Annotated in this window: 205 protein-coding genes, 1 tRNA gene, 7 pseudogenes and 2 riboswitches (2 of these 215 only partly in view); of the genes and pseudogenes, 86 read left to right on the forward strand and 127 right to left on the reverse strand. The window is 59.4% G+C overall.

Annotation, left to right across the window (positions count from 1 at the left end):
- Positions 1-5,512: the 3' portion of an apolipoprotein A-IV repeat region-like domain-containing protein gene (locus tag CCGE525_RS11415; RefSeq protein WP_120704344.1), read on the forward strand. The gene continues 1,718 nt to the left of window position 1, outside the view; only the last 5,512 of its 7,230 coding nucleotides appear in the window; its start codon lies off the left edge, out of view; the stop codon is at positions 5,510-5,512.
- Between the two features lie 138 nt (positions 5,513-5,650).
- On the opposite strand, the gene CCGE525_RS11420 is transcribed toward CCGE525_RS11415, so the two are convergent.
- The 10 genes from CCGE525_RS11420 to CCGE525_RS11465 all read right to left on the reverse strand — a co-directional run bounded on the left by CCGE525_RS11420 (position 5,651) and on the right by CCGE525_RS11465 (position 17,919).
- The gene (locus CCGE525_RS11420; protein ID WP_120704345.1) at positions 5,651-5,968 is read right to left on the reverse strand and encodes an RcnB family protein; all 318 of its coding nucleotides are present in this window, start codon (positions 5,966-5,968) and stop codon (positions 5,651-5,653) included.
- Between the two features lie 219 nt (positions 5,969-6,187).
- A complete protein-coding gene (locus tag CCGE525_RS11425; protein WP_120704346.1) occupies positions 6,188-7,798 on the reverse strand; it encodes a glycoside hydrolase family 43 protein in 1,611 nt (536 codons plus the stop codon).
- A gap of 133 nt (positions 7,799-7,931) precedes the next feature.
- A complete protein-coding gene (gene mgrA, locus CCGE525_RS11430) occupies positions 7,932-8,963 on the reverse strand; it encodes an L-glyceraldehyde 3-phosphate reductase (RefSeq protein WP_120704347.1) in 1,032 nt (343 codons plus the stop codon).
- A 69-nt stretch (positions 8,964-9,032) separates the two neighbouring features.
- A complete protein-coding gene (locus CCGE525_RS11435) occupies positions 9,033-10,166 on the reverse strand; it encodes a Gfo/Idh/MocA family protein (RefSeq protein ID WP_120704348.1) in 1,134 nt (377 codons plus the stop codon).
- Between the two features lie 10 nt (positions 10,167-10,176).
- Positions 10,177-10,938: a sugar phosphate isomerase/epimerase family protein gene (locus CCGE525_RS11440; protein WP_120704349.1), complete on the reverse strand. Its 762-nt coding sequence runs from the start codon at positions 10,936-10,938 to the stop codon at positions 10,177-10,179.
- 82 nt (positions 10,939-11,020) lie between these two features.
- Positions 11,021-13,483 (reverse strand): beta-mannosidase, encoded by a 2,463-nt coding sequence (locus tag CCGE525_RS11445; RefSeq protein WP_120704350.1) that lies wholly within the window; start codon positions 13,481-13,483, stop codon positions 11,021-11,023.
- A 56-nt stretch (positions 13,484-13,539) separates the two neighbouring features.
- Positions 13,540-14,631, reverse strand: coding sequence for an ABC transporter ATP-binding protein (locus CCGE525_RS11450; protein WP_120704351.1), 1,092 nt, complete (start codon positions 14,629-14,631; stop codon positions 13,540-13,542).
- Between the two features lie 3 nt (positions 14,632-14,634).
- Complete coding sequence (locus CCGE525_RS11455; RefSeq protein WP_120704352.1) at positions 14,635-15,579, reverse strand: carbohydrate ABC transporter permease; 945 nt, start codon at positions 15,577-15,579, stop codon at positions 14,635-14,637.
- The gene (locus CCGE525_RS11460; protein ID WP_120704353.1) at positions 15,572-16,477 is read right to left on the reverse strand and encodes a carbohydrate ABC transporter permease; all 906 of its coding nucleotides are present in this window, start codon (positions 16,475-16,477) and stop codon (positions 15,572-15,574) included. The genes CCGE525_RS11455 and CCGE525_RS11460 overlap by 8 nt, the downstream gene beginning before the upstream one ends.
- Positions 16,478-16,683: 206 nt before the next feature.
- Complete coding sequence (locus CCGE525_RS11465; protein WP_120704354.1) at positions 16,684-17,919, reverse strand: ABC transporter substrate-binding protein; 1,236 nt, start codon at positions 17,917-17,919, stop codon at positions 16,684-16,686.
- Positions 17,920-18,379: 460 nt separating this feature from the next.
- Between CCGE525_RS11465 and CCGE525_RS11470 the strand changes: the two genes are divergently transcribed.
- Positions 18,380-19,414 (forward strand): LacI family transcriptional regulator, encoded by a 1,035-nt coding sequence (locus CCGE525_RS11470; protein ID WP_120704355.1) that lies wholly within the window; start codon positions 18,380-18,382, stop codon positions 19,412-19,414.
- Positions 19,415-19,483: 69 nt separating this feature from the next.
- On the opposite strand, the gene gndA is transcribed toward CCGE525_RS11470, so the two are convergent.
- Positions 19,484-20,911, reverse strand: coding sequence for an NADP-dependent phosphogluconate dehydrogenase (gndA, locus tag CCGE525_RS11475; protein WP_120704356.1), 1,428 nt, complete (start codon positions 20,909-20,911; stop codon positions 19,484-19,486).
- 299 nt (positions 20,912-21,210) lie between these two features.
- Here gndA and CCGE525_RS11480 point away from each other — a divergent pair, with 299 nt between their 5' ends.
- Complete coding sequence (locus tag CCGE525_RS11480; RefSeq protein WP_120704357.1) at positions 21,211-21,609, forward strand: SRPBCC family protein; 399 nt, start codon at positions 21,211-21,213, stop codon at positions 21,607-21,609.
- A gap of 6 nt (positions 21,610-21,615) precedes the next feature.
- Here CCGE525_RS11480 and CCGE525_RS11485 read toward each other — a convergent pair whose 3' ends face one another.
- The 7 genes from CCGE525_RS11485 to CCGE525_RS11515 all read right to left on the reverse strand — a co-directional run bounded on the left by CCGE525_RS11485 (position 21,616) and on the right by CCGE525_RS11515 (position 28,904).
- On the reverse strand, positions 21,616-22,233 hold the full coding sequence (locus CCGE525_RS11485; RefSeq protein WP_120704358.1) for an ABC-type transport auxiliary lipoprotein family protein: 618 nt from the start codon (positions 22,231-22,233) through the stop codon (positions 21,616-21,618).
- A gap of 38 nt (positions 22,234-22,271) precedes the next feature.
- Positions 22,272-23,642, reverse strand: coding sequence for an MlaD family protein (locus tag CCGE525_RS11490; RefSeq protein WP_120704359.1), 1,371 nt, complete (start codon positions 23,640-23,642; stop codon positions 22,272-22,274).
- 8 nt (positions 23,643-23,650) lie between these two features.
- Positions 23,651-24,514, reverse strand: coding sequence for an ABC transporter ATP-binding protein (locus CCGE525_RS11495; protein WP_120704360.1), 864 nt, complete (start codon positions 24,512-24,514; stop codon positions 23,651-23,653).
- A 12-nt stretch (positions 24,515-24,526) separates the two neighbouring features.
- Positions 24,527-25,687, reverse strand: coding sequence for an ABC transporter permease (locus tag CCGE525_RS11500; protein WP_120704361.1), 1,161 nt, complete (start codon positions 25,685-25,687; stop codon positions 24,527-24,529).
- 153 nt (positions 25,688-25,840) lie between these two features.
- Complete coding sequence (locus CCGE525_RS11505) at positions 25,841-27,061, reverse strand: MFS transporter (protein WP_120704362.1); 1,221 nt, start codon at positions 27,059-27,061, stop codon at positions 25,841-25,843.
- Between the two features lie 168 nt (positions 27,062-27,229).
- On the reverse strand, positions 27,230-28,036 hold the full coding sequence (locus tag CCGE525_RS11510; RefSeq protein ID WP_120704363.1) for a UDP-2,3-diacylglucosamine diphosphatase: 807 nt from the start codon (positions 28,034-28,036) through the stop codon (positions 27,230-27,232).
- A gap of 112 nt (positions 28,037-28,148) precedes the next feature.
- The gene (locus CCGE525_RS11515) at positions 28,149-28,904 is read right to left on the reverse strand and encodes a glycerophosphodiester phosphodiesterase (protein ID WP_162950155.1); all 756 of its coding nucleotides are present in this window, start codon (positions 28,902-28,904) and stop codon (positions 28,149-28,151) included.
- 232 nt (positions 28,905-29,136) lie between these two features.
- On the opposite strand from CCGE525_RS11515, the gene CCGE525_RS11520 reads away from it, so the two are divergent.
- Together CCGE525_RS11520 and CCGE525_RS11525 are read left to right on the forward strand one after the other, a co-directional pair.
- Positions 29,137-31,449 carry an NADP-dependent malic enzyme gene (locus CCGE525_RS11520; protein ID WP_120704365.1) on the forward strand — a complete coding sequence of 771 codons (2,313 nt, stop codon included), beginning with the start codon at positions 29,137-29,139 and terminating at the stop codon, positions 31,447-31,449.
- A gap of 243 nt (positions 31,450-31,692) precedes the next feature.
- Entirely contained in the window at positions 31,693-32,460 is a 768-nt protein-coding gene (locus CCGE525_RS11525; protein ID WP_120704366.1) for a hypothetical protein, read from the forward strand.
- On the opposite strand, the gene CCGE525_RS11530 is transcribed toward CCGE525_RS11525, so the two are convergent.
- From CCGE525_RS11530 to CCGE525_RS11540, 3 genes are all read right to left on the reverse strand, one after another.
- Complete coding sequence (locus CCGE525_RS11530) at positions 32,408-34,186, reverse strand: ankyrin repeat domain-containing protein (protein ID WP_120704367.1); 1,779 nt, start codon at positions 34,184-34,186, stop codon at positions 32,408-32,410. The genes CCGE525_RS11525 and CCGE525_RS11530 overlap by 53 nt on opposite strands.
- A gap of 166 nt (positions 34,187-34,352) precedes the next feature.
- Positions 34,353-35,180, reverse strand: coding sequence for a TolB family protein (locus CCGE525_RS11535; protein ID WP_120704368.1), 828 nt, complete (start codon positions 35,178-35,180; stop codon positions 34,353-34,355).
- A 30-nt stretch (positions 35,181-35,210) separates the two neighbouring features.
- Positions 35,211-36,890, reverse strand: coding sequence for an NAD+ synthase (locus tag CCGE525_RS11540; protein ID WP_120704369.1), 1,680 nt, complete (start codon positions 36,888-36,890; stop codon positions 35,211-35,213).
- A gap of 162 nt (positions 36,891-37,052) precedes the next feature.
- Here CCGE525_RS11540 and CCGE525_RS11545 point away from each other — a divergent pair, with 162 nt between their 5' ends.
- Both CCGE525_RS11545 and CCGE525_RS11550 read left to right on the forward strand, forming a co-directional pair.
- Entirely contained in the window at positions 37,053-38,990 is a 1,938-nt protein-coding gene (locus CCGE525_RS11545) for an LTA synthase family protein (RefSeq protein ID WP_425375871.1), read from the forward strand.
- Positions 38,991-39,071: 81 nt separating this feature from the next.
- Positions 39,072-39,620 carry a DUF1003 domain-containing protein gene (locus CCGE525_RS11550; protein WP_120704371.1) on the forward strand — a complete coding sequence of 183 codons (549 nt, stop codon included), beginning with the start codon at positions 39,072-39,074 and terminating at the stop codon, positions 39,618-39,620.
- Positions 39,621-39,640: 20 nt separating this feature from the next.
- On the opposite strand, the gene CCGE525_RS11555 is transcribed toward CCGE525_RS11550, so the two are convergent.
- The 5 genes from CCGE525_RS11555 to rpiA form a co-directional block, all read right to left on the reverse strand.
- Entirely contained in the window at positions 39,641-40,066 is a 426-nt protein-coding gene (locus CCGE525_RS11555; RefSeq protein WP_120704372.1) for a GFA family protein, read from the reverse strand.
- Positions 40,067-40,228: 162 nt separating this feature from the next.
- On the reverse strand, positions 40,229-41,602 hold the full coding sequence (locus tag CCGE525_RS11560) for a class II 3-deoxy-7-phosphoheptulonate synthase (RefSeq protein WP_120704373.1): 1,374 nt from the start codon (positions 41,600-41,602) through the stop codon (positions 40,229-40,231).
- 147 nt (positions 41,603-41,749) lie between these two features.
- Positions 41,750-43,135, reverse strand: coding sequence for a glutathione-disulfide reductase (gene gor / locus CCGE525_RS11565; RefSeq protein ID WP_120704374.1), 1,386 nt, complete (start codon positions 43,133-43,135; stop codon positions 41,750-41,752).
- Between the two features lie 182 nt (positions 43,136-43,317).
- Positions 43,318-43,908 (reverse strand): DUF2059 domain-containing protein, encoded by a 591-nt coding sequence (locus tag CCGE525_RS11570; protein WP_120704375.1) that lies wholly within the window; start codon positions 43,906-43,908, stop codon positions 43,318-43,320.
- A gap of 13 nt (positions 43,909-43,921) precedes the next feature.
- Positions 43,922-44,623, reverse strand: a complete 702-nt coding sequence (rpiA, locus tag CCGE525_RS11575) for a ribose-5-phosphate isomerase RpiA (protein ID WP_120704376.1) — start codon at positions 44,621-44,623, stop codon at positions 43,922-43,924.
- 197 nt (positions 44,624-44,820) lie between these two features.
- Here rpiA and CCGE525_RS11580 point away from each other — a divergent pair, with 197 nt between their 5' ends.
- On the forward strand, positions 44,821-45,495 hold the full coding sequence (locus CCGE525_RS11580) for an HAD family hydrolase (RefSeq protein ID WP_120706378.1): 675 nt from the start codon (positions 44,821-44,823) through the stop codon (positions 45,493-45,495).
- 264 nt (positions 45,496-45,759) lie between these two features.
- Here the strand turns inward: CCGE525_RS11580 and CCGE525_RS11585 are convergent, their stop codons facing one another.
- Positions 45,760-47,658 (reverse strand): L,D-transpeptidase family protein, encoded by a 1,899-nt coding sequence (locus tag CCGE525_RS11585; protein WP_120704377.1) that lies wholly within the window; start codon positions 47,656-47,658, stop codon positions 45,760-45,762.
- A 418-nt stretch (positions 47,659-48,076) separates the two neighbouring features.
- Here CCGE525_RS11585 and fumC point away from each other — a divergent pair, with 418 nt between their 5' ends.
- Positions 48,077-49,468, forward strand: a complete 1,392-nt coding sequence (gene fumC / locus CCGE525_RS11590; RefSeq protein WP_120704378.1) for a class II fumarate hydratase — start codon at positions 48,077-48,079, stop codon at positions 49,466-49,468.
- A gap of 60 nt (positions 49,469-49,528) precedes the next feature.
- On the opposite strand, the gene CCGE525_RS11595 is transcribed toward fumC, so the two are convergent.
- A complete protein-coding gene (locus tag CCGE525_RS11595) occupies positions 49,529-49,765 on the reverse strand; it encodes a hypothetical protein (RefSeq protein WP_120704379.1) in 237 nt (78 codons plus the stop codon).
- A gap of 241 nt (positions 49,766-50,006) precedes the next feature.
- On the opposite strand from CCGE525_RS11595, the gene CCGE525_RS11600 reads away from it, so the two are divergent.
- Complete coding sequence (locus CCGE525_RS11600; protein WP_120704380.1) at positions 50,007-51,614, forward strand: fumarate hydratase; 1,608 nt, start codon at positions 50,007-50,009, stop codon at positions 51,612-51,614.
- 194 nt (positions 51,615-51,808) lie between these two features.
- On the forward strand, positions 51,809-52,876 hold the full coding sequence (locus tag CCGE525_RS11605) for a GGDEF domain-containing protein (protein WP_120704381.1): 1,068 nt from the start codon (positions 51,809-51,811) through the stop codon (positions 52,874-52,876).
- A 60-nt stretch (positions 52,877-52,936) separates the two neighbouring features.
- Here the strand turns inward: CCGE525_RS11605 and CCGE525_RS11610 are convergent, their stop codons facing one another.
- Positions 52,937-53,545 (reverse strand): pyridoxamine 5'-phosphate oxidase family protein, encoded by a 609-nt coding sequence (locus tag CCGE525_RS11610; protein WP_120704382.1) that lies wholly within the window; start codon positions 53,543-53,545, stop codon positions 52,937-52,939.
- A 58-nt stretch (positions 53,546-53,603) separates the two neighbouring features.
- Complete coding sequence (locus tag CCGE525_RS11615; protein WP_120704383.1) at positions 53,604-54,578, reverse strand: alpha/beta hydrolase; 975 nt, start codon at positions 54,576-54,578, stop codon at positions 53,604-53,606.
- Between the two features lie 45 nt (positions 54,579-54,623).
- On the opposite strand from CCGE525_RS11615, the gene CCGE525_RS11620 reads away from it, so the two are divergent.
- Positions 54,624-55,109: a MarR family winged helix-turn-helix transcriptional regulator gene (locus CCGE525_RS11620; protein ID WP_120704384.1), complete on the forward strand. Its 486-nt coding sequence runs from the start codon at positions 54,624-54,626 to the stop codon at positions 55,107-55,109.
- On the opposite strand, the gene CCGE525_RS11625 is transcribed toward CCGE525_RS11620, so the two are convergent.
- Both CCGE525_RS11625 and CCGE525_RS11630 read right to left on the reverse strand, forming a co-directional pair.
- On the reverse strand, positions 55,103-56,302 hold the full coding sequence (locus tag CCGE525_RS11625; RefSeq protein ID WP_120704385.1) for a low temperature requirement protein A: 1,200 nt from the start codon (positions 56,300-56,302) through the stop codon (positions 55,103-55,105). The two genes, CCGE525_RS11620 and CCGE525_RS11625, sit on opposite strands and share 7 nt — an antisense overlap.
- 21 nt (positions 56,303-56,323) lie before the next feature.
- Positions 56,324-56,698, reverse strand: coding sequence for a gamma-butyrobetaine hydroxylase family protein (locus tag CCGE525_RS11630; RefSeq protein ID WP_120704386.1), 375 nt, complete (start codon positions 56,696-56,698; stop codon positions 56,324-56,326).
- Between the two features lie 117 nt (positions 56,699-56,815).
- On the opposite strand from CCGE525_RS11630, the gene moaA reads away from it, so the two are divergent.
- Positions 56,816-57,883: a GTP 3',8-cyclase MoaA gene (gene moaA, locus CCGE525_RS11635; RefSeq protein WP_414129249.1), complete on the forward strand. Its 1,068-nt coding sequence runs from the start codon at positions 56,816-56,818 to the stop codon at positions 57,881-57,883.
- An 81-nt stretch (positions 57,884-57,964) separates the two neighbouring features.
- Here moaA and CCGE525_RS11640 read toward each other — a convergent pair whose 3' ends face one another.
- Positions 57,965-60,514, reverse strand: coding sequence for a methyl-accepting chemotaxis protein (locus CCGE525_RS11640; protein ID WP_120704387.1), 2,550 nt, complete (start codon positions 60,512-60,514; stop codon positions 57,965-57,967).
- A gap of 327 nt (positions 60,515-60,841) precedes the next feature.
- Here CCGE525_RS11640 and CCGE525_RS11645 point away from each other — a divergent pair, with 327 nt between their 5' ends.
- The 3 genes from CCGE525_RS11645 to mobB are packed head-to-tail and all read left to right on the forward strand — an operon-like array spanning position 60,842 to position 62,941.
- Positions 60,842-61,753 carry a DMT family transporter gene (locus CCGE525_RS11645; RefSeq protein WP_120704388.1) on the forward strand — a complete coding sequence of 304 codons (912 nt, stop codon included), beginning with the start codon at positions 60,842-60,844 and terminating at the stop codon, positions 61,751-61,753.
- A 10-nt stretch (positions 61,754-61,763) separates the two neighbouring features.
- Complete coding sequence (gene mobA / locus CCGE525_RS11650; protein WP_120704389.1) at positions 61,764-62,414, forward strand: molybdenum cofactor guanylyltransferase MobA; 651 nt, start codon at positions 61,764-61,766, stop codon at positions 62,412-62,414.
- The gene (gene mobB / locus CCGE525_RS11655; protein ID WP_120704390.1) at positions 62,411-62,941 is read left to right on the forward strand and encodes a molybdopterin-guanine dinucleotide biosynthesis protein B; all 531 of its coding nucleotides are present in this window, start codon (positions 62,411-62,413) and stop codon (positions 62,939-62,941) included. Before mobA ends, mobB begins: the two co-directional genes overlap by 4 nt.
- A gap of 50 nt (positions 62,942-62,991) precedes the next feature.
- On the opposite strand, the gene CCGE525_RS11660 is transcribed toward mobB, so the two are convergent.
- Both CCGE525_RS11660 and CCGE525_RS38270 read right to left on the reverse strand, forming a co-directional pair.
- Positions 62,992-65,436, reverse strand: a complete 2,445-nt coding sequence (locus CCGE525_RS11660; RefSeq protein ID WP_120704391.1) for an OmpA family protein — start codon at positions 65,434-65,436, stop codon at positions 62,992-62,994.
- A gap of 184 nt (positions 65,437-65,620) precedes the next feature.
- The gene (locus CCGE525_RS38270) at positions 65,621-65,815 is read right to left on the reverse strand and encodes a hypothetical protein (protein WP_162950156.1); all 195 of its coding nucleotides are present in this window, start codon (positions 65,813-65,815) and stop codon (positions 65,621-65,623) included.
- Here CCGE525_RS38270 and CCGE525_RS11665 point away from each other — a divergent pair.
- The 4 genes from CCGE525_RS11665 (at position 65,808) to CCGE525_RS11680 (ending at position 68,805) form a co-directional block, all read left to right on the forward strand.
- Complete coding sequence (locus CCGE525_RS11665; RefSeq protein WP_120704392.1) at positions 65,808-66,590, forward strand: ABC transporter substrate-binding protein; 783 nt, start codon at positions 65,808-65,810, stop codon at positions 66,588-66,590. The genes CCGE525_RS38270 and CCGE525_RS11665 overlap by 8 nt on opposite strands.
- Before the next feature lie 117 nt (positions 66,591-66,707).
- A complete protein-coding gene (locus CCGE525_RS11670; protein WP_120704393.1) occupies positions 66,708-67,511 on the forward strand; it encodes an ABC transporter permease in 804 nt (267 codons plus the stop codon).
- A complete protein-coding gene (locus CCGE525_RS11675; protein WP_120704394.1) occupies positions 67,508-68,338 on the forward strand; it encodes an ABC transporter permease in 831 nt (276 codons plus the stop codon). The genes CCGE525_RS11670 and CCGE525_RS11675 overlap by 4 nt, the downstream gene beginning before the upstream one ends.
- 200 nt (positions 68,339-68,538) lie before the next feature.
- Positions 68,539-68,805 carry an usg protein gene (locus CCGE525_RS11680; RefSeq protein WP_120704395.1) on the forward strand — a complete coding sequence of 89 codons (267 nt, stop codon included), beginning with the start codon at positions 68,539-68,541 and terminating at the stop codon, positions 68,803-68,805.
- Between the two features lie 18 nt (positions 68,806-68,823).
- On the opposite strand, the gene CCGE525_RS11685 is transcribed toward CCGE525_RS11680, so the two are convergent.
- Entirely contained in the window at positions 68,824-69,519 is a 696-nt protein-coding gene (locus tag CCGE525_RS11685; protein ID WP_245472144.1) for a DUF2270 domain-containing protein, read from the reverse strand.
- A gap of 176 nt (positions 69,520-69,695) precedes the next feature.
- On the opposite strand from CCGE525_RS11685, the gene CCGE525_RS11690 reads away from it, so the two are divergent.
- The 4 genes from CCGE525_RS11690 (at position 69,696) to CCGE525_RS11705 (ending at position 72,154) form a co-directional block, all read left to right on the forward strand.
- Positions 69,696-70,520, forward strand: a complete 825-nt coding sequence (locus tag CCGE525_RS11690; RefSeq protein WP_120704397.1) for a class I SAM-dependent methyltransferase — start codon at positions 69,696-69,698, stop codon at positions 70,518-70,520.
- Between the two features lie 131 nt (positions 70,521-70,651).
- On the forward strand, positions 70,652-71,344 hold the full coding sequence (locus tag CCGE525_RS11695) for a glutathione S-transferase family protein (protein WP_120704398.1): 693 nt from the start codon (positions 70,652-70,654) through the stop codon (positions 71,342-71,344).
- Entirely contained in the window at positions 71,337-71,681 is a 345-nt protein-coding gene (locus tag CCGE525_RS11700) for an ArsR/SmtB family transcription factor (RefSeq protein ID WP_120704399.1), read from the forward strand. Before CCGE525_RS11695 ends, CCGE525_RS11700 begins: the two co-directional genes overlap by 8 nt.
- Entirely contained in the window at positions 71,678-72,154 is a 477-nt protein-coding gene (locus CCGE525_RS11705) for an SRPBCC family protein (RefSeq protein ID WP_120704400.1), read from the forward strand. The genes CCGE525_RS11700 and CCGE525_RS11705 overlap by 4 nt, the downstream gene beginning before the upstream one ends.
- Here the strand turns inward: CCGE525_RS11705 and CCGE525_RS11710 are convergent.
- From CCGE525_RS11710 to CCGE525_RS11725, 4 genes are all read right to left on the reverse strand, one after another.
- Positions 72,151-72,954: an ABC transporter ATP-binding protein gene (locus tag CCGE525_RS11710; RefSeq protein WP_120704401.1), complete on the reverse strand. Its 804-nt coding sequence runs from the start codon at positions 72,952-72,954 to the stop codon at positions 72,151-72,153. The genes CCGE525_RS11705 and CCGE525_RS11710 overlap by 4 nt on opposite strands.
- A 10-nt stretch (positions 72,955-72,964) precedes the next feature.
- Positions 72,965-73,801, reverse strand: a complete 837-nt coding sequence (gene ssuC, locus CCGE525_RS11715) for an aliphatic sulfonate ABC transporter permease SsuC (RefSeq protein WP_120704402.1) — start codon at positions 73,799-73,801, stop codon at positions 72,965-72,967.
- Between the two features lie 24 nt (positions 73,802-73,825).
- A complete protein-coding gene (gene ssuD, locus CCGE525_RS11720; RefSeq protein ID WP_120704403.1) occupies positions 73,826-75,001 on the reverse strand; it encodes an FMNH2-dependent alkanesulfonate monooxygenase in 1,176 nt (391 codons plus the stop codon).
- Positions 75,002-75,206: 205 nt separating this feature from the next.
- Positions 75,207-76,175, reverse strand: a complete 969-nt coding sequence (locus tag CCGE525_RS11725) for an aliphatic sulfonate ABC transporter substrate-binding protein (RefSeq protein ID WP_120704404.1) — start codon at positions 76,173-76,175, stop codon at positions 75,207-75,209.
- Between the two features lie 273 nt (positions 76,176-76,448).
- Between CCGE525_RS11725 and CCGE525_RS11730 the strand changes: the two genes are divergently transcribed.
- Positions 76,449-77,321 (forward strand): NAD(P)-dependent oxidoreductase, encoded by an 873-nt coding sequence (locus CCGE525_RS11730; RefSeq protein WP_120704405.1) that lies wholly within the window; start codon positions 76,449-76,451, stop codon positions 77,319-77,321.
- Positions 77,322-77,379: 58 nt separating this feature from the next.
- On the opposite strand, the gene CCGE525_RS11735 is transcribed toward CCGE525_RS11730, so the two are convergent.
- From CCGE525_RS11735 to CCGE525_RS11745, 3 genes are all read right to left on the reverse strand, one after another.
- Entirely contained in the window at positions 77,380-77,868 is a 489-nt protein-coding gene (locus CCGE525_RS11735) for an Lrp/AsnC family transcriptional regulator (protein WP_120704406.1), read from the reverse strand.
- A gap of 66 nt (positions 77,869-77,934) precedes the next feature.
- Positions 77,935-78,567, reverse strand: coding sequence for a uracil-DNA glycosylase family protein (locus CCGE525_RS11740; RefSeq protein ID WP_120704407.1), 633 nt, complete (start codon positions 78,565-78,567; stop codon positions 77,935-77,937).
- Positions 78,567-79,139 carry a thermonuclease family protein gene (locus tag CCGE525_RS11745; protein WP_120704408.1) on the reverse strand — a complete coding sequence of 191 codons (573 nt, stop codon included), beginning with the start codon at positions 79,137-79,139 and terminating at the stop codon, positions 78,567-78,569. The genes CCGE525_RS11740 and CCGE525_RS11745 overlap by 1 nt, the downstream gene beginning before the upstream one ends.
- Positions 79,140-79,262: 123 nt before the next feature.
- Here CCGE525_RS11745 and CCGE525_RS11750 point away from each other — a divergent pair, with 123 nt between their 5' ends.
- On the forward strand, positions 79,263-80,792 hold the full coding sequence (locus CCGE525_RS11750) for a sensor histidine kinase (protein WP_120704409.1): 1,530 nt from the start codon (positions 79,263-79,265) through the stop codon (positions 80,790-80,792).
- Positions 80,793-80,910: 118 nt separating this feature from the next.
- Here CCGE525_RS11750 and CCGE525_RS11755 read toward each other — a convergent pair whose 3' ends face one another.
- Both CCGE525_RS11755 and cobT read right to left on the reverse strand, forming a co-directional pair.
- Positions 80,911-81,303, reverse strand: a complete 393-nt coding sequence (locus CCGE525_RS11755) for a diacylglycerol kinase (protein ID WP_120704410.1) — start codon at positions 81,301-81,303, stop codon at positions 80,911-80,913.
- A 186-nt stretch (positions 81,304-81,489) separates the two neighbouring features.
- Positions 81,490-82,506 (reverse strand): nicotinate-nucleotide--dimethylbenzimidazole phosphoribosyltransferase, encoded by a 1,017-nt coding sequence (cobT, locus tag CCGE525_RS11760; protein WP_120704411.1) that lies wholly within the window; start codon positions 82,504-82,506, stop codon positions 81,490-81,492.
- A 123-nt stretch (positions 82,507-82,629) separates the two neighbouring features.
- Between cobT and CCGE525_RS11765 the strand changes: the two genes are divergently transcribed.
- From CCGE525_RS11765 to CCGE525_RS11780, 4 genes are all read left to right on the forward strand, one after another.
- Positions 82,630-83,412, forward strand: a complete 783-nt coding sequence (locus CCGE525_RS11765; RefSeq protein WP_120704412.1) for an adenosylcobinamide-GDP ribazoletransferase — start codon at positions 82,630-82,632, stop codon at positions 83,410-83,412.
- Positions 83,413-83,433: 21 nt separating this feature from the next.
- Positions 83,434-83,655, forward strand: coding sequence for a DUF1289 domain-containing protein (locus tag CCGE525_RS11770; protein ID WP_120704413.1), 222 nt, complete (start codon positions 83,434-83,436; stop codon positions 83,653-83,655).
- Positions 83,652-84,353 carry a TIGR02281 family clan AA aspartic protease gene (locus tag CCGE525_RS11775; RefSeq protein ID WP_120704414.1) on the forward strand — a complete coding sequence of 234 codons (702 nt, stop codon included), beginning with the start codon at positions 83,652-83,654 and terminating at the stop codon, positions 84,351-84,353. Before CCGE525_RS11770 ends, CCGE525_RS11775 begins: the two co-directional genes overlap by 4 nt.
- Before the next feature lie 116 nt (positions 84,354-84,469).
- Entirely contained in the window at positions 84,470-85,375 is a 906-nt protein-coding gene (locus tag CCGE525_RS11780; RefSeq protein ID WP_120704415.1) for a DMT family transporter, read from the forward strand.
- Positions 85,376-85,387: 12 nt separating this feature from the next.
- On the opposite strand, the gene CCGE525_RS11785 is transcribed toward CCGE525_RS11780, so the two are convergent.
- The 5 genes from CCGE525_RS11785 to CCGE525_RS11805 all read right to left on the reverse strand — a co-directional run bounded on the left by CCGE525_RS11785 (position 85,388) and on the right by CCGE525_RS11805 (position 89,623).
- Positions 85,388-85,924, reverse strand: a complete 537-nt coding sequence (locus tag CCGE525_RS11785) for a GNAT family N-acetyltransferase (RefSeq protein WP_120704416.1) — start codon at positions 85,922-85,924, stop codon at positions 85,388-85,390.
- Entirely contained in the window at positions 85,924-86,685 is a 762-nt protein-coding gene (locus CCGE525_RS11790; RefSeq protein ID WP_120704417.1) for an ABC transporter permease, read from the reverse strand. Before CCGE525_RS11790 ends, CCGE525_RS11785 begins: the two co-directional genes overlap by 1 nt.
- Positions 86,682-87,608 carry an ABC transporter ATP-binding protein gene (locus CCGE525_RS11795; RefSeq protein ID WP_120704418.1) on the reverse strand — a complete coding sequence of 309 codons (927 nt, stop codon included), beginning with the start codon at positions 87,606-87,608 and terminating at the stop codon, positions 86,682-86,684. The genes CCGE525_RS11790 and CCGE525_RS11795 overlap by 4 nt, the downstream gene beginning before the upstream one ends.
- 406 nt (positions 87,609-88,014) lie before the next feature.
- Complete coding sequence (locus CCGE525_RS11800; RefSeq protein ID WP_120704419.1) at positions 88,015-88,269, reverse strand: hypothetical protein; 255 nt, start codon at positions 88,267-88,269, stop codon at positions 88,015-88,017.
- A gap of 97 nt (positions 88,270-88,366) precedes the next feature.
- The gene (locus tag CCGE525_RS11805) at positions 88,367-89,623 is read right to left on the reverse strand and encodes an extensin-like domain-containing protein (RefSeq protein WP_120704420.1); all 1,257 of its coding nucleotides are present in this window, start codon (positions 89,621-89,623) and stop codon (positions 88,367-88,369) included.
- Between the two features lie 254 nt (positions 89,624-89,877).
- On the opposite strand from CCGE525_RS11805, the gene CCGE525_RS11810 reads away from it, so the two are divergent.
- The 5 genes from CCGE525_RS11810 to CCGE525_RS11830 all read left to right on the forward strand — a co-directional run bounded on the left by CCGE525_RS11810 (position 89,878) and on the right by CCGE525_RS11830 (position 94,340).
- Positions 89,878-90,267: an acyl-CoA thioesterase gene (locus CCGE525_RS11810; RefSeq protein WP_120704421.1), complete on the forward strand. Its 390-nt coding sequence runs from the start codon at positions 89,878-89,880 to the stop codon at positions 90,265-90,267.
- A 4-nt stretch (positions 90,268-90,271) separates the two neighbouring features.
- Positions 90,272-90,862 (forward strand): hypothetical protein, encoded by a 591-nt coding sequence (locus CCGE525_RS11815; protein ID WP_120704422.1) that lies wholly within the window; start codon positions 90,272-90,274, stop codon positions 90,860-90,862.
- Between the two features lie 108 nt (positions 90,863-90,970).
- Complete coding sequence (locus CCGE525_RS11820) at positions 90,971-92,569, forward strand: SEL1-like repeat protein (RefSeq protein WP_245472008.1); 1,599 nt, start codon at positions 90,971-90,973, stop codon at positions 92,567-92,569.
- 95 nt (positions 92,570-92,664) lie between these two features.
- Positions 92,665-93,846, forward strand: coding sequence for a tetratricopeptide repeat protein (locus CCGE525_RS11825; protein WP_120704424.1), 1,182 nt, complete (start codon positions 92,665-92,667; stop codon positions 93,844-93,846).
- Positions 93,847-93,941: 95 nt separating this feature from the next.
- Positions 93,942-94,340, forward strand: a complete 399-nt coding sequence (locus tag CCGE525_RS11830) for a tetratricopeptide repeat protein (protein WP_120704425.1) — start codon at positions 93,942-93,944, stop codon at positions 94,338-94,340.
- A 16-nt stretch (positions 94,341-94,356) separates the two neighbouring features.
- Here the strand turns inward: CCGE525_RS11830 and CCGE525_RS11835 are convergent.
- Positions 94,357-95,210: pseudogene (locus CCGE525_RS11835) on the reverse strand (phytanoyl-CoA dioxygenase family protein).
- Between the two features lie 384 nt (positions 95,211-95,594).
- Here CCGE525_RS11835 and CCGE525_RS11840 point away from each other — a divergent pair.
- Positions 95,595-96,107 (forward strand): hypothetical protein, encoded by a 513-nt coding sequence (locus tag CCGE525_RS11840; RefSeq protein WP_120704426.1) that lies wholly within the window; start codon positions 95,595-95,597, stop codon positions 96,105-96,107.
- A gap of 53 nt (positions 96,108-96,160) precedes the next feature.
- Here the strand turns inward: CCGE525_RS11840 and CCGE525_RS11845 are convergent, their stop codons facing one another.
- Complete coding sequence (locus tag CCGE525_RS11845) at positions 96,161-97,411, reverse strand: MFS transporter (RefSeq protein ID WP_120704427.1); 1,251 nt, start codon at positions 97,409-97,411, stop codon at positions 96,161-96,163.
- A gap of 302 nt (positions 97,412-97,713) precedes the next feature.
- Here CCGE525_RS11845 and uvrB point away from each other — a divergent pair, with 302 nt between their 5' ends.
- Positions 97,714-100,578 carry an excinuclease ABC subunit UvrB gene (gene uvrB, locus CCGE525_RS11850; RefSeq protein ID WP_120704428.1) on the forward strand — a complete coding sequence of 955 codons (2,865 nt, stop codon included), beginning with the start codon at positions 97,714-97,716 and terminating at the stop codon, positions 100,576-100,578.
- Between the two features lie 54 nt (positions 100,579-100,632).
- Here the strand turns inward: uvrB and CCGE525_RS11855 are convergent, their stop codons facing one another.
- Positions 100,633-101,145, reverse strand: a complete 513-nt coding sequence (locus CCGE525_RS11855; protein ID WP_120704429.1) for a DUF6428 family protein — start codon at positions 101,143-101,145, stop codon at positions 100,633-100,635.
- 42 nt (positions 101,146-101,187) lie between these two features.
- Between CCGE525_RS11855 and CCGE525_RS11860 the strand changes: the two genes are divergently transcribed.
- The 6 genes from CCGE525_RS11860 (at position 101,188) to CCGE525_RS11885 (ending at position 107,308) form a co-directional block, all read left to right on the forward strand.
- Positions 101,188-101,541, forward strand: coding sequence for an ArsR/SmtB family transcription factor (locus CCGE525_RS11860; protein WP_120704430.1), 354 nt, complete (start codon positions 101,188-101,190; stop codon positions 101,539-101,541).
- Between the two features lie 30 nt (positions 101,542-101,571).
- Complete coding sequence (locus CCGE525_RS11865; RefSeq protein WP_120704431.1) at positions 101,572-102,273, forward strand: aquaporin; 702 nt, start codon at positions 101,572-101,574, stop codon at positions 102,271-102,273.
- A complete protein-coding gene (gene arsC / locus CCGE525_RS11870) occupies positions 102,270-102,698 on the forward strand; it encodes an arsenate reductase (glutaredoxin) (RefSeq protein WP_120704432.1) in 429 nt (142 codons plus the stop codon). Before CCGE525_RS11865 ends, arsC begins: the two co-directional genes overlap by 4 nt.
- A 186-nt stretch (positions 102,699-102,884) precedes the next feature.
- Positions 102,885-104,330, forward strand: a complete 1,446-nt coding sequence (locus tag CCGE525_RS11875) for an adenylate/guanylate cyclase domain-containing protein (RefSeq protein WP_120704433.1) — start codon at positions 102,885-102,887, stop codon at positions 104,328-104,330.
- A gap of 139 nt (positions 104,331-104,469) precedes the next feature.
- Complete coding sequence (locus tag CCGE525_RS11880; protein WP_120704434.1) at positions 104,470-106,476, forward strand: ABC transporter ATP-binding protein/permease; 2,007 nt, start codon at positions 104,470-104,472, stop codon at positions 106,474-106,476.
- 619 nt (positions 106,477-107,095) lie between these two features.
- Positions 107,096-107,308 carry a cold-shock protein gene (locus tag CCGE525_RS11885; protein WP_028752932.1) on the forward strand — a complete coding sequence of 71 codons (213 nt, stop codon included), beginning with the start codon at positions 107,096-107,098 and terminating at the stop codon, positions 107,306-107,308.
- Between the two features lie 324 nt (positions 107,309-107,632).
- Here the strand turns inward: CCGE525_RS11885 and dusA are convergent, their stop codons facing one another.
- Both dusA and CCGE525_RS11895 read right to left on the reverse strand, forming a co-directional pair.
- The gene (gene dusA / locus CCGE525_RS11890; protein ID WP_120704435.1) at positions 107,633-108,673 is read right to left on the reverse strand and encodes a tRNA dihydrouridine(20/20a) synthase DusA; all 1,041 of its coding nucleotides are present in this window, start codon (positions 108,671-108,673) and stop codon (positions 107,633-107,635) included.
- Positions 108,674-108,896: 223 nt separating this feature from the next.
- Positions 108,897-109,868 (reverse strand): DMT family transporter, encoded by a 972-nt coding sequence (locus CCGE525_RS11895; protein WP_120704436.1) that lies wholly within the window; start codon positions 109,866-109,868, stop codon positions 108,897-108,899.
- Positions 109,869-110,112: 244 nt separating this feature from the next.
- Between CCGE525_RS11895 and CCGE525_RS11900 the strand changes: the two genes are divergently transcribed.
- Both CCGE525_RS11900 and CCGE525_RS11905 read left to right on the forward strand, forming a co-directional pair.
- Positions 110,113-110,808, forward strand: a complete 696-nt coding sequence (locus CCGE525_RS11900) for a fumarylacetoacetate hydrolase family protein (RefSeq protein ID WP_120706380.1) — start codon at positions 110,113-110,115, stop codon at positions 110,806-110,808.
- A 15-nt stretch (positions 110,809-110,823) separates the two neighbouring features.
- Positions 110,824-111,354 (forward strand): gamma carbonic anhydrase family protein, encoded by a 531-nt coding sequence (locus CCGE525_RS11905; protein WP_120704437.1) that lies wholly within the window; start codon positions 110,824-110,826, stop codon positions 111,352-111,354.
- Between the two features lie 49 nt (positions 111,355-111,403).
- On the opposite strand, the gene CCGE525_RS11910 is transcribed toward CCGE525_RS11905, so the two are convergent.
- The 3 genes from CCGE525_RS11910 to CCGE525_RS11920 are packed head-to-tail and all read right to left on the reverse strand — an operon-like array spanning position 111,404 to position 113,500.
- On the reverse strand, positions 111,404-111,802 hold the full coding sequence (locus CCGE525_RS11910) for a Fur family transcriptional regulator (RefSeq protein ID WP_120704438.1): 399 nt from the start codon (positions 111,800-111,802) through the stop codon (positions 111,404-111,406).
- On the reverse strand, positions 111,799-112,626 hold the full coding sequence (gene znuB, locus CCGE525_RS11915; RefSeq protein WP_120704439.1) for a zinc ABC transporter permease subunit ZnuB: 828 nt from the start codon (positions 112,624-112,626) through the stop codon (positions 111,799-111,801). Before znuB ends, CCGE525_RS11910 begins: the two co-directional genes overlap by 4 nt.
- Positions 112,619-113,500, reverse strand: a complete 882-nt coding sequence (locus tag CCGE525_RS11920) for an ATP-binding cassette domain-containing protein (RefSeq protein WP_120704440.1) — start codon at positions 113,498-113,500, stop codon at positions 112,619-112,621. The genes znuB and CCGE525_RS11920 overlap by 8 nt, the downstream gene beginning before the upstream one ends.
- Positions 113,501-113,600: 100 nt before the next feature.
- On the opposite strand from CCGE525_RS11920, the gene CCGE525_RS11925 reads away from it, so the two are divergent.
- A complete protein-coding gene (locus tag CCGE525_RS11925) occupies positions 113,601-114,548 on the forward strand; it encodes a zinc ABC transporter substrate-binding protein (protein ID WP_120704441.1) in 948 nt (315 codons plus the stop codon).
- A 141-nt stretch (positions 114,549-114,689) separates the two neighbouring features.
- On the opposite strand, the gene CCGE525_RS11930 is transcribed toward CCGE525_RS11925, so the two are convergent.
- The 14 genes from CCGE525_RS11930 to CCGE525_RS11995 all read right to left on the reverse strand — a co-directional run bounded on the left by CCGE525_RS11930 (position 114,690) and on the right by CCGE525_RS11995 (position 127,945).
- The gene (locus tag CCGE525_RS11930) at positions 114,690-115,424 is read right to left on the reverse strand and encodes a PAS domain-containing protein (protein ID WP_120704442.1); all 735 of its coding nucleotides are present in this window, start codon (positions 115,422-115,424) and stop codon (positions 114,690-114,692) included.
- A 271-nt stretch (positions 115,425-115,695) separates the two neighbouring features.
- Entirely contained in the window at positions 115,696-116,628 is a 933-nt protein-coding gene (locus tag CCGE525_RS11935) for a lipid A biosynthesis lauroyl acyltransferase (protein ID WP_120704443.1), read from the reverse strand.
- Between the two features lie 5 nt (positions 116,629-116,633).
- Positions 116,634-117,662 carry a zinc-binding dehydrogenase gene (locus tag CCGE525_RS11940; RefSeq protein WP_120704444.1) on the reverse strand — a complete coding sequence of 343 codons (1,029 nt, stop codon included), beginning with the start codon at positions 117,660-117,662 and terminating at the stop codon, positions 116,634-116,636.
- 54 nt (positions 117,663-117,716) lie between these two features.
- Positions 117,717-119,003 carry a beta-ketoacyl-ACP synthase gene (locus tag CCGE525_RS11945; RefSeq protein WP_120704445.1) on the reverse strand — a complete coding sequence of 429 codons (1,287 nt, stop codon included), beginning with the start codon at positions 119,001-119,003 and terminating at the stop codon, positions 117,717-117,719.
- A gap of 12 nt (positions 119,004-119,015) precedes the next feature.
- Complete coding sequence (locus tag CCGE525_RS11950) at positions 119,016-120,221, reverse strand: beta-ketoacyl-ACP synthase (protein WP_120704446.1); 1,206 nt, start codon at positions 120,219-120,221, stop codon at positions 119,016-119,018.
- 43 nt (positions 120,222-120,264) lie between these two features.
- Complete coding sequence (locus CCGE525_RS11955) at positions 120,265-120,738, reverse strand: 3-hydroxyacyl-ACP dehydratase FabZ family protein (protein ID WP_120704447.1); 474 nt, start codon at positions 120,736-120,738, stop codon at positions 120,265-120,267.
- A gap of 122 nt (positions 120,739-120,860) precedes the next feature.
- Positions 120,861-121,145, reverse strand: coding sequence for an acyl carrier protein (locus CCGE525_RS11960; RefSeq protein WP_003495848.1), 285 nt, complete (start codon positions 121,143-121,145; stop codon positions 120,861-120,863).
- A gap of 236 nt (positions 121,146-121,381) precedes the next feature.
- Positions 121,382-121,810: a L,D-transpeptidase gene (locus CCGE525_RS11965; RefSeq protein WP_120706381.1), complete on the reverse strand. Its 429-nt coding sequence runs from the start codon at positions 121,808-121,810 to the stop codon at positions 121,382-121,384.
- A gap of 122 nt (positions 121,811-121,932) precedes the next feature.
- Positions 121,933-122,913, reverse strand: a complete 981-nt coding sequence (gene cbiB, locus CCGE525_RS11970; RefSeq protein WP_120704448.1) for an adenosylcobinamide-phosphate synthase CbiB — start codon at positions 122,911-122,913, stop codon at positions 121,933-121,935.
- Positions 122,910-123,908, reverse strand: a complete 999-nt coding sequence (gene cobD, locus CCGE525_RS11975) for a threonine-phosphate decarboxylase CobD (RefSeq protein ID WP_120704449.1) — start codon at positions 123,906-123,908, stop codon at positions 122,910-122,912. Before cobD ends, cbiB begins: the two co-directional genes overlap by 4 nt.
- Positions 123,905-125,212, reverse strand: a complete 1,308-nt coding sequence (locus tag CCGE525_RS11980; protein ID WP_120704450.1) for a cobyrinic acid a,c-diamide synthase CobB — start codon at positions 125,210-125,212, stop codon at positions 123,905-123,907. The genes cobD and CCGE525_RS11980 overlap by 4 nt, the downstream gene beginning before the upstream one ends.
- Entirely contained in the window at positions 125,209-126,057 is an 849-nt protein-coding gene (gene cobA, locus CCGE525_RS11985) for a uroporphyrinogen-III C-methyltransferase (protein ID WP_120704451.1), read from the reverse strand. Before cobA ends, CCGE525_RS11980 begins: the two co-directional genes overlap by 4 nt.
- 306 nt (positions 126,058-126,363) lie before the next feature.
- Positions 126,364-127,323 carry a nucleoside hydrolase gene (locus CCGE525_RS11990; RefSeq protein WP_120704452.1) on the reverse strand — a complete coding sequence of 320 codons (960 nt, stop codon included), beginning with the start codon at positions 127,321-127,323 and terminating at the stop codon, positions 126,364-126,366.
- A gap of 214 nt (positions 127,324-127,537) precedes the next feature.
- On the reverse strand, positions 127,538-127,945 hold the full coding sequence (locus CCGE525_RS11995; protein ID WP_120704453.1) for a cobalamin biosynthesis protein: 408 nt from the start codon (positions 127,943-127,945) through the stop codon (positions 127,538-127,540).
- 191 nt (positions 127,946-128,136) lie between these two features.
- On the opposite strand from CCGE525_RS11995, the gene CCGE525_RS12000 reads away from it, so the two are divergent.
- The 3 genes from CCGE525_RS12000 to CCGE525_RS12010 all read left to right on the forward strand — a co-directional run bounded on the left by CCGE525_RS12000 (position 128,137) and on the right by CCGE525_RS12010 (position 130,198).
- Entirely contained in the window at positions 128,137-128,922 is a 786-nt protein-coding gene (locus CCGE525_RS12000) for a TSUP family transporter (RefSeq protein ID WP_120704454.1), read from the forward strand.
- 101 nt (positions 128,923-129,023) lie between these two features.
- The gene (locus CCGE525_RS12005) at positions 129,024-129,389 is read left to right on the forward strand and encodes a nuclear transport factor 2 family protein (RefSeq protein WP_120704455.1); all 366 of its coding nucleotides are present in this window, start codon (positions 129,024-129,026) and stop codon (positions 129,387-129,389) included.
- Positions 129,386-130,198 (forward strand): helix-turn-helix domain-containing protein, encoded by an 813-nt coding sequence (locus CCGE525_RS12010; RefSeq protein ID WP_120704456.1) that lies wholly within the window; start codon positions 129,386-129,388, stop codon positions 130,196-130,198. Before CCGE525_RS12005 ends, CCGE525_RS12010 begins: the two co-directional genes overlap by 4 nt.
- A 23-nt stretch (positions 130,199-130,221) precedes the next feature.
- Here the strand turns inward: CCGE525_RS12010 and CCGE525_RS12015 are convergent, their stop codons facing one another.
- Entirely contained in the window at positions 130,222-131,331 is a 1,110-nt protein-coding gene (locus tag CCGE525_RS12015) for a DNA alkylation repair protein (protein WP_120704457.1), read from the reverse strand.
- Between the two features lie 8 nt (positions 131,332-131,339).
- Positions 131,340-131,660, reverse strand: coding sequence for an antibiotic biosynthesis monooxygenase family protein (locus tag CCGE525_RS12020; protein ID WP_162950157.1), 321 nt, complete (start codon positions 131,658-131,660; stop codon positions 131,340-131,342).
- 70 nt (positions 131,661-131,730) lie between these two features.
- Between CCGE525_RS12020 and CCGE525_RS12025 the strand changes: the two genes are divergently transcribed.
- Positions 131,731-132,465 carry a helix-turn-helix transcriptional regulator gene (locus CCGE525_RS12025; RefSeq protein WP_120704459.1) on the forward strand — a complete coding sequence of 245 codons (735 nt, stop codon included), beginning with the start codon at positions 131,731-131,733 and terminating at the stop codon, positions 132,463-132,465.
- Here CCGE525_RS12025 and cobO read toward each other — a convergent pair whose 3' ends face one another.
- From cobO to cobU, 5 genes are read right to left on the reverse strand one after another with little or no spacing between them, the layout of a single operon-like run.
- On the reverse strand, positions 132,466-133,110 hold the full coding sequence (gene cobO, locus CCGE525_RS12030) for a cob(I)yrinic acid a,c-diamide adenosyltransferase (protein WP_120704460.1): 645 nt from the start codon (positions 133,108-133,110) through the stop codon (positions 132,466-132,468).
- Positions 133,107-133,706 (reverse strand): dimethylsulfonioproprionate lyase family protein, encoded by a 600-nt coding sequence (locus tag CCGE525_RS12035; protein WP_120704461.1) that lies wholly within the window; start codon positions 133,704-133,706, stop codon positions 133,107-133,109. The genes cobO and CCGE525_RS12035 overlap by 4 nt, the downstream gene beginning before the upstream one ends.
- Positions 133,703-137,638: a cobaltochelatase subunit CobN gene (cobN, locus tag CCGE525_RS12040; RefSeq protein WP_120704462.1), complete on the reverse strand. Its 3,936-nt coding sequence runs from the start codon at positions 137,636-137,638 to the stop codon at positions 133,703-133,705. The genes CCGE525_RS12035 and cobN overlap by 4 nt, the downstream gene beginning before the upstream one ends.
- A 9-nt stretch (positions 137,639-137,647) precedes the next feature.
- The gene (cobW, locus tag CCGE525_RS12045) at positions 137,648-138,697 is read right to left on the reverse strand and encodes a cobalamin biosynthesis protein CobW (RefSeq protein ID WP_120706382.1); all 1,050 of its coding nucleotides are present in this window, start codon (positions 138,695-138,697) and stop codon (positions 137,648-137,650) included.
- 5 nt (positions 138,698-138,702) lie between these two features.
- Entirely contained in the window at positions 138,703-139,230 is a 528-nt protein-coding gene (gene cobU, locus CCGE525_RS12050) for a bifunctional adenosylcobinamide kinase/adenosylcobinamide-phosphate guanylyltransferase (RefSeq protein ID WP_120704463.1), read from the reverse strand.
- Positions 139,231-139,372: 142 nt separating this feature from the next.
- A riboswitch (cobalamin riboswitch) is annotated at positions 139,373-139,772 on the reverse strand.
- Positions 139,773-139,952: 180 nt separating this feature from the next.
- Here cobU and CCGE525_RS12055 point away from each other — a divergent pair.
- The 3 genes and pseudogenes from CCGE525_RS12055 to CCGE525_RS39570 all read left to right on the forward strand — a co-directional run.
- Complete coding sequence (locus CCGE525_RS12055; protein ID WP_120704464.1) at positions 139,953-141,749, forward strand: chloride channel protein; 1,797 nt, start codon at positions 139,953-139,955, stop codon at positions 141,747-141,749.
- A gap of 141 nt (positions 141,750-141,890) precedes the next feature.
- Positions 141,891-142,208, forward strand: a complete 318-nt coding sequence (locus CCGE525_RS12060; RefSeq protein ID WP_120704465.1) for a hypothetical protein — start codon at positions 141,891-141,893, stop codon at positions 142,206-142,208.
- A 120-nt stretch (positions 142,209-142,328) separates the two neighbouring features.
- Positions 142,329-142,439, forward strand: a pseudogene (locus CCGE525_RS39570) (prolipoprotein diacylglyceryl transferase); the annotation flags it as partial.
- Positions 142,440-143,381: 942 nt separating this feature from the next.
- Here CCGE525_RS39570 and CCGE525_RS12075 read toward each other — a convergent pair.
- Both CCGE525_RS12075 and CCGE525_RS12080 read right to left on the reverse strand, forming a co-directional pair.
- Positions 143,382-144,735, reverse strand: a pseudogene (locus CCGE525_RS12075) (IS701 family transposase).
- Positions 144,736-144,796: 61 nt separating this feature from the next.
- Entirely contained in the window at positions 144,797-146,251 is a 1,455-nt protein-coding gene (locus tag CCGE525_RS12080; RefSeq protein ID WP_120704469.1) for a cobyric acid synthase, read from the reverse strand.
- A 235-nt stretch (positions 146,252-146,486) separates the two neighbouring features.
- Here CCGE525_RS12080 and CCGE525_RS38275 point away from each other — a divergent pair, with 235 nt between their 5' ends.
- The 5 genes from CCGE525_RS38275 (at position 146,487) to bmt (ending at position 151,942) form a co-directional block, all read left to right on the forward strand.
- Positions 146,487-146,630 carry a hypothetical protein gene (locus tag CCGE525_RS38275; protein WP_162950158.1) on the forward strand — a complete coding sequence of 48 codons (144 nt, stop codon included), beginning with the start codon at positions 146,487-146,489 and terminating at the stop codon, positions 146,628-146,630.
- An 834-nt stretch (positions 146,631-147,464) separates the two neighbouring features.
- Positions 147,465-148,463: an ABC transporter substrate-binding protein gene (locus CCGE525_RS12085; protein WP_120704470.1), complete on the forward strand. Its 999-nt coding sequence runs from the start codon at positions 147,465-147,467 to the stop codon at positions 148,461-148,463.
- A gap of 243 nt (positions 148,464-148,706) precedes the next feature.
- Entirely contained in the window at positions 148,707-149,618 is a 912-nt protein-coding gene (locus tag CCGE525_RS12090) for an ABC transporter permease (protein ID WP_120704471.1), read from the forward strand.
- A complete protein-coding gene (locus CCGE525_RS12095) occupies positions 149,611-150,663 on the forward strand; it encodes a quaternary amine ABC transporter ATP-binding protein (protein ID WP_120704472.1) in 1,053 nt (350 codons plus the stop codon). The genes CCGE525_RS12090 and CCGE525_RS12095 overlap by 8 nt, the downstream gene beginning before the upstream one ends.
- 265 nt (positions 150,664-150,928) lie before the next feature.
- The gene (gene bmt, locus CCGE525_RS12100) at positions 150,929-151,942 is read left to right on the forward strand and encodes a betaine--homocysteine S-methyltransferase (protein WP_120704473.1); all 1,014 of its coding nucleotides are present in this window, start codon (positions 150,929-150,931) and stop codon (positions 151,940-151,942) included.
- Between the two features lie 86 nt (positions 151,943-152,028).
- On the opposite strand, the gene glf is transcribed toward bmt, so the two are convergent.
- From glf to CCGE525_RS12125, 5 genes are all read right to left on the reverse strand, one after another.
- Complete coding sequence (gene glf / locus CCGE525_RS12105; protein WP_120704474.1) at positions 152,029-153,204, reverse strand: UDP-galactopyranose mutase; 1,176 nt, start codon at positions 153,202-153,204, stop codon at positions 152,029-152,031.
- 72 nt (positions 153,205-153,276) lie between these two features.
- Positions 153,277-154,476 (reverse strand): acyltransferase, encoded by a 1,200-nt coding sequence (locus CCGE525_RS39575; protein ID WP_120704475.1) that lies wholly within the window; start codon positions 154,474-154,476, stop codon positions 153,277-153,279.
- A 2-nt stretch (positions 154,477-154,478) separates the two neighbouring features.
- Positions 154,479-155,618, reverse strand: a complete 1,140-nt coding sequence (locus CCGE525_RS12115; protein WP_120704476.1) for a DUF707 domain-containing protein — start codon at positions 155,616-155,618, stop codon at positions 154,479-154,481.
- Positions 155,619-155,790: 172 nt separating this feature from the next.
- Entirely contained in the window at positions 155,791-156,060 is a 270-nt protein-coding gene (locus tag CCGE525_RS12120) for a hypothetical protein (RefSeq protein WP_120704477.1), read from the reverse strand.
- Between the two features lie 58 nt (positions 156,061-156,118).
- On the reverse strand, positions 156,119-157,588 hold the full coding sequence (locus CCGE525_RS12125) for a polysialyltransferase family glycosyltransferase (protein ID WP_162950159.1): 1,470 nt from the start codon (positions 157,586-157,588) through the stop codon (positions 156,119-156,121).
- Between CCGE525_RS12125 and CCGE525_RS38280 the strand changes: the two genes are divergently transcribed.
- Both CCGE525_RS38280 and CCGE525_RS12130 read left to right on the forward strand, forming a co-directional pair.
- The gene (locus CCGE525_RS38280; protein WP_162950160.1) at positions 157,565-158,137 is read left to right on the forward strand and encodes a hypothetical protein; all 573 of its coding nucleotides are present in this window, start codon (positions 157,565-157,567) and stop codon (positions 158,135-158,137) included. The genes CCGE525_RS12125 and CCGE525_RS38280 overlap by 24 nt on opposite strands.
- Positions 158,138-158,457: 320 nt before the next feature.
- Complete coding sequence (locus CCGE525_RS12130; RefSeq protein ID WP_120704479.1) at positions 158,458-159,609, forward strand: glycosyltransferase family 2 protein; 1,152 nt, start codon at positions 158,458-158,460, stop codon at positions 159,607-159,609.
- 5 nt (positions 159,610-159,614) lie between these two features.
- Here the strand turns inward: CCGE525_RS12130 and CCGE525_RS12135 are convergent, their stop codons facing one another.
- From CCGE525_RS12135 to CCGE525_RS12145, 3 genes are all read right to left on the reverse strand, one after another.
- Positions 159,615-160,337: a phosphodiester glycosidase family protein gene (locus CCGE525_RS12135; protein WP_205587465.1), complete on the reverse strand. Its 723-nt coding sequence runs from the start codon at positions 160,335-160,337 to the stop codon at positions 159,615-159,617.
- A gap of 96 nt (positions 160,338-160,433) precedes the next feature.
- A complete protein-coding gene (locus CCGE525_RS12140) occupies positions 160,434-161,126 on the reverse strand; it encodes a 4Fe-4S dicluster domain-containing protein (protein WP_120704481.1) in 693 nt (230 codons plus the stop codon).
- A 101-nt stretch (positions 161,127-161,227) separates the two neighbouring features.
- Complete coding sequence (locus CCGE525_RS12145) at positions 161,228-162,808, reverse strand: trimethylamine methyltransferase family protein (RefSeq protein ID WP_120704482.1); 1,581 nt, start codon at positions 162,806-162,808, stop codon at positions 161,228-161,230.
- 261 nt (positions 162,809-163,069) lie between these two features.
- On the opposite strand from CCGE525_RS12145, the gene CCGE525_RS12150 reads away from it, so the two are divergent.
- Positions 163,070-163,771, forward strand: coding sequence for a corrinoid protein (locus tag CCGE525_RS12150; protein WP_104825124.1), 702 nt, complete (start codon positions 163,070-163,072; stop codon positions 163,769-163,771).
- A gap of 63 nt (positions 163,772-163,834) precedes the next feature.
- On the opposite strand, the gene CCGE525_RS12155 is transcribed toward CCGE525_RS12150, so the two are convergent.
- A complete protein-coding gene (locus tag CCGE525_RS12155) occupies positions 163,835-163,996 on the reverse strand; it encodes an entericidin domain-containing protein (protein WP_120704483.1) in 162 nt (53 codons plus the stop codon).
- An 18-nt stretch (positions 163,997-164,014) separates the two neighbouring features.
- Here CCGE525_RS12155 and CCGE525_RS12160 point away from each other — a divergent pair, with 18 nt between their 5' ends.
- From CCGE525_RS12160 to CCGE525_RS12190, 7 genes and pseudogenes are all read left to right on the forward strand, one after another.
- Entirely contained in the window at positions 164,015-164,653 is a 639-nt protein-coding gene (locus tag CCGE525_RS12160; RefSeq protein WP_120704484.1) for a DUF1638 domain-containing protein, read from the forward strand.
- Between the two features lie 236 nt (positions 164,654-164,889).
- Complete coding sequence (locus tag CCGE525_RS12165; protein WP_120704485.1) at positions 164,890-165,192, forward strand: virulence factor; 303 nt, start codon at positions 164,890-164,892, stop codon at positions 165,190-165,192.
- Positions 165,185-165,763 carry a methylenetetrahydrofolate reductase C-terminal domain-containing protein gene (locus CCGE525_RS12170; RefSeq protein ID WP_120704486.1) on the forward strand — a complete coding sequence of 193 codons (579 nt, stop codon included), beginning with the start codon at positions 165,185-165,187 and terminating at the stop codon, positions 165,761-165,763. Before CCGE525_RS12165 ends, CCGE525_RS12170 begins: the two co-directional genes overlap by 8 nt.
- A 3-nt stretch (positions 165,764-165,766) precedes the next feature.
- On the forward strand, positions 165,767-166,873 hold the full coding sequence (locus tag CCGE525_RS12175; protein WP_120704487.1) for a methylenetetrahydrofolate reductase: 1,107 nt from the start codon (positions 165,767-165,769) through the stop codon (positions 166,871-166,873).
- A gap of 104 nt (positions 166,874-166,977) precedes the next feature.
- A complete protein-coding gene (locus CCGE525_RS12180; RefSeq protein WP_120704488.1) occupies positions 166,978-167,943 on the forward strand; it encodes a methyltetrahydrofolate cobalamin methyltransferase in 966 nt (321 codons plus the stop codon).
- A gap of 2 nt (positions 167,944-167,945) precedes the next feature.
- Positions 167,946-168,296 (forward strand): hypothetical protein, encoded by a 351-nt coding sequence (locus CCGE525_RS12185; RefSeq protein ID WP_120704489.1) that lies wholly within the window; start codon positions 167,946-167,948, stop codon positions 168,294-168,296.
- 45 nt (positions 168,297-168,341) lie between these two features.
- Positions 168,342-170,344, forward strand: a pseudogene (locus tag CCGE525_RS12190) (ASKHA domain-containing protein).
- An 89-nt stretch (positions 170,345-170,433) separates the two neighbouring features.
- On the opposite strand, the gene CCGE525_RS12195 reads toward CCGE525_RS12190, so the two are convergent.
- The 3 genes and pseudogenes from CCGE525_RS12195 to CCGE525_RS12205 form a co-directional block, all read right to left on the reverse strand.
- Positions 170,434-171,525, reverse strand: coding sequence for an IS630 family transposase (locus CCGE525_RS12195; protein WP_120704145.1), 1,092 nt, complete (start codon positions 171,523-171,525; stop codon positions 170,434-170,436).
- 59 nt (positions 171,526-171,584) lie between these two features.
- Positions 171,585-171,791: pseudogene (locus CCGE525_RS12200) on the reverse strand (IS5/IS1182 family transposase); the annotation flags it as partial.
- Positions 171,792-171,886: 95 nt separating this feature from the next.
- Positions 171,887-172,471 carry a TetR/AcrR family transcriptional regulator gene (locus CCGE525_RS12205; protein WP_120704490.1) on the reverse strand — a complete coding sequence of 195 codons (585 nt, stop codon included), beginning with the start codon at positions 172,469-172,471 and terminating at the stop codon, positions 171,887-171,889.
- Positions 172,472-172,669: 198 nt separating this feature from the next.
- On the opposite strand from CCGE525_RS12205, the gene CCGE525_RS12210 reads away from it, so the two are divergent.
- A complete protein-coding gene (locus CCGE525_RS12210; RefSeq protein WP_120704491.1) occupies positions 172,670-173,068 on the forward strand; it encodes a RidA family protein in 399 nt (132 codons plus the stop codon).
- Positions 173,069-173,231: 163 nt separating this feature from the next.
- Here the strand turns inward: CCGE525_RS12210 and CCGE525_RS12215 are convergent, their stop codons facing one another.
- On the reverse strand, positions 173,232-174,170 hold the full coding sequence (locus CCGE525_RS12215) for a LysR family transcriptional regulator (RefSeq protein ID WP_205587389.1): 939 nt from the start codon (positions 174,168-174,170) through the stop codon (positions 173,232-173,234).
- A 78-nt stretch (positions 174,171-174,248) separates the two neighbouring features.
- On the opposite strand from CCGE525_RS12215, the gene CCGE525_RS12220 reads away from it, so the two are divergent.
- From CCGE525_RS12220 to CCGE525_RS12230, 3 genes are all read left to right on the forward strand, one after another.
- Positions 174,249-174,494, forward strand: a complete 246-nt coding sequence (locus CCGE525_RS12220; protein ID WP_120706383.1) for a hypothetical protein — start codon at positions 174,249-174,251, stop codon at positions 174,492-174,494.
- 75 nt (positions 174,495-174,569) lie between these two features.
- Positions 174,570-174,776, forward strand: a complete 207-nt coding sequence (locus tag CCGE525_RS12225; RefSeq protein ID WP_120704493.1) for a DUF1127 domain-containing protein — start codon at positions 174,570-174,572, stop codon at positions 174,774-174,776.
- A 300-nt stretch (positions 174,777-175,076) separates the two neighbouring features.
- A complete protein-coding gene (locus CCGE525_RS12230) occupies positions 175,077-176,096 on the forward strand; it encodes a GlxA family transcriptional regulator (protein ID WP_349644401.1) in 1,020 nt (339 codons plus the stop codon).
- A gap of 19 nt (positions 176,097-176,115) precedes the next feature.
- On the opposite strand, the gene CCGE525_RS12235 is transcribed toward CCGE525_RS12230, so the two are convergent.
- The 11 genes and pseudogenes from CCGE525_RS12235 to CCGE525_RS12285 form a co-directional block, all read right to left on the reverse strand.
- Positions 176,116-177,447, reverse strand: a complete 1,332-nt coding sequence (locus CCGE525_RS12235; RefSeq protein WP_120704495.1) for a diguanylate cyclase — start codon at positions 177,445-177,447, stop codon at positions 176,116-176,118.
- A 201-nt stretch (positions 177,448-177,648) separates the two neighbouring features.
- Complete coding sequence (locus CCGE525_RS12240) at positions 177,649-178,479, reverse strand: response regulator (RefSeq protein ID WP_120704496.1); 831 nt, start codon at positions 178,477-178,479, stop codon at positions 177,649-177,651.
- A 146-nt stretch (positions 178,480-178,625) separates the two neighbouring features.
- Positions 178,626-181,139 carry a GcvT family protein gene (locus tag CCGE525_RS12245; RefSeq protein WP_120704497.1) on the reverse strand — a complete coding sequence of 838 codons (2,514 nt, stop codon included), beginning with the start codon at positions 181,137-181,139 and terminating at the stop codon, positions 178,626-178,628.
- Positions 181,140-181,381: 242 nt separating this feature from the next.
- A pseudogene (locus CCGE525_RS12250) lies at positions 181,382-184,011 on the reverse strand (mechanosensitive ion channel family protein).
- A gap of 174 nt (positions 184,012-184,185) precedes the next feature.
- Positions 184,186-184,746, reverse strand: a complete 561-nt coding sequence (locus CCGE525_RS12255; protein WP_120704498.1) for a DUF924 family protein — start codon at positions 184,744-184,746, stop codon at positions 184,186-184,188.
- Positions 184,747-184,820: 74 nt separating this feature from the next.
- Positions 184,821-185,831: a FecCD family ABC transporter permease gene (locus tag CCGE525_RS12260; protein ID WP_120706384.1), complete on the reverse strand. Its 1,011-nt coding sequence runs from the start codon at positions 185,829-185,831 to the stop codon at positions 184,821-184,823.
- Between the two features lie 60 nt (positions 185,832-185,891).
- A complete protein-coding gene (locus CCGE525_RS12265) occupies positions 185,892-186,851 on the reverse strand; it encodes an ABC transporter substrate-binding protein (protein ID WP_120704499.1) in 960 nt (319 codons plus the stop codon).
- Between the two features lie 12 nt (positions 186,852-186,863).
- On the reverse strand, positions 186,864-187,643 hold the full coding sequence (locus CCGE525_RS12270) for an ABC transporter ATP-binding protein (protein WP_120704500.1): 780 nt from the start codon (positions 187,641-187,643) through the stop codon (positions 186,864-186,866).
- A gap of 9 nt (positions 187,644-187,652) precedes the next feature.
- Positions 187,653-188,066, reverse strand: coding sequence for a DUF1636 family protein (locus CCGE525_RS12275; protein WP_120704501.1), 414 nt, complete (start codon positions 188,064-188,066; stop codon positions 187,653-187,655).
- 108 nt (positions 188,067-188,174) lie between these two features.
- Positions 188,175-188,391: riboswitch (cobalamin riboswitch) on the reverse strand.
- 212 nt (positions 188,392-188,603) lie between these two features.
- Positions 188,604-190,019 (reverse strand): FAD/NAD(P)-binding protein, encoded by a 1,416-nt coding sequence (locus CCGE525_RS12280; protein ID WP_120704502.1) that lies wholly within the window; start codon positions 190,017-190,019, stop codon positions 188,604-188,606.
- Between the two features lie 379 nt (positions 190,020-190,398).
- The gene (locus tag CCGE525_RS12285) at positions 190,399-190,671 is read right to left on the reverse strand and encodes an RBBP9/YdeN family alpha/beta hydrolase (RefSeq protein WP_120704503.1); all 273 of its coding nucleotides are present in this window, start codon (positions 190,669-190,671) and stop codon (positions 190,399-190,401) included.
- Between the two features lie 142 nt (positions 190,672-190,813).
- Between CCGE525_RS12285 and CCGE525_RS12290 the strand changes: the two genes are divergently transcribed.
- Positions 190,814-192,031, forward strand: coding sequence for an SfnB family sulfur acquisition oxidoreductase (locus tag CCGE525_RS12290; RefSeq protein WP_120704504.1), 1,218 nt, complete (start codon positions 190,814-190,816; stop codon positions 192,029-192,031).
- Between the two features lie 32 nt (positions 192,032-192,063).
- Positions 192,064-192,912, forward strand: coding sequence for a protein-L-isoaspartate O-methyltransferase family protein (locus tag CCGE525_RS12295; protein WP_245472009.1), 849 nt, complete (start codon positions 192,064-192,066; stop codon positions 192,910-192,912).
- Positions 192,913-192,934: 22 nt separating this feature from the next.
- On the opposite strand, the gene CCGE525_RS12300 is transcribed toward CCGE525_RS12295, so the two are convergent.
- From CCGE525_RS12300 to CCGE525_RS12345, 10 genes are all read right to left on the reverse strand, one after another.
- Entirely contained in the window at positions 192,935-193,405 is a 471-nt protein-coding gene (locus CCGE525_RS12300; RefSeq protein ID WP_120704505.1) for an RrF2 family transcriptional regulator, read from the reverse strand.
- 206 nt (positions 193,406-193,611) lie between these two features.
- Positions 193,612-195,075: an FAD/NAD(P)-binding protein gene (locus CCGE525_RS12305; protein WP_120704506.1), complete on the reverse strand. Its 1,464-nt coding sequence runs from the start codon at positions 195,073-195,075 to the stop codon at positions 193,612-193,614.
- 725 nt (positions 195,076-195,800) lie between these two features.
- Positions 195,801-195,876, reverse strand: a tRNA-Lys gene (locus tag CCGE525_RS12310).
- A gap of 124 nt (positions 195,877-196,000) precedes the next feature.
- A complete protein-coding gene (locus tag CCGE525_RS12315; protein WP_120704507.1) occupies positions 196,001-196,918 on the reverse strand; it encodes a PhzF family phenazine biosynthesis protein in 918 nt (305 codons plus the stop codon).
- An 82-nt stretch (positions 196,919-197,000) separates the two neighbouring features.
- Positions 197,001-197,747 carry an amidohydrolase family protein gene (locus CCGE525_RS12320; RefSeq protein WP_120704508.1) on the reverse strand — a complete coding sequence of 249 codons (747 nt, stop codon included), beginning with the start codon at positions 197,745-197,747 and terminating at the stop codon, positions 197,001-197,003.
- Positions 197,744-198,856 carry an endonuclease/exonuclease/phosphatase family protein gene (locus tag CCGE525_RS12325; protein WP_120704509.1) on the reverse strand — a complete coding sequence of 371 codons (1,113 nt, stop codon included), beginning with the start codon at positions 198,854-198,856 and terminating at the stop codon, positions 197,744-197,746. The genes CCGE525_RS12320 and CCGE525_RS12325 overlap by 4 nt, the downstream gene beginning before the upstream one ends.
- A 42-nt stretch (positions 198,857-198,898) precedes the next feature.
- Positions 198,899-199,894, reverse strand: coding sequence for an isopenicillin N synthase family dioxygenase (locus CCGE525_RS12330; protein ID WP_120704510.1), 996 nt, complete (start codon positions 199,892-199,894; stop codon positions 198,899-198,901).
- An 87-nt stretch (positions 199,895-199,981) separates the two neighbouring features.
- Entirely contained in the window at positions 199,982-201,013 is a 1,032-nt protein-coding gene (locus tag CCGE525_RS12335; protein ID WP_120704511.1) for an ABC transporter ATP-binding protein, read from the reverse strand.
- Positions 201,001-202,695: an ABC transporter permease gene (locus CCGE525_RS12340; protein WP_120704512.1), complete on the reverse strand. Its 1,695-nt coding sequence runs from the start codon at positions 202,693-202,695 to the stop codon at positions 201,001-201,003. Before CCGE525_RS12340 ends, CCGE525_RS12335 begins: the two co-directional genes overlap by 13 nt.
- A gap of 17 nt (positions 202,696-202,712) precedes the next feature.
- Positions 202,713-203,693: an ABC transporter substrate-binding protein gene (locus tag CCGE525_RS12345; protein ID WP_120704513.1), complete on the reverse strand. Its 981-nt coding sequence runs from the start codon at positions 203,691-203,693 to the stop codon at positions 202,713-202,715.
- Positions 203,694-203,866: 173 nt separating this feature from the next.
- Here CCGE525_RS12345 and CCGE525_RS12350 point away from each other — a divergent pair, with 173 nt between their 5' ends.
- The gene (locus CCGE525_RS12350) at positions 203,867-204,925 is read left to right on the forward strand and encodes an aldo/keto reductase (RefSeq protein WP_120704514.1); all 1,059 of its coding nucleotides are present in this window, start codon (positions 203,867-203,869) and stop codon (positions 204,923-204,925) included.
- 162 nt (positions 204,926-205,087) lie between these two features.
- On the opposite strand, the gene CCGE525_RS12355 is transcribed toward CCGE525_RS12350, so the two are convergent.
- From CCGE525_RS12355 to CCGE525_RS12365, 3 genes are all read right to left on the reverse strand, one after another.
- A complete protein-coding gene (locus CCGE525_RS12355) occupies positions 205,088-206,317 on the reverse strand; it encodes an aminotransferase-like domain-containing protein (protein WP_120704515.1) in 1,230 nt (409 codons plus the stop codon).
- An 86-nt stretch (positions 206,318-206,403) separates the two neighbouring features.
- The gene (locus tag CCGE525_RS12360; RefSeq protein WP_205587390.1) at positions 206,404-206,811 is read right to left on the reverse strand and encodes a type II toxin-antitoxin system VapC family toxin; all 408 of its coding nucleotides are present in this window, start codon (positions 206,809-206,811) and stop codon (positions 206,404-206,406) included.
- A 9-nt stretch (positions 206,812-206,820) separates the two neighbouring features.
- The gene (locus CCGE525_RS12365) at positions 206,821-207,081 is read right to left on the reverse strand and encodes a type II toxin-antitoxin system Phd/YefM family antitoxin (protein WP_120704517.1); all 261 of its coding nucleotides are present in this window, start codon (positions 207,079-207,081) and stop codon (positions 206,821-206,823) included.
- Positions 207,082-207,253: 172 nt separating this feature from the next.
- On the opposite strand from CCGE525_RS12365, the gene CCGE525_RS12370 reads away from it, so the two are divergent.
- Complete coding sequence (locus CCGE525_RS12370) at positions 207,254-207,841, forward strand: class I SAM-dependent DNA methyltransferase (RefSeq protein WP_120704518.1); 588 nt, start codon at positions 207,254-207,256, stop codon at positions 207,839-207,841.
- 81 nt (positions 207,842-207,922) lie between these two features.
- On the opposite strand, the gene ilvC is transcribed toward CCGE525_RS12370, so the two are convergent.
- The 3 genes from ilvC to CCGE525_RS12385 form a co-directional block, all read right to left on the reverse strand.
- On the reverse strand, positions 207,923-208,942 hold the full coding sequence (gene ilvC / locus CCGE525_RS12375) for a ketol-acid reductoisomerase (protein WP_120704519.1): 1,020 nt from the start codon (positions 208,940-208,942) through the stop codon (positions 207,923-207,925).
- 44 nt (positions 208,943-208,986) lie between these two features.
- Positions 208,987-209,637: a TetR/AcrR family transcriptional regulator gene (locus CCGE525_RS12380; protein ID WP_120706386.1), complete on the reverse strand. Its 651-nt coding sequence runs from the start codon at positions 209,635-209,637 to the stop codon at positions 208,987-208,989.
- A 114-nt stretch (positions 209,638-209,751) separates the two neighbouring features.
- The gene (locus CCGE525_RS12385; RefSeq protein ID WP_120704520.1) at positions 209,752-210,660 is read right to left on the reverse strand and encodes an AraC family transcriptional regulator; all 909 of its coding nucleotides are present in this window, start codon (positions 210,658-210,660) and stop codon (positions 209,752-209,754) included.
- A 198-nt stretch (positions 210,661-210,858) separates the two neighbouring features.
- Here CCGE525_RS12385 and CCGE525_RS12390 point away from each other — a divergent pair, with 198 nt between their 5' ends.
- Positions 210,859-211,902: an NAD(P)-dependent alcohol dehydrogenase gene (locus CCGE525_RS12390; RefSeq protein WP_120704521.1), complete on the forward strand. Its 1,044-nt coding sequence runs from the start codon at positions 210,859-210,861 to the stop codon at positions 211,900-211,902.
- A gap of 52 nt (positions 211,903-211,954) precedes the next feature.
- On the opposite strand, the gene CCGE525_RS12395 is transcribed toward CCGE525_RS12390, so the two are convergent.
- The 3 genes from CCGE525_RS12395 to CCGE525_RS12405 all read right to left on the reverse strand — a co-directional run bounded on the left by CCGE525_RS12395 (position 211,955) and on the right by CCGE525_RS12405 (position 215,164).
- A complete protein-coding gene (locus tag CCGE525_RS12395) occupies positions 211,955-213,217 on the reverse strand; it encodes an NAD(P)/FAD-dependent oxidoreductase (RefSeq protein WP_120706387.1) in 1,263 nt (420 codons plus the stop codon).
- Positions 213,218-213,354: 137 nt separating this feature from the next.
- Complete coding sequence (locus CCGE525_RS12400) at positions 213,355-214,383, reverse strand: Lnb N-terminal periplasmic domain-containing protein (RefSeq protein WP_120704522.1); 1,029 nt, start codon at positions 214,381-214,383, stop codon at positions 213,355-213,357.
- A 316-nt stretch (positions 214,384-214,699) separates the two neighbouring features.
- Positions 214,700-215,164 carry an Lrp/AsnC family transcriptional regulator gene (locus CCGE525_RS12405; RefSeq protein WP_120704523.1) on the reverse strand — a complete coding sequence of 155 codons (465 nt, stop codon included), beginning with the start codon at positions 215,162-215,164 and terminating at the stop codon, positions 214,700-214,702.
- A gap of 160 nt (positions 215,165-215,324) precedes the next feature.
- On the opposite strand from CCGE525_RS12405, the gene CCGE525_RS12410 reads away from it, so the two are divergent.
- From CCGE525_RS12410 to CCGE525_RS12425, 4 genes are all read left to right on the forward strand, one after another.
- Positions 215,325-216,044, forward strand: a complete 720-nt coding sequence (locus CCGE525_RS12410) for an aspartate/glutamate racemase family protein (protein ID WP_120704524.1) — start codon at positions 215,325-215,327, stop codon at positions 216,042-216,044.
- A gap of 74 nt (positions 216,045-216,118) precedes the next feature.
- Positions 216,119-217,048 carry a bifunctional helix-turn-helix transcriptional regulator/GNAT family N-acetyltransferase gene (locus CCGE525_RS12415; RefSeq protein WP_120704525.1) on the forward strand — a complete coding sequence of 310 codons (930 nt, stop codon included), beginning with the start codon at positions 216,119-216,121 and terminating at the stop codon, positions 217,046-217,048.
- Positions 217,049-217,212: 164 nt separating this feature from the next.
- Positions 217,213-217,830 (forward strand): TetR/AcrR family transcriptional regulator, encoded by a 618-nt coding sequence (locus CCGE525_RS12420; RefSeq protein ID WP_120704526.1) that lies wholly within the window; start codon positions 217,213-217,215, stop codon positions 217,828-217,830.
- A 55-nt stretch (positions 217,831-217,885) separates the two neighbouring features.
- Entirely contained in the window at positions 217,886-219,100 is a 1,215-nt protein-coding gene (locus CCGE525_RS12425; protein ID WP_120704527.1) for an MFS transporter, read from the forward strand.
- 64 nt (positions 219,101-219,164) lie between these two features.
- On the opposite strand, the gene CCGE525_RS12430 is transcribed toward CCGE525_RS12425, so the two are convergent.
- Positions 219,165-219,581 carry a winged helix-turn-helix transcriptional regulator gene (locus tag CCGE525_RS12430; RefSeq protein WP_120704528.1) on the reverse strand — a complete coding sequence of 139 codons (417 nt, stop codon included), beginning with the start codon at positions 219,579-219,581 and terminating at the stop codon, positions 219,165-219,167.
- Between the two features lie 142 nt (positions 219,582-219,723).
- Between CCGE525_RS12430 and CCGE525_RS12435 the strand changes: the two genes are divergently transcribed.
- Entirely contained in the window at positions 219,724-220,611 is an 888-nt protein-coding gene (locus tag CCGE525_RS12435) for an SDR family oxidoreductase (RefSeq protein ID WP_120704529.1), read from the forward strand.
- 244 nt (positions 220,612-220,855) lie between these two features.
- Here the strand turns inward: CCGE525_RS12435 and CCGE525_RS12440 are convergent, their stop codons facing one another.
- Positions 220,856-221,608 (reverse strand): pyridoxine 5'-phosphate synthase, encoded by a 753-nt coding sequence (locus tag CCGE525_RS12440; protein ID WP_120704530.1) that lies wholly within the window; start codon positions 221,606-221,608, stop codon positions 220,856-220,858.
- Positions 221,609-222,044: 436 nt separating this feature from the next.
- Between CCGE525_RS12440 and CCGE525_RS12445 the strand changes: the two are divergent.
- Positions 222,045-222,530 (forward strand): annotated as a pseudogene (locus tag CCGE525_RS12445) (MerR family transcriptional regulator); the annotation flags it as partial.
- 84 nt (positions 222,531-222,614) lie between these two features.
- Here CCGE525_RS12445 and CCGE525_RS12450 read toward each other — a convergent pair.
- Positions 222,615-223,742, reverse strand: coding sequence for an ATP-dependent DNA helicase (locus CCGE525_RS12450; protein ID WP_120706388.1), 1,128 nt, complete (start codon positions 223,740-223,742; stop codon positions 222,615-222,617).
- Positions 223,743-223,895: 153 nt separating this feature from the next.
- On the opposite strand from CCGE525_RS12450, the gene CCGE525_RS12455 reads away from it, so the two are divergent.
- The 3 genes in view from CCGE525_RS12455 to CCGE525_RS12465 are tightly spaced (each overlapping or abutting the next) and all read left to right on the forward strand, a layout consistent with a single transcriptional unit that may run on beyond the window.
- Positions 223,896-224,276 (forward strand): COG4315 family predicted lipoprotein, encoded by a 381-nt coding sequence (locus CCGE525_RS12455; RefSeq protein WP_120704532.1) that lies wholly within the window; start codon positions 223,896-223,898, stop codon positions 224,274-224,276.
- Positions 224,260-224,814 carry an RNA polymerase sigma factor gene (locus tag CCGE525_RS12460; protein ID WP_120704533.1) on the forward strand — a complete coding sequence of 185 codons (555 nt, stop codon included), beginning with the start codon at positions 224,260-224,262 and terminating at the stop codon, positions 224,812-224,814. Before CCGE525_RS12455 ends, CCGE525_RS12460 begins: the two co-directional genes overlap by 17 nt.
- A protein-coding gene (locus tag CCGE525_RS12465; protein ID WP_120704534.1) for an anti-sigma factor family protein crosses the window boundary here: on the forward strand, positions 224,811-225,566 show its 5' portion. 42 nt of this gene lie beyond the right edge of the window; 756 of the gene's 798 nt are visible here — the first part of the coding sequence; it begins with the start codon at positions 224,811-224,813; the stop codon falls past the right edge of the window. The genes CCGE525_RS12460 and CCGE525_RS12465 overlap by 4 nt, the downstream gene beginning before the upstream one ends.

Here is a 225,566-nt window from a genome sequence, read left to right on the forward strand (position 1 = left end):
CGCTCTCGAGGGGGCAACGAGCGGGATTACCGCGGCCCTGACCTCCGGTACCAGCGAACTGCACTCCACCCTCGCCTCGCATGCTGGCAGCTTCACGTCCGCCGTCCAAGGTGTAGCGCGCGACGTCTCCACCGCCCTGCAGAGCGGCACCGAGGAACTCACCTCCGCCTTTGCCGGCCGCTCTAGCGAACTCTCCGATTCGCTTGCCGCGCATTCCGGCGAATTCAGCAAGGCTCTGCAGACGGCAACGTCGGATATCTCCTCTGCGCTGAACAAGGGCACGAGTGAGCTGACCAACACTTTCCTCGGCCGCGCCAACGAGATCAACAATACGCTTTCCGCCCGCACTGGCGAGATCACCCAGGCGCTGGGTTCGGCACATGAGCGCATCGACGCGGTGATGGCCGAGCGCAGCAGCGCGCTGTTCGGCGCGCTTTCCGACAACCAGTCGCGCTTCGAGCAGACGTTGGCCGAGCGCTCCGAAGGTATCATCAATGCGGTCAGCGGCAGCCATGAGCATCTGACCGCTGCCCTTGACGAGCGCACCTCGATGCTGGCGATCTCGCTTGCCGAAAACCAGCTTCGTCTTGAGAACACACTGGCAAGCCGCGCCGATGCGATCGCCAGCAACGTTGCCGAAACGCACAGCAAGCTGGCCGACACCTTGGACGACAAGGTCATGGCGCTCGCCATCGCGCTATCAGACGGCCAGGCGCGCATCGAAGATACTTTGACCGGCCGCGCTGAGAGCCTGACCAGCGCGCTCGCCGATACGCACAACAAGCTCGCCGACACGCTTGACGACAAGACGATGGCCCTCGCCATCGCTCTCTCCGATAGCCAGGCGCGCCTGGAAGACACTTTGTCCGGCCGCGTCGAGGGCTTCGCCGGCGCCATTGCCGATACGCACAACGCACTGGCGAGCACCTTGGACGACAAGACCAAGGCGTTGGCAGTAGCACTCGCCAGCAGCCAGTCCCGCCTGGAAGAGACGTTGTCCGGCCGTGTCGAAGGTCTGACCAACGCGATTGCCGACACGCATACCAAATTGGCCGACACGCTCGACGACAAGACGATGGCGCTCGCCGTCGCGCTCTCTGCGAGCCAGGAACGCCTGGAGGATACCCTCTCCGGTCGCGTCGAAGGCCTGACCAACGCGATTGCCGATACACATACCAAATTGGCCGATACGCTCGACGACAAGACGATGGCGCTCGCCGTTGCTCTCTCGGCGAGCCAGGAACGCCTGGAAGACACCCTCTCCGGTCGCGTCGAAGGCCTGACCAATGCGATTGCCGATACGCACAGCAAGTTGGCTGAGACGCTCGATGATAAGACGATGGCGCTGGCCGTTGCTCTCTCGGCGGGTCAGGCGCATCTGGAGGATACACTCTCCGGCCATGCGGATCGCGTTGCGGATACGTTAGACGGCAAGACCAAGGCCCTCGCCGCAGCCTTTAGCAACGGCCAGTCGCGCCTCGAGGAAACGCTTTCCAATCGCGCTGAAGCGATCACCAACGCTTTCACGGGCAGCCACAATGCCCTTGCCGACGCGCTGGACGAAAAGGCGATGGCTCTGGCTATCTCGCTCTCCGACACGCAATCGCGGCTCGAGGATGCTCTGTCCAGCCGTTTGGACGCACTCTCCGATACGGTCGCCGGCACACACGACAAGATCGTCAACAGCCTCGACGACAAGACGCTGGCGCTGGCCATCGCGCTGTCGGACAACCAGGCCCGGATCGAGGAAACCTTGGCAAACAGCGCCGAGGCGATCGCCCATGCCGTCAATAGCGGCCACGCAGCACTGACCGACACGCTCGACGACAAGAGCATGTCATTCGCTATCACACTTGCCGAAAATCAGAACCGCTTCGAAAGTGCCTTGGAATCCCGTGCCAACGCCCTGCTCGACAGCGTAGCCGGTGCGGAGTCCCGCGTCGCCGGCGCTTTTGGCGACAAGGCCGATGCCATTCGCGCCGCCTATACCGAAAACCAGGATCGTCTTGACCGCTCGCTCAGCGCCCATACCGAAGCACTCTCCGGCCTGCTCGGTAGCAGCAGCGACCGCCTCGAAACCGTCGTTGGCGGCTCGGCCGAGCGTATCGAAAACGCGCTCAACACCACCACGCGCCAGCTCGAAAATACACTGGGTGTCGGCCTGTCGCAGATGGACGAAAACCTTGCCTCTGCCTATGAGCGCATGCGCACCACTTTGGAGGATCGCAGTAACGCTATCAGCCTGACGCTCCGCGACGCCCATGCACAGATCGACAATACGTTGGCCGAACAGGCGACCGCTATCGGCACGTCGATCGCCACCAGCGCCAGCATGCTGGAAATGTCGCTCGAAGATCGCGAAGCTTCGCTGCGCCAGACCATCGATGCCAGCGCAAGATCTCTCGAAGAACGCCTGCACGGCGGCGCCGGCGATATTGCCGGCCGCATTCAGCAGGCAGCCGGCGACATCACGCGCTCGGCCGAGACATTCTCGACCAACCTCAACCAGTCGATCGAAGGCATGACCAGCCGCTTTGCCGAGACCGGCTCGCGCGTCGAGGCCAGCCTGTCCGCCCTCGAAAACCGCATCCATGATGGTGTCGGCGGCGTTGCCGCGCAGGTTGATGCCGCTGGCAACCGACTGTCCGATACGCTTTCGAGCGGCATCACCCAAATCGACCGCAGCGGCGACGACGCTGCGGCCCGCATCGCCGCTGCGCTCGACAATCGTCTGGCAACCATGGCGGATGCGATCGACAGCCGCACGGCCAACCTGAGCCAGGCGCTCGAAAGCGGCAGCGCCCACATTGAGGAGCGCCTGTCGACCATGGACCGCGCCCTCAATGTCGGCCTCGAAGCCGTCAACCGCACCATCGAAGGCAAGGCCACTAATCTCGCCACGACGCTGCGTACCGCCGTCGCCGATGCCGCTCAGGGCATGGACAGCGAGGCAACGCGCACGGCCGATCTGCTTGCCCGCACCGGCCAGCAATTCGCTGACGACCTCGGTAACCGCAGCGACGCCTTCACCCGCGCCATGAACGAGCGTTCCGAAGAGATCGTCACGCGCGTCTCGGAAACGCATAACCGCCTGGCGAGCCAGGCTGCCGCCGTCGCCCAAACTTTCTCGGAAGCCGGCAACGCGATCGTCAACAAGGTCGCCGAGGCCGAGGGCCTTGTGGGCAATCAGGTCAACGCCATCTCCCAGGCGCTGTCCTCCGCCGAGCAATCTCTTGAGGCCCGTGGCGCCGCTATCCGAAATACGCTTGCCGGCGGCAGCGAACAGATCACCTCGACGATGGCACAGGTCGAGCGCGCGCTGGACGAACGCGGTAATGCGATCCGCACCAGCCTGGAAGATCGGGCTCGCGAGATCAACGCGACGCTTGCTGATGTCGACAAGGCTCTGGAAGCCCGTGGCTCGTCAATCCGCTCTTCGCTCGACGAGCGTACGCGCGAACTCAATTCCATGCTCGCCGGCCGCTCCAGCGAGCTGTCGCGCCTGATCGACGAAAAGGCCCGCCCGATCGTCGACCGTTACGCGGCAACCGGCCAGGAAGCGGCGGCACTGATCTCGGCCGTGGCTCAGGAAAGCACTGATCGCCTGCGCGCTGAAAATGCCGCACTGATCAACGCCATCGCATCGCGCACCAACGACACGCTGGCAGCGATCTCGGCTCGCACTGAACATGCCGCCAACGCAGTGAGCGCGCTAGAGAACAATCTGCTTGCCAGCGTCAACGGCATTATCGAGCGGCTGGCAGAGAACAACTCGGCGATCGCCGGCATGCTGAACAGTGCTGCCGAGGAGTTCGCCACCATCGACGGCCGCCTCAACGCGACATCAGCCCGGTTTGCCGACTCTGCATCGAAGGCGGGAGAAATGGTTTCCGCCTCGACGCGGCTTCTCGAGGGCAAGGTCGACAAGCTCTCGGATATTTCCGGCAAGACGCTGTCGCAGGTCGGCGGCATCATCGGCCGCTTCGACGAGCATTCCAAGGTTCTGTCGCAGGCCTCGCAGCTTCTGGGCGCCGCGCAATCGAACCTCGTCTCGACGCTGGAAGAGCGCGAAACGGCGCTACAGAACCTGTCCATTGGCCTGGTCCAGCGTTCGGAAGAGATCGAAAATACCATGCGGGCCCTCGGCAGCATGGTGGAAAGCGCCTTCGACCGCGCCGAACAGCGTTCCAACCAGGTCACCGGCAATCTGCGTCAGGGCGTGCAGTCCTCCTTTGCCGATATCGGCCGTGTGCTTTCCGATGCGGAAGCCCGCGCCGAACAGGCAGCGGAAACCATGCGTGGTACGCTTCAGAAGGCGGGCGAGGAAGCCAACCAGACCATCGACAGCACTTTCGCCAACGCGGAACGTCGCTCGGGCGAACTGACGAACCGCCTCCGCGGCGGCCTCTCCGCTTCGATCTCCGACATCGAGCAGATGCTGACGGAAGCCAGCAAGACCTCGGACGGTGCAGCCCAGCAGTTGCGCGAGACATTGCGTGTCGCTGTTGACGATGCTGTTGGCCGCTTCTCGGGTGCGACCGATGAGATCCGCCGCTCGGCAGGCGACATCCGTAGGGAACTCGACCTGACCCGCAGCGAGCTGAAGCGCGGCGCCTTCGACCTGCCGGAAGAGGCCAAGGAGAGTGCTGCCGCCATGCGTCGTGCCGTCGCTGAGCAGATCAAGGCGCTGCAGGATATTTCGCAGATCGTCGGCCGCTCGACGCAGCAGTTGGAAATCTCCGAACCGTCAGCCCGTGCGTTGGCCGATGCGCAGCCGGCTCAGCGGCTCCGTCCGGCAGCGCCTGCCCCCTCTGCGCCGGCGCCTACTGCAGGTGCTCCACGGCCTCAGCAAGCCGCGCCGCAACCGCCCGTTCAGCAGGCAGTACAGCAACCCGCGCCGCAACCGCCGGCTCCGCAGCCGCAGCAACAGCCGCCGATCGAGGCTTTGGGCTTGCGTGGCACCCTCGCCGATCGTCCGGTTGCACCGCAGCCGCGTCCGGCCGAGACGCCAGCTCCCGCCCGCCAGGAGCCGGCTGCAGGCGGCGGCTGGATCAGCGATCTTCTGCGCGGCGCATCGCGCGACGAACATGCCGACCTGCAGCAGCCAGCTCGTCAGACTGCGCCTCGCGCACAAACGGAAGCAGCGCCGGCAGCGCGTAATCCGCGGCACGTGGTTGAATCACTGAACTCGCTTTCGGTCGATATCGCCCGCGCCATCGACCACGATGCTTCGGTCGATCTGTGGCGCCGCTATCAGCGCGGCGAACGGGATGTCTTCACCCGCCGCCTCTACACGCTGAAGGGCCAGCAGACCTTCGACGATATCAAGCGCAAATACGACCGCGAGCCGGAATTCCGCACCGCAGTCGACCGCTATATCGCCGATTTCGAAAAGCTGCTTTCGGACGTCGCCCGCACCGACCGCGACCGTAGCGTCACGCAATCCTACCTCACCTCCGACACCGGCAAGGTCTACACCATGCTGGCCCATGCCGCAGGCCGTTTGAGCTGATTACGCAGGATAGTGCGCAAACGAAAATCCCCGGCCGTCGCGCCGGGGATTTTTGATTCAAGCCGCAGTAGTGGAAATTTCCCACATAAAAAGCGGCCCATCGGACCGCTCATTCTCATTTCGAAAATCAGATCAAACTCAGTGAGCGATCTCAACTTTGGAGATCAGGCCGCTCGTGATGCCGACGAGCAGGAAATTGTTGTCGATCCGAACCCAGTGATAGCCGCGCGGCGGAGCCTTCAGGCGATAACGGCGATAGTCGATGCTCTTGGCGCGATGGCGATCAGCAGTCGACAAACGACGGCCCTTGACCCAGTGCCCCTTGTGAACGACGACCTTCTTCTTCTCAACGACGACCTCTTTGTTGTGGACCGGCGCTGCATTGGCTTCGACGGCCATCGCCAACGGCGCTGCCAGTACGGAAGCGGCAAGAAGGATGGAAAAGAGCTTCTTCATTGGAATGTTTCCTCAATTCGTTGTTTGTGCCTGCGAATTTATCGCGCAAAGGATAAACCGAATCTGAAAATCATATTAAGGTTTTGTAATAGAAATTACATGGTTGCAGGGATTTTCTAATGGAATGAGTATACGATGTTGCCAGCAACCAACGGCCTGTAAAAGTCCCGCCCGTCTTTCAACCAAAGACGGGCGGACGACCGATAGTAGTCGGGCAAATCAAAGCTGGTCGTAATTGAACCAGTCGAAATCTGCCGTCTTTGCCCGACCCGACGTATCGAAGGCGAACATCCCGGCGAAGGCGCCGGTAAAGGAGCCGTGTTCGCCACGACCGCCTTCGTCGGAGATGACACCGGCGTCCAGGACCGGACCGATAGCCTGCCACGCCCCCATACCCTCGGCCTGCCAGAAGAACTGCAGGTCATTGTCACGGACCTCCATCGCCAGCTGAATGCGACCATCTGGAACGGAGACGCCGCCTTCGATCGGGAAACTCAGCCGGCCGTTCGGATAATCGCCGGCGCAGGTCATGATGGTCACGCAGCGCCCGAGCTTCTCATGCAGGGTGACCGCTATCGCATGCAGTTTGAAGCGATTGTAATAATGGGTCAAACCGGCAACCTGCTGATAGGTATCGGGTTGAAATTCGACGACCGTCTCGGCCCGGAAGCTATGATGCTGCTGCCGACGGGCGACGAGTGCTTGCTCGAACCAGGAGCCGATGCTTTCCCGCGCGAACAGACGCAGATGGCCGGGCCGTTCCGTCAGGCTGAAAATGCGTTCCGGCTGCGACGTGCGCAGCCACTGAAAGTCCATCGGCAGCTTGCCGCCGTCGAAATTGTAGCCACTGCGACGCGGCTTTTCGATCGGCAGAGCTTGGCGCGGGCCCTGCACTTCGACATCGGGAACCACCGTGCCGTTTTCGAGATAGAGCCAGCCGTCTTCCTTCCAGACGCATTTCTGCAGGCTGGTCTCGCGGCCGAGCGTACAGCGGCGATGCGGGGGCAACGGCCGGCCGGAGAGATGCGTGTGGTAAAACTGCCCATCGGCCGTTTCGACGTATTGACCATGCCCTGCCCGCTGCAGCACCGCTTCCGGATGGTCCTTCGAGGTGATGAGATGCTTGTTCGGATGCAGCTCGTAAGGTCCGTCGATATTGCGCGAGCGCGCCATGGTGACGGCGTGGTCGTAACCGGTGCCGCCCTCGGCAGTCGTCAGATAATAGTAGCCGTTGCGCTTGAAGAGATGCGGTCCTTCGACCAAACCAAGCTCGGTGCCGCCAAAGATATTCTTGATCGGCCCCTTCAGCGATCTCGTCACCGGATCCCATTCCTGCAGCAAAATGCCGTCGAAGGCCGGCGTCTTCGGCGAGCCCCCATAGCTTTCGGTGCGATGGTTCCATTGCATGTTGACGAACCATTTGCGGCCGTCGTCATCATGGAAGAGCGAGGGATCGAAGCCTGAGGAGTTGACATAGGAAGGATCGGACCACTCGCCTTCGATCGTCGGCGACGTCACGATGTAGTTATGCGCATCCTTGAAATTGCCGTCGTAACGCTTGACGTCGGTGTAGACCAGCCAGAAGAGGCCATCGGCATAGGAGAGGCATGGCGCCCAGATACCGCAGCTATCCGGCTCGCCGCGCATGTCGAGCTGGGAGGCCCGCTCCAGTGGGCGGCGAACCAGGGTCCAGTTCACCAGGTCGCGCGAATGATGAATCTGCACGCCCGGATACCATTCGAAGGTCGAGGTGGCGATGTAATAGTCCTCGCTGACGCGGCAGATAGAAGGATCGGGGTTGAAGCCCGGCAAAATCGGGTTGCGGATCATGGGACCATCTCCTCCAGAGAACACATCAATATGCGCCGTTCGCGCAGCAATGGATACCGTGCCGACAATGCCTGCCGGTCAGACGGGGACAAAGCAAAACGCCCGGAACCAGGCTCCGGGCGTCTTTGAATGACTATTCAAGCTCGGCCGACTTGGCCCAGAGATTGATATCGGCCTCACGGGCGTAGATATCGATTTCCTTGAGCTCGTCCGCGGTGAATTCGAGATTGTCGAGCGCCTTGACGCAGTCGACGATCTGCGACGAACGGCTAGCCCCAATCAGCGCCGAGGTAATGCGGCCGCCGCGAAGCACCCACGCAATCGCCATCTGCGCCAGGGTCTGACCACGCTTTTCAGCAATCTCGTTGAGCTTGCGGATATTGTCGATGATCGACGGGCGAATGAAGTCCCGCTTCAGGAAGTGGTTTTGTGCGGCGCGGCTGTCCTCGGGAATGCCGCCTAGATATTTTGTCGTCAGCATGCCCTGGGCGAGTGGCGAGAAGACGATCGAGCCGATGTCAAGGTCTTCCAGCGTATCGACCAGGCCGTCATCCTCGACCCAACGATTGAGCATGGAATAGCTGGGCTGATGGATAAGGCACGGCGTGCCGAGGTCCTTCAGAATGGCTGCCGCTTCGCGCGTGCGTTGTGAGTTGTAGGAGGAGATGCCGACATAAAGCGCCCTGCCCGAACGAACGATATGGTCGAGCGCACCGCAGGTCTCTTCCAGTGGCGTGTCCGGATCGAAGCGGTGCGAATAGAAGATGTCGACATAATCGAGACCCATGCGTTTCAGGCTCTGATCACAGGACGCAATCAAATATTTGCGGCTGCCCCATTCGCCATAGGGACCCGGCCACATGTCATAGCCGGCCTTGGAGGAGATGATCAGCTCATCGCGCAGGCCGGCGAAATCGGTCCGCAGAATCTCTCCGAAAGCGGTCTCTGCGCTGCCGGGAGGCGGGCCGTAATTGTTGGCGAGATCGAAGTGCGTGATGCCGAGATCGAAAGCGGTGCGGCACATATCGACCTTGCGATCATGCGGCGTGTCACCACCGAAATTATGCCAGAGCCCCAGCGAAACCGCCGGCAGCTTCAGACCGGAGCGCCCGGTCCTGTTGTACTTCATGTTCGCATAGCGATCGGATGCCGGTTGCCAAGCCATAGTTCCAGTTCCTCTGATATGAAAAGCGCGCGGGCTATCCGCCCGCGCGCAAACTAGCTTTTTGTACGCTTACTTCAAGAGCGCTTGGGCCTCTTCGATGCCGAGCGCGGCCGGCTGCGTGCAAGTCGTGGTCAGATCGACGAAGCGCTTCTCAGCACCCGATTTCAGGATCGAGGTCATGACGTCGACGCCATGCAGCGTGCGGTCGAGCGAGCAGCGGGCATCCCGGCCATCGATCAGCGATGCCGCCATGTCGGCAAGACCGGCCGTGCGATAATTGGCGCGCGGGCCGTTCGGGCTTTCCTGATTGGAAATGCCGAAGGGATGCGCCCATTCGCCGAGCGGCTTGATGTCTTTGTCACGGCCGCTTGCCTCGACCGTGCCGCCGAAGAAGTTCGGATCAGGCACATAGAGCGAGCCTTCGGTGCCGTATAGCTCCATATTGGCGTGGCGGTGCGACCAGACATCCCAGCTCGCGGTCAACGTCACGGTCGCGCCGCTGACGAATTCCAGGAGCGCCTGGATCGTCGTCGGTGTCTTCACCGGGATGACCTCGCCGCTGCGCGGCTGGCTGGTGATGGTGCGGGTTTCCGACGCCATCGAGGTCATGGCGCCGACGCGCCTGACCGGACCGATGAGGTTGATGAGATTGGCGATGTAGTAAGGGCCGAGATCGAGGACCGGTCCGCCACCCGGCAGGAAGAAAAAATCCGGATTCGGATGCCACATTTCCATGCCTGGGCTCATGACGTAGCAAGCGCCCGAAGTGACACGGCCGATGCCGCCCTCGTCGACGAACTTACGGGCAAGCTGGTGGGCGCCGCCGAGGAAGGTGTCGGGAGCGCAGCCGACGGCAAGCCCCTTCTCCTTGGCGATGCGACGCAGCTCTTCGCCCTGCTCCAGCGACAGCACGAGAGGCTTTTCGGAATAGACATGCTTTCCGGCCTCCAGGATGCGCTTGGAGACCGGAAAATGCGCGTCCGGGATCGTCAGGTTGACGATGACATCGAGCTCGTCATTGGCGAGCAGTTCGTCGATCGTCTGAGCCTTGACCTGATACTCCTCGGCGCGCAAGCGCGCCGCGTCCATATTGATATCAGCGCAAGCGAGCACCTTCAGGCCCTTGAAGAGCGGAGAAAGCTTGAAATAGGTGGTTGAGATGTTGCCGCATCCGATGATGCCGACGCCAAGTTCCTTAGCCATGTGGAATGCCTCAGTAGGTCTTGAAGGATGCGATGGAACGGGTGATCAAGCGATCGACGTCGCTCGGATTGTCATGTTCGACGACGAAGTGCTTGACCTTGGTGCCGGCCAGCGCCTTGATCAGCTTCGGCCACGGAACCGTGCCATGACCGACATCGGCCCAGCCGTCTTCATTCTTGTTCTCGCCAGCTGGCGCAATGTCCTTGACGTGAACGGCCGTGATGCGCGGGCCGAGCTTCTCGATCCAGGCGAAGGGATCGGCGCCGCCGCGGATGACCCAGGCGATATCAGCTTCCCAGGAAATATCCGGAGCGCCCTCGAAGATCTGCTCGATCGGCAGCGAGCCATCGGCCTGCTTGACGAATTCGAAGTCGTGGTTATGCCAGCCGAACTCGAAGCCGGCGTCCTTGTACGGCTTTGCCATCTCATGCAGGCGCTTACCGAAAGCGAGCCAGCCGGCGGCATCGGTCGGACGCTGATCGGCGGCAAGATGCGGCGCATAGATCGAATCCATGCCGAGGATTTTTCCGATCGTCAGCGACTTCTCGACCTGACCGTCGAGGAAATCAGGGCTGAAATGGCCGCTCGCCATCGTCAGGCCGTTCTTGTCCAGCTCAGCGCGCAGGTTCTTCAGGCCAGCCTCGTCCAGATCGGCATAAATACCGCCAAAACCTTCGACTTCCGCATAGCCGGCCTTGCCGAGTTTCACGAAAATATCCGAATAAGGCTGAAAATTGCGGGCGCTATAAAGCTGGAATCCAAGTTTCGTCATCGATATTTCCTCCAATGGCCTTGCGGCCTCCTGTCATGGGCCTGCGGCCCGTAAATCGCCACCGAAAGGCGGCCGGATACCCTCAGTCCACCGATTGGCTGGACTGCAAGTCGTAGAAACGGAAGTCCGGGATGCTCCCGGCAAACGGCTTGGCCGGTGTGAAGACGATACGGCGGCTTTCGCCGGCGGCGAGGTCGAAGGCGTTGTCGGAATAACGCCCTTCCGTCTCGCTCTCGATCATCACAAACAGCGCCAATCCCTTTGCGGTCACGGTGAGTGCCACCGTACCGTCCTCCTCGATCTTCTCCCTCTGCACCGTAAGGCCTGCGGGCTGAAGCTCCAAGGCCTTATAGGTGCCGTGGACATAGTGCCCTTCGCCGCCCATTCCGTTTGATGCGGTGAAATGCCACGCCAGCAGACAATCGGCCGGCACCTGAGACGCGTCGATCGACGGCGCCGTACAGGCCGCATCCGGAGTGCAGACGGCATGAGCAGTCGTCAGCGGCACGCGCTCGCCATCGAGCTTCAGCAGCGAAACGGCGACGTCGACGGTGACGTCCTCGTTGGTGTCGTTGACGAGCGAGAATCGGATGGTTTTGTTGTCCTCGGACGGAATGGCTGCCACCGAAACCGGCTGGAAAAAGCGGCGCACGAGATAGTGCATCGCCTTCCAGCGTCCGCCGTAATCGAGGCTCGACCAGGAGGCCACCGGCCAGGTGTCGTTGAGCTGCCAATAGATTGTGCCCATGCAATGCGGCTTGAGCGACCGCCAATATTCGACCGCCGTCTTGATGGCGAGCCCCTGCTGCACCTGGCTCAGATAGACGAAGTTCGGGAAATCCTTCGGGAAGCGGAAATAGCGGAACATCGTGCCGGCAATGCGCTCGTTGCCGCCAGCGTTCTTCTGATGCAGTTCCATCACCGGCGACGCAATATTCATGTCCTTGGCATCGGCATAGGTCTTGATGACGGGAAGCGACGTATAGGACTGGAAGCCGAACTCCGAGCAGAAGCGCGGGCGCACCGAACGATAATTGTCGAAGGACTTGTTCTCGTGCCAAACCGACCAATAGTGCATATCACCTGAGCCATCAGCATGCCAAGCGTCGCCGAAGTTGAGATAGCCGGATGCCGGGCTCGACGGCCACCAAATTGCATCCGGTGCAGCCTTCTTCATCGCCTGTTCGATCGTCCGGTTGAGGCGATCGTAGGAAACGAGATAGCGATCGCGGTCTTTGCGGGATTCTTCGAACCAGGTGAGCGCCCCCACCAGCTCGTTGTCGCCGCACCAGAGCACGATCGAAGGATGTGTTGCCAGCCGCCGAACCTGATAGTCGGCTTCGGCCTCGACATTCTCGAGAAAATCGCCGGTCGAGGGATAGAGGTTGCAGGCGAACATGAAGTCCTGCCAGATCATCAGGCCCAAGCGGTCACAGATGTCATAGAACCAATCATGCTCGTAAAAGCCGCCGCCCCAGATACGGATGATGTTCATGTTCGCCGCTGCGGCCGACTGCAGCAGGTCCTCGGTCAAGGCGGGGCTTGAACGTGAAAACAGCGCATCCGCCGGGATCCAATTGGCGCCGCGGGCGAATATCTCGCGTCCGTTGACCTTGAGTGCGAAACGGCTGCCCGCTTCATCCTCATCAGTGGTCAGCTCGACGGTGCGCAGACCGATCTGCCGCGTCACCGTCTCGGAATTGGTTTCGACGGAGAGCGCATAGAGCGCCTGCTCGCCACTGCCGGCCGGCCACCAGAGCTTCGGTTTGTCGACATGAAAGACATGCGTCACCAAGGTCTCGCCGGCGTTGACGCCGACATCCAGCCGCAGGCGCTCGTCGTCGAGCTGGAAATAAACTTGAGCAACGCCGACGCCCCTCGCATACAGCGCAACAGTCACCTGGAGGTCGACCGAGCCGTCGGCATTGTGAACCTGCCGCGTGACCACATTCTCGATGCGGGCGGTTTCGAGCTTTTTCAGTGCAATCGTGCCGTAGAGACCGAGTGGTGCCACGGCGATGTTCCAGTCCCAGCCGAAATGGCACTGCGGCTTGCGCAGCATGTTGCCGTTCGGGATCGGCGAATTGGCGGTGCTGTAGGGAATATAGAATGGCTGCTTTGCCTGCAGTTCAGCGCCAGCCTTGACGCTGGAATGCAGCACGATGCGGATGGTATTCTCACCTGCCTTCAACGTCTTGGAGACATCCGGCCGATAACGTTGAAAGCAGTTGTTGCCTTCGAGCACGAGCGTGTCGTTGACATAGACACTCGCCACCGTGTCCAGATATTCGATGTCGAGATACCAGTCGCCTCCTGCGTCATCGAGATTGAAGCTGCGCTCAACTTGCCAATCCTGCTTCGCAACCCATTGCACGACCTCTTCGTTTCGGCCGAAATAAGGGTCCGGAATGACCTCTGCAGCATGAAGTGCGGTGTGGACATCGCCCGGCACGGGCATGGAAAGAGAATGATCACTGTCTGGCGAAGTAAGCCGCCACTGACCAGCCAGATCGACTGTAAAATTGCCATTGAATGAAGACGACATCGGACCTCCCGAACCGCTGCAAAATGGAGGCGACAGAGTCACCTCCATTCATATGATCATATTCTGAGTTCTGTCTGTGCGTCAAAGAGCGAAGCGAGCGTCATATCGAAACCGAGCTTCACGGGCGTGCCCGCGCTGAAACGCCGCGCCCCGTTGATGCGCACCGACATGGTGTGACCGGCGTGCTTGAGCCATAACAGGTTGTCGGCACCCATCGGCTCTTCGATATCGACCGTCGCATTGTGCACTTCGGCACCGGGAGCGAGATCCTCGTTCACCTTGATGTGCTCGGGCCGGACTCCGAGGATGACCTTGCGGCCGGCTGCCGGCGTCTCCCCGGTATTATAGCCGTCGAGCGAGAAAATCACATCGTTGGCAGCAAACGCGATCTTGCCTTCGCGGTTCACGAGTTCTCCATGAAGGAAATTCATCGACGGCGAGCCGATGAAGCCGGCAACGAAGAGATTGCGCGGCGCATTGTAGATCGTCGTCGGATCATCGAGCTGCTGGATGATGCCGTTCTTCATGATAGCGATGCGGTCGGCGAGCGTCAGCGCTTCGATCTGATCGTGGGTGACGTAGATCATCGTGTTCTTCAGCGACTGGTGCAGCCGCTTGATTTCGACGCGCAGCTCCGACCGCAGCTTGGCGTCGAGATTCGACAGCGGCTCGTCGAACAGGAACACGTCGACATCGCGCACCAGGGCACGGCCGATCGCCACGCGCTGGCGCTGGCCGCCGGAAAGCTCGGCGGGCTTGCGCTTGAGCAATGGCTGGATCTGCAGGATTTCGGCGGCGCGGGCAATGCGCTTGTCGATCTCCGCCTGCGGCACCTTGGCGACGCGCAGCCCGAAGGACAGGTTCTTTTCGACCGTCATCTGCGGATAGAGCGCATAGGACTGAAACACCATGCCGATGCCGCGGTCCTTCGGCTCTTCCCAGGTGACGTTCTTGCCCTTGATGAAGATCTTCCCCTCAGTGATGTCGAGCAGGCCGGCGATGCAATTGAGCAATGTCGACTTGCCGCAGCCGGACGAGCCGAGCAGCACGAGGAATTCGCCGTCGTTGATTTCGAGGTTGAGGTTCTTCAGAACGGTGACCGCGCCGAAATCGAGCGACAGGTCTTTGATGGAAACGCTGCTGGTCATGGATCACCCCTTCACTGCGCCGGCGGCGATGCCCCGAACGAAAAGCCGTCCGGAGACGAAATAGACGACCAACGGAACAAGACCCGTGAGGATCGTTGCAGCCATGTTGACGTTGTATTCCTTCACGCCCTGGACGGAATTGACGATATTGTTGAGCTGCACAGTCATCGGGTAATATTCCGGTCTGGTGAACACGACACCGAACAGGAAGTCGTTCCAGATACCCGTAATCTGCAGGATCATGGCAACGACGAAGATCGGCAGCGACATGGGCAGCATGATGCGCAGGAAAATCTGCCAGAAACCCGCACCGTCGATGCGTGCAGCCTTGAAAAGCTCCACCGGCAACGATGCAAAATAATTGCGGAACAGCAAGGTCAGGATCGGCATGCCGAAAATGCAGTGCACCAGGATCAGTCCGGTGAGCGTGCCGTAGATCCCGATATCGCGCAGGACGATGACGATGGGATAGATCATCACCTGATAGGGGATGAACGCGCCGATGATAAGGATCGCGAAGAAGAAATCAGCACCCTTGAACCGCCAGTTGGCGAGCGCATAGCCATTGACTGAAGCGACTGCGATCGAGAAGATCGTGGACGGAACGGTAATGCGCACGGAATTCCAGAACCCGCGGGAAAGACCGTCGCAATTGAGGCCGGTGCAAGCCGTTGCCCAGGCTTTCACCCATGGTTCGAATGTGATCTCCAGTGGCGGCGCGAAGATGTTCCCAAGCCGGATTTCCGGCATCCCCTTCAGTGAGGTCACAACCATCACATATAGCGGCAAAAGATAGTAAGTGGCGGCAACGAAGAGCGTGCCGTAGAGCATGATGTTACGGCCGGAAATCACGCGACGCGGCTTTGCACCGTGCGGTTCCGAGAGCGTCTTGTCGATCACGGCGGCACCGCTGCCGTTGGCATTTTTGAGAGTGATGGTATCAGACACGGTTGCGGCCTCCGCCAAATTCCAGATAGGCCCAAGGGATGACGACGATAGCAACGGTGACCAGCATCATGGTCGATGCTGCAAATCCCTGACCGAGGTTCTGCGCCTGGAACATGTAGTCGTAGACGTATTTCGCCGGGACTTCCGAAGCGATGCCAGGTCCACCGCTCGTTTGCGCGACGACGAGGTCATAGACCTTGACGATACCGCTGGCGATGATGACTAGCGTGGTGATGAAGACCGGGCGCATCATCGGAATGACAACGAACAGATAGGTCTTCCACATGGGGATCCCATCCACGCGCGCCGCTTTCCAGATGTCTTCATCGATGCCTCGCAAGCCGGCGAGCATCAAGCACATCACAAGGCCTGTTCCCTGCCAGAGTGCGGCGATCAGCACACCGTAAATCACGATGCTTGGCGTATAGAGCGGATCGAAGTTAAAGGTCGTCCAACCCAGCGAACGCACCACCGATTGGATGCCGAATTCGGGGTTGAGCAGCCACTGCCATACGAGGCCGGTGACGATGAAAGAGAGTGCGAAAGGATAAAGGAAAATCGTGCGGAAGGTATTTTCGAACCGGATCTTCTGGTCCATCAGCGCAGCCAGCACAAAGCCGATTACGAGGCTGAAGATCATCGAAAAGATGCCGTAAATGGCGAGATTTTCAATGGATACGATCCACCGAGGCGCCGCCCACAAGCGGTAGTATTGATCCAGTCCAACAAAGCTGAGACGTGGCAGCAGCTTCGAATTGGTGAAGGAATAAACTACTGTCCAGATCGTGCCGCCCAAGAAGATGACGACAGCCGTAAGGATCATCGGAATGGATGCAATCTTCGAATTCAGATTGCGCAGGAATTGATTTGGCCGGCCGGCTTTCGCGTGACCCGTCATTGTACCTCCTTCTGAAGCGCGACTGCTTCGGTGATCAGGAACAGGGTCAATGACCGCAGCTCCTGCCGCTCCCTCTTCATCCGCAGCCAACCGTCACGGGTCGGCCGCTAATAAGGGGCGCTGTAATTAGCCGGACAATAAGATGTGTCTGGCCGTGATACCGACCCGTAACGGGGGCCGGTATCACTACAGCGAGAGGATTGAGATCAATCAGCCGCAGAGATGATCTCGACGAAGCGCTTCTGCGCCGCTTCCGGCGTCATGGAAGGATTGGCGAAGAACTCGGAAAACAAGTCTTCTTTCTGCTTCTGCGTGTCGGCAGAGAGAAGCTGGTCCGTACCCTGGATCACGTTACCCTTCTTCAGGATCTCCAGGCCCTTCTTCATGCAGTCGTTAGCCGTTGCGAGATCGACGTCGCCACGCACGGGCAGCGAGCCCTTCTTGAGATTGAAGGCAACCTGGGTCTTCGGATCGAGCAGCGTCTTGGCGAGAGCTTCCTGGGCCTTCGACTTTGCTTCATCCTTCAGCAGCGGGAAGTAGAATGCGTCGCCGCCCGTCGAGATGACTTCGTTAACGCCAAGACCCGGAAGGCAGGTATAGTCCGTACCGGCTTTTTGACCTGCGAGGGCAAATTCGCCCTGCGCCCAATCGCCCATGATCTGGCCACCGGCCTTGCCGGTAATGACCATGTTCGTGGCCTGGTTCCAATCCTGAACGTTAGAGCCCTTGGACATCTTGCGAGCGTCGTCGGCGGCCTTGAAGACCTTCGCGATTTCCGGGCCGGCCGCGACCTTGGCATCCCTGTCGCCGAATACTTTCTGGTAGTTGTCTTTGCCGGCGATGGCGACCATCAGCACGTCGAAGGCACCGGTAGCCTGCCAGGGCTGACCACCCACGGCGAGCGGAACGATGCCCGCCTTCTCCAGCGCGGGAGCCGCGGCGACAAATTCATCCCAATTCTTCGGAACCGGAACGCCGGCCTTCTTGAAGGCGGCATTCGAAAGCCAAAGCCACTGCCAGGAGTGAATATTGACCGGTGCGCAGTAGATCTTGCCGTCGATCGTGCATGAATCGAGCAGGCTCGACGGACGGATGATGTCCTTCCAATGCTCCTGCGTCGCGACATCGGTCAGATCGCGCATGAGGCCGGCCTGCACAAGCTCTTCGGCCTGACGTCCATGGTTGAACTGTGTGGCACCCATCGGATCACCGCCGGTGATGCGGCTGATCATGATAGGACGCGCAGTACCGCCCGAACCGGCAATCGCACCATCGACCCAGTGATTGCCGGTCGCGTCGAACGCCTTTGCCAATTCGGCAACGGCGGCAGCTTCGCCACCGGACGTCCACCAATGGGTTACCTCAAGGTCAGTCGCCTTGGCCACACCAAGCGGCAGCACGACGGAAGCAGCCAGCGCAGCAGCCACCAAACGAATATTCATGAGCTTTCCTCCCTCACTGAAACGTTGCCGGAAAAACCTAGTCTAATCATTTTCGACGCGCAACCGCCTGCTCGTAAAATTTTTCTAAAAGTTCAAATATGTGACTCCTGATTACATTTCTCGTTTCCAATATGTCAATTTGCCCGGCGATTCCTCATATCGCCTCGCAGTCGCTACAATTATTAATATGCTGATAAATAAATGTTATTTGTGTAAACTGCCAGCGAATGCCTTAATCTCATTTCGCATCTGCAAAAGATTTTTCTGAACCCTGTGGATTCAACCGCTGGATATGCAGACCTCCCTGACATCAGAAAAAACGCTCGACTTTTTTACTGTATCGTTACAGATTTTCGAGACGAGGGAGGAATGATCAGATTGCGCATATGCTTGCGGCACCGCTGCAGGCAATATAAGCGGAGTGATCGCGGGAGGCGGCCGGGAGGCAGCATTGTACGACATGGACAGCAAGAAGATTTCCGGCGGCGGCACTACGCAATCCGCACACGAGCGACCGACGCTCAAGACGATTGCCTTCATGACGGGGCTCGGAATAACCACCGTCTCACGAGCCTTGAAAGACGCCCCGGATATCGGTGCCGAGACCAAGGAGCGGGTGCGCATGGTCGCCCGTCAATTGGGTTATCAGCCCAATCGGGCCGGCGTGCGTTTGAGAACCGGAAAGACCAACGTTATCGCCCTGGTGCTCAGCATTGACGAAGAAATCATGGGCTTCACCAGCCAGATGGTCTTCGGCATTTCCGAGGTACTGGCCGGTACGCAATATCATCTCGTCATTACGCCGCACTCGCACAGCAAGGATCCGCTGGTCCCCGTGCGCTATATTCTAGACACCGGCTCGGCCGATGGCGTCATCATATCGCGCACGGAACCGGACGATCCGCGCGTGGAGCTCATGCATGAGCGTGGGATGCCTTTCGCCACGCATGGGCGCACGAATATGGGAATCTCCCATCCTTTTCACGACTTCGACAACGAAGCTTTCGCACGCGAAGCGGTGCGCGCCCTGGTCGCCAAAGGACGGCGGCGGATCGCGCTTTTGCAGCCGCCAGGCAAACTCACCTATTACCTCCACACCCAGCTCGGCTTTCAAACGGGACTGCGCGAATGCCATGCCCAGGAGGTTCCATTGAGGGCCAGCACCGACACGACGCTTGCCGAAATCAAGGATACTGTCGAAGAATTGATGCGTTCCTCACATGCGCCCGACGGCTTCGTCTGCTCTAGCAGCGCCGGCGCCATCGCCGTGAATGCCGGCCTCGAAGCCGCGGGTTTCCGTCTCGGCCACGATATCGATATGGTCGCTAAGCAATCGACGGATGTGCTGAGCTGGATACGCCCGGAAATCATCACGATCTTCGAGGACTTTCGCCATGCCGGTCGGGAACTGGGCAAGGCGGTCATCGCGCGCATCGACGGCGTGGAACCTGAATTGCTTCAAAGTATCAGCCCCCCCGTCTGGCCAAAGAGCTGACCTCCAAGAAAAAAGCCCGCCGGACATCCCGGCGGGCCTTCAGCCTAGTCATTCCAAATAGTGCTACAATCAGCCATTCGCGCTGCTACCCCAGGGGCCGTGGTGGATATCTTTGCCATCGACGCGATCGAAGCCGTGAGCACCAAAGAAATCGCGCTGGGCCTGAATCAGGTTCGCAGTGCCGCGAGCCTGACGGTAGGCGTCGAAATAGGTCAGCGCCGAAGCTAGAGCTGGAACCGGCAGGCCAGAAGCCGTGGCGGCCGAAACGATGCGCCGCAATGACGGGATCGATTCCTTGACCATATCGGCGAATGCCGGCGTCACAATCAGGTTGGCGGCATCCGGAGTCTTGGTGAAGGCGCTGGTGATCTCATCGAGAAACTGCGAGCGGATGATGCAGCCTGCGCGCCAGATCTTGGCGATGACCGGCATCGGCAGCGACCAGTTGAACTCCTTCGAAGCTTCGGCCATGACAGCAAAGCCCTGTGCATAGGCACCGATCTTGGCGGCGAACAGCGCCAGCTCCAGATCCTTCAAGAGCTCGGGACCGAAGCCGATCGGGAATTTGTAATCCGGTGTGCCAAAAATCTTTTCGGCGGCTTCGCGCTGGCCCTTGATGGCCGACAGGCTGCGGGCAGCGACGGCCGCTTCGATCGCGGTTGCCGGAATGCCCATGTTCTGCGCTTCGATCGCCGACCACTTGCCGGTGCCCTTCTGGCCGGCCTTGTCGAGGATGACGTCAGGCATGGCGCTGCCCGTTGCCGGGTCCTTGGCAGCCAGAACCTTCTCGGTGATCTCGATCAGGTAGGAGTTCAGCCGGCCCTTGTTCCATTCACCGAAAATGCCGCTGATTTCGGCCGCGTTCTTGCCGAGGCCGTCGCGCAGGATGCCGTAGATCTCGGCGATCATCTGCATGTCGGCATATTCGATGCCGTTATGGATGGTCTTGACGAAATGACCGGCTCCGTCGTTGCCAAGCCAGGCGACGCACGGATCGTCCTTGTATTTGGCAGCAATCGACGTCAGCACTTTCTCGACGCGCTTGTAGGACTCTTCGGTGCCGCCGACCATGATCGACGGGCCGTGGCGCGCACCTTCCTCGCCGCCGGAGACGCCCATGCCGATGAAGGTCAGGCCAGTATCCTTGAGGCGATCGAAGCGCGAGATCGTATCGCGGAAATTGGCATTGCCGGCGTCGATCATGATGTCGCCCTTGTCGAGATGCGGCTGCAACGCCGCCATCTGCTGATCGACCGGATCGCCGGCCTTGATCATGATGATGATCGGCCGCGGCGGACGGATGGCTTCGACGAACTCCTCGATCGTCTTGCAGGGTATGATCTTGTCTTTCAGCGCACCTGCGTTCGCGTAAAATTCATCCGTCACCTGCGGCGTACGGTTGAACACCGCGATTTTGTTGCCCTTTTCGGCAATGTTGAGCGCCAGATTCGATCCCATGACAGCGAGACCGATCAGTCCGATTTCTGCCTTTTCCACGACAATCCTCCAATGAACCGCTTACTGCGCCGCGCGTCCCCCGGGACGGACCAAGAACGCAGTAACACTTTGAAATGACACATAACCCGAAAATCGACTCCGATTTTCGGGTTATGTGTTAGACCGATGTTGTTGCACTCCGGGCGTGAAACGGCAAGCCTTTGACAGCCTCGAATCGTCTCCATTGCAGGACCGTGCAAGAATACCGCAGCATCTTTCAAGAACTCAGCTTTTCGGTTCGGTCCAGCGATGACCCACCCGGCGTTTCATCAAACACGAATATACAGGAGGAGGAATCCATGTCGACCATGACCGCAAAGATCGTTCATATCTCCATCGATCGCCATTGGAAGGAAGTCTACGGCTTTGCCGGCCGTCCGGAAAACATGCCGCTCTGGGCCTCCGGTCTCGCGTCCGGATTGGAGCAGGATGGCGAGGATTGGGTTGCCAAAGGCATTCTCGGTACCGTCCGCGTCAGCTTTTCGCCTCGCAACGAATTCGGCGTCATCGACCATACGGTAACAATCGAATCCGGCTTCAAGGCCCATAACGCGCTGCGGGTCGTACCGAATGGTGATGGCTGCGAGGTCATGTTCACACTGCTGAAGCTGCCTGACATGACCGACACGCAATTTGCCGCAGATGCGGCGCATGTGCTGAAGGATCTCAGCACATTGAAATCCCTGATGGAGCGATAGGGATCGTTAAAGCGAGCGCAGCGTCCAATCGACGATTTCTGCCGTCACGCCGGCAAAGGCCGTATCGAGCCCCTTGACGAAATCGACGTTAGTGCCGCCGCTGACCGGCGCAACCTTGCGAAAGACGCTCTGCGCCTTGATCGTGCCCGCGCGGTCATTAAGGATTTTCACCGCAATTTCAACGGTGGCGGACCTCTGCCCTGCCACCGCATTGATCTCAAAGGCTCGGATTTCGGTGACGATCTGATAGTCGATCGCAAGCCCCTGCCCCGGTACGCCGACACCGCCAAGCTTGCCGGTATTTTCAAACGCCTCGACCAGCTTCGATTGCACTATCCGGCTCAGCTTGTCGCTCCACTGCGACTTGCTGAGATATTGAATCTCCCGGGGCGAAACGCGGATGACGATCTGGTTGCCGTCGAGCGGCTGCAGCGCAGTCGGCTGCGGGATGAGGATTTGCCGGCGCTTCACCGACGGACCGCTCGCCTTGACCGAGGCGGAGAGATCATATGTGTCGTTGACGGCGGCTGAACCGCAGCCGCTAAGCAAGGCTGCAAACAGTGGCAGAACGATCGCTGCCTTTCGATACGCCTGATAACGCCCACCCGAAACGCAGCCAACCATAGTCCGCCTATCCCTTGCAGCCCAAAAATTATTTTTCATCAATGCCTCGCCCGACCGTCATATTGCTTGACGGTATCGCCGCCGAAAATCAGGCGCTGCGGATTGCGGTCGAAGTTAGTGATAGTGTTGTTGAGATTATTAACTGTGCCTCTCATGTCATTAACGAGAGTCTGTACGTCGCGCAGACCGCCACTCGAAAATCTCTGCAGATTGTCGGCGATCGGCCCGATCCGGGCATTGAGATTGTCCGCCATCGTCTTGAAGGATTGGAGCGTGTCCCTGGCTTCCGCAAACAGCGACTGCGTGTCACCAGAGCCGAGTAATTGGTCTACCTTGGTAAGAACGCTGTCGACCTTGCTGGAAGCGGAGTTCAGCTTGTTGGAAATATCCCTGGCATTGGCGATCGTCTGATCGATATCCTGTTTGCGGGCAGCAACCGTACTGGCAACATCGCGGATCGACATGACGGCCGTCCTGGCATCCTTGGTCACCTCGGCGATATCATCCATCGAACCCTTCACCTTGTTGGGATCGATCTGCGCAACGATCGCGTCGACACGGTCCAGGGTCTTCTGCGCCTTCTGGCCGAAGGCGGTGTAGGTATCGGCGGTCTGCTTGAAGCTTGCAATGGTCGCCTTCAGATCGGTCGTCGCATCAGCGACGTTCGCCGTGATCTTGTCGGCATTGTTGACGACATCGTTGATCTTGTTGGCATCGACGGCCCGCACGAGCTTTTCGATTGCATCCAGGGTCGATTCGACGCGAGGCGACACGCTCTTGATGGTATCGGAGAGCTGTCCGACGCTGGCGAGGAACTTGTCGATATTGTCGGAATTATCAGCCAGCGCCTTGGAGAACTTCTGGGCGTTGCGCACGGTATCGGTCAGCGGACCGCGGGAATCGGAGATGAAGCCCTGTATATCGCCGATCGTGTCGTTGGCACGGTTCAGGATCTTGTCGGCGGTGTTGAGCAGATTTGTCACACTCGACTGGTCGGCGAGAAGCACCGCTCGCTTACCGGTTTCGATCGACCGCTTGAGAATGTTCTCATCACCGTTACGGCCGCCGGAAAGCTCGATATAGGCCGCACCGGTCAAGCCCTGGATTTCCAGAGCCGCCCTGGTGGACGTATAGACCGGCGCATCGGCGCGAACCTCGGTGAAGGCCAGCGAATAGTTCGGATCATCGGCATCGATCGAAAGCCCCTGCACCGAGCCGACCTGAATACCATTGAACCGAACGGGCGAACCGACGCTCAGGCCGTTTGCCGAGCCTGGAATGCGAACAACCAGCTCGGCCATCGGACCGCCGCGGCCATATTCCGCCATCCAGTAGACGAAGCCGAAGGCGGCCGCGATGACCAGCAGTGTAAAGAACCCGACGATCGTGTAGTTGGCTTTGGTTTCCATTGTTCCAGTTACTTCTTGCGGCTGTTGGCGCCAGCGCCATTGTCGTCGTTGCGATTCCCGATGCCCTCCCGCGGCACGATTGATCGCGCACGTTTGCCCCGGAAATAGGACTGCACCCAAGGGTCGTCGCAGGCCAGCATGTCTTCAACCGTTCCCTCCACCAATACCCGCTTCTGTCCGAGAACGGCAATACGGTCGCAGACGGAAAACAGGCTGTCGAGGTCGTGAGTCACCATATAGACGGTCAGGCCGAGCGTGTCGCGCAGCTTGGCAATCAGCTCGTCGAATTCCGCTGCACCGATCGGATCAAGGCCGGATGTCGGCTCGTCCAGGAAAACGAGATCGGGGTCGAGGGCCAGGGCCCTGGCAAGGGCGGCGCGTTTGATCATGCCGCCGGAGAGCTCGGACGGATATTTGTCGGCAGCATCGGCGGCTAGGCCAACCATCCGGATCTTCAGATGTGCCAACTCGTCCATCAGGGCCTGCGGCAGATCGAGATATTCCCGCATCGGTACCTGGATGTTCTCCTTCACCGTCAGCGAGGAAAATAGCGCGCCCTGCTGGAACAGCACGCCCAGGCGCATATCGAGCCTGTTGCGCTCCGGCTCGGAGAGCTTGTCATAGTCTTCGCCGAGGATCTCGATCTTGCCGGAACGGCGCGGCAGCAGCCGCAGCACCGTGCGCAACAGCACCGACTTGCCTGCGCCGGAAGCGCCGACGAAACCCAGGATTTCGCCGCGATAGATATTGAGGTTCAATTTGTCGAGCACCACCTTCGATCCGAAAGCGACGGTGACGTCCTGCGCGGAGAGTACGATATCTCTGCCCTGCTCATCCTTATCCAATGGGATTTCCGAGTGAAGCGCGCTCATTCTTGCCAGCCCTCAGAAATCGATCGCTGCGTAGAACACGGCAAACAGCCCGTCCATCAGGATCACGACGAAAATCGATTTCACAACGGACTGCGTCACATGCTGGCCGAGCGATTCGGCGCTGCCACCAACTTTCAGCCCTTCGACCGCAGCAACAATGCCGATAACCAGCGCCATGAATGGCGCCTTGATCATGCCCGCGATAACGGTGGAGAGACTGACCGCTTCGTGCAGGCGCGAAATGAAGGTGGCGAAGGTGATGCCGGAATAGGCCCAGGCGACCACAGCCGCGCCGCCAAGCGAAGCGAAATTCGCAAGGATGGTCAACAGTGGCAACGCGACGGTCAATGCCACCAGCCTGGGGAAGATCAGAACGCCGACCGGGTTCAGACCCATGACCTTCAGAGCGTCGACCTCTTCGCGCATCTTCATCGAGCCGATTTCGGCGGTAATGGCACTGCCCGAACGGCCGGCAATCATGATGGCGGTCAACAGCACACCGATTTCACGCAATTGCAGAATACCGACGAGGTCGACGACGAAGATTTCGGCACCGAAATAGCGAAGCTGGAATGCGCCCTGCTGCGCGATGATCGCGCCGATCAGAAAGGACATCAGCAAGATGATCGGCACGGCGCGCACGGCCATATGGTCGATCTGATTGACGATTGAAGCCGGCGAAACACCGCTGCCGCGCCCGAACTTCAGCTGCGCGCCCCGCACCGCCGAACCGAGAATATACATGGCCGCGATGAGGTTACCCCAGATGTCGTAAACGCTTTCGCCGATCGGCGCGAAAATCCGTTCCGCCAGCGATTTCTTTGGCCTGGGCTCCGCTGCCTCTTGGTTCGGGTCCTGGGTAAACGCGGTAAGCAGCTCGTCGATATGGGGATTGGAACCTTCGATCCTGACGCTGGCGCCGTGCCCTTCCCGGCTCTCCTTCAGGCGACGGATCAGCAGCGCGCCGGCAGTATCGATGTCAGAGAGATCGGAAAGATCGATCACCACCTGACCGTCGCTGCGTTGTTTCATCAACTGGTCGACCTGCCGCAGCACGCCATGCACATTCGCGCTGCGCCAATTGCCTTCCAGCCGATAGCGACGCCCGCTGCCATCGGGCTCGTCATCGATCCTCGGTGCATCGGTTGTCTGTTCAGCTGCTTTCAAACTCATGCGTCTTTCAGGTCTTGCGGCACAATCGCCGACTCGGGAAATCCCAGCTCAACGCTAATGGTTAATACACCGCGTGCATAGGCGATTTCTATGCCGCACCGATGTCAAAATATGCTATAGAATCTTGATATCCAAATGAATTCGTTTCACGCCTCAGGATGCCTCGCTGGCTCTTCCGCCAAATGCGGAACCGCTGGGCTGAAGATTGCGGGCGAAGATCACCATCGCGAGGCCGAAAGCGGCGACACCCGCCATTATATAGTAGCTGGAAAGGCCGAGCCACGCATAGAGATAGCCTGACGCCAGGGTCATAAGCCCGAGAAACATGCCGTTATAAAAGAAATAGGCACCCTGAGCCGACGCCTCCTGGGTTTCCTGTACCGAAGCTACAATGCGGCGCTGAATGCCGGTATGGACGCAGGCATAAGTGCAGGAATGGAAACATTGCAGCACGAAATAGCCGAAGAAACCGAGATTGATCGGAAACAGGATCCAGCGCAGGACGCACATGCTCGAGCCGAAAAAGATCAGCATCCAGGCACTGAAACGGCGGTTCAGCATTCTCGACATGAAGAAAACCATGACCTCCGCCGTTACTCCTATGCTCCAGAGGACGGCGATCTGCGTGCCGGAAAAACCGAGATCCCGCCAATAGATCGATGCGAATGTATACATCATGGCATGGCTCGACTGCTGCACCGATACACCGATCATGCTGATCAACAGTTGCGGTGAGCGCAGCCCGCTGCCGGTCGGCGCCTGCAGGTTGATAGGCTGGTTGCGCCGGCGTGTCGGCCCGATGCGCGGACAGAAGAAGGCCATCATCGTTGTCAGGACGAAGCCCCCGATCATGGTGGGCAAAACCATGGCGCCGCCCCACTTGCCGATCATCTGACCGCCGATCAGAGTCGAGAAGATGAAAGCGATCGATCCCCAGACACGCATCGAGCCGTAATCGAAACCCCAACGCCGCACACCGGAAACGGCGATCGATTCCACGATAGGTACGTAGGGTGCATATGTCGCCCCCTGAATGCTGTAGACCAACAACACCGGCCAGAAATCGCTCGTCCAGTAAAGAGCGATCGCTGTCAGCAGCGACAGCGCGCCAGACCAGAACAGCACATTCGCACGTTCGTCCACGCGATCGGCAAGTATGCCGACAATGGGTACGACGAGAACGCGCACCACCATCGGGATGGCGAGAACAAGACCGATCTCGCGATCGCCGAAATTCAATCCAGCCAGCCAGACGGGGAAAAACGGCAGAGCAATCCCGTTGACGAGCAACGGAGCACAATAGGACAAGGCGCTGCGCGAGCGAAAATATGGAGGCGCACCCTCGCCCTGCAAAGATTTTGTCGCGGGAATCATGACAGACCTGAAGGGAAACTGATTTTTCCCTATCACCCTATCGTGATTACGACTATGGCGAGAAATAGCCCTACTGAAACGTTGCGGAGAAAATATTAGACTGTAGTCAGGTTGCAACGATCAAGAATTGTGACGAACCGTTATTGGATCTGTGAAGCGGCGCAATAATTACGCCGCCTGCGCCCCAAGCGCCTTCGGCAGATCCTCGACGGTTACGCCAGCGGGCTGAGCTTCTACCATCGACTGCCAGGTGATCAGCTCGAAAGTACCATCCTCGTGTTCGGCGATCGCTGTGCAGCTTTCGACCCAATCACCGGTATTGATATAGCGGATACCGTCGAGATCCTCGATGACCGCATGATGGATGTGGCCGCAGATGACGCCGTCGGCATCGTTGCGCCTGGCCTCTTCAGCCACGACGCGCTGGAACTCGCCGATGAAGTTGACAGCATGCTTGACCTGAAGCTTCGCCCAGGCCGAGAACGACCAATAAGGCATGTTCAGGCGGCGGCGAACCGCGGCAAGACCGATATTGATGAGGATCGCCATATCGTAAGCCCAATCGCCGAGATAGGCGAGCAGGCGCGCGTTGCGGACGACGACGTCGAATTCATCACCATGCAGGACGAGATATTTCTTCCCGTCAGCGGTCTCATGGATCGCCCGCTCGGCGACCTCGATACCGCCGAAGTGCATGCCGGGAAAATCGCGCAGGAATTCGTCGTGATTGCCGGGGATATAGACGATACGCGTTCCCTTGCGCGCCTTGCGCAGCAGTTTCTGCACGACGTCGTTGCAATCCTGTGGCCAGTACCAATTGCGCTTCAGCCGCCAGCCGTCGACAATATCGCCGACAAGGAACATGGTGTCGGCTTCATGATAGCGCAGAAAATCGAGGAGATAGTCCGCCTTGGCCGCTTTCGAGCCGAGGTGCACGTCAGAAATGAACAGCGTTCGAAATCGCCTGACATCCATGTTTTCATTCACGAACTTTATGTCCGTGCCCTACCTACGTTGGCTATTCCAAAATCAGACTCGTGTTTCAGGATGATGACAAATTCTGTGTGGAGGAGCTTACCGTGGAAGATCAGCTGCGCTTTGCAGCTATAGCGAGATCGGGCCGATCGGTTGTAAAACTTGCGACGTCCAAGCGGAACATCGCCTTCGCCGCTTCGCTCGTATGAGCCGCCCAGCCATGCACCGTCACACCCTCTTTCCGGAACAGCTCCATCACATCGGCATTGATGGAGTCGGCACGCAAGGCAATCTCGCGAATGCCAGACTGGCCGAGCGCGGCAATAATCCCTCTCCAGCCGATTTGCGCGACCGTCAGCGGCGAACAGAGAAAAATGAAACCGAGAAGTTCGCCGACATTCAGGCCGCGCTCATCCAGTGCGACGCCGAAAGCTTCCAGGCGCGAGAGCGCAAAACTTGTCACCATCGTCCGCTTCAGCATGTCGGTTGCCAGCAATTCGTCCGCTATACGGCTTTCCAAGCCCTCGTAGGGCTCGCCGTCCACCCTCGTCTTGATCTCCAGCCGGAGGTCGACCGCAGACGGTCCGAAGATCTCGATGGTTTCGGCAAGCGTCGGGATTGTCTCCCCGCCACTGCCGATGACGACGTACCGCATCAGTTCGTCGTAGCTGAAATCGGCGATCGCTCCCTTGCCGTCCGTCATGCGGTCGATCAGCGCATCGTGATGGACGACGAGCTTGTTGTCCCGCGTCTGGTGCACGTCGAATTCGACCAGATCGACATCAAGCTTGGCGGTTTCGGAAAAGGCAAGCCGGGTGTTTTCGGGCCAGAGATGCGTGCCGCCGCGATGGGAAGCGATGAGGGTCATGGGGATTCCTTTGTTTGCCGCTCTCATAGGCTCGCGCCGTGAACCCCGTGTGACGCACTCGGCCTTCGCTTACCATCGGGTCGAAAAGTCACAGTTTCCGGACAGGAAAAACAATTGTGAAAAAGCCGCCGCAAAAAACCTTTCCTCGGCGCCAATTGCATACTGTGCACCCTGAGGGATTGATGTATGCAGGGGACTCGAATGTGAGTGTAAGCAGGAACGGAGGAGCGTAATGGATACGCAGGATACATCGAAGACAGCCAAGAACATGGCGAGCGGCAATCTCGACGAACAGGCTCTCTTCTTTCATCGTTATCCCCGTCCGGGCAAACTTGAAATTCAGGCGACGAAGCCGCTCGGCAACCAGCGTGACTTGGCGCTTGCCTATTCTCCCGGCGTTGCAGCACCTTGCCTAGCCATTCGCGACAATCCGGAAACGGCCTTCGACTACACGTCTCGCGGCAATCTTGTTGCGGTCATCTCCAACGGTTCGGCCGTGCTCGGTCTTGGCAATATCGGCCCGCTTGCCTCCAAGCCGGTCATGGAAGGCAAGGCCGTCCTGTTCAAGAAGTTCGCCGGCATCGATGTCTTCGATATCGAAGTCGCCGCACCCACCGTCGATGAGATGGTCAGCTCGATTTCTGCGCTGGAACCGACGTTCGGCGGTATCAATCTGGAAGACATCAAGGCGCCGGAATGCTTCGACGTCGAGCGCCGTCTGCGCGAAAAAATGGAGATCCCGGTCTTCCATGACGACCAGCATGGCACCGCCATCATCGTTGCCGCCGCCATCCTGAACGGGCTGGAATTGGCCGGAAAGAAGATCGAGGACGTCAAGATCGTCGCTTCGGGCGCCGGTGCTGCGGCACTCGCCTGTCTCAACCTGCTGGTCACGCTCGGGGCCCGGCGCGAGAATATCTGGGTCCACGATATCGAGGGCCTGGTCTACAAGGACCGCAACGTCCTGATGGACGAATGGAAGTCGGTCTATGCCCAGGACAGCGACAAGCGCGTGCTTGCCGAATCCATTCCGGGCGCCGATGTCTTCCTCGGCCTGTCCGCCGCCGGCGTGCTGAAGCCCGAACTCTTGGAGCAGATGGCGGAAAAGCCGCTGATCATGGCACTCGCCAACCCGACGCCGGAAATCATGCCGGATCTCGCTCGCGCTGCCCGTCCGGACGCCATGATATGTACCGGCCGTTCGGATTTCCCGAACCAGGTCAACAACGTCCTCTGCTTCCCCTACATTTTCCGCGGTGCGCTCGATTGCGGCGCCAAGACGATTAACGAGGAGATGAAGATGGCCGCCGTGCGGGCCATCGCCGCCCTCGCCCGCGAAGAACCTTCCGATGTCGCCGCCCGCGCCTATACCGGTGAAACGCCGGTCTTCGGGCCTAACTACCTGATCCCTTCGCCCTTCGATCCGCGTCTCATCCTGCGCATCGCGCCGGCCGTGGCAAAGGCTGCTGCCGATAGCGGCGTGGCACTCCGCCCGATCCCCGATTTCGACGCCTACATGGACGAGCTCAACCGCTTCGTCTTCCGCTCCGGCTTCATCATGAAGCCGATCTTCGCGGCGGCGAAGATTGCGGAACGCAAGCGCGTCGTCTTCTCCGAAGGCGAAGATGAGCGCGTGCTGCGCGCCGCCCAGGTTCTTCTTGAGGAAGGCACCGCTGTTCCGATCCTGATCGGCCGCCCCTCCGTCATCGAGACGCGTCTCAAGCGTTATGGCCTGAAGATTCGGCCAAATACGGATTTTGCCGTCATCAATCCGGAAGACGATCCGCGTTTCCGCGAATATGTCGATCTCTATTTCTCGATGGTCGGCCGCAGCGGCGTCATCCCGGAAGCGGCGCGAACGATCGTGCGCACCAATGCCACCGTCATCGGCGCCCTGGCGCTGAAGCGCGGCGAGGCCGACGCGCTGATCTGCGGTCTCGAAGGCCGTTATGAGCGCCATTTGCGCGTCGTCCGCCAGATCATCGGCAAGCGCCCCGATGTCCGCGACTTCTCGGCGCTCAGCCTCCTGATCTCGCAGCGTGGCGCGACCTTCTACACCGACACCTATGTCACCTTTAATCCGAATGCCGAGGAGATCGCCGAGTCGGCGGTTTTGGCAGCGGAAGAGATCAAACGCTTCGGCATCTCGCCACGGGTCGCCCTCGTCTCGCATTCAAACTTCGGCTCACGGGAATCTGAAAGCGCAACCAAGATGCGCAATGCCCTAGCGCTTGTCCGCGAGATGGCACCGGAGCTGGAAGTCGACGGCGAAATGCACGGCGACAGCGCCATCTCCGAGAACCTGCGCCGTCACGTCATGCCGGACAGCACGCTTTCGGGCGAAGCCAACCTGCTCGTCTTCCCGAATCTCGATGCTGCCAACATCACCCTCGGCGTAGTCAAGACCATGACCGACGGCCTGCATGTCGGTCCAATCCTGCTCGGCACGGCGCTTCCTGCCCACATCCTGTCGCCCTCCGTCACGTCGCGCGGCGTCGTCAACATGGCTGCCCTTGCGGTGGTCGAGGCCTCTCAGCCGAATTGAGTAAACACCCGCTTCGGACGGCCGCCCTCAGGGGCGGTCGTGAAGCCGTGGCGACCAGTCGGTTGGCGAAATTTCTGTTGAGTCGGCGAAGCCCAACCGGGAGATGGCGCAGAGCGACTCTGGATCACGCTCCATCTTCGGTCAGTTTGCAGAAATTGCACCTAAGCACATTTCTGATAGGGACGTTGTTAAGCTCCACGCTGTATTGTTTCCTAGGTCGAACCGCTTTCGAAGAGCAAAATTGTGAACCGCGGCAGAAATTTTTCCTCCTGTTTTTTGCTGTCCCTGCTGGTGACGGCACCGGCCTTTGCGCAGACGAATACCATTTGCGACGAATTGCGCGGCCGATTTGCCAATGTCACCGAAGTCATCGGTGCCAGCGCTGAGACTCGTCAGCTTTCGCGTGTCATCGTCCAACAAAATGTCATGATCCGGCAACTGAAGAGCGATATGCGCTATCAGGGCTGCGCTTCCGACGGCAGCGTGGTGGTCTTCGGCTCTGGCGATAGCGGCGCCTGCGATCAGATGCAGACGTCGCTCGACCGGATGCAGCAGGATCTTGGTTCATTGATGGATGAGCGTGAGCTGAGTTTGACCCGCGTCGACGCCGAAGGCGCGCAGCGCCGGCAATTGCTGGCTGCCATGCAACGGAATGGCTGCTCCATTCCGGCTTCCGCTGAGCCCGACACCGTCATCAATACCAGATTGAAGCCCGAGGCTTATGCGCCTGAACAGCAGTCGCTGACGCAGCCGGAAAGCTCGATAACGACAATCGAAACGGCGCGGCCCCAAACTGACGCGACGTTACCGCCACAGCAGACACCAGTGACCTCGGCGCCGTCGATTACTCAGGTTCAGCCAAAACAGGTCCCGCCGGATCGGCCCTATGATCCCACGGCGAACAAGGTGCGCCAGGTCGGACCGCAATTCCTCGCGACCGACCAGGGCAAAATCGATCTCAAACATCCGAAGGCAGGCGGGCCGCAGCCGGAACAACAGGCGCCGCGCTGAGCAACGAGACGATTGCCTCATCGCCGGTCTCCTGCGCTAGATCGCTATATGAGCGGCCGGATGCATCTCTCACCGAGCGGTCGGCGCCGAGCTCCAGCAGAAGGCGCACCGCATCAATACGACCATTGAGGATCGCAAAGCCGAGTGGCGTCAACCAGTCGCGTTCCGGGTTCGCCTGCCCGCGCGGGCGGAAATCGCCGAACCGGATATTCATCTGATCAGGATGCGAATCCAGATGCGCGGCCAACTGCTCAACCTGGCCATAAGCAGCAGCGGCAAAGATATCGAGCGGCTGCGTTTTCAGAAATTCGACCATCTCCTGTTTGCCATTATACTCCGCCCAACCGATCGGCGTTGAATAGTGGCAGGGATCGCGGATAGTGGCGTCCGCGCCATGCTCGATCAGCAGCTTCGCCATATCGACATGGCCATGCAGAGCAGCCTCATGCAACGGCGTGCGGCTGGTCATCGCGTTGACGTCGAGACCCAGGGCCAGCATACGGCGGGCAGGCTCGAAAGCATCCTCACCCGCAGCTTCGTGCAGCATCACAGGGTGGGCTCGCCGCATCGCCTCGGGAATGTCGAACTCAGGCGTCGTCGCGTTTACTTGCGCGATGGCTTTTATTTGATCAACTGGCATATCGTCGGTCATGATTTGTATGTAGATCCAATCCTCCGGCTTGAGCCGGACGGCAGCCGCACCTTTTCTTACGAGATACATCGCCAATTCCTTGTCGCCGCCTATCCGCGCCCATTCGAATGGCGTTCTACCATTGACCGACTTCAACACATCGGCTCCATGCTCGACCAGCAGCCTGACCCGCTCTCCCATTCGCTTCTCGCAGGCCCAAGCCAGCTGATAATCAAACACAGTCTGCGAATTCGCCACTAGCCGGCCGTCTTCGCGCACCAGCCAATTGTTCTTATCGGCGGCAGAGAGACCGTATTCCAACAGCAATTCCAGGCAGGAATTATCAGGTTCGAACATCCTGTTATAAAGAGCCTGGCTGTCGTTGACCTCGGCGCCGACGCCGAGCAACAGACGCGCAAAAGCCTCGCAGTCGGGATGCGGCGGCTGCCGGACCTTGCCCGCTTCGCCCTCTCCGAAAACGCCGGTCAACGCGGTAAACCGATACTGACCGCCGTCGAGGAAGAAGGCATTCGGATCGGCCCCGCGCTCGATCAAAACTCTTGCCGCGGGCAAACTGGAACGGCTAGGCAGGCGGGCATAAGCAGCGTAAAGCAAGGGAGACCAATCGTAAGGTCCGCCTTTCCGATCAAGGAGCTTTGGTTGGCGATCGAGCCAGCGCGTCACTCCGGCAGCATCGCCAAGCGCCGCGGCAATGTGGATACTATCCCCGACGATTTCAGGATTGGCCTCCAGCAACTGTAACGCCTCGTCGAAGCGTGTCGGATCGGCCGGAGTATGGGAGAAATAGGAAACCGTCACCAACGACAGAAATTGGTTGGTAAGCTGATCTAACGGAGTTTGCCTGTGGTTGGCGCTTTCCAGATGCGACTTGAGTTTCGTCCAGCTTGAGAAGCCGTATTCGCGGGCAAGGACAAGCTGCACGCCCTGAAGCCCGACATCGGTGACATCGGCAAAATACGGTGCGACGCGGCTGCATGCCGACGCATCGCCCGATCTGACGGCCTTTAGAAAGGCCTTGGCCTGCTTTTTGAGGGAATCGACGGTGGCATTGCCCGCCAGAGAGCGCGTGGTCACGAAAGACCTCCTTTCATTCACGTCCGGTATCCGCGCCCACAGACTGAAAAGAGGTGTGGCAGTCTTACGTTCTATGCATCAGGTGGGCTTTGCCCTTCCCGCGGATCGGATGCGCCCTGCGAACGATGCGGAATTTATAGCGAGCTGTCTGGACTGTCCAGAGAGATCAGGCCGGCTCGTAGCGGACATAGGCGAATTCGTCGCCATTGGGCGCCCAGTTCGGCACATTGATCGTGCCCTGCCCGCCGAAAAGCTCGAACAGCGTGGTCAGATTGCCGCCATCCATATCCATCAGCCGCATCCGCACATTCAGATCGCGCGGATGGTCGAAAACATCCGGGTCGTAGGAGATCAGCACGACCTTGTCGTTCTTCGGGGAGGGATGGGCGAACCAATTGCCGCAATTGTCATGCGTCACCTGCTGCAACCCGGTGCCATCGGGATGGATGCGCCAGATCTGCATCAGGCCAGTGCGGCTGGAGTTGAAATAGATCCATTGCCCATCTGCGGAATAGTCAGGCCCGTCATTGCGGCCCTCGCCATGCGTCAACCGTGTCTCTTCGCCGCCATCGATCGAAATCGTGTAGATATCGAAGACATCATCGCGGATACCGCAATAGGAGAAACGCCGGCCATCCGGCGACCATCCATGCCAATAGGACGGCAGATTGCGTGTCACTTGCCTTGGCGTCCCGCCCTCGGCGGGTAGAACATAAATGCAGGACTTGCCATGTTCGGTCTTGTCCGAAATGGCGATCAGCGTACCGTCGGGCGATATGCCATGGTCGTTGTTGCATCGCGCCGCAAAGCCGGTATCGACCTGAGCGGCCTCGGCCTTGCCGTCGAGCTGAAGCCGATAAAGCAGGCCGTCGTCGTTCAACAGCAGATAACGCCCATTCGGCGAAAAATTCGGCGCCTCGACCAGCCGCTCGGTCTGCCAGACGACGCGGTTCTCACCGGTGCGGATATTGTAGATCTCGACCGAACTGCGCATTGCTTCTCCACTCGCCATACGGCGCCACGATCAACGATCGCGGAACCGGTTGGTGATCGGATAGCGCCGATCACGACCGAAATTCTTCTTGGTGATCTTTACGCCCGGCGCCGACTGGCGGCGCTTGTATTCGGCCAGATAAAGCAGATGTTCGACGCGATGGACGGTCGCGACATCGTGGCCACGCGCAACGATCTCCTCGACGGCCATTTCCTTTTCCACCAGGCACTCAAGGATATCGTCGAGCACCGGATAGGGCGGCAGCGAATCCTGGTCCGTCTGGTTCGGCCGCAGCTCGGCCGACGGCGCCTTGTCGATGATGTTGGCGGGGATCACTTCGCCCGATGGGCCAAGCGCACCCGGCGGCACATGCAGATTACGCCAGCGCGACAGCGCATAGACCTGCATCTTGTAGAGGTCCTTGATCGGATTGAAGCCGCCATTCATGTCGCCATAGAGCGTCGCATAGCCGACCGACATTTCCGACTTGTTGCCGGTCGTCACCACCATCGAGCCGAACTTGTTGGAGATCGCCATCAGGATGGTGCCGCGCGCACGGCTCTGCAAGTTTTCCTCGGTGATACCGCTGTCGGTGCCTTCGAACAGGTCCGAAAGCGCCGAGGAGAAACCGGTCACCGGCTCCTCGATCGGCACGATGTCGTAGCGGCAGCCGAGCGCCTTGGCGCAATCGGCTGCATCCTTCAGCGAATCCTCGGAGGTATAACGGTAGGGCAGCATGACAGTGCGCACCCGCTCTTCGCCGAGCGCATCGACCGCAATCGCCGCGCAAATTGCCGAGTCGATGCCGCCGGAAAGTCCGAGCACGACCGATTTGAAGCCGTTCTTATTCACATAGTCGCGGAATCCCAGCAGGCAGGCACGGTAATCAGCCTCCTCGCCTTCCGGGATATGCGCCATCGGCCCTTCGGTGCAGTGCCAGCCACTGCTGTTCTTCTTCCAGGTCGTCACCGCCAATGCGGTCTCGAACTGGCTCATCTGAAACGCCAGCGTCTTGTCGGCGTTGAAGCCGAAGCTTGCGCCATCAAAAACCAGCTCATCCTGCCCACCAACCTGGGCCGCAAAGATGAGCGGCAGGCCCGACTCGATCACTTGGCGGAGCGCAACCTGATGGCGGACGTCGACCTTGCCGCGATAATAAGGCGAGCCGTTCGGAACCAGAAGAATTTCCGCCCCGGCTTCAGCGAGCGTTTCGCAGATGCCGAGATCGTTCCAGATCTCCTCGCAAATAGGGATACCGATCCGAACACCCCGAAAGTTTACCGGCCCCGCGATAGTACCCTCGTCGAAGACCCGCTTCTCGTCGAACTCGCCATAGTTTGGCAGATCGACCTTGTCCCTGATGAAGAGGACCTTGCCGCCGTCGAGCACCGCTACCGAGTTATAGCGGCCTGTCTCATCCTGGCGCGGAAAGCCGACGACCACGCCCGGTCCACCATCGGCAGTATCCGCCGCCAACTTTTCCACAGCCTTCCAGCAGGCGCGGATAAAGGCCGGTTTCAGCACCAGATCCTCCGGAGGGTAACCGGAGATGAACAGCTCCGTCAACAACAGGAGCTGCGCGCCTTCGCGCGCCGCCTCAGCCCGCGCTTCCCGCGCCTTGGCAAGGTTGCCGGCGACATCGCCGACCGTCGGATTGAGCTGAGCGACGGCGATGTGGATGGTCTGGGTGATGGGGCTTTGTTCTGTCATGCCATATATTTAGCGAGCGCAACCCCGTTCCGCAACAGCCTTCGGCTGTCTTCGCGTTCCAAAGATCGCCGTACCCGCATAGGCGGTATTTTCCTGTCAAAAATACTAAGCCATCCTTGCAATTCATCCGGCATTCATGACAAAGGTGTGACAGTTATGTGAATGAGGCCGTTGGTTGCCCTAGTACCAAGTTCTGCGTCGGCAGGCAGGCTCGCCATTCTGCAAAAGCTTGCCACAGCGAGACAACAATCGACGGCTTTACGTCAGTCTCTCAGCCTTATCCTGACTTTCCTGTTTGCGCTCCTGACCGTAATCGCCATCGAGTGGGTTGCTCGCGGCGAACTGACGGATATCGCACGCTATTTCATTTCACCCATCCATCCCGGCTTCACCACGGTCGGTATCGTCATGCTATTGATGCTGGTGCTCGACGCCATCTTCGGCCGCGCGCATCAATCGGTATTAGTGGTTGTGCCCCTGCTCCTGATTCCGGCCTTCATTTCCAATCAGAAACAGCATTATCTTTCCGATCCGCTTTATCCTTCGGATTTCCTTTTTGCCCACCAGATCATGGAGCTGATGCCGGTGATCGTCCGCGAGCGGCCATGGACCGCGGTTGCGGTCGCTATCAGCATGGTTGCCTCGATCGCCGCCCTCACCTTTCTCTGGCGTTATGCTTGGCAACATGCCGCAACGCTTTCGCGCAACGCAAGGATCGCACGACTGTCCATCTGCCTGCCGCTCATGGCCGCCTTTGCCTCGCAGATGGATCCAACGCAAAATTCGTTCATCCGGGAAAAGCTGCGCATCATCCCCATCGTCTGGGATCAGAAGGAAAATTACGGCTACAACGGCTTCATCATCGCCTTCCTGCTGAACGTGCCGATGGCGGATGTCAAAGCGCCGGTGGGTTATGGCCAAAATGCGATCGATGCCATACCCGCCCGCAACTACGGCTATCTTTCCAGCCCACGCGAAAAGCCCGACGTCATCATGCTGATGAGCGAGTCGTTCTGGGACCCAACCAGACTTTCCACGCTCACCTTCACCCCCGATCCCATGCCGAATATCCGAGCGGCGCAATCGGGCCATGTATTCTCCCCCGAATTCGGCGGCATGACCGCCAATGTCGAGTTCGAGGCGCTGACCGGCTTCTCCAACGCCTTCCTGCCCTACGGCAGTATTCCCTACCAGCAATATGTCCGCCGGCCGATGCCGTCGCTTGCCACCTTCTTCCGCGGCGAAGGCTATGCGGCGCGTTCCATCCACCCATTCAGCGGCTGGTTCTGGAATCGCAACGAAGTCTATAAAGCCTTCGGCTTCGAGGAATTCCACACCGAAGAGACCATGCCGCCAATGGAGAAGCGTGGTCTTTTTGCCGCCGACGACTCGCTGATGAAGGAGATCATGCGCGAGGGCGACGCCATGGACCGGCCGTTTTTCTTCTTCGCCGTTACATTGCAGGGCCACGGTCCCTATGAACCGCATCGCTACGCTGAGAATACCGTCGACATCGAGGGCGATCTGAGCGACGCCGATCGCGACACGCTGGCGACTTATACTCAGGGCGTTCGGGAAGCCGACCAGAGCTTGAAAATGCTGATGGCTTGGGCTTCAAAGCGCGAGCGCGAAACGATCATCGTCCTCTGGGGCGATCATCTGCCGCCGCTTGGCACGGTCTACCCTGATATGGGCTATATGCCCGAACAAGTGGCGACTCGAAAAGCGCCGCTTGACGTCATGAAACAGGAGCATGAAACGCCGCTGGTCATCTGGTCGAGCAAGAGCGGCGTGCGCAGGGATGTCGGCACGATCAGCCCGTCACAACTGCCCTATCACATCCTCAAGACCGCCGGCTACGAGCACCCTTTCTACACCGGCTTTCTCGGCCGGGTGCAGAAGAAATACACCATCGTCGATCGTTACCAGTTGGTAGCGCGCGACGGTCAGGCCTTTCCGGATTGGTCTCGCAAGGAGCAAAATCTCGATCCGCTGGTGCGCGACTATCGCTATCTGCAGCATGACGCGATGTTCGGACGGGAATATGGTCTCGATCGCTTCTTCCCGTCACATGCCTGGCTCGTCGGCGAGAACAGTTAGGCAGCGGCCCTTTTCGCATTGCATTTCCACCGGGCAATCGAATACTTGCGCCGAAAGCGATCAAGTCTTCGGAGTATTCCCATGTATAATTTGCCCAATTTCGTTCATCAGCATTTCGACAAGACGGCCGACGAGCTCGGCGATATCGAAAAGCGCGTGCTGAGAAAGGCGCATGAGCGGAAAATCGTTTCCACTGACATCAACGCCGCCTTCTCGGCCGAGGCATCCACCGGCGAGCGCCTCGCCGACAACATTGCCCGCATCGGCGGCTCCTGGTCTTTCATACTTGCGTTCCTTGCTTTTCTCGTCGTCTGGTGCGTCGTCAACACCATCGTCCTCGTCACGCGCGCCTTCGACCCCTATCCCTTCATCTTCCTCAATCTCGTCCTCTCCATGCTCGCCGCGATCCAGGCCCCGATCATCATGATGTCGCAGAATCGCCAGGCCGAACGCGACCGCTTCGAGGCCGCAAAGGACTACGAAGTCAATCTCAAGGCTGAATTGGAAGTGCTCTCACTGCACCAGAAGATCGACCTACGCGTGCTGACGGAGCTTTCGGCCCTGCGCGAGGAAATCGCACGGCTGAGCGGGAGGATCGAAGACAGGAGCGGCGAGAGCCCGATTATCTAGATGCACTTATCGGCAGGAATCTAATCCGAAGGCCCGGCTGTCAGCAGTCCCGGACGACCCTGTTGGTACTGCGGCAGCTCATCTGTGATTTCGTAGAAATCGCCCTTGTCGGCACAATAGATATGGTAGGCAAGCTTCAGGTCGCTCGGCCCGTCGAAGAGACCTGCCATGATCGAGATTTCCTCCGCGCTATCAGCCACCCAGAAAAGCGCGGAACCACAAATTCGGCAGAAGCCGCGACGGGCAAAGGAGCTGGCACGATACCATGTGATCGCCTCCTCGCCTTCGATCGTGATATTGCTGCGTGGAACGTTGGTCGCGGCGTAGTAAAGCCCGGTCTGCTTGCGGCACTGCGAGCAATGACAAGCGACAACCTCCCGCAAAGCGCCACGTGTCTTGAAACGCACGCTGCCGCAAAGGCAAGCGCCGGTGTGTTCGCCATTCATATGCTGACCCCTTTCTTTTTATGACAAGAGAGACGACGAAACCGCCTGCGTCAAATGCAAAGAAATGAAGCAGGCTTCAGCGAGATTGATTGCGAAAGCACAAACAAAACGGGCCGGTATGAGCCGGCCCGTTCGCAAATGATGTTTTACCGTGGTCCGCTATCAGCCGAGTGCGCGCAAGCGCTTCTCGTCCCGACCGCCCTTCATGCGTTCGGCGAGCAGGAAGGCAAGTTCCAAGGCCTGATCGGCATTGAGGCGCGGGTCACAATGCGTATGGTAGCGATCCTGCAGGTCGTCGGCCGTGACGGCACGGGCGCCGCCCGTGCATTCCGTCACGTCCTTGCCGGTCATCTCGATATGGATGCCGCCTGGATGCGTGCCCTCGGCGCGGTGAATCTGGAAGAAGCTTTCTACTTCCGACAGGACGCGCTCGAACGGCCGGGTCTTGTAGTTGTTGAGCGTGATCGTGTTGCCATGCATCGGATCGCAGGACCAGACGACTTTGCGGCCTTCGCGCTCGACCGCACGAATGAGGCGCGGCAGATTGTCGGCGACCTTGTCGTGGCCGAAACGGCAGATCAGCGTCAGGCGGCCGGCTTCGTTGGTCGGGTTCAGGATGTCGATGAGGTTCAGCAAATCGTCAGCCTGCAGTGAAGGACCACACTTCAGACCGAGCGGATTTTTGATGCCGCGGAAATACTCCACATGCGCATGGTCGGCCTGGCGCGTGCGGTCGCCGATCCAGATCATGTGACCGGAGGTGGCGTACCAGTCGCCCGAAGTGGAGTCGACGCGCGTGAACGCTTCCTCATAGCCGAGCAGCAGCGCTTCATGGCTGGTGAAGAAATCGGTCTCGCGCAGGCTCGGATTGTTTTCGGCGGTGATGCCGATCGCCTTCATGAAATCCATGGTCTCGCTGATGCGGTCCGCGAGCTTGCGGTAGCGCTCGCCCTGCGGGCTATCCTTAACGAAACCGAGCATCCACTTGTGCACGTTCTCGAGGTTGGCATAGCCGCCCATGGCGAACGCGCGCAGCAGGTTGAGCGTCGCGGCCGACTGGCGATAAGCCATCAGCTGGCGCTCCGGATTGGGGATACGCGCTTCCTGAGTGAACTCGATGCCGTTGATGATGTCGCCGCGGTAGCTCGGCAACGTCACGCCGTTTTGGGTTTCGATGGCCGAAGAGCGCGGCTTGGCGAACTGACCGGCAATGCGGCCGACCTTTACGACAGGCAGTTGAGCACCGAACGTCAGGACGACGGCCATCTGCAGGAACGCGCGGAAGAAATCGCGTATCGTGTCGGCGCCATGCTCGGCAAAGCTTTCGGCGCAGTCGCCGCCCTGCAACAGGAAACCATTGCCTTCGGCAACATTGGCAAGATGCGCTTTCAGGCGACGAGCTTCACCGGCAAAAACGAGCGGCGGATAGCTTGCGAGCTGCGCTTCCGTGGCCGCCAGCGCTGCCTGATCCGGATATTCCGGCACCTGCTGGATCGGTTTTTGCCGCCAACTGCTCGGTGTCCAATTTTCTGCCATCTTACTCACCTGTTTCCGCACCCGGTCTTCGCCAAGTGCCCCGCCATCACAAATAACGCGCGCTTATAAACCTTTGCCCGCCGCTTGCAAAGGCGGACCATCTGTTCGGAAGGTCTTTTATACGCGGTGGAATTACTAGCCTATTCCTTATACCCGCTCGCCGTTGCGGATGCGATAGCTTGGCGTATACATCGTCACCAGCTCCTCGGAGGCCGTGGGGTGAACCGCCATGGTGCGGTCGAAATCTTCCTTGGTGCAGCCGGCCTTCACAGGAATGCCAAGCAATTGCGCCATCTCGCCGGCATCATGGCCGAGAATATGCGCGCCGATCACCTTGCGATCAGCGGCATTGACGATCAGCTTCATGATCATCTTCTCGTTACGGCCGGATAGCGTCGCCTTCATCGGTCGGAACTGGGCGCGATAGACTTCGAGTTCCGGATAACGCTTGGCGGCGTCCTCTTCCGTCAAGCCTACCGTGCCGATCTCCGGCTGCGAGAAGACGGCGGTCGGGATCAGTTCGTGATCCGGACGGGTCGGATTGTTCTTGTAGACGGTTTCGATGAAGCACATGGCCTCGTGGATCGCCACCGGCGTCAACTGTACCCGGTCCGTGACATCGCCGAGCGCATAGATGTTCGGCACCGAGGTCCGCGAATATTCGTCGACGACGATGGCACCAAGTTCGTTGACCGCTACGCCGGCAGCCTCGAGCCCGATGTTCTTGGTGTTCGGCGTGCGGCCGAGCGCCAGCATCACCGTGTCCACCACCAGCCGCTTGTCGTTCTTCGTCAGAACGCTCAGGCCATTTTCCGTCTTTGTCACGCTCTCGATGATGTCATGGCAGAGGATGCGGATGCCTTTGGCCTCCATTGCCTCATGCAGGCCCTTGCGCAAGTCCTGGTCGAAGCGCGACAGGATCTCGGCACCACGATAGATCAACGTCGTCTCGACACCGAGGCCGTGGAAGATGTTGGCGAATTCCACGGCAATATAGCCGCCGCCCGCAATCAGGATCGATCTTGGCAGTTCTTCCAGATGGAACGCTTCGTTGGAAGAAATGCAAAGCTCGTGGCCAGGCAGCGCCGGATGCAGGTTCGGCGTACCGCCGGTGGCCACGACGATCGTTTCGGCGGTCACTGTTCTGCCGGTCTTCAACAGGCGGATCGTATGAGCATCGAGCAGCTCGGCGCGTGTGTCGAAGATTTCGGCCTTGGCGTTGTCGAGCCCCTTGCGATAGAGCCCTTCCAGGCGTGCGATTTCTTTGTCCTTCGCCTCGATCAGCTTCTTCCAGTCGAATGTGCTTTCGCCGACCGTCCAGCCGAAGCCGGCTGCATCCTCAAAATGCTCGCTGTATTGCGAGGCATAGACGAAGAGCTTCTTCGGAACACAGCCGCGGATGACGCAGGTGCCGCCATAACGATACTCCTCGGCGATGCCGACCTTCTTGCCGAGCGATGCAGCGACGCGCGCGCTGCGCACGCCCCCCGAACCGCCGCCAATGACGAAAAGATCGAAATCAAAGGAAGGCATCGGATACTCCTACGGAAATGAAGCTGCGCAGACGCGCCGAAAAAGGGTCGGCACTGATATAGGATTTCGAAGCGTAAAAAGAAAAGCCCGGAACGATATCCGGGCTTTGGAATTCGAAGGCCTAATCCATGGTCCGAAAAATATGAACCGATTTTCGGGTCAAATCATGGACAGGATCAAGCTTACTTCTTTGCCGGTTTCTGTGCCGGCGCGGCCGGTGCCGGTGCCGGCTGAGCGTTGTTGGTGGCGTCCGTCGGCGGGGGAGCGATCGGGGCCTTCACCACCTTCTGCAGCGCGTCGCTGCTTTGGTTGGCAAGATCGCGCGAGATGCCCTGGCCCCAGATGTCGGCCGCTTTGTAAAGCTCGCGCAAAGCAACAGGATTATCCTGCAAGAATTTCTTGCCGGTTGGCGAGGTAAAGAATGCGGTAATGGCGTTGAGCTCGTCAGTCGTAAACGCCTTTGAATATGTTACTGCAGCTTCACGCTCCAGGTCGGCCCGGCGCGGCGCTAGAGCAAGTGCGGTTGCGTCGACGGACGAATTGATAGCGTCACCGAAGTTCGGATTGGCCTGGATCATCGTGCTCTTCAACTGTTCGGAGAGATTCGGCAGGATGTTATCGAACTGGTTCGTGACGCCAAGCGCGTTGATCGCCGCCCGCGCGGCCTTGATCTGCTCTTCCGAGACTTCTTGAGCGCTGGCGGAACCGAGCGCGATGCCTGAAAGAACGATGGTCGCAGCGGCAAAACGGCCAAGACCCGCTATTTTGATCATGAGTTCAGTGCTCCTATGTATTGTTCGCCTGCAACGTGCGCGCGCCGGCTGGACCGGCTATAACCGCAAGTGTCGCCATGTTGATGAAGAGCCCGTGTTCGACAACACCGGGAATCGAATTCAGCTCAATCGACAGCGCCTCTGCATCAGGAATGCGGCCAAAAGATGCGTCAATTATGAAATGCCCACCGTCGGTCATGAAGTTGCCATCACCCGACTGGCGCAGGTTGAGTGCGCCGGAAAGACCAAGACCCGATGCCGCCTTCTCGATCAGGATGCGTGTGGAAACGAGGCCAAACGGATTGACCTCGATCGGCAGCGGAAACGCGCCAAGCGTCTCGACAATCTTGCTCTCATCGGCAATGACGATCATCCGCGCCGACGAAGCTGCGACGATTTTTTCGCGCAGCAACGCGCCACCACCGCCTTTGATCAGCCGCAGGGCACCGTCCACCTCGTCGGCACCGTCGATGGTGAGATCAAGCTCGGGAAGTTCATCGAGCGATTTCAATGGCACGCCGAGTTCGACACAGAGCCTAGCCGTACGCTCGGAGGTCGGAACGCCCTCGATCGTAAGGCCTGCCGCAACTCTCTCGGCGAGCAACCGAACGAACTCTTCCGCCGTGCTGCCCGTGCCGATCCCGAGCCGCATGCCGCTCTCGACATAGGTCAGAGCCGCCCTTGCAGCCTCGATCTTCATTTGGCGGGCGTCCATGCGCCACCTGCTCCCGATTGTTACGTTGGTGTGCTGTTTACACGGCTCTCCTGGCAAACGAAAGCCAAAATAACGGCTCCGCATAGAAATCAGCGGCCATATTCGGACAAGCTTGCGGAGCCTTCGGTTGCAATTGCCTGCCTGATCTTCTAACTCGGAAGACCTGCTTGTTCTTCTTACCCAAAGGTCGATTCCTCGTGAAATCTCCCCTTGTCGTATTCGATCTCGACGGCACGCTGCTCGATACCCATGCGGATCTCGTCGAAAGCCTAAACCATACGATTGCCGCATTGGAACTGGCGCCCGTCAGCTACAGCGACCTGACTTACCTCGTCGGCAACGGCGCCCAGGTCATGATCGAACGCGCCTGCAAGCTGCAAGGCTATATCCTGAAGTCAGAAGAACTGCCGACACTGTTGCAGCGATTCATCGCGCACTATACCGAGACGATGCCTGGCCTGACGCAACCCTACCCGGGTCTGCTTGCGGCATTGGATGCTTTGAAGGCGCAAGGCTGCAAGTTCGCCATCTGCACGAACAAGATGGAGTCACTCGCACGCACCCTTCTGGAGCGGCTCGGGCTCACCCATTACTTCGAGGCTATCACCGGCGGCGATACCTTCACCGTTCGCAAACCGAATGCAGAGCACCTGATCGGCACGGTGGAACGCGCTGGCGGTGACCTTCGCCGCACCGTGATGATCGGCGACAGCATCAACGACATTCTGGTTGCCCGTAATGCCGGCGTCCCTTCCATTGCTGTCCCCTTCGGCTATTCGGACGTCAGCGTCGATACCCTCGGTCCGAACCGGGTCATCGCCCATTATGACGAGCTTACGCCCGCGCTCGTCCGCGGCTTGCTGGCTGCATAGAACCGGACTCTAGCGGCGGCAATGGCACTTGTCGGTGCTATCGACGGATTGCTTGGCAGCTCATTGCTATCCCGCTTTGACGTCCCTTGTGGCGCTTAAGAATGGCGGATCGAGACGAAGGAATAGCGCCGGCTAACGGTAGGCCAGCCATTTATTTGTCGACGCCAATCGCGACGCTCAACCTCCATCGCGCTTGGGCTGTGCTTAAATGACAAAAAGGCGGCCCAATGGACCGCCTCTCGCCATTCTTGGTCTCACCCTAAATCAAATCTGTGCGGCGCGCGCCTTGGTCGTCGCGTCGAGCGCCTTCTGCGTCGCAGCATCGCGATCGTAGACGTCGTTGAAATACTGCACGACGCCGTCCTTGTTCGGCCAGGCAGTGAAGTACGCGATGTAGATCGGGAACTTCTGCGGCACCGGCACGGCATGGTTCTGGCCGGTGGCGATCTGCTTTGCGATTTCGTCTTCCGTCGTGTTCAGCACGGCAGCGGCCATGGCGCGGGGTTCGGCAAGGCGTACGCAACCGTGGCTGAGCGCACGCATATCCTTCTTGAAGAAGCTCTTTTCCGGCGTGTCATGCATGTAGATCGCATGCGAATTCGGGAAGAGAATCTTCAGTTCACCCAGCGCATTGTCGCTGCTTGGAGGCTGGCGAACGGAGACATTCTTGGTCGAGCCATACCAGTCGACGCTGGACGACGCGACGGCACGGCCGCCGACTTCGACCTGATAGCCCATGCGGTCGAGATAGTTCGGATCGGCACGCAGCTTCGGCAGCATTTCGTTGATGATAATCGACTGCGGAACACCCCAGAACGGGTTGAACTCAACGGTCTGGATCTGGTTCTCAAAGAAGAACGTCTGATGCTGCTTGCCGCCCACGACAACACGCATCGACAGTTGTTCCTGATTATTGTTGTGATAGTAGACCATGAAGGCCGGCTGGTTGATGAAGACGTAGCGCGGGCCGAGCTCGTCCGGCAGCCAGCGCAACTGCTCCATCGCGATGACCAGCTTCTGGATCTTCGCGTCGTTATTTTCGCCGACCATGGCGCGCACCGAAGACTGGCCGATGACGCCGTTGGACGTCAGGCCTTTTTCCTTCTGAAAGTCTTCGACCAGCGAGACGAGGTCCGGCGTATAGTCCGGCGTGCCGCTGTAGGCAGCAAGCGTGACGGCGTTCTTGACCTTCAGCGCATCCGAACCGCGTTGCTGGATGGCTTTGACGATGTTGGCCATCTCCGGCGAGCTGCCGCCGGGCTTCAGGATGCCGTTCAATGAGATGGAGATATGGGCATCGTTGCCGCTTTCGCCGCGAAGCTTGGCAAGCTCTGCCTTCAGCTCCATGAACTCCTGGTTCGAAGGGCTGCGGCTATTGAGATAGGCAGCAGCGTCCGAGCTTGCTTGCAGCAGGCCCAGAACCGGCGTCAGATCGACGTCCTTGCGTTTGAAATCGTGATAGCCGGAGATCTTGTTCGGGTCGAGACGGCCGCGGACCGTATCCTGAACGAACATCAATACCTTGCCGGAAAGTGCAAGCTCGAATTGCATCAAGGCGCGGTCGCGCATCGTCGGATCGACGCTTGCCGGATCGAAGCTGGGCGCCTGGACGGCATAGTCGGCCGGGTCGAGGCCAACCGAGCCGGCATCTGCCAGAACAGCCATGGCGGCCTTCGCCTTGTCATTGATGACATTGTCGGCCACCCAGACGAGCGGCTTACTCTGGTCGGCGTAATAGGCCTCGAGCGCCTTGGCGATGTCATTGGTCGCCATCACACGAGCGTCGGTCAAGAAACGACGCTGCGAAGCGCTGGTATCGACGGCAACCGGCGTCGTCGACGCATCCGCGACAGCCCCGGTCACCACCGGATCGGTGAAACGATTGGATGCCACGAGACGCATGGGCTCAGGCTTGTAGGTATAATATTTGGGCGCGCTGACCGTGGGGAGCGGCTCTTTCGTCTGCGCCGGCGCGTCGGCGCCAAGGCCCGGCTGACCGCGACTGGTGGTGAGCGGTGCGGAGACTCGCGTGCTCTCCTGGCGCGCCTGGCCGCCGCGAATAAAGTCCATGAGGGTCATGGCGTTCGCGGATGTCGCGCCCACGGCGGAGATGCAGCAGGAAAGCGCCAGAACGGATGCTGCGGCTTTAGTGACAAGTTTCATTCTCTAATCAGTCCCCGTATCATGCGGTAGCCTCGAGACAGACGGCGCTGTTTTCAGTTCAACTCGGCCACGATGTTCGAAACATCGTTTAACCATTAGAATTAAAACGGCCAGACCCCGCCTTTCGTTCAATGCCTCAACTTTGTGTGACAAAGCCGAAGCATCATTTGAGGTTTAGTCGACACAAAATTATGAAATTATTAGTTAATTTTTTATTGAATTTTCGCGCGGTTTTTGAGTGGCAATAAAGACGCTCTGAAGAATATCTATCGAGCGTGTTAAAAAGAACACGGCCTTCCTTACCGTCCGGAAAACATGACATCGATGCTCATGAAATCCCTCGTTCGCTGTTTTCTTGAGCATCGTTCGGACCTATATGACAACCATCCATTTCAACGGAAAAGCAGGATCAGACATAATGACCGCCACCCGCACTGAAACCGACACTTTTGGCCCGATCGAAGTGGCAAGCGACCGCTATTGGGGTGCACAGGCCCAGCGCTCGCTCGGCAACTTCAAGATCGGATGGGAGAAACAGCCGCTGTCGATCGTACGCGCCCTCGGCATCGTCAAGCAGGCCGCCGCACGTGCGAACATGGAGCTTGGCCAGTTGGACCCCGCTCTCGGAAAAGTGATCGTCGAAGCGGCTCAGGAAGTCATCGACGGCAAGCTCAATGAGCATTTTCCGCTGGTCGTCTGGCAGACGGGCTCCGGCACGCAGTCGAATATGAATGCCAATGAGGTGATCTCCAACCGCGCGATCGAAATGCTGGGCGGCGTCATGGGCTCCAAGAAGCCGGTGCATCCGAACGACCACGTCAATATGAGCCAGTCGTCGAACGACACTTATCCGACGGCGATGCACATCGCCTGCGCCGAGCAGATTGTTCATCACTTGCTGCCAGGCCTTAAACATCTGCATGCGGCGCTGGAAAAGAAGGTCGCCGACTTCGCTAATATCATCAAAATCGGCCGCACCCATACGCAGGACGCCACGCCGTTGACCCTCGGCCAGGAGTTTTCCGGCTACGCCGCGCAGGTCGCCTCGGCTATCAAGCGCATCGAACTGACGCTGCCGGGCCTTTGCGAACTCGCCCAGGGCGGCACGGCCGTCGGAACCGGCCTCAACGCGCCGATCGGTTTTGCGGAAAAGGTGGCGGACGAGATCGCAGAGATCACCGGCCTGCCCTTCGTCACCGCGCCGAACAAGTTCGAGGCGCTGGCCGCTCATGACTCCATGGTCTTCAGCCACGGTGCCATCAATGCCGCAGCCGCAGCTCTCTTCAAGATTGCCAATGATATCCGCTTGCTCGGCTCCGGTCCTCGCTCCGGCCTCGGTGAGCTGGCTTTGCCGGAAAACGAACCGGGTTCGTCGATCATGCCGGGGAAGGTCAATCCGACACAATGCGAAGCTATAACGCAGGTTTGCGCCCACATCTTCGGCAACAATGCCGCGCTGACATTCGCCGACAGCCAGGGTCATTTCGAACTGAACGTCTACAATCCGATGATGGCTTATAACTTCCTGCAGTCGGTCCAATTGCTGGGCGACGCCGCCGTCTCCTTCACCGACAATTGTGTCGTCGGCATCGAAGCGCGCGAGGACAATATCAAGGCTGGCCTGGAGCGTTCACTGATGCTGGTGACGGCGCTGGCGCCGAAGATAGGCTACGACAACGCCGCCAAAATCGCCAAGACGGCGCATAAGAACGGTACGACGTTGAAGGAAGAGGCTTTGGCGAGTGGGCTGGTTTCGGCGGAAGATTATGACGCGATCGTCCGGCCGGAGACGATGATCGGGCCAAAGTGAATTCTGCGAAGTTTGAAGACGCTTCCGGTGTTTTTGCCGGAAGCGCGCCCTCTGCGATGATTAATGCACCGACGCGGTGATCGGCCTGTAGTGGACAGGTGTGCCGTCGCCCGGCTGTTCCGGGATCATGTCAGCGGGGGTCAGGACATCGGCCGGGTTGATCGACGCCATGATTTCCTTGTGAAAGGCATGCTGCAAATAGCCGTTGTGAGTGAGCGCCAGCATGCTTACCCCGACAACCGCGGCGGCAACCGCCAGCGGTGAAATGTGGTGGTGATGATTGTGGGAGATATCCATGATCTCGACCCTTATTTCAGGCCTGTTCAGGCACTTCGCCCGGCCCTTTCACACAAAATGTGCTCCTTGCTGACCGTTCTCTCAAGAGCGCGATTTGAGCACCAATTGTCTACGGGACATTGACAATCACATCTTCCGAAATTCAGTTGCGGCATCCAGCCAATTGCATTTGGACCTTGCCGGATTTAGACCGTTCGCAAACGTCTCTTCCGCCACATCACGGCATTGAAAGGTCCCCCGCATGGCTGATGATCTCTTTCCCCTCGGCGACGACGCCACCCCCTACCGCAAAATTTCCGGCGACTATGTCTCCGTCGATACGTTCAAGGGTCAGGACATCCTGACAGTCGATCCCGAGGGTATCCGACTGCTTGCCGAAACGGCCTTCGCCGATATCAACCACCTGCTTCGCCCTGGTCACCTGCAGCAGCTTGCTTCCATCCTCGAAGACCCCGAAGCGACCGATAACGACCGCTTCGTCGCCTACGACCTGCTGAAGAACGCCAATATCGCCGCAGGCGGTGTGCTACCCATGTGCCAGGACACCGGCACCGCGATCATCATGGGGAAAAAAGGCCGTCGCGTCTGGACCGAAGGCGGCGATAGCGCTGCTCTGGCGAAGGGCGTTCTCGACGCCTACGAGAAGAAGAACCTGCGCTATTCGCAGCTCGCGCCCATCAAGATGTTCGAGGAAAAGAATACCAAGAACAACCTTCCCGCCCAGATCGATATCTATGAGGAAGGTACCGATGCCTACGAATTCCTCTTCGTCGCCAAGGGCGGCGGTTCGGCCAACAAGACGTTCCTCTATCAGGGCACGCCGTCGCTGCTCACCCACGACCGCATGTTGGATTTCCTCAAGGAGAAGATCCTGACGCTCGGCACGGCAGCCTGTCCTCCCTACCACCTGGCAATCGTCATCGGCGGCACTTCGGCCGAGATGAACCTCAAGACGGTCAAGCTCGCCTCGACAAAGTATCTGGACTGTCTTCCGACGGAGGGCTCCGAAAGCGGGCATGCCTTCCGGGATATCGAAATGGAAAAGGAAATCCATAAACTGACCCAGAGCCTCGGCGTCGGTGCGCAGTTCGGCGGTAAATATTTCTGCCATGATGTCCGCGTCATCCGCCTGCCCCGCCATGGCGCTTCACTGCCGATCGGCCTCGGCGTCTCCTGTTCCGCCGATCGTCAGGCCAAAGGCAAGATCACTCGCGACGGTATCTTCATCGAGCAGCTTGAAACCAATCCGTCGAAATATATGCCCGAAATCGACGAGGCCAAGCTTTCCGCATCGGTGGTCCGCGTCGACCTCAACCGGCCGATGGCCGACATCCTGGCGGAGCTGTCCCGGCATCCGGTCAAGACCCGGCTGTCGCTGACCGGCACCATCATCGTCGCCCGCGACCTGGCGCACGCGAAAATCCGCGAGCGCCTGGAAAAAGGTCAGGACATGCCGGACTACCTGAAAAACCACCCCGTCTACTATGCCGGCCCAGCCAAAACGCCGGCGGGCTACGCCTCCGGTTCATTCGGCCCGACGACGGCCGGACGCATGGACAGCTATGTCGACCAGTTCCAGTCCTTCGGCGGCTCGATGGTGATGCTCGCCAAGGGCAACCGCTCGCGCGCCGTGCGCGAAGCCTGCAAGGCACATGGCGGCTTCTATCTAGGCTCGATCGGCGGCCCGGCCGCGCGCCTCGCTCAGGACTGCATCAAAAAGGTTGAGGTGCTGGAATATCCGGAACTCGGCATGGAAGCGGTCTGGAAAATCGAGGTCGAAGACTTCCCCGCCTTCATCGTCATTGACAATAAGGGCAACGACTTCTTCCAGGAGCTCAATCTCGGCTGAACTTCGTCACCGGAACAGACAAAAGGAAGGCGCCGTCCCGGCGCCTTTTCTGTAAGTGTCTCTATATTATAATGAAATTAATTCTCAGACCAACTTACATATAAGATTTTAGGTTCATTGCCTTAATCTTTTTCAAAGGATCTTAGGCTAACTACAAATAGTGCTTTTACTAAATCATTTTATGGAGTTCGCCGATGAGTACGGTAGTTGCGCCCAAGGCGCAAGTTCCCGACGTGGCAGGACAGATTACCTATGCCATGCGATCCATGGGGGTCGCCCCGATTCCGCGCAATTATGAACTTTTCTACGAAGCCTATATTGGTTCTAACCCCGCCCTGACGCGCGAACTTGCCGCACTCGGCAGCAATGCTACGCAAGAGGAACTGGACGCACTCGGTGCTCAGCATTTCGCCCACCATGCAGGCCGCGTTTTCGATGACGCCCACGCCCGCCTGATCACTGAACTCGACGGCGTGCTGCGCACGCTGCGGCAGGAACAAACCTCGCTGGAAAGCTACAACCGGCTGCTCGGCGAAACCTGTGAACGCATCACGTCCAAGAACAACAACAGCGCCGATCTGCTGCGCAGCGCCATCGACTTCCTGGCGGAAGCAACCGGCGACACCATGGCGCACGGTGAAAAAACCGTGGAGAACGTCACCCAGCGCAGCCAGGAAATGGACCAGGTGCGCAAGGAACTGGACGAATACAAGCGCATCGCCAATACCGACTCTCTGACGCGGCTCTCCAATCGCCGCGCCTTCGATGATCGCCTGGCCGCTATCTTCGACAATCAGATGGCCCGCCCAGTGACGGCGCTGGTGCTAGCCGATATCGACCATTTCAAGAAGATCAACGACACATACGGCCATCCGGTCGGCGACAAGATCCTCGCCACCGTCGCCTCCCTCATCCGCGCCAATGTCCGCCGCGAGGCCTTCGTCGCTCGCACCGGCGGCGAGGAATTCGCGCTGATCCTAGAAGGCAATACGCAGGAGGAGGTCATGGCGATCTGCGAGCGCATCCGCCGTGCGCTGGAAGCAACACCGTTCAAGAACTCCCGCACCAAGGTCAATTACGGGCCGATCACTATCTCTCTCGGCATCTGCATGGCCTCGGAAGCTGCAGATCCCGGTGAACTCTACAGCAAGACCGACATCGCGCTCTATTGTGCCAAGAATGCCGGCCGCAACTGCAGCTATGCCTACCAGGACGGCATGCAAAAAGATTTCACCAAGAGCTGGCTGATCTACAAAAGCTAAAACCAGAGCGAATGCCAATCCGCCGGCGCGGCCTTCCTTAGGCGCGCCGGCGGATTTTTGTCACCACATGGTCTTGGCCGCTCGCGCCGGCCATTCGCGGTCATAGGTCTCCTGATCGAAATCGCCCTTCGCCGCCTTCAGCAGCATGCCGGGCGTCGGCAGGCTTGCCGGATCGACCAATGTCTCCGCCTTCCAGAGTTCGGCACGCATCACCGCCCGCGCGCATTGAAAATAGACCTCGTCGATGGTGATCACCACGACACTGCGCGGATGCTTGCCCTCCATCTCGAAACTCGCCAGCAGGCTTTCCTCGATGGAGACGACCGCACGGCCATTGAGGCGCATGGTGGTGTTCGAGCCCGGGATCAGGAACATCAGCGCAATGCGGGGATCCCTGACGATATTGGCCAGCGAATCGACGCGATTGTTGCCGCGCCAATCGGGAAGCAGCAGCGTCTTGTCGTCTTGTACGCGCACCACGCCGCCGATATCGCCGCGCGGTGAGCAATCCAGGCCTTCCGGGCCGACCGTCGCTAGCGCCATGAAGGGCGATGCCTCGATCATCTGGCGATAGAGCGGGGTCAGCATATTTGTCACCTTGGCAATCGATGCCTCGCCGGCGCCCCCGTAAAGTTCATTCAATTCTTCAACAGAAGTGATGATCCGCATGCTGCCTCACGTCTTTTTGATCCAGATACTGCCGGGTTAGACGCAAGGCGTGACGTTGCTATGACACGCGCCGCGCCGGCGTCCGAAGAAACGATATCACCGTTTCACCGTCAGTTTCGAGCGCATTTTCTCGCCCCGCGGACGCCGGTGTTTCCGCCAGGAATTCGCCGATCGCCTCCAGCACGGGGGCGGCGCTGACGATGCGGCGATGGCCGAAGCCGTTCGCCCAGAGGAGGCGAACATGGTCGCCGGCGGCAGCATAGGTGCGGGCATGATCGGCGCTGACTTCCTTGTCGTCCTCGGCGTGAATGACAAGCACTGGCTTGGCGAGGTCGCGAACGCCACGCCCGGCATTGTAGTCCTCGAGTCTTCTACCGGTGACATGACCAACCTCCGCCTCAAGTACTGCCTGTGTCGCGGGATCAAGCTCCATCAGCCTGCCGAAATCGGCAAACAACCAAGCCATCGCACTCGGCGCACCGATCAACACCAGGCGGCCGGGCAGGACCGGCTCGATACCGGGCAGAAAACCAGCCGCGGCAATTGCGATGGAAGCGCCGCCGAACGAATGGCCGACGGTGGCATCGAATGCGCCGAATCGCTCCGCCGCGGCAGCTATCGCCGAAACGGCGAGGCGCACATTGAGAAAGCGCCCCAGCGAGCGGCCATGGCCCGGCAGATCGAGCGAGATTACCTCGGCACCGGCACTAGCGAGAAAGGCGGTGAGCTCGGACACATATTCACTGCTGGAGCCCCAGCCATGCACGACAAGAAAGCGCTTGCGCCGGCCCTTGGCGCCGCCGTTGAAGCGATATGCCATCGCCCGTCCGCCCTGAAAGGGCAGCATGACCTCCTCGGCGGAACTCAGACGCGCCCTGCCCTCCGCATACGCGGCCTCCGCCTTGGCGCCCCGAGGCCGCCGCGACGGTGTCAGACAGAAAAGTTTGAAGGCAGCCTTGCCGGCAAGTCGCGGCGAAATCCGGCTGAGACTGGACAAGCCCAGCCGGGTGACCTTAAGCGCAAAGGATGGCATAGTGGGAATCCAATAATGTTCAATCATGAACAATAAAGTACAACGATGAACAAAAATCAATCCCTGCCCTGGGACCATCCGCGTTTTCGCAGCTGGATCGCCGTTGCCCGCGCCTGCCAACTCATGCAACAGTCGCTCGGCCGGGCGCTCGTCCATCTCGACATCAAGCCGCCGCATCTCGACATTCTCGTCAATCTCTTCCGTTTCGAGGGCATTTCGCAGCAGGAGTTGGCCCGCAAGCTGCTGGTCGGTCGCTCCAACATGAGCATGCTGTTGCCGCAAATGGAAAAACGCGGTCTGATCGAACGCCGGGGGGACAAGCACGACAAGCGTGTATTGCGGCTCTATTTGACCTTGGAAGGCCGGCGCGTGACGGAAGAGGCCATGGCCATTCAGACCGATCTCATCGACCGTATGCTCTCTGACGCACCACTCGATGAATGTGACATCATGACGGCGCATATGGAACGCATCGTCAGCCTGTTGCTGCGGGAAGAGCGTGAGCCTGCGGAAGCAGTCGGCGATCAGTGATTGCTCGGCGGCCGGGCCAACGGCACCGCACGGGTCAGCGAGGCGAACTCCCATATCGCCACGACGATAAGTACGGCCGTGGCAAGGATACCGAGCTGGTAGACATCGACCTGAGAGACCGCGAGAACCAGTAGTGCCAGCCCCGCAAGGCCCACAAAATGCGACAGCGGCGGCCGTCCTGTTGTCGCCCCTTTGAACCAGAGATTGCCAATGAGGAACACCGCCGGCCCGCCAAGGATCGCCGCGCCCGCACGCATGTCGGCTTGGTCATGCGGATGGGAGAATAGGAACTCATTGCCGACGACGCTCAGGATGATGCCGGCAAGAATCGGGATATGTGCATACGTGAAAGCCTGCCGCGCCAAACTGCCGGGTGTTTCGTCCTGTTCGATGCGATGGGCCGCACGTTCATGGCCGAACTGGAAATAGATCCACCACATGGCGACCGTACCAACGAAGACCGTAATGAATACCGTGACGATCAGCGGTGAAAGCGGCAGTTCGGCAAATATCTTGCCGGCCTGCAGGATCGACTCGCCAAGGCAGATGATGATGAAGAGCGCGCAGCGCTCGGCAAGATGCGCGCCGGAAACATCCCAATCCGACGTGCGCGACTTGCCAAGCCCGGGAACCGCGAAGCCGAAGGCAGGCGCGGCATATTCGATCGCCAGCGCGGCCAGCCATAGCGCCACGCGTGTCTCGCCTTCCATCAAGACGCCGGCGACCCAGAAGACGCCGGACAATATCAGCCAGCAAGTGATGCGAATGAAATTGCGATGATTGGCAGGGCTAACATCCTTGAGAGCATAGACTGTGAACAGCGAACGCCCAACCTGCATGAACACATAGGCGCCGGCAAAGAAAATGGCTTTCTCAGCAAACGCATCCGGAATCGATGCCGAGAGAACGAGTCCGGCAAACATCAGGACGAAGAGCATGATGCGCACCGGCATGCGGTCGGGATCGAGCCAGTTCGTTACCCAGGCAGTGAAAATCCAGACCCACCAGACGGCGAAAATCAGCATGCCGGCTTCGAGCGCGCCGAGAGGCGTGAAATGATCGCCGAGCGCATGCGAAAGCTGCGAGATCGAGAAGACGAAAACGAGGTCGAAAAACAATTCGACGAAAGACACCCTGCTTTCGCTTTTGCTGCCTTTGGCGCGCAGCCAGCTTCCCGGATCGCCACCTGCCATGCCTACCCCCTTACGCTAACGCTAATGCGGTTTGCCGGCCACGTCGCGGCTCAAGCCTTTTTCTTTCAGTTCAGCCTCATAGGCCGCGAAAAGCTCCGGGCCCTTTTCGCCGAGTTCACGTAGATAGGCCCAGGTGAAAATGCCGGTATCGTGCATGTCGTCAAAGCCGATGCGCACCGCGTAGTTGCCGGTCGGCGTCATCGACATGATCCCGACATTTCGTTTGCCCGGCACGGTGATCTTCTGCCCCGGTCCATGGCCCTGCACCTCGGCTGATGGCGAAAGGACGCGCAACATTTCCGCAGACAGGTCGAAGCTCGTGCCGTCGTTAAAGCTCACCACCAGACGATGGCGGTCCTTCGATACTCTCAATTCCGTGGGCCAGACGTCGCTCATCGATTTCCCTATGCGTTTCAATGCGTATCCGGAGAAGTAGGCCGCGACCCTTTCACGCGCAAGAGCATTCGAAAATGCATTTCCCTTGACGCAACAATCGCCTATGCACACATTAACATGACAACGGAGGTTTTCGTGAACAGCATTGTTGGCACGATAGACAACGGATCGCCGCTGGTGGCGGATGCATCACCGATGATCGACCCTTTCGGGCGGGCGGTCACCTATTTGCGCGTCTCCGTGACCGATCGCTGCGATTTCCGCTGCACCTATTGCATGGCGGAACATATGACGTTCCTGCCGAAGAAGGATCTGCTGACGCTGGAAGAGCTGAACCGGATCTGTTCCGCCTTCATTGCCAAAGGCGTCCGTAAGATTCGGCTGACCGGCGGCGAGCCGCTGGTGCGAAAGAACATCATGTTTCTGGTACGGGAACTCGGCAAGCGGGTTCAAAACGGCGACCTTGACGAGCTCACGCTGACCACCAATGGCTCGCAGCTCTCCCGTTATGCCGAAGAACTCTATGATTGCGGCGTGCGCCGCATCAACGTTTCGCTCGACACGCTCGATCCCGCTAAATTCCAGGCCATCACCCGCTGGGGCGATTTTTCCAAGGTGATGGAGGGTATCGACGCTGCGCAGAAGGCCGGTCTGAAGATCAAGCTCAATGCCGTCGCGCTCAAGGATTTCAACGAGGCGGAAATTCCCGAACTGCTGCGCTTCGCCCATGGCCGCGGCATGGATTTGACCGTCATCGAGACGATGCCGATGGGCGAGGTCGAGGAAGATCGCACCGATCGGTACCTGCCGCTCTCCAAGTTGCGCGCAGATCTCGAGCGGCAATTCACGCTCACCGACATCCCCTACAAGACCGGCGGCCCGGCCCGTTATGTCGAAGTCGCCGAAACCGGCGGCCGCCTCGGCTTCATCACGCCGCTCACCCATAATTTCTGCGAGAGCTGCAATCGTGTCCGTCTGACCTGTACAGGCACGCTTTATATGTGTCTCGGGCAGAACGACGCCGCCGACCTACGCACGGCGCTCCGGGCCAGCGAAGATGATACGCTTGTCTACGCCGCCATCGACGAGGCCATTACCCGCAAGCCGAAGGGTCATGATTTCATCATCGACCGCACCCATAACAGACCAGCTGTTGCTCGACATATGAGCGTCACGGGCGGCTGATTTCGGCCGATATCAAGACAAAAACGCCAGGCAACAAGCCCGGCGTTTCAATATTTTATCGTTATTGCCTAAAGTAACGCCTCAGGCGGCGCGATACCGGTCCACGCCATTGTCGTAGCCTTGGTATGTCTCGTCGCCATCGCCCGTGCGGAAACGGTCGATCTTATCGGAGAGCATGTCGACGCGTTGGCGCAGACCATGGATTTCGGCGTTGTTTTCTTCGACCATCGCCGCATTCCTTTGCGTAATCAGCTCGACTTCACCGACGGCCCGCGTCACCTCTTCGATACCAGTCGACTGCTCGGCGGTTGCGGCGGAAATATCGGCAACGAGCTTGTGGACACCGGTCACGTGCCCGATAATCTCGGTCAGCGCCGCTCCGGTCTGCTCGACCAGATAGACACCGTTCTGCACCTGCGCTGAGCTTGCTGAAATCAGGCCCTTGATCTCCTTTGCCGCATTGGCGCAGCGCTGCGCCAGTTCGCGTACCTCCTGCGCAACGACGGCAAAGCCACGACCGGCCTCCCCGGCTCGGGCCGCTTCGACGCCGGCATTCAGCGCCAGCAAGTTGGTCTGGAAGGCGATCTCGTCGATAACGCCGATGATGGTGGCGATCTTTTCCGACGAGCGGTTGATTTCACTCATGGCGCCGACAGCCTTGGCCACGACTTCGCCGGATTGGGTCGCATAGGCCTGGGTCTCGTTGACCGAGACAGCCGTCTGCTTGGCACGATCGGCGGTCGAACGCACAACATCGCTCAAGCGATGCAGCGCCCGTGAACTTTCCTCGAGGGCCGCCGCCTGCTGCTCCGTGCGGCGCGCCAGATCGTCGGCGGATGTGGCGAGATTGCCGGTACCGCCCTTGATCTCCTCGGCCGTGTGGCGGACATCCGTCAGGGTCTCGCGCAGGGCTTCGACAGCGTGATTGTAGGTGAATGCCATCTCGACGAAATCGGCGGAGAGGTCTTCGCGCATGCCCTCTTCCAGATTTCCGTCCGCAAGCTTGGAGAGAACATCTGCCAGCGCATTCAGTGCCTGCTTCTGCTCGGCTTCGATACGGGCGCGGTCAGCGGCACGCCGTGCAGCCTCCTCGGCCGACAAAGCGCGGGCACTCTCGGCCTCACGCTCCAGCCGGACGTTCTCCAAGGCAGCATCACGGAAGACGGTGACTGAGCGCACCATGTCGCCGATCTCGTCGCCGCGATTGCGGCCATCGATCGCCACTTCCAGATCGCCGCTTGCGAGCCGCGTCATGATCTCGGTAACCCGCTTCAGCGGACCGCGCAGCGTTTCCACCAGCATCAGGCCGCCGACAATGGCAAGCAACGTGCCGAGGATCATGGCAATGACAGAGACATTGGCGGAGCGCTCACTGTCTTCCTTGCCGATCTCCTGCGCCTGCGCAACGAAGCTGCGCAGCGATGTCATCGCATCCGCAAGCAGGCTATTGGAATCGACACGCGTTTTTTTCCAGTCGGCCGCAGTCTGCAGCAGATCCGCCGAGCCCTTGGTCAGGGTGTCGATCAAAGGCTGAGTATGGGCGGCAAAGTCACGCATGGTGGCATTGGTCTGACCGAGCGCCGAAATCTTAGCACCGACGCCCTGCAGGTCCTTCAAATCCACGATCACCGCATCGCGCGAGGCAGCGTCACGAACATTCTCCATACGTGCCGCGTGCAGCGTCAGGCGATCGGTGATGCCGAGCGCTTCGTCGACGTGATCCAATAGCTCTTTCTGGCCGTCGATGATCTTGTCGAGGCTGACAAAGCGATCGGCGGCAGTGTCGCTATTCTTGGCCGATTGCAGGGTCATATCCCCTTCGATCTTCACGAAGCTCTGCAGGATCGGCCCCATGGCCTCGACCTTCTGGTCGGACGTGCCGCTGCCCTTCAGGACCGCATCAAGCTTATTGGCCGCATCGGCCGCGCTGTTGACCAGCCCGGCGCCACGCTTGGAGACCAGGGCTTTCGACGTGGCGACCTGTTTCAGAATGGCATCGGTGTAGGTCCGTGCATCGGAGATCTCCTCATCGGAATCGGCAGCCATCTGCACCTGGATGCGCAGGTTGCTCATCTTCTCCGACAGGCCCTTATAGGCCGCAGCATCATAAAGTAGTTCCTTGGCGAAGGTCTCCTTGTCGCTGAAGTCCTTGCGAATGATGTCGATCTGCTTGCCGGCCGCCTTGCTGCCGGCTTCAATGGCCAGCACCGCCTTCTGGATCGCATCGACATCGCTGTCCTGCTTCTGCTTTATATTCCAGAGGGTGGTGGTCTGAGCGTGCATCTTGCCGGCCAGATCGCTGACGGCAGCGATTTTGGCGCGCTGATCGTTGCTGAGCAGGCCGCTCAAACGCTGGACGCCGGCGGCCTGTGCATCAATCTTGCGGGCCAGCGCGTCGCGCGTCTCTTCGGATGGCGACGTGGTGAACTCCTGCAGAGCAGCCTGCAAATTCTCGAAATCGCTGATGTTTTCGATCGTCGCCCGCGTGACGGTCATATGGCCGTTGAGGATATTGGCCGTGTGATAGCCTACCAGGCCGACACCAGCGATCAGCACCACCAGCGGCACGACGAAGATGAGAACCTTGGTCACTATCCGGCGACTTTGCAGAAGACGATCAATGAAGAACATGCCACGCCCCAATCAAATTGGTATCCGGCGAAGGCGGGACAGTCATTCCTGCTGCGCTGCGGTATATGCTTCTGCCTCATGCAAAACTGCAGGCGAGCGTCGGGAAATAAGATTGAATAAGGATTAATCGCAGACACAAAAGGTTGTACCACCTTCGAAAAATCAGCAATCCGCTCGCGATTTTGCGATTTCAGCGCGAGTATTCCCGCAGTCAGCTCACAAATTCGTTGCAAGGCACAATCGAATTTGACCGCCGTTGCACCGCCAATGATTCCAATTTGCGGAAAAGCGCAGTAAGTCGAGCTGATATTTCTAAGGAATCGCTTTATGCCGCGGACGAAGAATACGCAAGGCGCACTCTACATGGCCGCAGCAATGGCCGGTTTTTCCTGCAGCGATGCACTGTCCAAGTCGGTCATCGCCGTGATGAATGCCGGCGAGATCATATTTCTCCGCGGACTCCTTACCAGCATCTTCGTCTATCTGCTTGCCCGAAATATGGACGCCCTGCGCTCCTGGAAAGTCATCCTGCAGCCGATGATCGCGCTGCGCGTCGTCTGCGAGGCGATCGCGGCGGCAACCTACATCACCGCGCTCGGCATGATGCCGATCGCCAACGCCTCCGCCATCCTGCAGGCATTACCGCTCGCCGTCACTCTCGGCGCGGCCTTGTTCCTGAAAGAGCCGGTCGGCTGGCGACGCTGGACGGCGATCGTCGTCGGTTTTGTCGGGGTGCTCATCATCATCCGCCCCGGCCCCGATGGCTTCACGACGGCTGCCCTACTCGTGGTCGCCAGCATGTTCGCCACCGCCGCCCGGGATCTGGCGACGCGCTGCGTCAGCAAGGATGTGCCGTCGCTTATGGTGACGGTATGCACCGCGATCTCCATCTCCATTTTCGGCGCCCTGTCGATCGTTCCGCTCGGCGGCTGGTCGCCGGTCAGCCTTGCCTCTTTCTCGCACATCCTGCTCGCATCGATCCTGGTGCTGGTCGGCTATCAATCGGTGATCCAGGCGATGCGTACGGGCGAGATCTCCTTCGTCGCACCGTTTCGCTATCTAAGCCTCATCTGGTCAGCATTGCTCGGCCTGCTATTCTTCGGCGAGATGCCGGATGCCTGGACCATGATCGGCTCCGCCATTGTCATCGCCTCCGGTCTCTATACATTCTACCGCGAGAGCAAACGGCAAGCGGCCGAGCGCGTCGCCCAGGAATCAGAGCCGCGTGTGCCCGCCTAAGGTCGCCAGCATGCCCGGCTTCATCATCGATCCCGCCGACATCCCGCCCTATCTGCTCGCCGGGGGCCGTTCCAGCCGCATGGGCGCGAACAAAGCGTTTGCGCTGCTCGGCGGAGAAAGGCTCCTGACGCGCATTGCAGCTCGCATCGGACAACAGCAGAAAATACCGGTCGCGCTGAATGCGGATAGCGACTGGCCGGATACGGTAGGGCTGCGGCTAGTTCCCGACATCATCCCCGGCAAGCTCGGTCCGCTTGCAGGCGTGCTCACCGCCATACGCGATGCGACGGTGAAGCACCCGCATGCATCCCATATCGTCACCGTGCCGATCGACAGTCCGTTTTTTCCTTCCGATCTGGTCGGCCGACTGGCTCAAGCGATCGTAAGCCGAGACGAAATCGCCATTGCCGCATCGCTCAGCCGCGATCATCCGGTGTTCGGCCTCTGGCCTGTCTCCATCGCCGACGATCTCGAAATCTGGCTTCTCAAGGATGACAAGCGACGCGTCAGGGATTTTCTCGCACGCCATACTGTCCGTACGGTCGATTTTGCCACGATCCAAACGCTGATCGGCCCCCTTGATCCCTTCTTCAACATCAACACGCCAGACGACCTGATTGCCGCAGAGAGATGGCTCGCGGCGTTGGAGCAGACACCATGACGACGAAACGACCCAAAATCTTCGGCATCGCCGGCTGGAAGAATTCCGGCAAGACCGGGCTTACGGTGCGGCTCGTTACCGAATTCACCCGGCGCGGCTACAGGATTTCGACCATCAAGCATGCACATCATGACTTCGACATCGACAAGGTCGGCGCCGACAGTTTTCGCCACCGCGAAGCCGGAGCGCATGAAGTCACCATTGTCTCCAGCACGCGCTACGCCATCATGCACGAGCTGCGCGACGAGCCGGAACCGAGCTTCGAGGAAATCCTGGCACGGCTCACGCCTTGCGACCTCATCCTGATCGAAGGCTATAAGCGCGAACAGATCCCGAAGATCGAAGCCCGCCGCTTGGAGGCTGCCAACCGCGAGCCTTTGGCGCCGCAAGACCCGCACATCGTCGCCATCGCCGCCGACCATCCGGTAGAAGATGCCGGCGCGCTGCCCGTCTTCGATCTCGACGACACCCTCGCGATCGCCGATTTCATCGCTGCGACGGTTGGACTTGGCGTAGCGGCAAAATGACAAAGGCCGCCGGTTTCCCGACGGCCTTTCGTATTTACGACAAGCAGAGCTTACTGGGTCGAAGCGACCGGACGCACCAATGCCGTGACGCGGCGGATGGTAACGCGACGGTTCTCCTGCTCAGGCCCCTGCGTATTCACCTTGAGATACTGCTCGCCGTACCCCTGTGTCGCCAGGTTTTCCGGTGGAATGCCGTAAACATCGGTGAGCACGTTCGCGACGGATTCGGCACGCTGATCGGATAGAACCAGATTGCTTTGCGGAGTGCCGACGGCATCCGTATGGCCTTCGATCAGGAAGGTCTCAGTCGGGTCTTTCTTGATGATCTTATTCATGGCGTCGGCAACGCCGCGCAGCGTACTCGCCTGCGACATCGGGATTTCCGCACTGCCCGTCGCAAAAGTGATCGTATCGAGATCGATACGGCGCACTTTGTCGCGGATGCGGGCGGAGTAACGCACTTCGTTCAGTGAATAGACCCGCTCCACAGGTTCGACCGGCGGTTCACGCAGGAAGTCGTAGTAATTCGCCTCACGATCCGTGCCGGTGTCGATGATGTACTGGTTCACCGGAATGCGCAGGCGCATCGGCGGCAAGTCGTCGCCGGGATCGCGGAAATAGTCGTCACGGTCCGGCTGATCCTCCAATTCCGGCGAATAGAACAGCACATATTCGCGGCCGCGCGCATCGATGCGCGAGCGCTGAATAACGTCGCCATAACGGTTACGCACGGTGACGATGCGATCGCCATCCGGACGATCGATGGTTTCGCGGTAGCGGTCGCGCGGAAGCTGCTCGTAGATCGGACGTTCGCCGTCGCGAACGAAGCGTTCGCTGTCGTCATGACGGACAACGTAGGTGTTGTCGATATTCAGGATGACACGGCCGCCTTGATTGCTGTTCGGCTGGACCGCAACGCCTTCCGGCGGCGCGAAATCCGGTCGGCGGTCGAGCCGACGGCCCTGCTCGCTGGTTATGGCTTCCATCCTCACGGGCTGTTGCTGCTGGCCGCTGACCGCGCGTTGCGCTTCGGCATCGGACGTCGGCGGCTTTGTATAAGCCGGCTGCTGTTGTACCTGAACGTTCTGTCCTTGCGCGGTCGGAGCTTGGCCAGTCTGGGCCTGGCCCCCTTGGCCGCCGGCAGCCTGCCCGCCCTGACGAAAGCCGCGCCGCGCTGCGTCCTTGTCGCTATCCAGCACGGCAGCGCCGTTCTGCACCGGCAGAATAACGGTCTCGTTGCTGGCAGCGGGATTTTCGGCGACTTTCTTTCGGCGCTCCAATTCCTGCGGCGAAACCTGCCCGCCGGCGGGAGCGGCTGTTTGGGCACCCTGCTGCACAGCCCCATTGGCGGGCGCCTGTGTCGCATTGCCCTGGGCAGGAGCGGCGGTTCCTACATTCGGCTGCTGTTGTTTGCCGATCTGCGGAGCCGCCTGGTTCTGCGGCTGAGCCTGAGGCTCGCTTTTCTGGACCGGCTGCTGCGCGGTATTGGCCGCGGGCTGCTGCCCGCCCTGCTGTTCATTCGGCAACAGCTTGGGTTTCTGCTGCTTGCCAGGCTCGGCCTGCTGGGTCGAAGGTTGTTGTTGAGCAGGCGCTGCCTGCTGCTCTGCGGGTTGCTGTGCCGGTGCTGCCGGTTGGCCCTGTGGCTGCTGGTGTTTCTTCAGCTCGGGCTGGGCTGGAGTCCCCGGCTGCGCCTGCTGGCTCTGAGACTGCTGTGCGGCCGGCGCTTGTTTCTGGGCGGGTACAGGCTGCTGTTCAGCCGGTTGCTGCGCCGGTACTGCTGGTTCGCTCTGCTGCTTCTGGTGTTTCTTCAGCTCGGGCTGGGCTGGAGCCTCCGGCTGAGCCTGTTGGGTCTGAGACTGTTGCACGGCTGGCGCCTGTTTCTGAGCAGGTGCAGTCTGCTGTTCCGCCGGTTGCTGCGCCGGTGCTGCCGGTTGGCTCTGCTGCTTCTGGTGTTTCTTCAGCTCGGGTTGGGCTGGGGCCTCCGGCTGAGCCTGCTGGCTCTGAGACTGTTGCGCGGCCGGCGCCTGTTTCTGGGCAGGTGCAGGCTGCTGTTCAGCCGGCTGCTGCGCCGGTGCCGCCGATTCGCTCGGCTGCCTCTGGTGTTTCTTTAGTTCGGGTTGACCCTGCGGCTGGGTTTCAGGCGCCACCTGCGGCTCGACGGCCTGCTGGGCCTCCTTCATCTTGCGCTGCGGCTCGCCTCCGCCCTGCTGCGCTGGTGCGGCCTCATGCTTCTGGCCCTGCGGCTCACCCTGTTCTGCACCACCTGGCTTCTTGCGCTTTTTCAGTTCCTCTTCGGACTGCCCATCCGGAGCCGCCTGCTCCTGCGCAACTTCGAAACTTGCATTGCCGTTGACGGCGACTGATTTGGCGGCATCACTGCTCAATGGTGCGACGGCCTGCTCGCGCAGCGCTGTGGCAGCGGCCGGCTCGAATGCCAGCGATAAGGACAGCAGTGGAAATGCTGCGCTGGCAAATAGTCTGGATCGCTTTCCCATAAATAGGGTCTCCTTTTCTTATCCTTATCCGCCAAATCACGGATATCAGCCCTCGGAGCTGATGCCGCATGATCCCGGCCGATTTTCGTTGCCCTTAGGGCTGAATCGCGGCAAGCAGTGATATGTTCCGAAAGGATTAAACAGGCTGAATTAACCCTGCCTGAACGCGTCGGACGGTTGCCATTCAGGTTTGAGAATAATGCAAGCGCTTTGGCAAACCGCGTGCGGTGCAAAAACGTCTTTGCAATTCCAGTTGCAATTTACGGAAAAAAAGTACGATTATCGCAAGCAGGCGGGCTACTCGCCCGCTCCATTCTGGCCGACCGCCAATAAAGAAAAACAGCTGCCGGCCGCCAACAGAGAGGATCAAAATGCGCATCTCCACTCGCCTTTTCGCTGCTGCGTCGCTTGCAGCGATGTCGCTTTTCGCCGGCGCCGCGCTCGCTGACGGCGATACGATCGTCATCGGCACCGACGCCACCTATCCGCCGTTCGAATCGCTCGACGCCGCCGGCAAGTTCATTGGCTTCGACATCGATATAGCCAATGCGCTTTGCGATCAGATGAAGGTCAAATGCACCTTCGTGAACCAGGATTTCGATGGCATCATTCCGGCCCTGCAAGCCAAGAAGTTCGACGCCATCGTCTCGTCCATGTCGATCACGCCGGAGCGTGAAAAGACCATCGACTTCACCAACAAATACTACAACACCCCGCCGGCCATCGCCGTGCCGAAGGATTCGACCGTGACCGAAGCAACCGATGCTGGCCTTAAGGGCAAGACCATCGGCGCTCAGTCCTCGACCACGCACGCCAACTATGCCAGCGCTCATCTGAAAGACGCTGAGCTGAAGCTCTATCCGTCGCCGGACGAATATAAGCTCGACCTCGCCAACGGCCGTATCGACGCTGTTATCGACGACGTTGTGGTTCTCTCCGAATGGGTCAAGTCCGATGCCGGCAATTGCTGCAAGATGCTCGGCACGCTGAAGATCGATCCGGAAATCAACGGCGTCGGCGCCGGCATTGGCCTTCGCAAGGGTGACACCGCGCTCAAGGACAAGTTCAACGCTGCAATCGCTGCGATCCGTGCGGACGGCACCTATAAGAAGATCCAGGACAAGTATTTCGACTTCGACGTCTATGGCGAGTGATCGCTTGTCGATTCTTTAGAAAATACGACGGCGGAAGCTTGCTCTTCCGCCGTTTTTGTTTGACAAACAATGTAAGAATAAGAGAAGCGCGGCAAAAGTCGCGAGGGGAAATATGGTATGGGCGGATTGTTTTCCGCGATTGGTTCCTTTTGGGTCTGGCTCGAGACTGTCTTCGATCCATTGTGCGGCCCGGTCGGGCTCTTCACGCTGTTTGCGCAAAACACCGTTATGGCCTGCGGCGATACCGGCTGGGGCGACGAGATTGCCGGCGGGCTGAAAATCACGATCACAATAGCCGTCCTGACCTTGCCGGTCGGGTTGGTCATCGGTTTTCTGGTGGCGCTGGCGCAGCAATCGGAAGAGAACTCCCTACGGCTTGCGGCCGGCGTGTTCACCACCATCTTTCGCGGCCTACCGGAGCTCCTGACCCTATTCATCATCTATTACGGCATACAGATCCTGCTGCAGACAGCCCTTGCCTATGTGGGCTATACCGGACAGGTCGAGATCAATGCCTTTGTCGCCGGCATGGTCGCCCTCTCGATCGTATTTTCCGCCTATTGTTCGGAAGTTTTGCTGTCAGCCTTCAGGGCGATCCCGAAGGGGCAATATGAAGCGGGCGATGCTCTTGGTTTTCACCGCGCCCGCACCATGCGCCTGATTATCCTGCCCCAGTTAATCCGCATTTCGCTCCCCAATCTCGGGAATCTCTGGATGAACCTGTTAAAGGACACGTCCTACGTTTCCGTCATCGGGCTTGCCGATATCATCCGCCAGACGGGTCTAGCCGTGCGAGCGACCAAGGACCCGTTCCGCTTCTATCTGGTTGCCTGCGCTCTCTATCTGGTGCTCGCCATCATTTCCTCGGCTGGTTTGTCTTACCTTGATCGCTGGGCCAAACGTGCGGAGTTTCGCCGATGAGCTATGCTGAAGCTTTGATCCCAGCGCAACCGGCACCGCCAGAGGCGATGAAAGGTGTCTCCAAAGCGCGCATTGCCGGTTATTTCTTCCTGGCACTCTGGGCGCTGCTCGGCATCGCGCTAATCGCGATGATGATCACCAATTGGGATAACGAAAAATTCTTCCGGTTCGGCCCCCGCCTTTTGCATGGTCTCTGGATCACGGTGAAGCTGGTCGGACTTTCCTTCATTCTCGGGGCAATACTCTCGATTCCGCTCGCTTTCGCCAGGATGTCGAAGAACAGGATCCTGAAGACCCTGACCTATTGCTATGTCTATCTCTTCCGCGGCACGCCTCTGCTGGCGCAGATATTCATGGTCTATTACGGCTTTCCACAGGCGCGCGGCTTCTTTGAGACCATCGGTCTCTGGTGGTTTTTTCGCGATCCTTTCTACTGCGGTCTGTTTGCCATTACGTTGAACACGGCCGCCTATCAGACCGAGATTGTGCGTGGCGCCATCCAGAGCGTTCCTCATGGCCAAAGCGAGGCTGCGGCGTCGCTCGGCCTTCACAAGCTCGTCACCTTCTACAAGGTCATCCTGCCGCAGGCGTTGATCGTGGCTTTGCGCCCCTACGGCAACGAGATCATCCTCTTGATCAAGAGCTCGGCGACCGTTTCGATCATCACCGTCTATGATCTGATGGGCGAGACACGCTATGCCTTCTCGCAGACCTACGATTACCAAACCTATCTCTGGGCGGCGATTTTCTACCTTTCCATCGTCGAACTGATGCGCAATCGCTGGGCTTGGATCGAGGCACATCTTACACGCCACTTGAAGCGTTGACCTTGGTAGCGGGCGGCATGTTTTGGCGCCGTCCACGCCGCTAGCAGCACTCGCGTTACAACGCTGCTATCATATTGATTTTTTAGAAAAAAATCTTTTTGTGCAACACTTTTATGAAGCTTGGGTTTACCATGAGGTGTTTCCATTTTTCCGCGACTTCAGAGCCGCGAAGAACAAATGGGAGCAGAAAGAGAGACCTCATGCACAATGACATGCAAAAGCAGTTGCAAGGCTATGGGCTCACGACGGCGCAGATCCTCTATCGCCTGCCCGATCATCCGCAATTTCTGCAGACCTATATCTGGCAGGACTACGATCTCGCCCCGAATTTCCCGGAGATGCGCAGCTTCCTGAAATTCTGGCAGGAGAAGCTCGACGGGCCTCTGCATTCGGTGCGTTATGTACACCGCCGGCTGATCTCGGCTACCGAATGGCAGGCGGTGAAGGGAGAGTTCATTCTGCACTAGCCTGGCTTTGCCAAGCGATCAGACATGTGCTTCGCCATGGGCGAAATCGCCGTCGTCCGGCCCACGGTGTAATGTGCCATAGAGGATGGAGGCGTAGAACAAAACCACCATAGCGATCACCAGCCAGCCGGGCACCGGTCCGAGGGCTGCGTTATCGACGATATAGCTCCACGAATGCGCCAGCTCTTGCGGCGCGCCTTCCGTTTGCAGCTTCGGCGTCGAGATTTTCAAGATCCACGCCAGCAGCAGGATCACATACATCCAGCAGTAGTTCCGCCGCAGCCGCCGCTGTATTGCCTCAAAATAGCCGAGCAGAACCCGCGGTGCACGCAGGCTCTTGGCAATCGATAGCGCCCAATCGGGATTGAGCTCGGCTTCGGGCGCCAGGATCTGCGCAAAATAGCTGCGCTCCAGTTGCCGCACGCGCGCTCGGTAGACATCAAAGAAGCGATAGCGTCGCGCCTCAATCATCAGCAGCAATGTGATCAGCATCATGCCGAACAGCAACACGCCATGATGCGACGACGGCGTCGACAGCGATACCGAAAGCAGCGCCGCCACTACGGTGATTGCCCAGTTCGACGTCCGATCGATGCGGTCGCGCCAACTGGTCATCCGCGCGAGCTCGCCGCGGTAATAATGGTTCAGCGTGTTGGTGATTTCCCCCGTGGTCTGGGGTAGCGGCGGCCGTTTGATGTCCGCAGTGCTATCCATGAGATGGGATGTGGTGAGCTCGGTGGCCATTGTTCTTTCCTCCCATTTCTTCTTTCGCGCAACGGCTTTATGGCCCGCCGCTGCTGCGGACGAATATTTTGCTCCTTCAACGCAACCATTGCAAAAGCCATTCAAGCGTCTTAAGGCCTCGTTGACGAATGGAAGGGCTGATACTCATGGCGAAGAAAAAGATCGACGAAGACGCGCTGGCAGAAGCCTATAACCGCGCCCTTGCGCTGGAAAAAGCCGGCGATATCGACGCTGCGGTCAAAGCCTATCAGGACGTGCTGGCGATCGATCCCGAGGACCATGGCGGCGCAGCCGTACGCATCGCCTCGATGGGTCGCGGCGAAACGCCGGTTAAGGCACCGGACGCCTATGTCGAGACCTTGTTCGACCAGCATGCCGAAGTCTTCGAGGACGTGCTTGTCGAGCAACTCGGCTATCACGTTCCGGTTCTCGTGCGTCAGCGGCTGCAAGCGCTCGGCCTCGGTCCCTTCAAGCGCATGCTCGATCTCGGCTGCGGCACGGGCCTGACCGGCGGCACGCTGCGCGATATCGTCGAGGACATCACTGGCATCGACATTTCCGAAAACATGGTCGAAGTCGCCCATGAGAAGGATCTCTATGAGACGCTGTTCGTCGCCGAGGTCGAGGACTTTCTCGACGACAATGATGAAGAGCCATTCGACCTGATCACCGCCACCGATGTGCTGCCCTATCTCGGAGCACTGGAGCCGCTGTTCTTTGGCGCCGCCGATAACATGACGCCGGGCGGTCTCTTCATCTTTTCCTCTGAAACCCTGCCCGAAAACGCGCTTGCCGGCCGCCCTTACATGGTCGGTCCGCACCAGCGCTTCGCTCATGCGGAAAGCTACGTGCGCGAACGTCTGATCGCGACTGGCTTCGAGCTGATCGAAATTACCGACATCAATGTCCGTATGGAAGACGGCCAGCCGACGCCCGGCCATCTGGTCATCGCGCGTCTCGCCGCGGAATAAAACGTCCTATGCAGGATGCCTGAGATAGTTATCCAATTGGATAACTATTCCTTGCTTGATGGCCTTCGATCTGTTACTTAGCCATTCAGATAAGTTTCAGCACGAAGCCTCGATATGGGAAAGGTCTTTGCATGTCCCTTATTCTCTACCAGCACCCCCTTGCCTCCTTCTGTCACAAGGTCCTGATGGCGCTTTATGAGAATGGCACGCCGTTCGAAAGTCGCGTCATCGATCTCGGCAACGAAGGGTCGCGCGCCTCCCTGCTACGGCTTTGGCCGATCGGGAAATTCCCTGTCCTGCGCGATGAGGCGCTCGACAGCACAGTTCCCGAGAGCAGCATCATCATCGAATATCTCGACCGGCATTATTCTGGCTCGACGCCGTTGCTGCCGCTCGATCCGACGGATGCGCTCTGCGTCCGCCTCTGGGATCGCTTCTTCGATCTATACGTCCAGGAACCGATGCAGGCGATCGTTGCCGACAAGCGCCGCCCCGAAGGTACCCATGATCCTCAAAGCGTCGCTCAAGCGCAGACACTATTGCGCACCGCCTACGGCATGATCGAAAAACAACTGGGCGAAAAACTCTGGATTGCCGGCGACGCTCTGACCATGGCGGATTGCGCCGCAGCGCCGGCATTGTTCTACGCCGAAACGCTTGTACCGTTCGACGAACAGCACGTCCGGCTGAAGCAATATTATCAGCGCCTGCTCGATCGTCCGTCCTTCGCGCGGGTTCTCAGGGAGGCCATGCCTTACTTCCACTTCTATCCCTATCATGAAAAACTGCCCGCTCAGTTCCGGCCGGAACGCTCGCATGCTTGAGGAACCCCTGGCACTCGACCGGATGTTCCAGGCGTTGTCGGATCAAAGTCGACGCGGCATGATCGATCGCCTTGGCCGCGGTCCCGCCTCGGTGACAGAATTGGCGCAGCCGCTCGCTATGGCGCTGCCGACCGTGATGAAACATCTGCACGTGTTGGAGACCAGCGGTCTGGTGCTTTCGGAAAAGACCGGCCGGGTGCGAACCTATCACCTGCGAAAGGAAGCGCTGGCATCGGTCGAGCGCTGGATCGCCGAGCGCAAGGCGGGCTGGAACAGCACCTTCGACCGGCTGGACCAGTTTCTGGCCGAGAATTCCGAGGAGACAGTTGTAAAATGATTGAGAAATCGACGGAACATACAACACTCACCATCGAGCGCCATTTCAAGGCGCCCTTGCCGCGCGTCTTCGGCGCCTGGGCTGTGGCCGAGAACAAGCGCCAATGGTTCGCCTGCCACGGGGATTGGACGCCGCTGGACTTCCAGCTCGACTTTCGTCCCGGCGGCAGCGAGAGCAACCGGGTCGCCTCGACGGACGGCGTGGTGCACGCCTATCAGGCCCGCTATATCGACATCGTGCCGAACGAGCGCATCATCTATGCTTTTGACATGATGCTCGACGATAAGCGCATCTCGGTGTCATTGGCCACCGTCACCTTCGCGCCGGAACCGGCCGGCACGGCGATGATCTTTACCGAGCAGGTGGTTTTCCTGGACGGTTACGGTGACAATGGCTCGAGGCTGATGGGCACGGAAATAGGCTTCGACAATCTGCGGCTCTATGTCGACGGCAACGAAACCAGGCCAAATTAGGCTGCTCGCACATCACCAAGGATAGCGGCCAGCAACTGACCTTCGAGTTCGGCCAGCGCCGGATTGCCGTGGCGGCGGGGATGCGGATCGGGAACGGCGAGATCGAGTACGATCCGCCCCTCGTCCAGCACGACGACCCGATCCGCCAGATGCACAGCCTCGCTGACATCATGCGTGACAAGCACCGCGGTAAAACCGAGTTCGCGCCAGACGCGGTTCAACAGCTCCTGCATGCTGATACGGGTCAGCGCATCCAATGCGCCAAGCGGTTCATCCAGCGCCAGGATGCCCGGTTTGCTGACCAATGCGCGGGCAAGTGCCACGCGCTGCCGCTGGCCACCGGAGAGCCGCGACGGCCATTCTCCGGACTTTTCCGCAAGCTGCACTTCCGAAAGCACCGCCGCAGTTTCGGACTGCGCCACCTGCCACGGGACACCCTCCCCGAGACCGACGGCGACATTGTCGGCAACCGAGAGCCAAGGCAGCAACCGCGGCTCCTGAAAAACGATGCGGGCATTCGGCGCCGCGTCACTTCCATCGGCAGTCTCAAATCGCAGGTGGCCTGCGGTCGGCTCATCGAGCCCCATCAGGATGCGCAATAAGGTGCTCTTGCCGCAACCGCTTTTGCCAATGACGGCGACGAATTGGCCGGCGGGAATGTCGAGATCGATGCCACGCAGCACACGATTATTTCCAAAACTCTTTTCCAGGCCCTTGATGCAGATGGCGGCAGCGCCTGTCTTGGGCTGAGTGTCCTCGGAGGGGTCCGATTGAACGCGTTCCAATGCGATAGCGGTCATGGGATGCTCCTCAATTCTGATAGGCCGGATTCCAGCGCAGCGCCCTGCGTTCCAGCGCACGGGCAACGACATCGGCGAGCTTTCCGAGCACGGCATAGATGACCAACGTCAGCACTACGACATCGGTCATGCCGAACTCGCGGGCATTGTTGGCCATGTAGCCGATGCCCGATGACGCGGCGATCGATTCCGCCACGATCAGCGTCAACCACATGATGCCGAGCGCGAAGCGCAGCCCGACAAGGATCGACGGCAAGGCACCGGGGAAGATCACTTTCTTGAACAGGGTCCAGCCGCTCATACCATAGACCTGCCCCATCTCGATCAATCCACGGTCGACATTGCGAACGCCGTGATAAGTGTTGAGATAAATCGGGAAGAGCACGCCGAGCGCCGTCAGAAACAGCTTCGATTCTTCCCCGATCCCGAACCAGAGGATGACCAGCGGCACCATCGCCAGATGCGGGATGGTGCGCAGCATCTGCAGCGTCGTATCGGTCAGCTGTTCCGAAAGCCTCGATATACCGTTGGCAATGCCGAGCAGGAAGCCGATCGAGCCGCCAACGAGCAGGCCTGCAAAGGCCCGGCCGGCGCTGACCAGAATATTATGCGGCAACTGCCCGGAGATCGTCGTTTGCCAGAATGCCACGACGACAGCGGCCGGCGACGGCATGATGCGCGTGGATATCCACCCGACCGATGAGCCGAGCTGCCAGATCGCCACGACGGCAATAGGTAGCAGAAAAGGCAAGAACCGCTCCAGGGAGACAGCCGGCCGCGCCGGCTTGACCGGGTGAACCCGGCTCTCGGCGGCGGCGCGTACGAAGGGTGTATCGAATGCCGACATTGGGATCTCCCTGGAACGATCTCGTTAAGAGCCGGAAACGACTTTCAGATTGCCGCCATGGCTGCCGCCGGCAAAAATCTGTTTTGCGCCGAATTCGTTGCGGAAGCCAGCTCGCTGCTGCTCTCGGTTCAGCCCAAGTTCGGGGAACAGCAGTTCCGCGACGCGATAGGCCTCTTCCAGATGCGGATAGCCGGAGCCGATCACCGTTTCGATGCCGATGTCCTGATATTCACGCAGCCTTGCCGCCACCGTCTTCGACGACCCGACCAGCGCCGTACCGGCACCAGCACGCACGAGGCCAACGCCTGCCCAGAGGTTCGGCGAAACTTCCAGCCTGTCGCGGCGGCCGCCATGAAGGGCCGCCATGCGCTTCTGACCGACAGAGTCGGATTGATTGACGAACTGCTCCTGCGCTTCGCGGATCGTCTCGTCGTCAAGCTTGGAGATCAGCCGGTCGGCGGCGGCCCATGCTTCCTCATCCGTCTCGCGGACGATGAAATGCAGGCGGATGCCGAAGCTGATTTTGCGGCCCTTGCGAGCAGCGGCCGCTCGCACCTTCTCGATCTTCTCGGCCACCTGCGCCGGCGGCTCGCCCCATGTCAGATATTTGTCGACACGGCCGACCGAAAATTCGATGCCGGCATCCGACGATCCGCCAAAATATAGCGGCGGGCGCGGCGCCTGCACCGGCGGCAACCCGAGCTTGGCACCCGTCGCCTTGATGTATTTGCCGTCGAACGTCGAGGTGCCCTTCTCCAGCAGCTCTTCCCAGACGGTAAAAAACTCGTCGGCATGGGCATAGCGTTCGTCATGAGCGAGATGAATGCCGTCGCCCGCCAGTTCGGCAGGGCTGCCGCCAACCACGATGTTCAGCAACACACGACCATTCGAGACACGATCGAGTGTCGAGGCGAGACGAGCATAATAGGCCGGCGATGCCGTACCGGGACGGATCGCGACCAGGAATTTCAGCTTCTGCGTCTGCGCTGAGAGCGCCGCGGCGGTGACAAACGACTCCTCGCAGGAGACGCCTGTCGGCAGCAGCACGCCGGAATAGCCAAGCCGATCGACGGCCTGCGCGATCTGCGTGAGATAACCTATTTCCGGCCCGCGATTGAGATCGGTCGAGCCAAGATAGGTGCCGTCGCCGGAGGTCGGAATAAACCACAGGAAGTCGATGGGTTTGGCAGTCTCGGTCATGATGTTTCCTGTCTCCTGGACACGCTTGATCGGGAGCCCGCTTCTCAGGGCCTCTATCGCGATAGTGACATAGACTACTTATTATATCGACAATACAGATTTTCTATTGTTGCCGGTGTAGCGGAATATTTTTCCCCGCTGTGCCCCGTGCCCACTGTGTTTCAAGCGCAGTGGACATCGGCTGTGTCGGATAAGTCCCAGCTGTTCAACTCGCCTTCGGCCTCCACACGATATCGGCGACAGCAAGCTTTTTCGGCACGATGCCCGACCCATAAAACTCGTCCGCTAACCCCTGCTGATAGGCGATTGCGTCGTCACTGATGGTCGAAACACCGCCAAGATTGAAATCGGGGCGCGTCAAGGTCACCCGGGTCACGTCGGCAGGTACACCGGTGATCGCGGCGAGCGCTGCGACGGTATCATCGAGATGAGCCTGTGCATCAGCACCGACCTTGGCGAGTTCATCGATCACATCCACAATGACCTGCGGATTGTCCTTGGTGAAATCTCCGTTTGCCAAGAAATAGCTGAAGGAATCGACGATGCCCCGCGCCGTCGCCAGGATGCGAGTATCGGGATCAGCCTCGGCGATGGCGAGATAGGGATCCCAGATCGACCAGGCGTCGATCGCACCGGTCTTGAAAGCAGCGGAAGCATCCGGTGGCGCGAGATCAAGCGCCTGGATGTCATCCACCGTCAGACCGCCCTTGCGCAGTGCTTTCACCGTGACATTATGAGCGCTCGACCCGCGCTTGAACGCAACTTTCTTGCCCTTGAGGTCGGAAAGCGTCTCTATCGGCGAATCCTTGCGCACCAGGATGGCCGAGCCCTCCGGGCTTCCCTTGTATTGCCCGACATAGAGCAGATTGCCATTGGCGGCCTGTGCGAAAAGCGGCGGTACATCGCCCGTGGCACCGAAATCGAGCGCACCGGCGCCGAGCGCTTCCAGAAGCGGCGGGCCAGAGGTGAACTCGGACCACTCGACGGAGATACCGCGATCGGAAAGCCGCTTTTCCAGCGAGCCCTTGCGATTGGCGAGCGCCAGCACGCCATTTTTTTGCCAGCCTATGCGGAAGGTCGTTGCCGTCGCGGCGCGTGCCGGCCGGAAGGACGGCAGCACTAAGGCCGCTGCCGTGGCGCCGAGAAGGCTAAGTGTCTGTCTGCGCGAGATCATCGAAAGTCCCTTTCCCCAACCGGGCCGGGATGTTTCCTGCGATCGCCGGCTCTATTGTCAATGTCTAAGAATTGCAAATCCATAGATTATATCGACAATTGATATTGTGAATTTCTGCAATTAAGGCGAAATTCGATTTCGGTGAGAGACGAAAACACGGAATTATCTTCCAAGACTTGTGAGACCGCGACAAGTTTGCCGACAAATCGGTCTTCCGTCCCTCTCGCCTTTCCGCTAAGCCTTCAGGCAAAATTTTTGGAAGGAGTCTCGCGAATGGCAAGGGTCGCATTCATTGGCATGGGCGTCATGGGCTATCCCATGGCAGGGCATCTGAAGGTCAAGGGCGGTCATGACGTCACCGTCTATAACCGCACTGTCGCCAAGGGAGAGGCTTGGGCGAAACAATTTGACGGCAAGTTTGCCCCCACCCCTGCCGCTGCGGCCGAAGGCGCCGATTTCGTCTTCACCTGCGTCGGCAATGACGAAGACCTGCGTTCGGTAACGACTGGCAAGGATGGCGTACTCTCCGGCATGAAGGCGGGCGCAATCCTGATCGACAACACCACAGCAAGCGCCGAGGTCGCTCGCGAGCTCTATGCCGCAGCCAAGGAAAAAGGCGTGGACTTCATCGACGCCCCTGTCTCCGGCGGCCAGGCCGGCGCAGAAAACGGCGTCTTGACCGTCATGTGCGGCGGCGATGAGGCGGTGTTCGAAAAAGCAAAGCCGGTGATCGATGCCTATGCCCGCATGGTCGGCCTGATGGGCGCCGCCGGCGCAGGGCAACTCACCAAGATGATCAACCAAATCTGCATCGCCGGCGTCGTCCAGGGCCTTGCCGAAGGCATCCATTTCGGCAAGCAGGCCGGCCTCGACATCGAAAAGGTAGTGGAAGTCATCTCCAAGGGTGCGGCTGGTTCCTGGCAGATGGAAAACCGCCACAAGACCATGAATGTCGGTAAATACGACTTCGGCTTTGCCGTCGACTGGATGCGCAAGGATCTCGACATCGTCTTGTCCGAAGCCCGCCGCAACGAGGCCAAACTGCCGCTGACCGCCCTCGTCGATCAGTTTTACGGCGACGTGCAGGCCATGGGCGGCAATCGCTGGGACACGTCGTCACTGCTGGCAAGACTGGATAAGAAATAACGCAAAGCAATCCGTCCAAAGACGGTTCTTTACAGAGCGCTATTGTTAAAAATGGCGCTCAATCGTCGCTCGATTTTGCATTCTCCAGCATCATGTAATCCAGCGGCAGCTCCGTCGAATACTTGATCTGCTCCATTGCGAAGGCCGAGGAGACATCGCGGATTTCGATCTTGGCGATCATACGCTTGTAGAAAGCGTCATAGGCCGCAATATCCGGGACGACGACGCGCAGGAGGTAGTCGACGTCGCCGCTCATGCGATAGAATTCCACCACTTCCGGGAAATCGGCGATCACTTCGGAAAAGCGCTTCAGCCATTCGATCGAGTGGCTGTTGGTGCGGATCGAGACGAAAACGGTGACCTTGGTATTGACCTTTTCGGGATCGAGCAGCGCCACGCGACGGCGAATGACGCCATCCTCTTCCATCTTCTGGATACGGCGCCAGCATGGTGTCGTCGACAGCCCGACCTTCTTTGCAAGATCGGCCACGGCCAGAGTGGAATCCTCCTGCAGCAGACGCAGGATTTTGCGGTCAAGACGGTCCATTTCGATTGCCCTTTCGAATTATATTCTCTCTATAGCGCATTTTTACCGGAGGAAAAGAAACTTGTTTCAAGAAACAAGGATTTTCACACGCTCCCGCAATACTGGCAGCAATTCCGTCTCAAACCAGGGATTGCGTTTCAACCAGCCGCTGTTGCGCCAGCTCGGATGCGGTAACGGCAAGACGGCGGGCGATTGGTTGGTAAAGAGGTACCGCCGCCATTCCGAAACGGTTTCTGTCATCGATGCCATTCGTCTCGGGCCGAGATGCCAAGCCTGAGCATATTGACCGATGGTCAGGACGAGTTCGATTTGCGGCATGGCATCCATGGCTCTCTGCCGCCAAAGCGGTGCGCATTCCCTGCGGGGTGGCAAATCACCACCAGCAGCGTCATAGCCAGGGAAGCAGAAACCCATTCCCATGATGGCGAAATGCTCGACGTTGTAAAAGCTGTCGCGCTCGACGCCCAACCATTGCCGCAGCCGGTCGCCGGATGCGTCGTTGAACGGCAGGCCGCTTTCATGTACCCGCAGCCCCGGCGCCTGCCCGGCGATCAGGATGCGCGCCGTCGCCGACAACACGGCGACCGGTCTCGGCTCATGCGGCAGCCGATCCGCCTCCCCGCGTATCGGCGCGTCGCGGCAGACACGGCAAACCGCGATGGCTTTGCGCAGCGCCTGCAATTCTTCTTCCTGCGCCATCACCGATCCCATCCGACAAACCGTCGCAAATAGTCTCCCAACCCGGCTAACGGATCGCCGCTCCGGGCGCGTTCCGCCTGCTCTTCCCGCCGATAGTCGCGCGGCCGCTCGAAATCGCCGGCCCAAAGCCCGGCCCTCGCCTGCCGCGCCGCAGCCTCCTCCGCGGCGTAGCCGCCATAAGACACGGCCATGCCGCTGCGCACCATCGCGCTATTGATGTCGACGTCGCCAGCTTTGCAGGTCACCAACAGCCGGCCGTAGCGGTCATGTTCGCTCCCCCGACATTCCGCCGGAGCCGTCTTCATTAATTTATCAAGTGCTTTGCGCGCCTCTTCGCCGCAGGCCCATCCAACATGATCGCGCTGACATTGCTGCCGATATTCCGGCGCATCGATGCCGAGCAGCCGCAGACGGTCACCGTCCTGGGCGAGCGTATCGCCGTCAACGACATAAAAACTGCCAGTTTGAATGAGTTCTGGGCGATTGTTCATCTTCAACGCCAGCAAGGCGATCAGCCCCAGCAGCGCGAATGTGGTTACGCCGTCACGAAACAGGCGGCCGAACCGCGTCACGCTTTTGCCTCCTTAAAGAACAAACCCTTGGCAAAGATGGCAAACAAATCATTTCTGAGCAGCATCTTCTTAAGGTTTGGCCGGTAGTCTGTAGCCCTAGGCAGGCCAAGTTTCAACGTATCCATGAGCACCGGCGTCAGCACATCGACAGATAAGATCATCGTCGACCGATCGCGCAGTCACCGTAACCGGGCTGTGTCGAAAGCGGTGCGGCAGACGCGTGAGCGCCTGCAATCCGGCCACAGCCGGAGCTTCGATCCCGAAATCATGATGATGCATGTCGACACCCTCCTACAGGGTGCCTCGGTTATGCCGATCTTCGTCATCATCGTCGCAGCGCTCGGCGCCTATCTAACACGCGACGCGCAGATTTTCATTTGGGCCATCCCGACGCTCTCGGCACACGCCATCAACATGCTGCTCGGACGCCGCGCGAAGAAGCGCGAGATGACGGCCGAGCGCACCCGGAAATGGCGCCAGATCTTGTTGCTTGGCCAGCTGCTCATCGGCTTTTGCTGGGCGTTCTTCGCCATGCAGAACTGTTCGACCTGCGGCGGCGACAGCTTCGTGCTCTATAAGAGCGCAACGCTGCTGGTGGCGATTTGCGTCACTGCCATGGCAAATTTCATGCTTCCGCGTGCCGTGCCGTTCTCGTTTGCGCCAGCAACCGTCGCGCTCGCCGTCAAAGCGGCGCTGACGCGCAATCCGCTCGACATCGCCCTGACCGCCGCCGTCGCCGTTGCCGTCATCTTCTTCACCTTCATTACCAACAGGATGTTTCAATCGAACCTGAAGATCCTCTCGTTCCAGTCGGAAAAGGACGATCTGATCGCCGAGCTGGAAGTCGCGAAATCCATGTCGGATGAAGCACGCCGCCGAGCCGAAGAGGCGAACCTCGCCAAGTCACGCTTCCTGGCCTCGATGTCGCACGAGCTCAGAACGCCGCTCAACGCCATCCTCGGCTTTTCCGAGGTCATGTCGGCGGAGGTGATGGGACCGCTGAACAACGCCACCTACCGCGAATACACCACCGACATCCATCGTTCGGGGCAGCATCTGCTCAACCTGATCAACGAGATTCTAGACCTATCGCGCATCGAGGCCGGTAAATATGAGCTGAACGAGGAGGCAATCTCGCTACTTGATATAGCGGAGGATTGCATCGGCATGGTGCAATTGCGCGCGCGTGGCAAGAACATCTCCATCTCGCCGCAGTTCGAGCCTGAGCTCCCTTCGGTCTGGGCTGATGAGAAGTCCATGCGCCAGGTGATCCTGAATCTTCTCTCGAATGCGGTGAAATTCACGCCGCAAGGCGGAGAGATCACCGTCAAGGTCGGCTGGACCGCCGGCGGCGGGCAATATGTCGCCATCAAGGACAATGGTCCCGGCATTCCCGAGGAGGAAATACCGGTAGTCCTGTCCGCCTTCGGCCAGGGTTCGATCGCCATCAAGAGCGCCGAACAGGGTACCGGCCTCGGCCTGCCGATCGTTCAGGCGATTCTTGCCAAACATGACGGCCAGTTCATGCTGAAATCCAAGCTACGAGAGGGCACGGAAGTCATCGCCATCCTGCCAGCCAAGCGCGTACTGCAAAGCCTGCCCGCCATCGAGGACGCGCCTTTGGTCGAGCGCCGCAAAAAGAGCTTTGCCTGACGTTCAGGCTACAAAGCGCAATGCATGTCGCGCAAAAGTGTGCGGCGGTTTTGCGAAAACGACATGCAAAAACAAGAAGCTAAAGCGTGGGAGCGAATCTGAAAGATCGCGACGAGCTTTAGCGGAAAAACAGGTGGCTGGTGATGGTGTAAAGCAGATAGAGGCCGGCGGCGACCAGCATGCAGAGAACTGCGAAAGAGCCGAGATCCTTGGCATGCTTGCCGACGTTCGATATCTCGGGCGAAATCCGATCGATGACTTCCTCGACCGCGGTATTCATCGCCTCGACAGCAAAAACGCCGAGAAACAGCACGACGGCAATCATGATTTCCGCAAGCGTTGCCCCGACGACGACGAGCAGGATCAATCCAGCGGCTGCGAACAAAAGCTCCTGCCGGAAAGCCGATTCCTGCAGCAGGCGCTGAAAGCCGCCCCAGGAATAACCGGCGGCCGCGAGGAAATGCCGGATTCCGGTTTCCTTGTTTACTGCTGATTTTGAAAACTCGGCCATTCCCGCCCCGCTTGCAACGTTCTAACCCGCAATCTAGCAGCCTTGCGAATACCGTCTTGTCATTTTCCAAGCAAGCCGATGACTGAGTCGACCAAAGAAATCATTACAGATTTATGACATAAATCAAAAGTCGGTCGGAATTTGGGAGGCGGGGCGCTGAATGGCAGCACCCCGCCGTTTCGTCCATTAATGTTTGTTCGCTACCCCGGCACTCTCAAACGTCGCCATGCCGGAATGGCAGGCGGCGGCGGCCTTGACGATACCGGCGGCGAGCGCCGCACCCGTGCCTTCTCCAAGCCGCATGCCGAGCGCCAGCAACGGCGTCTTGCCGAGCTTGTCGATGGCTTTGAGATGCCCCGGCTCAGCCGAAACGTGACCGATGAGGCAATGGTCGAGCGCAGACGGATTGGCGGCTTTCAGGATCGAGGCAGCGGCGGTCGCGACGTAACCGTCGATAATAACAGGGATACGCTCCATGCGGGCGGCGAGGATGGCGCCGGCCATGGCCGCGATCTCACGGCCGCCGAGGCGGCGCAGCACTTCCAGCGGATCGGAAAGATGGTCGCGATGCAGCGCCACGGCCTTTTCCACGGCGGCGATCTTGCGCTTCAGCATCTCGCCTTCTGAACCGGTTCCGGGACCAACCCACTCCGCCGCCGTGCCGCCATAGAGCGCATAGTGGATGGCGGCGGCGATCGTGGTGTTGCCGATCCCCATTTCGCCGACGCAGAGCAGATCCGTACCGCCTGCAATGGCCTCCATGCCGAAGGCCATGGTTGCGGCGCAATCACGTTCGCTGAGTGCCGGCTCTTCGGTAATGTCGGCGGTCGGGAAATCCAGCGCCAGGTCGAACACCTTCAGGCCGAGATCATAGGCGACGCAGATCTGGTTGATCGCAGCGCCGCCGGCCGCGAAATTCTCCACCATCTGCTGCGTTACCGCGGGCGGAAACGGCGTGATGCCCTGCTTGGTAACGCCGTGATTGCCGGCAAAGATCGCCACCAGCGGGCGGTTGACCGCGGGCGGCCGGCCGGTCCAGGCGGCGAGCCAGAAGGCAATCTCTTCCAGGCGACCGAGAGCGCCCGGTGGTTTGGTGAGCTGCGCGTCACGCTCGCGCGCCGCCACCAGCGCTCGGGAGTCCGGGCCAGGAAGGTCGCGCAGCAGCGTGCGGAAATCGTCGAATGGCAGGCCGGTAACGCTCATGAATGCCGTTCCTTGTCTTTTGATCTCAAATCAGGTTCTTTGCGTGCCACTCTATTAGTCGCCAGCACTGATGCGAACAACTCCAAAAACGCCCGATGCTGTCGCAGGAATGACGGGGAGCGGATGAATATTTCGGAATACACAAGCGATATCGCGCGCGCCGTCGCCTTCTTGAGCCGTATTCCAGTGCCGTCTTCTTTCTTCGAAGGCTATGACGGCAGGCTCGCCCGTGTCTCCCGTACCTTCCCCCTCGCCGGCTTGCTGATCGCCTTGCCCGCCGCGATCGTCTTCGCCCTGCTGCTTGCCTTCCAGGCCGACCCGCTGATGGCGTCGCTGCTGGCGCTGGCCGTCCAGACGATGACGACCGGCGCATTACACGAGGACGGTCTCAGCGACACCGCCGACGGCGTTGGCGGTGGCAAGGATCGCGATAGGGCGCTCACGATCATGAAGGATAGCCGCATCGGCACCTACGGCGCGATCGCGTTGATCCTCTCTTTCGGGCTGCGCGCCGCAGCGCTTGCCGCCATCGCCAGCTACCTTGCACCCTTCGCCGCAGCCCTTGCTTTGCTGGCTGCGGCCGTTCTCAGCCGCGGCGCCATGGTCTGGCATTGGTATGTTCTGCCTGCCGCCAAGCCGGACGGAGTTGCCGCCTCGGCCGGCAAGCCGGATTACGGCGCAATGCAAATGGCGCTCATTACCGCGCTGGTGCTTTCAGCTTTTCTGCTCTGGCCGAGCCTCAGGCTTCCTGGCTTTATCCTGTGCCTTTTTGTCACGGCGGCTGCGGCTTTTCTTTTTACCCGGCGAATACGCCAAAGGCTTTCCGGTCACACCGGTGACACCGTCGGTGCAACACAGCAGATTTGCGAGATCGCCGTCCTCTGTACCCTTGCCATGTGCGTTTGAAGCATCGATATATATGCCCTTATGCTAACACCCTGCATCCTCGTTTGCTCCATCGACACCAACACCGGCTATTGCTTCGGCTGTGGGCGCACGCGCGAAGAAATCGGCGCATGGATGACCTACAGCGACGACGAGCGGCGGGAAATCATGGATGTTTTGCCGGAGCGCCTCGCCACCGTCGAACGCAAGCCGCGCCGCGAGACCCGTCGTCAGCGGCTGGCGCGGGAGCGCAGCACCATATGAACCGCCTGAACATCGCGCTTGCTGTCATTGGTATCGGCCTCGCGCTCCTCGTGTTCAACAATAGCAGCGGTACGACCTTGGGCATGGACAATAACGCCTTCGCCGGCGTCGTCTATCTGGTACCGCTTGCCCTGGTCATCGGCGCTGGCGTCTGGGCCAGCCGCCATACGGCTAGCAAGTCCCTGCGCAATCTGCTGATCTGGCTGGTCATCATCATGGCTGTGGCGACGGCTTATATTTACCGTCGCGATGCCCAGCAGGTCGGCGACCGGCTGTTTGCAGGCCTTGTGCCTGGCCACGCCGTCGTCGTCACGACCAGCGAAGGAGGCCAGGAAGTAATCCTGCACAAGTTGATGAACGGCCATTTCGAGGCGCAGGTGATGATCAACGGCCAGCCGATCGACATGCTCGTCGATACTGGCGCCAGCACGGTTGCCTTGTCGCAGAGAGATGCCGCGCGCGTCGGTATCATCCCGGAAAACCTCACTTATTCCATGACGGTCGTCACTGCCAACGGCAGGGCCAGGGCTGCACCCGTTGAACTTGGGTCCGTCGCCATAGGCCCAATTCAGCGCCACGATGTCAAAGCGACCGTCGCAGAAGACGGCAAGCTCGACCAAAGCCTGCTCGGCATGAGCTTCCTCGAAACATTGGGGTCGATGCAGATGCAGACGGATGAGCTGCGGTTGAGGGATTGAAGACGACATTGAAAGTCTGAGCATCATACTTCGATCATACCCGAAGCATCATGTACCAATCAGACGCTAGAGACGGTGATGCATAGTCCATTATCGATCTCGAAAGCTCACCCTTCATGTCACCGACCAAAACCCATACGACGACGGAGCTTATGCTCCTGCTCATGCTCGCGACCTTCTGGGGCGCCTCCTATACTTTCATCAGGATCGGCGTGGCGACCATCCCGCCGATCACCCTGATCACTGCACGCACGCTTATCGCCGGCAGCATATTGTTTGCGGTCGTCCGCTGGCGCGGGCTGGCACTGCCGCGCGACCCGGCAATATGGCGTCGTTTTCTCATTCAGGCCTGCCTCAACAGCGTTATTCCTTTTACTCTCATTGCCTGGGCGGAACGCACCGTGGATGCCGGTCTGGCGACCATTTTGAATTCGACCACGCCGATTTTCACCTTCCTGCTGGCTGCGATCTTGTTTCGCAACGAACTCGTCACTGCACGCAAGCTGTTCGGCATTGCGATGGGACTGACGGGCATCTGCTTCATTATCGGCTTCGACGCCTTGAACGGTTTCGGCCAGCAATTGCCGGCGCAGCTTGCGGTCGTGGCGGCATCGATCTGCTATGCCGGCGCTGCCTTGTTCGGCCGCAATTTCAAACACCTAGATCCGATGATGCCTGCAGTCGGTTCTCTTCTCTGCGGCGCCGTCATGCTCATCCCGGTCAGCCTCCTTGTCGATCGGCCTTGGACACTCACGCCCGCCTTCCCGTCGATCATCGCTCTCCTGGCCCTTGCGGTCCTATCGACCGCACTTGCTTTCTCGATCTATTTCCGGCTGATTCAGACCCTTGGACCGATCGGCACTACCGCGCAGGGCTATCTGCGCGTCCCGATCGGCGTCACCATTGGTGTCGTCTTCCTCGGCGAGCCTGTAACTCCCACAGCCGGCATCGGTCTCGTCTGCGTCATCGTCGGGGTGATGGCCATGACGATGACATCGCGAAAGAAGGCCGTGAGAGGATAGAAAAGGGAGGCGCTACATCAGTAACGACAAATCATCCCACGCGATGATAATGTTGTCCGATCGCCAGATTGGCCCGGGATCGGTATAGCGCCCAATCATCCGTCCGCCCAGCGACTGATAGAATGCGATCGCAGGATCATTGCCGACGACGACGCCCAGCGCGGCGCCGGGATAGTGCAGGCCGGCAAGATGCTCCGCCAGTTTCGCCATCAGACGACGGCCGAGCCCTTGGCGCTTTATGGCAGGATCGACGTAGAGTGACCGGATCTCCCCTCGCCCTTCAAAGGCGGCCTGAGACGGCGCGCCGACCGCGCCAATGCCAACCAACCGATCGCCCTGTTCGGCAACAAGCACCAACTGGTGATGGCCGGGCTCGGCCAATGCGGCTGTCCATCTCGCCTGTCGACGGGCCGCATCGAGAGCGCGAAACGCTTCTATCGGCGCAAGCTCGCGATAAGTGTCACGCCAAACTGCGACATGCAGCTCGGCAATTGCCGTTGCATCAGCGACGGTGGCCGGTCGTGTCCGAATGTCCGCCCGTTCCGCCATTAGCTCCGCAACCGATAGCCCGTCTTGAAAATCCACCCCAAAGTCGCGAGGCAGATGACGAGGAAAAACGTGATCATGCCAAGGCTCAGCACCGGATTGACGTCGGCGATGCCAAAGAAGCTCCAGCGGAAACCACTGACAAGATAGAGGACCGGGTTCAGGTGACTGACAGCCTGCCAGAAGGGCGGCAGCATGTTGATGGAATAGAAGCTGCCGCCGAGGAAGGTGAGCGGCGGCACGACCAGCATGGGAATGAGGTTGAGCTGCTCGAAATTCCCGGCCCAGATGCCGATCATGAAGCCGAACAGGCTGAAGGTCACCGCCGTCAGTACGAAAAACAGTATCATCATGAAGGGATGTTGGATGGTGATATGCACGAAAAAGTTCGCCGTCAGCAGGATGATCAGCCCGATCAGCATGCCTTTGGTCGCCGCGGCGCCGACATAGCCGAGGATGATTTCCACCATGGCGACCGGTGCGGAAAGAACCTCATAGATCGTGCCGGTGAACTTCGGAAAATAGATGCCGAAGGAACCGTTGCTGATGCACTGGCCAAGCAGCGTCAGCATGATCAGGCCCGGCGTGATGAAAGCGCCGTAAGAGACACCTTCCACCAACTGTATTCGCGAGCCGATCGCAGCACCGAAGACGATGAAGTAGAGCGAGGTGGAAATGACCGGCGAGACGACGCTTTGCAGCAGCGTACGGCGCGTGCGCGCCATCTCGAAGGCATAGATGGATTTGATCGCCTCGAAGTTCACTTGTCTTCTCCCACCAGCGATACGAAGATGTCTTCGAGCGAGCTTTGCCTCGTCGACAGGTCCTTGAAATGAATGCCTTCGGCCGCCAGGCGCGACAGCAGCGCCGCAATGCTCGATTGCTCGTGCTCGGCGTCGTAATCGTAAACCAACGTCATGCCATTCGGCCCCAGCGACAAGCCGTTGCCGTCCAGACAATGCGGAACGGCGTCCAGCGGCTCCATCAGGTCGAGGATCAGCTGTTTGCGGCCGAGCTTGGCCATCAGCGTCTTTTTCTCTTCCACGAGCAGCAGCTTGCCGTCATTGATGACGCCGACGCGGTCGGCGATCTCTTCGGCTTCCTCGATGTAATGCGTCGTCAGGATGATGGTAACGCCGGAAGCCCGCAGACGTTCGACCACATGCCACATATCTTTGCGCAGCGTCACGTCGACGCCCGCCGTGGGCTCATCCAGAAAGAGGATTTCCGGCTCGTGCGACAGGGCTTTTGCGATGAGGACGCGCCGTTTCATGCCTCCAGAGAGCTGGCGCAGCATATTGTCTCTCTTGTCCCAGAGCGACAGGTCGCGCAGCACACGCTCGATGTGCGCCGGATTCGGCTTTTTACCATGCAAACCACGTGAAAAACTCACCGTGTTCCACACCGTCTCGAATTGGTCGGTCGTCAGCTCCTGCGGCACCAGGCCGATCATCGTGCGCGTTGCGCGAAACTCCCTGACCACATCATGGCCGCCAACGGTCACTGTGCCGGTACTCGGATTCGTGATCCCGCAAACGATGGAGATCATCGTCGTCTTGCCGGCGCCGTTCGGCCCGAGCAATGCCAGAATCTCGCCCTTCTCGACATCGAGATCAATGCCCTTCAGGGCCTGAAACCCGTTGGAATAGGTTTTGGTGAGGTTACGGATGGAAATGATCGGGGCCATGATGCAGGCGAAGTCCGGCTTTTCTGATTAGTTTTGCGGCGTTTGCCCGCTATATCGCCGCTAGGCGGCTTTTACCACCCCGCCGGAATGGAACAGTGCGTTCGCTTAAGGAAAAGAAACAGCCCGAAACCTGTCATCAAATCGTGACCTTAGTCGGGCATATCTTTCCTTAGGTGAGCAACGACTGCCGCACTCCGCCCAACGCCTCTTGGCGCCAGCGTTGGCACCTCAGATACTTCCATATTGATTGCCTTCGCATCCATATTGCACACGTCATTGCAACATGAAATTCTTTTCCGGAGCCAGCAAAGATCCCCTGTCGTTGCTGTGCGCCACTCCAGCCGGCCTAGCGCCGGCTTTTCTTTTTGCCGGCTACCGATATGAAATTGCCAGTTGCTTCGGCAATTTACCAATTGCCGTTGACGCCACAACCTGCCGGCGGCAGCGTCTTGTTTTCAAAGCGCGCCTTCAGCATCGCGCAGCCTTTGTCGCGGATCTGGCCTGGCATCATCGTGTTGAGACCGATGCCGACTTCATCGAACGGATTGTCTGCATAGGCGACATAGGCATACCAGCGCCCGCCGATCACGAGAACGATCGCCACGAGAGCGGCAATCAGCGCCTTCCCTAGACCTCTCTTCTTTCTCGGTGTCTCTACCATGCAGTAGGCCTCCCGTCTCGGTAGCCACAGTTAACTGCGATTCCGTCCGCAGGTAAACCAGGTTGCGCTCCCAGTAGGTCTGCGACGAAAGACCTGGTTACATGCTGCAGTAGCGCCGCCCGCCTCTGCGATCCCTGAGATCGAAGTGGAAATGGTTCCAGTGCTCTGGATTGCTGCCCGGGCCGAGCACGGTGTCGAAATATTTGCAACTGTCGCTGCGCACCGCCTTCAGCAGCGCACCTTCACGGAAGGAAAACAGTCCCTTCCTGCGGACATCGATCACATGGCCGTTCTTCAGGATAAAGGTGCCGACGTCGATGGCATTGCCATGGGCGTGCTCCGACATCGGATTGTAGCGCTGGTGGCTATTGTTCATCCGACGGCAGGAATAGCCGCCGAGCGGCACGATGGTGCCGATGCCCGTCCAATACCGCGTGCGGGCCGCCGGCGCCAATTCGTTCTTCACCCATTTGGCAAAGGCAAGCGTCACCTGACAGTTCAGCGTCACTGCCGGCTTGACGGCGATATTGCCGGAAAGCCCGCTCAGGGAAACCGGGTAAGGAACCTGGCAGGCCGGGCCATTGGAAATCGGCGGCTTGTCATCATAGACGACACCCATCCGCTGCAATTCCTGTCGGCAGGCGATCTCCGATGCAGGCATTGCGCCGCCGGGCAATGATTGCGGTGCCTCCTCCCGCTGTTCGATCCGCGGCATGGGATTGTCGACGCGTGGCAGCATCGCGACTTGGGTGCCAGGCTGACGCCGAATTGGCGACTGATTGAGTTCGGCCTGCGCGGCCGGGCGTTGGATGACGGAGCGGTTGGCCGGTACCGGCGTGTCGGAGCCGATACCGTCAACGACGGGTTGGTCGGTCTCGCCTTCGGCAATATTCTGCTCTTCCTCCTGCGCCAATCCGACGACCTGCCCGGATTGTGCTTCTTCACTTGGCCCGACGCCGAGTTCGGCGTCCATGTTGACGCCTTGGGAGGGCACGTCCGACTGCTGCGCCAAGCCCTGCTGCACGTCTGTTGTGGTCACGGCCTCATCGCCGCCGCCCATCGGCAAGCGGCCCTGTTTGGCGGCGGCTGAGGTAGGCATCGACGCGGCGCTCTGCCGGTTGCCGGAAAGATTGTAGCTGTTGGCGTAGTTGGCGGAAGCGGAATTAACGGGGGCTTGGTCGCCTTGATAGGTGAACTGGCTCGGCGCCACGCTGCGGTGTGGCTTGATTGAGCCGACACGGGTGCTGCTGTCGATATTCGAAGGCGGTACGAGGCTGTCGGCCGTACATGCGACCAGTGTCGACGACACCAGCAACGGCAATGCAGCCCGCCGCAGAAAGGACAAATACGCCATACTCTTGATCCGCTCCTGCTGCCCCAGCCACGGTCGGCAACGATTACAAATCTTAAATAAAAACGGTGAATGAATACTTACCGCCCAATGGAAGGTGGACGGCGCGGGCAGTCCCGAGGGGCGCGAAGCGTTTCGAAAAAGATCGTCTTCAATCAAGAGAGCTGTTGTCGAACGTGAACGAAGCCTTCCCCACGCCGCCTCGATTGCGTAGGCTGAGCGCTGGAATCAAGGGCTTTGCCGATAGGAGCGAGTGAATGAACGACAGCGTCAAGCCGAAAGGCGAGTTGACTTTGCGCACGCTGGCCATGCCTGCCGACGCCAATCCAGCCGGCGACATCTTCGGCGGTTGGGTCATGGCGCAGATGGACTTGGCAAGCGGCATTCGCGCTGCCGAGCAGGCCCGTGGCCGCGTTGTCACCGCTGCCGTTAAGGAAATGGCTTTCGAGCTGCCGGTGAAGATCGGCGATACGCTGAGTGTTTATACCCATATCGAACGTGTCGGTCGCACCTCGATCACGCTCAACGTCGAAGCTTGGGCGCACCGATCGCGCTACAACAAGTTGGAGAAGGTCACTGCCGGCACCTTCATCATGGTCGCACTCGACGAGAACGGCACGCCAAAGCCTGTTCCCGCTGAAGGCTGACAGGATGGAAGCCGCACGTACGCCCGAGGTCTACGTCTATATCAGAACGGTCATGAGCATGGTCATCGGGCTTTCGCTCGCCCAGCTCCTGATGCGCCTCGCCGGCTTCGTGCAATCGCCCGGCAAGCACCGCGTCTATCTCGTCCATCTCGGCTGGATAGCGTCGATGTTCCTGTTCATCATCCATTTCTGGTGGTGGGAATATCGGCTGCAGTCCGTGGCAGAAATCGGTTTTGGCGTATATCTTTTCCTCATCTGCTTCTGCTGCCTGTTCTATTTCCTCTGCGTGCTGCTGAACCCTCCCTCCATCGAGGATTATGGCGGCTTCGAGGAATATTTCATCTCCCGCCGTCGCTGGTTCTTCGGGCTCCTCGCCGTAACCTACGCCGTCGATCTCATCGATACGCTGCTGAAGGGCGAGACTTATTTCCGGTCGCTCGGCTGGGAATACCCGATCCGCAACGTTGTTTACATCGTCCTCTGCATCGTCGCCGCCATCACCGCCAATCGCCGTTTCCAGGCGGCATTTGTAACGATTGGGCTGATCTACCAGATTACCTGGATCTTCCGCCTCTATGACGTGCTTTCAGGTTGATAGGCAGCCGGTCACGCAAGGAACGGTACCGAGCCCGATGATGTCGGTAAAACTGCTGCCATCTCCATGTTCTACAACCCTCGAATATCAGCTTGCAGGCGGGAGGACGTGTCTTTGAAGTTCAACAGCTTTGCATTTGGATTGGCGCTTACTCTTTCGTTCATTCCGTTTGCTTATGCCGATGACCCCGCGCCGGGTCCGGGTGATACTTCGATCGCCCTGAAATATTGGGTGCAGTTCGCAAAAGAGGGGAATGCGGCCGCCCAATATGGCCTCGGCTATCGCTACGCCAACGGCCAGGGCGTCGAGCATGACGATGCGCAGGCGTTCGAATGGTATCAGAAGGCGGCAGCACAGGGGAACGGCCAGGCCGAATACGCCCTCGCCTATATGTATTCCAACGGTCGCGGTATCGATAAGGACCAGAGAGAAGCCAATGCCTGGTACCGCAAGGCCGCCGAACAAGATAATGCCGATGCGCAATATGCCATCGGCTATTCCTATGCCAATGGCCACGGCATGGATGTCGACAATGAGCAGGCGGTCAGCTGGTATCAGAAATCCGCTGCCCACGGCCAACCGCAGGCGCAGAATGCCCTTGGTTACATGTATTCGCATGGCCTCGGCGTGCGCGAGGACGATACAATCGCGCTCGGCTGGTATCGCAAGTCGGCCGATCAGGGCCGTAGCGACGCGCAATATATGCTCGGCTACATGTATGAAAACGGCCTCGGCACAGCCGCAGACCAAAGCCAGGCCTTAGAATGGTATCAGAAATCGGCCGACCATGGTGACGCTCAGGGCGAATACGCTCTTGGTTATGCCTATGCCAACGGTCGCGGCGTCGATCACGATGATGCTCAGGCCTATTCCTGGTACAAGAAGTCCGCACAACAAGGTCGTGCCGACGCGCAATACGCGCTCGGTAACAGCTTCGCCGGCGGCCTCGGCGTTCCCCGAGACGACAAGCAGGCGTTGCAATGGTATCGCAAAGCGGCTGACCAGGGCCGCGCCGATGCCCAATATGCCGTCGGCTACGTCTATGCCAATGGCCGAGGCGTTCCGGTCAATGATGACGTCGCGGTCGAATGGTATCGTAAGGCTGCCGATCAAGAAGACGCACTAGGCGAATATGCCCTCGCCTTCATGTATGCCGGCGGCCGCGGCCTTCCCAAGGATTTCGGCAAGGCGCTGGAATGGTATCGCAAATCGGCCGATCAGGGCCGCTCGGATGCGCAACATGCGCTTGGCTCCATGTATGAGAAAGGCCAGGGTACGTCGCCGGATAAGGCTGAAGCGGCTGCTTGGTATCGCAAATCCGCCGACCAGGGCAATTCGGAGGGCCAATGTTCCCTCGGCTATCTCTATTACAGCGGCGAGGGCGTTCCCAAGGACTACAGCCAGGCCGCCGACCTTTTTCGCAAAGCCGCCGAACAGGGTGATGCCCGCGGTGAATACGGCCTGGGATACATGTACTACAATGGTTACGGCGTGCCGAAGGATAGGAAGCAAGCTTCCGATTGGTTCCACAGAGCAGCGGACCAGGGATTGTCGGAGGCGCAATATGGCCTGACTTATATGGCGGCCAACGGCGACGGTCCGATCAAGGACATCGGCCCCGAAGATGAAGATCCCATCAAGACGAACGGCCAGGGCGAGGCGCCGGGCTGGGTCATTCTCCAATTGCTGACGACGCTACTGCCATAAGCCGATAACTTATGCATGTAGAGACGTCTTGCGCCCTCGCCCACTGCATTATTTAGTATTCACATATAAAGAGATCACGAGTTGAGGGGTGGATCGTGCGTTTCAAAAGAGTGGCCATCGGATTGATTTTTACTCTGGCATCCATCGGCATTGCACGTGCCGATCTCGGACAGGATGCCTACGACCGGGGCGACTACAAGGCGGCGCTGGATTATTGGCGCCCACTCGCGAACAAGGGGGACGCTGCGGCACAGCTGAAACTCGGCGAAATGTACGAGGAAGGCGACGGCGTCGAGAAGGATCTCACGCAAGCGCTCAACTGGTACCGCAAGGCGGCCGATCAGGGCAATGCCGAGGCGCAATTCAACGTCGGCACCATGTATGACGAAGGTGACGGCGTCGCCACCGACAACGCTGAGGCCGTCATCTGGTACCGCAAGGCCGCTGAACAAGGCTATGGCGACGCGCAATACAACCTCGCTTTGATGTACGACAATGGCGAAGGCGTGCCCCAGGACAAGGCGCAAGCCTTCGGTTGGTACAGCAAGGCAGCCGACCAAGGTGACGCTGATGCGCAGTTCAATGTCGCAGACATGTACGACAACGGCGAAGGCGTGATCCAGGATAAGATCAAGGCCATCGCCTGGTATCGCAAATCCGCCGACCAGGGCAATGCCGATGCGCAATACAATCTCGCCATCATGTACGACGAAGGCGACGGCGTTCCTCGGGACGATGCCCAGGCTATCGCCTGGTACCAGAAGGCCGCCGACCAGGGCAAAATCGAAGCGGAATACAATCTCGCCATCATGTATCGCGACGGCGAAGGCGTGCTCAAGGACGGCAATCAAGCCGCCTCATGGTTCCGCAAGGCAGCCGATCAAGGTGACGCCGATGCGCAATATAATCTCGGCACCATGTATGCCGATGGCGATGGAATTGCCGAAGACGATGCTGAGGCCGTTGTCTGGTTCCATAAGGCCGCGGATCAAAACGATGTCGAAGCGGAATACAATCTCGGCGTCATGTATCGCGACGGCGAAGGCGTTGCCAAGAACGGCCCCGAGGCGGTCGACTGGTTCGAGAAGGCGGCCGCTCAGAACTATGTCGATGCTGCCGTCAACCTCGGCGTCATGTACCGCGATGGCGACGGCGTGCCGGTGGATTGGGCAAAATCCTTCGAATGGTTCCGTAAGGCCAAGGCCATGGGCCGCAACGATAATGAACCCGATGACGATAAGGACGGGCCGCCACAGAGGAAGAGCATTCGGATTTGAGATGACCGGATGACGAAGCTGCTCCCAGCCTTGCGTCGACAGTCTGCTATGCTTAGTTCTTGGCTGAACAGGAATCACGGATGGGAGATCGCCGGATGCGGCTCAGACAGATAGGCCTCGGACTGGCGCTGGCACTCTCGGTCGCCTTCCAGGCACACGCCGATGACGGGCAAACCGCCTATGACAAAGGCGATTATGCCAGCGCGCTCGCCCATTGGCAGCCTTTGGCAGACAAAGGCGACGCGGCGTCGCAGGATGGTCTCGGCAGCCTTTATGCACTCGGAAAAGGCGTCCCGCAGGATTATGCCCAGGCCATCACATGGTTTGCCAAGGCCGCTCACCAAGGTCTGCCCAAGGCGCAATTCCACCTTGGCTACGCCTATCTGCGCGGCGACGGCGTCGCCAGAGACCGCAATGTGGCGATAAGCTGGTTCCGGAAAGCCGCCGACCAAGGCTATCAGCCGGCGCAAACCATTCTCGATCACATGAATTGAGCGGGAACACTACGGCTTAGAGCATATCCCCCAGGCTCCAATGATTGCTCCAGCGGGCGTCGATTTCGTCCTCGACATTCTGGTAGCGGATATCGGTCGAGAGGCGCAGGCGGCCGAGCGAGTCGCGATTGGTCGTGGACGCGTGGATCATGTAGGGACTGTGCAGCATCACATCGCCGGCTTCATAATCGGCAGCGAGCCAGCGCGTATTGAAGCGCTCCGCCATGTCGGGCAGATCCTTGGAAACCCAGCCGCCTTCAGTCATGTTCTTGTTGAAGGCGCTGATGCGCTCCTCCGGCCTGAGCGACGCACCCTTGATCGCGAATTCCTTCTCCATATCGGCCCCGATCCGGTGCGATCCCTCGAGATAGACAAGGCCGCCCATGTCGACCGGGATATCGCCGATCGGGATCCAGGCCGTGACGATGCGGCTCGTGCCGCCGCGCAGATAGACCAGATCATAGTGCGCGGGGGTGACGACGCCGGTATTCGGCCGGGTAAAGCGCATGATCTTGCGCTTGTGCAGATAGGAGATGCCCTGCAGGAATTCGTCCATGAAGGAAGCCAGCCGCGGCTGAGAGCAGAAACCCTCATAGGTCACCGAACGGACCAGCGCCATTAGCCGCCGGTCGGTGAACGCTTTGTCGGCTTCTCCCTTGGCGGCCAGGCCGGTCACAGGGTCGGAGCCAGGTTGAAGAAGCCCGGTGTCCATCAAATGCGCGAACACCCAGGCGCGGAATTCGAGCACATCCTGCCGCTTCAGAAATCCCTTGAGCCAGAGATAGCCATGCTCCTGATATTGCTCGCGAAGCGTCCCCATATCAGTCGCGGCATCGGGGGTTCGAGATAGCCGAAACGGTTTTGCGCCATCGATAGGATCTTGCCGTCAGCCTCAAGCGGCGCCAGCCTGGACGCCGCTTCATCCAGCACAGAACCCAACAAACCCGACATCTCAGCCCTCCCGGAATGTGTCACTCACCAGTGACCTCTCCTCAAAGGCTGGACTGGTGTCATCTGAATCATAAGATGAATGGATATCGCTGCCTAGCGACTTTCTTCGCTTTTGCCGTGTCCCGTAGATATATCCCCGCATCGTCTGGCCCGACCAATTGCAAAGGTACGAGGAGCTAAAGCATCACGCCTCATCTTTGTCGCAGACGCGGGATTGCTACATCAGCCGGAGACATGGAAGAGTACAGCAAATAGCTTCCTAATTTATCCGCCAAGGATTTTAGCCGCCAAGGATAGACAGTCGTGATCAAAACATCCCTCATATTGCCCTCTTCGCTCTTTCCGTCGCTACGCATGGGATTGCTGGCCGTTACCTTCGCCCTGCCGCTTTCGCCCCTGCCTACGGCGTCCGCACAGGCTCAGGCCGCTCCCGGCCCTTGCTGGTCGCTGCTGCAGAGCAAGTTTGGTCCGCAGATCGAGAAATCGGTGAACGAGGCCGACCCCTGCAAGAAGCTGCCGGGACTGGACCACAAGGAGAAATTCGAGGTCAAATCGCTCGATGTCTGCAGCGCCGGCGGTGGTGTGCAGATCAACGCCCGCGCCGATCTCGCCTGCAAATCGCACGGTATTGTCCAGGCGACCGTCAAAGGGCAGCTCGAGGCCTCGGTGACCGTCGATGCCGGCGCTTGCAAGATTACCGATTCCCATGTCGCCGTCAGCGGACCGATCGGCGATCTTATTTCCCAAGTGGGTGGAATACAGGAACTGGCCCGCAGCTTTGCACAGGCGAAGATTTCCGAGATCTGCGGCAAATAAGGCTGGAGGCCGGCGGCTCCTCGCCGCCGGCCATGCTTCGACGAGGGCGACGATCAGATCGGCATCGCGCCTTGGGAGTCTTCCGTCCCCTTCCCGCCGAAACGGATGTCCTTCTTCTCGAAACCGAAACCGGAAAACAGCGCCACGACGACGGCGACGATGACCAGCACGATCAACAGCGCAAAGGCATAGTCGCCGTTCCAATGCGCCGCCAGACCCGCCTGGATCGTAGCATTGCCGGAGGCCAGCAGGTTGCCGAGCTGATAAGCAAAACCGGGGAACGTCCCGCGCACCTCGTCGGGTGACAATTCGTTGAGATGCACCGGCACGATGCCCCAGGCGCCCTGCACGAAGAACTGCATCAGGAAAGCGCCGACAGCGAGCAACACCGGCCCCTGTCCATAGACCCACAGCGGCGCAACCGGGATCGCCAGCACTGAAGCGATGACGATCGCCCGTCGCCGGCCGATACGCTGCGACAAGGCCCCGAAGAACAGGCCGCCGATCATCGCGCCGATATTATAGACGATGGCAATGGCGCCGACGGTGTAGCTGTTGTACTGCCGCTGCACCTGGAGGAAGGTCGGGTAGAGATCCTGCGTGCCGTGACTGAAGAAATTGAATGCGGTCATCAGCACCACCGCCCACAAGAATAGCGGGATGTTCTCGCGCAGCACGGTGAGGAAAGACCTTTGCGGCGTCGCCTGCCGCTGAACAAAGGCCGGCGATTCCTGCACGTTACGGCGGATGTAGAACACCAGCAGCGCCGGCAAGGCACCGACCATGAACATGCCGCGCCAGCCGATGATCGGGAACAGCAGGAAGAACAGGATCGAAGCCAGCAGATAGCCGGAGGGATAGCCCGCCTGCAGAATGCCGGACACGATGCCGCGCGACTCCGCGGACACGGTTTCCATGGTCAGCGACGCACCGACACCCCATTCGCCGCCCATCGCGATACCGAAGAGCGCCCTGAGTACCAGGAACATTGTCAGCCCGGTCGAAAAGCCGGTGAGGAACTCGAACAGCGAATAAAGCAGCACATTCGCCATCAGCGTTACCCGCCGGCCGTAACGATCGGCGGCAAGCCCGAAGATCAGCGCTCCGACCGCCCGCATGGCAAGCGTCAGGAAGATCGCCACCGACACCGCCGGAACGTCGGTGTGAAACTCCTCTGCTATATATTTGAGAACGAAGACCAATATGAAGAAATCGAAAGCATCCAACGTCCAGCCGAGATAGGCGGCGAGGACGGTGTGGCGTTGTTGTGGAGATAAAGAGCGCAAACTATCCAATGCTGACATCATGGTCCTCCGACCGGATGGCGGCGGCGAGGCGGGCAATTCCGGATGCCGTCGAAGCAAGGGGGGAGCCGGCACTAGGACCGGGCTGGTTCGACGCTGCGGCGGGCTTCCGCTCCGATACGCGCAAAAGGAGTGTGGCGGATGTCTCGGGCAGCCTTCCCCAACGCATCTATCTTGTGCCTGTTCCATCACATTTAACGTGATACGTTTCGCGTGATAGGAAGCGGAAAAATCTACCGTCTGTTTCCCTTTTGTACTCTTTCCCCCTTCACATCGGCGCTGACTCCCTCCATATTCCGCCAATGGCAAAATCACCGAAAAAATCCCCCGCCCCGACTGGTTTCGAAGAGGCGCCGCAGGCACCGTTTGAAGGCGCGCCGCTCAGCGGCAGCGTTACCGATTGGGTCAAGCAGCTCGAAGCGGAGGCCGAGGCCACCAGCGTCGAAAGCCAGCGCGAGATCGCCTCCAAGGCGGGCAAGCATCGGAAGAAGGTGGAGATCGCGGCCTCGAAATCGGCGCGCGGCACCTCCATGGGCGGTTCCACCGACCCCAAAACACGAGCCGCCGCCGGGCTCAATCCGGTGGCCGGCATGGATACGACGCTGGAAGACGCCGTCAATGCCGGCACGGCCGTCACCGCCACGGTCGAGGCGCTTTCGGCGCTGATCGAAAGCGGCAATCCGCTGCACAAGAACGGCAAGATCTGGACGCCGCACCGCCCTGCCCGACCGGAGAAATCCGAAGGCGGCATCAGCATCCGCATGGCTTCGGAATACCAGCCCGCCGGTGACCAGCCGACGGCGATCCGCGACCTCGTGGAAGGCCTGGAAAACGGCGACCGCAGCCAGGTACTGCTCGGCGTCACCGGCTCCGGCAAGACCTTCACCATGGCCAAGGTGATCGAAGCGACGCAACGCCCCGCCGTCATCCTGGCGCCGAACAAGACGCTGGCGGCGCAGCTCTATTCCGAGTTCAAGAACTTCTTCCCCGCCAATGCGGTCGAATATTTCGTCTCTTACTACGATTATTACCAGCCGGAAGCCTATGTGCCGCGCTCGGATACCTATATCGAGAAGGAATCTTCCATCAACGAGCAGATCGACCGCATGCGCCACTCGGCGACGCGTTCGCTGCTGGAGCGCGATGACTGTATCATCGTCGCCTCGGTCTCCTGCATCTACGGTATCGGCTCGGTCGAGACCTATACGGCCATGACCTTCCAGATGAATGTCGGCGACCGGCTGGACCAGCGCCAGCTCTTGGCCGACCTCGTGGCGCAGCAATACAAGCGCCGCGACATGGATTTCATCCGCGGCTCCTTCCGCGTCCGCGGCGACACCATCGAAATCTTCCCGGCCCACTTGGAGGATGGCGCCTGGCGCATCTCCATGTTCGGCGATGAGATCGACGCCATCACCGAATTCGATCCGCTGACCGGCCAGAAGACCGGCGACCTGAAATCGGTAAAGATCTACGCCAATTCGCACTATGTCACCCCGCGCCCGACGCTGAACGGCGCCATCAAGTCGATCAAGGAGGAGCTGAAGCTCCGCCTCGCCGAGTTGGAAAAGGCCGGCCGCCTGCTGGAAGCGCAGCGCCTGGAACAGCGCACCCGCTACGACGTCGAAATGCTGGAGGCCACCGGCTCCTGCCAGGGCATCGAGAACTATTCGCGCTATCTCACCGGCCGCAACCCCGGCGAGCCGCCGCCGACGCTGTTCGAATATATCCCCGACAACGCCATCATCTTCATCGATGAAAGCCACGTCACCGTGCCGCAGATCGGCGGCATGTATCGCGGCGACTTCCGGCGCAAGGCGACGCTGGCCGAATACGGCTTCCGCCTGCCCTCCTGCATGGACAACCGCCCGCTGCGCTTCGAAGAATGGGACGCCATGCGCCCGGACACCGTCGCGGTGTCGGCGACGCCCGGCGGCTGGGAGATGGAGCAATCCGGTGGGGTCTTTGCCGAGCAGGTCATCCGCCCGACTGGCCTGATCGACCCGCCGGTCGAAGTCCGCTCCGCCCGCACCCAGGTCGACGATGTGCTCGGCGAAATCCGCGAGACCGCCGCCAAGGGCTACCGCACCCTCTGCACGGTGCTGACCAAGCGCATGGCCGAGGACCTGACCGAATATCTGCATGAACAGGGCGTGCGCGTCCGCTACATGCACTCCGACATCGACACGCTGGAGCGCATCGAGATCATTCGCGATCTTCGCCTGGGTGCTTTCGACGTACTCGTCGGCATCAACCTCTTGCGCGAAGGCCTCGACATTCCCGAATGCGGCTTCGTCGCCATCCTCGATGCCGACAAGGAAGGCTTCCTGCGCTCGGAAACCTCGCTGATCCAGACGATCGGCCGTGCAGCGCGTAACGTCGACGGCAAGGTCATCCTCTATGCCGACAACGTCACCGGCTCGATGCAGCGGGCAATGGAGGAAACCAGCCGCCGCCGCGAAAAGCAGATGGCCTACAACGAAGAAAACGGCATCACGCCGGAATCGGTGAAGGCGAAGATTTCCGACATTCTCGACAGCGTCTACGAGAAGGACCATGTCCGCGCCGACATCGGCGGCGCCTCCGGCAAGGGCTTTGCGGATGGCGGCCATCTCGTCGGCAACAACCTGCAGACCCATCTCAACGCGCTGGAAAAAGCCATGCGCGACGCCGCCGCCGACCTCGACTTCGAAAAAGCCGCGCGACTGCGCGACGAAATCAAACGCCTCAAGGCCGCCGAACTCGCCGTCATGGATGACCCGATGGCCCGCGAAGAGGCACGGAGCATCGAAAGCGGCAAAAGTGGCCGCCCAAATTCTTCGAGGCTTCGCCCTTCGGGCTCGGCACCTCAGGATGAGGACGGAGCTGGCGCCTCGGCAGGAGGTAGCCCTCATCCTGAGGAGGGAGCACAGCGACCCTCGAAGGGCTATTTCGCCAAGCCTAACCTCGACGAAATGCGTCCCGGCAGCGAAGCCGGCACGCCGCTCTTCCGAAGGAACACCTTGGACGAGATGACCGTCGGCAGGACGGAGAAGCCGGTGCTCGGCAAAGTGCCGGACAAGCCGATCATCCGGGCGAAGCCTGGCATCGGGTCCTATGAGGATGCGGTGGATGAGAAGCAACGCAAGGGCAGGACGAAGGGGAAGACGGGGCGGCCTGGGCGGTAGGCGGTCTTCAGTTTTCCAGCGGCAGCTTATGGCTCATTGCGCTCATGCCACGGACTACCCGCAGCATTTGGCAGAATTTGCCGATCCGCAACAGCCTGCCGCATGAGCTTGTTCAGCCAGCCAACGGTCACGCGGTTTGCAGCTCGCGGCGCGGGGAACGAGTTCGATATGTACCACGGCATCGCTGATGACAGGAGTCGATGCGCAATAGAGCTGCATCGGCTGCACACCATCGCTTACCTCAAAGGTCAGCTTCGCCGAGCCATCAAGCTGAACATGCTCGGAAACCTTGCGAATGATGGCAGCAAACTTCCCTGCAAGCATATGGGTGCGACCACCCTCCTCGACATCCCAGAGCTGTATGAAAATCTCTGCCCATGCTTCCGGATTGGCCCCGCAGTCCAGCGCCGAAAACTGCCCGGCCTTGACTTCGGTGACGTGGTAGCCAGGCTTTACCGGCCGACCGTCATAGCGAAACACAAGAGGCAAATCGCCAGAACCGGTTAAGGGCTCGAGCAGAAGGCCAAGGCTGATATCCGACGAAGGGGTCTTGTCGATTGCGTTCATTTGAGGTACCCATCATTTCAATATTTCAAGGATTATTGAATTATGGATGAACGTCAAGCCCTCGCGTCGTTCGGTGCGCTCTCTCAGGAGACACGACTGCAGATCGTCCGCATGCTCGTCGTTGCCGGTCCCGACGGCATGTCGGCAGGAACAGTTGCGGAAAAGCTCGATGTATCGCCCTCGAACATCTCGTTCCATCTGAAGGAGCTGGATCGAGCCGGCCTCGTCAGGCAGCAGCGGGAAGCTCGCTCCATCATCTACACCGCTAACTACGATGCGTTGAGCGGCCTCGTACGCTTCCTGATGGAAGACTGCTGTGCAGGCCATCCCGAGATCTGTACGCCAGCGGCGGAGGTTGCCGCCTGCTGCGCGCCCGCGGAAGGAAAAATTCGATGAATGTCCTGATTTGGTTGGTGGCCTGAAGCCATGACTTCTTTTTCGTTTTCGCGCCGCCTCGTTTCTGAGGCCCTCGGCACAGCGCTTCTGGTTGCGACCGTCGTCGGTTCGGGCATTATGGCGGACAGGCTGACGGCGGATACGGCTCTCGCATTGCTCGCCAATACGCTTGCGACGGGTGCGATCCTTGTCGTGCTGATTTCCGTGCTCGGGCCGGTTTCGGGTGCGCACTTCAACCCCGTCGTATCACTGGCCTTCGCGCTCCGCCGCGGGCTGACCGCAAGGTCGACTCTGGCCTATATCGCCGTGCAAATCCTCGGCGGCATTGCCGGAACGATCCTTGCCCATGCCATGTTTGAACTGCCCTTGCTTCAGGCCTCGACCACCATCCGTACCGGCGGCGCGCAATGGCTCGCCGAAGTAACGGCCACATTCGGCCTCGTCTTCGTCATCCTCGCTGGCCTGCGTTTTCGGTCCGAAGCCGTGCCTTGGCTGGTCGGCCTCTACATCACAGCCGCCTATTGGTTCACCGCTTCCACGTCATTCGCCAATCCGGCTGTCGCTATCGCCCGCTCGCTGACGAACACATTTGCCGGCATCCGCCCCGTCGACCTGCCGGGTTTTATCGTCTCGGAAGTTTTCGGCGCATTGCTGGCGCTGATGGTCGCAAGCTGGCTGCTGACGAAACCCCGCGATTCTCAAATTCTCGCCGAAACGGAGCCAGCCCCATGACCATGGACGTCACGATCTACCACAACCCCGAATGCGGGACGTCGCGCAACACACTGGCAATGATCCGCAATACGAGTATCGAACCGACTATCATCGAATATCTGAAAAATCCGCCGAGCCGCGAACAGCTCGTCAGGATGATTGCGGATGCAGGTTTGAGCATCCGCGAGGCAATTCGCGAGAAGGGCACGCCCTACGCCGAACTCGGCCTCGACAATCCTGGCCTGACCGACGACCAGTTGCTGGACGCCATGTTGAAGGACCCGATCCTGATCAACCGCCCATTTGTCATCACGACGATGGGTACACGGCTCGCCCGTCCTTCGGAAGTCGTTCTGGATATCCTGCCCGACACCCACAAAGGCCCCTTCACCAAGGAAGACGGCGAGCAGGTTCTCGATGCCCAGGGCAAACGCCTTGTCTGAACGCGTGCAGCTTCCTGCCGTGCTGGCTGTCGATGCCGTCAGGCCTCATTTTCGACAGCAAGGCTGAGTTCTCCTCCATTCACCCTCAGCGGACGCGCGTCCAATTCTTTGCTATAATCTCCAACAGCCAAGACACCTCCCAAGACACAGCCAAAACCTGATCGATAGCTGAAGCGCAGGTGCCACATGAATGACCTTCAGGAACGGCTCCTTGAAAGCAAGATCGCCGAGATCGAGCAGGCCCGGTCCTGGAGTCCGCGGGTCATCTCCAAATTCGAAACACTGATCCGCAGCGGCGACGACTTGTCCCTTTACCGCGTCAATCCCCTCGCCTTCGCTCGTGACCGGGTCATCGCTGAGGCGGAGAGCATCGATCTGTTTCTCCATGCGACCCGAGGCGGCTTGTTCGAGATGAGCTGGGACGTGGTGTGTCCCCAATCCGGCATGGTGCTCGACAGTTTCGGCGCCTTGCGAACATTGAAGACCCATTATGTCTGCGGCCTCTGCGATGTCAGCGGCGAAACCAACCTCGACGACTTCATCGAGGTGACCTTCACGGTGTCGCCACACCTCCGCCGGCTGCTGTTTCATGATCCCGGCTCGCTGTCGGTCGAGGATTTTCACTGGAAGGCGCGGTTCCTGAGCGACGCGCGATTGCCCGGCCAACAGATCCGGTTTCTCGACGTCCTGCAGGGACTGGTTCGCGGCCTCTCTTTCCTGCCGTCGGGCTCGGTCACGACGTTAAGGGCAGAGCTCGGTCCCGGCGCCCTGGCAGGCATCAATGTCCAGACGCAGGCGAGTTTCGCCTTGCCAGTCGCGGGCGAGCCCGTAACAGTGCCGACGCACCTGTGGATCAGATATGACGGGCAGCGTTTTTCCGCTTCGCTGCCGGCGGTGCCGCCCGGCCCTGTCATCATCGACGTGCAGAACTCCGGTGCCGTGCGCGGCTCGCTGCTGCTGATCAATTGGCCACCCGAAATCCTGGCGCAGACGACCAAGCCGGCTCTCGACTTCGATCCTTACATGTCGGGCGGGATGCTGCTTGCCCGACAGACGTTTCGGCGCCTGTTCCGCTCGGAAAACGTCGACGAGAAGGAAGGTCTAGGTATCCGCCAGGTGACCCTGCTGTTCACGGACCTCAAGGGGTCGACCGCCATGTATGAGCGGCTTGGCGATCTCAATGCCTATGCCCTGGTTCGCGAGCACTTCGCATTGCTCGGCGCGACGGTGCAGGAGCATTCGGGCGCGATCGTCAAGACAATCGGCGACGCCGTGATGGCTGCTTTCTTTCGCCCGGCGGATGCGGTTTCGGCCGCGCTGCACATCCTGGGGGTCATCGCGCGCTACAATGCCGCCCATGGCGACCCCAGCCTTATCCTGAAGATCGGAGCCCATTGCGGCCCCTCGATCGCCGTGAGCCTGAACGAAAACCTCGATTATTTCGGCCAGACCGTCAATGTCGCCGCGCGCGTACAGTCGCTGGCTGATGCGGGAGAGATTTGCATTTCCGAAGCGCTGTTTTCCGCGCCGGGCGTCAGCCAACTCCTCGCCGGCCACAATTTGGTAGCCTTCGAGGCTCCTCTTCGGGGCGTCGAGGGAACCGCATGCGTGTACCGCGTGATGCCCAATTAGACTTCGCAGAGGCACTGCCGGAGCCGGCCAAGCCCTGCGAATTCGCGCGGCGACCGCCTCATTTTCTCGACAAGCCCTCCGGCACCATGTTCGACATCGGCATCATGAAACCTTTCGATTTTTAAGCCGTTGTCGCGCTATGACCGACGATAAATTGAATCCGAAATCGGTCGGGGGCACCAACCCGGACGGTTCTGAACAGTCGCACGCGGACAAGGCATCGACTGTCGAGGCCGCGCCGCCGCAAGATGTCATCGAACCCGATCCAGAACTGACGCCTGAGGAGGCCGAGCAGGCGCGCAAGCGGTATTTGCTCAGGCGTTTCTGGATCAGCGCGCGCGGTTACTGGGGCCGTGGCGGCGACGGGCTCGCCTGGCCGTGCTCAATCGGCCTATTGATCCTGATCGGCACCAATGTCGGTTTCCTGTATGGAATCAATATCTGGAATCGCGCAATTTTTGACGCCATAGAGCAACACAATGCCGGCAGCGTCTATTTTCTAAGCGCCGTATTCCTGCCGCTCGTGTTTGGAAGCGTGGCCCTTGTCACTATCCAAGTCTACATTCGCATGATGATCCAGCGACGCTGGCGTTCCTGGGTTACTGCCGCAGTCATCGCGCGCTGGCTCGCAAACGGCCGTTACTATCAATTGAACCTCATCGGCGGCGACCACAAGAACCCCGAAGCGCGCATCGCGGAGGATTTGCGCATCGCCACCGAATCACCCGTCGATTTCATCGCTGGTGTCATTTCCGCATTTCTGTCAGCCTCGACCTTCATCGTCGTGCTCTGGACGATCGGCGGGGCGCTCACCCTGACGGCCGCAGGTTTGACCGTCACCATTCCTGGCTTCCTCGTCATCACGGCGGTACTCTATGCCGCGATCACGTCCAGCTCGATGGCGGTCATCGGCCGCCATTTCGTCCACGTCTCCGAGGTCAAAAATCAGGCGGAAGCCGAATTTCGCTACACCTTGACGCATGTGCGGGAAAACGGCGAGAGCATCGCATTGCTCGGCGGTGAAGAGGAGGAGCGCAGCGACCTCGACAAGACCTTCGCCAATGTGCTGAGGCAATGGGCGCTCCTTGCACACCAGCACATGCGCACAACGCTTGTGTCGCAGGGGTCGAGCCTGTTCGCGCCAGTCGTGCCGATTTTGCTTTGCGCTCCAAAATTTCTCGAAGGCAGCATGACGCTTGGACAAGTCATGCAGGCTGCCTCCGCCTTCGCAATCGTTCAGAGCGCGTTCGGATGGCTGGTCGACAACTACCCCCGTCTCGCCGATTGGAACGCCTGTGCACGGCGCATCGCTTCGCTGATGATGTCGCTCGACGGGCTCGAGCGCGCAGAAAAGAGCAACGCCTTGGGACGCATCAAGCACGGTGAAACTGAAGGCGATACGATGCTCAGCCTGAATGATCTCTCCGTGTCGCTCGACGACGGTACCGCCGTGGTCAAGGAAACCCAGGTCGTGGTCGAACCAGGCGAGCGGGTGCTGGTGGCCGGAGAATCCGGGACGGGTAAAAGCACGCTGGTGCGGGCTATCGCCGGTCTTTGGCCGTGGGGTGGCGGCAGCGTCAACTTCCATGCCGACAGACAATTGTTCATGTTGCCGCAGGGGCCTTACATCCCTTCCGGCACGCTTCGCCGTGCCGTCGCCTATCCTCGCGCCGCCGATGACTGGACGCTGGATGAGATCGAAGCGGCCCTCGACAAGGTGGGACTCGATTATCTGAACGACAAGATCGAGGAAGACGCGCCATGGGATCAGACGTTGTCGGGTGGAGAAAAGCAGCGGCTCGCCTTTGCGCGTCTCCTGCTACACAATCCCGATATCATCGTGCTGGACGAAGCAACGTCAGCGCTCGATGAAAAGAGCCAGGACAAGATGATGGAGATGGTGATCCGGGAATTGCCGAGGGTCACCATCATAAGCGTAGCGCATCGCGCCGAGCTGGAAGCCTTCCATAGCCGCAAGGTCACATTGGAGCGACGCGAGGGCGTCGCCAAGCTTGTCAGCGACATTGATCTTGTCCCGCGCAAGCGACGACGGAACCTGGTTTCGCGCCTTTTGGAGAACCGGCGCTCACTACCGAAAGGGAACGCGACCTCGACTGAAGCGACGCTATCCCGGGATAGAAATTGAAGTCCACCCGTTAGGGTTCCCGGAAGACTTGGGCAAGCCTGCGTTGAAAGAGAAGCTTGCGACGCACGCACCATTACGCGGCTCAAGAAAGCTTCCCGGGCATCTCTATCACCGGCCGAAACCATCCACCGAGAGCTGAAAGCCCAACGACGACTTCTGGTGTGAAGCGAACGGATTATTGCGCAGCGATAACCTTTGCCGTTATTGAACTCATCGCAAACAAATTGTCATCATGACTGTGCCGTCGATCGGCGCCTGCGCGACTCCTGCTGCAATGTGGTACCAAAACGAAACAAGGATGATCATTGCCAGGCTGTGCGCTGCTTTCCAACCCCTTGAAATTCCCGCCCTATCTCGCGCTGTTCTCGCTTTGCCCCAATATTGCCCCTTGCCTTTTGTCGCAAATCCTGTCACCCATACACCCGCTCGGGCATTTGCATGCCGGTGACTGGACTGATTTGGCAATGCCGACTGCGCGAGGCAGCCTCAGAGGTTTATCCTCTGCGTAGACGTTCTTTCCCCGTACGTGACTTCTCGACTGGTCTTTGCGTAGGGCAAAGGCTAAACCGCTCGGGGCAGCCCGGGCAGACATCAGACTGTAGGGAAAAGGACTATCCCAATGGCCACCAAGGGCATCGTAAAATTCTTCAACCAGGACAAGGGTTTTGGTTTCATCACCCCGGACGGCGGCGCTAAGGACGTATTCGTCCATATTTCCGCTCTCCAGGCTTCCGGCATCCAGTCGCTCCGCGAAGGCCAGCAGGTTACCTTCGACACCGAGCCGGATCGCATGGGCAAGGGCCCGAAGGCTGTCAACATCAAGGCTTCCTAAGTCTTAGTTGATACCTGGCTAAGGTTTCAAACGGTGCGGTAAAAACCGCGCCGTTTTTGCGTTTGTACTGCAGAATCCCTTCTCCCCGCCGGGGAGAAGGCGCCCGAAGAGTGGATGAGGCGCGGCAAATGCGGGGCCCTATCTCGCCCTTGGCGGGCGAGAAAGCAATTTCACTGGCTTAGGAATTGCGACACGGCGGGCTCTACACATTCAAGGGCTTAGCGCAATTTCTAAGCCATTGAAATTGCAAGAGCGGGGGTCTCTTTTCTTGCGTTGATAAGCGGAAGCTTCGGTGCGTCCACGCCTACCCCCGCTCTTGCAGTGCTAAGCACTCACCCGCTCGCTCTCGCCGGCAAAATCCACCGCCGCAAAGGCCGCAGCGATCACCTCCGGCCCCGCCCCCGGCTTGTTGGCGTCCGTGGAGAGGATCTGGCGGTAGCGGCGCGAGCCCGGCAGGCCAGTGAACAGGCCGACCATGTGGCGGGCGACATGCTGCAGGCGGCCGCCATGAGCGATATGACGCTCCGTATAGGCCATCATTCTGTCGCGCAGGTCCGCCCAATCCGGCTCAACGGACGCTTCGCCATAGAAGCGATGGTCGACATCGGCGAGGATGGTAGCATTCTGATACGCGGCGCGGCCGAGCATGACGCCGTCGACATGGGCAAGATGCGCTTCGGCCTGATCCAGCGTCTGGATGCCGCCGTTGATGCCGATGAAGACATCCGGCCAGCGCTCTTTCATCCGGTAGACGATGTCGTAGTCCAGCGGCGGGATCTCGCGATTTTCCTTGGGCGACAGGCCCTTCAGCCAGGCCTTGCGGGCATGGATCCAGATCGCATCGGCGCCGGCATCGAGCACGCGGGTGATCAGCTCGGGCAGCGCCTGTTCCGGCTCCTGCTCATCGACACCGATGCGGCATTTCACCGTCACCGGCGCCTTGGACACCCTCTTCATCGCTGCGATGCAAGCCGCCACCGTCTCCGGCGTCAGCATCAGGCAGGCGCCGAAGATGCCGGACTGCACACGATCCGATGGACAGCCGACATTGAGATTGATCTCATCATAATTATGGGCCTCGGCGATCCGCACGGCTTCCGCAAGCTTGGCCGGATCGGAGCCGCCGAGCTGCAGCGCCACGGGATGCTCGGAGGCATCATGCCCCAACAGCCGGTCGCGCGGTCCATGGATGATCGCATCGGCCACCACCATCTCGGTATAGAGCAGCGCATGGCGGCTGATCTGCCGGTGCAAAAAACGACAATGCCGGTCCGTCCAGTCGATCATGGGAGCGACGGCGAAAACGGGCTTGCGGCTATAGAGGCTATCCGCCGGCACTCCGGACTTTTCTGCCGATTTTGTCATGTCTTGTCTGCTCGCATAAACTTTGTTCTGGCCCGCTCGAAGCGTCTGTTGCCGTGTCGAAGCGACCTTAAAAGGCGCATGGCAACAAGATGGGCACGATTTCGTGAGGCGATATACAACACAGATAGGAATAAAGCGAGATGGCGTCAAAGTTCAAACCAAGCCGCAAATCTTCGTCCGGCGAGGCGTCGCGCTAAGACGAGCAGCAACGCCACTCCGAACATCAGGGCTTTGCCGCCGCGAGTTCGGTCTTCGGCTTCAGTAGGGTGACAAGCAGCAGGCCGACGACGATGATCGCTGCGCCTTCGAGGTGGTAGGACTGCAACTGCTCGCCGAGAAGCAGGTAGGCGAGTATGGCGGTAAAGATTGTCTGGAGGTAGAGCATCAGGCCGGCCCGGGCCGCACCGAGCGCCTCGACGCTCCGATTGAAGAGGTAGTAGGTGATGGCCCCACCAGGGATCGCGACATAAGCGAGCGCGATCAGCCCGTTGCCGTTGAGCGCCGAGCGCTCGTCGGACACAAGCTCCCAGAGGTAGAACGGCAGCGCCGTCAGCACTGCAGCGCCCAGAAGCAGCACCAGGAGCGGAAGCCGCTCTATGTCGAACTTCGCGCGGCGGAGCAGGACGGTGTACAGACTGAAGCAGAAAGAGCCGGCGACGATCCACAGCTCTCCCGGATTGATATCGAGGCGCATCAATACGGCCGGGCTGCCCTTGATGACGATGACGACGATGCCCAGAAAGGCGAGGATCGATCCCGTCACCTGCCAGGTTCCCATCGGCTCGCCCAGAATGAGGCGGGCAAGGACCATGGTGATAATGGGAATCAGAGCCATGATAATGCCGGCCGTCGTGGCATCCGCATGTTGGAGGCCAGTGAAGAGCAGGCCCTGGCATATCGCAAGCCCGATGCCGCCGATGCAGAGGAGTTCCAGAGGACGAGCCCGCACAAGCGCAACCATGGCGCCAAAATGCCGGTGCACGATCGGCAGCAGAATGGCCCAGGCGATCAGCACACGCCAGAAGCAGAGCGCCCAGGGCGGCATTTCATGAGAGACCCATTTCGCGGCGATATAGACGCCGGCTGACAGAAGCCAGCAGAGGACCGACACAGAATAGGCGACCGCAAGCGAGTTGCCCGTCGCCTGTTCCGTCCCAGTGTGATCGGTGTGGACCCCCAAGACATTTATCGCCATGGTTTAGCTATGCCACAGTTTCGCTCATCTGCACAGATGTGTAGAGTCTGCAGGCGCCACGGCAAATACCCTGCCATCGTTCCTCAGCGTGTCAGCGTGCAAAGAAAAGCCCTTCTACCCCCACGCTTGAACCAAAACCTTTCCGAAGGTTGGTTTTCCCCTCCGCTTCATTGGTGCTAGGTTGCCGTCGGAGTCGGAAGGCATGGATCTTCTGGCAGCAGACGAACTATTTGAAGAGATTGTCATGACCGAACAGTTTGCCACCGTCATCCCCCTGCCCGCACCCGTCCTACTGCCGATCGAAGGCGAAACCGCATCCTTCCCCGTGCGCCGCGTCTATTGTGTCGGCCGCAACTATGCCGACCACGCGATCGAGATGGGCCACGACCCCAGCCGCGAACCGCCCTTCTTCTTTCAGAAAAACCCAGACAACCTGTTGCCGAACAGTGATTTCCCCTATCCGCCGTTGTCGTCAGATGTGCATCATGAGGTCGAGCTGGTGATCGCGCTGAAAAGCGGCGGCGCCGACATTCCAGCCGAGAGAGCGCTGGATTACATTTACGGCTATGCCGTCGGCATCGATTTCACCCGCCGCGACTTACAGGGCGAAGCCAAGAAGCTCGGCCGCCCCTGGGAAGTCGGCAAGGCCTTCGAACACTCCGGCCCTGTTTCCGCCATCGTCCCGGCAACGCGCGTCGGCCATCCCGATAAAGGCGGCATCTGGCTGATGCGTAACGGCGAGTCGGCACAGAGGGGCGACCTCTCGCAAATGATCTGGAAGGTGCCGGAGATCATCGCCGAGCTTTCGAAACTGTTCACGCTGGCGCCCGGCGATGTCATCATGACCGGCACGCCGGCCGGCGTCGGCCCTGTCGCGCGCGGCGACAAGATCACCTGCGCCGTCGATGGCGTCGCATCGCTGGTGCTGAACGTCGTTTGATCGAGGAGAAACGAGATGCCGCTTTATGCCCTTGCCGGCCTCGTGCCGAAGACGCCCGATCCCGGCCGCTACTGGATCGCACCTGACGCAAGTGTGATCGGCAAGGTCGAGCTCGGCGAAGATGTCGGCATCTGGTTCGGCGCGGTTCTGCGCGGTGACAATGAGCCTATTGTCATCGGCAAAGGCACCAACATCCAGGAAGGAACGATGGTGCACACCGACCCCGCCTTCCCGACAACGATCGGCGAAGGCTGTACCATCGGTCACCATGCGATCATCCATGGCTGCACGATCGGCGACAATTCGCTGATCGGCATGGGCGCCACGATCCTGAATGGCGCGAAGATCGGCAGCAATTGCCTCGTCGGTGCCAATGCACTGGTGACCGAAGGCAAGGAATTTCCGGATGGCTCGTTGATCGTCGGCGCTCCAGCCAAGGCGATCCGCACGCTGGACGAGACTGCAATCGAAGGCCTGCGCCGCTCGGCGCGCAACTATGTCACCAATTGGCAGCGCTTTGCCCGCGACCTCAAGAGACTGGATTAGCCGTACTTCCAAAAGTGCGCGGGGCTTTGGAATAGCCCCGCGCCGACATTCAGGCGGCACAGCTCACACAGTGGCCGCGAATTTCTATGGTCGATTTCTCGGCCTTGAATTTGTGCGACTTCAGCCAATCCATCAGCCGATCATCCACTCCATGGTCGTGGAATTCGATCACCTGGCCGCAACTTTCGCAGATGGCGAAAGCGACGAGGCCGTGGCTATGGCAATTCTCATCCGGATGAGCGCAGGCGACGAAGGAATTGATGCTCTCGAGGCGATGGACGACGCCGTATTCCAGCAGCTTGTCCAGCGCCCTGTAGACCTGTAGCGGTGCGCGGAAGCCATGGTCGCGCAGCTTGTCGAGGATAGTATAGGCGCTGAGCGGCGCTTCCGCCTTGGTCAGGACATCGAAAACGAGCGACTGGTTCTTGGTGAGTGTCGGAGTGGTCATGATTCCTGTCCTCCCTGATGCGCCGCCGGCGCGCCGGCCCTGCGGGCAAGGGGCAGCAGACTGAAGATAAACAAAACGAGTGCCGCCACCACGATCGATGGGCCGGAGGGCGTATCGTAACGCAACGAACCGAACAGTCCGCCGATGACGGCGACGGCGCCGACCAGCGAAGCAAAGACGGCCATCATCTCCGGCGTCGCGGCAAAGCGGCGTGCGGTGGCGGCGGGGATGATCAGCAGCGCGGTGATCAGCAGTATACCGACGATCTTCATCGCGATGGCGATAACGACCGCCATCAACAGCATGAAAAACAGCTTCGCCCGCTCCGGCTCTAGTCCCTCTGCCTCGGCCAGCTCCGGATTGACGGTGGACGCGAGCAGTGGCCGCCAAAGCCAGGCGATCGCCGCCAGCACCAGAATGCCGCCGCCCCAGATCAGAGCGATATCCGAGCTGCTGACCGCGAGAATGTCGCCGAACAGGAAAGCGATGAGATCGATCCTTACCCAGCTCATGAAAGCGACGATGACAAGGCCGATCGCCAGCGTCGCATGCGACAGAATGCCGAGCAACGCATCCGCCGACAGCGCCTGCCGGCGCTGCAGAAACAGCAGCAGGATCGACACGGCCGCAGCGACCGCGAAGACGGAGAGCGTCAGATTGAGCTGGAAGAGCAGCGACAGCGCCACGCCGAGCAATGCCGAATGCGAGATCGTATCGCCGAAATAGGCCATGCGCCGCCAGATGATGAAGCAGCCGAGCGGCCCCGTGGTCAGCGCCAGCCCGACGCCCGCGACGACGGCGCGCAGGAAGAAATCGTCAAACATGGCGTTCTCCCGCGGCATGATGATCATGGTCATGATGGGCGTTCCCGTGCTCATGATCATGATCATGGCTGTGATGACCGTCATCGGCGCGGCAATCATCGGTGATCGAGCCGTCGGCATGCTGGACGCGGCCGTCAGGCAGGTGCGTGTGGTCGTGATGATGGCTATAGATCGCCAGCGATTGTGCCGCCCGTGTGCCGAACAGCTTCACATATTCGGGGCTCTGGGTGACCGCCTGCGGCGTACCGCGGCAGCAGACATGACCATTGAGGCAGACAACGGTGTCGGTCGCGGCCATGACGACATGCAGATCATGTGAGATCAGCAGAATGCCGCAGCCTTCGGAATTGCGGATCGATTTGATGAGATCGTAAAGCGCGATCTCGCCGCTGAAATCGACCCCCTGTACTGGTTCATCCAGCACCAGCAGGTCCGGCTTGCGGGCAATGGCGCGCGCCAGCAATGCCCGCTGGAACTCGCCGCCGGAGAGGTGCTGCACCTCCGCCTTGGCGAGATGGGCGATGCCCACCGCCTCCAAAGCCGCCTTCAACTCCGCTTCGGGCAAGGGTCCGGTCAACGTCATCAAACGGTGCACGCTCAGCGGCAGAGTCCAGTCGATGGCGAGTTTCTGCGGCACATAACCAACCTTGAGGCCGGCAATACGCTCTACACTGCCTTCAGTCGGCTTCAACACGCCGATCGCAGTCTTTGCGCTCGTGGATTTGCCGGAGCCGTTCGGGCCGATCAGGGTGACGATCTCGCCGCGGCTCACCGAAAAATCGACGCCGCGCACCAGCCAGCGACCGCCGCGGCGGACGCCGACGTCATGCAGCGACACTAGCGGCTGGCTCTTATTGTCCACGGAAGAAAGCATGAAATTTCCATTTGTGCTGTTGCGCCTTGCTATCGCACACGTTATAGCATAACGCAATTGATGTAATAACATAACAGAACCCATTCAAGGTCAGTATCGCATGACCCTGGCAAAGGCCATCCTTCCCCTCACCGCTTCCTTGTTGCTTTTGGGGCTTTTCGCTGCCCCGGCAATCGCCGATCCGCCCGAAGTGGTGGTTTCGATCAAGCCCGTCCACTCCCTCGTCGCCGCGATCATGCAAGGCGTCGGCACACCGGATTTGATCGTCGACGGCGCGGCCTCGCCGCATACCTATGCACTGAAGCCGTCGAATGCGCGGGCTCTGGAAAGTGCCAAGGTGGTCTTCTGGGTTGGCCCTGGCATGGAAGCCTTCCTGGAAAAGCCGCTCTCTGCTCTCGGCTCGAACGCGCTCGTGGCGGAACTCGATAAGGCGCCGGGCATCGCCAAACTGAAATTCCGTCAGGGCGGCGCTTTCGAAGCGGATAACGATGGCGACGAACCGGTGGCAGACGTAGGCGATTCGCACGATCATGGAGCGTTCGACACGCATCTCTGGCTCGATCCACACAATGCCAAGGCGATGGCGGCCGAAATCACCACCACTTTGGTCGCAGCCGATCCGGTCAATGCGCTGACCTATGAAGCGAATCAGAAGGCGCTGGACGACAAGCTGGACGCGCTCGACACTGAAATCGCGTCGACCATCGCGCCGGTCAAGAACAAGCCCTTCATCGTCTTCCACGATGCCTATCAATATTTCGAGCGCCGCTACGGCGTGCATGTGGCAGGCTCGATCACGGTAAGCCCGGAAAGCATCCCCGGCGCGCAACGAGTAGCGGAAATCCACGGCAAGGTCGCCGATCTCGGCGCAACTTGCGTTTTCGCCGAGCCGCAATTCGAGCCGAAACTGGTCAATGTCGTCATCGAGGGCACATCCGCCAAATCGGGCGTGCTCGATCCGGAAGCGGCCACGCTACCGCAAGGGCCTGATCTCTATTTCAACCTGATGCGCGGCATCGCCAATTCGCTGAAGACCTGCCTCTCCTGAGACAGACAGTATATCGCCGAAGAAAGCGAGCCATTGCGGGCCTTCACGTCTTTCGACGACTGGCGGGAAAGACAATCGAATGACGCCTGCACTTTGCGGGCGCTAAGAAACGTTTGTTGTCCGGATGCTGAAACAGACCGATCAGGCCACCAACATGTTCGCCGGAACAACGCCGACTTCATGTACGACCAGCAGAGCGCCGATCACTTCGCCCTTGGACTTGGTGGCCCGCAGCGGCGTCATTCGGCAATGGAGGGTCTTATTGGCCTCTGCCGGGTGATAGGACGGATAGAGGCAATCAACCGTCTGACCGGCAAAACACGCGTCGAGCTTCGTCTTGACGCTGTTTTCAAACCGCTCGTGACCGATGAATTCGGAAAGATGCCGGCCCACCAGCTCGATCGGTTTCGACTCCAGGAATTCGGAATTGGCCGCATTGCTGTAGAGATAGCGATAATCGCGCGTGATGACAGCGACGCGGTCCGGCAGGCTGTCGAGAATGACATCGTTCAAAACGTTGTCATCGTCGAAACCCGCGACCTCACGCACATGCTCGTTTTTCTTTGTGGAAAACGCCATCAGCACTTCGGCCGCGGCCTCGCTGGCACCGCCGAAATAGCGATCGATCAGTGACGACAGCGATGCGGAATTGCGCACCACCCGTGAGCGATCATCCGATTCCTCACGAATGAGATTGCTCATGAATTGCAGCTGCATATACATTTCGAGGAGACTGTTGGCTTTATAGGCCAGGATCGCTGCAACGAGCGGCTCCAATTCGCGATCGAGTGAACCAACCAGCTCGTCATCACCCAGTTTGATCGCCCGTTGAATCTGAGTGCATTTCATGGAGAAGGCATGAAAGAGTGCCAGCAAATTGCCCTCCTGCCCTTGCCCATAGTTCAGCCTCGGGCCTCGACCCCGACACTACAATGACCAAGGATTTTCAGTCTGGCGTCCGCTATCTCGCCAAACTTTCTTGAGGTTGAAATAACATGACTTACCCTCACATTCAATCCTGATAGATTGAAGTTCTCGGGAAAGGCGAGTTTTTCGAAAGGCTAGGCTTACCCAAGGTCAAAAATGGAAGCTCGTCGGGCTTAAATTGGCTCATTCTGCTACGAACCACTTTATTTAAGTAAGACCTTTAAAAGACAGACTTTTTGATATTCCAGCGGTCGTGATACCACAGCCATTGCTCGGGATGTTCTCTCACCCAGCTCTCAACCTTGTCGTTCAGCAACTGCGCCGTCGCGGGCAGATTGAGATTACCGCGCTCGTCGCGGGGCATCTCCAGTTTCGGCTCGATTTCCAGCCGGTAGCGATTACCCGGCAACCGAATACAGCGAGCCGGATAAACCTCGCAATCAAACTGACGGACCAGTTTCGGCAACAGCGGATTGGTCTTGACATCGCAACCGAAGAACAGCGTCTTCAGCCCCTTGCGAAACTTCTGGTCGACCAGCACGCCGACGCCGCTGCCGGCCTCCAATTGCCGGGCGAGAGTGAAAGACGATCCCGCATGCGAGGGCACGAGGTTGCCCATGCGCTTGGCGCGAAAGTCGAAAACCTTCTGTGCCACATAGGGGTTGTTCGGGGGGCGAAAGAGCACGGTAACCTTCAGCCCGAAAGCCGCACCTGCAACCGGCAGCAGTTCGAAATTGCCCGTATGTCCGGTAAAGACGATAAACGGCCTCGGATTTTCCATGAGGTCGACAAAGATCGGAATACCGGATACCTCGATGCGGCCGGGCTTCTCGCTGTATGGATCGAAATCGAACAGCCGATCAAGGAAGACATACTCCGCCGCCAGCCTCCCCATGTTGCCCCAGCTCGCCACCGCGATTTCCTCGATCTCCGCATCGCTCTTCTCGGGAAAAGCGTTGCGCAGGTTCGTCAACATCAGCTTGTGGCGACGCATGCGCGGCCCGATCTTGCGGGTCAGCCAGTCTGCGAAGTTGATACCGCCATCGGCCGGAAACAGCTTCAGGAAATTCAGGAATCCGAAGATGACCTGCGCCACCAGCCACTGCTGGAAATTCCTCAGCGCAAGCACGATCCGGGTAATGAAGAGTTTCACGCGGATCAGTCCATCTTGAGAATGATCTTGCCGAAGATCTGGCGCGATTCCATCCGTTCCAGCGCCCGGTCGATATCGCCGAAGCTCACTTCGGTGTCGATCACCGGATGCACCAGCCCGCGCGCCATCTTCTGCATGGCATTCGCCATATTTTCCATGCGGCAGCCGAAGGAGCCGAGCAGCTTCAACTGCTGCTGGAACAGCATCATCAGGTTCATGTCGGTCGAAACGCCCGAGGTCGAGCCGCAGGTGACGAGACGCCCGCCGCGCTTCATGCACAGCATCGACCCGGCCCAGGTATCCTTGCCGACATGTTCGAAGACGACGTCGACGCCCTTCTTCTTGGTCAGTTTTCGTACGACGCCCTCGAAGCGGTCGGTGCGATAGTTGATGACGTGATCGGCGCCGAGCGCCTTGGCCTTCTCGATCTTGTCGTCGGAGCCGACGGTGGTGATCACGGTGCAGCCGATCTTCTTGGCAAGCTGAATGGCGGCCGTGCCGATGCCGGAACCGCCGGCATGGACGAGGATCGTCTCACCCGGCTCCAGCTTGGCGTTGTCGAACAGCATATGCTCGACCGTGCCGAAAGTGACCGGCGCCAGTGCCGCACCGATCGCGTCGACACCGGGAGGAGCCGGAACCAGCAGGCGCGCCGGCAGATTGACCTTCTCCTGTGCGAAGCCATCAAGATGGAAACCGTGTACGCCGCCGACATGTTCGCAGAGATTGTCGCGGCCTTCGCGGCAATGGCGGCAGAGCCCGCAAGTGCGCGCACCATAGATCGACACGAGCTGGCCCGGCAGCACATTGGCGACGCCCGGTCCTATAGCTTCGACGACACCGGCGGCCTCAGCACCGATGACGAGCGGCATCTTGCGCTTGGCGAATGCCATCCCGCGCCAACCCCAGACATCGATATGATTGAGGGCGACCGCTTTGACACGCAGTGTCACCTCCCCTGCGCCCGGGGCCTCCGGCTCCGGCAGATCGGTGATCTCAAGTTTGCGGTCGTCGATCAGTTGCAAAGCACGCATGGCAAAGTCCCTCGCCCCTCGGGCGCAGTTATATCCTGTTTTTCAGAAGTCCGATTAAGCCGGTTCAAGCGCCATTACAAGGCTGGCGTTCTGCCCGCCGAACCCGAAGGAGTTCGAAAGGATGGCGCCCACCTGCTTTTCGCGCTTCTTGTTCGGCACGACATCGAGAATGATCGACGGGTCGGGATTGTTGTAGTTGATGGTCGGCGGCAGCGTGCCGGTGAGCATCGTCTGGAGCGAGAACACTGCTTCGACCGCGCCGGCCGCCGTCAGCGTATGGCCGATCATCGACTTGTTGGACGATACGGGAATCGCGGGCAGCCGCTCGCCGAAGACGGCGGACATCGCACCGTATTCCATCTTGTCGTTTTCTGGCGTCGACGTGCCGTGCGCATTGATATAACCGATATCGGTCTCAGCCATCCCAGCGTCGGCGAGAGCCGCACGGATCGTTGCGATCGCTGGGCCGCCGTCCGGCGACGAGCGGGTACGATGGAAGGAATCGGCCTTGTCGCCGGCACCCTTCATGATGCCGAGGATTTTCACGCCGCGGCCAAGAGCTGATTCCAGTGATTCCAACACCAGCGTTGCGGCACCTTCCGCAATGACGAAACCGTCGCGGTCCTTGCTGAACGGTTTGGATGCCTTGGCCGGCGGGTCGTTCTGCGTCGACAGCGCCGACAGCAGCGAAAAGCGGATCAGCGCTTCGGCACTGAGCGAACCATCGGTCGCGACCGTCAGCGCCCGCGTCGTACGGCCCTGTCGGATTGCCTCGATGCCAAGCTGGATCGCCGTCACGCCCGATGCACAGGCGGTGGACAAGGTCACGGGCAGGCCGCGTGTGCCGAAACGATCGGCAAGACGCTCTGAAATGGCGCCGAACAAGGCTGCCTCGTGGAAAGCCGGATCGGGACGCTCACGCATTGCCACGAGGAAGCGCTCATAAGCGTCGCCGGGATGATCGGCCGGCGGCGAACGGTCGGCCAGTTCGAAACGTGCGTTCCATTCCGGTTCGATCGGCGGCGCGGCAAGGAAAAGCGGTGCGTTGAAATCGCCGGAAATACCGGCCTGAGCGAGCGCCTCGATCGTCGTCTCGCGGGCGAAGGCATAGGAGCGCTCGACGGCGTTCGGCACCGGGATATCGATGAAATCCACCGTACCGGCAATGCGCGTCGAAAGTCCGTCGGTCGGGAAACGCGTGATGGCGTGGATGCCCGACGTACCCGAAGAAAGCGCGTTCCAATTATCCTGCAGCCCCTGGCCGAGCGAGGTGATGATGCCCATGCCGGTAACGGCGACGATCGGGCGGCCAAGATGATCCTTGTAGGCGGATGCGGTCATGATCTTAACTCCTCACGCTTCGGCGGAAAGTACGGCGACACCTTCACCGCGCGCATGACCAACGGTGGTCACGACGGCTTTCTGCGCGCCGGCAATCATCGGCTTTTCATGCGTGACGTCAAAAGGCGGTACCTTGGCCTTGTGGGCGACCGCGAGCGCCGCCAAGGCAAGCCCGAGCGGAAACTGGCCTTCAAGCCCGTGGCCGGAGACGCCGGCATAGCCTCGAATGGCCGATGCCGGCAACAGCACCTCCAGCACCGACTTCTCGCGCGTCGCGAGATCAGGAATTGCCGTCGTTCCGCAGAAGATGACGGTGCTGTCGCTCTCAGCGCCCTTGGCAGGCGCAAGCAAGCGCTCCAGCCGCGCCTCGAGCTTGCCGCCGTCGCGGCTGCCGCGATCGCCTTCGATGGCGTCGATCGTTGCGTAGATGCGTGCACCGCGGCCTTCGGCATGGGCGCGCGACTCAAGCACTAGGAAGGCGCTGAGCGAACCTAGGATCATGCCGCCGCCATTTTCCGGCTTGCGGGACCAAAGCGGATGCCAATCGCCGATCGCATGCGCGTTCACCGATTCGATCAGCAGCACCATGTCCAAGCGCTCTGCAGAAAATGCGCCGCCGACCAATGCGTGGCTCGATTCGCCCGACTTGATTCGATGGAAAGCGGTCTCGATGGCCGATATGCCTGAAGCCTCCTCGCCCATGAACGTCCTCGACGAACCCGTGACTTTGTGGACGATCGAGATATTGCCGGCGAGCAGATTGGAAAGCTGTGCCAGGAATAGCGTCGGACGAAGCTCGGTCGTCAGCTTCTCGTTCAGAAGCAGTTCGCGATCATTGCGCTTCAAGCTTTCGTTGACAATTAGCGTATCGACGTTGATGTCGCGCTCACCGCCGCCGGCCGCAACGATCATGTCCATGCTCCCGCAAGCGTCGAGATCGTCCTTGAATCCAGCGTCGTCCAGCGCCAGGCCGGCTGTAAAGACGCCGATGCGCTGCCAGTTTTCCATCTGCCGCTGGTCGCCACGCTTCGGGATCTGCTGCGACCAGTCGATCTCCGGAAGCGGATGCACGGGATAGGGCTTGAATTTTTCGGTTTCGACGACAGTCGGCGGCGTCTGGTTCGATGTCAGCAGGGCGACATGCGCATCCTTGCCGACACCCTGACAGGTGACAATGCCGATACCCGTGATCACCACATCATTCTGAGCCTTGCTCATTCATCAATCCTCTTAGAATGCGGCGCCATGCAAGCTTGAAACGTCAGCGATTGGCGGCGATGGCGTCGAGAAGCCCGACCTCGCCTGCCCGTTTGCGCACGATATCGGCGAGTGGCACCTCATTAAACGGCATGGTGCGCAGCTTCAACTGCGCATCGCAGATCTTCTTGCCGGCTATGGTGATCCGCGCCTTCGTTACAGCAAAGCCAGAGCCGTCATGCTCCAGTTCCGCGACGATGTCGAGTTCGGCTTCCGGCTCCACGAAAGTGCGCATCTTGGCGCCGTCGACCGACATCAGGAACGGCATATAGGCAAATTTCGTCGCCGCAAGCACGAGCATACCCGACGCCTGTGCCATGGTTTCGATCAGAAGGACACCGGGAACGAGCGGCATGCCGGGAAAATGGCCTTCGAAAACAGGACTCTTTGCCGGGACAACCGAATGCGCCTTCAAAACGCCCTTGGACAGATCGACCGACTCGACCCGGTCAATCATCTGGAAATATTCCAGCAGCATCAACGCCTCCGATCCGATCCGGTGACGCGCTATGGCCCGGGCAGGATACGATAGTTAGGAACAAAACCGCCCGGCCGCCATATTCAGGGGCGGCTGGGCGTCAAAAAAAGCAAAGACGTTGCTCAGCCCTTGGCGGCGCGCAATTCGTCAATCTTGGCGCAGAGATTCTTGAGGACGAAGTATTCCTCCGTCGAAACTTTGCCTTCGTTGACTTCCTGCGTCCATTGTTCCAGCGGAATCTTGATGCCGAATTCCTTGTCGATGGCGAAGACAATGTCCAGGAAATCGAGGCTGTCGATGCCGAGGTCGTCGATCGTGTGGCTCTCTGGGGTGATCGTTTCACGGTCGATTTCGCTTGTCTCAGCGATGATGTCGGCAACTTTGTCGAATGTAGCAGTCACGCCCATACCTCTTGAAATGATAATTCAACCCTCCTCATAGGGAAATCCATTCCAAAAGCCAATGGTTTCCACCCGAGACCCCAGTAATTTGGCGAAGCACTGTTGCCTAAACAGCAAAGATACTTCCGGTGCATAATCGCCGGAATAACGGCCGACATGCGAGCAAGATGCGGCAGTATTACGGCTTAGCGGTTGTGCAGGACAAATTCCGGACCAATCGCGGAGCGGTGAGCAAACGACGATCATTGGCTGATGACGATGCGGGTATTCCTCAAGCCCGCCTCCGACGCCATCGAGAAAAACGTCGCGGCGTTTCGCGGTTCGAGACGGACGCAGCCATGAGAAGCAGGCCGGCCGAGATGCCTCAGCTCATAGGTGCCGTGCACTGCATAGCCGCCGTCGAAGAACACTGCGTAAGGCATCGGCGCATTGTCGTATTTCTTCGAGCGATGATCGCGTGACAACCATTTCGCCGTATAGGAGCCCGTCGGGGTCCGATAGCCCCTGCGCGCCGTCGACACCTTCCAGCGATACTTTAAAACGCCATCCTCGGAAACGGTCATCGTCTGTGATCGAAGATCAATATTGGCAAGAACAGTTCCAGCCTGCGCTGAAGAGACATGAAACTGCAAGCATAGACATGCGGCAGCGGCTGCCAGTATTCGTTTCATCTCGTCCCCTTCCATCGTTTGCTTCTTTTCGAAACAATTCCGATGAAAGGAAAAACTACCAGCTCTCTGATTATACTAAATTAATACAGATAGTGAGCAATTCGTTAAGACGGGCCAGCCCCTCACAGCAGTAATAGGAAGACGATGAAGGCTACGAGCGTCAGCATCGTGCATGCCGAATGGAAGATCGAGATGCCGGCCTCGACATCGCTGACGGTGGCGGTGTCGCGGCCGGAACCGTTGATCATCGGTTCGCGCACGACCTCACCACCGTAGACGCGCGGCCCGGCAAGCTGGATATCCAAGGCGCCCGCCATCGCCGCCTCCGGTCGGCCCGAATTTGGTGAACGGTGCAGCCCACCGTCACGGACCGCAACGCGGATCGTATTGCCGAGTGCCGAAATCCCCTTCTTGGCAAGTGCCCCGGCGGCAATCAACAGGATCGACAGCCGCGCGGCCGGCCAGTTGGCAACGTCGTCCAGCCGGGCAGCCGCCCAGCCGAAATCGATATAGGTCTCGGATTTATGACCGATCATCGAATCGGCTGTATTCAGCATCTTGTAGACGAACAGGCCCGGCAGCCCGAAAACGGCGTACCAGAGCGCTGGCGCCACGACGCCGTCGGAAAAATTCTCGGCAAGGCTCTCGATCGCAGCACGGCAAACGCCGGGTTCATCCAGCGTTTCAGGATCACGGCCGACAATGCGCGATACGGCACGGCGTCCACCCTCCAATCCCTCGCTGCGTAACGCCTTCGATACCTCGCCGACATGATCGGCCAAGCTCTTCTGCGCCAAAAAGATCGCGACCAGCCCAGCCTCGACCAGGATGCCGACCCAACCGAAAAAGGCGAGCAACCCATGAACAGCCCAGCCGGCGATAACCGCCCCGAAAAGCAGCGCGACGATCGACATCACGCCGTTGCGACGGCGCGTCAGGCCCGGCAGATCTTTGGTGTTGAAATGTTGGTCGAAGAAGGAAATCGCCCTGCCGAACAGTACGACGGGATGCGGCACCCGCTGCCACAGCCAATCGGGATCGCCGATGAGGCGGTCCAATAGCAATGCCAGAATGAGGATGAGCAAATGTAAATCGGTCATCATATCGAATAATCCTCGAGCACCCCGGCAAGCCTGTGATCGGCTTCCTCGTCCGGTGCAAGGCCAAAACGCAGCCAATTCGGCGCATAGTCGAACTTGCGGACGAGAATGTGATGGCGGCAGAGATGCGAATATATGTCGCTAGCACGGTCATCGGCAACAAGCGCGAACAGTCCCGTACCGCCGACCACCTCAAGCTTGGCTTGGCGAAGTACCGCATCCAGCGCCGACCTGCGGTCGAAAATGCGGTTGCGAATGCTGGTTGTATCGCCCGCCATCAAGGAGGCGGCCAATGAAAGTGCCGGCCCGGAAACTGCCCACGGGCCAAGCCAATCCTCGAAACGCTCCAAGATCGAGGCTTGCGCGATGACGAAGCCGAGGCGCAGACCGGCCAACCCGAAAAATTTGCCGAAGGAGCGGAAAATGATGAGGTTCGGCATGGAGGAGGCATACGGCGCCACGCTGTTTTCCGGCTCCATATCCCCGAACGCTTCGTCGACCACCAGCATACCGCCGCGCTGTCGCAGCCGGTCATGCAATTCCCGCAGCTGCTCGATAGGCAGCGCTCGGCCATCCGGATTATTGGGATTGACGGCGACGACCAGCTTCTGTTCGGAATCGAGATCACCGATTCCCGCAATCTTGCGGACGGGCAGACCCGCCAGTGCGAAGGCGCGGGCATATTCCCCATAGGTCGGCGACAGGATGGCCACGCCGCTTGCTGATCCAAGCCGCGGCAGAAGCTGAATCACCGATTGCGTGCCCGGAACAGGCAGCGGCAGGATATCGCCGCTGCGATAATGGGCCCTGGCGGCCTCCCTCGCCCGTTCCACCAGATGCTGATCCGGCAGCCGATGCCAGGCCGAAATGGAGATGTCCGGCAAGACAATGGGATTGGGGTTGATGCCGGTCGACAGATCGAGCCAGTCCTCCGATCGCCCGCCGTAAAGGCTAGCCGCCGCCGTGATGCCGCCGCCATGCACGATCCTGTTCGTCATGCGGCGTCACCGGCAAGGTCGATCAGGTGCATGTAGGAACCGGCGACATTGCCGCGCTGCAGTCCGGCCATACCGAGGTCGTCCCCCAACGCGTCTTTAGCCGTAAACAGCCGATCCGCCGCGCCTTCGGAGACAATGGTCGAGTAGTGAAATTCATGCGCCGTCATCGGCCGCTCGAAGAAGGAACCGGCAAGCGGCACCACGCGCCGGTAGCCGAGATGGCGCTGCCGCTTCTCATAGCTGGTGACGACCGGCAGCAGGCCAAGCATTTCATGACGCATGCCGGTGGCATCCACCAAACCCTCGCCAAGCACCATATAGCCACCGCATTCGCCATAGATTCGCACACCTCGCGTGGCGGCTGCTTTCATTGCCGCCTGAAAACGGGATGCGGTCGCAAGCTTGCCCGCATGCAATTCCGGGTAACCCCCGGGCAGATAGATGGCGTCGGCATCATCAGCCGGAGCCTCATCGGCAAGCGGCGAGAAAAACGAAATCTCCGCGCCGCGCCGGCGCCAGCCGAGCAGCATATGCTCGTAGCAGAAGGCGAAAGCGATATCACGGGCCACGGCAATGCGCTGTCCGAACGGCATCAGCCGGGCAATGTTGGCGGCCGATGGCCGGACGATATTCTGGTGTGCGGCGCGTAATAGCAGTCCGAAATCACATGCCTTGGACAACGTCTCCGCCGCTTGTTCGATGAACTGCTCCAGCGCGGCGTGTTCCCCGGCCTGCACCAGCCCGAGATGCCGCTCCGGCAGTGTGAGTCCCTTGTCGGCGCGAATGACGGCGGCCACGGGAATACGCACCGCCTCAAGTGCCCGGCGCAGCATCGCCTCGTGCCGGTCGCTGCCAACGCGGTTGAGAACGACACCGGCAATGCGGACATCGGCGCGAAAATTGGCAAAGCCGCTGACGAGCGCGGCAATCGACTGCGACATCCGCGAGGCATCGACCACGAACACGACGGAAAGGCCAAGGAAGGCGGCGAGATCAGCCGGTGTGCCGGAACCGTCCGCTGCGCCGTCGAACAATCCCATCATGGCTTCGATGACCAGCATCCGCCCGCCGGCACGATGCAGTGCCGAATTGGCGGAGATTAATTCGGAGCGCATGGCCCAGGGATCGAAATTAAGGCAGGACGAACCGCTGGCAGCGGCGAGGAAGGCGGGGTCGATATAGTCAGGACCGGCCTTGCCCGGCGCCACCGCGATTCCTCTTTTCCGCAACGCCCGCAAGAGGCCGAGCGTGACCGTGGTCTTGCCCGAGCCCGAGGCCGGCGCGGCGATCAGCAGGCCGCTCATGCCGACACCTTATGAGCCGCACCCGCCCGCACCTCCGTCTCCGGCAGGAGCTTGCGGCCGGATAGAGCTCCCAGCCAATCGAGGGAAGGCCGCAACCTTACGACATCGCCGACCACCACGATCGCTGGTGGTTCAAGGCCGGACGCGGTAACATCGGTCTCAGCCTGTCCGAGCGTCGTCTCCAGCACCTGCTGCGCCGGCGTGGCGGCATTGCAGACGAAAGCGACCGGTTCGTCGGCCGAACGGCCGGCGGCGATGAGGTTGGCGCTGATCTGAGCAATATGCTTCATCGCCATATACATGACGATGACGGGCGAACCCTTGCCGATCGCCTCCCAATTGATCGCATCCGGAATAACGCCGGAGGAATCATGGCCCGTCAGGAATGTCACGGCATGATTGACGTCGCGGTGAGTGACGGGAATGCCGGCATAGGCGAGACCGCCGATACCGGCGGTAATTCCCGGCACGATGCGGAAGGGAATGCCGTGTTCGACCAGCATCATCGCCTCTTCGCCGCCACGCCCAAAGACAAAGGGGTCGCCGCCCTTCAGCCGCAGCACACGCTTGCCCGCGCGCGCCAGCTCGACAAGACGCAGCGAAATGTCCCGCTGCCTGGCCGACGGCTTACCGCCGCGCTTGCCCGCATATTCCAGCATCGCACCGGGATGGGCGAGTTTCAGGCAATCCTCGTTGACGAGCGCGTCGTGCACGATGATATCCGCCTCCGCCAGTCCTTTTGCCGCGAGCAAGGTCAACAGCCCGGGATCCCCCGGCCCGGCGCCGACAAGCCAGACGGAGCCCGGCTCCAGCGCCGGCAGATTGGAAAATGCGGTATCGTTCATCCCACCTGTCCTATGCCCGGATGGGCAAAATTGCAATCTTGAGAATGGGATAAGGCGGCTTCGGCTCGACTCCCATTTCCATCCGCGGATGATAGGACAGACAGGGTCTCAGCAGCAGCGGCGCTGCGCTATTCGCTTTCCCCAAGACGACGAAGACGGCGGAAGGAAGGGCCAACACATCGCGTGAAGTCTTTGATTCGAATTGTCAGAAGGCCGATGCAACAAATTGATAATATTATAAATAAACAATATTGCGAACAAATGTCGTTCAGAGAGGGCAGCACAACCACCCTCTCCGAACGGATCTCAGTGGTTTACCTTGCCGAGAATCACATCGCGGATCAGGTCGATAACCGCTTGCGAGCGAATGCCGGTGCAGACGATCTGGCTCGGCAGATTGTCCCATTCATTCGGCGGGAAGTGCTTGCCGTTCTGCTTGACGATCGTCTGGCCGTCGGCAATGCCGCCGCAAACGACGCGGACCGAACCCTCGATCGTATCGAACAGCTCCGGCGCCACGACATAGACGCAGGCGCAGCTGTCATGCACCATCATGCCGTCGTCCACCGCATGACTGTAGAAATCGATATAGGATTGCGACAGGTCCGACAGCAGCTGCACGGACGGACCGCCGGCTTTCGCCATGTCGGCAAGGTAACTGCGGCTCATCGTCGTGACCGCGGTGACGTCGAGACCGACGACCACAACTTTCCAGGCTGCGGTCATCACGACATCGGCGGCTTCCGGATCGCCGTGGATATTGGCTTCCGCCACCGGTGTGACATTGCCCGGCACATAGAAATTGCCGCCCATGATGACGACGTCTTTCACTAGCTTGGCGATCTCGGGATCATGCTTCAGGGCCAGCGCCAGGTTGGTCATACGACCGACGGCTACAAGCGTCACCTCGCCCGGATTGGCGCGGACAGCATCGATGATGAACTGATGGGCCGGACGCGGGTCGGTCGGCAGATCGATCGTTGCCGGTACTTCGATATCGCCGAGACCATTGTGACCATGTACAAAGGTAGGCCATGCCCGCTCCTTCCGTGACGGGTCGAACGTGACGCTGGCCCCGCGAGCGACAGGGCACCGAATGTTCCATTCACGCTTCAGGAACAGCGCATTGCGCGTCGTCGTCTCGACGGAAGCATTACCGAACACGGTGGTGACACCGAGAAGATCGATTTCCGGATGACGGTGCAAGAAGAGCAGCGCCATGGCGTCGTCGACGCCAGGGTCCGTGTCGTAAATGACCTTGTGCATGATTTTTCCTTGTTACCCTTTTGATTAAGCTTGACCTTATCCAAAAACCGCGCCGCACTTTTTGGGGTCATGTTTGTGAGGTCGCCGGGACACGCGAGAACCGCGATCGGCGAAGCGGCCACCATAGTCACAGCCGCCATTTCTGCAATATCGGATGCAATCTCGCGTGAATTCGCCACAGATTGCGACAAAACGATGCCGGCGAACCAACAATTCAGCCGATTTTCGCAATTGCCGCAGTGGAAAAGCGAGATTTGATTTTCGGTAGGACAAGTTCTGCACTGGGTCCGGCGTCAGCCAGCGCAGCGGCCTCAGCAACACCGTGGCAGCCAACGCGAGCAAAAACGAGCTCGGACGGATTCTTCAAACGCGGCGTCTCGCGCTCCAGCGTGGCAGCATCAAAAAAACGCAGCGGCAGTCCAAGATAAGCGGCCACGTCCACGATCGCGGGCTCGTTGCTGCGCATATTGATGGAGGCGATCGCAAGGATCTGATCGGTCTCTATCCCGCTCTCCCGTAACGCCCGTTCGGCAAGCAGACGCACATCGTTCCAGTCCGTACCGCGCTCGCAGCCGAGGCCTAGAATATAGCGGCGGGCGATAGCTTCAGGATGTGTTGTCATATGGAAACCCCAGCGGCGGCAATTATAGTCAGGCACAAGGGCGCGGCACACATGCAATCACCTGACAAACACCATCTATTCAACGATCCCCCTGCCCGTCAATTTCACCGACTGTGTCCAAACTGCAATTGCGGCAGCGCCAATCGAGTGCAAGAAAGCCCGCGAAATCATCGCCTTCGAGTTCCCCCGCCTTGCAAGACATCACCCTACATCTACTGCTTCTGCTTTTCGCCGCCGCCTTCTTCGCCGGTTTTGTCGATTCGATCGCCGGTGGCGGCGGACTGATCACCGTGCCTGCCATGCTGCTGGCCGGCATTCCGCCATTGCAGACGCTCGGCACCAACAAGGTGCAATCGATCTGCGGCGCCGCCTCCGCGACGATCGCCTACGCCCGTCAAGGCCATGTGCGGCTTCGCACGCAATTGCCGATGGCCCTGATGGCGGTTATTGGCGGCATGCTGGGCGCGACGCTGGCGACGATCATGCCAGGCGATGTCCTGCGCATCGTCCTGCCATTCCTATTGATCGCCATTGCGCTTTATTTCGGCTTCAAGCCCAATCTCGGCGATATCGAAAAACACGGCCGCATGAGTGCGCCCCTCTTCGGTTTCACCTTGGTACCGCTGATCGGCTTCTATGACGGCGCCTTCGGCCCCGGCACCGGCTCGTTCCTGATGCTCGCCTTCGTCACGCTGGCCGGTTTTGGTCTGCTGAAAGCGACCGCTCACACGAAGCTATTGAATTTCGGCTCGAACCTCGGTGGTTTAATCGTCTTCATCTTTTCCGGCGTCATCCTCTGGAAGGTCGGCCTCACCATGGGGCTTGGGCAGTTCCTTGGTGCCCAGGCCGGTTCGCGACTCGCCATGCTCATTGGTGCAAAGCTGATCAAGCCGCTGCTGGTCATCGTCTGCATCGCCTTCGCCATCAAGCTGCTGGCCGACCCGACCAATCCCGTTCGCGTCTGGCTGGGGTTCTGAACAGGCGGCTTTGATTACCTGCCACGTAATTGATAGTGCTGAAGGGCTCACCCATGATCGTCTTGCCTGAACGGTTCAGGCGATCCAAAGGAGTTGACCCGATGACCGATGCGACAACCATTGCCGAACGCTATCTCGCCGTCTGGAACGAAACCGACGCCGAACGCCGCCGCGCCCTCATCACCGAGGCCTGGACGGAATCCGGCACCTATGTCGATCCACTGATGCGCGGCGAAGGCCATGAGCAGATCGATGCGCTGGTGGCCGCCGTGCACACCCGTCTCCCCGGCTTCCGCTTCAAGCTCGCCGGTCCGGCCGATCGCTATGGTGACAACCTCCGTTTCTCCTGGAGCCTTGGCACGGAAGGCGACGAGCCTCTGATCAAGGGCACGGACTTCGCCATCCTCGACGACGAGCGGCTGAAAGCGGTTCACGGCTTTCTCGACCAGGCCCCGGCGGCCCTATGATGATGCCCGCCCGCTCTCTTGGCGATTACCTGCGCGAATGGCGGCAGCGCCGCCATTTGAGCCAGCTCGAATTCGCCCTCGAAGCTGATATATCGCAACGCCATCTCAGCTTCATCGAGAGCGGACGCGCACTTCCCAGCCGCGAGATGCTGATCCATCTTGCAGAGCGACTGGGCGTGCCGCTGCGGGACCGCAATCCGATGCTGCTGGCCGCCGGCTTCGCACCGGTTTTCCCGGAACGCTCGCTGGAAGATCCGGCTTTGGCTCCCGCACGCCGTGCCGTCGACGTCATACTAAAGGGCCATGAACCCTTTCCCGCCCTTGCGATCGATAGGCATTGGACCTTGGTCGCCGCGAACGACGCGGTCGCGCCCCTGCTCTCCGGCGTCGCCGACATTACGCTACTCAAACCGCCGGTGAATGTCCTGCGGCTCAGCCTGCATCCGCACGGCCTTGCACCACGTATCTTCAATCTCTCCGAATGGCGCGCGCATCTGCTGGAGAGGCTGCGCCAGCAGATCGTTGCAACTGGCGACCCTGTGCTCTCCGATTTGCTGAAGGAACTCTCGGCCTATCCCGCACCGACAGGGCAAAGGCCAAGCTCGCCCGACCGCGATTATGCCGGTATCGCCGTGCCCTTAGAGCTCGTCACCGATGCTGGACGCCTCTCGTTCATTTCGACGACCACTATCTTCGGCACACCCGTCGATATCACCCTTGCGGAACTGGCGATCGAATCACTTTTTCCGGCGGATCAGGCGACAGCCAAGGTGTTGAAAGAGATGGCGGCAGTCGTACAGACGAGCTGAAACCGTTAGGCCAGGCGTAGCCGCTAATCCAACACGAATTCCCCGACTTCCATCGCCACGCCATTCACCATTGCATCGATCCGATGGAGACCTGGATAGTGCTTACGCGTCGTCAGGTCATCTAGGCGCAATGCCTTGGAGAATTGCGCCGTTTCGCCGGGCGCCAATGAAACCGATGTCAGCTTGAAGACCTTTGGCCTGGCCAAACCGTTGGCCTTGACGAAGTGAACGGCAAAATCGACCAGCAGAGACTGTGCGGCTTCTCCGTCGTTGACGAGGGAAAAGCCGATACGGACGATATCGCCCATCTGCGCCCTCGCAGGCGCTATCGCCACGCTGCCGACACGAATGCCCTCGGCGGCGGAATAACCCATGGCACCGATCGCATCGGCCTCGCCACGCTTGACGGCGGAGCGCAGCGCATGACGGATCAGGCGCTGGCGCTCTTCAGGCGCATCCACGCTCCAGCGCCGCACCGTGTCTATCAGAATGCCGGGATGATCCTTACCGATATCGTTGAGATTGTTGGCAACGGAACGGCGAACATAAAGCTCTGGATCATCCTTCAGCAATTCCAGCAGATCAAGCACCGGCACCGGATCGGCCTGGAATGCGCGAAGCCGCTGTGCCCATGGAAGGCGTGGCCGAGTGCCCTCCGACACCAGTCGCCTGACATGCACGTTGGCGTCGCCGACCCATACGCGCAGCCGATCCAATGTCTCCTCCTGACGCTTGTTGAGAAAGGTGCGGATGGAGAATTCGGCGGTAAAACGCTTGGTCAGCTCATATTGCGCCCGCATGGACGGCTCGAAATGATCGATGCCATTGTCGGCGACGAAGATCGTGTGCGGCAGATAGAGAAACGGCGTCATGCCGAAATTGTCGCTGCCATCCATTTCCGGCCCCAGCGAGCGAATGAGAATGTCGACCGCCTCCGGATAATCTGCGGGCAAGAACATCTTAAGGGCGCGCGCAATCGCACGCCCGCGGTCCATCAGCTCCAGCTGCTCATATCCGTCCAATGTCGCAGCGATGAAACCTTTCCGGTCGAATGCCGGATGCACCTCCCCGATCATATCGGCGATGCGGGCCGGCACTTCAGCGCCGAAGCGATCCTTCAGGCGTTCAGCCATCCTACCCCTCAAAAGCTCCGCAGTTGTTCGAAATGCAGCACGCTCGTGCCGGCGTTGGCGGCATCGATCTGCATATGATCGAAATAGTCGAGGCAATCCTTGCTCGCATGCACCTTCGGCATAGCGGCCGCCGCGTCCGCATGAGAGCGCCACCAGATGACATCGACATAGGTGCCATCGTTACCGCGCACCAATTCGCGATTGAGATAGCCGGGCTGCCGTTTCAGAAAAAGATCCTGCATTCTCGCAGCCGCTTCCAGAAGTGCGCCTTCGGATACATTGGCGCGAAGCCTGAACGGCGCCCATTCCATAACTTTTCCCGTCATCATCTTTTCCTCGGGTTGAGTTGGATGGGCGTGGTCTATTGCCTAATAGGACAGATAACGACATATTTCAGCTATGGCACGCACGGCAGATGGAACAAGGCTGAACAGGCTGGAAGAGCTGAAAGGGCTGCTTCGCGAGCGCGAACACGCGACCGCCGCCGAGCTCGCGGCCGAGATGGGCGTCAGCCTGCGCACCCTCAATCGCGATATAGCGTTATTGCGCCAAAGCGGCCTGCCGATCGATGCCGACCGCGGCCGTGGCGGCGGCATGCAATTGCATCGCAGCTGGTCGCTCGGCCGGCTGCATCTTGATCATCTCGAAACAATCGACCTACTGCTCAGCATCACCATCGCCGAAAAAGTCGGTTCGCCTTTGCTGTTGCAGCATCTCACATCGATCAAGCGCAAGGTCTCCGCCACTTTTGCCGAAGGCTACCAAGGCCGCATTCGCGACCTGCGGCGCCGCATCATCGTCGGCGCGCCGGCAACGCTTAACGTTGTCAACAGCTATGTTCCGCCAAGCCGAGCCAACCTTGCGCTGATATCCCAAGCCTTCTTCGAGCAGCGGCAGGTGATCATCGACTACGAGGCCGGCGACGGCGTTGTCACCAGCCGCCGGATCGAGCCGCAGTTCCTCTATTTGAATGCACCCGTCTGGTATCTCATCACCTGGGACCACCTGCGTGACGACATCAGAACCTTCCGCGTCGACCGCATTCGCGCGGCCGAACTCCAGCCGACAACGTTTCGCGTCGGCGATCCGAAGATTTACATTGCCTCCGCCGACAGAAACGCATCGTCTCTCTAATCAGAATTCGACGCCCGGCTGTCCCTTGATGCCGGAGCGGAACGGATGCTTGATCAGCTCCATCTCGGTGACGAGGTCGGCAATCTCGATCAATTCTTCCTTGGCATTGCGGCCGGTCAGGACGACATGCGTCATGTGCGGCTTCTCTGTTTTCAGGAAGTTGAGGACATCGTTGATATCGAGATAATCATAGCGAAGCGCGATGTTGATTTCGTCGAGCAGAACCATCGAATTCCGCTCATCGCGGATCAGTTCCTTGGCCTTCTCCCAGGCAGCAGCTGCGGCTGCCACATCGCGGGCACGATCCTGCGTCTCCCAGGTGAACCCCTCACCCATGGTGTGGAACTGGCAGATATCGGAGAAGTGCTTTTCGATCAGATCCCGCTCACCGGTCCACATCGCGCCCTTGATGAACTGCACGACCGCACACGGCTTCCCATGAGCGATATGGCGGAAAATCATGCCGAAGGCGGCCGACGACTTGCCCTTGCCCTTGCCGGTGTGGACGATGATCAACCCCTTTTCGTCCGTCTTCGTCGCCATGATCTTGTCGCGTGCGGCCTTCTTCTTGGCCATCTTGTCGGCGTGGCGGGCGTCGTCATTCTTCGGTGCGTCGGCGCCCGATTCGACGATTTCTTCGCTCATTCTTTTCTCCCTGGAATTATCGATTTCTGTGCCAGCGGTCCTCCACGCCAGAGATAAAGCGCCACCAACGGCGTCCTCTCGGTTCGCATCGCATGACGAATATTGGAGGGGTGATGAATGATCTCGCCTGTCCAGCGCGGCAGGAAGGCTTGACTGTCCTTGCTCCACAGCGACCCATCAGTCAGCGGAAGATAGATTTCCTCGGCGATGTGATGATGATCCGGATAGTGCACATCCGGACCGAGTAACAGGAATCCGCCAGCAATTTCGTCGCTGACAAAGTGGCCGCGCGTGCCAAAAAGCTCGACCCAGCCGTATTTCTGCAGAAAATCGGCGCCGAAATCGGCGATACTATAGGTTTGAGCCCAGTGCAATGCGCTGGCAGCGCCCAATAGACTGGAAAACAGTTCGCCCTCCGCCGCGTCGGCAGGCGGGTGCAGCCTCGTCACATAGTCCACAACGGGCAGACTGTGAGCCGCAAGCGTCCGCCCATCCATATGCCAATCGAAGCCGTCAACGAAACGCCTCAGTATGGGGTCGCTGCGAGAAGCGATGTAGCGGTGGAAAGCCTGCAGAAGATCATCGATCACACTCACGCCAGGATCTCCCTATCCCCGGTCAAAGCTTGGAGATCGAATTGTGCCGAATTGCTGCGTGGCGTCCATAGCTGTCGATCGATTGCTTCCAGCAAACGCTCTTTCATCTCCTCCAAAGCCGCCGGGTTCTTCTCCGCCATGAAATCACGCACCAAGGGATCGGCCACAAAAGCCTGATAGACCGCCTCGAAATGATGGTTGCGCACGGCACCTGTTGTCGCAGCAAAAGCGAAGAGATAATCGACCGTGGCTGATATTTCCAAGGCTCCTTTATAGCCGTGGCGCATGACGCCATCGATCCACTTCGGATTGACGACGCGGCCGCGCACGACGCGGCCGATCTCCTCTTCCAGCGAGCGGATGACCGGTTTTTCCGGACGGGAATGGTCGTTGTGATAGATCGATGGGCGCGCGCCCGCAAGCTGCTCCGCCGCAGCAGCCATGCCACCTTCAAATTGGTAGTAATCGTCACTGTCCAGCAGGTCGTGCTCCCGATTGTCCTGGTTCTGGACCACCGCCTGGATCGAACGCAGCCGCTCCTCGAACACGCCGCGCTCAGCCCGGCCCTCCTCGCCGGCGCCATAGGCATAACTGCCCCAGACGAGATAAGCCTCCGCCAGATCGGCGCGCCGCTCCCAACCCTTTTCGTCGATCAGCGCCTGCAGGCCGGCTCCGTAAGCACCGGGCTTGGAGCTAAATATGCGGTAACCGGCTCGCTGGCTCGCCGAAACTTCGTCCAGCCCTGCAGCTTCCAGGCGCGCAACCTCGCCACGCATGCGCGCCGCGATGGGATTATCCACGGCATCCTCGTCCAACGCCCCAACCGCGCGGATCGCTTTGTCGAAAAGCGCGATCTGCTCTGGAAAGGCATCCCGGAAGAAGCCGGAAATCCGCAGCGTCACATCGACGCGCGGCCGGCCGAGCTTGGCCGGTGGAGAGATTTCATAGCCGGTGACCCGCCGCGAAGTCATGTCCCAGACCGGCTTGACGCCGATCAGGGCCAGCGCCTGGGCAATATCGTCACCGCCGGTGCGCATATTCGACGTGCCCCAGGCCGTCAGCCCGAAAGAAATCGGCCACTCGCCATGATCCTGTACATAGCGGCGGATCAGCAGCTCGGCCGACTTCTTGCCAAGCTCATAGGCGGCCGGCGTCGGGACCGCGCGGCTGTCGACTGAATAGAAATTCCGACCCGTCGGCAAAACATCCGGCCTGCCGCGCGTCGGCGCACCAGAAGGGCCTGGTGGCACGAACCTGCCGTCGAGTCCTTCCATCAAGGCGGAGATTTCAGCATCGCCGCAGGCAAGAATAGAAGGTTTCAGGCGGGATTCGATTTCGGCAAGAACGGCGCTGGTTTGCCGCCAGTCCCCGGGACAGGCGATTTCGCCAGTAACGAATCTAGCGGCTAGGAGTTCGATGCGCTCCACCGTATCGCCTTGGGTGCGCCAGGGAGCGTCCGAAATGGTCGCGAGAATATCGGGGCGCGAGCCAGTCCATGCGGCCGCCATATCGCAGTCCAACGGATCGAACGACGCGAGCTGTCCCAACGCATCCCGCGCAATGGCCCGCTGCAGACTCTGATCGCCACCCTCGCCCAATCCCCGCGGCACGCGCGCCAGGGCCACCGTCAAATCCGTCAGCAGCCTGCCGGACGGCGAGACGCCGAAGACATGCAGCCCGTCACGGATCTGCAGTTCCTTGAGATCGCAGAGATAGGCGTCGAGTTTCTTCAACGCCTCGTCCTCGCCTTCGCCCTTGGCTATCCCGGCATCCTGATCGAGGCCGATGTCGGCGACCAGATCGAGTATCTGCTTGCGCAGCAGACGAATGCGGCGGGGGTCGCCGCCGGAAGCCTCGTAATATTCGTCCACCAGCGCTTCCAGGTCCTTGAGCGGGCCATAGCTCTCGGCGCGGGTCAAAGGCGGGGTCAGATGGTCGATGATCACTGCGCTCGTGCGGCGCTTGGCCTGCGTGCCCTCGCCGGGATCGTTGACGATAAAGGGGTAGAGATGCGGCAATGGCCCGAGGATCGCTTCCGGATAGCAGGTCTCCGACAGTGCCAAGGCCTTGCCCGGCAGCCATTCGAGATTGCCGTGCTTGCCCATGTGGATCACGGCATGTGCGCCGAAGGATCGACGCAGGAACGCGTAGAAAGCGAGATAGCCATGCGGCGGCACGAGGTCCGGAGAATGGTAGCTTTCTTTCGGATCGATATTGTAGCCGCGAGCCGGTTGAATTCCGAGCAGCACGTCGCCGAAACGGGTGAAAGGCAGTGCGAAGCCGCCGCCGCGAACATAGGGATCGCTCTCGACATCACCCCAACGAGCGGCAATCTCTTCCTGAGCCCGAATGGGAAGAGACGATAGGAAATATTTGTATTCCCTTATGGAAAGCGTCTCGCGAACGATCCTGCCATCGCGGCCGGAATTGGTCGGCCCATCCATCAAATGACGCATCAGTGCGTCGCCATCTACCGGCAGATCGGCGACCGGATAACCCGCCGCCTGCATCGCCTTCAGCACTTCGATCGTGCCCGCCGGCGTATCAAGCCCGACGCCGTTGCCGAGCCTCCCGTCGCGGTTTGGATAATTGGCCATGACCAGCGCCACGCGCCGATCTTCCGGCGGCGTTTTGCGCAACCGTGCCCAATTGGCCGCCAATCGTGCGGTATAGCGCATGCGGTCCTCAGCCGGCTCGCTCGCAACAATATTGGCCTCGACGCGATCATCATAACGGGCCGCCGCCTTGAAGGAGACGGCACGGGCAAGCACACGCCCATCCACCTCCGGCAGGGCGACATTCATGCCGAGATCGCGCGCCGATAACCCCTGCGAGGAAGCTTCCCAGGCCTTCATCGAGGAAGCCGAAAAGATCGCCTGCAACACCACGGCGTCACTCGCTTCCAGCACGGTCGGCTGGCGATCGGCCCCAGGCGCCGAAACGGCAAAGCCGGTTGTGTTGATGACGACATCCGGCTTCAGTTCGGCGAAAACGCTTTCTAGGATACCGACCGAGATAGGATCCTTGAGACTGTAGGCAAACACCGGCAATGGCCGCATGCCCTCTGCAATGAGAGCCTCGATCATGGCTTCGACGGGCTTGGTTTCGCCGCTCTGGACAAGGGCGCGGTAGAAGGAAATAGCGACGGTCGGGGGGTCGTGTTCCGCTATCCGCTCCATATCGGTGGAAGCTTCCGACGACTCTTCCAGAGGAGAGTTCCGCCCCTCATCCGCCCTTCGGGCACCTTCTCCCCGCAGGCGGGGCGAAGGAGAAGCCGCGAGCTCGATATGCTCCCTCTCCCCGTCACTACGGGGAGAGGGCCGGGGTGAGGGGCGAACTCGCCATTCGGTTTCAAGCCTCCTCCACTCTTCGACCCCAATCACACCCCTGCCCGGCCACCAGATGCCCGCTTTCATCAACGGAGCGGCCAGCGCCGGTTTTTCGGCGCCCGATAGCATCGCCCCGGCATAACCGAGAAATGCCCGCGAATTGGCATCGCCGCCTTCGATCAGATAGGACCAGAGCGCATTGAGGTCCTGGAGCCCGACATTGGAAAACGGCGTCAGCCCCGGATCAGGTTTCGAATCCCCCGGCAGTACCGCAATGAGAGCGCCGCTACGGTCCGCACAGGCATGCAGCGCCTCAAGCGCATAGTGAAAATAGCTGGCGCCGCCGAGTGCTCGGACGATGATCAGCTTCGCATGGCGCGCTGTCCGTTCTACATAGGTGTCGATGGACATGGGATGCTTGAGGCTCATCAGGCTTGCGAGCCGCCACGAATGAACGGCGTCCCCCTGCCCATAGGCGGCGGCTATCGCCGCAAGCTCGGTATCGGCCGCCGACAGAAACAGGATATCGCCCGGCGACTGGCCAAGATCAATCGCCTCCTCGCCATCGCTGATCGTTCCTTTTTGGGCTAGGAGGAGATGCATCGCTTCGCCTTAGACCAACGACTCGATCGCCTTGCGCACGATCCCCTCATCCATCTCATGCAGCCCAATCACCACAAGCCGCGTCTGGCGCTCTTCGCCCGGCGCCCAAGCCCGGTCGAAATAGTGATCGATACGGCTGCCGACGGCTTGGATTTGCAGGCGCATCGGCTTGCCGGGCACATCGACGAAGCCCTTGAGGCGCAGGACATCATGTTCGGCAATCACGCCCTTCAGCTTCCCGATAAAGACGATCGGCTCCGCGATCGGACCGAGGTCGACGACGAAGCTGTCGAATTCATCGTGATCATGCGATGCGCCGTCCTCGTGCTCCAGCTCGTGATGCGATTTCCGGTTGGCAATATCGCCCTCCGTCCCGATGCCGAGGCCGAGAAGGATGGCGGCCGAAACCTCGCCATTTTTCGCTTCGATGATCGTCGGTTTGCGGGCGGTGCGGGAGGCAACTTCGGTACGGACACGGCCGAGTCCCGCAACATCGATCAGATCGGTCTTGTTGAGGACGATGAGATCCGCGCAGGTCAACTGATCCTCGAACAGTTCCTCGATCGGGCTTTCGTGATCGAGCGATTCGTCTTCTACGCGACGGGCTTCGACAGCATCGTGATCATCGGCGAAACGGCCGGCGGCGACGGCGGCGCTGTCGACCACGGTTATGACGCCGTCAACGGTGACCTGGGTGCGAATATCCGGCCAGTTGAAGGCGGCGACGAGCGGCTGCGGCAGAGCGAGGCCGGAGGTCTCGATGACGATATGGTCGGGACGCGCATCACGCTCCAAGAGCTTGGTCATCGTTGGAATAAAATCGTCGGCGACGGTGCAGCAGATGCAACCATTGGTCAGCTCGATGATATCGTCCTCGGTGCAGTTCTCCGCGCCGCAGCCCTTCAGCACATCGCCGTCAACGCCGAGATCGCCGAATTCATTGATGATGAGGGCGATCTTCTTACCGCCGGTGTTCTGCAACAGGTTGCGGATCATCGTCGTTTTGCCGGCGCCGAGGAAGCCGGTGATGACGGTGGCGGGAATTTTTTCCTGGTTCATGCGGATCAACCCTTCATTTTCAGCGGCAGCCCCGCCGCGATAAAATAGACTTCGGCGCTCGCCGCCGCGATCATCTGGTGCAATCGGCCGGCATGATCGCGGAACTCGCGCGCCATACGGTTTTCGGGCACGATGCCGAGCCCGACCTCGTTGGAAACGAGGACGACACGCGACTTTGCCCCTGGTAGGAATTCGGTGAGAGCGGCAAATTCTGCCGCGATATTGCGCTCGGCCATCATCAGGTTGGTGACCCAAAGCGTCAGGCAATCAACGAGAACGGCGCGGCCCTCGCCGTCGACTGCCGCGAGCCGGGCAGTAAGATCGAGCGGCTCCTCATGCGTCGTCCACAGGAGATCGCCCCGATCGGCGCGATGCTGCGCAATACGATCGCGCATTTCGTCGTCCCAGGCCTGACCCGTCGCCACATAGTGACGATCGAGGCCGGTGTCCGAGATCAGCGATTCGGCGAATCGGGATTTGCCGGAGCGTGCACCACCGAGAACAAAGACGGCGCGGGAGGGCGAGGTTGGCATCGGCTATTTTCGCTCCCGTACGAGGGCGAAGGCCGGTGCGATGCGGCTGAAGCCGAAAAGTAGGCGCTTGCACGCCAAAAACTCATTTCGTGCCATGACAACCTCCGTGCTGGCAGCGGGACGTCCGTCCCTGGGGTGGGCCTTGTGCCCGGCACGTATGGCAGGTCTCCTGGCTCGCGGATGAGGCGCAGCGAGCGGGGGCGCACGGAAACCGGTCGCCCCCGAACCCTGCACCAGCGGGTCCACCTCGCCTTCCCGGCAAACATCATGAAAAGGCGGACGATTCGTAGAAATAGAGGCGTCCAGCCCCGGTTGATCATGATGCCACGCCAGTGGCTTTTCCGTCCCGAAGCTGCTTTCACCCGCCCGCACCACGCGGACCATCAGCGAAACATCTTCAAAGCCGGATGGAAGACCCTGACCGCTCTACAGTCGCGGGGTCGGCTGTGATGAGAACGCCCGAGTTGGGTCCGCTCCTTCACATTCCCTTTTCATCCCATGCGACAGATCGTCGCTCAGGAACCATTCGTTATGCCGCAATGATTAGGCGTTCGACCGCTGCAAGTCAATCAAGGCGGCGACTGCGACATCGGCCGTTCCAAAGGCGAAATATGCATAAAAGTCGCACCGTACGTGCTCTTTTTTTGCCGTATTTCTTTGATGTTAGGAGTTTATAGAAGCTAAGCACCTAGCTTTAAGTACAAAACAGTCGTCCGTTCCCCATGTTGCAGAAATTCCAACCGCGCCGCCTCGGCGTTTTCTCGGCCCTATTCGATCTTGGTCGGTTCAGGGCGTTGTTGCGTCGTGGCGAATTGGGACTTGTTTTCGCCGGCGCGCTGGTGGGCATAGCCTCCGGCTGCGCCGTGACAGCGATGAGCTTCATCTCACGCAAGCTTCACAGTATCATCTATGGCATAACCGACTACGAGCGCCTTAGTTCGGCAGCGGTGGCGATACCTGACAGGTCGGTAGTGCTGATCGCGCCCATAGCCGGCGGCATCATCCTCGGCGTCCTGCTCTATATATTGTCGCGCACGCGCAAGAAGCCGATGGTCGACCCGATTGAAGCCAATGCGCTGCACGGCGGCCGTATGTCGCTCACCGACAGTATCCTCGTCGCGGTGCAGAACCTGATCTCGAACGGTTTCGGCGCTTCGGTCGGGCTTGAAGCAGGTTACACACAGCTTGCCGCCGGCATTGCCTCGAAATTCGGGCATAACATGCAGATGCGCCGTGCGGACCTCCGCATGCTCGTCGGTTGCGGCGCTGCCGGCGCCATAGCCGCCGCCTTCAATGCGCCGCTGACCGGCGCCTTCTACGCCTTCGAGCTGATCATAGGCAGCTATTCCATCCTCACCCTGACGCCTGTCGTCGTCTCAGCGCTGATATCGACTATGATCGCAAGACTGCTTGCCGGTGACGACTTTGCCATCGACATCGATCATTTCGGCGCCATCGTCCCTGCCGACTATCTTCCGGCTGTCCTGCTCGGAGCTTTCTGCGCCGGTATAGGCATTCTGATCATGCAAGGCGTCGCCTGGGTCGAAGAGTTTGCGCGCAAGAGTTCCATCGCACCGTCCTTCCGCCCCGCGCTCGGCGGCATCGTTGTCGGCCTCCTGGCGCTAATCTCGCCACAAGTTCTGTCAGCCGGCCACGGCGCACTGCATCTCAACCTGTCGACAAATACGACTCTGGGTGCATTGGCCGGACTCTTCATCCTGAAATCACTGGCCTCTGCGGTGTCGATCGGGTCGGGCTTCAGGGGCGGCCTGTTCTTTGCGTCGCTGTTCATGGGCGCGCTGCTCGGTAAGATCTTCGCCTATTGCGGCCCCTATTTCGATCATGCCACGCTGACGCCGGCCGTCTATGCCGTGGTTGGCATGAGCTCGCTTGCCGTCGCCATCATCGGCGGACCGTTGACCATGACCTTTTTGGCGCTCGAAATCACCGGCGATTTTCCGATCACCGTGTTGGTGCTCGCTGCCGTTATCACCTCGTCGCTGGTTGTGCGCACCACCTTCGGCTACTCCTTCGCCACCTGGCGCTTCCATCTGCGCGGCGAAAGCATCCGCAGCGCCCACGACGTCGGCTGGATCCGCAACCTAACGGTTGCCCGCATGATGCGACCCGATGTGCACACGGCGAACGTGGACATGAGCATCGAGGAGTTTCGCCAGCGTTTTCCGATTGGCTCAGCGCAGCGTGTCATTCTCATCGACAGGGATGAGAAATATGCCGGCATGGTGCTGATGCCAGACATTTATGCGAGCCCGGTCGAGAAGGACGATGAGGAGCACGGCCTTGCCGACTTCATCCGCCATCGCAACGACTTCCTGCAGCCAAAGATGAACGCCAAGCAGGCGGCAGCCCTGTTTGACCAGACCGAAAGCGAAGCTTTGGTGGTGATCAACGACCTGATCGAGCGCAAGGTGATCGGTCTGCTCACCGAAAGTTACACGCTGCGCCGCTACAGCGAAGAGCTCGACCGCCGGCGCCGCGAGGTCTCGGGCGAGCTTTAGCGCGCTACCCATAGCAATCCGAACAGCATGTTGGGCTGTACAGACATTCCGAGGGACGCCTTACCAGTAGTTGTTGTTCGTACCACAGTATGGTGCTGCCGTGCACACTTGAAAACTTGTTACCTGTTGGTATGATTTTGCATGGAATTCACCCTCGTTGCTCAAATCCTGGCCTGGACTACACTCGGCTTGATACTGCTCGGCACAGTCGTTCCTATCGGCACGAAGCAACGTGTCGTCGCGGCGGCGAACATCGAGAGCATTATTCTCTTTGGCTTAATGGGCTTGTTGTTCGTGGTGGCCTATCCCACCGACCGTCGAATCATTGCATTGCTATGTATCTTGGCAGCCACCGCAAGCGAGTCTTTGCTGTCGATCTTGCCTGATCGACATATTCGAATTGAACGATTGGTAATAAAATACTCGGAGCATCCGTCGGCTTGCTTATCGGCGGAATAATAATGCTGATTATGCAGTAGACGCACGCAACATGCTTATATGACGTGCCGAGGTGTGGGCTGGGTAATTCTTAGAGATCAGATAGATAACATTTGAATTATGGCCGGCCCCACGTTTTCGTTGCGCTTTTTCAAGTGTCCGGATGCCCAACTCGGCGACCTGCTGCTTCAAGCCGGCGAGTTGACAATGGGCATGATGCTGTCGTCACCAATGGTGCTGATCGTCATTTGAGCTCTTTGCGAGCCGCAAGCCAGTGACCACGGGGTTCCTAGTGTCAAGGACATTCGCTAGAGTAATGGCACTCTAGGGGGTTGATGGATCCGATGGTGATTTCGTTAATGGTGCTTGGCGTCGCACTGGCGCCTTATGTTTCCTCTCATCGTCCTGAACCGAGGTTTATCGCGGGACGGTTTCCCGATTGCAGCGACATCGTCGAGCGGGTCCTCTTGAAGACAAAAGGCCGCCTTCTCTCTATGAGACCGCACGCGGACCGTTGCACTGTAACAGTGCTTGTTCCGCGTGACGGTGATCGCCCCGAAAAGGTAGTTGTGCGGGTGCAGTTCTCCGACGACGATGTGGATGAGACCAAGGAATAACCGGACATTCAAACATGTAGGGTGGCCTGCTCCCTTAAACCGCCCGCCGCCTAACCACGTATTTAAAGATTGGCGGATCAGGTTTAGAATGTTGCTTGGTGGGGCTGAGAAGGTACGGAAATGGGTATTGTCCTGCAGTTCAGATCCAAGAATACAGACAATCGTCTCGATTGCGCGAAGCTCGAAGAGGAGTTGGCCTTCCCCTCGCCTCCGACAGCGACGCGGTTGGATAAAAGACCCCGCTTAACCGTCGACGATCAGCTCCCAGCGCGAAAAGCTTTTAGCAACGACGCAAAATTCCCATCCGCCGCGATTGCAATCCTGACATGCGCCATTATTGCATCGGTACTCATCTCGTTTCATTTGACCGGACAGCCCCACTATTCGGCCCGAGCCAACCTGCAGCCATCGGTATTTCGTTTGGACTGAGTCAAATCTCTCTCTTGAGCCAAGGTCGGAGGGACAGAAAATTTCAGTTTCAGTCGGGCGTGTAGCTGCAGCCGCGGGTGACGTGGTAAACCCTTAAAATACAAAGCCATTTTATGGGTATGTGACCTAGCACTACTTTGGCAGATTTTTAGCGAAGAAGGCCGTTCTGCAGTGCGTGCAGAAATTTGGCGGAGGTTGTTCGAGCGCGCTTAGGATTGCCTGCCGGACGGCTGGAAGGCTTGGCTGTGGCGGGGGGCCTGGGATTCTTTTTTCCCCCTGCCGCTTGTGTGAGGCGGCGAGATTGCAGGAAGGCGTAGGCGATCATCGTCATCAGCGCGTGCCGGTGAAGGCCGATCCAGGAGCGCCCTTCGAAATGATCAAGGCCGAGTTCTTCCTTGAGTTGCTGATGCGCCTGTTCGCATACCCAGCGCGCCTTGATAGCGCCTGCGAGCTGCTTGAGCGGGGTGTTGGCGGGAAGATTGGAGAGATAATATTTGCGCTCGCCGGTGGAGCGATGCTCGCCGATGACCCAGACTTCCTCACCAGGCAAGTGTTGGGCACCCATGTCGCGGATGCGCTGGGGTGGACCGTCGGCAACCCGAACACGGACAGCGGCGAAGCGTGCTGAGAGACGACCCTTGGTACCACGCCGCCAACTGACCGTCCTCCATCGGGCTGTCTCCAGCATAGCCTGCGCAGTGATCGACTTCGCATCGGGGATATGCCGTTTTCGCGGGCGGCCGTGTCCGGCAACGGGAAAGATCATCGCCACGTCGGCGGGATAGACCTTCTGCTTGAACGGGATACCGACGGCCCAGGCAAGGCCGCGCGCGGTGAGCGCCTGCCGGAACGGCGCACTCAAGCCATATCCGGCATCGGCAAGCACGCAGCCGAAGCGCACGCCGGCCGTGCGAACCCGGTCGATCTCGGCCAGCGCGATCTCCGGCTTGGTCCTGTAGGCACGATGGTCATCAGGCACACCGGCACGATCGAGCCGGGCGGGGTTGGAGGTCCAGCTCTCGGGCAAAAACAGCCGCAACCCTACCATGACCGGCACTTCGCCAGAAGCCAGCGTCAGCGACACGAGCGTCTGGCAGTTGGCGTTCTTGCCAAGCGCCGAAGCATATTGCGGCGCCACGCCAACCGAGTGGCCTCCCTTCTTAGGTAGCGCGGTGTCATCAACGATCAGCCACGCATCGTTCCCGCCAACTTGTCTGTCGGCCTCGGCCAGCAGCGCCGCTTCCAACGGCGCGGCGTCCCAGACGCCACTCGCAACGAAATGGTGCAGTTGGTCGTAGCTGACAGTGCTAGAACGCGCCGCCATCGGTTGAACGCTCTTGCGATCGCCGGGACCGATCAATCCCGCGACATACGCAGGGCACATCCGTGCCCTCGTCTTGTGCCGAAGCGCCACAACAAACGGCGCTAGCCAACGCTCCAAATCAGCTTGCCAGGTCTCGTCCATGGCCGGCACCTCCAAAAGCCGACCTCCTATGAATCACCGAACTCCCCTCTTGGGAATCCTCAAAATCAACCCGCGTCTAAAAATCTGCCAAAGTAGTGCTAGAGCATCAGACTATCGAGCCAGGCCGGATCGAGCACCGCTTCCAGCTCTGCCGCAATCTCGTCCAGTGCCGCCTCGACGCCAGCGCGATAATCCACCCGCTCCCCGGTTAGGCCGAAACTTGCCAGCAGTTTTGCCCGGTAGGCATCGCTGGTGAAAAGCCCGTGCAGATAGGTGCCCATGATAAAGCCGTCGCCAGAGAGCGCGCCATCCGGCCGACCGTCGATCATGGTCGAGGGCCGGTCGCAATCGGCGCCGCGCGTCTCACCGAGATGGATCTCATAGCCAGAAAGCGGCACATTGTACTCCCTGGAAAAAGCCAGGCTGTTGCGTACGGTCTTTTCCGGCGCCATCTCGGTCTCGACTTCGAGCAAGCCGAGCCCAGGCATCTCCGTCACAGAACCCTCAATGCCAAGCGGATCATGCACCATCTGGCCGAGCATCTGGTAACCGCCGCAAATACCAATGACACGCCCGCCGCGGCGGGCGTGAGCCGCTATATCCTGATCCCACCCCTGTGCCCGCAGATCTATGAGATCGCCGATGGTCGACTTCGAGCCCGGCAGGACCACGAGCCCCGCATCCGCGGGCATCCGCTCGCCGGCACGAACGAAGACGAGATCGACATCTGGTTCGGCGCGCAACGGATCCAGATCGTCGAAATTGGCGATGCGCGGAAGGACGGGCACGGCGATCTTCAGCGCGCCGTCCGAGCCGCGCGCCAGCCGTTCCAGCACCACAGAATCCTCAGCCGGCAACCGGCTTGCCGCCTTCAGCCAGGGCACGACTCCGTGACATGGCCAGCCAGTGAAGCCCCCGATGGCGTCGACACCTTCGCCGAAGAGCGAGATATCACCGCGGAATTTGTTGATCAGATAACCGCGGATCATCCGCCGGTCTTCGTCCGGCAGGATATGATGCGTGCCGACCAACGAGGCGATCACGCCCCCGCGGTCTATATCGCCGACCAGCACGACGGGGACATTGGCGCGGGTAGCAAAACCCATATTGGCGATGTCACCCTGCCTGAGGTTGATCTCGGCTGGCGAACCCGCGCCCTCGACGATCACCAGGTCGGTTCCCGCGCGCATGGTCGCAAAGCTTTGCAGGACGGCGCCGAGCAGTTGCGGCTTCAGCGCCTGATAGTCCCTGCCCTTTGCCTGCCCCCAGACCTTTCCTTGCACGATGATCTGGCTGCCGGTCTCCGATTGCGGCTTCAGCAGCACGGGGTTCATATGCACCGACGACGGTACCCGCGCAGCAAGCGATTGCAGCCATTGCGCCCGGCCGATTTCGCCGCCGTCCTCGGCGACCGCTGCATTGTTCGACATGTTCTGCGGCTTGAACGGGCGCACCCGAACGCCTCTATTGGCGAAAAGGCGGCAGAGCCCGGCGACCAATACCGTTTTTCCGACATCGGAGCCGGTCCCCTGCAGCATGATCGCCTTCGTCATCCGTTATCGCTCCGATATGGCATTACTACCGAAAACCCTGGATTCTGCCTTGATTCCGCCGCGATGATTAACACCAAAAAACGTGATCTCCGAGGCAAAAAAGCATCACTTTCTTATATGCTCTATTTGCGACATCCGATGACGACTTCATCCATTGTTCGCCACGTTGAAGAGGATTATCTCCGTCACCAAATCAAACAACGAAAGCCGGTCGATCCGGCCCGAGGAAACCCCGATGCTCTTCATCTTCAACAACAAGAATTCCATCCAGATCGCCTGGAATTCGAAACTGCCGTCGCGCCGCCCCGAGAGCCGTCTGCAGCAGCTCGATACCCGCTTTGGCCCGATCGGCTTCATCCGCACCTATAGCGTCGGTTGATTGACCGTCAAGCTGTCAGCCTGCCGCACCGCAAGCCGCCATGCGACCGCATCAGCGGCTTTGCTGATTCCGCCATTCAGATACGCCCAGGCATCGCGCCACCTGTGCACCTAGCTAACATCTTATATCGATTCTCGATGAGGCCGTTAGGGCAAGCCCCAAAACGCGAAAACCGCGCGATCCGAGGATCGACACGGTTTGCCAAAAACGCCGGCTCGCTTGCATCTCACACTGCAAGGCTCGCTTCTCCGGTACGCACAACCTAATCCGGAGAGGCAGCGGTGTCCCCCGCCACGCCCCGATAGATAGCCGGACATCGTTACCGGAGGGTTATTAAGGCCTTAAATAAGGATGAATCCGAAAATTTTTCGAAAATTTTTCCGGTTTATCTTGCCAGCGGAAAACGCCGCGAATGGAATATAAAAAGTCTTTGTCGGACGCGATATTTTAGCAATCATTAATCTCACCCCACTCGGAGAGCGTGGGCCTGCGCCTTGGATGCCCATTTTACAGCCACGAATAGCAGAAAATGGGCTAATTCAAGCGCTTATATAAGCTTTTCGACAAGCCGCAGTAAGTCCGTTCGGCCGACGACCGGTTGATTTCTTCACTCAAATCCTTAGGCTGCACGCAGTCGATGCAAAAAGAGCACGGCTGCGACATGGTTCGCAGCCGCATAAAAAGCAAGCGCACGACCGCAAACAGGGGACCGGGCAGACGTCGTCAGCGGCGGGTGAACGGTTATGGTGTGTCCACGCTGACGGGGGATCGGCAGGCATCATGTCTGCTGGAGTCGATTCCCGTAACCTAACGAGAACTGGGAGACATTATCCAATGAAGAAGCTTATCGCTTCCGCCATCTTCGCACTCGGTGCCTATGCTTTGGCTGGCTCGGCACATGCTGCGGAATGCGGCGACGTATCCATCGCAGAAATGAACTGGGCATCTGCCGGCGTCGCCGCGCAGGTCGACAAGATCATCCTGCAGAACGGCTATGGCTGCAACGTGACGCTCGTCACGGGCGACACACAGCCGACCTTCACTTCCATGGACGAAAAGGCTGAGCCTGACGTCGCGCCCGAACTCTGGGTCAATGCAGTGCGCACCGCACTCGACAAAGCCGTTTCCGAAGGCCGCCTGATCGAGGCAGCGCCCCTTCTCAGCGACGGTGGCGTCGAAGGCTGGTGGATTCCGAAGTTCCTCGCCGATGCCCATCCGGACATCAAGACCGTCCAGGACGCGCTGAAGCATCCGGAACTCTTCCCCGCTCCGGAAGATTCCTCGAAGGCCGCCATTTACAATTGCCCGTCGGGCTGGAACTGCCAGATTTCCACGGCCAATCTCTATAAGGCGCTTGGCGCCGAAAAGCTCGGCTTCACGCTGGTAGACACCGGTTCGGCTGCGGGCCTTGACGGCTCGATCGCCAACGCCTTCGAAAAGAAGACCGGCTGGCTCGGCTACTACTGGGCACCGACCGCCATCCTCGGCAAATACGACATGGTGCGCCTGAGCTTCAACGTGCCGCACGACAAGAAGGAATGGGACGCCTGCACCGCGATCCAGGATTGCGCCAATCCGAAGGTGAACTCCTATCCGGTTTCCGACGTCTACACCGTCGTGACCAAGGCCTTTGCCTCGAAGGCTGGCATTGCCATGGACTACGTCAAGACCCGCAAATGGGACAACGGCACGGTCGGCAAGGTTCTCGCCTGGATGACGGACAATCAAGGCACGAACGAAGACGGTGCAAAATACTTCCTGAAGACTTATCCCGACATGTGGACCAAGTGGGTTTCTCCCGACGTGGCTACAAAGGTCAAGGCTTCGCTTTGATATGAAACACCGGACTGGCGGCTGGCACTCTGCCGGTCGCCAATTCCGCATTCGCAGCCGCTGCGGTGACACTCACACCGACAGACCGGCGCGGCCCCAAGTCGCAACAAGTGCAGAATGGCGCCTGCGAATGGTGTAGAAGAAGTGAAGCAGCCTGAAGAACCGGTCGCAGTGCTGCCTACCATCCGCGCGTGAAGGCCACACGCACAGGCTGGGCAAGAACCGGACAAGAAGGGGAAATTCATGGCTATTCAATGCAGTTTTTTGCCGGATGTTCTGTGTAATTTCCCGGCGATCGACGACACTCTCATTCGCGCTGCACGCAAGAACATCGATGACGGCTTCAGGGGATTGGTACGCGCCTACGGCAACGTCATCGACGCCGTGGTTCAGCCGCTGCAATGGTTTTTGAACTACTTGGAATGGCTTTTCACCAGTACACCCTGGTTCGTAGTTCTGCTTGTCATGATGGCCGTCGTCTATGCTGCCAGCCGCAATCTCAAGATCGTCGCGGGCACCGCCATCTCCATGATTCTGATCGGCGTCTGCGGCCTGTGGGGCGACACGATGGTGACACTTGCCATGGTGACCGTCTGCACACTCATCGCCATCGTCATTGGCCTGCCCATCGGCATATTGATGGCCCGTTCCGACCGGCTGCAATCGATCATCAACCCGATCCTCGACGTGATGCAGACGATGCCGAGTTTCGTCTATCTCATCCCCGTCGTCGTGATCTTTGGTATCGGTAAAGTCCCCGGCCTGATCGCCGTGGTCATCTACGCCGTTCCGCCGATGATCCGACTGACCAATCTCGGCATCCGCCTCGTCGACAAGGAAGTGCTGGAAGCGGCCGACGCCTTCGGCTCGTCTCACGGGCAGAAACTGTTCAACGTGCAGATTCCGCTTGCCTTGCCCACCATCATGGCCGGCATCAATCAGACCATCATGATGTCGCTCGCCATGGTCGTTGTGGCCTCGATGGTCGGCGTCGGCGGGCTTGGCAAGAACACGCTACAGGCGATCAATAATCAGTTCTTCACCGTCGGCTTCCTCAACGGCTTCGCCCTCGTCGCGATCGCCATCATTTTCGACCGAACGAGCCAAGCCTATGGCAGACGGCTCCAGAAGCACTCCGAGGTCATCCATGGCTAGTCACGCGATCCAGATCAAAAATCTTTACAAGATCTTCGGCCCTCGCGGACGCGACTATGTGGAAGCGGTAAAAAACGGGATCGGTAAGGCCGAGCTCAACGAGACGCATGGTCATGTGCTTGGCCTGCAGGATATCAGCATCGACATGCCGGCCGGCGCTATCACGGTCGTCATGGGTCTTTCGGGCTCCGGCAAATCCACGCTGATCCGGCATATCAACAGGTTGATCGAGCCGACCGTCGGCGAAGTGCTCTATGATGGCGTCGACGTCTGCAAGATGAGCGAGAATGCTCTTCGTGAATTTCGCCGCCACAAGACGGCGATGGTGTTCCAGAAATTTGCCCTGCTGCCGCACCGCACGGTGATCGAAAACACCATCTACGGCCTGCACATTCAAGGCGTAGCCCGGGCAGAAAGCGAGAAGAAGGGTCACTACTGGATTGAGCGCGTCGGCCTGAAGGGATTCGAGAATCACTATCCAAATCAGCTTTCCGGCGGCATGCAGCAGCGCGTCGGACTTGCTCGTGCACTGACCAACGATGCCGACATCCTGCTGATGGACGAGGCCTACTCCGCACTCGACCCACTCATCCGCGTCGACATGCAGAGCGTGCTTCTCGACCTGCAGAAGGAACTGAAGAAGACCGTCGTCTTCATCACCCACGACCTCGACGAGGCGCTGCGGCTTGGCGACAAGATCGCCATCCTACGCGACGGCAAGGTCGTGCAGCAGGGCAGCGGCCAGGAAATCGTGCTGAGACCCGCAGACGATTACATCACCGCCTTCGTCAAGGAAGTGAATCGCGGCCGCGTCATCCAAGCCCAGACGATCATGAAACCTGTTGCCGGCGAAGCGCATGGGGTCCGCCTATCCGGCGACATGACGCTGGAAGTGGCGGCTAAACAGATGACTGACGGTGGACACACCGCAGCCGTCGTCACCGATGCCGGTGGCAAGCCAATCGGCATGATCGATCTGCAAGGCATCATTGCCGCCATGGTGACGCCGACGACCCATGAAAAGACACAGATGGCGGCAGCCTAAACGCATCATCATCTTAAAACGGAAAGCGCCCTGCCCCTACAGCGCCGCGTGTCACATGTGACATGCGGCGCTGTAGCACTTTAAATCTGCTGCATAATTTTATCCTTAAATCGATTCCGATTTAAGGAATTATGCAGTAGGCACTTTTTTCTTGTCCAACCTGTTATCGAGCAACCTCTGCCTTTATCCCGGCATTGTGCTCATATAAAGAAATGTTTATATCTGCATTTCATTCCGATTTATCTGATGTATTCGAGGAGACGCCATGACCGTCACAGCCAATCCCTTGACCGATCTTCTTGCCGAAAAGGGCGTGCTGCTCGCAGATGGCGCGACGGGCACCAATCTTTTCGCCATGGGTCTGGAGGCCGGCGAAGCGCCGGAGCTCTGGAACGAACAGCATCCCGAACGGATCACCAAGCTGCACCAGGATTTCGTCGATGCCGGCGCCGATATCATCCTCACCAACACCTTCGGCGGTACGCGCCATCGACTGAAGCTGCACCATGCGCAGGACCGCGTTCACAGCTTGAACAAGAAGGCAGCGGAGATCGCCCGCGCCGTCGCCGACAAGGCGGGCCGCAAAGTCATCGTCGCCGGTTCCGTCGGCCCGACCGGCGAGCTATTGATGCCGCTTGGCGCACTTACCTATGAGGACGCCGTCGCTGCCTTCGCTGAACAGATCGAGGGTCTGAAAGCCGGCGGCGTCGATGTCGCCTGGATCGAAACCATGTCGTCACCGGAGGAAATCCGCGCCGCTGCGGAAGCCGCCATCAAGGTCGGCCTGCCCTACACCTATACCGGTTCCTTCGACACCGCCGGCAAGACGATGATGGGTCTGCATCCGAAGGACATCCACGGCGTTGCCAAGAATGTCGGCGAAGGTCCGCTCGCCGTTGGCGCCAATTGCGGTGTCGGAGCATCGGATATCCTCTCGAGCCTCCTCGACATGACCGATGCCGATCCGGCTGCAACGGTCATCGTCAAGGGCAATTGCGGCGTTCCGGAATATCGCGGCGCCGAGATCTACTATTCCGGCACGCCACCGCTGATGGCCGATTATGCGCGCCTTGCCCGCGACGCTGGCGCCAAGATCATCGGCGGCTGCTGCGGCACCTCGTGCGGCCATCTCGCCGCCATGCGCCAGGCGCTCGACAGCTACACGCCCGGCCCGCGCCCGACCCTGGAAACGATCATCGAGCGGATCGGCCCGCTGCGTAACAAGACCGCCAATGAAGGCGGAGCCGCGCCCGCACGCGAGCGCCGTCGGCGCGGATAAAAATAATCGAGCGGGATGTCCTTTGAAAGGTCAGCCCGCTCCACAACTTGACGGATGGCGGCATCGTCCAAACTCAGGCCGTCAGCCTATTTCTCGCCGCCAACGGTACGCCCCTCGGTGAAATGCGGAACAATGCGGCTCTCGAACGCCTTCAAGGCCGCGCCGATTGCCTGATGCATGTCGAGATAGCGATAGGTTCCAAGCCGCCCGCCGAAATGGACATTCGTCTCTGCCTCCGCCCGTTCGCGATATCGCAGAAAGACCTCTTTGTCTTGCCGCGTGTCGATCGGATAGTAGGGCTCATCCGCGCGCTTCGCCGAGCGTGAATATTCCCGCACCACGACAGTCTTCTCATTCTGGTAGCTGCGCTCGGGATTGAAATGGCGAAACTCCAGGATACGCGTATAGGGCACGGTCTCATCGGCATAATTCATGACCGCCATGCCCTGAAAATCGCCGGTGTTGAGGGTCTCTTTTTCAAAATCGATTGTACGCCAGCCCAGTTCCCCTTCCGAATAGTCGAAATACCGATCGATGGGGCCTGTATAGACAACAGGCAGATCCGGCGGCAGAGAGGATTTCAGCGAAAAGAAATCGACGCCAAGCGCGATATCGATCTTGGGATGCTTCAGCATTCTTTCGAAGATTGCAGTGTATCCGTCGATCGGCAGGCCCTCGTATTTGTCGTTGAAATATCTGTTATCGAACGTGTAGCGGACGGGCAGCCGCGTAATGATATGCTCCGGCAGATCGCGAGGGTCGGTCTGCCATTGCTTGGCGGTATAGCCGCGGATAAACGCCTCGTATAAAGGCCGGCCGATCAGGGAAATCGCCTTTTCTTCCAGATTGGCTGGATTGCGCCCGGCCATCTCGGCGGCCTGATCTGCAATCAGCGCCCGCGCCTGATCTGGAGAAAGGCGTCGGTTGAAAAACTGAGAGATGGTGCCGAGATTGATCGGCATCGAATAGACCTGGTCCCTATAGGTCGAATAAACCCGGTGCTTATAATCGGTAAATCCCGTGAACCTGTTCAGATAGGTCCACACCGTTTCGTTCGGCGTATGGAAAAGATGTGCGCCATAACGGTGGACCTCAATCCCGGTCTCGCTGTCGAATTCGCTATAGGCATTGCCACCGATGTGGCTGCGGCGATCGATGAGAAGGACATTCTTTTGCAGTTGGTTCGCAACCCGCTCGGCAATCGTCGCACCATAGAAACCTGCGCCGACGATAAGCAGGTCAACGTTGGAAAAATCGATCATGCTCTCAAACTTTCGTTACCGGGAAATCTTGGTGGCGGCTGCACTCGCAACCCTGGGTGTTGTCGACGCCCATTACATCCGTCTGACAATGTTGTGATTTAATATTTCCGCCGAGGCATATCGTTGGAGATCCACGATTTCATCTGCAGCGGGATGTGCCTTTCGAGTCCATGACGCGCGTTCGCGCACGACTTTCGCTGGCGCGCCTGCTGCAACGCAGCAAGCCGGCAACGATTTGGTAACGATGGATCGTGCGCCGACTACCGTTCCGCCACCGATCGTCGTGCCCGGCATAATAATGGCATCCTGCCCAAGCCAGACATGTGATCCGATAACGACGCTCTTCGGAGAGTTGATAATTTCGCCTCTATCGAGGTCAATCAATCCATGGGAGTCCGCGGTCCGGACCCAGACACCCCATGATGACATAAAGTCATCCCCAACCTGCACCGAGTTTCTGGGGCCTTCGATCCAGAAGTTCACTTGACCGGCTGAACTGCCCCTACCTAAAAAGAGGCCTGCCGAGTTGTAACGGAATACGGCCGAGCTTTGAATTTCTCTCTCGACGGCAGAGGCACCAATCACCGCGATGTTCTCGTCTCCCTCAAAGTCGAATACACCGCGAATACTGCTTTGCTGATCGAGAATAACCGCATTAAAGCTGCGACCGTGAAAATGAATGGCGAGATTGACGCGTTTCATCCTCCGATCAATTACGATTAAATTGCGTATTCCGAACGGCCCGAGAATATTGATGCCGAGATCGGCAAGGCGCCCTTGCGTGGCCGGAGTAACTTCGATGATTTCTAGATCATTGATTGCCGGCAGGGAAAAGCCGCTCGTATCGATGCGACAATTATCCTTAAAAGCCGGATGCCCCTGGACTTTTAACCAGAGATCCGAGGACGACTTACTTCGCAGCAAATCCCATATTTCAGAACGCTCCACCAGTATATGAGCACATGCAGATGCATCTTCCTCGCGCATCATTACAATCAGATGAGAGCCATCTGCTTCGGATTTTATGACTCCAGATCGCGCTGTTACCGCACCGGAAGAGTGCCGGAAAAGCAATTCTTTCCCTTCGACATCCCAACTCGTTTCGTTGACATGTTGGTAACCAACGATACTGCCGTCTTGCTCGAAACACATATAGGGCGTGCGAATATCACCATTCGGTCTCAACAGTGCCCATTGTCGCTGCAGGATAATATTTCGGATCTCGGCAGCAGTATCCAATACGTTCTCGCTTATGGCGACGGTTGCCAACATTATCAATTTACCCCGGGTATAGGGCGATACTGAAACCCGTAAGATTGCCAAAGCCCTGCTTGCTCGGCAATTGCGGACCGCACGTCATAGCTCGCGCCGATCGGCCTCGTATGAACTATCCCAACCGCGTCAATAATGCCCATACGCGTCGCGGGCCGGCCGAGGAATGAAGGCCACAAATGGTCCAGACCGTAACCGGAGACGGCATCCTTGATGCTGGCAATGCAGATGCGGAGAGCGCGGCGCGAAAAGAGCGGGCACATGATCTCGACGAAAGGTTCGAAGCGCACGTCGCCGCCTTGGCGCTGGGCCGTTATCGGATGATTGATGTGGCAGCCAGCTTCCTGACGAAGCGATGGCTGCGCCAGATCGAGCCCGTATTTGCGTGACAGATGGAACATTCTGTTCAAATCCGATCCGCTGCACAGCAGATCGTCGTCAGGCAACCAGATGCGATCGTAGTTCCAAAGCGGGCTATCGTCATAAAACAGATCGAAGATCGGCTTGAACTTCCGCTGGTTCGGGGCATGGGTGAGATATTCCGGCGACACCGATGCGTCGGGAATTTCGCTGCCGTACCAGCTTACGCAGAGATCCCAGGTGCGCGTCTTGTCGTCGAGCCCATCGAACCAGCGCGGATGCAACGACGACCCGTTGGCGCGAACGACGACGAGATTTGCTCGGCGCGCCTCCGCTGGCGGCTGCTTGATAAATCTGGCTCGGCGTTCCATGTGGGACGGCGTCGGGGATACCGGATGGGGTGGATGGTCGACCAGGGTTAGAATGTAGACGGCCTCGACACCGGCAAGGATGGCGTGACCGGCAAGTGCCACGACCGCCGAATTCACGACGCGGGCCGCGGTGAATACGATCGTCGGCACACCTTGGCTGTCGAGGATGCAGAGATTTCCATTGGCTACATACCAGTGATCGAGCGATCCGTGGAAGACATTGCCGATCAGTCCTTCGGGCGCAAGCACAAGGAACGGCGCCAACTGCCGCCCGTTCAGATCGCTCAATTGCCAAAATGTTCCGGAGAGCGTCTCTGCGTCCAGAAGCGGAGCCTCGGACCATTGTTCCGCAATTGCCACGCGCTCCGCACGCGTGAGAGTTTGCAGATTGCTCGCTGCAAAAGACGTCATAGACAGCCCCCTATTCCTGGACCTGGAACGACCGTTCGGGAAATGACACTGCAAGACGCCATCAGCCTCGAAACTCACAATCGAACTAGCTTGATGGACACAGTGTCAGCCGTTCCTTTTGCGAAACTTGCGGAGGTCCCAGCCTTAGCGGCCGCCTCCCGAAATCGCGCCGTCAGAAATCGAAATTGACCAGGGCGCCTGCCAATATTGACTGCATTTGGGCCGACGACGTTCGAAACGGCTTTGATATTCTTTCACTCAGCGCATCCTGAGCATTGTGTGATGTCGGCGCCAGGGGAGACGGAGCACCCAGCATGGCAGCTACGGCGTTGGTCTTGGCCGTGTTGCCCGGCATCGCCACAATCGGCGTCGACAGCGTCGCTGCCGCAACGAAATGGCGGAAACGATCCGTGATCGTCAGTTCCGCTGAGCGATGCTGCATCGTCAATTCCTTGAATTGTACCGGCTGCAGGAAATACCCTCACCACCCGAACGCACGCCTACCCCAGACGGTTGAGTTTGCCGGCGTGATTTACCGAAGCGTTATGAAAAGACCTGGCAATCGATGGGATGCTGTCGGGCGTGGCGCCCAGCAACATGTCGACATCGGGCACCGAGGAATCTTGAAGGGACTTCCAGGCAGCCTGCAACCTGTCGATAACAGGACTGCGAATTGTAAATGCCGGTATGCCGAATAATGGATAGGAATGAACAAGAAAACTCGAATATACGGACACAACTGCTGAAATCGTCGGACGATTGGCTAGGATGACAGGCTCGATCAAAGGAGCATCGGTCTCCAGCAGGCGAACGCCGGCCGCCGCTAAGCTCGATTTGCCGAACAGGTCATCGATCGGCGCGCGAGGATGCGGCTTGAGCCAGACATCGAAGCCGGCGGCGCGAAGCATCTTGGCGGCAGGCTCACAAGCTTCGAAGGACAGAGAACGGCTGTTTGGAACGTGTGGTGGAAAGCCCATCGCCAACATGACGATGTTATGAGGATTCTCAAAGATCGGTATGCTGTAGCAGTTTATGCTCTTTTCAAGCAGTTGGGTCAGCAGCTTGACGTCGACAGGCTGCGAAACGATCGATGCGTCGCGCGCGAGCTTAGGCGAAAGCGCGTAGAATCTCGTGTTGTTGTCCTGAACGCGCACGCTCAATGCCTGAGAGTACGTCGTTAAACCTTCTTCAAAAAACGCGTATCGCGAGGCCGGAAATTTCTGGCCCACGAAGCCGGCCATGTGGAAATGAGAGGAATAGACTTCGTCGAAACTGCAATTGAATGGGTTCGAGAATCCGGCGTTGTTCTCGTAATACGCATCATGGCCGACAGTGCGGACGGACGCCCATCTGTCGTACATCTGATAGGCCCACCGCGTGTTACCTTCGGCGCCTTGTCTATCTATCGTAATAAGAAGGTAATCGTCAGTTCCCGAACCCTGCTGCGATGCGAGCGTTGCTGCGACCGCCGTCGCAAAATAGCCAGTCGAAATGAACAGGCGCTTGGGGCGGACAACGCCGGGAATATTCTTTATTGCCAAGGCAACGTCGTGAATGGCGCGCTGGTCGAGAGCTGCCTGCGTTTTCAGAGCTTCTCTGAGTTGCGAAACCTCGAGCCGCAGCGTCTCGGCCGTATTGCGAAGCTCTTCGACCTGGGCCGAAACGATGTCGTCATCCGGCTCGACATCCGTTGGCGCCGCCGCTTCGGAGTGTTCGAGCCCTAGGCCAGCCTGATCCGGCGATGACTGCTCCGGCGGAACTGCCAAAGCGACCGGCGTATCGAATTCGGCGCCGAAGATATGCAGCCACAAGCGCTCCAGCAGATATCCGTAGACCGCCCGGCCCAGCGTTGCTTGATATGTGATTTCGAGGCTCTTGCGGGGCCACTTGGCGATGAGATCGTTGCGAACGGCAAAGATCGCACCGTAGGAGAACACACCAAAAGAATGCGCCGCCGCTTTGTCCGCCAACGCATCGAGCCCGCATTTCCGAAGGAAATCGCTGGCGACGTTCGCGCCTTCCGGTGGATTGCCGTAGATCGCACAATAATCACGGCTGGTGGCGATGGCACCTTCGTCGACGAAATCCCGCGGACCCCAGCTAGACAGCGAAAAACGCTCCGGACGAATGCGCAGACGTCCGCCGAGGCGCCGCTCATATTCGGCGAGCAAGAACGCCGGCGGAATATTCTGATCGGGATTCCATTGCCAGGAAAGGGGCTGCAGGCTGTCCCATTGCCGCCAGTTTTGCAGCAGAGGCAGGAAATCCGGGCTACAGGCGAACGGATCGCCCCGAGTGAAGACCGTGAACGAACTGTCGTCCCGCGGCGTCGTGAGCATATGGTGGATATATGTCTCGGACTCCCGCCCGACATCAGGCCTATCAATGATGTGCTGAGCCCTGTCGATGATGCGCGGATCGCTGATCAGTTCACCCTTATTGTAGATGTAGATCTCGAAATCGGCAGGGATATTCACGACCCAATCGAGAGACTCGTTGTGACGGGCGATAACAATTGAGTTCATATGACATCTCCAGGCACAAGCAGCCGCCGGGCGACGGCATGGATGAATGCGCCTCGATTAACCGCCCACGCTGCCGATCATGCGGTATCAAGTTCGGCGAACCGCTTTGACAGAGGAATAGAAACCAAAGCTTGCACCGGGCTGGAGCGGTATCACGCTTGGTGTGAGCGTGAACTCTCCAGCCCCGCGAAAGCAATCTCTCCTATGGAACGGCAAAGCTTGCGCTCAGAATCGCGCCGTGCCCTGGAGAAGTCGATGTCCCCTATTGAACCCCTGTCCTTTCGATTTGCGTTCCGACCTACAATCGCCAGTTCATGCTCGAGCGCAATGTAAGCTTCCATCTGGAGGCCTTTCGTCGGCTCGGCATTCCCTTTGAGATCGTGATCGTCGATGATTGCTCGACGGACAATACTGCAGCCTATATCCAGTCCATCTCGCATCACCCGGAAATCAATGCCTACCGGCGTGCAAGCAATGCCGGCTTTCTCAGCAACTATGCCTTCGCCATGCAGCGCGCACGCGGTCAATATGCCGTCTTCCTCGGCGACGACGATTTGCTCATTCCGGAAAAAGTCATCGAATACATCCGCCTGATGATGGACGACAAACAGATCGGCATGGTGCAGGCGCCGTGGATGCTGGTTGATGGACGCCCGGGCGGCGGTGACATGCAGCCGTTTTATCACCTGTCCTATCCCGTACGTCATGCGAAGGGCGACTTCCATTCGATGCTGGAATTTATTCTGGAACGGCACGTCTTTCCAGAATTCATGATCATCAGGCGCGACGTCCTTGCCAAGGCCATTTCCAGCCCGACACCCTTCATCTTCTGGGCATTTCTCTATACGACCCGTGCGCTCGACAAGGCCGACATTCTTTTCATGCCCGAGCCCTTCGCGCGTGTGACCGCGGTTTCGGATGACCCTCGGCTGCAGCAGGGCAACAAGGAGTGCATGTTCCAGTGGGATAGCTACAGAGGCGGCCTGGAATATCTTGCCTCGCAAGCCCTTCGCGACGGCCGGCTTCCCGCCGATTACCGGGCGTCTCTGATGCACCGTATCACGCAATTCATGCTCCAGCGCCAGGCCGTAGCGATGCGTCTGCATGTCAACGCGCAGAACTGGGTCGAAGCCTACATTATGTATCATCGCATGGCGGCCTATCACCCGTCGCCGCTGCCGCCGGAATCCTACGATCAGATCCGCAAACTCGCCGGCATCGCAACCGCCGCAACGGAAGCGATCGCATTCAACGGCGAACCCGTCATTGTCGAGCCGATCGTCGACGACGCAACGATCAATCTTCTGTCACCATCGATCCGGGAACGTTTGAGCCGGGAAGCTCCGCAATTCGACAGGTCCGACAAGCCAAGGGCTTTCCTTCGCTTCACCCAGAACTTCCCGCCCAATCCCGGTCCGAAGGACGGGTTGTTCGACATTCTCACCTATATCGAACAGTTCGTTTGAAGCCTTCAGCCCGGCAGCAGCTCCGTCACCGCGATGATCGGGCCGAGCGGGAACAGTTCATCCCGCCTCTGCCATTCCGGTATATCGAGGCTGGAGATGCTGCCATCGAGGAAGAGTGCATTGGCACAGCCGAGATCATCGCGGAACAAGGTCGCAAAATCGTGGAAGCGGACCGCGCCGTCGGACACGGCGAAGACCACCTTGCCGTCTGAGGAGATGCCAACGCCGTTGCGTGTCTTGAAGCTTGTGCTGTCGGCGAGGAACGACGGATGCAGCTTGCCGTCGATCACCAGCATCGGGCCGGATTGCGTCGCGTAAAATGGTTTGATGCCGGAAGCCTCGAAGGCTTTGCTCTCCATGATGCCGGCGTGACCCTGCTCAATATAGAAGACGCCGTTCGGCAGCAGATGGAAATTGCCCCATCCCTTGTTGGTATTGATCGCCCTTTGTTGCTTGCCTTCTTCGATATAGAGGCCGAGCGGCGACTGGTCATCCCTGTACATGCCGCCGTTCATGGCAAATCGGACGTAGATGCGGTCCTGCCGGAGATCGTTTTCCAGCGCCCGGAACGAGCCATAAGGCTTGCCGCTGCGGTCGTTCTCATAGAGCCGAATACCGTCTTTGGCGGGATCGAAGGTACAGACCGTATAGCTGTCGCCAAGATGTAAGACTTTGCGGCAAGCCTCATCGGCAAACGCCGTGGTCCCGCAGACGAAAATGGCTAGCATGGTCAGCAACCGGATCAAACCCACAACTCCGCAGCGAATTTCGCAAGCTTCAAGGCGCAATGGAAATGCGGCGAAAGAAGGAAATCCCTCGCCTTTTCAAGATTGAAGTGCCGCCATGTGAAAGGCAAGCTGCGCCGTCGAATAGCGATAAGCTGATCCCACCGGACAGGCATTGCGCGCCAGGCAGCCGGCGGCCATGCAGCCGATTTTCCCTGCATTCGTGCGCAGATGCGACCGACATGCGGCAACATCGAAATCCGCGCACGTGACGGCATCGACGGGACAGGTGGTCAGGCAGGGTTTTTCGGCGCAATAGTCGCAGGGATGCGCGATGACAGTCCCTGCCCGGTCCTCTTCGATCAAGTCGGCAAACCCAAGCGCGCCCCGATAGCCGTGCCATAGGCCATAATCCGGATGAATCAGGATACCGAGCGGCGATGCCTTCAAACCCTCCGCCCGCATGGCCCACCGCTGAAACGGCTGCCACGGCGGATCGGAGGGAAAATAGGCCGTCGCCCCGAATGCCGCCGCTAGAGGCCCTATGATCGCCTTCGACCAGTCGTCAAGCGGATCGCTGCGGCCGATATTTTCTGGTGACTGCCGCCACCGGGAGAACGGCTGCCAAATCGAACCGCCTATATTGCCGAGCAGGATCACGCTCCGTGCCGGCATCCCATCGGCCAATGACGGTCCCTCGCGTTCGCCGAAGGAAACGATCCCGCGAACGAAAACTCCGTGCGGAGCAAGCGCCGCACGGAGTTCGCTGACAATGACGGAACCGCTGCTCATCGCGGCCCCTTATATTGATAGTGCGGCCGCCAGACCTCTTTCTGAATCAGATCGGCGACGCGTACCGCACCGCCTTGCTCCCTGGCGGCCTCGGGCTCTCTTCAGGTGAAAGCGTCCGGCATCGAATCCTTGCGCTTCTGGATATAGGCCAGCAGCGCCTCGTCGATCGCGGGGTCGAGCGGCGGCGCCTCATAGTGATCGAGCCAGGAGCGGCAAAGCGCATTGGCGCGTTCCTCGATGCGCTTCTGGCCCTCGATCTCCCACTGCTCGAAGGAGTTGTTATCGGCCAGCGCCGAGCGGTAGAACGCCGTCTGGAAATTGGCCTGCGTATGGCCGCAGCCGAGGTAGTGGCTGCCGGGGCCGACTTCGCGAATCGCATCCAGCGCCTGACCGTTTTCCGAAAGATCGACGCCCTCGGCCATCTTCTGCATCATACCGAGCTGATCCTGATCGATCATGAACTTCTCGTAGGAGGAGACGAGGCCGCCTTCCAGCCAGCCGGCCGCATGCAGCACGAAATTCGTGCCGGCAAGCAGCGTCATGTTCAGCGTATTAGCCGATTCATGCGCCGCCTGCGCATCCGGCACCTTGGAGGCGCAGAGCGAGCCGCCGGTACGGAACGGCAGGCCGAGACGCCGGGCAAGCTGGGCTGAACCGTAGGAAACCAACGACGGCTCCGGCGTGCCGAAGGTCGGTGCGCCCGACTGCATCGAGATGGAGGCTGCAAAGGTGCCGTAGAGCACCGGCGATCCCTTGCGGATCAGCTGCGTGAAGGAAGCGCCGGCCAGCACTTCGGCCAGAATCTGCGCCAGCGTGCCCGCAACCGTTACCGGGCTCATTGCGCCGGATAGGATGAAGGGGGAGACGACGGAGGCCTGGTTATGCCGCGCATAGACCTTCAATGCGCCGAGCATGGTCTCGTCGAACACCATCGGCGAGTTGGCGTTGATCAGGTTCAGCGTGACGCAATTATTTTCGACGAAATCGTCGCCGAAAACGATCTTCGCCATGGCGATCGTATCTTCGGCGCGTTCCGGCGCGGTGACCGAGCCCATGAACGGCTTGTCGGAATATTTGATATGGCTGTAGACCATATCGAGGTGGCGTTTGTTGACGGGGATGTCTACGGGCTCGCAAACCGTGCCGCCGGACGAATGCATCGACGGCGCCATATAGGCGAGCTTCACGAAATTGCGGAAATCCTCGATCGTCGCATAACGGCGATTGCCTTCGAGGTCGCGGACGAAGGGCGGGCCGTAAACCGGCGCGAAGATCGTCGCCTTGCCGCCGACATGGGCGTTGCGGGCGCTGTTGCGCGCATGCCAGGTGAATTCCTTCGGCGCGGTCTTCAAAAGTTCGCGGCAGAGCCCCTTCGGGAAATGCACCCGCTGCCCCTTAACGTCGGCGCCGGCTTCCTTCCAGAGCGCCAGCGCTTCCGCGTCGTCGCGAAACTCGATGCCGATTTCCTCGAGCACGGTATCGGCATTACGCTCGATGAGCTGCAGGCCTTCCTCGTCCAGCACTTCATAAACACCGATCTTTCGGACGATATAGGGAAGCGACGGGCCTGGCCCGCCGCCGCTGCGCGATGCGCGCCGTGCGGCCGCACCCCTTCCCTCCCCGCGCGAACGCCGTCCGCCACCATCACCGCCAGCGGCCGGTTGCTCAATGTTATCGTCCATGATGCTTCCTCACTCCTGCGCATAAATGCGTCTGTCATTGCCCCATGCTACCCGATTCCGTCGCACGGACGTTTCTTTATGCGCCAGCGACTAGCATAGGACAGACATGGTCAAGGCGAAATTGCTTCATTTCCTGGCGTCGCGATTTATCTGCGCTACGTCGCTTTCGAAAAGGGTTTTGTCAGGCTTCGGGTCTATCGGTAAAGGCAGCAGTGTTTTATACAAGCCTCTGATGCATCGCACGAAAACGGGATGGAGCGCATGTCTGACGACGAAATCATTCTCGCGGAACTTTCAGACGAGGAACTCGTGCAGCAGATGCATGATGACCTCTATGACGGACTGAAGGAGGAAATCGAGGAAGCGACCAATATCCTCCTCGAACGCGGCTGGACGCCCTACGATATCCTGACCCAAGCGCTTGTCGAAGGCATGCGCATCGTCGGCATCGACTTTCGCGACGGCATTCTCTTCGTTCCCGAAGTACTGCTTTCCGCCAATGCGATGAAGGCCGGCATGTCGATCCTTCGCCCGCTGCTGGCTGAGACCGGCGCACCAAAGCTCGGCAAGATGGTGATCGGCACCGTCAAGGGCGATATCCACGACATCGGCAAGAACCTCGTCGGCATGATGATGGAGGGCGCCGGCTTCGACGTCATCGACCTCGGCATCAACAATCCGGTCGAAAACTATCTCGACGCCATCGAGCGCGAACAGCCCGATATTCTCGGCATGTCGGCGCTACTCACGACCACCATGCCCTACATGAAGGTCGTCATCGACACGCTGAAGGAAAAAGGCATGCGGGACGATTATGTGGTTCTCGTCGGGGGCGCGCCGCTCAACGAAGAGTTCGGCAAGGCAGTCGGTGCCGATGCCTATTGCCGCGATGCGGCCGTTGCCGTGGAAACCGCCAAGGACTTCATGAAGCGCAAGCACAACAGCCACGCGGCCAGCGCCTGATCACGATCAATACCAAGCCGGCGGCACCTATAAGGGTTGCCGCCGGCTGATCGGCACCCCAAATCAGTTGACGACCGCCCTTTTTACGCTGTGACCGGCACTCTCGGTCGCGTTGACGGCATTGGCTGTGTCCCTGCCCATGCCGCGAATTGTGTTGGCGCATGAAGCGAGCACCATGAGCATTGCGCAGGCAGCAGCGATTTTGGTGAGTGTCGGTGCAGACATGATTGGAGCCTTCTCTGAATGGATATTGATCGGCAAGAGGCGGAGACAGCAACTCCGCGAGATGAACGCATAATCGCGCAAAAAGTTCATGTGATCGCGTGCGGTGCAATCGCGCGCGAGATACTGGCGATCGCCCGAATCAATAGCCTCGATCATATCGACCTGCACTGTCTTCCCGCCATCTATCACTCCTATCCACAGAAGATCGCGCCCTCCCTCGAGGAGGCTATCGCGGGCGCGCGCTCGCGCGGCTTCGAGAAGATTTTCATCGGCTATGCTGACTGCGGCACCGGAGGCGATATCGACAAGATCTGCGAGCGCGAAGGCGTCGAACGCCTCTCCGGCCCGCACTGTTATTCTTTCTTCAGCGGCAACGAGGCCTTCGCTGCTCGCGAAGACGACGTCACCTCGTTCTTCCTCACTGATTTCCTCGCCCGCCAGTTCGAATCCTTCGTCATCGTACCGCTCGGCCTCGACCGGCATCCGGAGTTGAAGGAAATGTATTTCGGCAACTACCGCAAGGTCGTCTATCTCTCGCAGGAAGAAGACCCGGCGCTGCAAGAAAAGGCAAAAGCGGCGGCAGCCTATCTCGGTCTCGACTACGAATACCGCTTCACCGGCTACGGCGATCTCGCCCGCGAATTGCTGGCCGTCTGATTACGACATTGTCTTCGGCCACCCCAATTGCGACGACCACGGGACACGGTCATGCTGGCTATGTTGAAAGCCCAGAATCCCAGCGAAAAACAAGACGATGTCACTTATAGGTGACTAGAGGTAACGGTTGCGCAGACGGTTTCGACACCGCGTCGTTTTTTGGCATGGGCCGCGTCGCCGCAAGCGCAGTCCCCGGATCGGCAGACGTGCATTCTTGATCAAAGAGGAGAATTTGCATGGCGGATCGCATTGTCGTCTATTGGCGGGACATTCCCGCCCAGGTCATTATCAAGAAGGGACGGCAGACGGCGAAGCGCGAACTGTCGCTCCGTTTCACCGAGGCAATCGACATGTGCGCCATGCGCACGGGTGCCGCGGAGACGGATGACTATCTGGCTGAATGGCGCAAAGCCGATCCTGTGGCCGTCTCAGACGATCTCGAGACAGAGGCCGACAAGGCCGCAAACGAACTCGAAGCGGCCTATGACCGAGAGCGCCTGGTGGCGCTGGTAAAGGCCGGGGGCCGCGACAATGGCTGACGCCGTCCAGAAACCGGGCAATGCAGCAGCGGGCGCGAAGGCGGCCAGCGGCGCCTATACGCCCGCCGGCGTTTCGCCGAGCCGTCGAGCACGCCGCAAATACACCGTCCGCCTCTGGGCCGTGCGCAATTCGCGTTTCCTCGAGTGGTTTTATCACCGCTTCGCCGATGCCTTCCTGCTTTTGCATCCACTCTGGAAATCGATCGGCTATGAGCGCGTCGAACGACCGATCACCTTTGTCGAGCGCAATGTGAAAGGGTTTCTCTTCGATTGCCGTATGTGCGGCCAATGCGCTTTGTCGTCGACCGGCATGTCCTGTCCGATGAACTGTCCGAAGCAGTTGCGCAACGGCCCTTGCGGCGGCGTGCGCGCCAATGGCAATTGCGAAGTCGAGCCCGACATGCCCTGCGTCTGGGTGCAGGCCTGGAACGGCTCGCGCAATATGGTCAATGGCGATGCGATCTTGAAGGTGCAGAAGCCGGTGAACCAGTCACTGCGCGAAACATCCTCCTGGCTGCGCGTGACGGCGGAGGCCGCGGCCGCGCGTGAAGCGGCGAAGAAGGAAGCGTGATCGATGGCACATATCGATGAAAATCCGCTTGGCGCGCATCTGCCGCTCGATCCCCTGCCCGGCCATTCCTCGCTCGGGCGGCTGGAGCGCGTGCTGCGTCGCGGCGAATTCGCCGTCACCGCCGAGCTGAACCCGCCCGATAGCGCCAACGCCGAAGACGTCTACGAACGCGCCTCGATCTTCGATGGCTGGGTGGACGGCATCAATGCGGTCGATGCCTCCGGCGCCAATTGCCACATGTCCTCGGTCGGCATCTGTGCGCTGCTGACGCGCATGGGTTATGCCCCAATCATGCAGATCGCCTGCCGCGACAAGAACCGCATCGCCATTCAGGGCGACGTGCTCGGCGCTGCCGCCATGGGCGTTTGTAACATCATGTGCCTGACCGGCGACGGCGTGCAGGCGGGTGACCAGCCAGGTGCCAAACCGGTATTCGATCTCGACTGCATGTCGCTGCTCGAAACCGTGCGCATCATGCGCGACAACGCCAAGTTTCTTTCCGGCCGCAAGCTGACGTCACCGCCGAAAGTCTTTCTCGGCGCTGCCATCAACCCGTTTGCGCCGCCTTATGACTTCAGGCCCTATCGCCTGGCGAAGAAGATCGAAGCCGGCGCGCAGTTCGTCCAAAGCCAATATTGCTACGATGTGCCTATGTTCCGCGACTACATGAAAAAGGTCCGCGATCTCGGCCTGCATGAGAAGTGCTTCATCCTCGTCGGTGTCGGACCGCTGGCTTCCGCCAGAACCGCGCGCTGGATGCGCTCGAACGTGCCGGGTGTTCATATTCCCGATGAGATCATCAAGCGCATCGAAGGCGCCGAGGATCAGAAAAAGGAAGGCAAGCAGCTCTGCATCGACATCATCAACGAGGTGAAGGAGATCGAGGGCGTTTCCGGCATCCACGTCATGGCCTACCGCCAGGAAGAATATGTCGCAGAGATGGTGCATGAATCGGGCGTGCTGAAAGGCCGCCAGCCATGGAAGCACGAGGCGAACCGAACCGACGTGCTCGTTGCCGAGCGTCTGGAACACATCCGCGGGGGGATGGAGGAGAACCAGCAGCAGATGGCCGAAGCGGCCGCTCATCATCCGCCGCACCAGACGCATTGAACCAGAATGTTGGCAACAGGCCCGCAGAGGGCAGGCCTGGCTTGTAACCCAAATCATCGCACGATAGACCACCTCTATCGGGCCAACTGACCAGAGGATCAGACATGACGCGCACCATCGTTGCTTCAGCCACTCGCGAAATCATCATCGGTTTCGACCAGCCTTTTTGCGTGATTGGCGAACGCATCAACCCGACCGGGCGCAAGAAGCTGGCCGCCGAGATGATCGAGGGCAATTTCGACACCGTCATCAAGGACGCGCTGGAACAGGTAGCCGCCGGCGCGACCATGCTGGATGTCAACGCCGGCGTCACTTCGGTCAATCCGAACGAGACCGAACCGGGCCTGCTGGTGCAGACGCTGGAAATCGTTCAGGGCCTCGTCGACGTGCCGCTGTCGATCGACAGCTCGGTGACGGCTGCCATCGAAGCGGCGCTGAAAGTCGCCAAGGGCCGGCCGCTGGTCAATTCCGTGACCGGCGAGGAGGAAAAGCTCGAAGCCATCCTGCCGCTGGTGAAGAAATACGATGTGCCCGTCGTCGCCATCTCCAACGACGAGACCGGCATTTCCATGGACCCCGACGTTCGGTTCGCCGTCGCCAAGAAGATCGTCGAACGCGCCATGGACCACGGCATCAAGCCGCATGACATCGTCGTCGATCCGCTCGTCATGCCGATCGGCGCGCTCGGCGACGCCGGCCGTCAGGTCTTCGCGCTGCTGCACCGCCTGCGCAACGAACTGAAGGTCAACACCACCTGCGGCCTCTCCAACATTTCCTTCGGCCTGCCGCATCGCCATGGCATCAATGCCGGCTTCATCCCGATGGTGATCGGTGCCGGCATGACCTCGGCGATCATGAACCCCTGCCGCCCGCAGGAAATGGAAGCGGTGCGCGCCGCCAACGTGCTGAACGGCACCGACGCGAATTGCACCAACTGGATCATGACCTATCGCGACTACAAGCCTGCCGAAGGCGGCGCAGCGGCGCCAGCATCGGCTGCTCCCGCCGCTGGCGGCGGCCGTCGCGGCGGTCGTGCTGCGCGTGCGGGTGCGGGAGCTGCGAGGGAATAACGATGCATCCGAGCCGCCGTCTTTCCAACGATCTCGCGACGCTCTGGTTTCAGGCGCCGATGGTGATCGCGATGCGCACGCAGCAAATGTGGATGGCGGCGATGACCGGCGGCACCGCGAATGCCGCGGAAATCAACCGGATGGTCTCGGAAAAGATGATGGCTGCAGCGGAAAGTGCCGTCGCTGCCAATATAGCCATGACCCAACAGAACATCACAGCAATGACGGCGATGGTAACGGGCGGCGGCACTTCGTCACGCCGCGCGGCCGACGCGGTCGCCCGGGCCACCGTCAAGCCCTACAGCAAGCGCGTCCGATCGAACGTGCGCCGCCTCACCAGGCAGAAAGGCTGATCCGTGGCCGAAGCCAGCGACAGCACGAACCCCCTCGTCCTCTTCATGCCCTCCGGCAAGCGTGGCCGTTTTGCGACCGGCACACCGGTATTGGAAGCAGCGCGGCAGCTTGGCGTCTATGTCGAGAGCGTCTGCGGCGGCCGCGCGACCTGCGGGCGCTGCCAAGTCTCGGTGCAGGAAGGCAATTTCGCCAAGCACAAGATCGTCTCCGCCAACGACCATCTCTCACCGATCGGTCCGAAAGAAAGGCGCTACGCCGAGGTGCGCGATCTTCCCGAGGGACGACGCCTCTCCTGCTCGGCGCTTATCCAGGGAGATCTCGTCATCGACGTGCCGCAGGATACGGTGATCAATGCACAGGTGGTGCGCAAGGCCGCCGATGAGCGCGTCATCGCCCGCGATACGGCCGTGCATATGTGCTACGTCGAGGTCGAAGAGCCGGATATGCACAAGCCATCAGGCGATCTCGACCGGCTGAAAGCGGCACTAGCCGCCGACTGGAAATACGACAATCTCGAAGTCGATTTTCACATCATTCCGCAGGTGCAATTGATCCTGCGCAAGGGCGAGTGGAAGGTCACGGCCGCGATCCACCGGGATCATGAGAGCGACCGTCCGCGCTTGATTGCGCTTTATCCGGGCCTGAAGAACGAAGCCTATGGCATCGCCTGCGACATCGGCTCGACGACGATCGCCATGCATCTCTCTTCGCTGCTATCAGGCCGCACGGTGGCATCGGCAGGCGCATCCAATCCGCAGATTCGCTTCGGCGAAGACCTGATGAGCCGCGTCTCCTATGTCATGATGAACCCGGACGGCCGCGGCGCCATGACCAACGCCGTCCGCGAGGCACTGAGCGGACTGATCGACAAGGTCTGCGCCGATGGCGGCGTGTCGCGCCAGGACATTCTGGACACCGTCTTCGTCGGCAATCCGATCATGCATCATCTCTTCCTCGGCATCGACCGACCGAACTCGGCGGCGCGCCTTTCGCGTTGGCCGTTTCAGGCGCCGTGCATCTGACCGCGGCTGAAATCGGCCTGTCGATGAATGCCGGCACGCGCGTCTACATGCTGCCCTGCATCGCCGGCCATGTCGGCGCCGACGCGGCAGCCGCGACGCTGGCCGAAGGGCCACACCGCCAGGATGAAATGATGCTGCTGGTCGATATCGGCACCAATGCCGAAATCGTGCTCGGCAACCGCAACCGCGTCGTGGCGGCGTCCTCGCCGACCGGCCCCGCCTTCGAGGGTGCGGAGATTTCCAGCGGCCAGCGCGCCGCCCCCGGTGCCATCGAGCGCGTACGCATAGATCCCCTGACGCTGGAACCGCGCTACCGCGTCATCGGCATCGAGCCCTGGTCGGACGAGCCGGGCTTCGAAGAAGCAGCGGCAACCGTCGGCGTCACCGGCATTTGTGGTTCAGCCATCATCGAGGTGGTCGCCGAGATGTTCCTCACCGGCATCATCTCCGAAGACGGCGTCGTCGACGGCAGCATGATGGCGCGCTCGCCGCGCATCCTCCAGAACGGCCGGACCTTCTCCTACCTGCTGCGCGATGGCCAGCCGCGCATTACGGTGACGCAAAACGACGTGCGCGCCATTCAGCTCGCCAAGGCCGCCCTTTATGCCGGCGTCAAGCTGCTGATGGACAAGCAAGGCATCGGCCATGTCGATCGCATCGGCCTTGCCGGTGCCTTCGGCACTTTCATCGATCCGAAATACGCAATGGTGCTTGGCCTGATACCGGACTGCGCCCTCGACAAGGTGAAGGCTGTCGGCAATGCGGCCGGCACCGGCGCGCGCATGGCGCTTCTCAATCGTGGCCATCGCCGCGAAATCGAGGAAACCGTCAGCAAGATCGAGAAGATAGAGACGGCTCTTGAATCAAAGTTTCAGGAGCATTTCGTCTACGCCATGGCGCTCCCGAACAAGGTCGATGCTTTCCCTCAACTGTCGAAGGTCGTGACATTGCCGGAGCGCAAGCAGCTTGCCGACGACGCGAGCGGCGAAGGCGGTGGCCGCAGACGTCGCCGCAGCCGCGAGTAGTTGCCAGCGCGCAGCCTCAAGCATGTCGCGCAAAAGTGCGGAGTGGTTTTGCGATAACGAAAACTAGTCAGCTGAATCGGAAATTCGTGTCATAAGCTGTTGTCGACCTTCTGACAGAAGCGTTTGACGGCGGCGAGAATGTCGTCTGCCGATTTGGTCCACCGATACGGCTTGGGATTTTCGTTGTGGCGCTCGATGAAGCTTTTGATGTCGGCTTCGAGTTGAGCTGTCGAAGTATGGACGCCACGACGTAATTGCTTGCGGGTTAATTCCGCAAACCAGCGTTCGACTTGGTTGATCCATGAAGCCGAGGTTGGGGTGAAGTGCACGTGGTAGCGTGGCCGCCGCAGCAGCCAGTTCTTGATCGATGCAGTTTTGTGCGTTGCATAGTTGTCCATCACGATATGCACGTCCAAATCGGGCGGCACATTCGCATCGATCTGCTTCAGGAAGTCGAGGAACTCGGTGGCCCGATGCCGCTTGTAGCATTTGCCGATGACAAAGCCGGAGGCGACATCCAGAGCTGCAAACAACGTCGTTGTGCCGTGGCGAACATAAGAATGGGTACGCCGTTCAGGCACGCCAGGCATCATCGGCAGGACTGGCTGCTCGCGATCGAGTGCCTGGATTTGGCTCTTCTCGTCCACACTGAGAACCAGCGCCCGATTGGGAGGCGACAGATAAAGACCGACGATGTCGCGGACCTTATCGACGAACAGGGGATCGCTGGACAGCTTGAACGTCTCAGTGCGATGCGGCTGCAGGCCGAAGGCGTTCCATATCCGGCGGATCGTCGTGTGCGAAAAGCCGGCGACTCCTGCCATCGAGCGGATCGACCAGTGGGTCGCATCGCTTGGCGTAGAACGCAGCGTGCGCTCGATCACAGCAGCAATCTGATCATCGTCGATCGTTCGGGGCCGGCCAGGGCGAACTTCGTCGAGCAGGCCATCGAGCCGATCTTTAAGAAAGCGCCGTCGCCATTTGCCAACCGTATGTTCATGTACGCCAAGTTCGCTCGCAACGGTCTTGCTCGCAATCCCGTCGGCGCAGCGAAGAATGATCCGGCACCGCTCAGACATGGAACGAGCAACGCGATGTTTACGAACCTGTCGCTCTAGATATTCCCGCTCCGCCTCGCTCAAAATCAGGGGTGCCGTCGGTCGGCCAGTCGCATTTGCCATTGCTCAACCTCCCATGAAGAGGCCAAGCGTACAATGTAATGAACTTCTGTTCCAGGTGACTAGGCCGTAGCTTCATAAGCGCGAAGCCAAAGCCGCATTGAGGCAAGCTGAACCATAGCGAGGAAGTTGGCGGCGAGCTTGTCATATCGGGCGGCGACGCGGTAGAAGTGCTTCAGCTTGGAGAAGAAGCGCGCAATGAGGTTGCGCTGGCGGTAGAGGCGCTTGCTGAAGCAAGGCTTCCAGCGTCGGTTGCTCTTCGGCGGGATGAGCCCTGAATCGGAATCCGGCGCGATGTGAAAGCAGCTAGTCGACAAACGACCTCATAAGAGACATTTGTCGCGACCGGAAGCGGACACGCGTTCTAAACGCCGGTGGCCGGATTCTGCTCGGTCAACAAGCCTGTCGCCATTATGCGGAACGCCTCAGTGGCTCTGGGAAGAACCAGGCTTGGCTCATCGCTTGCCGCCACCCACAAAGCAGCATTCAGCGCCGCGCCGTTGAGAAGCCGCGCCGCCGCCTCGACATCGACTGGCTTCACGATCCCGTTCGCGATCAGCCGGCCAACGGCTTGCTTCGTCATTTCCAGACAAGCATTCTGGCTTGGCCATCGTGAAGGGTCCCCGAGGAATGCCGGCCCGTCCAGCAAGACGATCCGACGCACCTCCGAATCGAGCGCCATTTCGATATAGGCCGATCCTTCCGCAAGCAGACCTTCCCAATCGTTCGGCGCGGCTGCCCCCACCTCTTGCGCCCGCCGGGCCATTTCGCCGTCGACTTGAGCGACTACGGCAGCCAGCAGTCCCTTCTTATCACCGAAATTGTGGTAAAGCGCTCCGCGTGTGAGGCCGACATCCGCAGTGAGTTCGTCCATTGAGGCCGCGGCAAAACCTTTGGCGGCAAAGGCCCGGCGAGCCGCCGAGACCAATTTGGCACGGTTCTCTTCCATGGTTTCAATGCGTCGTTGTGGGGTCACGAGGTGCCTCTCCTTTCACATACGAAGCGTATTTCGTTTGACATACGCTACGTATGTCAGCTATTCACATACGTAGCGTATATCAAAATGCGCCGCATGCGAGAAGCCCCGGCCGATGCCGCAATGACCCGCCATCATCCAGGCAACTCAGTTTCCAGGAAGGTTGATACCATGACTAAACGCAATGCTGTTTTTCCGATGAACCGTCACGCCCTCTACGAGGCCCACGGCTATTCAGCTGCCATCGCGTCCGGCGATCTTCTGTTCGTTTCCGGTCAAGTGGGAAGCCGCGCCGATGGCTCGCCGGAACCGGACTTCGCCGAGCAGGTCCGGCTGGCCTTTTCCAATCTGGAAGCAACGCTGGCTGCGGGCGGTTGCACCTTTGATGACATCGTCGACGTGACGACTTTCCATACCGATCCCGAAAATCAGTTCGAAACGATCATGGCGGTGAAGAGCGAGGTCTTCTCGCAGCCGCCTTATCCGAACTGGACCGCGATCGGTGTCAACTGGCTCGCCGGCTTCGACTTCGAGATCAAAGCGATCGCTCGAATCCCGGTTGGAATCTGACGCCTCGACCTGCAGGCTATCAGCACGATATGGCAGCTTTGCTTTTAGCGTGACCGGCGAGCTACCGGCCCGCTCGCCACCTCATCTCAGCCGTTCGAATTTATGGGTTTACGGCCTAAGAAACGAAAGCGCAAAGAGCGAGTTCCAGAGATCGCGGTGCGCTTTAGGCTGCGGCGCGTGCAATCTCCACGAATGCATTGCGGATACTGTCCGCCACGGCCTTCATCGGGCCGGTCATCTGCGATGCCGTCAGCAGGCGGATGTCGAAAGCGGTGAGCTCCGGCAGCCCTTCGTTCGGGCCGAGGACAGTCATGTCATCGGTCACGTAGGAGCGCGGAAAGGGAGCAATCGCCAGGTCCGAGACGACGGCGGCGCGCTGTGCCATCGTATGGGCGCTAAGATAGGAAACACGGTAAGGCCGCTTCTGCCGCTCGAGCTGCGCCAAAGCCTCCGATCGCCAGATACAGCCATCTTCCCAAATCGAAATCGGCAGCGGATCGCGGCGATAGGCCGTACCGCACTTTGCACCGGCCCAGACCAAGCGCTCGGTGTAGATGACCTCGCCTTCGGTCGGAAAAGGCCGCGTCGCGCAGTTGATCAGCGCCAGATCCAGCCGCTGCTCCTCGATACGCTTCTTCAACTGAAGACTCATGTCGACGGTCACATCGACCATGATGCCCGGATAACTCTCTGAAAAACTCTTCAGAATGCTCGGCAAAAGGCGCTCGCCGATATCATCGGGGGCGCCAAGCCGCACAACGCCGCTAAGCTCGGGCATGATGAAGCGCGACACGGCCTCATTGGAGAGCGCCAAGATGTTGCGGGCATAGGAGAGCAGCATCTCGCCATGCTGCGTCAGGCTGACCGAGCGCGCGTCGCGCAGGAACAACGTCACACCCAACTGCTCTTCGAGCTTCTTGATCTGCATCGAGACGGCAGACGGCGTCCGGTAAACCGCATCGGCAGCAGTCGAGAAATTACCGGTTTCGGCGATGGCGACAAAGGTGCGCAGAACTTCATTGTCGAGCAGCGGTATGGGCCGGCGGAACGGTACGGTCATAACGGTGTCCTTCAATTTTTCTGATTTTAAGCACCATATCATTTCATTTGTCTGAATGTCAACGAAGCACCATATTAGTCCTAACGAAATTGATACCGACAGCCGAAAGGAGCAATGACCATGGCTGGCACAGCACTTCGAGAGGCATCTCGCTTATTCAATCTCATGCGCGCCCGCGAAATTCAGCGTACGGCGCAGCACACGCTTGACGAAATTGCAACGCGCTTTCCGGCGCATCTGATCGATGACGTCAACGCTCGCGGCCTGCCGCCGGATCGTGTGCTCTCTGCCCACGAACGAAAGCCCGCCAATGTGCGATCGTTCAAGAATACTAATGGCAGCTATAAGATCTATTCGCTTGATTGATACGTGAACCACACCCATATTAGCTCGTAAAGGTCGCGACCTTTCGGGCGTCTAAGAACCGAAAGGAACCTGGAAATGACGACGATTACCTACAGAGATACCGGCAGAACGCGGAGCACGCTTCCGTCGGGCAGCGGTTTTGTGCAGTTCGTCACGCGGATTGCCGATCGCTGGCAGCAATGGCGCTCCGAGCGCGAGCTCGAATCTCTTTCAGACGACATGCGCAAGGACTTGGGCTGGCCGGCCGTTGACGAAACCAAGAATCCCAGGGCTACCCGATGATTGCGATATCCCATAAATTCTGAAGGCGACGCTCAATCATAACGAGTGTCGCCTTTCGAACATTTATCCATCTGAGTGCGTATTCGGTTTTATTTTGATTACTGCCCGCATATATATTTGGTTGCTTCTGGAAATTGCTTACCCGCCACGCCTGCTTTCTTTATAGCGACAATTTTAGTGAGCTTGCACAAATATCCCTTTGCGGCCGCTATTATCCATGCCAATGTCGCTATTAGACCATCGAGCCGACGCGTTTGACGCAAGGTTACGGGATGGCCGTGGAGGATGGATTTTCCTGATATGAGCAAGACTCCGATTAAGACGCGTTCCCTGGTTTTCTTCCTCGTTCCCCATTTTACCATGCTGCCGTTTTCCGCTGCGGTCGAAACGCTGCGGATTGCAAACCGCATGCTTGGTTATCCCGCCTACACTTGGCGGCTTGCCTCGACCGATGGTCAGAAGGTCTATTCCTCCAGCGGCATCGGCCTTGAGGTCAACACGTCGCTAGCCGACGAACGGAGGAATCTCGGCGGTGAAAACCGGCCGAACATGGTACTCGTCTGTTCCGGCATCTATGTCGAGGAGTTCCACAACAAGTCGGTCAATGCATGGCTGCGCGAGACCTACAATCGCGGGGTTGCCGTCGGCAGCCTCTGTACGGGCGCGCATGTGCTGGCGCAAGCCGGCCTCCTGAACGGCAAGCGCTGTGCCATTCACTGGGAAAACCTCCCGGGCTTCGCCGAGACCTTTCCGCAGGCTGAAGTTTATGCCGATCTCTACGAAGTCGACAGCAATCTCTACACCTGCGCCGGCGGCACCGCTTCACTCGACATGATGCTCAATCTGATCGGCCAGGATTTCGGCGAAAACCTTGTCAACCGCGTCTGCGAGCAGCAGCTGACCGACCGCGTCCGTAGCCCGCATGACCGCCAGCGCCTGCCCCTGCGCGCCCGTCTCGGCGTCCAGAACGCCAAGGTGCTGTCGATCATCGAGCTCATGGAAAGCAATCTCGCCGAGCCACTGTCGCTGCTCGAGATTGCCGACGATGCCGGCCTGTCGCGCCGCCAGATCGAGCGCCTGTTCCGACAGGAAATGGGCCGCTCACCCGCCCGCTACTACCTTGAAATCCGCCTCGACCGCGCGCGTCACCTGCTGGTGCAGTCCTCCATGCCGGTCGTGGAAGTGGCTGTTGCCTGCGGCTTTGTTTCCGCTTCGCATTTCTCGAAGTGTTATCGCGAGCTCTACAATCGTTCGCCGCAGCAGGAGCGTGCTGAACGCAAGCTCACCATGTCGTCCAACCGTACGGGCGTCGTCGTCTGACACTGGCCGATGGAAGCGGTTATTCCGCCGCTTCATCGGTCATCTTGATGTCGGAATAGACCTGATTGCGGCCCTTGTGCTTGGCCATGTAGAGAAACTGATCGGCGGCGTTCAAATAGTTTTCAAACGCCTCATAGCCCGCAATCTCGGCGACACCGATCGACACGGTCACCGAGAGTTCCTCGTCGTCCGCAATCACCTTCAAATTGGAAAGATTGACGCGGACCTCGTCGCAAACCGCAGTCGCAGCGCGTGAATCCATCTCGGTAAACAGAATAGCGAACTCCTCGCCGCCGAGCCGGGACAGCAGGTTTTCACTGCCTTCGAACAAGGAGTGAAGCCGGCCGGCCACGGCCTTCAGCACCTGATCGCCGATCTCGTGGCCATAGGTGTCGTTCAGATGCTTGAAATGATCGATGTCGAGGATCGCAACCGAGGTCGGCCGGTGATGGCGCAGGCATTCATTCACGATCCGCGGGCCGTGATCGTAGAAATAACGTCTATTATAGAGCCCGGTCAGATAGTCGCTTGCCGCGGCGGCGCGCAATTGCTTGAGCTGCATCAGCGTTTCGACATTGAGCGCGATACGGCATTGCAGCTCTTCGGCCACGAACGGACGATAGATGAAATCACTGGCGCCGGCCTTCAGAAACGTCGCCGAGAGCAGACGGTCGGTCGAAGAGGATATGCCGATGACGCGCATCCGATCCGAACCATAGCGATGGCGAATGCGCCGGGTCAGTTCGTAGCCATCCATGTCGGGCATATGATGGTCGGTCACGACCACTTCGATGTCGCCATATTCGTCAAGCACCGCCAGGGCTTCGACGCCGGTACCCGCTTCGGCGACCTTAAACTGCTGCGCCTCCAGAAGCTCCACCAGCACACGCCGTGCCGACGGCAGGTCATCCACCACCAGCACGCGTGTGCTGCGATTGGAGATGGCGCGCCGCACGGTGGAAACGAGATTGTCGAGCGCGAACTCGTTGTCCTTCAGGACATAGTCGACAATGCTGCGCTCCATGATGCGGTTGCGCATATCCATGTCGAAAGACGCGGTGAAAACGATGGTGGGAATATGGTGGGCGATGGCAACATCCAACGCCTCGCCGTGCGGTGAATCCGGTAAATTGAGATCGACCACCGCCATGGTGAAGCCATGCTCGTCTACCGCCAGCGCCTCATTCAGCTGCTTCAGCGAGGCGCAGTGGGTGACGCTCAGCCCGAGTTCAGTTTGGAACCGATGAGACAGCACGGAAGAAAACATACGCGAATCCTCCACCAGAAGTATCTTCTGGCTGCCGCGGCGATGGCTATGGCCATCGCTGAGGAAATCCGCGCGGAACACCATTCCCTTTACGTCCTCCCAGACCACACGGCACGCACCGATCGGCGTTGCACGTTATGAGCGAAACAGCATCGCCCCTCAGTTCCATCGTGAACAGGATTCGTGAAGAAATTGGAACCACAGATTGCAGAAATCTTGCACAAAAGATGAATTATCCTCATATTTTGTATTTCTGAATATCGATCGATCCCCCCTCCCGGCCTGTCAGGCGCTCAGCCTCACCTGCCGCATCGACTGAATCTGCAGCAACGTGTCGAGGTTTTGGTTCACGCGGCAGTAGAATTCTTCGTCGATAAACGGACGCAGGATGAAATCATTGCCACCAGCCTTGAGAAAGCGTGCCGACAACAGCCGGTTCGTGGAAGACGAGACACCGATGATGCGCAACTCATGCGAGCCGACGTTTGCACGGATACGGCGCGTCAATTCGAAGCCGTCGATATCAGGCATGTTGTAATCGGTGACCATCAGACCGATGTCGCGATTGGCCTTCAGGATCTCCAGCGCCTTGGTGCCGTTCTCGGCAACGCTGACGCGGAAATTATAGCGCTTCAAGCGGCTGGACAGCAGCGCACGTGCCGTCGCGCTGTCGTCGACGATCAGTACATGATGACGATGATTGGTAAGGAAGCGACAAATCGACTCCGCTAGCAGATCGACGGCAAAGATATTGTCCTTAAGGATATAGTCGACAATGTCCTTCGCAATCAGCTCATCGCGCATGCCTTCCTGGAACGTGCCGGTGAAGACGATCGTCGGAATGCTGAGATCGATCAGATATTCCAGCGCCTCGCCCTTTTCCGCTCCTGGCAGATTGATATTGGAGATCGCCAGCCGGATCGGCTCCGACGATTTGTCATAGGCAAGCTGCAACTCTTCGAAGTTCCTGCAGATTTCGATGTCAATGTCGAAGAGTTCCTTCAGCTTCGCGCTGATCATCGACGTAAAGACATTCGAATCCTCAGCGAGAAGTATGCGCGCCCCAGCAAGCGAGCCGCCGGAATACTGCATTCCCGAAATACCCAAAAATGGCATGATAAAACCTGCTAATAGAAAATCGGCCCCGTCCCATTTTTCTACAGCAAAGCGCTTGAGTATTTGTTAAGTGGACTGGTTTCCCATAAATGAAAAAGGCGACCGCTGGGTCGCCTCCTCAAAACTATACTCTGGAAGTTCAGATATCAGGCACGCAGCGCCGCATTGTCCGGATCGAACGGGCTCTCGCCAACAACAGTGGCGGTATAGATCGTTCCCAATATCTTGATCTTGAGCTTGGTGCCTTCCACCGCATAGCCCGGCTTCAGCATGGCGAGCGCGAGTGACTTGCCGATGCGGAAACCATAGGTACCGTTGGTCGCGCGACCGACAAGTTCGCCCGCTTCATTGTAGATCGCTTCCGAACCGCGAGCATCGACATTATTGCCAGTCTCGACCACCAGCGTCGCGAAATTCCACTTCAGGCCCTTGTCCTTGTAGGCGAGCAGCCCTTCGCGGCCGAGGAATTCCTTCTCCGGTTTGATGAAGCGATCGAGCGCCGATTCATAAGCATTGTATTCGATCGACATTTCACGCGGGATCAACCGGTAGGATTTTTCAACCGACATGGAGAGCATGGCACGAATGCCAAAAGGCTTGATTCCGAATTCAGCGCCGGCTTCCATTAGTTTGTCGAAGATATAGTTCTGCATTTCGATCGGATGATGCAGTTCCCATCCGAGCTCGCCGACGAAATTGACGCGCAGCGCATGGGCCGTTGCGGCGCCGACCGAGATCTCCTTGCCGGAAAGCCAAGGGAAATCCTTGTTCTCTAGGCTGGCGCGGGTGAGCTTCTTCAGGACATCGCGCGACCGCGGGCCAGCAAGCACGAGAACGCCAAGGCGCTGGGTGATCTGCTGCAGGCGAACGGAACCGTCCGTCGGCGCCAGCCTGCGCAGATAGTCGTGATCGTGCGCCTCATAGGCACCGGCCGAGACCAGGTAGAAGCGGCCCGGAGCCCACTCATAGACCGTGAATTCGGCACGCACGCCGCCCTGCACCGTCAGGAGGTGGCAGAGCGCGATGCGGCCGCGCTTCTTCGGAATGGCATTGGCAAAGATCGATTCCAGCCAGGCATGAGCGCCCGGGCCGGACACTTCCATCTTGGCGAAGGCAGACATGTCAAGAACGCCGACCTTCTTGCTGACGTTCAGCACTTCGTTGCCGACATGCTCGAAATAGTTGGAGCGGCGGAACGACCAGCGCTCCACGATGCGGCCATCTTCGGTGGCCGGCGCGTGATTGTGGTTGGTCAGGACATCGGCGCCAACGCCGAGCTGATCCTTCGGCACTTCGTAGCCTTCCGGGGCAAACCAGTTGGCGCGTTCCCAGCCATAGACGGAGCCGAAGACGGCGCCCATCGCCTTCAGGCGATCATAGACCGGCGTCGTCTTCAGCGGACGCGCGGCAGCACGTTCTTCGTCCGGATAGTGCATGGTGAAGACGTTGGCGTAGGCCTCTTCGTTCTTGGCGATGAGATAGCCTTCATTCGCATAGGGGCCGAAGCGGCGGGGATCGACGCCCATCATGTCGACGGTCGGTTCGCCGTCGACGATCCATTCGGCGAGCTGCCAGCCGGCGCCGCCGGCGGCAGTGATACCAAAGGAATGGCCTTCATTGAGCCAGAAATTCTTCAGGCCTGGCGCCGGGCCGACGATCGGATTGCCATCCGGGGTGTAGGCAATAGCGCCGTTATAGACCTTCTTGATGCCGACTTCACCGAAGGCCGGAACGCGGGCGATTGCAGTCTCGATATGTGGCATCAGGCGGTCGAGTTCTTCCTGGAAGAGCTCGTATTCGCTGTCATCGGACGGCCCGTCAACATAGCAGGCCGGTGCGCCATGCTCATAGGGGCCGAGCAGCAGACCGCCATTTTCCTCACGCATGTACCAGGCGCTGTCGGATTCGCGCAGCACGCCCATTTCCGGCAGGCCCTTGGCCTTACGCTCCAGGATCGCCGGATGCGGCTCGGTGACGATATATTGATGTTCGACCGGGATAACGGGAATGTTGATGCCGACCATCTCACCGGTCTTGCGGGCGAAATTGCCGGTGCAGGAGACGATATGTTCTGCGGTGATTTCGCCCTTGTCCGTCGTCACCTTCCACAGCCCGTCGGGCAGTTGCTCGATCGCCGTTACCGTGGTGTTGCGATAGATCGTAGCACCCCGGTCACGTGCGCCCTTGGCGAGCGCCTGCGTCAGATCGGCCGGCTGGATATAGCCATCGTCCGGATGCTGGATCGCGCCGAGCAGGCCGTCCGTCTCGCAGAGCGGCCAGATTTCCTTGACCTGCTCGGGGGTCAGAATGTTGACCTTGACGTCGATCGTCTCGGCAATCCCGGCATAGTACATATATTCGTCCCAGCGGTCCTTGGTGCGGGCGAGACGAATATTGGAGACCTGGCTGAAGCCGACATTCATGCCGGTCTCCTGCTGCAGTTCCTGATAGAACTTCACGGAATATTTGTGGATCTGGCCGACCGAGTAGCTCATGTTGAACAGCGGCAGCAGACCGGCTGCATGCCAGGTCGAACCGGAAGTCAGCTCCTTCCGCTCCAGCAGGACGACATCGTCCCAGCCCTTCTTCGCCAGGTGATACAGCGTCGAGACACCGACGACACCACCCCCGATAACGACGGCCCGTGCATGTGTTTTCATGGAAAAGCTACCTCTTTAGGATTGAGCGACCCCGGCTCCTATCCGGGAGAAATCACCATTGCGATGGACTATGCAATTCCGGTCGGCGCGCCAAATGCCTGATTACGACATGGGGAAAGCTTGCCGCGACGATGTGTGAATAGACAAGCGGGAAATCGCTTTTTTCCGCATTTTCATACGGCTCAGGCGAGGATGGTTCACCACCCTCGCCCGAGCCGCGCCATGGAATTGTCGCGATCACGTCACTGGGCAGACGCCCTACCACGACGGCGGCCAACGCTCTTGGCCTCTTGCGGCTGCGGCAGTTCCTCTTCGACCCGCGGAGCGATGTCTGTCACGACATCTTCATGCACGACTTCCGGTCCATCCGCGGAGTCGGCGAGATTGGTGCTCGCCAACAGATCGGTCTGTCTGCCTCGCTTGCTGTCGCGAACGATGTGCAGCTCCTGATGAGGATAGGGAATGACAATCCCCTCCTCGCGAAAACGCTTCAGAATATCGATGCGCAGATTGTTGCGGATATCCATGCCGTCGGAGAGATCGGAGAGATAGAACCGCATCTCGAAATCGAGCGAGGACGGACCGATGCGCAGGAATTCGACATGCGGCTCCGGATTTCTGAGCACCTTTGGGATGCCGCGTACGAGCTCCAGCAGAATATCCATCACCTTCTGCGGATCGGCGTCGAAACTGACGGAAACCGGGATTTCCGAGCGTGCCAGCCGGTTGCGGTGCGTCCAGTTACCGACCGAGCCGTTGATAAGCTCGGAATTCGGCACGATGATCGACTGCTTGCGGAAGGTTTCAATCTCCGTCGCACGCACCGAGATGCGCTTGACGATGCCTTCCGAGGTACCCGAGACGATCCAGTCGCCGACCTTGAACGGCCGCTCGACCAAAAGGATCAGGCCCGAGACGAAGTTCGACACGATATTCTGCAGGCCGAAACCGATACCGACCGAGAGCGCGCTGGCAACGAGCGCCAGGCTCGACAGGTCGATGCCAGCAGCCGAAATGCCGATGATCGCCGCCACGGCGACGCCGAGATAGCCGATGCCGGTCTTGACCGAATTGCGGACGCCCAAGTCCACCTGACCGCGCGCCATGACATTGCTGTCCAGCCAGCGCTGGAACCAGCGCGTGACCAGATAACCGCCGGCAAAGAGCAGGATGCCCGCGAAGATCCCGACCAGCGAAATCGACATGCTGCCGATGCGGATTTCTGTGAACAGGCGATAGGCAAGTAGCTCCAGATCCTGAATATGGAACCCCAGGACAGCAGGATCAGCGGAATACCGGTCAGAAGCGCGACGGCATAGGTCGCAAGGCCAGCCGCAAGACCGGCCTGATCGAGCGCAACGTCACCGAGCGCGAAGCGGTTTTCGAGGAAACGCCCGACAGTCGTCTCGGCAAAAACTCCCTGCCGCGACACCGACTTGCCGAGCTGGAAGCCGATATACATGGTCACCAGAACGGCGCTGGTGACGATCAACTGCGTTGCGATGAAGCGCGCCAGACCGACATAGCCGATCACAGCCGTGAAGATCAGCAATATGCCAAGCACCCGCAGGATAATCGCCATGCCATGGGGCCAGTGACGACCGGGAGCATCGGGATCTCCGTTCTTTGCGAGGACCGGCGATCCGAAGGAAGCAGCAATCAGGATCAGACCGATCAGCAGAGCCGCAAAGAAGCTCTTCGCCACAGTGACGACAACCGGAGAGCCCATGGATTCGCTAATGCGGTCGAAAACGTAGTCAAGACCATTGACGACGGCCATGGCCTGCATGCACCAAGTGAGAGAACGGGCCCCCTTGTTGGACAGTTTGACGAGGCGCCAATGCGGCCTGAAAGGCGCGAAAACGGCATTGGTCAGACGGCCGACGAAATAAACCAGTCCGATGAAGCCGAAAAAGGCAGCCAGTATCGGCGCGATATCCGGCCGCAGCACGTTGAAATTCGACAGAAGGAAAAAGGATGTAACAAGGAATGCCACCAACGACAGCGTGCGGATCAGCGTCGACCAGAAGGCGACCGAGAGGCGGCTGATATAGGGCGGATTTTCGATATTTTCGTCCCGCACATAATATCTGCCGAAGAGCCGGTAGCCCCCGGACAGGAAAATCAACCCTGCACCGAGCGACAGGAAGACTGCCGTCAGGAACGAGCCGAGCTTAGCCTTCAGAACGAAGCCGATCCAGCTTGTCACGGCATCGCGGAATTCTATGCCCTCGTTACCGAGCGCGGCGCCCGCGTCCTCGAAGGTGCCAGCTGAGATCCCCGTGCGCTTGAACAGCGTCTCGGCAAACAGCTTACGACGCACCTCGATGAGCTGCATCGCAATCCGGTTGGCCGCAGCCACCAGATTATCGGAATCAACGTTGACAGCGCTGATTTGCGAACGTTCCGCATTGAGGCGGTCACGCTCTTGAGTGACGATTGCCGCTTCCGGTGGCTGGCCCTCCTTGGGCGGCGGGCCGAGTTGCGTCAGGCGCGCATCGATCTCAGCGGAGCGCGGCTTCAACCGCGTGGAAATTGCCGCTACGGAACGACTGAGCTCATCCACCCGACCGGAAAGCGCAACCAACGCGCTGTCATCAGCTCCTTCTTTCTTGGACTCGTCCTCGATCGAGGCAAAGTCCTTCTTGGCCTTGGCGAGATCGGCAACGGCGGCGTCCAGCAAACCGTTGGCAAGCTGTGCCGACTGCGGCGCCTGGCCTGAAGACTGTTGTTGCGTTTGTTGAGCGGGCTGTGCCTGCTGCTGAGACTGCGCAAAGGCGTGCTCGCCCACCAAAGGACCTGCCGCCACAGCGGCGCCCAATCCCAAAAGCAGCACGGGCAAAAAACGGAGACGGTGTTTCAGCAGGCGCAAGCAAAGCTCCTCGTCGCAGATAAAATCGCCGGCGGCTGATTAAACGGATTCGCCGCACGAAAAAATGGAAGAACGGGGTCTTCCCATACTGTGATTGCGAATTTCACATTCCCTACGCGTACGCCTTGTAATGCAAAGAAAGGCGACACGAAGGCATTCGCCACCTTTATCACCTCAGAATCCTGCTCCGGGCTTGGCAAGGTAGTCTTTCTCAGCCTCTGTTGACACGCGTCCAAGAATAGCGTTGCGATGCGGAAAGCGGCCATAGGCAGCTATAACGGTATGATGCCGGAGCGCATAGTCGATCTGCTCTTCGAGACCGAGCGAGCGGAAAAGAGCGACGGCCCGATCTTGTTCGGCAAGGTCCTCGGCATGCTCGAACGGCATGTAGAGGAATATCCGCCGTTCCGCCGGCATCCCCTGATCCGCACCAACCTCCAACGCCTCTTTCGCCTCCTGCAATGCCAAACCATCCGTCGCAAAAGCAAGCGGTGTGCCGCGGTAGATGTTGCGGGCGAACTGATCGAGGACGATAACCGCTGCCAGCCGTCTTTCGGGCGTTGTCCGCCAAAGATCGGGCACCCCAGCGACCAATGCCAGATGCGTGTCTCGAAACCGGCGGCACATCTCTTCATCGAGAGTAACGGTCGAGCGGAACCAATCCTCGCTCGTGCACTCTTCGAACCAGAAGCTCAACACTTCCTCTGGCGTACAAACAATCGGATTTGCGACCATTCCTTCCCTCCCGGATGTCCGTCGGGAGATAGGTCCATCGGCGACGAACGGCAATGGCGAAGGCCGCCCGTTGCTCAGCTTTCCCGCAGAATCAGAATGAAGGCGATGCCCCCGACCAGACCGGTGACGATGCCGATCGGCATGTCCTCCGGCGCCATGATCAATCGCGCGGCGATATCGGCCCAGATTAATGTCAGCGCTCCGAAGGCGGCGCTCAGCGGCACAACGCGGACGTTATCGCCGCCAACAAACAGCCGGACGAAATGCGGCACCATCAGTCCGATAAAACCGATCGCTCCCGAAAAAGCGACCATGACGCCTGTCAGCAACGCCGTGACAACAAACAGCAGGAAACGGAATTGCGATACGGCAATGCCGAGCGTCGCTGCCGTCTCGTCACCCATGGCAAGCGCATTCAGCTCTCGCGATTTCAACATCAGCACGGCGAGGCAGACAAGGAGCACACCTGCCGGGTAGATCAGATGCTGCCATTGCGCCAGTCCCAAGCCGCCGAGCATCCAGAAGACGACGGTATTCGCCGCTCTGGGGTCGCCGAGGAAAATCAGGAGGTTCCCGAGCGCCGTGAAGACAAAGGCGACGGCGACGCCTGACAGCACCAGCCGGTCGGCTGAACGCGCGCGCGTCAGCCGGGTCACCAGCGCCACGGCCGCCGTCGCGAGCAGCGCGCCGGCGAAGGAGAATAACGGCACGGTCAACAGCCCGAGGACGAGCCCTGTGTGCAGCAGGGCCAGAATAGCGCCGAAAGCGGCACCCGAGGAAACGCCGAGAAGATGCGGGTCAGCCAGCGGGTTTCGCGTCAAGGCCTGCAGCACCGCTCCGGTGACCGCAAGCCCGGCCCCCACCAGCAAGGCCAAAATGACGCGCGGGAAACGCACGTCCCAAACGATGCTTTCCTGCCCGCCGGACCATGTGATGGGAAACAACCCCGCGTACAGCTTGTCGGCGACGATCGACCAGACGGTCGCAAATGGGATTGGCGCTGCGCCGAAGGAAACGCCAGCCGTGATGGACAGGGCGAGGAACGCAGCAAGGAGAAGGATCAGAGTGGGAAGGCCGAGGCGCATGCGAAAATCCAAGAAGCGATCCGTCCAGTGATCGACTGGACGGATAGGCATAGTCGTTCGTTACATCGCTTCCGGATGGAACGCCTTCGCCAGCGTGGCGATGGCCTCGATATTGCGCGGTCCCGGCGTGGCCTCAACGTAGGGAAGCACGACGAAGCGGTCGTTCTTCACTGCGTCGATATGCTTGAAGGCCGGATTGTTCTTCAGAAATGCAATCTTCTGGGCGGCGGTGACTTCGCCGTAGTCGACGATGACAATGACTTCCGGGTTCTTCTCGATCACCGGCTCCCAGGAGACCTCCGTCCAGCTCTTTGCGACATCGTCCATGATGTTGGTGCCGCCGGCCGCTTCGATCATCGCTGTCGGGATGCCATAACGACCCGACGTAAAGGGTTTCTCCTCGCCGGAATCATAGACGAAGACGCGGGTCGGCTTGTCAACATGGCTGATCTTCGACTCGATATCGCCGAGCTGCCTGCGATAGCCCGCAACCAAGGCTTCGGCCCGGTCCTCGACACGGAAAATCCTGCCGAGGTTCAGCAGGTCGACGAACATGTCGTCCATGGTCGGCTTGTTCTTCTGCATAACAAAGATGCAGGATTCGGTGAGCTCATAGACCTTGATGCCGAAGGGCGCCAAAGTCTCCGGCGTCACTTCCCCGCCCACTTTCATGCCGTAATTCCAGCCGCCGAAATAAAAGTCGGCATTGGCGCCGAGCAACACTTCCTTGGTCGGATATTTCGGCGACAATTCCGGCAGTTCCTTGATGCCGTTGCGCAGCTTTTCATCCAGCGTCTTCCAACCGGAAACGCCGGTGTAGCCGACCATGCGGTCCTGCAGCTTCAGCGCCAGCATCATTTCGGTGAGGTTTACATCGTTGGAAACGGCGTGCTCCGGCGCCTTGTCGAAGGTAACGTCGCGATTGCAGCTACGCACGGTGACGGGTTCGGCGAAGGCAACGCCGGTAAACAGCGTGCCGAAGATAAAGGCGGTAGCGGACAGAGACATGCGGAAAGACATAGATGATTCCAATCAGCGAAGAGAAAAAGTGAGGCGGTGGGATGCGTCGCCGACGACCTGGTGGCTTGCTTCGACACGGAAGGCGGATGAGATGCGCTCGGGGGTCAGGACGTCGGTTGGCAGGCCATGGCCGGTCAGACGGCCGGAATCGAGCACCGCAACATGCGTCGCGAAATCGGCGGCGAGATTGATGTCGTGCAAGGTGGTGATGATCGTCCGGCCGAGGCCTTTCAACAGGTCCAGTATCTCGAGCTGATGGCGGATATCGAGATGATTGGTCGGCTCGTCGAGGATGATGAGCTCCGGTTCCTGCGCCAGCGCTCGGGCGACCAACACCCGCTGTTTCTCGCCGCCCGAAAGCGACGCGAATTGCCGGAGCGCCAGATGTTTGAGTTCCAGGCGGAGAAGTACCGTCGCCGTTACCGCATGATCCTCCTCGCTCCAGCGCGCCATGCCTCTGCGATGGGGAATGCGGCCCATCATCACCACGTCGCGAACGCTGAAAGGAAAATCGCCCGGCGTCTCCTGCAGGACGACGGCAATGCGTTGCGCCGCCTCGCGCGGGCCGATCGACCAGAGATCGATGCCGTCGAGACGCACCAAACCCCGTTGCGGCCGGACACCACGATAGAGGCACCGCAGCAGGGTCGATTTTCCTGCCCCGTTCGGGCCGATAATTGCCAGCCGGTCACCGGCGGCAACCGACAGGCTGATGTCGCGGATGATCGGCTTGCCCTGGTGCGGCCCCCAGGTGATGCCATCGGCCTCCAGCCGCACGCATTTCTCCTGCATGGGCCGCTCCTATTGCAAAAGCGCCGGCAGGCGCTCGACCGCGACAATGGCGGCTGGAATGCGCGCCAATGTCTTGCCGCCTAGCGCTCTTTGGCGTTCGCCCTTGCGCGTCAAGCCGTCGGGCCGGTCGCGATAGAGCTGCGCAAAGGAGACGAGCGCGGAGATATCGGCTTCGCCCTTTATATCGCCGAAGAGGTAAGTCGCCTTTGCCGTTGCCTGGAAGGCGACCGTGCACGGTCGCTCACAGCCGGCCATACAAACGCTGCCTTGCAGGCTGAAATCCTCGGAAAGCACCGTGCCTGCCTGAGCAATTGCGGCCTGAAGGCGCTTCAGCAGATCAAAACCCGGCCGGCACGGTGCGCCGGTGTGGCGGCAATCCGTGCATACGGTGATCCGATGCGTCTGCTCTTTTGCTTTGTCCATGAAAAGCCTCCCGGAGATCTCGCCGGAGGCAAAGTCAAGATAGGGCCTGCGGGCACAATGGCGCCGTCGCCCAACCACTGAATTTCCATCGGAACACCCCGTCCGTTGCGGTTGACGTTGTCGATGGCAGGTCTCCTGGCTCGCGGGTCACAGCCCGTTCGCACCTTCCCGGCATGAAGCCAGTGGCATGTCGCGAACGCGCTCTCCGCTTACAGTTGCGGGGGCAGCCACGGTTTTGGCCCCTGATGGGTAATCCGCACCGTGTTCCCTTTTCAGCCGCCCTCCGGATGATCCCGGCGGCAGCACCATCGGCATCGTTCTTCTCACAGAAAATCGCAACGGGCAATGGCGGTGTCATCAATGTCTGCACTTGTCCCCGAGTCCTAACTTACCACAACCAGCAAATTTGTTACGTTATTACGTTACGTATTTCAATCAGGAAATTGAACGTCGGCCACGGATGGAAAACCGCGTCTGCCGGAACCAAGGTGAATACGGAGCGCCATCCCGCCCCTTAACGAGCGCGACAAGCTCCCGTCACACCGCCTTACACTGTGGATAAAACCGCGTCGCTACGCCTTCGGCGGCCGCATAGGCCTGCGTCACGATCTCCGGCACAAGATCGATATCCGGCAAGCTCCCAAGTCCCAGCGGGCCGATGGCAAAAAGTCCCTCCGTCACTTGTCCATCCACGGAAAGCGCGCCGGTTGCTTCCACAGCCAAACCAAGACCGAGTTCGTCCGGTGTGGCGAGGCTCGCGTTGATCAGGCTCCGCATCAATGTCGTGTCGAGATCAGGCTCCTGGCAGCGGCAATCGATCACCTCATCGGCATAGATCTGCTCCGCGCCACGCCGACCGGCGGGCTTCAGCGTCAATCCTGTCGGCGTGCGCCGCAGGAATTGTCCGCGACGCAGCAGCGTATTGCCCTCCGCCAGTTCCTGTTTCAGCCGAACATGCAGCGCTTCCGGCAGGCGATTGCGGTGGCTGTCGTAAAGAGCCCGCAAATGGCGATTGAATTGCTGTTTCTGTCCTGCCGGCAGCGAGCGCCAAAGCGAACGGGCATGTTTGCGTAGGCCGTTCATGACGGACTGCCAGCTTTGCCCGCTCGCCTCGGCATTCTCGCAAGCCCGTCGGATAAAACGTACGATCTCGCTGAGACTGCCGGGCATGGCTTCCGCGGGAAAAACCGGATCGGCATTGCTGCGCGTGTGGCCTTGCGGCAAGAAGCCGTGTTTCGAGATAATGGTGATCTGCCCGCCATAACCATTGTCGCGCATCTGCAGCAGCCGGTCGACGACACGCAGACCGCTGCCGAGCAATACCGTATGCGGGCGCGACACCAGGCGCCGGGCGCGGACAGCCGTCGGCGTCGCCACGGATTCACCGCTCTGCGGCTCGCGATCGGAAATGCCGTAACCGGTCGCCAGGATCACCGTGTCGAACAGCGGATTGGAAGCGCCGGCACTCTCCACCAGAAAGCGGTCGCCATGGCTGCGGCGAAGGCCGACGACCGTCTCGGCGCTGACTTGTACTGTGATATCCCGCCGTGAGGACAATGCCTCGGAAAAGCGCTGATAGACATAATCGCTGAAAATGCGCTTCGGCACGAATATCTGCAGGAAGCCAGGTATTGCCGCCGGCACCGCACTGCGGAACGTTGCATTGCTACAGAGCCAATCATTGAAATCGTCGGGATCTCCGGCGGAAACCGAGAGATCGCGTACACGGCTGTTTAGGATCTCGCTACTATGGCCGGAAGCCAGAGCCTGACCGCCGCTAACGCTGGAATTCGGATCGAAAAGCTGCAGATGAAAAGGCGTCCGCACCGTCTTCATCAAGGCGATAGCCATCATCATGCCGGAAAAGCCGCGGCCGATGACGGCGATGCGCGGCATCGCATAGGCCTGTGCCGACGCACTTGCCTTGGCGGAAAAAAGTCCCTGAACCGTCATATCAACTCCTGGGGCAAGAGGTGGCTGATCATGCTTTTCTAAGGGCATACTGATACTGTGAACCGCACGCAGTGCGGCCACCGAACACCTGGCCGCTAGAGCGCCGCACGTTCGTAAACGCACAAGGGCCGCTCTGGTTCTTTGAACCAAGAGCATCGCTTCCGTTGCGGTATTCCACCTGAAAGCGGGATGCTCCCGACAGGTCCGCACACGAGTGCGGAACGCTATTCCTTTGACCAACTGCATGCTTCCAGCCTCTCGGCGACGTGAAAGAGTGCAGTTGTTGCTATTGTCTACTTATTTAGTCGTATATGAAAGCGCGAAAATGCGCCGGGAGCAAGCGCTTTCTTGCGACCGACATTTTGACGGCAGATGATGTTTACGGCATCGCCGCGCACAAAATGTTGTGCAACTGCGGCCTCACCGGCCTGGTCTGCTTATTCTCGACCCTCTTGGCGAACGCCGAAAACAACTGGTAGCCCTGCTCCCACCGACCAAAGCCGCCAGCGATATTGATGTGGCCGGCATGGCCGAGATCATGAAGGTCGCTGTCCCATCGTGCCGCACGCTGGCGAAGCTCGGCGAAATCCATATAGGGATCGTCGCGGCTGCCAACGACAAGGCTCGGAAACGGCAGAGTTCTTGAGGGCATTACGCCGAAATCGATGGCGCCGGGATGTAATCTCTCTGGATAAGCAAAGAAAATCTAATGTATAGTACATCTATAGAAATTACGCGCCTATCGGTTTTGTACAGCTAAGTCACTGATATGCCATCGGCTGACGGAGTGATGGATGGGAACTGTTTCACAGTTGCACGAGCGCACCAGGCCGCTCGCACACCGCATTCAAAGCGACGAGGAAGCGCTGGAGATCGCACGATCGCTCGCCGCCAATTTCGCGCAGAAGGCGAGCGATCGGGACATCAACCGCGTGTTGCCCTACGACGAGCTGGAGGCCCTGTCGCAATCCGGACTGCTTGGTATCACCACTCCAGCCGAATATGACGGCCTTGATATCTCCAATTCCGTTCTCGCCGAGGTCGTTGCAATCCTTGCCGAAGCGGACCCTTCGATCGGCCAGATGCCGCAGAGCCATTTCTACATTCTCGAAGCACTGCGCATCGATGGCAGCGAAGAGCAGAAGAATTTCTTCTTCGCCAGGGCGCTGGCCGGCGACCGTTTCGGCAATGCATTCTCCGAGATCGGCACCAAAACCGCCGGTCAATACGATACCCGCCTGACGCCGGACGGACTTGGCCATCGCATCAATGGCCGCAAATTCTATTCAACCGGCGTACTTTTCGCCGACTGGATCGCCATTTTCGCGCTCAACGCACGGGACGAACTCACCATGTCTCTTGTGCCACACGGCACGGAAGGCATCCAGGTCATCGATGATTGGGACGGTTTCGGTCAGCGCACATCCGGCAGCGGCACGACCATCCTGCACAATGTCTACGTCAACGCCGACGCCGTCGTGTCGCATCACAAAGGCTTTGAGAGGGCGACGACCATCGGTTCCGTCGGTCAAATCATCCATGCCGGCATCGATCTCGGCATTGCCCGAGCCGCCTTCGCCGAGACCGTGGAATTTGTGAAGACCAATGCCCGCCCCTGGATGGATAGCGGCGTCGAACGCGCGGCGGATGACCCGCTGACCATCGCCAGGATCGGCCAGATCGCCATCCGCATCGAGGCAGCCGCCGCGATGCTCGAACGCGCCGGCAAGAAGATCGATGTCGCCCAGGTCAGCCCGACGGAAGACCATGTAATCGAAGCCACGATTGCCGTGGCGGCCGCAAAGACTTTGACGACGGAAATAGCCATCGAAGCCTCGAATACGCTGTTCGAGCTCGCCGGCACCTCCTCCACACGCATCGGCCTCAATCTCGACCGTCACTGGCGCAACGCCCGCACCCATACGCTGCATGACCCGGTACGCTGGAAATACCATATCGTCGGCAACTACCATCTCAACGGCATCGCGCCGCCGAAGAATTGGACGCTCTGAGGAATTTTCTATCAGGAAGGTAGGAAGAGACCGTGACGACAAATCGCCGTGCCAGTTTGGAAGAGATCCGAGCTTTCCACGCGAAGATGATGGCTGCCGCCAGCAATTCCCTTGACGAAAGGCTTGAGCGGGTTTTCGAGCTCGTACCGCGCGAAGCGTTCCTGGGTCCCGGGCCTTGGCAGCTAAAGGTCAATCGGCGATACATTGAAACGCCCGGTGCCGATCCTTCCTTTCTTTATCAGAATGCGCTCGTGGCTTTGGACAGGACAAAAGGCATTAATAGTGGGGAACCGTTCCTGCATGCGGCCTGGATCGGCCATGCCGCTCCCAAGTCCGGCGACACGGTAATCCATATTGGCGCAGGAACAGGATACTATACCGCACTCCTGTCGATGCTGGTGCTGCCAAATGGCCATGTTCATGCATTCGAAATTGAAGCAGACCTGGCTAACCGGGCGCGCGGAAATCTGGAGCCATTCGAGGGAATTTCCCTCGTAGAGGGGGATGCGACCACTCTGGCGCTGCCCAATGCCGATCTCATCTACGTAAATGCCGGAGTAATCGCCCCGCCGACATCATGGCTTAAAGCATTGCGGCCGGGAGGCCGTATCATCTTTCCGTGGCAAGCCAGCAAGAAGGCCGGGATTGCTGTCCTGATCACCCGCACGGAAACAGGTTACGCTGCACGGCCTTTGATGCCGTCGTGGTTCATTCCCTGCGTCGGCGCGTCAGATCTAGCCCAATGCAGCAAGTTTCCGAGCGTTGACGACGCCTGGTCGATCCAGAAGGTCTGGCTAACCGAGGATCGCTCGCCCGATGAATCTGCCGCCGCGATCTACAAGGACCTTTGGTTCTCAAAAGCTGGAGATGGCGAACAATAAGCTTGTCTGGATACCTGGCTGGTCAGCCGATATTCGACGCCCGATAGTCTTCCTGTTCTTCGATCTCTAATTCCGGTCCGCCGCCGGCGACGAACTGCTCCAGCGTCATATTGTCGAGAATGGCCGCGATCGCGTCTCGAACCTCCGTCATAGAGCGGCGCACCTGACAGTGCTCTGGATCGGCACAATCGTCGCAGGCTTCATAGGCCGTGCGGCTGGCGCAGCGGATCGGCGCGAGCGGACCGTCGAGCGTGCGGATGACATGGCCGATGCGGATCTCGGAGGCGGGACGCGACAGTGAATAGCCGCCGCCTGGTCCCTTCTTCGAGCGCAACACGCCGGCATTGCGCAGTTCCAGGAGGATGGTGTCGAGGAATTTCTTCGGGATATTGTTGCGTGACGCAATGTCGTTGATAAACGCAGTCTGGCCCGGCCCGAGGCGTGCCAAATCCACCAGCGCTTTCAACCCGTATTTTCCTTTTTTCGTGAGCATCGCTATCCGCTTTACTGCAAGGTCTGTTGTTGGGAGCCCGGCATGGTTCGATCGAGACTCGAGCCGCCGATCCTGTTCGTCATTGACCACGGACGTAACGCCGTCGCCTTGTACGAACAAGACAATAACTCACAAATTGTATAGTTTATATGAGTAAATTTAGGCAATGTATCGCCTAAGCAACGATTTTGCGGTTTTTTGTGCCTTTACGCCATGCTGCTGTTGAGTTTCGGCATGTCGTGCTCGCGCTTGGCGTAATCGGCTACTGCCGAAGCCACCTGCTCTGCGACGAAGACTGCATGCTCAACCACTTCCGGCAAGCCCATGAGTTCGCCGAACGTGCCACGCGCCAAGGGCCCGGAAATGAACAATGATGGTGCCGCCTTACCGTCGGCTCCGAGCGCCAGTGATGCCGTGTTGCAGGCAAGGCCGAGCCCTGTTGCATCGATGGCAAGATAGCCTGCATCTGCAAGCGCGCTGATCCAGCTTTGCGACTTCAAAATGCCGCGATGGCCCGGCCCGGTCGTCACCACCACGGCATCGAATTGCCGATCGAGGCTCTTGCCCGAGCGACTGAGGTGAAGGATGCAGCCGATCATCCCGTCCTTGACCTCTACCGAGGCGACGGAAGCCGCGAGCACCGCCAGCCTGCCGGCGCTAATAGCTTCTTCGCTGACGGCCTCCACCTGCGGCGCAACGCGGAAGCGGTGTACATCCCAGAAAGGCCGCAAATGCCGTACCACGCGCCGGCGCTCGTTGACCGGCATCGCCCACCAAAGATCCTGCCCCTGCGTGCGTACCTGATCGATGACCGCATGCCAGGTCCACCCCTCGCCTTCCGCTTCGCGAATGGCGGCGCGCACGTGCCGCAGAAGGTCGAGCGCCGTCCGTGACGGCTGGCTGACGAAATCGCCGAACAATTCCTGCTTGACCGGCGCATGCCCCCGAGAGCGCAGACCACGTCGGGAAATAGCGGTGATTGGTCCCTTGTGACCGCGCAGATTGAGGGAGGCGATGACGTCGGCCGAGGTTAGGCCATTGCCGACCACAAGCACCTTGTCGTCGGCGCGGATGGCATCGAGCGCATCCGGCCGCGTAGGATCGGCGACAAAACGCGGATGGCCGGCAAGTGCATTTTGAAGCGGCTGGGGCGGCTGGGGCGACGGATGACTTGTGGCAATGACGAGGATATCCGCCTCCACGCGCCGCCCCGCCTCGCCCGTGATCACCCAGCGTCCGTCCGAACGCCGGACATCCTCGGCTCTCTCGGCGATGTGGGTGACGGTGCCGCTATCGACGAAAGGCTGCACCATGGTGTTGATGTAGTGACCAAAAACCGCACGTCGCGGAAACAGGCCGCCATTCGCCGCGGCAGCCATTTCGTCACCCGCCAGCACATTGCCTTCTTGAAGCCAGCGCTGGAAATGCTCGATATCATCGGGCAGCAGGCTCATCTTCGCCGCTGGCACATTGATGCGGTGCGCTGGATCCTGGGTATCATAGGCAAGCCCTTTTCCCAGCCTTGCGCGCGGCTCGAAAATGAAGAGCTGACCGGTCTGCAGCGGTTGATATTGCAGCAGGTGAAAGGCAACCGCCGTTCCCGAGACGCCGCCCCCAATGATTGCGATGACTGGCCGATCACCTGATTGATCTTGAGAATGTGTCGTCATCGCCAAATCCTTCCGATCGATTATGCGGAATAGCCCGCCCCCTCAATCGTGCATGTCCTAACGGCGCAGCAATATACTCTATAAATTTTATTGACAATAGAATGCGCACGACTGCCGGATGGTTCCCGGAAACCAAGCGTCGCCATTCAAGCCGATATCGCCTTTGCGAACAAGGACTTGTTTTGTGCCGCGCACAACAGTGTTATTGCACCGCAGGATGCAAAAATCTTGGCATGTATCGAACAAAAGCACATACTAAAAATTGTTCTGGTTCATGTTCTCTGGGAGGAGAAACAACATGGAACTGCTGCATCTGCTAACCCCCTTCGACTACACGCTGATCCTGGTTCTCGCAGCCATTTTCGTCTTCAGCATCATGGAAGGCGGCGGGCATAAAAAGCATTAGACAGGCGCCGACTCACGTGGCGGAATGCATTTTGGAAGACAACGATGATGAGTTGAAAGTTTTGCGCGAATCATCGCCGCCCAGCACGTTTTTCCCCCGCAAATTTTATGGTTCGTCCTGCTTCGATAAAGGCGATCCACAGACCGTGTCCATGAACAGAGCCGCTGACTCCTAATTAGCGGGTGGTTGATCATTTTATCCCCGAACGGATAGCACCCACAACTTGTGGCTTTGACGGCCTGTGGTAGGGAACCGCATCGCCGCCGCCCGGCTCCCAAGGAAGCCGGAAGCCGCTATCTCAATGTAATTCTAGGAAATTTGGTGGGTGATGTAGGGCTCGAACCTACGACCCGCTGATTAAGAGTCAGCTGCTCTACCAACTGAGCTAATCACCCGTAACCGCTCGCTCGCGGTGTGACCGGGCGTATAAATAGGATCGGTTTGATTGTCCAGTGGCCAGATGAATTTTCTTTGGCTATTCGTCAAAAAATTTTGAAGAACGACAAAAACCTTACAAAATCAAAGCTCAAGAATTCCCGTCGCGACGCGTACCGCCTGACCGCCAATACGAGCATTGACGATGTCGCCACCATCGATGTCGATATGGAGATGGATGAAGGATGGCCGCCCCATCTCGACTCCCTGCTCGACGATGACCGGATGATGACCATCTGGCAGCCGGTCGAAGTGATTGATGGCGCCGGAAAGCGCGGCCACCGCCGAGCCCGTCGCGGGATCCTCGACGATACCCATGCCCACCGGGAACATCCGGGCATGGAACTTGGCGGTGTGATTCACCGCACCGCGGCAATAGATGAAAGCGGAAGCGAGTGCACCGTCGACGAAAGGCACGGTCTTCTCCCAGAGCTGCGGATCGAACTCCATCCGCTCGGCCGCCCCGACATCATGCACCGGCACCAGCAGGAACGGTACGCCTGCGCTCCAGATCGACGGTACGTGATTCTCGAAGCCGATGTCGGTGATCTTCAAACTGAGCGCATTGGCAATATCGGCCCGGTCGAGCGGCAGCATTATTTGCTGCGATTTCCGCGGCAGGTCGAATTCGGCAAAGCTCGCCTTTTCCTGCCGGAGTCGAACGGCGCAACGCACCGGCCCTACCCGCTCGTCCAGCACCGAAACCAGGTCAACATCACCGCCATGGCTGGCATGCGCCCTTTCAGCCAGCGCGATCGCCGTACCGACAGTCGGATGGCCGGCAAAGGGCAACTCGCGACCGGGCGTGAAGATGCGCAGGCTCGCTGTATGAGCCGGATTCTGCGGCGGCAGGACGAACACTGTTTCGGAGAGATTCATCTCCTTGGCGATATCTTGCATCGCCTCGTCGCTCAGGCCCTCGGCGTCGAAGATAACGGCCAGCGGGTTGCCCGCGAGCTTGCTGTCGGTGAATACATCATAGACACTGAAGCTACGAGCCACTCCTGCCTCCGTTACATGACTCTGGACTGCACAACCCTGCTCAACCATTCATAATCGCAACGCATTTGCGCGCAAGCTAAAGCTACTCAGGGCGATCGAAGAACCACGCTAGGATGGGCGGCATCGCCGAACTGTAATGATGCGCGGCAGGATCGGCCGAATGGATGGCAACCGCGCCGTCGATCTCCTTTTCCTCGTCCACCAGCATATGCGCCCTGATCCGCTCCAGCATCTCCTCCGCTGTCCAGGGAAAGCGGAAGACGCGGAACAGGGTGAGGGAGAGGTTCGTATGCGTGGCGTAATAGCCCGGCTCGGCAGTCGCGTCATGAAGATCGAGGCCGGTTTCCTCCAACACTTCGCGGCGCATATTGCCCTCGATATCGCAGCGCCCGTCGACGATATCGTTTTCATCCATCGAACCCGCTGCGCAATAGACTTGGCCGGGATTGGCGGTGTGCTGAGCCATGCGGATGGCGATGATCGCGCCATCGGAGGAAACGGCGACCGGAAAGGCGAAGACATGGAAACCGCCCTGCCGTTCCCTTTGTTTGCGCCACCAGAGGAATGTGGAAAACGGCGTAATATATGCTTCGCCTTCCACCGCCTCCTCGCTGACCGATAGACGATGCTGAAAGATCATGCGGCCATCGTAAAGTGCGGGATTGGCAGCGATCTCCCTCTTCCAATTCTCCTGCGCCGCCTCGGCCTCGCTGAGATGAAAGGGGTGATCGCCGGCAATCACGGTGAGATCGATGCGGGCGACCGGGAATACTGTGTTTTCCGGCGGCCAATCGGCCTTGTCGTTTAGCAGTTTGAAAGCGGTGGTCATAATAGATCCAATGTCATGACGACGGGGCAATGATCGGAAGCCTTCGGCCTGTCCCAGCCGGTGCGCGGATAACGTTCTACCTCTTGTCCGGGCGGAAATATGGTGCGAAAGGGCTGCCCGGAACGAACGATGTCAGGCACGCGCGTGGCGTTGGCCTGCGCCAGGGCCGGAGACAGCCAGATGTAGTCGAGCTGGCAGAGCCACTGCTCCTGCGGCCCGCGGGCGTGATAGAGCGTCCAGCGGTCCAACACATCGCGGCGGCGCATGATGTTTTCAGCGAAGCCATCTTCACTAAAGACATCGAGCGCGCTGCTCTTTTCATCCTGATGCTTGAAGCGATAGCCGGTATGGCGCGTGCCGATGACGTCGACGCGCTCCTGATAGTCGTTCATATCGCCGCAAATGGCGAAATTCTTCCTCGCCGTATGACCGGCGCCAAAACGGTTCTCGATGATGCGGCGCACGGCCCGCGTCTCGGCGCGGCGAATGGGCATGGTCGAATGGCGCCCATCCAGGCCTTCCCGCATCGGTCCCATCGACTTCAGATGCACGACATACAAGGAAAGCGGTACGCCACCGATGGTCAAATCCAGCTCGAGGCAATCACGCTTGAAGATCTTATCGTCCTGATGAAGGCCAAGCGCACCGAGTTCGTCGTTGAAAAGATCGAAATCGCGATATGTCACCATGGCGTGACTTTTGATGTCCTTCAGCACGATCGGCTGGCCGTCGCGGGTCCCCTCGCGCATCATCACGGCCACATCGATACCTCTGGCGTCATTGCCTTCGATCAGGAATTTCTGCCGGTAGCCGTTGCCGACCATGCGGTAGAGATAGCCGTATTCGAAGGCCTGCAGCGCCGCCATGTTATCGACTTCCTGCAGGCAAACAATGTCGGCATCCGCATCGGCGATCGCAAGCGCCGTCATCTGCCTCGTGTCGTCGGTGGCCGCCACCACGCGCGCCGCTTCGAGCTGCTGGTAGATGGCTTCGTTCTGCACATCAAACAGCTTCAGCACGCGGTCCTGGCGCAACTGATTGCGGAAACCGGTGTAATCGAAACGCGTCAACAGATTTTCGACATTGAAGGTGGCGAGGCGGAGCGACATCTAGCATTCCGGTTTGTGGAGAAATGAGCCGGCCCGCCCAAATCAGTTGGTCTTGGCAGTGACGGTCGATTTGAACTTGCCCATGAGATAGGGGCCGGAAAGAACAGGGGGATATTTCGGTTCCTCGCCCGACGGAAGGCAGGACAGCAGGCAGGCGATCTCGGCAAACCAGTTCGGCTGATGGAAAAACGCCAGCGACTGTCGCCGTTGCATGCCGCCCTCGTCCGGCGGCGGATTGACGACGCGATGCACCGTCGAGACCCAGCGATCATTGGTCCAAAGCGCCATCAGGTCACCGATATTGATGACGAAAGCGCCGGGTACCGGAGGCACCGGCGTCCACTGGCCGTCCGGCGCGACGATCTCCAGTCCCTTGGACCCCGGCTGCGGCAGCAGGATCGTCAGGCTGCCATAGTCGGTATGCGCGCCGGCGCGCAATTGGCCCGGCTGCGGTGCGACACGCTGCTCCGGATAATTCAGCGCCCGGAGCGCGCTGATCGGCGCATCGACATAACTGTCGAAGAAATGCTCGTCGAGACCAAGTGCGGTGGCAAAGACCCGCATGATGCGCGCCGCCAGATCCTCCATCGAACGGTAATAGGCCTTCCATGCATCCGCAAATCCTTCCGGGCCATCCGGCCAGATGGTGGCGGCATAGCAGAAGCCGAGCGCTTCCGGGTCGGTCATGCCGGCCGGCACAGCAAGCGGTCCACCGTTGAAACTCTCCTTGAGATCGGGCGGCGTGTCGACGTTACGCGATTTCGCCAATGCTTCGGTACCGGGGCCGAGATAGCCATAGGGGTATCCGGGATAAGGCGCCTTCGCCCGTTGCTTGACGTCGGCGGCCCGATCAAAAAATGCGTGAGTCTTTGCCCACACGGCCTCGATCACAGCCTCATCGACACCATGATTGGCAATCGCCAGAAAGCCGGTCGAACGGCAGATTTCGTCGACCTCAGCGCCAAGCCGCTTCTTCCCTTCATCGTCGGCCGCCTCGAAAGCGCCGAGATCGAAAATCGGGAAGCTCTGATCGAACATGGCGCGACTCCCATTCGTGACATTGGGCAACTCAAGCACAGGTGCAAGCTGCGAACAACCGTCTTATCTCTCCGCCCACTACGCCGATCACAGTCGCCATGCCGACCGAATTGCGACCGCATAGACATCGCCTGGTTTCACCGCTTCGCGGCTATAGGCCCTCAGCATCTGACCATCCGGCAGCGACAGCCGCAGCGCGTAGCGTTCGCCCTCGTAAAGAACGGCGTCCACCTTGCAGGAAATGCCATCGGCATCGGCAACAACGTCTTCGGGCCGTACGAGGATGTCCGCATGCACCGCCTTGCCCCCCTGCTCTCTCCAGATCATCTTCAGCGTCGTCCAATCGATAAGCCGCGGCTTACCGTCCGGGACGCCAAGCGACAGGATCGCACCCTGCCCCACCAATCCGCCGACCAGCCGGCCCTCCGGCCGGGCATAGATCTCCGCCGGCGCCGCGACCTGCAGCAGCCGTCCCTCGGACATGACGGCGACATCGGTCGCCAGAGCCATGGCCTCGCTCTGATCATGCGTGACATAGACCATGGTGGCGCCGGAGCGCTGATGGAATTCGCGGAAGGTCTCTTCCATTTCCTTCTTCAGGTGGCGGTCGAGATTGGCGAGAGGCTCGTCCAACAGCACGACGTCGGGCGACGTCACCAGGCAGCGTGCCAGTGCTACGCGCTGACGCTGTCCGCCAGAAAGATCCGCAGGCCGCCATTCGGCATAGTCTTCCAGCCGTACGGTCGACAGCGCCTCACGCACCTTCTGGCGATAGCGCTCGCCGGAAATGCCGCGCACTTTGAGGGGGTAACCCACATTGTCTGCAACGTTCATATGCGGCCAGAGCGCGTAGGATTGGAATACCATCGCCATGTTGCGCCGCTCCGGCGGTAACATCTTGGCGGCATCTGCCAGCAGGCGTTCACCGAGATGGATCGAACCATCCGTCGGCTGCTCGAATCCGGCGATCATTCTCAGCACTGTGGTCTTGCCGCAACCGGACGGCCCGAGCAGTGCCAGGAAACCGCCTTCGCGAACCTCCAGCGACAGCGCCTTGACAGCCGGGCGACCGCCCGTGCCGAAATCCTTGCTGACGTGATTGAGGATCAGCTTCGCCACGGCACCACTCCTTTCGGCAGGCGCTTGGCCAGGATTTCCAAGAGCAGCATCATGGTGACGACCATGGCGATGACGATGACCGACATGGCGGAGGCAAGATCAGCGCTGCCGCCATCGTCGAGGTTGTAGATGACCACGCCGAGCGTCTGCGTGCCCGCCGACCAGAGCAAGGCGGAAACGGTCAGCTCGTTGCAGGCGATGAGGAAGACCAGAATTACCGACGCGCCCGCCGCCGGTGCGATCAGCGGTACGATGATATCGGCCAGGCGGCGGAAGAAGCCGGCGCCCGAGAGGCGCGCAGCCTCCTCCAATGCTGGATCGAGCTGCAGAAAGGCGCTCATTACCGGCTTGAGGCTGACGGCGAAATAGGCCGAGAAATAGGCGAGCAGAATGATCCAGATAGTGCCGTAGAGCGTGATGTTGAGGACGGGCAACGGTGCTGCGAAAACCAGGATGAAACAGACGGCGACGATGATCCCCGGCAGCGAATAGGGAATCTCGATCAATCCGCCGACGATCCGGCTCAGCATATCCTTGCGTCGCGTCAGACAGTAGGCGGCCAGGACAGTCACTGCCAGGAGACCAAGTGCCGTCATCCCGGCGAGGAACAAGGAATTGGAAAAGGCGACGCGCGTCACTGCCTGCCGAAAGAGGATTTCAGTAAAGGCATGCAAGGATGCCGTCTTGAAGGTCAGCGGCACACCATAGGCCGGCACCAGCGCGCCGGCGACCAGCGCGAAGAACGGCGCGACCAGCATGATGAACAGGATCGCCCAAAGCAGCGGCATGACGGCAAGACGCCAGCGGCCGAGCGCGAATGCGGCGGAAGCGCCGGAGAGGCCGATGACGCGATAATCCCGCCCCTTCAGGGCCTTGCCCTGTACCGCCAGGCCCGCAACCGAAATCACCGCGATCATCGCCGACAGCACGGCGATGTCACCGAAGGTGCGCGGGCCAAAGCTCGAGAATTTCGTGAAGATCAGCGTCGACAAGGTGAAGATCGAAGCTGGGATGCCGAGAATGGCGGGGATGCCGAAATTGCCGATCGACGAGACGAAGGCAATGGCGGCACCAGCAATGACACCGGGCAGTGACAGCGGCAGGATAATGTCGCGAAACACACGAAATCCCGAAGCGCCGGACAGCCTGGCCGCCTCGACGCCATCGCGCGGCAATGCCATCAGGCCAGCCCGGAGCGCCAGGTAGACCAGCGGCGCGTGCTGCACACCATAGAGCAGCGCTATACCGCCGACGGAATAAAGCGGCTGCGGCGAGCCGAGCGGCGGGGCGATGTGCAGCGCCTTCAACAGAGGGCTGGATGGACCCGACATCTGTACCCAGGCGAGCGCAGTTACCTGCGGCGGGATCATCATCGGCAGGACGAAGAGAAAGCCAAGCGGCCCGCTGCCCGGAATATCGGTCAAGGTTAGGAGGAAAGCGAAAAGGCAGCCGAGCAGCACGGAAATGACCGTACCTAACACGGCTGTCTCGACCGTGTACCAGGCTGCGCGCCAGAGGGCGGGATCGGAGATCAGTTCGTAGGCACCGCCACGCAGCAGCGCCTCGATCCCAGCCTGCGCCAGCCGCGCCAGTGGCAGCACGCTCAGCAGCATCACGATGGTAACGACAAAAGGAAACAGCCAGGCTGGCTGGCTGTTTCCCCTACGCACATATCCGTACATCGACCGTCCAGATTGGATCACTTCGATCCGTAGTAGGAAGAGAAGGTCTTCAGATCCTGGTCGGTATTCTTCAGAGCTTCGGCCGCATTCAACGGCAAAACCTTGATGCTGTCACGCGCCGGGAAACCTGCGGGCAACTGCATGCCGTTGCGGGCCGGAATATAGCCGAGCTTCAGGAAACCCTGCTGGCCTTTTTCGGACAGAGCATAGTCGACGAACTTCTTGGCGGCGTCGACATGCTTGGCACTGGCGAGGATACCGACCGGCTCGGTCACGGCCGAAACACCTTCGGTCGGGAAAACGAATTCCAGCGGCGCGCCCTTGGCCTTTTCGCGAATCGGCATGTAGTCGACGATCATGCCGTAAGCCTTCTCGCCGGAAGCGACGGCCTTCAGCACCGCGCCATTGCCACCGGAAGCGATTGCACCGTTGGCGGCAAGGTTCTTGTAGAAGTCCCAGCCGAGGCTGCCGACGCCGGCAAGCGTCTGTGCGTGAATGAGAGCAGCACCCGAAGCAAGCGGGCTCGGCATGGCAACGAGACCCTTGGCTTCCGGCTTGGTCAGATCCTGCCAGCTCGTCGGCTTCATCGAAGCGGCCGTGTTGTAGACGATGCCGGTGGTGATCAGCTTGGTGGAGTAGTAATAGCCGTCGGCGTCATAGAGAGCCGGGTCGTAATTCGCGGCTTCCGGCGATTTGTAGGCCATCAGTTTGCCGGCTTCCTTCAAGCGCTCCAGCGTCACCGTGTCGGCGATCAGGAGCACGTCGGCCACCGGAGCGCCAGCCTGCATTTCAGCCTGCAGCTTGGCAATGATCTGCGGGGTGCCGTCGCGAACCCAATCGACCTTGATGCCGGGATTGGCAGCCATGAAACCATCCACGGTTGCCTGCGCATCCTCGTTCGGCTGGCTGGTGTAGAGCACGAGATCGGCGGCAACGGCCGAGCCGGAGAAAAGGGCGACGGCCAGCAGGCCGGCTAAAGCAGAAACAAACGTTTTCATGAAGCGTCCTCGACGGGTTATCTGACGGGTTCCTTAGCCGGGCCGGTTAACATGATTGTGACAATTCGCAACTGTGGACCGAACCGTTCATACTATCATTCGACCTTGACCGCCGATGCCCCGCTCTATTTCCTAGCGCACGAATTTCAGGCCTGATTTTGGAGGGTAAATCTATGGAATATCGTCTGCTTGGCCGCTCCGGCCTCAAAGTTTCGACCATCACCATGGGCACCATGACCTTCGGCGGCGTCGGCTGGGCGAAGACCGTCGGCGATCTTGGCGTCAGCGAGGCGAAACGACTCGTCGACATGTGCCTCGATGCCGGCGTCAACCTGATCGACACTGCCGATGTCTACTCGCAAGGGGCCTCAGAAGAAATCCTCGGCGAGATCATCGGCGGCCGCCGCAAGAATGGCGTGCTGATTGCCACCAAGGCTCGCTTCTCGATGGGCCAGGGCGTCAACGATGCCGGCTCCTCTCGCCAGCACCTGATCCAGGCCTGCGAAGCCAGCCTGAAGCGCATGAAGACCGATGTTATCGATCTTTATCAGTTGCATGAATGGGACGGCCAGACGCCGCTCGAAGAAACGATGGAGGCACTCGACACGCTCGTCCGTCAGGGCAAAGTGCGTTATATCGGCTGCTCGAATTTTTCCGGCTGGCACATCATGAAGGCGCTCGGCGTCAGCGAGCGCGACAAGCGCGAACGCTTCGTCAGCCAACAGATCCACTACACGCTCGAAGCGCGTGACGCCGAATACGAGCTGCTGCCGGTCAGCATCGATCAAGGGCTCGGCGTCCTCGTCTGGAGCCCGATCGCCGGCGGCCTTCTCTCCGGCAAGCATCGCCGCAACCAGGCGACGCCGGAAGGCACCCGCCAGTTCGCGGGCTGGACGGAACCGCCGATCCGCGATGAGAACCGCCTGTGGAACATCGTCGATACGCTGGTGGAGATTGCCGATGGCCGTGGCGTCTCGGCCGCGCAAGTGGCACTCGCCTGGCTGATCGGCCGCAAGGGCGTAACCTCAGTTATCATCGGCGGCCGCACGGACGCGCAATTCAAGGACAATCTCGCCAGCGCCGAGCTGAAGCTGACGGAAGAAGAGCGCAAGCGCCTCGACGACGTGAGCCTGCCGCCGCTGCTTTATCCCTACTGGCACCAGCGCAATACCGCGAGCGACCGGCTCGGCGAGGCCGACCTGTCGCTCATCGCGCCGCATTTGGCAAAGTGAGAAACTCCTTCTCCCCTCGGGGAGAAGGTGCCCGAAGGGCGGATGAGGGGGACACCTCGCATCGCGGCAAGCGCAAGGCAATCCTTACGGTGCAACGCCCCCTCAGCCCGAGCTTCGCTCGACCTTCTCCCCGCTGGGGAGAAGGTAAAAATTGAAGGAAAACTAAGCCGCCATCGCCCCGATTTCGCTCGCGATCAACTTGCCGAGCCGCGAGATCCCCTGATCGATCATCTGATCATTGGCGCAGGAGAAGCTGACGCGGAAGGTGTTGGGGCCAGAGCCGTCGGCGAAGAAAGCCTGGCCAGGCACGAAGGCCACCTTCGCCGTCTCCAGCGATTTTGCCAGCAGTTTTGCCCCGTCCATGCCCTTCGGCAGGGTGATCCAGACGAACATGCCGCCCTCGGGCTTCGTCCAGCTCGTACCTTCAGGCATATATTTCGCAAGCGCGGCCAGCATACAATCGCGGCGATGGCTGTAGGTCTTGCGGATCTTGGCGACCTGCGCATCGAAGCCGCGTTCGGCGACCTGATGGATGGCAATCTGGTTGATGGTCGAGGAATGCAGGTCGGCCGCCTGCTTCATCAGCACCAATTTGCGAATGACCGGTGCATTGGCAACGACGAAACCAACACGAAGACCCGGCGCCAAAGTCTTGGAAAAGCTGCCGCAATAGATCGTCCGTGTATCGTTGATATTGCCCTTGCGGGCAATTTCCAGCGCCAGGATCGGCGGGATCGCCTCACCGTCATAACGTAGCGACTGATAGGCGGCGTCTTCGATGATGGCGATATCCAGCTCGTCGGCGAGATCGATCAGCTTTTCGCGAGAAGCGAGATCGACAGTCTCACCGGTCGGATTGGCGAAATCGGCGGAGAGATAGGCGAATTTCACCTTGCCGCCCGCCTGCTCGGCCGCCGCGCGGTAGGAGGCCGGCGTGCGGTTGCCGTTCGGGGTGAGCTGATCATAGGTCGGCTCATAGGCATTGAAGGCCTGCAACGCGCCGAGATAGGTCGGCGCGGTGACGAGTGCCGTGTCCTTCGGCGACAGGAAAAGCTTACCGAGATAATCGAGACCCTGTTGCGAACCGGAAACGATGAAGACGTTTTCGAGTTCGCAGGGAACACCAAGCGCCACCATCTGGCTGACCAGCCATTCGCGCAGCGGCTTGTAGCCCTCACTGACCGAATATTGCAGCGCCGCATTGACGGCCGGACCGGAAAAGATGTCCGCATAAGCCTGCTTGAATTCCTGGTCCGGAAACAGAGCCGGATCGGGAATGCCGCCGGCGAACGAGATGATGTCCGGACGCTCCAGCAGTTTCAGCAATTCGCGGATTTCGGAGGCACGCATACGGCTCGAGCGCGTCGCAAAGATATTTTCCCAATTCAACACGGGGATTCCTCGTAATTTTTAGTCTTTCCGCCACAAGATCACGCAACAAACGATAAGTCAATAATGCTGACCTATTTTGTGCGCTCTCAAGAAGATTTATAGTCGAAAGGGTTGAGAACAGTGACGGGAAAGGTCGAGAAATCGACGACATCCCGTGAAACGATAGTGAGATTATGAACCGATGCGGTCGCCGCGATCATTGCATCGGCAATCAGCGTCGGCGATTTGCAATGCATGAATTGCGCCCATCGGATCATGCATTCCGCGTCTAAGGAAATGACTCGAATTCCAAGCTTTAGACTATCCAGCCAACGCGTGAGTTCACTTGCTTTCTGCGGATCGGTTTCCCTAGTCAGTTCAATGCCGCGCTGGATCTCACCGATAGTAATGGCTGAAATTGCAAGATCGCCATCCCCAACGGTGCCTATCCAAGCAAGTACCGCACCATGAGGTTTCATCCTGCGTAGTTCGGAGACCACGTTCGTATCGAGCAAGTACAACTATCAACCCTCGCTCAGATTGATATCTCGCCATACCCATTCCTTGCGCGACGGGATATCGAGTTCGAATCTCGGTTCAGGCGCTAGGAGGACTTCTTTGGCTGATGGCTTTGCGCGCCTGTTCAATGCCTCCCATTCAGAAACGGAAATAAGCACCGCTTTGGGTTCGCCTCTTTTCGAAACGAGCTGCGGTCCCTCTTCCAAAGAGGCATCGAGCATCTCACTGAATTTCGCTTTCGCGTCTTGAACTGGCCATTGCCGCATAACACGCTCCCTCTGACTAGTTTTAAGACTAGTTACTTTTATAGCCCGTTCAAGCTCTAATTTCGCGTACAATCCTGCTATTCTAACAATTGGGCCTTGATGCGAGCGCAAAGGGCAGCAGTATTCGAGATAGAACTGCGATTAGTATGCCCTCAACCGAGCTGAAATCCCTATGACGACCGACGACCACACATCCTCTTTTTACGACGAAAACGCTGCCACCTATGCGGTGCGCGACCGCAGCCTGCCGCAGCGTCGGCTCGATGCCTTTCTGAATGCCCTCCCCGCCGGCGCGTCGATTCTCGAGCTTGGTTGCGGCGGCGGTCAGGACGCAGCCTATATGGTCGCGCAGGGCTTCAACGTCACGCCCATGGATGGTTCGGCGGAAATGGCCAGGCAGGCGGAAAAGTTGCTCGGAAAGCCGGTGATCGTTCGCAGGTTCGAAGAGCTGGAGGATGACCAAGCCTATGACGGTATTTGGGCCGAAGCATCCCTGCTGCATGTGCAACGATCGGATCTTCCGGAGATATTCAACCGTGTCCACAAAGCCCTGAAGAACGACGGCATATTTCACGCCGAGGGTTACGACAGCTTCGGCCGGTACTACAACTACCTTTCGGCCGACTGGCTGAACGATCTGCTGATCTCGACTGGCTGGGAAGAGATTTCACTCAACGAAACCGACGGTAGCGGCTATGATGGCAAGCCGACGAAATGGCTGCGGATGAGAGCCAGCAAAAGCATTTCATCGGCTACTTGAGCCGTAAACATCTTGAAACGTTCAGGGCCCGGGAAGTCTCCCTCCCCGGCCCTTCTCATTGCGGTATAGACCCGAAAAAGCTTAGTTGACGCTCTTGTCGACCAGCTTGTTCTTGCCGATCCAGGGCATCATGCCGCGCAGCTTTGAGCCGACTTCTTCGATCTGATGGCTGTCATTGTTACGGCGGATGCCCTTGAAGCGGGCGGCACCCGAGCGATATTCCTGCATCCATTCCGAGGTGAACTTGCCGGTCTGGATGTCCTTCAGGACACGCTTCATCTCAGCCTTCGTCTCAGCCGTGATGATGCGCGGGCCGGAGACGTATTCGCCCCATTCGGCCGTGTTGGAGATCGAGTAATTCATGTTGGCGATGCCGCCTTCATAGATCAGGTCGACAATCAGCTTTACTTCGTGCAGGCATTCGAAATAGGCCATTTCCGGTGCATAACCGGCTTCGACGAGGGTTTCGAAGCCAGCGCGGATCAGCTCGACGAGACCGCCGCAGAGAACGACCTGCTCGCCGAAGAGATCGGTTTCGCATTCTTCGCGGAAGTTGGTTTCGATGATGCCCGAACGGCCGCCGCCGACGCCGCAAGCGTAGGAGAGAGCGAGTTCAAGGGCGTTACCGGAAGCGTTCTGGTGAACGGCAACGAGGCAGGGAACGCCGCCGCCCTTCTGATATTCGCCGCGAACCGTATGGCCCGGACCCTTCGGAGCGATCATGACGACATCGACCGAAGCCTTCGGCTCGATGAGGCCGAAGTGAACGTTGAGGCCGTGCGCGAAAGCGATCGCAGCGCCGTCACGGATATTCGGAGCGATTTCGGCCTTGTAGATGTCGGCCTGCAGTTCGTCCGGGGTCGCCATCATCATCAGGTCGGCCCAGGCAGCAGCTTCGGCAACGGTCATGACCTTGAAGCCATCGGCTTCGGCCTTCTTGGCAGTAGCCGAACCGGCCTTCAGCGCGATCGCAACGTTCTGCGCACCGCTGTCCTTCAGGTTCAGTGCATGGGCGCGGCCCTGCGAACCATAACCGATAACGGCGACCTTCTTCGACTTGATGAGGTTGAGATCGGCATCACGATCGTAATAGACGCGCATTGTTTGTCCTTCCCTTTGCTTGTCTGGGTACAGATTTCGAATTTTCAGACGGTCGCTGCCGCTTCCGCCAATACCTTTTCCGTGCCGTAAAGGGTGAGGAAGGCACTGACCGCCTTCTCCGCCTGACGGCTCGTATCCTTCAAACCAGGCTCGCCGAGCAGCATGCGAACGTGCAGATCGGAAACAATGAGCCCATAAAGAGTATGATAAGCCTCGTCGGCATTCATGAAGCGCAGCAGCCCTGCCCGCTTGCCGGCGTCGATCAGCGCCATGGCACGGCGGTCGATCTGCCGGCGGCCGCGCTCGAGCAGAAGCTTGCCGAGCTTGGAGCCGTCGCGGTTGGATTGACCGATCGCCAGACGGTTCAACGCCAGCGATACGTCGCCGGCCAGGACTTCCAGAAGATCGCGGGCAAAAATGACGAGATGGTCGTGCAGGCTCGCCGCCGTCAGCCGCTCACCGTTGCGCTCGAATGTGCGCACCTTGCTGGCCTGATAGGCAATCATCGCCGACAGCAGGCCGTCGCGATCGCCGAACCATTTATAGAGACTTTCCTTGGAGCAATTGGCGGCGCGCGCGACGCCCGAGGTCGTCAGCGCCTTTTCGCCGCCATCGACAAGCAGCCGCAGCGCCTGCTCCAGAACGGCGTTCTGGCGCGGCGAAAACTCGCTCGACTGTCCTGCTTCGCTGAGCACGATGGCCACTCCCAAATGCGTACCGTACGGTACGGTTCGCAGCAGGTTATGACTGAGGGCGAGGCGAGCGTCAAGCGGAATTCGTTGCTGCACCGCGTCAATAAGGCGAATGGATTATTCTGCGGCAGCCGAACTCCGCATGCCCTCGACATCCCTCAAGGGCGGCAGGCCGTAGAGGCGGCTGTATTCGCGGCTGAACTGCGATGGGCTCTGATAACCGACACGATGGCCGGCGGACCCGACATCTAGCTGCTCCACGATCATCAATCGCCGCGCTTCATGGAGACGAAGCTGCTTCTGATATTGCATCGGCGACATCGCAGTCACGGCTTTGAAATGATGATGCAGCGACGAAACGCTCATGCCGACCCGCTCCGCCAGCTCTTCGATGCGCAGCGGCTGGGTGAAGTTGTTGCGCAGCCAGGTGACGGCGCGCGCCACTCTGTTGCTCTGGCTCTCCGCCATCGCGACCTGCAACAGCCGAGGACCGTTCGGACCGGTCAGCAGGCGATAAAGGATCTCCTGCTCAATCAATGGCGCCATGGCCGGAATATCCTCCGGGCGATCTAGCAGTCTGAGCAGCCGTAATGAGGCATCGAGCAGTTCCGGCGATGCTGCATTGACCGCGAGCCCACGCATAGGTTCCGCCGTGATCGCGTGGCGCGGGATATCGACGCGCGACAACAGCTCATTCAGACGTTCACTGTCGAGCGCCATACCGAAGCAAAGATAGGGAGTTTCATTGCGGACATTGGTGACTTGCGTCGATACAGGCAGGTCGAGGGCGGTCAGAATATACTCGCCGACACCGTAATGGTACGTATCGGCGCCGACCGTAAGGCTCTTACGCCCCTGAACCACAACGGCATAGGAGGGTCGATAAGCCCCGTGCTGCCACACGGTCACTGCCGACTGGCGGTATAGATTGAGACCGTCAATCGGTGTGCGATGTTCTCCATCCCCCGCGGCGAAACGTGCAACGATGGAGGCGAGTTCCTGATTGGGATTGAAAGCCAGAGTCATGCGCAACCGATTGTTTTGAGAGCGTGTCGAGGCTTATCTAGGTGACCTCATCCGTCTGCAAAAGAGCCGCTGCCAATTTAGATTCGCAGGATCGTACATAAAGCTTGCAGGATCGCTCTAACGCTTAGGCCTCGTCCCGATGCATAGTCCAGCGTCTCAATTCCACTCCCAACCCATCCCAAGGATAAGGAACCTCCCATGCCTATCGCAAAGGGTTATGCAGCAACCGACGCATCCAAACCGCTCACGCCGTTCACCTTCGAACGCCGTGATCCGAACGAGGATGATGTCGTCATCGCGATCAAATTCTCCGGCATCTGCCATTCCGACATTCATCAGGCTCGCAACGAATGGGGCAACGCAAAATATCCGATGGTACCGGGTCATGAGATCGCCGGCATCGTCAGCGCAGTCGGCTCGAAAGTGACCAAATTCAAGGTCGGCGACCGCGTCGGGGTCGGCTGCTTCGTCAATTCGTGCACTACTTGCGCCACCCGCGATCTCGACCTTGAACATTATATGCCTGGCGTGGTCCAGACCTACAACGACTTCGAAGCCGATGGCACGACGCCTACTTATGGCGGCTATTCGGATTCGATCGTCGTCAAGGAAGGCTACGTCCTCTCGATCCCCGAAAATCTTCCGCTCGACGCAGCAGCCCCGCTACTCTGCGCCGGCATCACGCTTTACTCGCCGCTGCACCACTGGAAGGCCGGCCCCGGCAAAAAGGTCGCCATCGTCGGCATGGGTGGCCTCGGCCATATGGGCGTCAAGATCGCCCATGCCATGGGCGCAGACGTTACCGTTCTCAGCCAGACCCTGTCGAAGAAGGAAGACGGTCTGCGCCTCGGCGCTGATCACTACTACGCGACGAGCGACGCCGAAACATTCAAGACGCTCGCTGGCACATTCGACCTCCTCATTATGACCGTTGGTATCGCCGTCGACTGGAACGCCTATCTCGGCCTGCTGAAGGTCGATGGTAGCATGGTCGTCGTCGGTGCCCCCGAGCACGCGGTCCCGGTCCATGCCTTCTCGCTGATTCCCGGCCGACGCAGCCTTTCCGGTTCCATGATCGGCTCGATCAAGGAAACCCAGGAAATGCTCGATTTCTGCGGCAGGCACAACATTGCCTCGGAGATAGAGGTGATCAATATCGATCAGGTCGACGAAGCCTATGAGCGCGTTCTGAAGAGCGACGTCCGCTACCGCTTCGTCATTGACATCGCATCGCTGGCGTAAGCGCTACGGCACAAGACTCACAGAAAAGGGCAGCCACGGTGGCTGCCCTTTTTCACTCCTCACGCATGGTTTCCCTCTGCGTGATCAGCCGAGCGCTGTGCTGACGGCTGATATAGATCCACAGCCAGCTCCAGGCGACGGCGAAGCGCCAGCGCGTGCCGATCAGGAAGTAGATATGGGCGAGGCCCCAGACCCACCAGGCGATCCAACCCCTGAGCTTGATCCAGCCGAAATCGATGATCGCGGCACTTTTGCCGATCGTCGCAAGACTTCCCTGATGATGATAGTGAAAAGGCCCCGGCGCCGGCTGGCCCAATAGCTTTGCCCTTGTCACCTTGGCGACGTAAGCGCCCTGCTGCTTGGCAGCCGGCGCGATGCCCGGCACGGGAGTGCCATCGTCGCGCATCACCGCCGCCGTGTCACCGATGACAAAGATATCCGGCTTGCCAGGCGCCCTCAATTCCTTGTCGACCACGACGCGGCCCGCGCGATCGGCGGGAGCGCCCAGCCATTCACCTGCCGGCGAAGCCTGTACGCCGGCGGCCCAGACGATCGTGCGGCTTGGCACGAAAGTCTCCCCGATCGTTACGCCCTCCTCGGTGCAGGATGTAACGGGCTTGCCGGTGCGGACTTCGACGCCCAGCTTTTCCAGCGCCTTGTGAGCATAGGCGGACAGCCCCTCGTCAAAGCTTGCGAGAACGCGCGGCCCGGCTTCGACAAGAATAATCCTGGCCTTGGTGGTATCGATATTGCGGAACTCCTTCGGGAGGGTCGTCCTGGCCAGCTCGGAGATGATGCCGGCCAGCTCTACGCCAGTCGGTCCGGCGCCGACGATGGTGAAGGTCAACAAAGCATCGCGGATGGCGGGATCGCTTTCCAACTCGGCCTGCTCGAAGGCCAGCAGAACGCGCCGGCGGATCGTCGTTGCGTCTTCGAGCGTCTTCAGCCCCGGCGCCACCGGTTCCCATTCGTCATGTCCGAAATAGGCATGGGTCGCGCCTGTCGCCAGCACAAGCGTGTCATATGCTATCGTCTCGCCGCCTTTCAGCGTCAGCCTATGTGCCTGGCTGTCGACACCGACGACTTCCGCCAGCAGTGTCGTCACCTCCGGCCGATCCCGGAAAAAGCTTCGGATCGGCCAGGCGATCTCGGACGTGGCGAGCAAGGTGGTGGCGACTTGATAGAGCAGCGGCTGGAACAGGTGATGGTTGCGCCGATCAATCAGCGTGATGCGGACCGGAGCTCCCTTGAGATCGTTGACGAGCTGCAAACCGCCAAACCCACCCCCGACGACGACAACGTGATGATCCTGCATGACGACACCCCGCATCTGTTTTATCTTCGCGAACGTAGGGTTGAAGACGACGGCCAACAACCGCCTTTTATGCATGGCACCTACGCGGGCACGCGAGCCCTTCCACGTACGATCAAGATAGGGGCGTCTCCTTCTATTTATCGCGGATCTTCTGGCGCTGGCGAAGGTACGCCGACGCGTATCGACTTCGAGAAGTTCGGCGACAATCCGTCGTCCCGAGCCCGCTGGTCGATATGAGCGACAGTTCTGAGCTCAGCGAGCGACACGGACGTATCCAACGCCCCGCGATCATAAGCGTAGTCAGGGAGATAGCCATTGACGATGAGGCGCCAGTCGAAGGGAATCCTGTCTCCAGCCACGCGTATCATCTTGACGACCGTCGTCGTGCAGTTGCTCGTGAGCGAGTTGTAGAATACCGGCGTTGCGGCAAGGGCGTTGGCGTCTGCAACATACTCGCGCAGGAGTGCTCGTGCCTGCTCCGGGGACGCTTTCAGGCGGTAGATCTGGACATCTTCGCCACGGAAGTTCGAACGGACGCCCACCACATCCCGTTCGTCTGCGGCGATGATCACCAGAGGATTGCTCTTGAATAAATCGGCGAGCGGCGAGAACGCACCTCCAGTCCGGCGCCGCACTTCGATCGACCACGGAAGCTGCTCACCGCCTTCGAAACCGAAGCTGAAAATCACGTGGGCAATCTCCGGCCCCGCCCAATAAGACATGAACAGGTCGACCGTCCGGACCTTGCTCATGTCGTAGGTACGCGTCGTCCATCGCTCGATGAAGTCTGTGCTGCTATGCCACTCGAAGTCCCGGACATTGGTCAGTGTCAACAGGTCGCCGTTGAATTCGCCTGTGACCTGTCGTGCGACATCGGGTGCCCACGAGGCGTCCTCGACGGGCTTGATCGTGTTCCACCAAACCAGGACAAGTGCGAACGCCGCTGCGAATGTGAGGATGGCTTTGAAACGCCAGGGGCCAAACAAAGCAGTGATCGTGAAAACCCCAAAAAGAGCGAATAGCCCGGCAGCAAAGCCTCTGGCGAATTCCGGAACGGGAAGGCGATACCACAATGCAAGCGAGGCCCATGTGACGGCCAAGGCTACGATGATTGCTAGTAGGACAGCCAGAACAGCCCAAGCTAAACGACGCAATCTAGTCTCCATCGGTCTGTGTCAGTTCGGTTGAGCAGGAAATCTGGAGGATCCTGCCTCACGCTAGCCGCTGGCATCAACAAACGCCACAAAGAGCTTGTTGCGACCGCAAGTTCAGACAGATCTTACTGTATGATACGGGTAATCGATCCTTCGAATGCATATTGTTGTGGCGCCGTGCGAGACGTAGCAACGCTTGGTAGCAAGGGTATTGATCTCAGCGAAATTGTTCACGGCGATGGCCGCTCCTAGCGCAAAGTTGCCGTCAGTGAGGCTTCGGAAGACTTGGTGGCACTTGTTACATTGTTCCGCAAACAACATCGCCTCACTATTCGGCATAGCCGACTGGGATCGTCACGCCGCTTTTCAACACTTCCATCGAGATAGACGCCGAAACGTCGAAGAGCTCCACTCGGCGCACGATCTTCTTGTAGATGACGTCGTAGTGCTCGACACGCGGCAACACGATTTTCAGGATGTAATCGTGATTGCCCGTCAGCCGATGCGCCTCGACGATCTCGGGAATGTCGCTGATTGCCTTCCGAAAAGTTTCAATCCATTCGTCGGCATGATGGGCGGTCTTGATCAGCGCATAGAGCGTGGTCGGCACGCCCATCTTTTCGCGGTCCAGCACGACGATGCGCTTGGCTATATGGCCGCTATCCTCCAGCCGTTGGATACGCCGTGAGCAAGCCGAAACCGAAAGCGCCACCCGGTCGGCGAGGTCCGTTACCGAAATACCGGCATCGGTCTGCAAAAGATCGAGAATCTTTCGGTCGCGTTCGTCAAGCATGAGCGCCTACCTCCATAATCACGCGGAAATTTTGCGTATCATCACATATAAGCGCAAAAATTTGCAACATGAACTCAAAGAAAGACAAAGATTGCAAACACGAAGCGGGTGAAATGTCTCAATATTCTGCTATTCCTAATCAAGAATGGAGAGCAGCAGCATGCGCACTATTGGCCTGATCGGCGGCATGAGTTTCGAGAGCTCGGCGGTTTATTATCGCCTTATCAATGAGATGGTTCGTGACAGGCTGGACGGCCTCGCCTCGGCCGAAGTGCTGATGTATTCCGTCAATTTCGAAGAGATCGTCGCCCTCCAGAAGGCCGGACGCTGGGACGATGCCGCTGCCCGTCTCGGCGATGCCGCGCACCGCCTGCAAACCGCCGGCGCCGAATGCGTGCTGATCTGCACCAACACCATGCACCTGATCGCTCCGGAAGTTGCCGCACGTGTCTCCATCCCGTTGATCCACATCATCGACGAGACAGCCGCCGCGCTGAAGGCCGCCGGTCGCGTCAAGCCGCTGCTGCTTGCCACGCGTTACACGATGGAGCACGGCTTCTACACCGATCGCATGGCCCGCAATGGCGTCTCCGTCATGGTGCCGGGCGCTGAAGACCGAACCGTGACCCACGACATCATCTTCAACGAACTCTGCGCCGGCGTCGTCAAGGACGAGTCGCGGCGGAAACTGATGGCGATCATCGAGCGAGCCAAAGCTGAAGGGGCCGACAGTGTCATCCTCGGCTGCACCGAGATCTGCCTGATCCTCGACCCGAACGCGCTGATCCTGCCGGGCTTCGACACGACGGCGATCCACGCACGGAGCGCCGTCGATTTCGCCCTTGGCGAGGAAAAGGCGAACGCTAGCCAGGCCGCTTAAATCAAGTCAAATTTACTTGACCGAGTCCAATAAATAATGGACATCGTCTCTCATATTGTCGGGAGATGATGTCCATGTTTGATGCTACGCAATTCGCGACGATCGACGCGGTCCGCGACTTTAATCGCTTTTATGCCAATTTCCTCGGCGTCCTGAACAAAGCCTATCTGGACAGCCCTTACGCCCTGACCGATGTCCGCGTGCTGTTCGAAATCGGTTCCCGTGGCGGCGTCGCCGCCTCAACGCTGACGCGTGAGCTGCATCTCGATCCCGCCTATCTCAGTCGCATTCTGAAACGCTTTCGCGAAGACGGCTTGATCGAAACCAAGCCCGATCCCGACGATCTGCGCAGCCAGATCATCACGGTCACCGACAAGGGACAAGGACAGTTCCATGAATTCGTCCGCCGCTCCCGCGCTGAGGTCGCCGGGCATTTCGATGCGCTGGCGATCGGTGAGCCGGAACGCGTTGTTGGGGCGATGCAAACGATTCAGGCCGTACTCAACTCAAGCGCCAATGCCATGCCCGCCGCCATCATCCGTGCCCATCGTCCCGGCGATATCGGCTGGATTGTGCAGAGTCAGGCGCGGTTCTATTGCGAAGAATTCGGTTGGGATATGCGTTTCGAAGGGCTGGTCGCCGAGGTCGCCGGCAAATTCCTCTCCAACTTCGATCCGCAGAAGGATCGATGCTGGATCGCCGAGCGGGGTGGACTGAATGTCGGCTCCGTCATGGTTGCCGACGGCGGCGACAGGATCGCAAAGCTCCGGCTGCTTTACGTCGACAAGACAGCACGCGGTCTCGGCCTCGGCAAGCTGCTGGTCGGCGAATGCATCCGCTTCGCCCGCAACGCCGGTTACCGTCAGCTTTCGCTATGGACCAACGACATCCTCGACACCGCCAGAGGCATCTATGTTCAGGCTGGGTTCCGGCTTGTCTCCGAGGAAAAGCACCGCATGTTCGGCCCGGAATTGAATGGCCAGACTTGGGTGCTGGATCTGTAGTCGCTCGCCTCCGGGCCACCTCGCCTTTCGAGGCTCCGGCCTTTCGGCCTACGCGCCTCAAGGTAACCCGCGAAGCAGGTGGCGACGAATATTCAAACATCACAATTATGTTGCGTCGCAAAATTCCGCTTGATTTGGAAACGATCATTTCCTAAACAAGCAGCATGACGATAGACACACTGGATATTTCCCCGAAGCTTCGCGGTCGCCCGCGGGAATTCGATATGGACGCAGCGCTCGACGAGGCGTTGCGGGTCTTTTCCGAGCGCGGCTATTATGCCGCTTCGATCACTGAACTGACCGAGGCCATGGGGCTGACCGCTGGTAGCGTCTATAAGGCGTTCAAAGATAAGCGCGGCGTGTTCCTTGCCGCCTTTGATCGCTACCGGGATGTGCGATGCAGGCTCAGGGACGAACGCCTTGCCGCCGCGGCCAACGCTTTCGAAAAGCTGCGCACATTCCTGATCATCTTTGCAGAATCGTCCAGCGACGAGATTGGTCGCCAGGGTTGCCTTGTTGTCGGCAGTGCTACCGAGCTCGCTCTCTTTGACGCGGAAGTCGCCGGCCGCATTGCCTTCGCCTTCGACGTCGACGAGCAGTTGCTCATCGATCTGATCCGCCTCGGACAGGAGGATGGCTCGGTATCGGACAGGCTCGATGTGGAAGGCACAGCTCGCACGCTGCTCTGCCTTACGAAAGGCATGCGCGTGATCGGAAAGACCGGCCGCAAAACCGAACATATGCTTGCCGTCGCCGAGGCGGCCATGAAACTACTGAACTAATTTTTCACGAGAATTTTGGGGGATCGCCTCCCCTGCACGCATCAAGGATCAAGACATGCCCGCAACCGTTGCCGCCAGACGGGAGAGCACTCCGCTCCCCGAAAAGACCATTTCGCCGCTGATGACCTTCATGTTCGCCGCCGCTTGCGGGCTGGTGGCTGCCAATCTCTATTATGGCCAGCCGCTGGCCGGCCCGATCAGCCAGGCGCTCGGCTTCACGCCGGCGGCAACCGGTCTGATCGTCACTCTGACTCAGATCGGCTACGGTCTTGGCCTGCTGCTGATCGTTCCGCTCGGCGATCTCCTGGAAAACCGCAGGTTGGTGCTGACGCTGATCGGCCTTTCGGCCGTGGCGCTCATAGGCGCAGCTTTCGCCTGGTCACCATCGCTTTTCCTGCTTGCCTCGCTCTGTATCGGCATTGCTTCCGTTGCAGTACAAGTGCTGGTGCCGTTTGCTGCCCATATGGCGCCGGATGCTAGCCGCGGCGCGGTTGTCGGCAATGTCATGAGCGGCCTGCTTTGCGGCATCATGCTGGCCAGGCCAGCGGCGAGCTTCCTGTCGGAGCTTTCCTCCTGGCATATGGTCTACATCCTCTCCGCCGGTGTCATGGTCGGGCTTGCCGTTATCCTCCGCGCCGTCCTGCCGACCCGCATTCCTCACACCAAGCTGCATTATGGCCAACTGCTTTCGTCAATGGGCCATCTCGCACTGCGCACGCCGGTGCTACAGCGCCGTGCCCTCTATCAGGCCTGCATGTTCGGCGCCTTCAGCCTGTTTTGGACGACGACGCCGTTGCTGCTCGCAAGCCCGGCTTTCGGCCTGACGCAGAACGGCATTGCCCTCTTCGCGCTGGCTGGTGCGGCAGGCGCGGTGGCTTCGCCGATTGCCGGCCGTGTCGCCGATCGCGGCTGGACGAAGCTTGCCACCGCTTTCGCCATGGGACTCGCCATCCTCGCTCTCCTCATCGGCCATGCCTCCGGCAGCGGCTCGCTGCTGGCGCTCGCGACATTGACACTCTCCGGCATCCTGCTCGATTTCGGCGTGCAGACCAATCTCGTGCTCGGCCAGCGCGCCATCTTTGCGCTGAGCGCTGAACATCGCAGCCGTCTGAACGGTCTCTACATGGCGACATTCTTCGCCGGCGGCGCGCTCGGCTCGGCAATTGGCGGCTGGGCCTATGCCACCGGCGGCTGGAATCTCGCCTCATGGATCGGCGTCTGCTTCCCGGTCGTAGCGCTGCTCGTCTTCTTGACCGAGCGGCAGAAGTGATCAGGACGGCTGCGGACAACACTCCGCAGCCAGTCGCATTTGCTGAAACCGACCGAAGCTATGCTCAGTTCTGCGATTGATCGAAACGAGCGCGCGCGGCGCGCACGGCGTCGTGGTTGGCCTCAGCCCAGTTCAAAAGCTGTGCCAGCGGTCCATAGAGCGAACGGCCCAGATCGGTCATTCGATATTCGACACTTGGCGGTTTGGTCGGAAACACCTCGCGGTCGATATAACCGTCGCGCTGGAGGTCGCGCAGCGTCTGAGTCAACATGCGCTGGGAAATATCTGGCACCATGCGCCGGAGCTCGCCAAAACGATAAGGGCGCTGCACCAGCGCTTCCAGTAGCAACACTGACCACTTACCGCCGATCTGTGAGATCAGGTCCCGCACTGGGCAATTCGTGAAATCGAGTTTGCTGATATCGACGACGCGCGTCGGAGCCTCTGTACTGCGCAGATTGACGACCGTGCGGGTGCTCATATCGGGTCGGTTCCCTTTTGGTAACGTAGAGCCAAAAAACTGCCTCCTTTACAGGCCGAAGTCAATTCCTATTCTAGTGTTAGTCTCTTTTTGAGAGCAACAAACCTCTGCAAACCCGCGGCGGTAAAACAAGGATAAAAACATGAGCAGCACCCTTCTCGTCACCGGCGCCGCGGGCCAACTCGGCCAACGCGTCATTCATCACTTGCTGGAGACATACAAGGTCGCGCCCGGCCGCATCATTGCTGCCACCCGCAACCCGGAGAAGCTGGCAGGCCTCGCCGCCAAAGGTGTCGTGACCCGCAAGGCCGATTTCGATGATGTCGCCACCCTGCCCACAGCTTTCGCCGGCGTCGATCGCCTGCTGATCATCAGTACCGACGCGCTTGCCGTCCCCGGTCTGCGCCTGAAGCAGCACACCGCTGCCGTCGAGGCTGCCAGGCAGGCCGGCGTCAAGCATATCCTCTACACCTCGATGCCAGCCCCGGATAATTCCGTGGTCACCTTCGCACCTGATCATCTCGGCACGGAAAACGCCATCAAGGCAAGCGGCATCGGCTATACAATTCTGCGCGACGCTTGGTATTTCGACAACTATCTGATGGGTCTGCCGCACAGCCTCGAGGTCGGTAAGTGGTACACCGCGACCGGTGGCGGCCGTATCAGCAACATCAGCCGCGAAGATTGCGCTCTTGCCATTGCTGCCGCTCTGGCTTCCGACACGACGGAAAACGCCACCTACACGCTGACGGGTTCGACCGCCGTCACCATCGAGGACGTCGCGAGCGTCGTCAGCAGGATCACCGGTCGTCCGCTGGACGTCGTGCAGGTCAATGACGAACAGTTTGCGGCTGGCCTCACCGGCGCTGGCCTGCCGAAATTCGTCGTCGACATGCTCGTTTCCGCTGACGCCAACACCCGCGCCGGCAATTTCAGCATCCTCACGAATGACTTCAACAAGCTGACCGGCAAGGAGCCGCAAACGCTGCGTAGCTTCGTCGAGGAACACAAGGCCGCGTTGGTGGGCTAGGTTTACGGGATGGTCAGGCTGGCCGCTATTGCGGCACTTCTGCGCCTGGCCACCCCAGCCCTCTCCTCGCATGCGGGGAGAGGAAGTTTTCATGCGCTATGCGCAGGTCCTAACCGGGTGTCGGCCAACCACCTTTTGCTCCGTCGTCCCTTCTCCCCGCAACGCGGGGAGAAGGCTAGGATGAGGGGCCAGGCACGACAGCGCGCCAACGGCGTCCTCGCCTGACCAGCCCAAAACCTGCCCCTTAAACCACCTGCCCGCATGCCCTGCAGAAGCGCCGAACCGTTTCGGCCATGCCGTATTCCAGCGCATCGGCAGTCAGCCCGTGACCGATCGATGCTTCGGCAAGCTTCGGAATGCGCTTGAGGAGCGGCGGAAGGTTGGCGACCGTCAGGTCGTGACCGGCATTCACGGCCAGTCCGTTGGCGAACGCGGCATCGGCCGTCTTGCCCAAAGCCTCCAGAATGACCGCGGCGCGTTCCGGCGCATCGTAGCAGCCACCATAGGGACCAGTGTAAAGCTCGATGCGATCGGCGCCCACATCCTTGGCGATCTTCACGGCATCGGCATCGCCGTCGCCATCGGCAAACAGCGAAACGCGGCAGCCGATCTTTTTGTATTGGGCGACGACGTCGACCAGCAGCTCGCGGTTCTTGCGGAAATCCCAGCCGTGATCCGAGGTCGCCTGCGACGGATCGTCGGGCACCAACGTCACCTGCTCCGGCTCGACGCTGGCGCAAAGATCGAAGAACTCATCGGTCGGATAGCCCTCGATATTGAACTCCGCCTCCGGAAACTCATCATCGATCAGCGCCCGGATATCGGGCAGATCAGAGAAGCGGACGTGCCGCTGATCGGGCCTCGGATGCACCGTCAAGCCGCTGGCACCGGCGGCAAGAGCGATCCGTCCGAGCCCGGTTACACTTGGCCAGGGAAGGTCGCGCCGGTTACGCAGCATGGCGATGGCGTTGAGGTTCACGGAGAGCTTGGCGGGCATGATCGAAATCCATGATTTTTAAAGAGGATAATACCCTCCGTTTTATGCGATTGCACGCCGCAAGACCAACGAGATTCGAACATCGACTCATGCAAAAGATTGATGGTCTTCCCCTCTTTTAACGCCCCATCCCACCGACGATACGCCCTTCGGGCAACTTATAATTTCGCCGAAACCGGTTAGCGTCGTTGTATCGGGCGCCGATTACGGTCATCCCCGGGGGAACGAGGGAGCTCAAGCTCACCCACAGTAAATTTGTCCTTATGAAACCTAAGAATTTTCATCGGCGACATCTGCGTTTGTTGGTCGCGTCATTTGTGAAAACGAGTTGGGCGTAGCAGCGGCCTCCTCCGTCAACCGAACAAAAGAATAAACACTCAATCACGGCGTGGGGCGCCGGGACAAAAAGGGGATGGACAGAATTATGGAGGGACTCATGTCTGACGGTTCCAAACGTCCGTTTGCTGCCGCCAATCTCGTATCGGAGGCGCACGCCAAGTACCGGTTCCTGCCGGAGTCAGCACTTCCTTCCAACCTACCGGAAGGGGCGGTCGCCATTGCGGATATGGCCAGCGCTTTCGGCGTCACCCACAGGACACTGCATTTCTACGAGGAAAAGCGGCTGATCTCGGCGGATCGCCATGGGCTGATGCGAATCTACGGCACCGACGATGTGCTGCGGATGGCCGTCATCACCGTTTGTCGCGAAACCGGCATGTCGATCGCCGTCATCCAGGACGTCATGGAAAAGCTCGATGATGCGGAAACGCCTAACCACACCGAGATCATTTTCCGCGCAGCCCTCAACCACCGCAAACGCGAACTCATCGCTGAAATGTCGGCCTTGAACCGGCAGATGCAGAAAGTTGCCGATCTCCTCGACTATGCCAATACCGCGGAGCCCCCGGATACCCACGGCAATGATCTTTGATCTCGACAAGCACACCGCCGATTGCACGGCGTACCGTCCATCCCCATCGACGACGCAAAGATAAAGAAGGCGGCTTTAGCGGACAATCGTCAGCCTCTCGGCGGCGCGCGTGATCGCCGTGTAGAGCCAGCGCTCGCGCGTATCGCGGAACGCCCAGCTTTCATCGAACAGCACCACATTGTTCCACTGCGAACCCTGCGCCTTATGCACGGTCAGCGCATAGCCGTAATCGAATTCGTCGTAGCGCTTGCGTGTCGACCAGGGGATTTCGCCTTCGACGTCCTCGAAAGCCTGCTTCAGCAGTTTGATCTTCGCAGCACCCCGATCCATGTCGTCGTCCTCCGGCCGCACAAGCAGATTGATGCCGGGCTTGGTCGTTTCCCTGGAAGACGTCATCACCTGCCAGAGCGATCCGTTGAGCAAGCCCTTGGCGGGATCGTTGCGCAGGCAGACCAGCTTGTCGCCGGATTGCGGATATTCAGCCGTAAAACCCTTGAGCTCGCGCAGACGCTGATTGTAACGCCGGCGGGTGCGGTTGGTGCCGACCAGCACCTGATCGGCCTCCAGCACCAGTGGCTGCGTGACCTCGTTCTTCGAAATCACCTGCGCCGTGCCGTAATCGCCGTGCATGATCTCCTTGCCCTCGCGCACGTGCATCGCGAGCTGAATGATCGGATTGTCTCGTGCCTGGCGATGAATGTCCGTCAGCAGATAGTCCGGCTCCTCATTGGTGAAGAAACCGCCGCCCGAGACCGGCGGCAACTGACCGGGGTCACCGAGCACGAGGATCGGCGTACCGAAGCTCATCAGATCCTTGCCGAGCGCTTCATCCACCATCGAACATTCGTCGACGATGATCAGCGCCGCCTTGGCGACAGGGCTCTGCCTATTAATGGTGAACATCGGCGCAATCGATGTCTTACCGGTCTCCTCGTCCTCAACGGCCTCCTCACCGCGCGGACGATAGATCAGCGAATGGATTGTCTTGGCGTTGCTGGCGCCTCGCGAGCGCAGCACCTGCGCCGCCTTGCCTGTGAAGGCGGCAAACAGCACATCACCGTCGACATGCTCCGCAAAATGCCGCGCAAGCGTCGTCTTGCCCGTCCCGGCATAGCCGAACAGGCGGAACAGCGGCGAGCGTCCCTCTCTCAACCAGTTGGCAACGGCCTTGAGCGCTTCGTCTTGTTGCGGCGCGAATTGCATGGGGCCGACTTGGCAGGATTCGGCCGGCAGAAGCAAGCAGTAAAAAAACGTGATTTATCGGGAATAAAATCGAGGCATTTCGTGTCTCATGTCCGGCAACGCAAAAACGTGGGGCCTGGACCATTCGTGTCCACCATTCCGAGGAGAAAAATCATGAAAGCCGCGAAATTCTTGCCAATCCTGATCATGGCATCGGCTGCTGCGACATCGGCCTTTGCCGCCGCCCCGATAAAGACCGCCGAAAGCGCCAAGGGCAAGGTTCTCACCGGCGAGAACGGCATGACGCTCTACACCTTCAAGAACGACAAGAAAGATGTCTCCAATTGCAATGACGATTGCGCGAAGGCTTGGCCGCCGCTGATGGCCGATAGCAATGCCAAGGCGGAAGGCGCATATTCGATCATCACCCGCAAAGACGGGAAGAAGCAGTGGGCGAAGGACGGCATGCCGCTCTATTTCTTTGTCAAGGATGCCAAGGCCGGCGATGTTGCCGGCGACGGCTTTAAGGGCGTGTGGGATGCCGCACGGCCCTGATCGGACCAACCAGGACGCGGGGGGAACCTCCGCCGCGTCCGACAGCTTCGAGGCCGAGGTGCTGGCGCTCCTTCCCTCGCTGAGGCGCTATTCGCGCAGCCTCACGCGTTCCGACGCCGATGGCGAAGACCTTCTTCACGATTGCGTGGAAAAGGTGCTGGCACGGCGCAGCCAGTGGCGCGGACTGAACCTGCGTGGCTGGGTGCTGACCATCATGACCAATCTCTACCGAAACGGTCGGCGCCAGCAAGGCGGCCGCCACTTCGTCGATCTGGACGACAGCATCGATCTACCGGCAGCGGAGGCCAACAGCGATCCTTTGGAACGCTCCCAATTGGAAGCGGCACTGAACAGTCTTGGGGAGGACTACCGCGCTGTACTGATGTTGGTCGTGGTCGAAGGCTACAGCTATCAGGATGTCGCTACCACGCTGGATATCCCTGTCGGCACCGTGATGTCGCGCCTGTCGCGAGCGCGCCGGAAAATGACCAGCCTGATGAATGCCGATAATGTCATTACGCTTCGGAGACCAAAATGAATGAACGTAACCCGACCGTGACCGAAGCGGATCTCCACGCCTTTGCAGACGGGCTGCTGCCGCCGGACGAGCGCGTCCGGGTGGAGGCCTGGCTCGCCGAGAATCCCGAACAAGCGGAGATGATCGCCGCCTGGCAAGCGCAAAACGCCGGCATCAAGGCACTGTTTGCGCCATACGAAACCTCGAATGAAGGCGACCGCGAACTGGTATTGCCCATATCTACGTCTGCTCCGGCGGCAACGCCACGTCGGCTTCGCTGGCTGTCGACGGCCGCGGCCTCTGTGGCTATCTTTCTGGTCGGCGCTGCCGTCGGCCATTTCGGCCCGCCGCTTTTGACGCCGCCCGATCTTCGCCTGACCGGCATCGAAGCCCTGCCGCGACAGGCGCAATCGGCCTTCGTCGTCTACGCCAGCGACGTCCGCCACCCCGTCGAGGTCGGCGCGGACCAGGAGGGGCATCTCGCAACCTGGCTCGGCAAGCGCATGAATGTCGCCGATCTAAAGGTGCCGAGCTTGCAGACGCTCGGTTTCCATCTCGTCGGCGGCCGGCTGCTACCGATCAACGGCACACCTGGGGCACTCTTCATGTATGAGAATGCGGCCGGCCAACGCCTGACGGTGCTCGTCGGCAGCAACAAGGAAAACACCACGACGAGCTTCCGTTTCGCCAGCACCGGTTCGGTCGAGACCTTCTACTGGATCGACGGCCGCCTGGGCTATGCCGTCACCGGCGAAATCTCACGCGACATGCTG

It is taken from the genome of Rhizobium jaguaris (assembly GCF_003627755.1).
GTDB lineage: Bacteria > Pseudomonadota > Alphaproteobacteria > Rhizobiales > Rhizobiaceae > Rhizobium > Rhizobium jaguaris.

What these genes read in the sequence shown, in the direction of transcription:
- CCGE525_RS12390 (WP_120704521.1), top strand. Translation starts at nt 210,859, where the DNA reads ATGCCTATCGCAAAGGGTTATGCAGCAACCGACGCATCCAAACCGCTC.
- CCGE525_RS11660 (WP_120704391.1), bottom strand. Translation starts at nt 65,436, where the DNA reads ATGGGAAAGCGATCCAGACTATTTGCCAGCGCAGCATTTCCACTGCTG.
- CCGE525_RS11645 (WP_120704388.1), top strand. Translation starts at nt 60,842, where the DNA reads ATGCCGCGGACGAAGAATACGCAAGGCGCACTCTACATGGCCGCAGCA.
- CCGE525_RS11830 (WP_120704425.1), top strand. Translation starts at nt 93,942, where the DNA reads ATGCGGCTCAGACAGATAGGCCTCGGACTGGCGCTGGCACTCTCGGTC.
- CCGE525_RS38275 (WP_162950158.1), top strand. Translation starts at nt 146,487, where the DNA reads ATGCTCTTCATCTTCAACAACAAGAATTCCATCCAGATCGCCTGGAAT.
- CCGE525_RS12195 (WP_120704145.1), bottom strand. Translation starts at nt 171,525, where the DNA reads ATGGCAAATGCGACTGGCCGACCGACGGCACCCCTGATTTTGAGCGAG.
- CCGE525_RS11620 (WP_120704384.1), top strand. Translation starts at nt 54,624, where the DNA reads ATGAACAAAAATCAATCCCTGCCCTGGGACCATCCGCGTTTTCGCAGC.
- CCGE525_RS11730 (WP_120704405.1), top strand. Translation starts at nt 76,449, where the DNA reads ATGGCAAGGGTCGCATTCATTGGCATGGGCGTCATGGGCTATCCCATG.
- CCGE525_RS11750 (WP_120704409.1), top strand. Translation starts at nt 79,263, where the DNA reads ATGAGCACCGGCGTCAGCACATCGACAGATAAGATCATCGTCGACCGA.
- cobD (WP_120704449.1), bottom strand. Translation starts at nt 123,908, where the DNA reads ATGACGAACAGGATCGTGCATGGCGGCGGCATCACGGCGGCGGCTAGC.
- CCGE525_RS11520 (WP_120704365.1), top strand. Translation starts at nt 29,137, where the DNA reads ATGGATACGCAGGATACATCGAAGACAGCCAAGAACATGGCGAGCGGC.
- CCGE525_RS11470 (WP_120704355.1), top strand. Translation starts at nt 18,380, where the DNA reads ATGGACAGCAAGAAGATTTCCGGCGGCGGCACTACGCAATCCGCACAC.
- CCGE525_RS11710 (WP_120704401.1), bottom strand. Translation starts at nt 72,954, where the DNA reads ATGACCGCTATCGCATTGGAACGCGTTCAATCGGACCCCTCCGAGGAC.
- CCGE525_RS11800 (WP_120704419.1), bottom strand. Translation starts at nt 88,269, where the DNA reads ATGGTAGAGACACCGAGAAAGAAGAGAGGTCTAGGGAAGGCGCTGATT.
- CCGE525_RS11805 (WP_120704420.1), bottom strand. Translation starts at nt 89,623, where the DNA reads ATGGCGTATTTGTCCTTTCTGCGGCGGGCTGCATTGCCGTTGCTGGTG.
- CCGE525_RS12155 (WP_120704483.1), bottom strand. Translation starts at nt 163,996, where the DNA reads ATGTCTGCACCGACACTCACCAAAATCGCTGCTGCCTGCGCAATGCTC.
- mobA (WP_120704389.1), top strand. Translation starts at nt 61,764, where the DNA reads ATGCCCGGCTTCATCATCGATCCCGCCGACATCCCGCCCTATCTGCTC.
- moaA (WP_414129249.1), top strand. Translation starts at nt 56,816, where the DNA reads ATGACAACGGAGGTTTTCGTGAACAGCATTGTTGGCACGATAGACAAC.
- CCGE525_RS11735 (WP_120704406.1), bottom strand. Translation starts at nt 77,868, where the DNA reads ATGGACCGTCTTGACCGCAAAATCCTGCGTCTGCTGCAGGAGGATTCC.
- CCGE525_RS11705 (WP_120704400.1), top strand. Translation starts at nt 71,678, where the DNA reads ATGATTGAGAAATCGACGGAACATACAACACTCACCATCGAGCGCCAT.
- CCGE525_RS11905 (WP_120704437.1), top strand. Translation starts at nt 110,824, where the DNA reads ATGCCGCTTTATGCCCTTGCCGGCCTCGTGCCGAAGACGCCCGATCCC.
- CCGE525_RS11815 (WP_120704422.1), top strand. Translation starts at nt 90,272, where the DNA reads ATGGAAGCCGCACGTACGCCCGAGGTCTACGTCTATATCAGAACGGTC.
- CCGE525_RS12115 (WP_120704476.1), bottom strand. Translation starts at nt 155,618, where the DNA reads ATGACGTCTTTTGCAGCGAGCAATCTGCAAACTCTCACGCGTGCGGAG.
- CCGE525_RS11640 (WP_120704387.1), bottom strand. Translation starts at nt 60,514, where the DNA reads ATGTTCTTCATTGATCGTCTTCTGCAAAGTCGCCGGATAGTGACCAAG.
- CCGE525_RS11700 (WP_120704399.1), top strand. Translation starts at nt 71,337, where the DNA reads ATGCTTGAGGAACCCCTGGCACTCGACCGGATGTTCCAGGCGTTGTCG.
- CCGE525_RS38270 (WP_162950156.1), bottom strand. Translation starts at nt 65,815, where the DNA reads ATGCGCATTTTGATCCTCTCTGTTGGCGGCCGGCAGCTGTTTTTCTTT.
- uvrB (WP_120704428.1), top strand. Translation starts at nt 97,714, where the DNA reads ATGGCAAAATCACCGAAAAAATCCCCCGCCCCGACTGGTTTCGAAGAG.
- CCGE525_RS39575 (WP_120704475.1), bottom strand. Translation starts at nt 154,476, where the DNA reads ATGTTGGCAACCGTCGCCATAAGCGAGAACGTATTGGATACTGCTGCC.
- CCGE525_RS12290 (WP_120704504.1), top strand. Translation starts at nt 190,814, where the DNA reads ATGGGAACTGTTTCACAGTTGCACGAGCGCACCAGGCCGCTCGCACAC.
- CCGE525_RS11675 (WP_120704394.1), top strand. Translation starts at nt 67,508, where the DNA reads ATGAGCTATGCTGAAGCTTTGATCCCAGCGCAACCGGCACCGCCAGAG.
- CCGE525_RS11955 (WP_120704447.1), bottom strand. Translation starts at nt 120,738, where the DNA reads ATGCTGCTGGAATATTTCCAGATGATTGACCGGGTCGAGTCGGTCGAT.
- CCGE525_RS12440 (WP_120704530.1), bottom strand. Translation starts at nt 221,608, where the DNA reads ATGCCCGCCAAGCTCTCCGTGAACCTCAACGCCATCGCCATGCTGCGT.
- CCGE525_RS12135 (WP_205587465.1), bottom strand. Translation starts at nt 160,337, where the DNA reads ATGCTAGCCATTTTCGTCTGCGGGACCACGGCGTTTGCCGATGAGGCT.
- CCGE525_RS11740 (WP_120704407.1), bottom strand. Translation starts at nt 78,567, where the DNA reads ATGGCGCAGGAAGAAGAATTGCAGGCGCTGCGCAAAGCCATCGCGGTT.
- CCGE525_RS11860 (WP_120704430.1), top strand. Translation starts at nt 101,188, where the DNA reads ATGGATGAACGTCAAGCCCTCGCGTCGTTCGGTGCGCTCTCTCAGGAG.
- CCGE525_RS12370 (WP_120704518.1), top strand. Translation starts at nt 207,254, where the DNA reads ATGACGACCGACGACCACACATCCTCTTTTTACGACGAAAACGCTGCC.
- CCGE525_RS12300 (WP_120704505.1), bottom strand. Translation starts at nt 193,405, where the DNA reads ATGCTCACGAAAAAAGGAAAATACGGGTTGAAAGCGCTGGTGGATTTG.
- CCGE525_RS11945 (WP_120704445.1), bottom strand. Translation starts at nt 119,003, where the DNA reads ATGACCGCATCCGCCTACAAGGATCATCTTGGCCGCCCGATCGTCGCC.
- cobU (WP_120704463.1), bottom strand. Translation starts at nt 139,230, where the DNA reads ATGCCAACCTCGCCCTCCCGCGCCGTCTTTGTTCTCGGTGGTGCACGC.
- bmt (WP_120704473.1), top strand. Translation starts at nt 150,929, where the DNA reads ATGACCGTCACAGCCAATCCCTTGACCGATCTTCTTGCCGAAAAGGGC.
- CCGE525_RS12240 (WP_120704496.1), bottom strand. Translation starts at nt 178,479, where the DNA reads ATGCCATTTTTGGGTATTTCGGGAATGCAGTATTCCGGCGGCTCGCTT.
- CCGE525_RS11605 (WP_120704381.1), top strand. Translation starts at nt 51,809, where the DNA reads ATGAGTACGGTAGTTGCGCCCAAGGCGCAAGTTCCCGACGTGGCAGGA.
- CCGE525_RS12025 (WP_120704459.1), top strand. Translation starts at nt 131,731, where the DNA reads ATGGCACGCACGGCAGATGGAACAAGGCTGAACAGGCTGGAAGAGCTG.
- fumC (WP_120704378.1), top strand. Translation starts at nt 48,077, where the DNA reads ATGACCGCCACCCGCACTGAAACCGACACTTTTGGCCCGATCGAAGTG.
- CCGE525_RS12210 (WP_120704491.1), top strand. Translation starts at nt 172,670, where the DNA reads ATGACTAAACGCAATGCTGTTTTTCCGATGAACCGTCACGCCCTCTAC.
- CCGE525_RS12215 (WP_205587389.1), bottom strand. Translation starts at nt 174,170, where the DNA reads ATGATATGGTGCTTAAAATCAGAAAAATTGAAGGACACCGTTATGACC.
- dusA (WP_120704435.1), bottom strand. Translation starts at nt 108,673, where the DNA reads ATGACAAAATCGGCAGAAAAGTCCGGAGTGCCGGCGGATAGCCTCTAT.
- cobW (WP_120706382.1), bottom strand. Translation starts at nt 138,697, where the DNA reads ATGAACCAGGAAAAAATTCCCGCCACCGTCATCACCGGCTTCCTCGGC.
- CCGE525_RS11625 (WP_120704385.1), bottom strand. Translation starts at nt 56,302, where the DNA reads ATGGCAGGTGGCGATCCGGGAAGCTGGCTGCGCGCCAAAGGCAGCAAA.
- CCGE525_RS11670 (WP_120704393.1), top strand. Translation starts at nt 66,708, where the DNA reads ATGGGCGGATTGTTTTCCGCGATTGGTTCCTTTTGGGTCTGGCTCGAG.
- CCGE525_RS11490 (WP_120704359.1), bottom strand. Translation starts at nt 23,642, where the DNA reads ATGGAAACCAAAGCCAACTACACGATCGTCGGGTTCTTTACACTGCTG.
- CCGE525_RS11995 (WP_120704453.1), bottom strand. Translation starts at nt 127,945, where the DNA reads ATGACAACACATCCTGAAGCTATCGCCCGCCGCTATATTCTAGGCCTC.
- CCGE525_RS11515 (WP_162950155.1), bottom strand. Translation starts at nt 28,904, where the DNA reads ATGACCCTCATCGCTTCCCATCGCGGCGGCACGCATCTCTGGCCCGAA.
- CCGE525_RS11550 (WP_120704371.1), top strand. Translation starts at nt 39,072, where the DNA reads ATGTATAATTTGCCCAATTTCGTTCATCAGCATTTCGACAAGACGGCC.
- CCGE525_RS12010 (WP_120704456.1), top strand. Translation starts at nt 129,386, where the DNA reads ATGATGATGCCCGCCCGCTCTCTTGGCGATTACCTGCGCGAATGGCGG.
- CCGE525_RS11795 (WP_120704418.1), bottom strand. Translation starts at nt 87,608, where the DNA reads ATGGCCCCGATCATTTCCATCCGTAACCTCACCAAAACCTATTCCAAC.
- cobA (WP_120704451.1), bottom strand. Translation starts at nt 126,057, where the DNA reads ATGAACGATACCGCATTTTCCAATCTGCCGGCGCTGGAGCCGGGCTCC.
- CCGE525_RS12245 (WP_120704497.1), bottom strand. Translation starts at nt 181,139, where the DNA reads ATGAAAACACATGCACGGGCCGTCGTTATCGGGGGTGGTGTCGTCGGT.
- CCGE525_RS11980 (WP_120704450.1), bottom strand. Translation starts at nt 125,212, where the DNA reads ATGAGCGGCCTGCTGATCGCCGCGCCGGCCTCGGGCTCGGGCAAGACC.
- CCGE525_RS12260 (WP_120706384.1), bottom strand. Translation starts at nt 185,831, where the DNA reads ATGCGCCTCGGCCTTCCCACTCTGATCCTTCTCCTTGCTGCGTTCCTC.
- arsC (WP_120704432.1), top strand. Translation starts at nt 102,270, where the DNA reads ATGACCATGGACGTCACGATCTACCACAACCCCGAATGCGGGACGTCG.
- CCGE525_RS12325 (WP_120704509.1), bottom strand. Translation starts at nt 198,856, where the DNA reads ATGTCGCTCCGCCTCGCCACCTTCAATGTCGAAAATCTGTTGACGCGT.
- CCGE525_RS12230 (WP_349644401.1), top strand. Translation starts at nt 175,077, where the DNA reads ATGAGCAAGACTCCGATTAAGACGCGTTCCCTGGTTTTCTTCCTCGTT.
- CCGE525_RS11855 (WP_120704429.1), bottom strand. Translation starts at nt 101,145, where the DNA reads ATGAACGCAATCGACAAGACCCCTTCGTCGGATATCAGCCTTGGCCTT.
- CCGE525_RS12455 (WP_120704532.1), top strand. Translation starts at nt 223,896, where the DNA reads ATGAAAGCCGCGAAATTCTTGCCAATCCTGATCATGGCATCGGCTGCT.
- CCGE525_RS12275 (WP_120704501.1), bottom strand. Translation starts at nt 188,066, where the DNA reads ATGGACAAAGCAAAAGAGCAGACGCATCGGATCACCGTATGCACGGAT.
- CCGE525_RS12280 (WP_120704502.1), bottom strand. Translation starts at nt 190,019, where the DNA reads ATGACGGTTCAGGGACTTTTTTCCGCCAAGGCAAGTGCGTCGGCACAG.
- CCGE525_RS11510 (WP_120704363.1), bottom strand. Translation starts at nt 28,036, where the DNA reads ATGGATGTCAGGCGATTTCGAACGCTGTTCATTTCTGACGTGCACCTC.
- CCGE525_RS11920 (WP_120704440.1), bottom strand. Translation starts at nt 113,500, where the DNA reads ATGCTTTCTTCCGTGGACAATAAGAGCCAGCCGCTAGTGTCGCTGCAT.
- CCGE525_RS12060 (WP_120704465.1), top strand. Translation starts at nt 141,891, where the DNA reads ATGGAATTCACCCTCGTTGCTCAAATCCTGGCCTGGACTACACTCGGC.
- mobB (WP_120704390.1), top strand. Translation starts at nt 62,411, where the DNA reads ATGACGACGAAACGACCCAAAATCTTCGGCATCGCCGGCTGGAAGAAT.
- CCGE525_RS11585 (WP_120704377.1), bottom strand. Translation starts at nt 47,658, where the DNA reads ATGAAACTTGTCACTAAAGCCGCAGCATCCGTTCTGGCGCTTTCCTGC.
- CCGE525_RS11680 (WP_120704395.1), top strand. Translation starts at nt 68,539, where the DNA reads ATGCACAATGACATGCAAAAGCAGTTGCAAGGCTATGGGCTCACGACG.
- CCGE525_RS12430 (WP_120704528.1), bottom strand. Translation starts at nt 219,581, where the DNA reads ATGAGCACCCGCACGGTCGTCAATCTGCGCAGTACAGAGGCTCCGACG.
- CCGE525_RS12095 (WP_120704472.1), top strand. Translation starts at nt 149,611, where the DNA reads ATGGCTAGTCACGCGATCCAGATCAAAAATCTTTACAAGATCTTCGGC.
- CCGE525_RS11600 (WP_120704380.1), top strand. Translation starts at nt 50,007, where the DNA reads ATGGCTGATGATCTCTTTCCCCTCGGCGACGACGCCACCCCCTACCGC.
- CCGE525_RS11865 (WP_120704431.1), top strand. Translation starts at nt 101,572, where the DNA reads ATGACTTCTTTTTCGTTTTCGCGCCGCCTCGTTTCTGAGGCCCTCGGC.
- CCGE525_RS12090 (WP_120704471.1), top strand. Translation starts at nt 148,707, where the DNA reads ATGGCTATTCAATGCAGTTTTTTGCCGGATGTTCTGTGTAATTTCCCG.
- CCGE525_RS12395 (WP_120706387.1), bottom strand. Translation starts at nt 213,217, where the DNA reads ATGCAGGATCATCACGTTGTCGTCGTCGGGGGTGGGTTTGGCGGTTTG.
- CCGE525_RS11495 (WP_120704360.1), bottom strand. Translation starts at nt 24,514, where the DNA reads ATGAGCGCGCTTCACTCGGAAATCCCATTGGATAAGGATGAGCAGGGC.
- CCGE525_RS11595 (WP_120704379.1), bottom strand. Translation starts at nt 49,765, where the DNA reads ATGGATATCTCCCACAATCATCACCACCACATTTCACCGCTGGCGGTT.
- CCGE525_RS11480 (WP_120704357.1), top strand. Translation starts at nt 21,211, where the DNA reads ATGTCGACCATGACCGCAAAGATCGTTCATATCTCCATCGATCGCCAT.
- CCGE525_RS12405 (WP_120704523.1), bottom strand. Translation starts at nt 215,164, where the DNA reads ATGCTTGACGAACGCGACCGAAAGATTCTCGATCTTTTGCAGACCGAT.
- CCGE525_RS12020 (WP_162950157.1), bottom strand. Translation starts at nt 131,660, where the DNA reads ATGATGACGGGAAAAGTTATGGAATGGGCGCCGTTCAGGCTTCGCGCC.
- CCGE525_RS11450 (WP_120704351.1), bottom strand. Translation starts at nt 14,631, where the DNA reads ATGACCAGCAGCGTTTCCATCAAAGACCTGTCGCTCGATTTCGGCGCG.
- CCGE525_RS11500 (WP_120704361.1), bottom strand. Translation starts at nt 25,687, where the DNA reads ATGAGTTTGAAAGCAGCTGAACAGACAACCGATGCACCGAGGATCGAT.
- CCGE525_RS11765 (WP_120704412.1), top strand. Translation starts at nt 82,630, where the DNA reads ATGAATATTTCGGAATACACAAGCGATATCGCGCGCGCCGTCGCCTTC.
- CCGE525_RS12345 (WP_120704513.1), bottom strand. Translation starts at nt 203,693, where the DNA reads ATGAAAACGTTTGTTTCTGCTTTAGCCGGCCTGCTGGCCGTCGCCCTT.
- CCGE525_RS11755 (WP_120704410.1), bottom strand. Translation starts at nt 81,303, where the DNA reads ATGGCCGAGTTTTCAAAATCAGCAGTAAACAAGGAAACCGGAATCCGG.
- CCGE525_RS11440 (WP_120704349.1), bottom strand. Translation starts at nt 10,938, where the DNA reads ATGACGAAACTTGGATTCCAGCTTTATAGCGCCCGCAATTTTCAGCCT.
- CCGE525_RS11875 (WP_120704433.1), top strand. Translation starts at nt 102,885, where the DNA reads ATGAATGACCTTCAGGAACGGCTCCTTGAAAGCAAGATCGCCGAGATC.
- CCGE525_RS12285 (WP_120704503.1), bottom strand. Translation starts at nt 190,671, where the DNA reads ATGCCCTCAAGAACTCTGCCGTTTCCGAGCCTTGTCGTTGGCAGCCGC.
- CCGE525_RS12120 (WP_120704477.1), bottom strand. Translation starts at nt 156,060, where the DNA reads ATGCAGCATCGCTCAGCGGAACTGACGATCACGGATCGTTTCCGCCAT.
- CCGE525_RS12270 (WP_120704500.1), bottom strand. Translation starts at nt 187,643, where the DNA reads ATGCAGGAGAAATGCGTGCGGCTGGAGGCCGATGGCATCACCTGGGGG.
- CCGE525_RS12235 (WP_120704495.1), bottom strand. Translation starts at nt 177,447, where the DNA reads ATGGTGTTCCGCGCGGATTTCCTCAGCGATGGCCATAGCCATCGCCGC.
- CCGE525_RS12265 (WP_120704499.1), bottom strand. Translation starts at nt 186,851, where the DNA reads ATGTCTTTCCGCATGTCTCTGTCCGCTACCGCCTTTATCTTCGGCACG.
- CCGE525_RS12150 (WP_104825124.1), top strand. Translation starts at nt 163,070, where the DNA reads ATGTCTGACGACGAAATCATTCTCGCGGAACTTTCAGACGAGGAACTC.
- CCGE525_RS11880 (WP_120704434.1), top strand. Translation starts at nt 104,470, where the DNA reads ATGACCGACGATAAATTGAATCCGAAATCGGTCGGGGGCACCAACCCG.
- CCGE525_RS12365 (WP_120704517.1), bottom strand. Translation starts at nt 207,081, where the DNA reads ATGCGGCAATGGCCAGTTCAAGACGCGAAAGCGAAATTCAGTGAGATG.
- CCGE525_RS11570 (WP_120704375.1), bottom strand. Translation starts at nt 43,908, where the DNA reads ATGATCAAAATAGCGGGTCTTGGCCGTTTTGCCGCTGCGACCATCGTT.
- CCGE525_RS11910 (WP_120704438.1), bottom strand. Translation starts at nt 111,802, where the DNA reads ATGACCACTCCGACACTCACCAAGAACCAGTCGCTCGTTTTCGATGTC.
- cobN (WP_120704462.1), bottom strand. Translation starts at nt 137,638, where the DNA reads ATGCATCTCCTCCTAGCCCAAAAAGGAACGATCAGCGATGGCGAGGAG.
- CCGE525_RS11540 (WP_120704369.1), bottom strand. Translation starts at nt 36,890, where the DNA reads ATGACAGAACAAAGCCCCATCACCCAGACCATCCACATCGCCGTCGCT.
- CCGE525_RS11775 (WP_120704414.1), top strand. Translation starts at nt 83,652, where the DNA reads ATGAACCGCCTGAACATCGCGCTTGCTGTCATTGGTATCGGCCTCGCG.
- CCGE525_RS12400 (WP_120704522.1), bottom strand. Translation starts at nt 214,383, where the DNA reads ATGGAGACTAGATTGCGTCGTTTAGCTTGGGCTGTTCTGGCTGTCCTA.
- CCGE525_RS12080 (WP_120704469.1), bottom strand. Translation starts at nt 146,251, where the DNA reads ATGACGAAGGCGATCATGCTGCAGGGGACCGGCTCCGATGTCGGAAAA.
- ssuD (WP_120704403.1), bottom strand. Translation starts at nt 75,001, where the DNA reads ATGACCGAGACTGCCAAACCCATCGACTTCCTGTGGTTTATTCCGACC.
- CCGE525_RS11555 (WP_120704372.1), bottom strand. Translation starts at nt 40,066, where the DNA reads ATGAATGGCGAACACACCGGCGCTTGCCTTTGCGGCAGCGTGCGTTTC.
- CCGE525_RS11465 (WP_120704354.1), bottom strand. Translation starts at nt 17,919, where the DNA reads ATGAATATTCGTTTGGTGGCTGCTGCGCTGGCTGCTTCCGTCGTGCTG.
- CCGE525_RS12435 (WP_120704529.1), top strand. Translation starts at nt 219,724, where the DNA reads ATGAGCAGCACCCTTCTCGTCACCGGCGCCGCGGGCCAACTCGGCCAA.
- cobO (WP_120704460.1), bottom strand. Translation starts at nt 133,110, where the DNA reads ATGAGCGAAGAAATCGTCGAATCGGGCGCCGACGCACCGAAGAATGAC.
- CCGE525_RS11615 (WP_120704383.1), bottom strand. Translation starts at nt 54,578, where the DNA reads ATGCCATCCTTTGCGCTTAAGGTCACCCGGCTGGGCTTGTCCAGTCTC.
- CCGE525_RS12320 (WP_120704508.1), bottom strand. Translation starts at nt 197,747, where the DNA reads ATGACCACCGCTTTCAAACTGCTAAACGACAAGGCCGATTGGCCGCCG.
- CCGE525_RS11990 (WP_120704452.1), bottom strand. Translation starts at nt 127,323, where the DNA reads ATGCACAAGGTCATTTACGACACGGACCCTGGCGTCGACGACGCCATG.
- CCGE525_RS11695 (WP_120704398.1), top strand. Translation starts at nt 70,652, where the DNA reads ATGTCCCTTATTCTCTACCAGCACCCCCTTGCCTCCTTCTGTCACAAG.
- rpiA (WP_120704376.1), bottom strand. Translation starts at nt 44,623, where the DNA reads ATGGACGCCCGCCAAATGAAGATCGAGGCTGCAAGGGCGGCTCTGACC.
- CCGE525_RS12005 (WP_120704455.1), top strand. Translation starts at nt 129,024, where the DNA reads ATGACCGATGCGACAACCATTGCCGAACGCTATCTCGCCGTCTGGAAC.
- CCGE525_RS12305 (WP_120704506.1), bottom strand. Translation starts at nt 195,075, where the DNA reads ATGACGACACATTCTCAAGATCAATCAGGTGATCGGCCAGTCATCGCA.
- CCGE525_RS12425 (WP_120704527.1), top strand. Translation starts at nt 217,886, where the DNA reads ATGCCCGCAACCGTTGCCGCCAGACGGGAGAGCACTCCGCTCCCCGAA.
- CCGE525_RS12165 (WP_120704485.1), top strand. Translation starts at nt 164,890, where the DNA reads ATGGCGGATCGCATTGTCGTCTATTGGCGGGACATTCCCGCCCAGGTC.
- CCGE525_RS11425 (WP_120704346.1), bottom strand. Translation starts at nt 7,798, where the DNA reads ATGATCCGCAACCCGATTTTGCCGGGCTTCAACCCCGATCCTTCTATC.
- CCGE525_RS11445 (WP_120704350.1), bottom strand. Translation starts at nt 13,483, where the DNA reads ATGTCGTCTTCATTCAATGGCAATTTTACAGTCGATCTGGCTGGTCAG.
- CCGE525_RS11460 (WP_120704353.1), bottom strand. Translation starts at nt 16,477, where the DNA reads ATGACGGGTCACGCGAAAGCCGGCCGGCCAAATCAATTCCTGCGCAAT.
- CCGE525_RS11960 (WP_003495848.1), bottom strand. Translation starts at nt 121,145, where the DNA reads ATGGGCGTGACTGCTACATTCGACAAAGTTGCCGACATCATCGCTGAG.
- CCGE525_RS12160 (WP_120704484.1), top strand. Translation starts at nt 164,015, where the DNA reads ATGGATATTGATCGGCAAGAGGCGGAGACAGCAACTCCGCGAGATGAA.
- CCGE525_RS11810 (WP_120704421.1), top strand. Translation starts at nt 89,878, where the DNA reads ATGAACGACAGCGTCAAGCCGAAAGGCGAGTTGACTTTGCGCACGCTG.
- CCGE525_RS12385 (WP_120704520.1), bottom strand. Translation starts at nt 210,660, where the DNA reads ATGACTCTGGCTTTCAATCCCAATCAGGAACTCGCCTCCATCGTTGCA.
- znuB (WP_120704439.1), bottom strand. Translation starts at nt 112,626, where the DNA reads ATGTTTGACGATTTCTTCCTGCGCGCCGTCGTCGCGGGCGTCGGGCTG.
- CCGE525_RS11420 (WP_120704345.1), bottom strand. Translation starts at nt 5,968, where the DNA reads ATGAAGAAGCTCTTTTCCATCCTTCTTGCCGCTTCCGTACTGGCAGCG.
- CCGE525_RS11940 (WP_120704444.1), bottom strand. Translation starts at nt 117,662, where the DNA reads ATGCGTGCTTTGCAACTGATCGACGACCGCAAACTTGAGATCACCGAT.
- CCGE525_RS11785 (WP_120704416.1), bottom strand. Translation starts at nt 85,924, where the DNA reads ATGGCGGAACGGGCGGACATTCGGACACGACCGGCCACCGTCGCTGAT.
- CCGE525_RS38280 (WP_162950160.1), top strand. Translation starts at nt 157,565, where the DNA reads ATGCGCCGCCGCTTTGTCCGCCAACGCATCGAGCCCGCATTTCCGAAG.
- CCGE525_RS12180 (WP_120704488.1), top strand. Translation starts at nt 166,978, where the DNA reads ATGACGCGCACCATCGTTGCTTCAGCCACTCGCGAAATCATCATCGGT.
- CCGE525_RS11845 (WP_120704427.1), bottom strand. Translation starts at nt 97,411, where the DNA reads ATGTCAGCATTGGATAGTTTGCGCTCTTTATCTCCACAACAACGCCAC.
- CCGE525_RS12205 (WP_120704490.1), bottom strand. Translation starts at nt 172,471, where the DNA reads ATGGAAGAGAACCGTGCCAAATTGGTCTCGGCGGCTCGCCGGGCCTTT.
- CCGE525_RS12330 (WP_120704510.1), bottom strand. Translation starts at nt 199,894, where the DNA reads ATGTTCGATCAGAGCTTCCCGATTTTCGATCTCGGCGCTTTCGAGGCG.
- CCGE525_RS11665 (WP_120704392.1), top strand. Translation starts at nt 65,808, where the DNA reads ATGCGCATCTCCACTCGCCTTTTCGCTGCTGCGTCGCTTGCAGCGATG.
- CCGE525_RS11505 (WP_120704362.1), bottom strand. Translation starts at nt 27,061, where the DNA reads ATGATTCCCGCGACAAAATCTTTGCAGGGCGAGGGTGCGCCTCCATAT.
- CCGE525_RS12175 (WP_120704487.1), top strand. Translation starts at nt 165,767, where the DNA reads ATGGCACATATCGATGAAAATCCGCTTGGCGCGCATCTGCCGCTCGAT.
- CCGE525_RS11770 (WP_120704413.1), top strand. Translation starts at nt 83,434, where the DNA reads ATGCTAACACCCTGCATCCTCGTTTGCTCCATCGACACCAACACCGGC.
- CCGE525_RS11630 (WP_120704386.1), bottom strand. Translation starts at nt 56,698, where the DNA reads ATGAGCGACGTCTGGCCCACGGAATTGAGAGTATCGAAGGACCGCCAT.
- CCGE525_RS11560 (WP_120704373.1), bottom strand. Translation starts at nt 41,602, where the DNA reads ATGGCAGAAAATTGGACACCGAGCAGTTGGCGGCAAAAACCGATCCAG.
- ilvC (WP_120704519.1), bottom strand. Translation starts at nt 208,942, where the DNA reads ATGCGCGTCTATTACGATCGTGATGCCGATCTCAACCTCATCAAGTCG.
- CCGE525_RS11685 (WP_245472144.1), bottom strand. Translation starts at nt 69,519, where the DNA reads ATGGATAGCACTGCGGACATCAAACGGCCGCCGCTACCCCAGACCACG.
- CCGE525_RS12220 (WP_120706383.1), top strand. Translation starts at nt 174,249, where the DNA reads ATGGCTGGCACAGCACTTCGAGAGGCATCTCGCTTATTCAATCTCATG.
- CCGE525_RS11965 (WP_120706381.1), bottom strand. Translation starts at nt 121,810, where the DNA reads ATGAAACGAATACTGGCAGCCGCTGCCGCATGTCTATGCTTGCAGTTT.
- cbiB (WP_120704448.1), bottom strand. Translation starts at nt 122,913, where the DNA reads ATGATGACCGATTTACATTTGCTCATCCTCATTCTGGCATTGCTATTG.
- CCGE525_RS12340 (WP_120704512.1), bottom strand. Translation starts at nt 202,695, where the DNA reads ATGTACGGATATGTGCGTAGGGGAAACAGCCAGCCAGCCTGGCTGTTT.
- CCGE525_RS11545 (WP_425375871.1), top strand. Translation starts at nt 37,053, where the DNA reads ATGAGGCCGTTGGTTGCCCTAGTACCAAGTTCTGCGTCGGCAGGCAGG.
- glf (WP_120704474.1), bottom strand. Translation starts at nt 153,204, where the DNA reads ATGATCGATTTTTCCAACGTTGACCTGCTTATCGTCGGCGCAGGTTTC.
- CCGE525_RS12415 (WP_120704525.1), top strand. Translation starts at nt 216,119, where the DNA reads ATGTTTGATGCTACGCAATTCGCGACGATCGACGCGGTCCGCGACTTT.
- CCGE525_RS11900 (WP_120706380.1), top strand. Translation starts at nt 110,113, where the DNA reads ATGACCGAACAGTTTGCCACCGTCATCCCCCTGCCCGCACCCGTCCTA.
- CCGE525_RS12255 (WP_120704498.1), bottom strand. Translation starts at nt 184,746, where the DNA reads ATGGTCGCAAATCCGATTGTTTGTACGCCAGAGGAAGTGTTGAGCTTC.
- CCGE525_RS12350 (WP_120704514.1), top strand. Translation starts at nt 203,867, where the DNA reads ATGGAATATCGTCTGCTTGGCCGCTCCGGCCTCAAAGTTTCGACCATC.
- CCGE525_RS11485 (WP_120704358.1), bottom strand. Translation starts at nt 22,233, where the DNA reads ATGGTTGGCTGCGTTTCGGGTGGGCGTTATCAGGCGTATCGAAAGGCA.
- CCGE525_RS12170 (WP_120704486.1), top strand. Translation starts at nt 165,185, where the DNA reads ATGGCTGACGCCGTCCAGAAACCGGGCAATGCAGCAGCGGGCGCGAAG.
- CCGE525_RS12460 (WP_120704533.1), top strand. Translation starts at nt 224,260, where the DNA reads ATGCCGCACGGCCCTGATCGGACCAACCAGGACGCGGGGGGAACCTCC.
- CCGE525_RS12015 (WP_120704457.1), bottom strand. Translation starts at nt 131,331, where the DNA reads ATGGCTGAACGCCTGAAGGATCGCTTCGGCGCTGAAGTGCCGGCCCGC.
- CCGE525_RS12185 (WP_120704489.1), top strand. Translation starts at nt 167,946, where the DNA reads ATGCATCCGAGCCGCCGTCTTTCCAACGATCTCGCGACGCTCTGGTTT.
- CCGE525_RS11690 (WP_120704397.1), top strand. Translation starts at nt 69,696, where the DNA reads ATGGCGAAGAAAAAGATCGACGAAGACGCGCTGGCAGAAGCCTATAAC.
- CCGE525_RS11435 (WP_120704348.1), bottom strand. Translation starts at nt 10,166, where the DNA reads ATGGCTAAGGAACTTGGCGTCGGCATCATCGGATGCGGCAACATCTCA.
- CCGE525_RS12140 (WP_120704481.1), bottom strand. Translation starts at nt 161,126, where the DNA reads ATGAGCAGCGGTTCCGTCATTGTCAGCGAACTCCGTGCGGCGCTTGCT.
- CCGE525_RS11610 (WP_120704382.1), bottom strand. Translation starts at nt 53,545, where the DNA reads ATGCGGATCATCACTTCTGTTGAAGAATTGAATGAACTTTACGGGGGC.
- CCGE525_RS12145 (WP_120704482.1), bottom strand. Translation starts at nt 162,808, where the DNA reads ATGGACGATAACATTGAGCAACCGGCCGCTGGCGGTGATGGTGGCGGA.
- CCGE525_RS11725 (WP_120704404.1), bottom strand. Translation starts at nt 76,175, where the DNA reads ATGATCTCGCGCAGACAGACACTTAGCCTTCTCGGCGCCACGGCAGCG.
- CCGE525_RS12055 (WP_120704464.1), top strand. Translation starts at nt 139,953, where the DNA reads ATGTTGCAGAAATTCCAACCGCGCCGCCTCGGCGTTTTCTCGGCCCTA.
- gor (WP_120704374.1), bottom strand. Translation starts at nt 43,135, where the DNA reads ATGCCTTCCTTTGATTTCGATCTTTTCGTCATTGGCGGCGGTTCGGGG.
- cobT (WP_120704411.1), bottom strand. Translation starts at nt 82,506, where the DNA reads ATGAGCGTTACCGGCCTGCCATTCGACGATTTCCGCACGCTGCTGCGC.
- CCGE525_RS12225 (WP_120704493.1), top strand. Translation starts at nt 174,570, where the DNA reads ATGACGACGATTACCTACAGAGATACCGGCAGAACGCGGAGCACGCTT.
- CCGE525_RS11895 (WP_120704436.1), bottom strand. Translation starts at nt 109,868, where the DNA reads ATGGCGATAAATGTCTTGGGGGTCCACACCGATCACACTGGGACGGAA.
- CCGE525_RS12085 (WP_120704470.1), top strand. Translation starts at nt 147,465, where the DNA reads ATGAAGAAGCTTATCGCTTCCGCCATCTTCGCACTCGGTGCCTATGCT.
- CCGE525_RS11535 (WP_120704368.1), bottom strand. Translation starts at nt 35,180, where the DNA reads ATGCGCAGTTCGGTCGAGATCTACAATATCCGCACCGGTGAGAACCGC.
- CCGE525_RS11925 (WP_120704441.1), top strand. Translation starts at nt 113,601, where the DNA reads ATGACCCTGGCAAAGGCCATCCTTCCCCTCACCGCTTCCTTGTTGCTT.
- CCGE525_RS12410 (WP_120704524.1), top strand. Translation starts at nt 215,325, where the DNA reads ATGCGCACTATTGGCCTGATCGGCGGCATGAGTTTCGAGAGCTCGGCG.
- CCGE525_RS11950 (WP_120704446.1), bottom strand. Translation starts at nt 120,221, where the DNA reads ATGAGCAAGGCTCAGAATGATGTGGTGATCACGGGTATCGGCATTGTC.
- CCGE525_RS12130 (WP_120704479.1), top strand. Translation starts at nt 158,458, where the DNA reads ATGCTCGAGCGCAATGTAAGCTTCCATCTGGAGGCCTTTCGTCGGCTC.
- mgrA (WP_120704347.1), bottom strand. Translation starts at nt 8,963, where the DNA reads ATGGCTTGGCAACCGGCATCCGATCGCTATGCGAACATGAAGTACAAC.
- CCGE525_RS12450 (WP_120706388.1), bottom strand. Translation starts at nt 223,742, where the DNA reads ATGCAATTCGCGCCGCAACAAGACGAAGCGCTCAAGGCCGTTGCCAAC.
- ssuC (WP_120704402.1), bottom strand. Translation starts at nt 73,801, where the DNA reads ATGTCGGCATTCGATACACCCTTCGTACGCGCCGCCGCCGAGAGCCGG.
- CCGE525_RS11885 (WP_028752932.1), top strand. Translation starts at nt 107,096, where the DNA reads ATGGCCACCAAGGGCATCGTAAAATTCTTCAACCAGGACAAGGGTTTT.
- CCGE525_RS12420 (WP_120704526.1), top strand. Translation starts at nt 217,213, where the DNA reads ATGACGATAGACACACTGGATATTTCCCCGAAGCTTCGCGGTCGCCCG.
- CCGE525_RS11780 (WP_120704415.1), top strand. Translation starts at nt 84,470, where the DNA reads ATGTCACCGACCAAAACCCATACGACGACGGAGCTTATGCTCCTGCTC.